General features: G+C 38.1%; 183 protein-coding genes and 1 tRNA gene. 73 read left to right on the top strand and 111 right to left on the bottom strand.

Annotated elements, in window-relative coordinates; all coding sequences use genetic code 11:
* Window positions 1-263: 263 nt before the first annotated feature.
* The 5 genes from N0B48_RS00005 to N0B48_RS00025 form a co-directional block, all read right to left on the bottom strand.
* Window positions 264-1,058 (bottom strand): T9SS type A sorting domain-containing protein, encoded by a 795-nt coding sequence (locus tag N0B48_RS00005; protein ID WP_259835407.1) that lies wholly within the window; start codon window positions 1,056-1,058, stop codon window positions 264-266.
* Window positions 1,059-1,268: 210 nt separating this feature from the next.
* Window positions 1,269-1,769 (bottom strand): endonuclease V, encoded by a 501-nt coding sequence (locus N0B48_RS00010; protein WP_259835408.1) that lies wholly within the window; start codon window positions 1,767-1,769, stop codon window positions 1,269-1,271.
* Window positions 1,770-1,784: 15 nt separating this feature from the next.
* Complete coding sequence (locus N0B48_RS00015; protein WP_259835410.1) at window positions 1,785-2,147, bottom strand: VOC family protein; 363 nt, start codon at window positions 2,145-2,147, stop codon at window positions 1,785-1,787.
* The gene (locus N0B48_RS00020; RefSeq protein ID WP_259835412.1) at window positions 2,144-2,590 is read right to left on the bottom strand and encodes a GNAT family N-acetyltransferase; all 447 of its coding nucleotides are present in this window, start codon (window positions 2,588-2,590) and stop codon (window positions 2,144-2,146) included. Before N0B48_RS00020 ends, N0B48_RS00015 begins: the two co-directional genes overlap by 4 nt.
* 334 nt (window positions 2,591-2,924) lie before the next feature.
* The gene (locus N0B48_RS00025) at window positions 2,925-3,968 is read right to left on the bottom strand and encodes a M28 family metallopeptidase (protein ID WP_259835414.1); all 1,044 of its coding nucleotides are present in this window, start codon (window positions 3,966-3,968) and stop codon (window positions 2,925-2,927) included.
* A gap of 326 nt (window positions 3,969-4,294) precedes the next feature.
* Here N0B48_RS00025 and N0B48_RS00030 point away from each other — a divergent pair, with 326 nt between their 5' ends.
* The gene (locus N0B48_RS00030) at window positions 4,295-5,434 is read left to right on the top strand and encodes an aminotransferase class I/II-fold pyridoxal phosphate-dependent enzyme (protein WP_259835416.1); all 1,140 of its coding nucleotides are present in this window, start codon (window positions 4,295-4,297) and stop codon (window positions 5,432-5,434) included.
* 184 nt (window positions 5,435-5,618) lie between these two features.
* On the opposite strand, the gene N0B48_RS00035 is transcribed toward N0B48_RS00030, so the two are convergent.
* From N0B48_RS00035 to pdhA, 11 genes are all read right to left on the bottom strand, one after another.
* Complete coding sequence (locus N0B48_RS00035; protein WP_259835418.1) at window positions 5,619-8,354, bottom strand: sodium-translocating pyrophosphatase; 2,736 nt, start codon at window positions 8,352-8,354, stop codon at window positions 5,619-5,621.
* 321 nt (window positions 8,355-8,675) lie between these two features.
* Window positions 8,676-9,287, bottom strand: coding sequence for an inorganic pyrophosphatase (locus tag N0B48_RS00040; RefSeq protein ID WP_034727727.1), 612 nt, complete (start codon window positions 9,285-9,287; stop codon window positions 8,676-8,678).
* 17 nt (window positions 9,288-9,304) lie between these two features.
* Window positions 9,305-9,817, bottom strand: a complete 513-nt coding sequence (locus N0B48_RS00045) for a DUF7935 family protein (RefSeq protein WP_259835420.1) — start codon at window positions 9,815-9,817, stop codon at window positions 9,305-9,307.
* 24 nt (window positions 9,818-9,841) lie between these two features.
* Window positions 9,842-11,008, bottom strand: coding sequence for a hypothetical protein (locus N0B48_RS00050; protein ID WP_259835422.1), 1,167 nt, complete (start codon window positions 11,006-11,008; stop codon window positions 9,842-9,844).
* Between the two features lie 114 nt (window positions 11,009-11,122).
* A complete protein-coding gene (locus N0B48_RS00055) occupies window positions 11,123-12,055 on the bottom strand; it encodes a phytanoyl-CoA dioxygenase family protein (RefSeq protein WP_259835424.1) in 933 nt (310 codons plus the stop codon).
* An 87-nt stretch (window positions 12,056-12,142) separates the two neighbouring features.
* Window positions 12,143-13,057, bottom strand: a complete 915-nt coding sequence (locus N0B48_RS00060; RefSeq protein WP_259835426.1) for a hypothetical protein — start codon at window positions 13,055-13,057, stop codon at window positions 12,143-12,145.
* A complete protein-coding gene (gene radC, locus N0B48_RS00065) occupies window positions 13,054-13,731 on the bottom strand; it encodes a RadC family protein (RefSeq protein WP_259835428.1) in 678 nt (225 codons plus the stop codon). Before radC ends, N0B48_RS00060 begins: the two co-directional genes overlap by 4 nt.
* Before the next feature lie 72 nt (window positions 13,732-13,803).
* The gene (locus N0B48_RS00070; protein ID WP_259835431.1) at window positions 13,804-14,382 is read right to left on the bottom strand and encodes a murein L,D-transpeptidase catalytic domain-containing protein; all 579 of its coding nucleotides are present in this window, start codon (window positions 14,380-14,382) and stop codon (window positions 13,804-13,806) included.
* A gap of 14 nt (window positions 14,383-14,396) precedes the next feature.
* Window positions 14,397-15,065 (bottom strand): ABC transporter ATP-binding protein, encoded by a 669-nt coding sequence (locus N0B48_RS00075; protein ID WP_259835433.1) that lies wholly within the window; start codon window positions 15,063-15,065, stop codon window positions 14,397-14,399.
* 297 nt (window positions 15,066-15,362) lie between these two features.
* Window positions 15,363-16,976: a dihydrolipoyl dehydrogenase family protein gene (locus N0B48_RS00080; RefSeq protein WP_259835435.1), complete on the bottom strand. Its 1,614-nt coding sequence runs from the start codon at window positions 16,974-16,976 to the stop codon at window positions 15,363-15,365.
* Window positions 16,977-17,071: 95 nt separating this feature from the next.
* Window positions 17,072-18,073, bottom strand: coding sequence for a pyruvate dehydrogenase (acetyl-transferring) E1 component subunit alpha (gene pdhA, locus N0B48_RS00085; RefSeq protein WP_259835437.1), 1,002 nt, complete (start codon window positions 18,071-18,073; stop codon window positions 17,072-17,074).
* 124 nt (window positions 18,074-18,197) lie between these two features.
* Between pdhA and N0B48_RS00090 the strand changes: the two genes are divergently transcribed.
* From N0B48_RS00090 to N0B48_RS00100, 3 genes are read left to right on the top strand one after another with little or no spacing between them, the layout of a single operon-like run.
* Entirely contained in the window at window positions 18,198-18,800 is a 603-nt protein-coding gene (locus tag N0B48_RS00090; RefSeq protein ID WP_259835439.1) for a phosphatase PAP2 family protein, read from the top strand.
* A gap of 9 nt (window positions 18,801-18,809) precedes the next feature.
* Window positions 18,810-19,313, top strand: coding sequence for a BlaI/MecI/CopY family transcriptional regulator (locus tag N0B48_RS00095; protein WP_259835441.1), 504 nt, complete (start codon window positions 18,810-18,812; stop codon window positions 19,311-19,313).
* A gap of 18 nt (window positions 19,314-19,331) precedes the next feature.
* Entirely contained in the window at window positions 19,332-21,122 is a 1,791-nt protein-coding gene (locus N0B48_RS00100; protein WP_259835444.1) for a DUF4153 domain-containing protein, read from the top strand.
* 482 nt (window positions 21,123-21,604) lie between these two features.
* Here the strand turns inward: N0B48_RS00100 and rbp are convergent, their stop codons facing one another.
* Window positions 21,605-21,973 (bottom strand): RNA-binding regulator, encoded by a 369-nt coding sequence (rbp, locus tag N0B48_RS00105; protein ID WP_076510160.1) that lies wholly within the window; start codon window positions 21,971-21,973, stop codon window positions 21,605-21,607.
* A gap of 309 nt (window positions 21,974-22,282) precedes the next feature.
* On the opposite strand from rbp, the gene N0B48_RS00110 reads away from it, so the two are divergent.
* The 6 genes from N0B48_RS00110 to N0B48_RS00135 all read left to right on the top strand — a co-directional run bounded on the left by N0B48_RS00110 (window position 22,283) and on the right by N0B48_RS00135 (window position 27,923).
* Complete coding sequence (locus N0B48_RS00110) at window positions 22,283-22,486, top strand: helix-turn-helix domain-containing protein (protein ID WP_259835447.1); 204 nt, start codon at window positions 22,283-22,285, stop codon at window positions 22,484-22,486.
* 55 nt (window positions 22,487-22,541) lie between these two features.
* Window positions 22,542-22,952, top strand: a complete 411-nt coding sequence (locus N0B48_RS00115) for a DUF6157 family protein (protein WP_259835449.1) — start codon at window positions 22,542-22,544, stop codon at window positions 22,950-22,952.
* Between the two features lie 95 nt (window positions 22,953-23,047).
* Window positions 23,048-23,440 carry an acyl-CoA thioesterase gene (locus tag N0B48_RS00120; RefSeq protein WP_034727696.1) on the top strand — a complete coding sequence of 131 codons (393 nt, stop codon included), beginning with the start codon at window positions 23,048-23,050 and terminating at the stop codon, window positions 23,438-23,440.
* The gene (locus tag N0B48_RS00125; protein WP_259835452.1) at window positions 23,437-23,997 is read left to right on the top strand and encodes a helix-turn-helix domain-containing protein; all 561 of its coding nucleotides are present in this window, start codon (window positions 23,437-23,439) and stop codon (window positions 23,995-23,997) included. Before N0B48_RS00120 ends, N0B48_RS00125 begins: the two co-directional genes overlap by 4 nt.
* A gap of 324 nt (window positions 23,998-24,321) precedes the next feature.
* Window positions 24,322-27,186 carry a heavy metal translocating P-type ATPase gene (locus N0B48_RS00130; RefSeq protein ID WP_259835454.1) on the top strand — a complete coding sequence of 955 codons (2,865 nt, stop codon included), beginning with the start codon at window positions 24,322-24,324 and terminating at the stop codon, window positions 27,184-27,186.
* A gap of 5 nt (window positions 27,187-27,191) precedes the next feature.
* Window positions 27,192-27,923, top strand: a complete 732-nt coding sequence (locus N0B48_RS00135; RefSeq protein ID WP_259835455.1) for a DUF72 domain-containing protein — start codon at window positions 27,192-27,194, stop codon at window positions 27,921-27,923.
* A 1-nt stretch (window position 27,924) separates the two neighbouring features.
* Here N0B48_RS00135 and N0B48_RS00140 read toward each other — a convergent pair whose 3' ends face one another.
* On the bottom strand, window positions 27,925-28,749 hold the full coding sequence (locus N0B48_RS00140) for a carboxypeptidase-like regulatory domain-containing protein (protein WP_259835456.1): 825 nt from the start codon (window positions 28,747-28,749) through the stop codon (window positions 27,925-27,927).
* 266 nt (window positions 28,750-29,015) lie between these two features.
* Between N0B48_RS00140 and N0B48_RS00145 the strand changes: the two genes are divergently transcribed.
* The 6 genes from N0B48_RS00145 to N0B48_RS00170 all read left to right on the top strand — a co-directional run bounded on the left by N0B48_RS00145 (window position 29,016) and on the right by N0B48_RS00170 (window position 35,017).
* Window positions 29,016-29,882, top strand: a complete 867-nt coding sequence (locus N0B48_RS00145; protein ID WP_259835458.1) for a polysaccharide deacetylase family protein — start codon at window positions 29,016-29,018, stop codon at window positions 29,880-29,882.
* Between the two features lie 188 nt (window positions 29,883-30,070).
* Window positions 30,071-30,730, top strand: coding sequence for a YggS family pyridoxal phosphate-dependent enzyme (locus tag N0B48_RS00150; protein WP_259835460.1), 660 nt, complete (start codon window positions 30,071-30,073; stop codon window positions 30,728-30,730).
* A gap of 56 nt (window positions 30,731-30,786) precedes the next feature.
* Window positions 30,787-31,971: a sigma-54-dependent transcriptional regulator gene (locus N0B48_RS00155; RefSeq protein ID WP_259835463.1), complete on the top strand. Its 1,185-nt coding sequence runs from the start codon at window positions 30,787-30,789 to the stop codon at window positions 31,969-31,971.
* 104 nt (window positions 31,972-32,075) lie between these two features.
* The gene (locus N0B48_RS00160; RefSeq protein WP_259835466.1) at window positions 32,076-33,434 is read left to right on the top strand and encodes an MATE family efflux transporter; all 1,359 of its coding nucleotides are present in this window, start codon (window positions 32,076-32,078) and stop codon (window positions 33,432-33,434) included.
* A gap of 255 nt (window positions 33,435-33,689) precedes the next feature.
* Window positions 33,690-34,517, top strand: a complete 828-nt coding sequence (locus N0B48_RS00165) for a GLPGLI family protein (RefSeq protein ID WP_259835469.1) — start codon at window positions 33,690-33,692, stop codon at window positions 34,515-34,517.
* An 11-nt stretch (window positions 34,518-34,528) separates the two neighbouring features.
* The gene (locus tag N0B48_RS00170; RefSeq protein WP_259835472.1) at window positions 34,529-35,017 is read left to right on the top strand and encodes a hypothetical protein; all 489 of its coding nucleotides are present in this window, start codon (window positions 34,529-34,531) and stop codon (window positions 35,015-35,017) included.
* Between the two features lie 64 nt (window positions 35,018-35,081).
* Here the strand turns inward: N0B48_RS00170 and N0B48_RS00175 are convergent, their stop codons facing one another.
* Together N0B48_RS00175 and N0B48_RS00180 are read right to left on the bottom strand one after the other, a co-directional pair.
* Window positions 35,082-35,582: a GNAT family N-acetyltransferase gene (locus N0B48_RS00175; protein ID WP_259835473.1), complete on the bottom strand. Its 501-nt coding sequence runs from the start codon at window positions 35,580-35,582 to the stop codon at window positions 35,082-35,084.
* Between the two features lie 232 nt (window positions 35,583-35,814).
* A complete protein-coding gene (locus tag N0B48_RS00180; RefSeq protein ID WP_259835476.1) occupies window positions 35,815-36,381 on the bottom strand; it encodes a Crp/Fnr family transcriptional regulator in 567 nt (188 codons plus the stop codon).
* Between the two features lie 77 nt (window positions 36,382-36,458).
* On the opposite strand from N0B48_RS00180, the gene N0B48_RS00185 reads away from it, so the two are divergent.
* Window positions 36,459-37,148: an HAD family hydrolase gene (locus tag N0B48_RS00185; RefSeq protein WP_259835479.1), complete on the top strand. Its 690-nt coding sequence runs from the start codon at window positions 36,459-36,461 to the stop codon at window positions 37,146-37,148.
* An 85-nt stretch (window positions 37,149-37,233) separates the two neighbouring features.
* Here N0B48_RS00185 and N0B48_RS00190 read toward each other — a convergent pair whose 3' ends face one another.
* Window positions 37,234-39,636 (bottom strand): alpha/beta hydrolase family protein, encoded by a 2,403-nt coding sequence (locus N0B48_RS00190; RefSeq protein WP_259835480.1) that lies wholly within the window; start codon window positions 39,634-39,636, stop codon window positions 37,234-37,236.
* A gap of 128 nt (window positions 39,637-39,764) precedes the next feature.
* On the opposite strand from N0B48_RS00190, the gene N0B48_RS00195 reads away from it, so the two are divergent.
* Window positions 39,765-39,920 carry a bacteriocin-like protein gene (locus N0B48_RS00195; RefSeq protein ID WP_259835482.1) on the top strand — a complete coding sequence of 52 codons (156 nt, stop codon included), beginning with the start codon at window positions 39,765-39,767 and terminating at the stop codon, window positions 39,918-39,920.
* Window positions 39,921-39,985: 65 nt separating this feature from the next.
* Here the strand turns inward: N0B48_RS00195 and N0B48_RS00200 are convergent, their stop codons facing one another.
* Window positions 39,986-40,414 (bottom strand): DoxX family protein, encoded by a 429-nt coding sequence (locus N0B48_RS00200; RefSeq protein ID WP_034727664.1) that lies wholly within the window; start codon window positions 40,412-40,414, stop codon window positions 39,986-39,988.
* A 67-nt stretch (window positions 40,415-40,481) separates the two neighbouring features.
* On the bottom strand, window positions 40,482-41,357 hold the full coding sequence (era, locus tag N0B48_RS00205; RefSeq protein ID WP_259835484.1) for a GTPase Era: 876 nt from the start codon (window positions 41,355-41,357) through the stop codon (window positions 40,482-40,484).
* A 221-nt stretch (window positions 41,358-41,578) separates the two neighbouring features.
* Here era and N0B48_RS00210 point away from each other — a divergent pair, with 221 nt between their 5' ends.
* On the top strand, window positions 41,579-42,142 hold the full coding sequence (locus tag N0B48_RS00210; protein ID WP_047453446.1) for a Crp/Fnr family transcriptional regulator: 564 nt from the start codon (window positions 41,579-41,581) through the stop codon (window positions 42,140-42,142).
* Window positions 42,143-42,263: 121 nt separating this feature from the next.
* Window positions 42,264-42,590: a DMT family transporter gene (locus N0B48_RS00215; protein ID WP_259835487.1), complete on the top strand. Its 327-nt coding sequence runs from the start codon at window positions 42,264-42,266 to the stop codon at window positions 42,588-42,590.
* A 67-nt stretch (window positions 42,591-42,657) separates the two neighbouring features.
* Here N0B48_RS00215 and N0B48_RS00220 read toward each other — a convergent pair whose 3' ends face one another.
* From N0B48_RS00220 to gpmI, 5 genes are all read right to left on the bottom strand, one after another.
* Window positions 42,658-43,425, bottom strand: a complete 768-nt coding sequence (locus tag N0B48_RS00220; RefSeq protein WP_259835490.1) for a class I SAM-dependent methyltransferase — start codon at window positions 43,423-43,425, stop codon at window positions 42,658-42,660.
* Window positions 43,425-44,234 (bottom strand): type I methionyl aminopeptidase, encoded by an 810-nt coding sequence (gene map, locus N0B48_RS00225; RefSeq protein WP_259835493.1) that lies wholly within the window; start codon window positions 44,232-44,234, stop codon window positions 43,425-43,427. The genes N0B48_RS00220 and map overlap by 1 nt, the downstream gene beginning before the upstream one ends.
* A 193-nt stretch (window positions 44,235-44,427) precedes the next feature.
* Complete coding sequence (locus N0B48_RS00230) at window positions 44,428-44,859, bottom strand: BT0820 family HAD-type phosphatase (protein ID WP_259835497.1); 432 nt, start codon at window positions 44,857-44,859, stop codon at window positions 44,428-44,430.
* Between the two features lie 94 nt (window positions 44,860-44,953).
* Complete coding sequence (locus N0B48_RS00235) at window positions 44,954-45,934, bottom strand: acyl-ACP desaturase (protein WP_259835500.1); 981 nt, start codon at window positions 45,932-45,934, stop codon at window positions 44,954-44,956.
* Between the two features lie 152 nt (window positions 45,935-46,086).
* A complete protein-coding gene (gene gpmI, locus N0B48_RS00240) occupies window positions 46,087-47,628 on the bottom strand; it encodes a 2,3-bisphosphoglycerate-independent phosphoglycerate mutase (protein WP_259835502.1) in 1,542 nt (513 codons plus the stop codon).
* Window positions 47,629-48,008: 380 nt separating this feature from the next.
* Between gpmI and N0B48_RS00245 the strand changes: the two genes are divergently transcribed.
* The gene (locus tag N0B48_RS00245) at window positions 48,009-48,332 is read left to right on the top strand and encodes a translation initiation factor (protein ID WP_259835504.1); all 324 of its coding nucleotides are present in this window, start codon (window positions 48,009-48,011) and stop codon (window positions 48,330-48,332) included.
* A gap of 2 nt (window positions 48,333-48,334) precedes the next feature.
* On the opposite strand, the gene N0B48_RS00250 is transcribed toward N0B48_RS00245, so the two are convergent.
* The 3 genes from N0B48_RS00250 to N0B48_RS00260 all read right to left on the bottom strand — a co-directional run bounded on the left by N0B48_RS00250 (window position 48,335) and on the right by N0B48_RS00260 (window position 53,585).
* Window positions 48,335-49,234: a leucine-rich repeat domain-containing protein gene (locus N0B48_RS00250; protein WP_259835506.1), complete on the bottom strand. Its 900-nt coding sequence runs from the start codon at window positions 49,232-49,234 to the stop codon at window positions 48,335-48,337.
* Between the two features lie 54 nt (window positions 49,235-49,288).
* Window positions 49,289-51,442, bottom strand: coding sequence for an alkaline phosphatase PhoX (locus N0B48_RS00255; RefSeq protein ID WP_259835508.1), 2,154 nt, complete (start codon window positions 51,440-51,442; stop codon window positions 49,289-49,291).
* Window positions 51,443-51,755: 313 nt separating this feature from the next.
* Window positions 51,756-53,585 carry a cytochrome-c peroxidase gene (locus tag N0B48_RS00260; RefSeq protein ID WP_259835510.1) on the bottom strand — a complete coding sequence of 610 codons (1,830 nt, stop codon included), beginning with the start codon at window positions 53,583-53,585 and terminating at the stop codon, window positions 51,756-51,758.
* Between the two features lie 557 nt (window positions 53,586-54,142).
* Between N0B48_RS00260 and N0B48_RS00265 the strand changes: the two genes are divergently transcribed.
* Both N0B48_RS00265 and N0B48_RS00270 read left to right on the top strand, forming a co-directional pair.
* Entirely contained in the window at window positions 54,143-54,604 is a 462-nt protein-coding gene (locus tag N0B48_RS00265; protein ID WP_259835514.1) for a hypothetical protein, read from the top strand.
* Window positions 54,605-54,625: 21 nt separating this feature from the next.
* Window positions 54,626-55,480, top strand: coding sequence for a nucleoside phosphorylase (locus N0B48_RS00270; RefSeq protein ID WP_259835517.1), 855 nt, complete (start codon window positions 54,626-54,628; stop codon window positions 55,478-55,480).
* Between the two features lie 96 nt (window positions 55,481-55,576).
* Here the strand turns inward: N0B48_RS00270 and N0B48_RS00275 are convergent, their stop codons facing one another.
* The 3 genes from N0B48_RS00275 to N0B48_RS00285 form a co-directional block, all read right to left on the bottom strand.
* Window positions 55,577-56,335, bottom strand: a complete 759-nt coding sequence (locus N0B48_RS00275; protein ID WP_259835519.1) for a Rossmann-fold NAD(P)-binding domain-containing protein — start codon at window positions 56,333-56,335, stop codon at window positions 55,577-55,579.
* 180 nt (window positions 56,336-56,515) lie between these two features.
* On the bottom strand, window positions 56,516-57,883 hold the full coding sequence (locus N0B48_RS00280; RefSeq protein ID WP_259835520.1) for a phage tail-like protein: 1,368 nt from the start codon (window positions 57,881-57,883) through the stop codon (window positions 56,516-56,518).
* 267 nt (window positions 57,884-58,150) lie between these two features.
* On the bottom strand, window positions 58,151-58,708 hold the full coding sequence (locus tag N0B48_RS00285) for a DNA-3-methyladenine glycosylase I (protein ID WP_259835521.1): 558 nt from the start codon (window positions 58,706-58,708) through the stop codon (window positions 58,151-58,153).
* Window positions 58,709-58,846: 138 nt separating this feature from the next.
* On the opposite strand from N0B48_RS00285, the gene N0B48_RS00290 reads away from it, so the two are divergent.
* The gene (locus tag N0B48_RS00290; RefSeq protein ID WP_259835524.1) at window positions 58,847-59,146 is read left to right on the top strand and encodes a hypothetical protein; all 300 of its coding nucleotides are present in this window, start codon (window positions 58,847-58,849) and stop codon (window positions 59,144-59,146) included.
* 120 nt (window positions 59,147-59,266) lie between these two features.
* Window positions 59,267-60,073 carry an enoyl-ACP reductase FabI gene (locus N0B48_RS00295; protein ID WP_259835527.1) on the top strand — a complete coding sequence of 269 codons (807 nt, stop codon included), beginning with the start codon at window positions 59,267-59,269 and terminating at the stop codon, window positions 60,071-60,073.
* 782 nt (window positions 60,074-60,855) lie between these two features.
* On the opposite strand, the gene N0B48_RS00300 is transcribed toward N0B48_RS00295, so the two are convergent.
* The 6 genes from N0B48_RS00300 to N0B48_RS00325 form a co-directional block, all read right to left on the bottom strand.
* Window positions 60,856-62,295, bottom strand: a complete 1,440-nt coding sequence (locus N0B48_RS00300) for a glycoside hydrolase family 30 protein (RefSeq protein ID WP_259835530.1) — start codon at window positions 62,293-62,295, stop codon at window positions 60,856-60,858.
* Between the two features lie 43 nt (window positions 62,296-62,338).
* A complete protein-coding gene (locus tag N0B48_RS00305; RefSeq protein WP_259835533.1) occupies window positions 62,339-63,148 on the bottom strand; it encodes a glycoside hydrolase family 16 protein in 810 nt (269 codons plus the stop codon).
* 305 nt (window positions 63,149-63,453) lie between these two features.
* Entirely contained in the window at window positions 63,454-65,676 is a 2,223-nt protein-coding gene (locus tag N0B48_RS00310; RefSeq protein ID WP_259835536.1) for a glycoside hydrolase family 3 N-terminal domain-containing protein, read from the bottom strand.
* Window positions 65,677-65,685: 9 nt separating this feature from the next.
* Entirely contained in the window at window positions 65,686-67,113 is a 1,428-nt protein-coding gene (locus N0B48_RS00315; RefSeq protein WP_259835538.1) for a glycoside hydrolase family 30 protein, read from the bottom strand.
* A gap of 3 nt (window positions 67,114-67,116) precedes the next feature.
* Complete coding sequence (locus N0B48_RS00320) at window positions 67,117-68,655, bottom strand: RagB/SusD family nutrient uptake outer membrane protein (protein ID WP_259835540.1); 1,539 nt, start codon at window positions 68,653-68,655, stop codon at window positions 67,117-67,119.
* 11 nt (window positions 68,656-68,666) lie between these two features.
* A complete protein-coding gene (locus N0B48_RS00325; protein WP_259835542.1) occupies window positions 68,667-71,579 on the bottom strand; it encodes a SusC/RagA family TonB-linked outer membrane protein in 2,913 nt (970 codons plus the stop codon).
* Between the two features lie 177 nt (window positions 71,580-71,756).
* Here N0B48_RS00325 and N0B48_RS00330 point away from each other — a divergent pair, with 177 nt between their 5' ends.
* The 4 genes from N0B48_RS00330 to N0B48_RS00345 all read left to right on the top strand — a co-directional run bounded on the left by N0B48_RS00330 (window position 71,757) and on the right by N0B48_RS00345 (window position 77,176).
* A complete protein-coding gene (locus N0B48_RS00330) occupies window positions 71,757-72,944 on the top strand; it encodes an MFS transporter (protein WP_259835544.1) in 1,188 nt (395 codons plus the stop codon).
* Between the two features lie 23 nt (window positions 72,945-72,967).
* The gene (locus N0B48_RS00335) at window positions 72,968-73,756 is read left to right on the top strand and encodes an NUDIX hydrolase (protein WP_259835545.1); all 789 of its coding nucleotides are present in this window, start codon (window positions 72,968-72,970) and stop codon (window positions 73,754-73,756) included.
* Between the two features lie 129 nt (window positions 73,757-73,885).
* Window positions 73,886-75,064: an acyl-CoA dehydrogenase family protein gene (locus N0B48_RS00340; RefSeq protein WP_259835548.1), complete on the top strand. Its 1,179-nt coding sequence runs from the start codon at window positions 73,886-73,888 to the stop codon at window positions 75,062-75,064.
* 162 nt (window positions 75,065-75,226) lie between these two features.
* Window positions 75,227-77,176 carry a T9SS type A sorting domain-containing protein gene (locus tag N0B48_RS00345; RefSeq protein WP_259835551.1) on the top strand — a complete coding sequence of 650 codons (1,950 nt, stop codon included), beginning with the start codon at window positions 75,227-75,229 and terminating at the stop codon, window positions 77,174-77,176.
* 63 nt (window positions 77,177-77,239) lie between these two features.
* Here the strand turns inward: N0B48_RS00345 and N0B48_RS00350 are convergent, their stop codons facing one another.
* From N0B48_RS00350 to N0B48_RS00375, 6 genes are all read right to left on the bottom strand, one after another.
* Window positions 77,240-79,933 carry a PD-(D/E)XK nuclease family protein gene (locus tag N0B48_RS00350; RefSeq protein WP_259835554.1) on the bottom strand — a complete coding sequence of 898 codons (2,694 nt, stop codon included), beginning with the start codon at window positions 79,931-79,933 and terminating at the stop codon, window positions 77,240-77,242.
* Window positions 79,930-80,466 carry a DUF922 domain-containing protein gene (locus N0B48_RS00355; protein WP_259835556.1) on the bottom strand — a complete coding sequence of 179 codons (537 nt, stop codon included), beginning with the start codon at window positions 80,464-80,466 and terminating at the stop codon, window positions 79,930-79,932. Before N0B48_RS00355 ends, N0B48_RS00350 begins: the two co-directional genes overlap by 4 nt.
* 2 nt (window positions 80,467-80,468) lie before the next feature.
* Window positions 80,469-80,873, bottom strand: a complete 405-nt coding sequence (locus tag N0B48_RS00360; RefSeq protein WP_259835558.1) for a hypothetical protein — start codon at window positions 80,871-80,873, stop codon at window positions 80,469-80,471.
* 62 nt (window positions 80,874-80,935) lie between these two features.
* The gene (gene rsmG, locus N0B48_RS00365; RefSeq protein ID WP_259835561.1) at window positions 80,936-81,571 is read right to left on the bottom strand and encodes a 16S rRNA (guanine(527)-N(7))-methyltransferase RsmG; all 636 of its coding nucleotides are present in this window, start codon (window positions 81,569-81,571) and stop codon (window positions 80,936-80,938) included.
* 89 nt (window positions 81,572-81,660) lie between these two features.
* Window positions 81,661-82,998: a M28 family metallopeptidase gene (locus N0B48_RS00370; protein ID WP_259837519.1), complete on the bottom strand. Its 1,338-nt coding sequence runs from the start codon at window positions 82,996-82,998 to the stop codon at window positions 81,661-81,663.
* Between the two features lie 503 nt (window positions 82,999-83,501).
* A complete protein-coding gene (locus tag N0B48_RS00375) occupies window positions 83,502-84,317 on the bottom strand; it encodes a GLPGLI family protein (protein WP_259835565.1) in 816 nt (271 codons plus the stop codon).
* 176 nt (window positions 84,318-84,493) lie between these two features.
* Between N0B48_RS00375 and N0B48_RS00380 the strand changes: the two genes are divergently transcribed.
* The 4 genes from N0B48_RS00380 to N0B48_RS00395 all read left to right on the top strand — a co-directional run bounded on the left by N0B48_RS00380 (window position 84,494) and on the right by N0B48_RS00395 (window position 87,222).
* Window positions 84,494-85,690, top strand: a complete 1,197-nt coding sequence (locus N0B48_RS00380; protein WP_259835567.1) for a pyridoxal phosphate-dependent aminotransferase — start codon at window positions 84,494-84,496, stop codon at window positions 85,688-85,690.
* A gap of 178 nt (window positions 85,691-85,868) precedes the next feature.
* Window positions 85,869-86,501, top strand: a complete 633-nt coding sequence (locus tag N0B48_RS00385; RefSeq protein WP_259835570.1) for a peroxiredoxin — start codon at window positions 85,869-85,871, stop codon at window positions 86,499-86,501.
* 164 nt (window positions 86,502-86,665) lie between these two features.
* On the top strand, window positions 86,666-86,974 hold the full coding sequence (locus N0B48_RS00390) for a thioredoxin family protein (RefSeq protein ID WP_034727578.1): 309 nt from the start codon (window positions 86,666-86,668) through the stop codon (window positions 86,972-86,974).
* Window positions 86,974-87,222, top strand: a complete 249-nt coding sequence (locus N0B48_RS00395; protein ID WP_034727575.1) for a DUF6952 family protein — start codon at window positions 86,974-86,976, stop codon at window positions 87,220-87,222. Before N0B48_RS00390 ends, N0B48_RS00395 begins: the two co-directional genes overlap by 1 nt.
* A 476-nt stretch (window positions 87,223-87,698) precedes the next feature.
* Here the strand turns inward: N0B48_RS00395 and N0B48_RS00400 are convergent, their stop codons facing one another.
* Genes N0B48_RS00400 through N0B48_RS00410 form a run of 3 tightly spaced genes read right to left on the bottom strand, consistent with a single transcriptional unit; the run spans window position 87,699 to window position 89,942 of the window.
* Complete coding sequence (locus N0B48_RS00400; protein WP_259835572.1) at window positions 87,699-88,388, bottom strand: Bax inhibitor-1/YccA family protein; 690 nt, start codon at window positions 88,386-88,388, stop codon at window positions 87,699-87,701.
* Between the two features lie 29 nt (window positions 88,389-88,417).
* Entirely contained in the window at window positions 88,418-88,861 is a 444-nt protein-coding gene (locus tag N0B48_RS00405; RefSeq protein ID WP_259835573.1) for a peptidylprolyl isomerase, read from the bottom strand.
* A gap of 46 nt (window positions 88,862-88,907) precedes the next feature.
* A complete protein-coding gene (locus N0B48_RS00410) occupies window positions 88,908-89,942 on the bottom strand; it encodes an aldehyde dehydrogenase family protein (protein WP_259835575.1) in 1,035 nt (344 codons plus the stop codon).
* Between the two features lie 59 nt (window positions 89,943-90,001).
* Here N0B48_RS00410 and N0B48_RS00415 point away from each other — a divergent pair, with 59 nt between their 5' ends.
* The 7 genes from N0B48_RS00415 to N0B48_RS00445 all read left to right on the top strand — a co-directional run bounded on the left by N0B48_RS00415 (window position 90,002) and on the right by N0B48_RS00445 (window position 98,057).
* A complete protein-coding gene (locus N0B48_RS00415; protein WP_259835577.1) occupies window positions 90,002-90,352 on the top strand; it encodes a 4Fe-4S binding protein in 351 nt (116 codons plus the stop codon).
* Between the two features lie 121 nt (window positions 90,353-90,473).
* Complete coding sequence (gene serC, locus N0B48_RS00420) at window positions 90,474-91,538, top strand: 3-phosphoserine/phosphohydroxythreonine transaminase (RefSeq protein ID WP_259835579.1); 1,065 nt, start codon at window positions 90,474-90,476, stop codon at window positions 91,536-91,538.
* A gap of 124 nt (window positions 91,539-91,662) precedes the next feature.
* Window positions 91,663-92,628, top strand: a complete 966-nt coding sequence (locus N0B48_RS00425) for a D-2-hydroxyacid dehydrogenase (protein WP_259835581.1) — start codon at window positions 91,663-91,665, stop codon at window positions 92,626-92,628.
* Window positions 92,629-92,631: 3 nt separating this feature from the next.
* Entirely contained in the window at window positions 92,632-93,876 is a 1,245-nt protein-coding gene (locus tag N0B48_RS00430) for a DUF1015 domain-containing protein (RefSeq protein ID WP_259835583.1), read from the top strand.
* Window positions 93,877-93,931: 55 nt separating this feature from the next.
* Window positions 93,932-95,335, top strand: coding sequence for a M20/M25/M40 family metallo-hydrolase (locus N0B48_RS00435; RefSeq protein WP_259835586.1), 1,404 nt, complete (start codon window positions 93,932-93,934; stop codon window positions 95,333-95,335).
* A gap of 1 nt (window position 95,336) precedes the next feature.
* Entirely contained in the window at window positions 95,337-96,695 is a 1,359-nt protein-coding gene (locus N0B48_RS00440) for a M28 family peptidase (RefSeq protein ID WP_259835588.1), read from the top strand.
* A gap of 3 nt (window positions 96,696-96,698) precedes the next feature.
* Window positions 96,699-98,057, top strand: a complete 1,359-nt coding sequence (locus N0B48_RS00445) for a M20/M25/M40 family metallo-hydrolase (protein WP_259835591.1) — start codon at window positions 96,699-96,701, stop codon at window positions 98,055-98,057.
* Between the two features lie 302 nt (window positions 98,058-98,359).
* On the opposite strand, the gene N0B48_RS00450 is transcribed toward N0B48_RS00445, so the two are convergent.
* Window positions 98,360-98,872: a hypothetical protein gene (locus N0B48_RS00450; RefSeq protein WP_259835594.1), complete on the bottom strand. Its 513-nt coding sequence runs from the start codon at window positions 98,870-98,872 to the stop codon at window positions 98,360-98,362.
* A 493-nt stretch (window positions 98,873-99,365) separates the two neighbouring features.
* Between N0B48_RS00450 and N0B48_RS00455 the strand changes: the two genes are divergently transcribed.
* A complete protein-coding gene (locus tag N0B48_RS00455) occupies window positions 99,366-99,629 on the top strand; it encodes a hypothetical protein (RefSeq protein ID WP_259835597.1) in 264 nt (87 codons plus the stop codon).
* Window positions 99,630-100,196: 567 nt separating this feature from the next.
* On the opposite strand, the gene N0B48_RS00460 is transcribed toward N0B48_RS00455, so the two are convergent.
* The 7 genes from N0B48_RS00460 to N0B48_RS00490 all read right to left on the bottom strand — a co-directional run bounded on the left by N0B48_RS00460 (window position 100,197) and on the right by N0B48_RS00490 (window position 108,327).
* The gene (locus N0B48_RS00460; RefSeq protein WP_259835600.1) at window positions 100,197-101,363 is read right to left on the bottom strand and encodes a retropepsin-like aspartic protease; all 1,167 of its coding nucleotides are present in this window, start codon (window positions 101,361-101,363) and stop codon (window positions 100,197-100,199) included.
* A gap of 75 nt (window positions 101,364-101,438) precedes the next feature.
* On the bottom strand, window positions 101,439-103,226 hold the full coding sequence (locus N0B48_RS00465; protein WP_259835602.1) for a DUF6119 family protein: 1,788 nt from the start codon (window positions 103,224-103,226) through the stop codon (window positions 101,439-101,441).
* Window positions 103,227-103,231: 5 nt separating this feature from the next.
* Window positions 103,232-103,573 carry a hypothetical protein gene (locus tag N0B48_RS00470; RefSeq protein WP_259835605.1) on the bottom strand — a complete coding sequence of 114 codons (342 nt, stop codon included), beginning with the start codon at window positions 103,571-103,573 and terminating at the stop codon, window positions 103,232-103,234.
* A 153-nt stretch (window positions 103,574-103,726) separates the two neighbouring features.
* Entirely contained in the window at window positions 103,727-104,794 is a 1,068-nt protein-coding gene (locus tag N0B48_RS00475; RefSeq protein ID WP_371830617.1) for a peptidylprolyl isomerase, read from the bottom strand.
* Between the two features lie 54 nt (window positions 104,795-104,848).
* The gene (locus N0B48_RS00480) at window positions 104,849-105,361 is read right to left on the bottom strand and encodes an FKBP-type peptidyl-prolyl cis-trans isomerase (protein WP_259835607.1); all 513 of its coding nucleotides are present in this window, start codon (window positions 105,359-105,361) and stop codon (window positions 104,849-104,851) included.
* A gap of 506 nt (window positions 105,362-105,867) precedes the next feature.
* Window positions 105,868-107,148: a spondin domain-containing protein gene (locus tag N0B48_RS00485; RefSeq protein WP_259835609.1), complete on the bottom strand. Its 1,281-nt coding sequence runs from the start codon at window positions 107,146-107,148 to the stop codon at window positions 105,868-105,870.
* A gap of 105 nt (window positions 107,149-107,253) precedes the next feature.
* Window positions 107,254-108,327, bottom strand: a complete 1,074-nt coding sequence (locus N0B48_RS00490; protein ID WP_259835611.1) for a branched-chain amino acid aminotransferase — start codon at window positions 108,325-108,327, stop codon at window positions 107,254-107,256.
* An 85-nt stretch (window positions 108,328-108,412) separates the two neighbouring features.
* Here N0B48_RS00490 and mnmC2 point away from each other — a divergent pair, with 85 nt between their 5' ends.
* Both mnmC2 and N0B48_RS00500 read left to right on the top strand, forming a co-directional pair.
* The gene (gene mnmC2 / locus N0B48_RS00495; protein ID WP_259835613.1) at window positions 108,413-109,111 is read left to right on the top strand and encodes a tRNA (5-methylaminomethyl-2-thiouridine)(34)-methyltransferase MnmC2; all 699 of its coding nucleotides are present in this window, start codon (window positions 108,413-108,415) and stop codon (window positions 109,109-109,111) included.
* 90 nt (window positions 109,112-109,201) lie between these two features.
* Complete coding sequence (locus N0B48_RS00500) at window positions 109,202-109,618, top strand: NUDIX hydrolase (RefSeq protein ID WP_259835615.1); 417 nt, start codon at window positions 109,202-109,204, stop codon at window positions 109,616-109,618.
* A 30-nt stretch (window positions 109,619-109,648) separates the two neighbouring features.
* Here N0B48_RS00500 and N0B48_RS00505 read toward each other — a convergent pair whose 3' ends face one another.
* Window positions 109,649-110,353: a DUF4294 domain-containing protein gene (locus N0B48_RS00505; RefSeq protein WP_259835617.1), complete on the bottom strand. Its 705-nt coding sequence runs from the start codon at window positions 110,351-110,353 to the stop codon at window positions 109,649-109,651.
* A gap of 51 nt (window positions 110,354-110,404) precedes the next feature.
* Here N0B48_RS00505 and chrP point away from each other — a divergent pair, with 51 nt between their 5' ends.
* Both chrP and rpe read left to right on the top strand, forming a co-directional pair.
* A complete protein-coding gene (gene chrP / locus N0B48_RS00510; protein WP_259835618.1) occupies window positions 110,405-111,478 on the top strand; it encodes a chryseobasin maturation metalloprotease ChrP in 1,074 nt (357 codons plus the stop codon).
* A 115-nt stretch (window positions 111,479-111,593) separates the two neighbouring features.
* The gene (rpe, locus tag N0B48_RS00515) at window positions 111,594-112,244 is read left to right on the top strand and encodes a ribulose-phosphate 3-epimerase (protein WP_072923387.1); all 651 of its coding nucleotides are present in this window, start codon (window positions 111,594-111,596) and stop codon (window positions 112,242-112,244) included.
* Between the two features lie 74 nt (window positions 112,245-112,318).
* Here rpe and N0B48_RS00520 read toward each other — a convergent pair whose 3' ends face one another.
* The 4 genes from N0B48_RS00520 to chrA form a co-directional block, all read right to left on the bottom strand.
* Window positions 112,319-112,948, bottom strand: coding sequence for a DUF4082 domain-containing protein (locus tag N0B48_RS00520; RefSeq protein WP_259835622.1), 630 nt, complete (start codon window positions 112,946-112,948; stop codon window positions 112,319-112,321).
* Window positions 112,949-113,620: 672 nt separating this feature from the next.
* The gene (gene chrI / locus N0B48_RS00525; RefSeq protein WP_259835624.1) at window positions 113,621-114,112 is read right to left on the bottom strand and encodes a chryseobasin maturation helper ChrI; all 492 of its coding nucleotides are present in this window, start codon (window positions 114,110-114,112) and stop codon (window positions 113,621-113,623) included.
* Between the two features lie 41 nt (window positions 114,113-114,153).
* A complete protein-coding gene (gene chrH, locus N0B48_RS00530; RefSeq protein ID WP_259835626.1) occupies window positions 114,154-115,245 on the bottom strand; it encodes an MNIO family chryseobactin maturase in 1,092 nt (363 codons plus the stop codon).
* Between the two features lie 3 nt (window positions 115,246-115,248).
* Entirely contained in the window at window positions 115,249-115,458 is a 210-nt protein-coding gene (gene chrA / locus N0B48_RS00535; RefSeq protein WP_259835628.1) for an MNIO class RiPP chryseobasin precursor ChrA, read from the bottom strand.
* A 191-nt stretch (window positions 115,459-115,649) separates the two neighbouring features.
* On the opposite strand from chrA, the gene N0B48_RS00540 reads away from it, so the two are divergent.
* Entirely contained in the window at window positions 115,650-117,494 is a 1,845-nt protein-coding gene (locus tag N0B48_RS00540) for an alpha-L-fucosidase (RefSeq protein WP_259835630.1), read from the top strand.
* A gap of 76 nt (window positions 117,495-117,570) precedes the next feature.
* Here N0B48_RS00540 and N0B48_RS00545 read toward each other — a convergent pair whose 3' ends face one another.
* The 9 genes from N0B48_RS00545 to N0B48_RS00585 all read right to left on the bottom strand — a co-directional run bounded on the left by N0B48_RS00545 (window position 117,571) and on the right by N0B48_RS00585 (window position 126,566).
* Window positions 117,571-117,987 (bottom strand): nucleoside-diphosphate kinase, encoded by a 417-nt coding sequence (locus tag N0B48_RS00545; protein WP_259835633.1) that lies wholly within the window; start codon window positions 117,985-117,987, stop codon window positions 117,571-117,573.
* A gap of 671 nt (window positions 117,988-118,658) precedes the next feature.
* Entirely contained in the window at window positions 118,659-119,585 is a 927-nt protein-coding gene (gene rsgA, locus N0B48_RS00550; protein ID WP_259835637.1) for a ribosome small subunit-dependent GTPase A, read from the bottom strand.
* Between the two features lie 173 nt (window positions 119,586-119,758).
* The gene (locus N0B48_RS00555) at window positions 119,759-120,838 is read right to left on the bottom strand and encodes a chorismate mutase (RefSeq protein WP_259835640.1); all 1,080 of its coding nucleotides are present in this window, start codon (window positions 120,836-120,838) and stop codon (window positions 119,759-119,761) included.
* 427 nt (window positions 120,839-121,265) lie between these two features.
* A complete protein-coding gene (locus N0B48_RS00560) occupies window positions 121,266-121,844 on the bottom strand; it encodes a DUF8439 domain-containing protein (RefSeq protein WP_259835642.1) in 579 nt (192 codons plus the stop codon).
* Window positions 121,845-121,876: 32 nt separating this feature from the next.
* Window positions 121,877-122,962, bottom strand: a complete 1,086-nt coding sequence (gene dnaX / locus N0B48_RS00565) for a DNA polymerase III subunit gamma/tau (RefSeq protein WP_259835643.1) — start codon at window positions 122,960-122,962, stop codon at window positions 121,877-121,879.
* 90 nt (window positions 122,963-123,052) lie between these two features.
* Entirely contained in the window at window positions 123,053-123,691 is a 639-nt protein-coding gene (locus N0B48_RS00570; protein ID WP_259835645.1) for a TetR/AcrR family transcriptional regulator, read from the bottom strand.
* A gap of 6 nt (window positions 123,692-123,697) precedes the next feature.
* Complete coding sequence (locus N0B48_RS00575) at window positions 123,698-124,954, bottom strand: aminotransferase class I/II-fold pyridoxal phosphate-dependent enzyme (RefSeq protein WP_259835647.1); 1,257 nt, start codon at window positions 124,952-124,954, stop codon at window positions 123,698-123,700.
* A 396-nt stretch (window positions 124,955-125,350) separates the two neighbouring features.
* A complete protein-coding gene (locus N0B48_RS00580) occupies window positions 125,351-125,710 on the bottom strand; it encodes a helix-turn-helix domain-containing protein (protein ID WP_259835649.1) in 360 nt (119 codons plus the stop codon).
* Between the two features lie 112 nt (window positions 125,711-125,822).
* Entirely contained in the window at window positions 125,823-126,566 is a 744-nt protein-coding gene (locus N0B48_RS00585) for a response regulator transcription factor (protein ID WP_259835652.1), read from the bottom strand.
* Window positions 126,567-126,648: 82 nt separating this feature from the next.
* Between N0B48_RS00585 and N0B48_RS00590 the strand changes: the two genes are divergently transcribed.
* From N0B48_RS00590 to N0B48_RS00605, 4 genes are all read left to right on the top strand, one after another.
* Complete coding sequence (locus N0B48_RS00590; RefSeq protein ID WP_259835654.1) at window positions 126,649-127,296, top strand: DUF1349 domain-containing protein; 648 nt, start codon at window positions 126,649-126,651, stop codon at window positions 127,294-127,296.
* Between the two features lie 1,109 nt (window positions 127,297-128,405).
* Entirely contained in the window at window positions 128,406-129,017 is a 612-nt protein-coding gene (locus N0B48_RS00595; RefSeq protein WP_259835656.1) for a response regulator transcription factor, read from the top strand.
* 250 nt (window positions 129,018-129,267) lie between these two features.
* Window positions 129,268-130,470, top strand: a complete 1,203-nt coding sequence (locus tag N0B48_RS00600) for an MFS transporter (RefSeq protein ID WP_259835657.1) — start codon at window positions 129,268-129,270, stop codon at window positions 130,468-130,470.
* Window positions 130,471-130,674: 204 nt separating this feature from the next.
* Window positions 130,675-131,091 (top strand): hypothetical protein, encoded by a 417-nt coding sequence (locus N0B48_RS00605; RefSeq protein ID WP_259835659.1) that lies wholly within the window; start codon window positions 130,675-130,677, stop codon window positions 131,089-131,091.
* A gap of 289 nt (window positions 131,092-131,380) precedes the next feature.
* On the opposite strand, the gene N0B48_RS00610 is transcribed toward N0B48_RS00605, so the two are convergent.
* Both N0B48_RS00610 and N0B48_RS00615 read right to left on the bottom strand, forming a co-directional pair.
* Window positions 131,381-131,884, bottom strand: a complete 504-nt coding sequence (locus N0B48_RS00610; RefSeq protein ID WP_259835661.1) for a thermonuclease family protein — start codon at window positions 131,882-131,884, stop codon at window positions 131,381-131,383.
* 245 nt (window positions 131,885-132,129) lie between these two features.
* A complete protein-coding gene (locus N0B48_RS00615; protein WP_259835663.1) occupies window positions 132,130-132,996 on the bottom strand; it encodes an AraC family transcriptional regulator in 867 nt (288 codons plus the stop codon).
* A 113-nt stretch (window positions 132,997-133,109) separates the two neighbouring features.
* Here N0B48_RS00615 and budA point away from each other — a divergent pair, with 113 nt between their 5' ends.
* From budA to N0B48_RS00630, 3 genes are all read left to right on the top strand, one after another.
* Window positions 133,110-133,880 (top strand): acetolactate decarboxylase, encoded by a 771-nt coding sequence (budA, locus tag N0B48_RS00620; protein WP_259835665.1) that lies wholly within the window; start codon window positions 133,110-133,112, stop codon window positions 133,878-133,880.
* 25 nt (window positions 133,881-133,905) lie between these two features.
* Window positions 133,906-135,306 (top strand): L-dopachrome tautomerase-related protein, encoded by a 1,401-nt coding sequence (locus N0B48_RS00625; RefSeq protein WP_259835668.1) that lies wholly within the window; start codon window positions 133,906-133,908, stop codon window positions 135,304-135,306.
* Window positions 135,307-135,446: 140 nt separating this feature from the next.
* Entirely contained in the window at window positions 135,447-135,755 is a 309-nt protein-coding gene (locus tag N0B48_RS00630; protein WP_259835673.1) for a putative quinol monooxygenase, read from the top strand.
* A gap of 391 nt (window positions 135,756-136,146) precedes the next feature.
* Here the strand turns inward: N0B48_RS00630 and N0B48_RS00635 are convergent, their stop codons facing one another.
* The 4 genes from N0B48_RS00635 to N0B48_RS00650 all read right to left on the bottom strand — a co-directional run bounded on the left by N0B48_RS00635 (window position 136,147) and on the right by N0B48_RS00650 (window position 142,041).
* Window positions 136,147-137,442, bottom strand: coding sequence for a TolC family protein (locus N0B48_RS00635; RefSeq protein WP_259835676.1), 1,296 nt, complete (start codon window positions 137,440-137,442; stop codon window positions 136,147-136,149).
* A gap of 53 nt (window positions 137,443-137,495) precedes the next feature.
* Window positions 137,496-139,910 (bottom strand): ABC transporter permease, encoded by a 2,415-nt coding sequence (locus N0B48_RS00640; protein ID WP_259835677.1) that lies wholly within the window; start codon window positions 139,908-139,910, stop codon window positions 137,496-137,498.
* 131 nt (window positions 139,911-140,041) lie between these two features.
* Window positions 140,042-140,764, bottom strand: coding sequence for an ABC transporter ATP-binding protein (locus N0B48_RS00645; RefSeq protein WP_090024801.1), 723 nt, complete (start codon window positions 140,762-140,764; stop codon window positions 140,042-140,044).
* Between the two features lie 35 nt (window positions 140,765-140,799).
* Window positions 140,800-142,041, bottom strand: a complete 1,242-nt coding sequence (locus tag N0B48_RS00650) for an efflux RND transporter periplasmic adaptor subunit (protein ID WP_259835680.1) — start codon at window positions 142,039-142,041, stop codon at window positions 140,800-140,802.
* 205 nt (window positions 142,042-142,246) lie between these two features.
* On the opposite strand from N0B48_RS00650, the gene N0B48_RS00655 reads away from it, so the two are divergent.
* Window positions 142,247-143,590, top strand: coding sequence for a sigma-54-dependent transcriptional regulator (locus N0B48_RS00655; protein ID WP_259835681.1), 1,344 nt, complete (start codon window positions 142,247-142,249; stop codon window positions 143,588-143,590).
* Window positions 143,591-143,612: 22 nt separating this feature from the next.
* Window positions 143,613-144,929 (top strand): sensor histidine kinase, encoded by a 1,317-nt coding sequence (locus tag N0B48_RS00660; protein WP_259835683.1) that lies wholly within the window; start codon window positions 143,613-143,615, stop codon window positions 144,927-144,929.
* 629 nt (window positions 144,930-145,558) lie between these two features.
* Here N0B48_RS00660 and N0B48_RS00665 read toward each other — a convergent pair.
* Window positions 145,559-146,212, bottom strand: coding sequence for a response regulator transcription factor (locus tag N0B48_RS00665; protein WP_259835686.1), 654 nt, complete (start codon window positions 146,210-146,212; stop codon window positions 145,559-145,561).
* The gene (locus tag N0B48_RS00670; RefSeq protein WP_259835688.1) at window positions 146,196-147,923 is read right to left on the bottom strand and encodes a sensor histidine kinase; all 1,728 of its coding nucleotides are present in this window, start codon (window positions 147,921-147,923) and stop codon (window positions 146,196-146,198) included. The genes N0B48_RS00665 and N0B48_RS00670 overlap by 17 nt, the downstream gene beginning before the upstream one ends.
* Before the next feature lie 485 nt (window positions 147,924-148,408).
* Here N0B48_RS00670 and N0B48_RS00675 point away from each other — a divergent pair, with 485 nt between their 5' ends.
* The 3 genes from N0B48_RS00675 (at window position 148,409) to N0B48_RS00685 (ending at window position 150,731) form a co-directional block, all read left to right on the top strand.
* Window positions 148,409-148,981: a Crp/Fnr family transcriptional regulator gene (locus N0B48_RS00675; RefSeq protein ID WP_259835691.1), complete on the top strand. Its 573-nt coding sequence runs from the start codon at window positions 148,409-148,411 to the stop codon at window positions 148,979-148,981.
* Between the two features lie 206 nt (window positions 148,982-149,187).
* Window positions 149,188-149,889: a type 1 glutamine amidotransferase domain-containing protein gene (locus N0B48_RS00680; RefSeq protein ID WP_259835693.1), complete on the top strand. Its 702-nt coding sequence runs from the start codon at window positions 149,188-149,190 to the stop codon at window positions 149,887-149,889.
* A 182-nt stretch (window positions 149,890-150,071) separates the two neighbouring features.
* Window positions 150,072-150,731, top strand: a complete 660-nt coding sequence (locus tag N0B48_RS00685; protein ID WP_259835696.1) for a metal-dependent hydrolase — start codon at window positions 150,072-150,074, stop codon at window positions 150,729-150,731.
* Window positions 150,732-150,759: 28 nt separating this feature from the next.
* Here the strand turns inward: N0B48_RS00685 and N0B48_RS00690 are convergent, their stop codons facing one another.
* A complete protein-coding gene (locus N0B48_RS00690) occupies window positions 150,760-151,338 on the bottom strand; it encodes a Crp/Fnr family transcriptional regulator (RefSeq protein WP_259835699.1) in 579 nt (192 codons plus the stop codon).
* A 144-nt stretch (window positions 151,339-151,482) separates the two neighbouring features.
* Between N0B48_RS00690 and N0B48_RS00695 the strand changes: the two genes are divergently transcribed.
* On the top strand, window positions 151,483-152,256 hold the full coding sequence (locus N0B48_RS00695) for a hypothetical protein (RefSeq protein ID WP_259835702.1): 774 nt from the start codon (window positions 151,483-151,485) through the stop codon (window positions 152,254-152,256).
* A 130-nt stretch (window positions 152,257-152,386) separates the two neighbouring features.
* On the opposite strand, the gene N0B48_RS00700 is transcribed toward N0B48_RS00695, so the two are convergent.
* The 3 genes from N0B48_RS00700 to N0B48_RS00710 all read right to left on the bottom strand — a co-directional run bounded on the left by N0B48_RS00700 (window position 152,387) and on the right by N0B48_RS00710 (window position 155,710).
* The gene (locus N0B48_RS00700; RefSeq protein ID WP_259835704.1) at window positions 152,387-153,310 is read right to left on the bottom strand and encodes an AraC family transcriptional regulator; all 924 of its coding nucleotides are present in this window, start codon (window positions 153,308-153,310) and stop codon (window positions 152,387-152,389) included.
* A 200-nt stretch (window positions 153,311-153,510) separates the two neighbouring features.
* Entirely contained in the window at window positions 153,511-154,431 is a 921-nt protein-coding gene (locus N0B48_RS00705; protein ID WP_259835705.1) for an SDR family oxidoreductase, read from the bottom strand.
* 187 nt (window positions 154,432-154,618) lie between these two features.
* Window positions 154,619-155,710 (bottom strand): DUF5700 domain-containing putative Zn-dependent protease, encoded by a 1,092-nt coding sequence (locus N0B48_RS00710; protein WP_259835707.1) that lies wholly within the window; start codon window positions 155,708-155,710, stop codon window positions 154,619-154,621.
* 391 nt (window positions 155,711-156,101) lie between these two features.
* On the opposite strand from N0B48_RS00710, the gene N0B48_RS00715 reads away from it, so the two are divergent.
* On the top strand, window positions 156,102-157,247 hold the full coding sequence (locus N0B48_RS00715) for a vWA domain-containing protein (protein ID WP_259835709.1): 1,146 nt from the start codon (window positions 156,102-156,104) through the stop codon (window positions 157,245-157,247).
* 89 nt (window positions 157,248-157,336) lie between these two features.
* Complete coding sequence (locus N0B48_RS00720) at window positions 157,337-158,791, top strand: sigma 54-interacting transcriptional regulator (RefSeq protein WP_259835711.1); 1,455 nt, start codon at window positions 157,337-157,339, stop codon at window positions 158,789-158,791.
* Window positions 158,792-158,988: 197 nt separating this feature from the next.
* Here N0B48_RS00720 and N0B48_RS00725 read toward each other — a convergent pair whose 3' ends face one another.
* From N0B48_RS00725 to N0B48_RS00770, 10 genes are all read right to left on the bottom strand, one after another.
* Window positions 158,989-160,728 (bottom strand): tetratricopeptide repeat protein, encoded by a 1,740-nt coding sequence (locus tag N0B48_RS00725; protein ID WP_259835714.1) that lies wholly within the window; start codon window positions 160,726-160,728, stop codon window positions 158,989-158,991.
* Between the two features lie 80 nt (window positions 160,729-160,808).
* A complete protein-coding gene (locus tag N0B48_RS00730) occupies window positions 160,809-161,777 on the bottom strand; it encodes a glycosyltransferase family 2 protein (protein WP_259835716.1) in 969 nt (322 codons plus the stop codon).
* A gap of 232 nt (window positions 161,778-162,009) precedes the next feature.
* Window positions 162,010-162,363, bottom strand: a complete 354-nt coding sequence (locus N0B48_RS00735) for a helix-turn-helix domain-containing protein (protein WP_259835719.1) — start codon at window positions 162,361-162,363, stop codon at window positions 162,010-162,012.
* Window positions 162,341-162,565: a hypothetical protein gene (locus N0B48_RS00740; RefSeq protein WP_259835722.1), complete on the bottom strand. Its 225-nt coding sequence runs from the start codon at window positions 162,563-162,565 to the stop codon at window positions 162,341-162,343. The genes N0B48_RS00735 and N0B48_RS00740 overlap by 23 nt, the downstream gene beginning before the upstream one ends.
* A gap of 35 nt (window positions 162,566-162,600) precedes the next feature.
* Window positions 162,601-163,020 (bottom strand): transposase, encoded by a 420-nt coding sequence (locus tag N0B48_RS00745; protein WP_259835725.1) that lies wholly within the window; start codon window positions 163,018-163,020, stop codon window positions 162,601-162,603.
* A gap of 98 nt (window positions 163,021-163,118) precedes the next feature.
* Complete coding sequence (locus tag N0B48_RS00750; RefSeq protein ID WP_259835726.1) at window positions 163,119-163,310, bottom strand: hypothetical protein; 192 nt, start codon at window positions 163,308-163,310, stop codon at window positions 163,119-163,121.
* Between the two features lie 732 nt (window positions 163,311-164,042).
* Window positions 164,043-166,484 carry a beta strand repeat-containing protein gene (locus N0B48_RS00755; protein ID WP_259835729.1) on the bottom strand — a complete coding sequence of 814 codons (2,442 nt, stop codon included), beginning with the start codon at window positions 166,482-166,484 and terminating at the stop codon, window positions 164,043-164,045.
* 865 nt (window positions 166,485-167,349) lie between these two features.
* On the bottom strand, window positions 167,350-170,178 hold the full coding sequence (locus tag N0B48_RS00760; protein WP_259835731.1) for a tail fiber domain-containing protein: 2,829 nt from the start codon (window positions 170,176-170,178) through the stop codon (window positions 167,350-167,352).
* An 859-nt stretch (window positions 170,179-171,037) separates the two neighbouring features.
* Window positions 171,038-173,959: a beta strand repeat-containing protein gene (locus N0B48_RS00765; RefSeq protein WP_259835734.1), complete on the bottom strand. Its 2,922-nt coding sequence runs from the start codon at window positions 173,957-173,959 to the stop codon at window positions 171,038-171,040.
* Between the two features lie 452 nt (window positions 173,960-174,411).
* On the bottom strand, window positions 174,412-174,645 hold the full coding sequence (locus N0B48_RS00770; RefSeq protein WP_259835736.1) for a hypothetical protein: 234 nt from the start codon (window positions 174,643-174,645) through the stop codon (window positions 174,412-174,414).
* A gap of 357 nt (window positions 174,646-175,002) precedes the next feature.
* Here N0B48_RS00770 and N0B48_RS00775 point away from each other — a divergent pair, with 357 nt between their 5' ends.
* Entirely contained in the window at window positions 175,003-175,134 is a 132-nt protein-coding gene (locus N0B48_RS00775; protein WP_259835739.1) for a hypothetical protein, read from the top strand.
* A 159-nt stretch (window positions 175,135-175,293) separates the two neighbouring features.
* Here N0B48_RS00775 and N0B48_RS00780 read toward each other — a convergent pair whose 3' ends face one another.
* Together N0B48_RS00780 and N0B48_RS00785 are read right to left on the bottom strand one after the other, a co-directional pair.
* The gene (locus tag N0B48_RS00780) at window positions 175,294-175,827 is read right to left on the bottom strand and encodes a phage tail-like protein (RefSeq protein WP_259835741.1); all 534 of its coding nucleotides are present in this window, start codon (window positions 175,825-175,827) and stop codon (window positions 175,294-175,296) included.
* A 17-nt stretch (window positions 175,828-175,844) separates the two neighbouring features.
* Entirely contained in the window at window positions 175,845-178,334 is a 2,490-nt protein-coding gene (locus N0B48_RS00785; protein WP_259835744.1) for a hypothetical protein, read from the bottom strand.
* 1,190 nt (window positions 178,335-179,524) lie between these two features.
* On the opposite strand from N0B48_RS00785, the gene N0B48_RS00790 reads away from it, so the two are divergent.
* Together N0B48_RS00790 and N0B48_RS22945 are read left to right on the top strand one after the other, a co-directional pair.
* Window positions 179,525-179,668, top strand: coding sequence for a bacteriocin-like protein (locus N0B48_RS00790; RefSeq protein WP_259835747.1), 144 nt, complete (start codon window positions 179,525-179,527; stop codon window positions 179,666-179,668).
* A gap of 28 nt (window positions 179,669-179,696) precedes the next feature.
* Window positions 179,697-179,843, top strand: coding sequence for a bacteriocin-like protein (locus N0B48_RS22945; protein ID WP_442867478.1), 147 nt, complete (start codon window positions 179,697-179,699; stop codon window positions 179,841-179,843).
* 1,357 nt (window positions 179,844-181,200) lie between these two features.
* On the opposite strand, the gene N0B48_RS00795 is transcribed toward N0B48_RS22945, so the two are convergent.
* Window positions 181,201-181,812: a DUF6134 family protein gene (locus tag N0B48_RS00795; RefSeq protein WP_259835750.1), complete on the bottom strand. Its 612-nt coding sequence runs from the start codon at window positions 181,810-181,812 to the stop codon at window positions 181,201-181,203.
* 552 nt (window positions 181,813-182,364) lie between these two features.
* Between N0B48_RS00795 and N0B48_RS00800 the strand changes: the two genes are divergently transcribed.
* Window positions 182,365-182,832, top strand: a complete 468-nt coding sequence (locus N0B48_RS00800) for a cupin domain-containing protein (protein ID WP_259835753.1) — start codon at window positions 182,365-182,367, stop codon at window positions 182,830-182,832.
* Window positions 182,833-182,933: 101 nt separating this feature from the next.
* Here N0B48_RS00800 and N0B48_RS00805 read toward each other — a convergent pair.
* The 4 genes from N0B48_RS00805 to N0B48_RS00820 all read right to left on the bottom strand — a co-directional run bounded on the left by N0B48_RS00805 (window position 182,934) and on the right by N0B48_RS00820 (window position 184,670).
* Window positions 182,934-183,018: transfer RNA gene (locus N0B48_RS00805), tRNA-Ser, on the bottom strand.
* Between the two features lie 188 nt (window positions 183,019-183,206).
* Entirely contained in the window at window positions 183,207-183,638 is a 432-nt protein-coding gene (locus N0B48_RS00810) for a hypothetical protein (protein ID WP_259835756.1), read from the bottom strand.
* A gap of 4 nt (window positions 183,639-183,642) precedes the next feature.
* Window positions 183,643-183,990, bottom strand: coding sequence for a hypothetical protein (locus N0B48_RS00815; protein WP_259835759.1), 348 nt, complete (start codon window positions 183,988-183,990; stop codon window positions 183,643-183,645).
* A gap of 107 nt (window positions 183,991-184,097) precedes the next feature.
* Entirely contained in the window at window positions 184,098-184,670 is a 573-nt protein-coding gene (locus N0B48_RS00820; protein ID WP_259835762.1) for a DUF6624 domain-containing protein, read from the bottom strand.
* 426 nt (window positions 184,671-185,096) lie between these two features.
* On the opposite strand from N0B48_RS00820, the gene N0B48_RS00825 reads away from it, so the two are divergent.
* From N0B48_RS00825 to lpxD, 5 genes are all read left to right on the top strand, one after another.
* The gene (locus tag N0B48_RS00825; protein ID WP_259835764.1) at window positions 185,097-187,016 is read left to right on the top strand and encodes a S8 family serine peptidase; all 1,920 of its coding nucleotides are present in this window, start codon (window positions 185,097-185,099) and stop codon (window positions 187,014-187,016) included.
* 394 nt (window positions 187,017-187,410) lie between these two features.
* On the top strand, window positions 187,411-190,221 hold the full coding sequence (locus tag N0B48_RS00830) for a TonB-dependent receptor (protein WP_259835766.1): 2,811 nt from the start codon (window positions 187,411-187,413) through the stop codon (window positions 190,219-190,221).
* Between the two features lie 4 nt (window positions 190,222-190,225).
* Complete coding sequence (locus N0B48_RS00835) at window positions 190,226-191,269, top strand: phytase (protein WP_259835768.1); 1,044 nt, start codon at window positions 190,226-190,228, stop codon at window positions 191,267-191,269.
* Window positions 191,270-191,553: 284 nt separating this feature from the next.
* Window positions 191,554-191,748 (top strand): bacteriocin-like protein, encoded by a 195-nt coding sequence (locus N0B48_RS00840; protein WP_259835769.1) that lies wholly within the window; start codon window positions 191,554-191,556, stop codon window positions 191,746-191,748.
* Window positions 191,749-192,196: 448 nt separating this feature from the next.
* Window positions 192,197-193,189, top strand: coding sequence for a UDP-3-O-(3-hydroxymyristoyl)glucosamine N-acyltransferase (gene lpxD, locus N0B48_RS00845; protein WP_259835771.1), 993 nt, complete (start codon window positions 192,197-192,199; stop codon window positions 193,187-193,189).
* Between the two features lie 308 nt (window positions 193,190-193,497).
* Here lpxD and N0B48_RS00850 read toward each other — a convergent pair whose 3' ends face one another.
* From N0B48_RS00850 to N0B48_RS00885, 8 genes are all read right to left on the bottom strand, one after another.
* On the bottom strand, window positions 193,498-193,770 hold the full coding sequence (locus tag N0B48_RS00850) for a hypothetical protein (protein ID WP_223609435.1): 273 nt from the start codon (window positions 193,768-193,770) through the stop codon (window positions 193,498-193,500).
* 37 nt (window positions 193,771-193,807) lie between these two features.
* On the bottom strand, window positions 193,808-195,157 hold the full coding sequence (locus N0B48_RS00855) for a S41 family peptidase (RefSeq protein WP_259835775.1): 1,350 nt from the start codon (window positions 195,155-195,157) through the stop codon (window positions 193,808-193,810).
* A 14-nt stretch (window positions 195,158-195,171) separates the two neighbouring features.
* Window positions 195,172-195,912, bottom strand: coding sequence for a hypothetical protein (locus N0B48_RS00860; protein ID WP_259835776.1), 741 nt, complete (start codon window positions 195,910-195,912; stop codon window positions 195,172-195,174).
* A 212-nt stretch (window positions 195,913-196,124) separates the two neighbouring features.
* Window positions 196,125-197,048 (bottom strand): T9SS-dependent choice-of-anchor J family protein, encoded by a 924-nt coding sequence (locus tag N0B48_RS00865; RefSeq protein ID WP_259835779.1) that lies wholly within the window; start codon window positions 197,046-197,048, stop codon window positions 196,125-196,127.
* A 70-nt stretch (window positions 197,049-197,118) separates the two neighbouring features.
* Complete coding sequence (locus N0B48_RS00870; protein WP_259835781.1) at window positions 197,119-198,432, bottom strand: beta-helix domain-containing protein; 1,314 nt, start codon at window positions 198,430-198,432, stop codon at window positions 197,119-197,121.
* Window positions 198,433-198,766: 334 nt separating this feature from the next.
* Window positions 198,767-200,074 carry a beta-helix domain-containing protein gene (locus N0B48_RS00875; protein ID WP_259835783.1) on the bottom strand — a complete coding sequence of 436 codons (1,308 nt, stop codon included), beginning with the start codon at window positions 200,072-200,074 and terminating at the stop codon, window positions 198,767-198,769.
* 51 nt (window positions 200,075-200,125) lie between these two features.
* Window positions 200,126-203,434: a TonB-dependent receptor gene (locus N0B48_RS00880; protein ID WP_259835786.1), complete on the bottom strand. Its 3,309-nt coding sequence runs from the start codon at window positions 203,432-203,434 to the stop codon at window positions 200,126-200,128.
* Window positions 203,435-203,491: 57 nt separating this feature from the next.
* On the bottom strand, window positions 203,492-204,439 hold the full coding sequence (locus N0B48_RS00885) for a FecR family protein (protein WP_259835788.1): 948 nt from the start codon (window positions 204,437-204,439) through the stop codon (window positions 203,492-203,494).
* A gap of 242 nt (window positions 204,440-204,681) precedes the next feature.
* On the opposite strand from N0B48_RS00885, the gene N0B48_RS00890 reads away from it, so the two are divergent.
* Window positions 204,682-205,308 (top strand): RNA polymerase sigma factor, encoded by a 627-nt coding sequence (locus tag N0B48_RS00890; RefSeq protein ID WP_259835790.1) that lies wholly within the window; start codon window positions 204,682-204,684, stop codon window positions 205,306-205,308.
* Between the two features lie 9 nt (window positions 205,309-205,317).
* Here the strand turns inward: N0B48_RS00890 and N0B48_RS00895 are convergent, their stop codons facing one another.
* From N0B48_RS00895 to N0B48_RS00905, 3 genes are all read right to left on the bottom strand, one after another.
* Window positions 205,318-206,082, bottom strand: coding sequence for a hypothetical protein (locus tag N0B48_RS00895; protein WP_259835793.1), 765 nt, complete (start codon window positions 206,080-206,082; stop codon window positions 205,318-205,320).
* Window positions 206,079-206,573 (bottom strand): MarR family winged helix-turn-helix transcriptional regulator, encoded by a 495-nt coding sequence (locus N0B48_RS00900; protein WP_259835796.1) that lies wholly within the window; start codon window positions 206,571-206,573, stop codon window positions 206,079-206,081. Before N0B48_RS00900 ends, N0B48_RS00895 begins: the two co-directional genes overlap by 4 nt.
* Window positions 206,574-206,784: 211 nt before the next feature.
* Window positions 206,785-207,651 (bottom strand): AraC family transcriptional regulator, encoded by an 867-nt coding sequence (locus tag N0B48_RS00905; protein ID WP_259835799.1) that lies wholly within the window; start codon window positions 207,649-207,651, stop codon window positions 206,785-206,787.
* Between the two features lie 73 nt (window positions 207,652-207,724).
* Between N0B48_RS00905 and N0B48_RS00910 the strand changes: the two genes are divergently transcribed.
* Together N0B48_RS00910 and N0B48_RS00915 are read left to right on the top strand one after the other, a co-directional pair.
* Complete coding sequence (locus N0B48_RS00910) at window positions 207,725-209,104, top strand: MFS transporter (protein ID WP_259835802.1); 1,380 nt, start codon at window positions 207,725-207,727, stop codon at window positions 209,102-209,104.
* A 154-nt stretch (window positions 209,105-209,258) separates the two neighbouring features.
* Window positions 209,259-209,645 carry a hypothetical protein gene (locus tag N0B48_RS00915; RefSeq protein ID WP_259835804.1) on the top strand — a complete coding sequence of 129 codons (387 nt, stop codon included), beginning with the start codon at window positions 209,259-209,261 and terminating at the stop codon, window positions 209,643-209,645.
* Window positions 209,646-209,980: the final 335 nt, after the last annotated feature.

Raw genomic sequence — 209,980 nt, forward strand, 5'->3', positions numbered from 1 at the left:
TTTTTTGTGTTTTTTTTTTTTTTTTTTTTTTTTTTTTTTTTTGTTTTTTTTTTTTTTTTTTTTTGTTTTTGTGGGGGGGGGGGGGGCCCCCCCCCCCCCCCCCCGAAACTCTCCCCACTTATTTATTGAAATTCTTAATCACTTTAACTCTCACATTAACTTCCCATACATGTTAATGGTTTCTTACAAAAAAGAAAACCGGCAGATAGGTCTGCCGGTCTAAAAAAACAAAAATTGATATGGATATGATTAGATAAGTGTTTCTATTGTTTAATGATCTTTTCAGTGATGCTTTTTTTATCTCTGGTGTAGATCTTGATCAGGTAAGTTCCGGATGTAAGGCTGTCCATATTGACAACGCCGGATGTACCTTCTGTAAGTTTCTGTCCTGCTAAATTATAGACTTCGTATTTCTCAAGTCCTTCTCCAGTCTTCACATGTACAGAGCCTGATGTAGGGTTAGGATATATTCTTGCTGAAGATTTCTTGGTTACCTCAGAGGTTGCCAGATTGGAAGCCAATATATTGACACTATAATCCTCTGTCTGTCCAGCTCTTAAGCCATTATCACAGGCTGTATTAATTGAATTCGCTGCATTTGGATTCGAATAGGCTGCTGTATTTGTGTTTTTAAGAACTCTCATTCTTGTAGCTCCAGGTGTTGCATTGGCAGGAACTGCAATCGCTCCTGTAATGGTCATTGCATTGAATGGATTAGCTGCGCCCAATCTTCCGATAGTAAAGCTTTCTCCTACATCACCAAAACTACCATTCTTATTAAAATCAATAAAAACCACAACATCACTTGGAAATGTACTGGAAGGGCCTTTCACAGAGATCTGATAAGTGTTTCCAGCTTTAACATCCGTAGACAGTGAAATGAAATTTTCATAAGCCTGTGTAGTTCCGGTTTGTGAAGGTGATGTATTATTGATCGTTCCAAAGCTGACGTTGGTGATCATATTACTGTCGGACCCATATTGAAATGTGGGAGTACAATACTGCGCATTCATCATCAAATAGAACATTACAGCAGAAAGAGTAGATAATTTCTTCATTTATTCCTTTATTTTGTTGAGACAAATTTATATTTATTTAGAATCAATAAAAATAAGAAACGAATGACATTTGTCACCTTTTCCGGAATATTTTAAAAACGGAAAAGAGAAAATAGATTAATCTATTGAAAATCCAACAAATACAGCAGTCAACAAAGAAATAAAATTCCTTTGAATAGTTGAAATTGATAAGTACATTTGTGAAAATGATTACGTTCTGGACAGCTGATCCAGCTTTTTCAGCAGGGTTGGCATTCGGTAAGAGCCATGCATTTGTTCTACCTTAGGAAGTATTTTATCTACATCTGCTCCCATTGCCGTAAGAAATAGCGGAGTTTTACTTTCTCCTCTTAAAACATTTCTTCTTTGAGAATCCGGTGCGGCAAATTCATTCTTTGCAATTCCGATGATCGGGTATTTTTGATCCAAAGCTTCATACAAATAGCCTCCCAGACCAATTTTCCCATCATTATCAAGAGTAACATAACCATCGACAATAATAAGATCGTCTTCTTTCAATTCAATCGTTTTCAGTAAACTCAGGATGCAGGGTAGTTCCCTTTTGTAAAATGCACCACTCTCATAAGCAGAGATAATGTCTGTTTTTTCAGTAAAAAAATTGGATTCATTCTCAGAAGTCCAGTTTTCAAAGGCGATACATACGGTATTCGCATAATCGTCATAATAATAAGTATCAAAAGCGTAAATCATAATTCCTTTTCGTCATTAAAAAAATTCACCGAAATGCCACAAAATCCCGGACGGATCATGTACAAAGCATTCCTTTCCCCACTCCATGGTTCGTACAGGTGTAAGCCTTACACCTTCATATTTTTTGGTAAGGTTTAAATAAACAAGTTCCTTCCAGAACTCATCCGTATTCTCCACTTCCATAAAGATCATCGTATTGTCTATCCAGTCTTTAGCATAATAATCCTGAAGATAGAAACCAGTTTCCTGTCTTTTAAATAAGGACAATTTAGGCTCGAGAATCACTTCTTCAAATCCAAGATCTCTGTAAAAGCTTCTGCTTACCTCGAAGTTTTCAGCTCCAATAAACGGTCTGATGGATTTTACCCCTTGTGTCATGATCTTTTGTTTTTCCAGTTATTAAAAGTCATTTCAAACTTGATTTCTTTTCCGTGAGTTCCTGCTTCCTGCCATCCGGACTTTCTGTAGAATGTTTCGGCTCTCGTCCCCGGATCTGTTCCCAACCAGACATCGTCCTGAGTTTGTTCAAAGTACCAGTCGAGCATAATGTCATGAAGTTGTCGTCCAATGCCTAGGTTTTCAAAATCAGGATGCAGAAAAAGTGCCCCGATATTATTTTCTTTCAGGTCTACAATGGAGAAACCGACAATCTGAGACTCAATTTCACACACCCAGCCTTTTCCTCTTTCGAATAGAAATTCTTTACAATCCGAATCTGTAACCAGTGCAGGATCAGAAAGCATATTCTCTTTCACGGAGTTTCTTACGAGCTGGATCTGTGGAATGTCTTCTGGTCTGGCTTCGCGGATGGCTGTTTTCATTGAATTAAAATGTATTATGATTTTATCACAATTTTGGCTAAAGCCCAATGGTTATTGGCTATTTTTATAAAACGAGCTAAAGCCCGTTCCTATTGAATATAAACCGTTTTAATTGAATATAGGTTTGAATATTATACGGATAGTGTTGGTCAGCGCAAAGGCGCAATGGTTTAATATCCTTACCGTTTATAAGGCGCAATGATTTTATCTCTGATAAAATTTATGCTGCTGAAAAATATTTTTAAATGATTTAAATAAATGATTTAAAGATATTTATATACTTTTATTTAAAGCAATTTATTTTCGCGCCTTTTCGCTGATCCAACAAAGTATTTTATTTCTTATCCACTACAATTCTCTCTGCTCTGTTGGCAATTTCCCAAGCTGTAGCAAAAACAAGTTGTGCTCTTTTCTCAAGTAAAGGATAATCAATTTTCTCGGGATCATCCGTCGGTTTGTGATAATCTTCATGGATACCGTCAAAGAAAAAGGCTACCGGCACATTGTTTTTAGCAAAATTATAGTGGTCTGAACGGTAGTATAGCTGCTCCGGATCTGCCGGATCGTCATATTTATAGTTTAATTCTAAATTATTCGTCTTCTTATTTGCTGCCTCATTGATCACTTTTAGCTGAGAACTCAACATTTCCGAACCAATGACATAGACGTATTGTTTTCCTCTGTTTTCGGCATCATCACGGCCTATCATGTCAATATTCAGATCGACCACCGTGTTGGCAAGGGGGAATACTGGATTGCTGGTATAGAATTCAGATCCGAACAGACCATGCTCCTCTCCTGTTACATGAAGGAATAGAATTGATCTTTTTGGCCCTTTTCCTGCCTTTTTAGCTTCCTGAAAAGCTTTTGCAATCTGCATTACCGCTACCGTTCCGCTTCCATCATCATCCGCTCCGTTGTATACCACTCCATTTTTGGTTCCCACGTGGTCGTAATGTGCTGAAATCACCACTATTTCCTCAGGTTTCTCACTTCCTTCGATAAAAGCCAGGATATTTTCAGAATCAGGAAGATTTCCGCCTCCTCTTTTTTTCATGAAATCGGCAGGAACCTTCTGATAATAGGATCCCAATGCCTTTGGAGGATTAATTCCCAGGCTTTTATAGTAATTAATCATATACTCACCCGCCTTCTTTTGCCCAGGACTTCCTGTATCTCTTCCTTCCATTTCGTCAGAAGCGATCACATATAAGTTTTTCTTTAATTCATCAGCCTTAATAGTCTTATAGGCAGACAGAAATGCTTTGTCGCCTTTAGCTACAGAAGTAGACTGTGCCGAGGCTCCTTCAGAAGTTTTCGCTGTTCCGCAGCTGACTACTAAAGCCAGACCCAACAACGGGATAAGTATTTTTTTCATATGATAATAATTTTCTTAAAAATAACAAATTTTTATTGAATTCAGATGTGATGCACTGACAGTAATGTTTTTTTTAAATATTGTCAAAGGTTTCATATTCATAGACAATCCCAAGAATACTTTCTGTAGCATGATGTGGTTAAAGGATTTTTAATAACCGGAAATGAAGTTATTATAGAATTTAATAATCGTAAAGACAAAAAAATCAATATTTCATGAATCAAAAACGAAATATAAATAAAGATTCATTAAAGAAAACAATATATTTTTATGATTCAATTTAACGGATGTCTATTTTTCTTATATTTGACATAAATGCAAAATAGATGGAAAGAATTTACGGATTCACACATTATTCGTTTTTCACGGAAATGTCTGAGCTCGCGTCCAAAAATAACAGCTTCGACCTTTCTTTGGGGCTTCCCGATTTTGATATCGACAGCCGGTTAAAAACATTTCTGATGGAAGCTGCAGATCATCAATGCCATCAATATGAGCCGCTTGCAGGAAATCCTTTACTCATCAAAAATATTATTGCATTCAATACAGCACGAGTAAACAGTATCCAGCTTAAGGAAAATGAGATCACTATTATTCCCTGTGCAACTTTTGCTTTACATACCGCCCTTAAATCTATTTTAAATCAGGGAGATGAAGTGATTATTATTCAACCTTCCTACTACACATACGGACCTTCGGTGGTCTTAAACGGAGGTGTTCCTGTTTATTATGATCTTGAGCATGATTTCACCATCAACTGGGAAAAGTTTCAACTCTGTATTTCTGAAAAAACAAAAGCTATTATCGTTAATTCACCTCAAAATCCTACAGGAACAATCTGGAAGCAAAGCGACTGGAACCAGCTGTACGAATTAATAAAACATCAGGAAATCTACCTCATTTCAGAAGAAATCTACGACACGTATTGTTATGATGGGGTTGAACATTACAGTTCTTTTCTTCATCCGGAACTGAAAAAAAGAACTTTCTGTATTTTTTCTTTCGGGAAAATGTTTCATACTTCCGGCTGGAAGGTAAGTTATTTGCTCGCTTCCGAAGATCTGACGGCAAAATTCAGATGTCATCAGCAGTATATATCCTACAGCGCCAATGCGCCTGCTCAGTATGCTCTTGCAAAATATCTTGAAGTATTTGATTCTTCTGAAAACCGCCGGATTATGCAGGGTAAAAGAGATATTTTTAATGAAATGATTGCCTTTACGCCTTTAGAAGCTACAAAAAAAGCTGAAGGAAGTGTTTTTCAGGTCGTTAATTTCAGGAATGTTTCCAAAACAATGACGGATGTAGAATTTTCGAAATGGCTGACCGTAGAAAAAAAAACAGCTTGTCTGCCACTTTCTGCTTTTTATAATTCCCAGCAGAACTCAGATTATGTCCGGTTCAGTTTTGCAAAAAAAGATGAAGTGATTATTCAGGCTTTGGAGCATTTGCAAAAATATCTTTAGACAAGTATTAATTCGAAATATATTGCGATGCAAGAAGTGGTATTGTATTTTTTTTAACCACGGATTTCACGGATTGACACGGATGATTATGGTTAAGTTTTAGCTTACACTTAATGTCGTTATCGATAAAAAAAGCACCGTCTTATTACAGGCGGTGCTTCTTATATTTGCTTAAGAATTGATTTTAAAGGGCAAGAACTCTTACGTCAATTCTTCTGTTTTTTGCTTTACATTCATCGGTATCATTGGCTTCACAAACAGGATGCTGAGAGCCGTAGCCCGCTGCCTCTACTCTGTCTGAAGGAATTCCCAATTCAAGCAGCTTTAGTTTAGCGGTCTGAGCTCTGAGATTGGATAGTTTCTGATTACTTTCTTCATTTCCTGTGCTATCTGTGTAGCCTCCTAACTTTATTTTCAAATCAGGATAAGCATTGAGAATTTCAGCAAGATTATTCAACTGTAATTCTGAACCGGCCTTCAGATCACTGGATCCGGTCTGGAAGTACAGATTTTCCACGGTATACCAGTTATTAGGATCAATGACTTTCTGATCTTTTTGTTGTACAGCAGTATACAATTGAAACAGTCTGCTTCCTTCTCCCAACGTGATTGTTTTTCCACCTTTCAGTTTAATTTCCTGAATATTTCCGGTTTCATATACAAAATCTCCGTTTTCGTTCAGATGTCCTTTGATTTCTTGTGGAGAAGCAGGAACTGTTTGAAGCTGTGCGTGGCCTGTCGTTGAACTGGCATTGGAAGCTCTTGTCAAACTCTCCAGCTTAGCTTTTCTATTGGCTTCAATTTTATCTTTATGAAGTACTGCCAATGTGGGTGCAATCACCAATGAAACAATAGACATCAGCTTGATCAGGATGTTCATGGATGGTCCTGAAGTATCTTTAAACGGATCTCCTACCGTATCTCCCGTTACGGAAGCTTTATGTGGCTCTGAACCTTTATAATAAGTCTGACCGTTGATGTCCACTCCTTTTTCAAATGATTTTTTAGCATTATCCCAGGCACCACCCGCATTGTTCTGGAACATTCCCATCAGAACACCACATACGGTAGCTCCAGCTAAGAATCCTCCCAATACCTCAGGTCCGAAGATAAACCCTACCAAAATAGGTGAAATAATAGTGATCGCCCCTGGAAGCATCATTTTTCGGATGGATGCATCTGTAGAAATAGCCACGCACTTTTCATATTCAGGCTGTGCTTTTCCTTCGAGAATTCCCGGAATTTCGCGGAACTGTCTTCTTACTTCTTCCACCATAGCCATTGCAGCCTGTCCTACTGCTGTAATCGCAAGTGAAGAGAATATGAATGGGATCATTCCTCCGACAAATAATCCTGCCAGAACGTCTGCTCTGTAAATATCAATTCCGTCAATGCCTGCAATTCCTACAAAGGCTGCAAATAAAGCTAATGCCGTCAATGCTGCAGAAGCAATGGCAAATCCTTTTCCACTGGCTGCTGTAGTGTTTCCAACAGCGTCCAGGATATCTGTTTTTTCACGGACTTCTTTGGGAAGCTCACTCATTTCAGCAATTCCCCCTGCGTTATCTGCTATAGGCCCGAAAGCATCAATAGCAAGCTGCATCGCAGTAGTTGCCATCATTCCGGCAGCTGCAATAGCGACTCCGTAAAGTCCGGCACATAAATAAGATCCGTAAATACCACCTGCCAGTACAAGGATTGGAAGCAATGTAGACTCCATTCCAACGGCAAGACCTCCGATAATATTGGTTGCATGACCTGTAGAAGACTGTCTCACAATACTGGAAACCGGTCTTTTACCCATGGCTGTATAATATTCTGTAATGATACTCATTAAAGTACCCACAACAAGTCCTACCATAATCGCTCCGAAAACACCCATCTTCGTAAACTCATGTTCTCTGAGTGTCATTTTTTCAGGAAGAAGATAGTTGACCAGGAAATAGGAAGAAATAGCTGTGATCACAATACTTCCCCAGTTCCCCAAATTCAGAGCATTCTGTACACTTGAAGTGGATGAACCTTCATTATCATTGATTCTTACAAACAAAGTCCCGATCATAGAGAAAATGATTCCTGTTCCAGCAATAAGCATCGGAAGGAGAATCGGTGCAAAACCTCCGAACGCATCATCGGACATTGTTTCTCTACCCAGAACCATTGTTGCCAATACAGTAGCGACATACGAACCGAATAAATCGGCTCCCATTCCTGCTACATCTCCTACGTTATCTCCCACGTTATCCGCAATAGTCGCTGGATTTCTCGGGTCATCTTCAGGAATTCCTGCTTCTACTTTTCCTACCAGGTCGGCACCTACGTCAGCAGCTTTAGTATAAATACCACCACCCACTCTGGCAAAAAGTGCAATCGATTCTGCACCCAGAGAAAATCCGGTAAGAATTTCAATCGTTTTTTCCATTTCGTGGGAATCTACCGTTGAATCCGGAGCAAAGATCTGTTTAATGATCAGAAAGAGAGCACCCAAACCAAGAACTGCCAGTCCGGCAACACCCATCCCCATCACGGAACCTCCTGTAAAGGAAACTTTTAATGCTTTCGAAAGTGAGGTTCTTGCAGCTTCTGCCGTTCTTACATTGGCTTTCGTAGCGATCTTCATCCCGATAAAGCCGGCAAGAGCGGAAAATACAGCTCCAACGGCAAAGGCAAGCCCGATACTCCAGTGAGAATTGGAATTGGTGGATCCCATTATAGCGAGAAGTATAGACACTACAATTACGAAATAGGTTAAAATCTTGTACTCAGCCTTTAGAAAGGCCATGGCACCGTCAGCGATATGTCCGCTGATTATTTTCATTTTCTCGTTTCCGGCATTCTGTTTACTCACCCAGTTACTCTGCAGGAAAGTATACAACAAGGCGACAACGCCGAAGACCGGAATTAAATAGAACAAATCCATAGTTTATTATTTTAATATTAATAAATAGTAATTAGTTTTATAAATATAACAAAAAATCCATTGTTTTATTAAGTCTTGTTCTATAATATATTTTTCCGGAAATTTAAAACATCACAAAAAGTAGATTGTTCGAAAGCATTAATTTATTTAATCATTCCAATATTTCTTATTGATATCAATTGCAAAAAATGAAAATAAGTTTGGTGAGAAATCAGCCCATTGATCTAAAGGAAGAAGGGGATCTATTGAGAAGCTACTTATTTGCACAAAAAAAGGCAGATGAAAATTCACCTGCCTTTATTATAATTTTGGAGCTTTCTATTAACCTCCGAATTTTTCTGCGTAATCTTTTTGAGAAGCTTTGATCACTTTTTTAGCATGCTCAGCTCCGTATACCTCATGAATTCTACATTTTGCAGGCTCATCCGGTAAGTTTTTATACGTTAAGAAATAGTGCATTAATCTCTTTACTTCCGCTTCAGGAAGTTCAGCAATGTCTCTGAAATGTCCGAAAGCATGGTCACCGATCATCACTGCAACGATTTTATCATCCGCTTCACCTCCATCGATCATTTTGAATCCACCGATTGGAATAGCTTCCATTAATAATCCTCCAGAATGAATATTGTGAGAGCTTAATACACAGATATCAAGCGGGTCATGATCACCTTCTGTTACATCATCAGCTCCGGCTTCTACAGCCAGCTTCATTACTTCATTGTGGCAGTATGTTCTTGGAACAAACCCATATAAAGCGGGAATGATATTAGAAAATTTCTGAGGTCTGTCTACCTTTAAAAATCCTGTTTCTTTATCTACTTCATATTTAATTGTATCTGAAGGAACGATTTCCACGAATACATTGACAACATTTGGCGCATCTTCTCCTGCAGAAACCCCGTGCCATGGATGTGCTTTAAAATTTGGAATCATTATTTATCTGTTATTTTTTAAGTTATAATTAAAATTTCTCTTCTAAGGTCTTCTATAGTGGCAGCGATATAGTCATCCCCGTCCATATAGTTCATGATGAAAATGGTTTTGAATTCTTCAAGATCTGCATTAGCATTCAGCCCTTCATAGGTTTTGTGAAGTAAATCTATCAAAGCATTTTTGGAATCTACGATATTCTTCCATGAATTTTTCGTAACATACAGCTGCTGTGAAGTATTGTATTCAAACTCATCATTGATGGTTTTTTCCGTAAGAAAGATGAATTCGTTCGGAGCCAGCTCCTTATCAAACTTCTGAATAAGGTTTGAAGGTTTCATCCTTTCCAGAAACAAAGTCATTCTTTCGTAAGAATGGGCTTTATTTTCAGCATTCGATTTTACAGAAAGAAGTTTGATCTCCTGATTCTTAAGGCTGATATACGAATGTACAAATTGTCTCAGCAAAACCAGAAAAGGAATTGCGATAATCAATGCAAAAGCATACGGTAAATATCCTGAAAAACTACCCATAATTTTAGACCGCAAAATTACTAATTATTTTCCGGCTTCTAAAGCGTTTTTAAATATATCGGTCTTAGAATTTTGAATATAAATCAGAGACATGATAATGAGGAGATAAAAACCGATCATCATTCTGTTGGCCAGGCTGGGAAAAATGAAATATCTAAGAAAAACAGATGCATAAATAGCACCGAAAAACAGACACTGCGTCCAACTTTTCCTACTGTTCGCCGAAAATTTATTGGCCAGAATGATCACAATAAATAACAGTAAGATCGGGAAATAGGAACCGTTGAAATCTAGTAATATGGCTTTTTTGATATAATTCAGATAATCCGGAAGATTAAATGGATCCGGGTTTGATATGGGATAGATCTGGACTTTCGTAAACTGGTTCATCACCAAAGTAGACCATGAGATCTGATTGAAATACTGGATCAGAAAGAAGGAAAGGAAAATATATCCGTAAGAAATGAACAATTTAGAACGGCTTATTTGAAGACTGTTTCTGTAAAAATAAATCAAAATATAAAGAAATGAATACAAAATAAAATACTCCGGTCTCGTTAAAATACAAAGCATTGCAAAAACTGTAGCCCACAGGTGATTTTTCCTCACTGCAAAAATATAAAAGCTTAGTAACAGCAATAAGCATGATAAACTGTCTGCCGAAGCATGTCTGCTGGCCTCCAGAAGTGGCTTGAATAAAGAAATTAAAATGGTGATGATAAAAGCTAAGGGATAATTTTTTAAAACCCTGATCAGATAACAGAATATTAAAACCAGAATAGCAACAAAAGAAAGGATGGAAGTTAAAGATATGGCAAGCGAAGCTTTAAATCCCAGTTTAAAGAATATCCAGTTGACAAAATTATAAAAAGGCTTCACTGAAAATAGTTGCAGTTCCTCTCCGTATGCTTTAGGATTTTCGGACAAGACTTTATAATAAGTATTCTCTCCGATCGCAATCTCTTCATCCTGAGGGGTAATTCCAAAAATCTTCGGATTCGTTCCTTTGAGTTCTGTATATACCTTTTTATGAATATCCTCTATTTTCATATCAGGATATTCTGCTTTGTAAACAAGTCCTACATAAGCCTCAATATCAACATTGTAATACTGATGGGTATACAGATAGTATGACATCAGGCAGAGATAGATTGAAAGTATAAAAACAAAAATATTTTTAGTTTTCTTCATTTACATCTTGTTTATTCAGTAGAATGCAAAAGTAAAAAAACTATTCTATTGCCCGTTACTATTAAGCTTTTTTATTCTGTATGACAGAATCTGATGGTTTGAAAACCCGATGGATTACAACTCAAAAAGTGCAGGCCTCTGTGTCACTTCATGATAACATACACTGTTTTCATCAAAAAAGTGATACACAAGGCTTTTTCTTGTTCTGTTCTTATCTGTATGAGGCTCGCCGCCGTGGAGAATATTGGCATGCCATATCAGCATATCTCCTTTTTTAGCTTTAAAGATTTCTTTTTTCAGACCTAATTCCTTGACTTTTTCCTCCAAAAATTCTTCGTAAGCTCTGTAGCTTTTCTTACCGATTCGTATGGTATCACCTTCGTTTTCATAATCTGAATTAAGGAAATAAGGAAGTTTATGGCTTTGGGGAATATAGTGAAGAGCACCGTTGGTTTCATCCACATCTTCCAAGGCGATCCATACTCCAAGAAGTCCGCCCAGCGGATAAGTCGTCATGTGAATACTGTCAGAATGCGTTTTCTGCTGACTGCCATTAATAAAATTGATACTCTGGAAAAGTTTGGCTTTACCATCTAATAGGACGGACAGAAAGTCCACGAGGTTCTTATTATTTCCAATATTTTTAATGATCTCAGAATGATGAATCGCAAACATCAGTTTTCCGCCGTAAATGAATTTGAGCGTACCGTCTTCCATCAGCTTTTCAATTTCATTGTTGATTTTGTCGGCATCATCTGTACTGATAAAATTCCTTAAAATCATATACCCGTTATCGTCATACCGCATGGCACTCTCTTTACTTTCCACAGATAATTCTTTGAAAAATTCGGTATTGACAAGTTTTTCCTGATTAATCGCTCGTTTTGAGGCAGGAAGGTGGGCAAAATCGGAACTGGAAATACTGGAAAAGTAATTTTTACTTATCCCGTATTTCCTGTACAAAGGAATATTATGCTGTAATTTTTTCTTATTGAAAAAATTATAAATGACATAGGGCAGTTTATATTGTCGGATCTGCTTTAGCATAGCTGAAATATTAGAAATAAATACTTGATAAAGGTAACGAATAATATCTAATTAAAACCGTTCTAAATAGCAATTTCCATATGATAATTATCCTAAAATCTTTCCTCTTATCACAAATGAAGCATAGTCTCTGACCAATACTTTCTTTGAATTCTCAATGACTGAATAAGGTTTCAATTCGGGTCTGAAACCACGGAAAAATTCTTCAATGCTTGGGAGATTTCCTCCTTCAAAATCAAAAACACAGTTTCCTATATTTTCTTTGATCACATGATCGATCAGTACCGATGCTCCAGCCATTTTAATGTATTTCTTGTTATTGAAATTTCCTAAAAGAGCGATCGTATGATAATCTGAATACGTAGCAATCATATTCGTGATCTCATGATGATAGTAGAAAGCTGAGAATTTGAGGTGTTTCAGTGAATAAAATGCTTCAAGAGTTTTAAGTAAAGCCAAGGCATCATGTTCCTTATCCAGCCCTACCACATGCTGTTCTATAAATTCTTTCGCTTCCAGATAGCTGATTTCTTTGATCTCCGAATTTTCAATTACTTCAGCATCCAGCCGTAGCTTTCTTTTCCTTTTAGGTGAATATCTGGTAAAAACATTGGCATAATCATCAGCGTACAAAATAAAATTCTTTTTTGAGCTTAGTTTTGTTTCAAAACTATTAGTTTCATTAAAATAATATACTCTTATCAGATAATTCTTCTGCAGAAAACTAAGGAACTTCTCATTAATCTTTTGGTCATCTTTTACAGAGAATATACCAAGCTGCTGGCACATCAAGGGATTGTGTACGATTTTTATTCCGTTTTTATAGATAAAGGGAACAGGCATCACCGCTTCGTAATCATTATACACCAGGAGATCCCATTTTTTATCAGTCGTTATATCCAGGAAAGTTTTGGATGCAGAATACTTTCTTTGTTCTGAATTTTCCAGGCAGTCTGCATATTTTTTAAAATCAATCCCGGTATATTTAACTCTTCTAATCATAATAATCCTTCATCTGAGAAACTGCAGTAGGTATCCTGTGTAATAATGATATGGTCTAAAAGCTGGATGCTTAATGTGTTTCCTGCTTCTTTTATTTTTTGGGTGATAACAATATCTTCTTTGCTTGGTTTCAGGCTTCCTGACGGATGATTGTGGGCTATAATAATGCCTGTTGAAAAATGATCAAGAGCTGTTTTAAACAAAATTCTTACATCCACGATAGACTGGCTTATTCCTCCTTGTGTAAGCTTTGAGATATGAATCACTTTATTACTTTGATTCAGAAAGACGGCCCAAAATTCCTCAGTCCTTAAATCTGACAGATGATTTTTAAGAATAAGATAGGCATCACTGCTGTTTGAAATGATCGGTCTGTAAGGAATTTCCTGAACGGATCTTCTTCTTCCGATCTCTAATGCTGCAATAATAGAAACGGCCTTCACCTCACCCACTCCTTTAAATCTCATTAAATCCTTACTGGAAAGCAGGCTCAGCTGGTGCCAGTTGTTATTAACGGATGCCAGAATCTTTCTTGCCAGTTCCAGGGCGCTTTCGTCTCTGCTTCCACTTCCCATGATGATGGCCAGAAGTTCAGAATCGGAAAGTGAATTCTTACCTTTTAGTAAAAACTTTTCTCTGGGTCTGTCGTCTTCGGCAAGAAACTTTATAGTCATGATTTAGATATTAGAAGTTACAGATATTAGTTAGAAATTACAAGTTATAAGCTTTATATGACGTGAATAGTGCTAATAAAATGCACACAGTATAACCGGCTTTTTAGATTCGTCAAGATATTTTGCAGTCTGGACTAATGCTTTCGGAGAAAGCATCGGGCATCCTAAGCTTAAGCAGGCAGGACTTTCATCTTCCTGATCCGGAACACACCCTAAAGAATGCAGTACTATGGCTCGCTGCATGGCATTGCTATTGGTAGCATCTAAACCATTCAACCGATAAGCTTTTCCAAATTTACCATTGTAGCTGCCTAAAATTTCATATTTCCCAAGCGAAGACTGATACGAGCCTTCCGTGTTACTGAATTTGAGAGTTTCTGAATTCTGAATTACAGATCCTGAACCATGAGAAACAACTGCTTTCTGTACTATTTTATCGTTTTTAAGATCGTAGACAAAGTATCTGTATTTCCCAGAATTTGTTTTAAAGTTAATAAAAACAGCCAGATCCTGATTATAGTTTTTTCCCTTTACAAAATTCTTAATTTCCAGAATCTTTGCTGCAGGAATAATTGAAGATATATTATTTTCCTGAGATTCTGCTCTTGAGCAGGAAATAATAAAAAGAAACAGGAAAATAAACTTTTTCATTAGATAATGGTTTTTTATTCTACGATCATTCCATCTTTCATAATCAGCTTTCGGTCTGTGATTTCTGCAAGATTCGGGTTATGGGTTACAATCACAAAGGTCTGATTATACTTGTCTCTCAAATCAAAAAACAGCCGGTGAAGATCATCAGCATTCTTTGAATCCAGGTTTCCTGTAGGCTCATCCGCAAAAATAATTTTTGGAGAATTGATTAAAGCTCTTGCTACAGCAACTCTTTGTGCTTCTCCTCCGGACAGCTGATTAGGCTTATGATTCAGTCTTTGTTCTATTCTAAGATCTTCAAATAAAGCATATGCCTTATCTAAGGCCTCTTTTTCATTGGCACCTCCTATTTTCGTTGGAAGCAAAACATTTTCTAAAGCGGTAAATTCCGGAAGCAGCTGGTGAAACTGAAATACAAAACCAATATTCTGATTTCTGAATTTCGAAAGCTGTTTATCATTCATATTGATAAAAGACTCCCCTGCAATGCTTATTTCCGTATTATATTTACTGGAATTGCTTGGAAGATCCAAAGTTCCTAAGATCTGAAGCAATGTAGACTTTCCCGCTCCGGATTCTCCTACAATAGAAACAACTTCACCCATTTTGATATGGATATCTACTCCTTTCAATACTTCTAAATTCCCATAAGACTTATGGATATTACTCGCTCTAATCATAATTCAAAAGTACTAATTTGATTTTAAAGTTCAGCCATAAAACTCAAATCTCCACAACTTTTTTAAAGAAAAAAATACATAAAAGTGATATTTTAAAAACAGAATATGTATATCGTTTTGAATATTATTACAACTAAGAAATAAAAAACGCATCACTATTTGAATACCCGAAAATCAATTAGCAAAATCAAATTTTGAAATAAAATTATTTCTTACAAAAAACCAATTACATTTACCCATAATAAAAACAAAAAACCTCTCAAATTGAGAGGTTTTAATATTTTACAATCCGGACTGTTACAGTAACAGTGTTAAAGGACTTTCCAGATATGTTTTTAAAGTCTGTAAGAACTGAGCTCCGGTAGCACCGTCCACCACTCTGTGGTCACATGCTAATGAAAGCTTCATGATATTTCCTACTACGATCTGACCGTCTTTAACAATCGGTTTTTCAATGATCGCACCTACAGAAAGAATCGCAGAATTCGGCTGGTTGATGATACTTGTAAATGTTTCGATTCCGAACATACCCAGATTTGAGATCGAGAATGTAGAACCTTCCATTTCATTTGCTTTAAGACCTTTGCTTTTCGCTCTTGAAGCCATATCTTTCACCGCTGCAGAGATCTGCGTGTAGTTCATCTGATCTGTATTTTTAAGTACAGGAACTACTAATCCGTCAGGGATAGCCACTGCTACACCCACATTGATATTTCCTCTGTGGATGATCTTGTCTCCCGCCCAGCTTGAATTTACCTGTGGATGTTTTCTTAAAGCTACAGCAGTTGCCTTAATGATCATATCATTGAAAGAGATTTTAGTATCCGGTAAAGAATTGATTTCTTTTCTGGCCTCAATCGCTTTATCCATGTTGATCTCTACCATCAGATAATAGTGAGGCGCAGAGAATTTACTTTCAGCAAGACGTTTTGCAATAATATTTCTTACCTGAGAGTTTGGAGTCTCTGTATCTTCACCCTGAACGAAGCTCAATGCAACCGGAGCTGCTGCCGGAGCAGAAGCAGAAGGTTGAGCCTGTGCCTGAGAAGGCTGATAGTTTTCAATATCTTTTTTAACAATTCTTCCATTTTCTCCAGAACCATTTACACTGTGGATATCAACGCCTTTGTCCTGAGCCATTTTCTTAGCCAATGGAGAAATCGCTACTCTGTCAGAAGATGAAGAACTAACTGTTGGAGCTGCCTTTTCTTCTGCTTTAGCTTCAGGTTTTTGTTCCGCAGGTTTTTCAGAAGTCTGAGCCGCCGCTTTTGGAGCACCTACTGCAGAAATATCTGTTCCTTCTGGACCGATAATCGCTAAAACTGAATCTACAGGAGCCGCACCACCTTCTTCTACACCTTGCTTCAACAATACTCCGTTGAATTCAGATTCAAAATCCTGAACTGCTTTATCTGTTTCGATCTCAGCAAGAAGATCTCCTTCTTTTACTGTATCGCCTACGTTTTTGTGCCATTTTGCTACTTTACCTTCTGTCATAGTATCAGAAAGTCTTGGCATGGTAATAATTTCTACACCGGCAGGAACTTCAGCAGTGGTCTGCTCAACGCTGGTAGCTTTATTTTCTGTTTTTGATTCTTCTTCAGATTTTTTCTCTTCAGAACCACCCGCAGCAGCAGCAGCAGCTCCACCGGTTAGTCCTGAAATATCTTCTCCTTCATTTCCTATAATCGCTAAAACAGAATCTACAGCAGCGGCAGCGCCTTCTTCTACACCTACGTATAAAAGAGTTCCGTTAATTTCAGATTCGAAATCCTGAACAGCTTTATCTGTTTCAATTTCGGCTAAAATATCTCCTTCTTTTACTGTATCTCCTACTTTTTTATGCCATTTCGCCACTTTCCCTTCCGTCATAGTGTCGGAAAGTCGGGGCATCGTAATTACTTCTGCCATAATTTATTGTGTTAATTTGTTAATATGATGATGTGATGATAAGAACAGTGAACATGGTATGTACACATCATCTATCATCGAATCAGCAAATTATTTTAGTTTTCTAATTTATCTAAGAATGGGTAATTTTCCTGAGCATAAACATATTCGTAAACCTTGTCTGCATCCGGATAAGGAGAGTTTTCCATGAACTCGATACACTCGTCCACAAAATCTCTTGATTTGTTGTCTACAGCTTCCAAGTCAGCTTCTGTAGCCCATCCGTTTTCAAGAATCCTATGTTTTACCAGCTCCATTGGATCGTCATTCTTATGAATAGCTACTTCTTCCTTGCTTCTGTAAGGTTCAGCATCAGACATAGAGTGTCCTCTGTAACGGTATGTTCTGGCTTCAATAAAAGTAGGTCCGTCTCCTCTTCTTGCTCTTTCAATGGCTTCGTAAGCTGCTTCAGCTACTTTTTCAGGATCCATTGCATCTACGGCAAGGCAAGGCATTTCGTATCCAAGACCTAATTTATAGATATCTTCGTGGTTGGCAGTTCTTTTCACAGAAGTTCCCATGGCATACTGGTTGTTTTCAACCACAAATACTACAGGAAGTTTCCAGTTCATCGCCATATTGAATGTTTCGTGAAGCGATCCCTGTCTCGCTGCTCCATCTCCGAAGAAACAGATGTTCACTGCTTTTCTGTCATAATACTTATCTGCAAAAGCAATTCCGGCTCCCAAAGGAATCTGTCCTCCTACAATACCGTGTCCACCATAGAAACGGTGCTCTTTGCTGAAAATGTGCATAGAACCACCCATACCTCCGGATGTTCCTGTAGCTTTTCCACAAAGTTCCGCCATGATTCTCTTAGGATCTACTCCCATCGCCATTGGATGGATGTGGCATCTGTAAGCAGTAATCATACTGTCCTTCGTTAAATCCATTGCATGCGTGAAGCCGGCAGGGATAGCCTCCTGACCGTTATACAAATGTAAAAAACCTCTGATCTTTTGTTTTAGATAAAGAGAACGGCATTTGTCTTCAAACCTTCTCCACATTGTCATATCTTCATACCACTTCAGGTATACCTCTTTAGAAAATTCTTTCATGTGCTAGCTCTTGCTTTTTTATGATGAATATTTGAGCAAAATTATAAAAAAAACTTTGTTTTTATCGTATACATCCTAATTGTTTTTTTGCTTATAGTGTTATATTTGAATTTTAAACTTGAACATGGACGAAAAACAGCCTTTACTGGTACATAAAATTTCAAAAGTCATCTCAGATTTTTTCAATCCGCTTGTTTCTTTATTTATTTTCTTTATCTATATGAGTCTAAGAGAATATTCATTAAAAGACTCTATTCTGTATTTTACCCCTATATTATTAATGATCATAGCACCTGTTGTTATTTGGTTGGTATGGAATGTAAAAACCGGAAGGTATACGAATATGGATGTTTCAGACCGTGTACAAAGGAAAACGCTGTACATCTTCATCGCAGCGTGCGTCGTTGCCTATCTGATTTTCCACTATTTCAGAAACGGATATATCGATCTTGTCATGCTTTTTATCCTGATTCTGATTTTCACCATGCAGATCAGCAATTTTTTTATTAAAAGCTCGATGCATACTGCTTTTAATGTATTTGTAGCCGCCTTGTTTTTCACCCTGAACTGGAAAGCCGGACTGATATGGCTGGGGATCGCTGCTTTAGTGGGACTAACAAGGATTATTTTAAAAAGACATACGGTAAAGGAAGTATTTATGGGTGCCGGAATAGCATTTGTGGTATCTTTTATTTATCTTTATTGCAATATACAATTTCAACATTAAGAACATTCTATGAAAATAAATCATCTTACCGCTGCTGAGGAGAATTTTATGAAGCTGTTTTGGAAGCTTGAATCTTTTTACCTTAAAGACATCATGGAGCAGCATCCTGAACCGAAGCCGCATCAGAACACCGTTTCCACGTACCTAAAAATACTGGTGGAAAAAGGCTATATCACGACTCAAAAAGAAGGAAGGATCTTTAAATATACGGTCGTAGTTCCGTCTGAGGAATACCGGAAATTCCTGTTAAAAGAGCTTTCCCATAATTTTTTTAATGATTCAGGAAAGGAAATTCTGGAGTTTTTATTTAACGAAAAATTAATATCCCAGAACGACCTTAAGAATTATTTTGACCCTAAAATAGAAATCGTTCCTTCAAAAATCGAAGAACCGAAATTTGAGTACGCAGAAGAAATCTTGAACCCTAAAAAAGTGAAAAAGGTAAAAGCAAAAGACAAAGACAGTAAGGATAATAAAGATAAGGACAAAAAGAAAAAGAAGAAAAAGGACTAGTCACAAAATACACATATCATGAAAACGAAATTCCAGGAAATAACCGGAAAAGCGCAGGATGTCATCTTACGTTATCCGATGGTTTTACTCATGGCTCTGCTTTCTTCAATCGGGGCTGTTCTGACCGTAAATAACAGGTACGACCGCGAATTTTTCTTTACCCATTCAAAATTCATTGCCTGCTGCTGTCTTGGAATTTCTTTAATGTTTGCTTTAAAAATCCTTTCACAAAGAATTGGAAAAAGATTGTTACTGGAAGTACTGGGAACCGCTTTTCTGATAGGCTTTTTTTTCATTCTGCCTCATAAAGAAAAAGACTTTACAGAAGTTCATGGCTTCATTATTGCCATTACGTTTCTTCTGTCTCATTTACTGGTTTCTTTTGCCGCATTTTTAGAAAAAAACAAAGAACTTAATTTCTGGCAGTACAATAAGAATCTTTTCGTGAATATCTTTCTGACAGCGGTATTCACTGGAGTACTAACAGGTGGTGTTGAGCTGGCAATTCTGGCTGTAGATAAATTATTTGATTTTAATTTCAATGACAACCTTTATATAGACACGTTTTACGTTTTAGCTATTTTCGGAAGCTGTTTTATCTTTCTGCTATTCAATGAGACGGGCTTAGGCTATCTTGAAAAGGACGGAACTTACCCCGTGATTTTAAAATTTTTCACCCAATTTGTTTTGATCCCTCTGCTTTTCATCTATCTGATCATTCTTTATATTTATTCATTTAAAATAATCATCAACTGGGAGCTTCCACGCGGCTGGGTTTCTTATCTGGTACTCGCCTATAGTATTGTTGGAATTCTTGCACTCCTACTCGTATATCCGCTTAAAGAAGAAAAGGCGAAATCATGGGTGAAAGTATTTTCAAAACTGTTTTACTACACCATTATTCCATTAATTGTCTTGTTATTTACGGCGATATTTACAAGAATCTTAGAATACGGCTATACAGAACCCAGATACTTTGTATTATTACTGGCTTTATGGCTCCTGAGTGTAGTCGTTTATTTTATATGGAATAAAAAAGCAAGTATAAAATTCATTCCGATCAGTTTATTTGCATTTGGTGTTTTTTCCTTGATTTTTCCTTATCTGAATGCATTCAGCGTTGCAAAAAGAAGCCAGAAAAATGAATTGGTTGCGCTGCTGGAAAACAATAAACTTTTAGTGAATAATAAGATCAATTTCGAGAAGAAAATTTCCGATATGCTGGTTGATGAAATTGCTGATAAATTTGGCTTTCTGGCGGAAAGAAAGCAGAAAGATTTCCTGCTTAATCTTGTGGATCCCGAGACAAAGAGCCTCTTAGCCAAGGATTTTGAAAGTCCTACTTCGTGGGGAATTAACAACAGTATCAGAAATGCATTTACGCATGTAGATAAAATTTCAGATATTTCAAAGTTCGAAAGACTTGTTTTGGAATCTGAAACGAAAGTCACTTCTATTCAAGGCTATCAATACTTAATCAATTTTAACAGCTATAATCAGGAATCAAGCAATATCAATGGAGACACATTTCTGATAGATAACCAGAAAGAGACCAATAATTCACGTACTATAAAAGTGGTTCTCAATTCTAAAGAAGCAATAGATTTCAGTTCAGCAATGAACACACTATTCGAAAAAAATAAAGGTAAAACGGAAACCGTACTACTGAAAGATATTTCTATGGAAAGTGATCTGGGTAAATACCATATCAAAATTATTTTCCCAAATATTTCAAGAGATAAAGCCCCTCACAGCAAACAATACAATATGTTCTATGAGGATGCAGTTATGCTAATCAAAGAGAAATAAATATAAAGCCGTTTCATAGTTGTGAAACGGCTTTTTTGTTTTACCTCTATTTTTTCATCCTTTTTAACACGTTCGCTTAGTCAAATCAATCTTGATTGATTCCGTCTTTGCAATCCTTAAAGTATACATGGTTAATGTAAAATCTTTGCGTGAAAAAAACATTACTGTTAATGGATCAATCTCAAAAGCCGAAGCAGATAAAGTTTATTTTTCTAACGCAAACCAAAATTATCCTATCGTTTATAAAGGGAAGCCAAGGTGGAATCAATTTCATTGATTCTGAGGAAGGGAAATGGATATATAATGATGGTAAAAGATCTGCTCTATCTGTATAATCCACGAGAGTAATTAATTTTTGTTTAGTCGATAAATTTCATACATGATCCGAAATATTCCCAACTACTGATGCAAAAAAAAATATCCCTTTCTAAAAAGGGATAAATAATGCATAAAAAAAGCGGCTAAAAAGCCGCCTTATATTTTTACCAACGATTTCCGCCGCCGTTACCACCACGGCTGTTTCCACCACCGTAGCCGCTACCGCCGCCTCTATTGTTGTTTCCTCCGTAACCACCTCCTCTGTTGTTGTCAAAGCTTCTTCTTGGCTTTTCTTCTCTTGGCTTAGCTTCAGATACGTTCAACTCTTTTCCGTTGAATTCTTTCTGGTTAAGAGCTTCGATAGCTTGCTTTCCTTCTTCATCACCCATTTCTACAAAACCGAAACCTCTTGAACGGCCAGTTTCTCTGTCTGTAACGATTTTAGCTGATGATACATCACCAAATTCTGCGAATAGATCGTGCAACTCATATTCTTTAGTTGCGTAATTGATGTTTGAAACAAAAATGTTCATTTTAAATAAAAATTAAAAATTAATAAAAATTTGATATATAAGAGAAAAACAACATAAATTAATGAACAAATATTGATTCCAAATATAAACGTATGCAAGATACAATTAATAAATTAAAATCAAAGTTTTTTTTTAAGTATTTACCATGCTCTATTGAAATTATACGTTAATTTTATTTTTTATCATCAATTAAGTATTGTTATTCAATAAATTTTTACCGAAATTCGCTTAAAGTTAAAGTTAGTTAACATAATAAAAAACAGTTCAGGAATCCTGCCGGAACAGCAAATATAACCCAATATAATCACTATGTCTATTATAATAAACCTTGATGTGATGATGGCCAAGAGGAAAATGTCACTGAATGAGCTTTCAGAAAGGATAAATCTCACCCTGTCCAATATCTCAAATCTAAAGACAGGAAAAGCCAAAGCCATCCGCTTCAGCACCCTGGATTCCATATGCAAAGCCCTGGACTGCCAGCCCGGAGATATTCTGGAGTTCCGGGAATAATCCATACTGAACATTAAATAAATTTGTATCCCTAATCTCTATACCTAATATATATATGATGCACACCACCAATTACACCAATACTTTTATTGAAATCGCCGACGATTGCCCCGTCTCAAAGGCTGAAACACCTCCCGAAAAGAAAATAAAGACGTTGGCCAGTCTTCAATATGAGCAAATTGTAAAAGAGCCTTACCGGTATTCTTCTGATGATATTGTTTTTGAATGCTATGCTGTAAAAAATGATATTTCTGACAGTGAAAAGTCACAGGCAAGAATTGATTTCTTTTCTAAAGGTCAACCTTGCCTCAGATCCTCCCCTTTGGCCAAACGTTACGGATTCGGAATCCATCATAATGAAGATAGCAAAGTCGCCATTTTTCCGGTTGAAAGTGACGAATATCAAAAGTTTTTACATGATAGCACCATCAAAAAGGTAAAAGCCATGCGCTCCAAGAAAATATGATTGAGAAAATGAATCATTTCCTTCAGATCAGTAAATACAGTTTCCTTGATAAACCCAGTTTTTAACACTAAATTTGTGAAGCAAATTATTAAAAGATGAACTACCATACCAGAAAATGGGTAAAACCCGAAGACCTGAACCCGAATCATTCTCTTTTTGGAGGAAGACTTTTACAGTGGATTGACGAAGAAGCCGCATTGTATGCCATTATTCAATTGGAAAATACAAAAGTAGTGACGAAATTTATTTCAGAGATCAATTTTGTAAGCTCTGCCAAACAGGGAGACATTATAGAAATAGGGATTGAAGCTACACACTTCGGTTCTTCTTCCGTAACCTTAAAATGTGATGTAAGAAATAAAATGACCCACCAGACCATTATCACAGTAGACAAAATTGTAATGGTGAACCTGGACAGTGAAGGAAATCCTGCACCGCACGGAAAAACACAGATCGAATTCGTAAAAGACAGATTGAGCAAACCATGAAAATTTTCATTAAAAACATGGTGTGCAACCGCTGCATTTCCGCGGTAGAAAAAATATTCAGTGAAGCAGATGTGAACCTACATTCCATCACATTGGGAGAAGTAGAGACTGAAACGGATATTCCTGCGGAAAAAATGCTGGCTCTAGAAAAAAAGCTTCTCGAAACGGGTTTTGAAAGGATTATGGATTCTGCCCATCAATTGGTTGATAAGATCAAAAACAGGATCATTCTCAAAATCAGTGAACTGGATATTGATGAAGATTTTCTTCTTTCGGATTTTTTAAGTTCAAAGATTCATAAGGACTACAGCTCCCTTTCCAAAACCTTTTCCCAAAACGAAAATATTACCCTGGAACAGTTCTTTATCCTTCATAAAATTGAAAAGGTAAAAGAACTGCTTCTTTATAATGAATTTACCCTTACCGAAATTGCCGGAAAGCTTGGCTATAAAAGTGTTCAGCACCTTTCTTCCCAATTCCGGAATATTACAGGTTTTACTCCTACAGAATTCAAAAAACTGAAGGATCATCAAAGGAAGACTCTGGACAGCTTCTGAGTTGGAGGGTTTGAGTGTCTTAGGGTTTGAGTGTCGGAGTGTGGGAGAGTTTGTGCGTAAGCGTGTTTTAAATCACACTACTCAATTACTACAATATCAGACATTCTTAAACCCTCACCCGAAACTCGTACCCTGAAACTCGCACCCCGCTTCCCGAAACTCTAAAACTCTCCAACACTCCCACACTCCGACACTCAAACCCTCCCACACTCCAACTCTAAAACGCTCAATCCCAGTCACGGCAAAATTCTATAACTATTATCCTTAAATTTATAACAGCCTTAGCCATTCATTTTGGACATTTGTACTATAAATTCAAGGATCATGAACAGACACTATACTATACTCGGAATGACGTGCTCCGGTTGTCAGAAAAAAATTTCTGAAAAACTCAACAGTGTTGAGGGAGTAACGGCCGATGTCAATCTGGAAACCCATACGGCAACCATCACTTCCGATAAGGAAATCGAAATTTCAGTTTTAAATAATGCTTTAGGAGATAAATACAGACTTGAAGACCCTAAGAAACCTGAAATTACATTTGTAAAGCCTCAGGACAGGGTTTCACCATCTTCGGTCTATTACTGCCCGATGGAATGTGAAGGTGACAAAGTATATTTCAAACAAGGCGAAAGATGTCCGGACTGTAAAATGTATCTGGTTCCCATCGAGGAAAAACATGCTAAGGACCCCAATCATAAACCAACCTATTCTTCAACTTATCTTCCGGAAAACTTCAAAGACAACGTAGGAAAACACTATTGCCCGATGTTCTGCGAAGGCGATAAAGTGTATGATGAAAAAGGCGACTGTCCGGTTTGTCATATGCATCTGGAAGACATCACAGAAGATCTGGCCAAAAATGCGGCTTCTCATAATCACCAGCACGCTCATTCCCATCATAATCATCACGACCACAGCCATCATCATGAAGCACCGAAAGTTACTGATGATATGGCTGGAAAGTATTATTGTCCTATGTATTGTGAAGGTGACAAAACCTATGATTCCAACGTAGGATGTCCTGTCTGCGGAATGGATTTGGTAAAATATCCTGAAAAGAAAACCGCAAAATATACCTGTCCCATGCACCCGGAGATCATTCGTGACGAGCCTGGTGACTGCCCGATCTGCGGAATGGATCTGGTAAGAATGCCCGACAATGAAGGTGATGAAGAGGATGAAACTTATAATATTTTAAAAAAGAAATTCTTCATTTCTCTGGCCTTTACCGTTCCTGTTTTTATTCTTTCGATGGGTGGAATGTTTATTAATTTTCCTTTTTCTCGTAAAATACAGGGATTCATAGAGCTTGCCCTTACGCTTCCTGTTCTTTTTTATTCAGGATGGTTTATTCTGAAAAGAGGTTGGGTTTCATTCAAAACCTGGAATTTAAATATGTTCAGTCTGATTGCTTTGGGCGTTGCTGCAGCATTTATCTTCAGTATCGTGGCATTAGCATTTCCGGATATTATTCCTCACGAAATCAGAGGGCACAATCATGAAATTCCACTTTATTTTGAGGCAGTCTGTGTGATTTTGACCCTTGTAATCTTGGGACAATTAATGGAAGCTGCAGCCCATAAAAAAACAGGAAATGCGATCAAGGAACTCATGAATCTTTCTCCGGACGAAGCCAATCTTATCGTGAACGGAGAAGAAAAAAGAGTATTGCTTTCTCAGGTGAAAATCGGAGATTTTTTAAAAGTAAAACCGGGTGAAAAAATCCCTGTTGATGGGAAGATCACTGAAGGAGCTTCTTTAGTAGATGAAAGCATGATCACCGGAGAACCCATGCCTGTAGAGAAAAGTATTGATGACAGGGTTTCTTCAGGAACGATCAATGGGAATAAAGTATTCATCATGAAAGCCGAAAAAGTAGGCGATGAAACTCTTCTTTCCCAGATCATCAAAATGGTAAATGAAGCCAGCCGAAGCAGAGCACCTATCCAGAAACTGACCGACAAGGTTTCCAAAGTTTTTGTTCCGGTTGTGATTCTGATTGCGGTTCTGACGTTTGTTCTATGGCAATTTTTCGGACCGGAAGGAAAGAGAAGTTTATTTGCGTTCGTGAATGCTGTTGCAGTTTTAATTGTAGCGTGTCCTTGTGCACTTGGATTAGCCACACCAATGTCTCTGATGGTAGGAATCGGGAAAGGAGCCAAAAGCGGCATCCTGATCAAAAACGCAGAAGCCTTGGAACAAATGCATAAAGTAAATGTTCTGATCACTGATAAAACGGGAACATTAACAGAAGGAAAACCGTCTGTAGAATATATCGAAACTTCAGGAAACGGAGACAAAAATGAAATTTTAAAACTAGCCTTTTCTCTTAATCAAAATTCGGAACACCCGTTGTCCAATGCGGTGATCAAAAAAGCAAAAGAAGAAAATTTAACGGCTGAAAAGGTAGATCAGTTTGAAAATATCTCAGGAAAAGGAGTTCAGGGAAATATCAATGGAAAAACGGTCTATTTAGGAAACGAAAGCCTTCTGATCTCAAGCAACCTTTCCATTCCGCAGGAATTAAAACAGAAAGCGGTAGAAGTACAGTCGAAGGCACATACCATCTCTTATATCGCTCAGGATAAAAATGTATTAGGCTTCATCAGCTTTACCGATAAAATTAAAGAGACTTCCAAAAAAGCAGTTCAGCGCCTGATGAATGAGGGAATTGATGTCATTATGATGACCGGAGACAATGAACACACAGCTAAAGCAGTTGCCGAAGAATTAGGAATTAAACATTATAAAGCAGGCTGCCTTCCGGAAGACAAATTGAATGAGGTTAAGAAACTACAGCAGCAAGGAAAAATCGTAGCGATGACCGGCGACGGAATCAATGACTCCCCTGCTCTGGCTCAATCTAATGTAGGAATTGCGATGGGAACCGGAACTGATGTTGCCATGGAAAGTGCAGAGATCACGTTATTGAAAGGAGATATTTTAGGAGTCGCAAAAGCAAAACTCTTAAGTGAAAAACTTCTTAAAAACATCAAGGAAAACCTGTTTTTTGCATTCATCTATAATGTATTGGGTATTCCGGTAGCGGCAGGATTATTGTATCCTTTCTTTGGAATACTGTTATCACCCATGATCGCAGCCGCCGCAATGAGTGTCAGTTCACTATCTGTTATTCTGAATTCACTGCGCTTAAATTCTGTAGATCTGGATGCGGATGTAAAATAGAAAACATGAAAAAAGGAAGTCTTTACATTGGATGTTCGGGATTTTATAATAACGACTGGAAAGGGGCGCTATATCCTGAAAACGCCCAAAGTAAAGACTTTCTTACTTTATATTCCGAGGTTTTCAATACGGTGGAGATCAATTCTACGTTTTACAGAAAACCTACCGCAAAAACACTTCTAAAATGGCATGATGAAACGCCCGACGATTTTAAGTTCTTCATCAAAATTCCGAAAGCCATTTCCCATGAAAAACGTCTGAAAGAAGCCAAAGAAGATATTTCGGAATTCTGCGCCCATATTCAGGCTCACTTAAAAGAAAAGCTTTCCGGGTTTCTGTATCAGTTTCCGCCGTCTTTTAAAAAATCGCAGGAAAATATGGACTTGATTGTATCCAACCTTGATTTTAAATATGCAAATGTCATTGAATTCCGCCATGAATCCTGGTGGACGGATGAAATTTTTACTCTTTTAAAAGATCATAATATCATTTTTTCCGGGGTAAGCTTTCCTGGTAATCTTCCTGAAGATTTAATCATCAATCATCCTGAAATCCTCTATTATAGGCTCCATGGAAAACCGGTCCTTTATAAATCCGAGTACAGCTCAGAATTCATTGATGCTATTGCGGAAAAAATCAAACAATCAGAAAGAAAAGCATTTATATTTTTCAATAATACCTGGGGAACTGCTGCGATTAAGAATGCGCTGTATCTTAAGAAAATTTTAGAGAAATAATTTATTTTTCTATCAAAACATCCACATTAATGGAAGGCTCTCCTGCTGAGAACTTTTTCCATTCCCCAAAATAATTTCGGTAATAGGTATTTTTAGAAAACGCGAAAATATTTCCTCCCAAAAAAAGTTTCCCTTTAAAATCTTCGGAAGCCCTTACGGAAACAAAGAAATCCTCATTCAACCAAATGCTTTTATCATTCAGATCTAAAGAAATGGTATTGTCCCGAATATCTTCTTTGGTTATCGTTAACTTCAACGTTTCATTCATCATTGATTCTCCCGGAAAATCACCTGCAGATTTTTGAATATCAAAGATCAGAGTAATAGGTTCCTCAATGGCAAAAGAAGAGAGATTAAGATTGATCTTTTTTACCTTTAGTTTTCTTTGGTTCTTAATCTTTATAGCATATTCTCTGAAAATTTTCTTTACATCCTGAGAATCATAACCGCAATACACTCTTTTTGAATTTCTGGTTCCAAAATTCTTTTGAGAATATTTTTTTGGAATAATATTGACATTTTCAATTTCAAATGCTTTTTTATTGAGTGAAATATCATATTTCTGTAAAGCTTCAAAATCTGAAATCTTGATCTTAAAAGGTTCGTATCCGTTTACCTCTACTTTCAATATTTTATTTTTATCTAAACCTGTAATATCAATAAGGTATTTTCCTTCCTGATCGGTAATACTTCCGGTATCTTCATTCTCAATTCCGATTCTGGCATCTGTAATGGGCTGATGCTTTTCTGAAAAGATGGTTCCTGAAATCTTCTGAGCAGATAAATTGGCCGTAACCAGAAGAATAAATAGATATTTAAAATTCATCAGATAAAATAATTCCCGAATATAGGAAGAATAAGGAAACCTCAATACAAATAGAAAAAATAAATGGATTTACTATTTATAAATGTTAAAATTAACAAATACAAAAACATAATCTACAAACCCGCTATTCTATCTGAAATATGCTTTAAAATAAAGTCCTTAAAATAAACTTAAAAAGTAAAAATTTAACAAATGATGGCATATAATTTGTTAACATTTCAGCACTATTTTAACGATTTTTAACTATTTAAATCTCCATTATCTTTATGAAAAAAAAATTTGGGGAAAAGTCAAGAAACATGACTTTTCTTGGGATGACTGCATTGATGAGTGCGGCCTCACTTGTATTCAACAGCTGTAATGACAAAACCGATGTGAAAGAATCTGCTCAGATTATTTCACAGGAACATCCCACCGTACAAACGGTCCCCCAAATAGATGATGAGAGCGTAGAAACCGATAAAAGAATTATCTACCTTACTTTTGATGATGGTCCCAACCAAGGAACGGAAAATCTTCTTAAAATCTTAAACAAAAGAAATGTTTGTGCGACTGCTTTTCTGGTAGGGAAACATGCCTATGGAAGCAAGAGACAGAAAGATGATTTGGAGCTGCTGAAAAGCAACCCTCTGATCGAACTGGCCAATCACAGCTTTACCCATGCCCATAACAAATACACAGATTTTTACAAAAATGCCGATGCTGTTGTCCGTGATTTTGACATCGCAAAAGACAGTCTGAAGCTTTACGATAAAATAGCAAGAACTCCGGGCAGAAATATCTGGAGACTGAACAATATTAACGTTACGGATATTAAAGGCTCAACCGATGCCGCCAATGGCCTTAGAAAAGCAGGCTACAAAGTAATCGGATGGGATCTTGAATGGAGACCTTCTCAAAAAATGACTTTGAAAGGCAGCCACGAAGCCATGATCAAAAAGGTAGACAGTATTTTCCTTAATGATCTGGAAAAAACATCAAGACACCTGGTTTTCCTTACCCATGACCAATATCTGAGAGATGCAGATTCTATCAATGAGCTGGACATGTTTATTGAAAAGCTGCAAAAAAGCAACAAATTTGTGTTCAGGAAGATCTCGCAGTATCCGAAGATTAATGATATTCTGAATTAAATGTAACAATGTAATAATCTAACAGTGTAACAATTGAATGATGCAGGAATACATTACATTGGTGGTAAACTAGCAACTAGCAACTAGCAACTAGCAACTAGCAACTAGCAACTAGCAACTAGCAAAAGTCAATAACTATTTTACAGATTCATTAGTTTTTTCCTTTTATAATTCAGAAATTTGCATTTATGGGTATTCAAGAAAATTATACAGCAATAAAAGATCAGCTTCCGGCGGGAGTTCAGTTGGTAGCAGTTTCAAAAACGCATCCGGTTGAGGCTGTGCAGGAGGTTTATGATCTGGGACAGAAAGTTTTTGGCGAAAACAAAGTTCAGGAGCTAATGGAGAAATATCCTCTCCTGCCCAAAGATATAGAATGGCACCTGATCGGGCATCTGCAGACGAATAAAGTAAAACACATCGCTCCTTTCATTGATACCATCCAAAGTGTGGACTCAGAAAAACTTCTGGCTGAGATCAGTAAAGAAGCAGGGAAGAACGACAGAACGATTAAGGTATTGCTTCAGGTGAAAATTGCGGCTGAGGAAAGTAAATTCGGACTTGAGATAGATGAGGCGAAATTTCTATTTCAAAAATATATTGACGGGGGATTTTCCAATGTCGAAATTACTGGACTTATGGGCATGGCCACATTTACGGATGATAAAGATCAGGTAAAAAGTGAATTTTTAATTTTAAAAGGGCTTTTTGATGAATTAAATCAGTTAAAAACACTTAAAACATTATCTATGGGAATGAGTGATGATTTCCCTTCTGCCATTGAATGCGGTGCCAATTCCGTGAGGGTTGGATCTGCTATTTTCGGGAGAAGAGATTACTCAAAATAGTATATTTAGGTATGGTTTTTGCTAATAATTGAATCAAAAAATCTAAATTTGCAACTATGCAAAAAATCCTTATTGTAGAAGACGAAAAAGCAATCTCGGGAGTATTACACAGTATCCTTTCTGATGAACTTACCGATTACGAATTTGTTATCGCTGAAGATGGCCTTGAGGGCTACAAACAGATAGAAAAAGAAGATTTCGCATTGGTGATCTCCGATATCAAGATGCCTAAACTTTCCGGAACGGAACTTTTAAAGCAAAGCATGATCTTGAAGCCTGAAAGTACATTTGTGATGATCTCGGGCCATGCAGACATCGATTCTGCTGTTTCCTGTTTAAAGGAAGGTGCATACGACTTTATTTCCAAACCTATCGATATCAACAGACTGATTACAAGCGTTAAAAATGCTTTAGCTAAAGAAAGTCTGAAAAAGGAAAATAAAAATCTCCAAACTGAAAATAAGACCTTAAAAAGAAAGGTCAACAAAAAATACCAGATGATCGGTGATTCTCCTGCTTTGAAAAAAATTCAGGATATGATCGAAAAAGTAGCTGTTTCCGATGCCAGAGTTCTGATTACCGGACCAAATGGAGCAGGAAAAGAGTTGGTAGCTCATGCTATTCACAACCAAAGTGAGCGTGCAAGAGGTCCTATGATTGAGGTCAACTGTGCGGCTATTCCGTCTGAACTTATTGAATCTGAACTTTTCGGGCACGTAAAAGGTTCTTTTACAGGCGCTATTAAAGACAAGCAGGGAAAATTTGAGCAGGCTAACGGAGGTACCATCTTTTTGGATGAGATCGGAGATATGAGTCTTATTGCTCAGGCTAAAGTCTTGAGAGCATTGCAGGAAAGCAAAGTTTCTCCTGTGGGAAGCGATAAGGAAATAAAAGTTGATGTAAGAGTCATTGCAGCAACCAATAAAAACATGCAGAAGGAAATTGAGGAAGGGAAATTCAGGGAAGACCTTTACCACAGGCTTTCTGTGATTGAAATCTACGTTCCACCATTGGATGACAGAAAAGATGATATCAAATTGTTAGTAGATCATTTTTCCGGTATGATTGCCGATGAACATGGTACTGCCGTGAAAAAATTTGATGATAAAGCAATTGATGCGCTTAAAGTGCTTTCATGGACCGGAAATATCAGAGAACTGAGAAATGTTGTGGAAAGATTAATTATTCTTGGCGGAAATTCTGTTTCCGAGGAGGATGTTGCAAGTTTTGTAAGGAAATAATTTAATTAAACATTAAATATATTATAAAAATTTGCAGTAGCCTTACTGCAAATTTTTTTTTGACCTTTTTTAAGTATTAAACTATATATGAATCATAAAATATTATGAGCTTTTTAAACAAAAACTACACGAAAGAATGCCTGACTCTGGCTCTACCTGTAATGCTTACGCAGGTGGGGCAGGTCTCGGTGAATTTGTTCGACAATATTATTGTCGGAAAACTTTTAGGTGCAGATGCCCTTGCTTCTGTTTCATTGGGAAATGCTGTGTTTTTCTCGGTGTTTGTATTGGCGCTGGGATTTTCATTTGCTATTCCTCCGCTGGTTTCTGAAGCACACTCCAAGCAGGACCACGGAACTATTAATTCTGTATTCAGCCACGGATTCGTGATCAATATGTCTGTGGGAATTATTTTAACGGCCGTTTTGCTTTTGGGAATGCCACTACTCTATCAATCCGGGCAGCCGGCAAAGATCATTCCTAATACGGTAGATTTCCTGGGCATTATGGCGATCAGTATGATCCCGTTTATGGCTTTTCAGACGCTTCGTGAGGTTTCCGAAGGACTTTCCTATACCATAGGCGTAACCAAGGCTACGATCATTGCGAATATCATCAACATTGTCCTGAACTATGTTTTAATCAAAGGGATCTGGATCTTTCCGGAAATGGGTGTAAAAGGTTCAGCTTTAGCAACATTGATCTCCAGAATTTTCATGGTGGTTTTCTTGTATGTTGTATTGGTGAAAGAGAAAAAAACAAGACGCTATATCAAAGATTTTTCTTTAAAAATACAGGTGTTCTCCAAAAATATGTTCGATAAAATGGTGAAACTGGGTCTGCCAACTGCTTTACAGATGTTCTTTGAAGTAACGGCTTTTGCAGGTGCTGCCTTTATCTGTGGACTGATCTCCGCTCACGATATTGCTTCTCACCAGATCGCCTTGAGTATGGCTTCATTTACCTTCAACCTTTGTGTAGGATTCAGTGTGGCTTCAACGGTCATGATCGGAAGAAAGCTGGGTGAACAAAATTTTGTTGAATTAAGAAAAGTCGGGATCAATAACCTGAAGATATCTTTTATTTTCATGTGTATCTGCGGATTGTTCTTTGTTCTGGGAAGAAATATCCTTCCGACTTTCTTTACTAAAAAAGAAGAAGTTGAAGTGATTATGCTGGCTTCAAAACTAATGATTATCGCAGCCTTATTCCAGCTTTCAGATGGGATTCAGGTAACGGCTTTAGGGATGCTGAGAGGTCTTCAGGATGTAAAAATTCCATCGATCTATACTTTTATCGCCTACTGGGTGATTACGATTCCTTTAGGGTATTTCTTGTGCGTCACTTTAAAAATGGGTGCTTTCGGAATGTGGATCGCTTTAGGATTGGGACTTACCGTTTCAGCGGTTTTCCTGGTGAAACGATTTCTCAATATGTCCGCGAAGAGAATTAAGCAGAATTAAGAGGTTGGAAGCAGGAAGAAGGAGGATGGAAGTTACTATAGGGTTTTTCATTTCTGATAGTTTGGTGAAATTTAATCAGCAAAAAAACCGATTAAAACCGCATTGTAATTATCCCTGAGGTTGAATAACTTCTCTATTCCCACTTCGGTGTTTCGAACATTATAAAAATTTTAATAAAAAAGCTGCGCGAAGTCTTCGACTTCGCGCAGCTTTTTATATTTTTGGCCTCGCTATTAAACAGAATCAATAAAAATCATGAAAAAAATTATATGCCTGCTCGCTTTGTATGCAGGTTCATTCTATCAATCACAAACCAACAGATTTATTTATGAACTTCAGTACCGGAAAGAGGGTTCGGAAGATTACAGACAAAATCTTATGAATCTTGATATCAGCCCAAAATCCGTCAAGTTTTATGATCAAAAATTTGCAGATTATGATTCCATCAACAAAAAGGCAAATACTGCTGTTTCGAGATACAGTACAAGAACAGATCAGGTTATTGAAAGAGCACCCAATTCATTTAAAAACAAATGGTACAGAGACTTTTTTGAGTATTTTGTAGTGAATACCAATGACGAAATGACCTGGAAACTGCTTCAGGAAACCCAACAATACAATGGCTATAAGCTTCAAAAAGCAACCACTGATTTCGGAGGCAGAACATGGAATGCATGGTTTTGTAATGAGGTAAACATTAAAGAAGGTCCGTATAAATTCAGAGGACTTCCCGGTCTGATCTTTATTCTGGAAGACACGGATAAAAATTTCATCTATAAACTGATCAGCAATAAAAAGCTGGACACCGAATATGACACTAAAGAATTCGTAGAAACCCATTATGGAAAACCGGCGATCCCTATTTCCAACGAGAAATTTAATAAGTACATCGAAGATTTTTACGAAAATCCGACAAGGACGTTAGCAGAAAGTATAAAAAACGGTCAGAAAACCTCTTTTAAGAACGAAAGTATAGAAACGATTGAAGAGCTCAACAGCAAAAAAGCAATGCTTCAGAACGGGATAAAAAGCCGTTATATTTACATTGAAAGGGATAAGGAACCTTCTTTTAAAACGAAATAACTTTTTTAAAAATGGATTTAAGTATAGAAGAAATACGAAGACATGCTATCTTCGATCCTACATTTGGAAGATTAGAAATCATTATTGAAGGTTTAAATAAGGCAATAGTATATTTCAGAGGAAGCGAACTGGCAATTGACTGGTGGGGCTCATTGGACGAGAAAAAGGAATATGAGTCCATGTACAAACTTGCAATTTTAGCCATTGAAGACTATTTAAGATTAACAATAAAGGATTTTTTTGACATTCATGAAGAAAAAGATTATATACCTGTTTATAAATCCGAGCCCCATATTGATCTGATTTTTCTTTTAGCTGATTATATAAAATCAAATTCAAAAGCATCCGAAGAATCATTCAGCAAGTTTGATCTAAATATAGATGACTATCCTATTTATCATGGTATTGTAATCCTGAATAAAGATCAAGATTTAAATGAAATTCTCAAAAAACTGAAGGAGTATAGAGCTAAGCTTATCGATTTAAAATATCCGGAATAGATCTGATTCTATTCCTTACGAATTTCGCGAAGTCTCCGACTTCGCGAAATTCATTTTATATCAATTACCCAACCCTTTTCCCTAAAATCGTCAAGCTCCTTTCTATCCCGTCCAGAACCGCTACGTTGGGAAACATTCCCCATTCTTCAAATCCGAAATATCTGAAGAGTTTCATACTGGCCTCATTATGAGAAAAGATAAATCCGAGAAGCGTTTTAATTCCCAAGCCGGGTGCCCGATAGATGCAGTATTCCATTACTTTTTTTCCAAAGCCTTTTCCTCTGCAGGATTCGTCCAGATAAATACTCATTTCAACCGTTCCATTGTATGCGGGTCTTCCATAAAACGAGGAAAAACTTACCCAACCAACTGTTTCATGATTATTTTCAATAATCCAAAGCGGTCTTGTTTCAGGATTGTGTTCTTCAAACCATTCTTTTCTGCTTTCTACAGACACATTTTCAGTATCTGCAGTCACCAGTCTTGAAGGAATGGTAGAATTGTAGATCTCAACTATCTTTTCTAAATCTTTCAGGTCAGCATCTCTGAATTGTAAGTCTTGCATTTTATAGGTTCGGTTTTATTTCTCTACAAAAATAAGAAGTAAAAAACTTTTAAGGGTAGAGATTCAATCAATAATTGCAACTAATGTTGGGATGGAAGTTGGAAGAGGGAGGATGGAAGTTACTGTTCGGCTTTCATTTAAACAACCTGGTGAAATTTAGTAAAGTAAAAACAGTACTAGCTGTGTTTTCGCACTCCATAACTTCCCTCTTCCATCCTCCACCTTCCCTACTTTATTTACCCAAATTCTTCAGCGTCCTGTTCAGACTTCTCACCGTAATTCCCAGGTAAGCCGCCATATCTTCTTTTGAAATCTCAATTTCCTCTTGTTTCTGGAGTTCAAGAAGTTGGGATAAAGTGTGTTCAGCCGCATACAATTGTTGGTATGAAGCTCTTTTGGAGGTGTTCACGATTCGTTCTGCAAAAACGTCCAGCAGGAGATTATTCAGGGGAAGGTCGCTTTTGATTAATGATTTGAAATACGGTATAGCGATGGCATAAACGGTTACGTCGGTTACTGCTTCAATACTGCAGAGACAGGGAATATTACGAATCTGTTCTATTTCACCGATGATCTCCCCTTTTCCCAGGAATTCAACAATATATTCTTTGTCATTTTCTTCAACTAAAAAACATTTTGTAATTCCTTCTTTGATGAGCATTATTTTAGAAGGGTTTTCATTCTGGGCCAATATCCTTTCCCCTTTGGAAAAAGATCTTATGATGATATCTTCTTTACGTTCCTGCTTTCCGTAAAGATCTTCTGCATAGTTTAAAAACAACTGATTCGTTCGTAACATATTATATCCGGGACAAATGTCCTTTGGTGATTGAATTTTTATACTGAATTTTGTTGGGAGAAAAATACAAAAGTAAAATGAATAATCATATAACGACCATCGCCTTTGATGCAGATGATACCCTTTGGATCAATGAACCTTATTTTCAGGAAGCGGAAAAGGAATTCTGTGTGCTGCTCGAAGATTATCTCCCACAGCATTCTGTATCTCAGGAATTATTTAAAACTGAAATGCAGAACCTTCATCTGTATGGTTACGGTGTAAAAGGTTTTATGCTCTGTATGATCGAAACGGTGAGCAGAGTTTCGGGTGGTATGGCATCGATGCTGTTGATCAACCGAACTGTTGAAATCGGTCAGGAACTTCTTCAGAAACCCATAGAATTGCTGGATGGTGTCACCGACACATTAGATGCATTAAAAGGAAAATACAGACTCGTTGTGGCCACAAAAGGAGATCTGCTGGATCAGGAACGGAAACTTAAAAATTCAGGATTGCAGGAATATTTCCACCATATCGAAATTATGAGTGACAAGAAAGAAAGTGATTATCAAAAGCTATTGAAACACCTAGACTGTAAACCTGAGCACTTCCTGATGCTTGGAAATTCTATCAAGTCAGATATTCTGCCCGTCCTGGAAATCGGAGGTTTTGCAGCACATATCCCTTACCATGTGACATGGAGCCATGAACAGCATAACCATCATCTGGAACATGATCATTTTATGGAACTGAAAAGTATTGATGAAGTGTTGAAATACTTATAAATAAAATTAATTAAGACTTTTTAGGAAGTCAAAAAACATAAAAAAAGCCCGTTCCAATCATGAACGGGCTTTCTCTCAAATTATTTTATTTCTTTAAACACTTCTCAAGGAACTGATCCTGTTCCCATAAAAGGTGTAGAATATTTTCTTTGGCCACATAACCATGGGCTTCTTTTGGAAGAAGAACCATTTTCACAGGAGCGCCCAGGTTTTTCAGAGCCTGGAAATATCTTTCTGTCTGTAGAGTGAAAGTTCCCGGATTATTATCCGCATCACCATGAATTAAAAGCAATGGCGTTTTCATTTTGTCTGCATTCATGAATGGAGACATCGTGTTATAGATCTCCGGAATATCCCAGTAATTTCTCTGCTCGCTCTGGAAACCAAATGGAGTCAGCGTTCTGTTGTATGCCCCACTTCTGGCAATTCCACATGCGAAAAGCTTAGAATGAGTTAATAGATTGGCGGTCATAAAAGCACCATAAGAATGTCCTCCTACAGCCACTTTCTTCTTGTCAATATAGCCTAACTGATCCACCGCATTGATCGCCGCTTCAGCATTGGCTACCAACTGTGGAATGAAAGTATCATTCGGTTCTGTTTTTCCTTCTCCGATGATCGGGAATGCAGCGTCATCCAGTACGGCATACCCTTTCGTTGTCCAGTATACGAAAGATCCGTAGTACGGGAATGTAAAGTCATTCGGGTTCTGGGTATTCTGACCTGCTGTGTTTTTATCTTTATATTCCGTTGGATAAGCCCAGATCAGCAAAGGAAGCTTTTCTGTCTTAGCTTTTCTGTCATAATTGGCAGGCAAATAAAGTGTTCCCGTTAAAGTAACACCATCGTTTCTTTTATAGGTGATCACTTCTTTGTAAACATCTTTAATGCTTTCAAAAGGGTTTGCAAATTGAGTTACTGCTTCTGCTTTATTGGATTTAATATTCTTTTTAAAATAGTTCGGATAAAGGCTTGGAGACTGTTGAGTCGTTAAAATTTCACCTTTCGACGCATTAAGGATATCAATGATCTCTTCTTTACCATTCTTAACGTTAGAAGTATAAAGCCTTTTCTTTTTAAGCGACTTCACGTCCATTTCGTCGATGAAAGGATGCTGTCCGTCTTTGGTAAATCCATCTCCGATCAGATAGGTTTTCCCTCCTTTCATATCAATGACATACCTTCCATACTGGTTTTTCGTGGTATTAAAATTCCCCGGATCGCTGTAAACATCCTGATAATTTCTGTCATCAAAAACTTTGGATTCGCCATTATTAAGATCCACCAAGTAAGATTTTGTATTTCTTGTGTCGTACCAGCCCTCAGAAACTACGGCATAATGATCATTGGTCCAACTTACGCCTTCATATCTCTGTTTTGTCTTAAAGAATGATTTTGGAGCAGCAGCAAACGGCGCTTCCCACGTAAAGATCTCATCTCTGTATTCTGCAGGTTTTGACTGGTCACCTCCATCCAATGCCTGAGCAAATAATAAGGTTGCCGGTGCATCACTTCTCCAGCCCATACTTCTTTTTCCTTCTCTGACAGATGAAAATCCTTTCGGCATGATCTCATTCAATGGAACATCGTTTACTACTTTTACAGCATTTCCTTTCATGTCGTAAACGGTAGCTGTCAACGGGAATCTGCTTAACGGAACGATATATGAAAATGGTTTCTTAATCACCGTAGTCATTAAATAATTTCCGTCAGGAGAAAAGCTTAAACCGGAATACATATCCTGGTCCTTCACTTTTTTAAGGTTTCCACTAAGATCTACGTTATAGATTTCGGAAGCCGTAAGAACCTCAAAATTCTTTTCATCCTGAGGATTTTTTAAAAGATCCTGGTACGTTCTGTTTTGAGAAACTTTACCGTCCGCCGTGGAAACGATAGGTCCCGTAGGAAGATCTTTGCTGGCATCGATCAAAGCAGGTCTGTTCTGAGGAAGTGTTCTGATCAGAATACTCTGAGAATCATTGTACCAAACATAAGGAGATCCTAAATTAGCATTCAGATTATCAGATGTGATTTTTTTAGCAGAAGCCGTTTCCATATCTATCACCCAAAGCTCTACTCCTTTTGCAGTAGTATTGGTAAATGCCAGTTTCTTTTCGTCCGGCGAAAATGAAGTGTATGTAATTTTAGCATTAGCAGGCAGATTGCTTACCTGAACTTCATTTTTATCATTGATCTTTCTGATCTTCAGATTATTCGAATAAGTCGCACTGCTTGAAATATTGGTAACCGGATTGATCCTTAAACCGGCAAGCTTCATTTCCTGCTGGTTAAGATCTTCCAGTGTTTTATAGGTTGGACGGTATGTGAAAACTACCCAGTCTTTTTTGCTATTCATCAGAACGCTTGGAGGTCTTTCGTAATCTGCTAATTTCAGAATCTCGGCAGAAGGTTTTTGATAAGTAATACTCTCCTGTGCATCATAGAAATTGAGAAATGCCAGAAGGCAAATAGTCAGTTTTATCTTCATATAAATTCATTTTCTACGAATGTAGTGATTTTTGGAATATAACTAAAACTGTTAATTTTTAATACACAATGATGTGATATAATTTAAAAACTTTATATTCGTAAGATCAAATTAATTCAATATTCATTATGAAAAATTTAAAGAAATTATCCAAGAGAGATCTTAAAACAATTATTGGAGGAAGTGCACCTTCATGTGATTTCGATTACAAAGCGTGCGTTACGGGAAGAGATGAAAACGGAGCCCCAATATGGGATTGCTTACCGCCATCATATCCTTGTTAATCCTAAAAGAAATAAAAAAGAGCATTAGTTATCTAATGCTCTTTCTTTATATTTTCAAGACCGAATTACCAGTCTGAAGCTCTTCTTCTTTTTTCTATCATATGATCCACCGATACTTTTCCGGCGCCAAACGCCATCAGGAGAAGATAAACGGACAGATAAATAAGACTCATTTCTCTTTTCTCAAAAGGATCTGCTCCATGAACCATGAAAGCGGCTATGACCATTGTAAAGATCAGAAAACCTAAAGAAATCCTTGTAAAAAGTCCTAATATCAGAAGTATTGAACAGGCAAATTCAGCAATAACCGTCAGAACCAAAGTCACCAAAGGACCTAATCCTAAAAAGTCATAAAATTCTATTTTACCGCCTTCCAGAAGCATCTGCAACTTGGGGAAACCGTGAGAAAGCATCGCAAAACCTACAAACACCCTCACAACGAATAAAATAATATCTTTAGGTACTGAGCTGGAATTTGACTTGAAATAGTTCATTTACTAAAAATTTAGACTAAAGATAATAAAAATCTTTTAATAGAACGGAATCACAAGCGTTTTTAGTTTATCTGTACCCGAAGTTTTTCAAATCCCTGTCGTTTTTACGCCAGTCTTTTTTCACCTTCACAAAAAGGTTCAAATGAATTTTCTTGGAAAAGAATTTTTCCAGATCCAGCCTGGCTTCAGTTCCTACTTTTTTGATCGCCTCTCCCTTGTGTCCGATGATAATTCCTTTTTGGGTATCTCTTTCCACATAAATAATAGAATCGATGAAAATAATTCCTTCTTTCTCTTTAAACTGTTCGGTCACCACCTCTACAGAATAAGGAATTTCTTTTTCATAGTTTAAAAGGATTTTTTCACGAATGGCCTCATTTACGAAAAATCTTTCAGGTTTATCCGTGTATTGTTCCTTGTCATAATAAGGAGGGCTCTCCGGAAGCAGAGATCTTAATTTCGGCAGAATGATATCCGTATTGAATGCATTCAGGGCAGAAATAGGAAGGATCTCAGCTTTTGGAATCCTGTTGTGCCACTCTTCTACCAGTTTTTCAAGTCCTTCCTGGTTGGTCTGGTCTACTTTATTCAGCAGAAGCAATACCGGAACCGGGATCTTGTTCAGTTTATCAATTAAAAATTCTGAAGGTTCAGCTTTGTCAGTGACGTCTACAATGAATAAAAATACATCGGCATCCTGTAAAGAATCCTTTACAAAATCCATCATTTTCTCCTGAAGACCATACTTCGCGTCTAAAACTCCGGGAGTATCTGAAAATACGATTTGCAGGTCCTCTTCATTATAAATTCCAAAAATTCTGTGGCGGGTTGTCTGAGCCTTCTGCGTTACTATCGCCAGTTTCTCTCCCATTAATTGATTTAATAAGGTAGATTTTCCGGCATTAGGCTTTCCGACTATGTTTACAAATCCAGCTTTATGCATATAAATAATATTACGAACTGCAAAGTTAGTAAAACAAAACTGGTCTTCACGGTATAAGTCGGTTTTTAAAAGAAAAAAGCTTAATCCTTTCAAAAAATCTGTAGATATTATTGATTTGGATGATTCCTTCTTATATTTATCTGATTAATTTAGAAATTGAATCCAATACAGTTGTATTGCATCTCCTAAAACCAATACTTTTGACCTTATAAATTCACTTTATGGATATAGACCAGATCCTCGACCGTATTGATGTACTTCCGGAAGCCTCCAAAGCCTCTCTGAAAAAGCATATCACGGAAGTATCCCATCCCAAATCTTTCTGCCTCATGGAAGCGGATAAGATCATTCCTCATATCTATTTTATCAGGAAAGGTATTGTGCGTGCCTACGCTTCCACTGCCGATAATGATATTACGTTCTGGTTTGGGAGTGAAGGGGAAACCATTGTTTCCATGAAAAGCTATGTGGAAGATAAACCGGGTTATGAAAGCATTGAACTTCTCGAAGACTGCGATTTGTATATCCTGGAAACGGAAAGCCTGAGAAAATTGTTCAACGAAGATATCCACATCGCCAATTGGGGGAGAAAATTTGCAGAAAAAGAATTGGTGAAAACAGAAGAACTGATCATTTCAAGACAATTTAAAACATCTCTGGAACGCTATAAAGACCTCATGACCAATAAAACGGATCTTTTGAAAAGAGTTCAGCTGGGTCATATTGCGTCCTATCTTGGAATCACGCAGGTGAGTTTGAGCAGGATCAGGGCGGAAATTAAATAAGTTTCGGGGTTACACGATTCGTGTTATAGGTTAAGAATTGAGATCTATTTCATTTTTTAACAAATGTAAAATTGTTTCTGCTTTCAAATGCGGAAATTTGCAGGAGAGAAAATCAAAAAAAATGAATTGGATTATTTTAATCATCGCCGGAATATTTGAAGTGGCCTTTGCCTCTTGTTTAGGAAAAGCCAAAGAAACCTCCGGATCTGAGATGTATTACTGGTATACCGGCTTTCTGGTTACTATGACGATCAGTATGCTCCTTCTGATCAAGGCTACCCAAACGCTTCCTATTGGAACGGCTTATGCGGTATGGACAGGAATAGGAGCAGTAGGAACAGCCCTGATGGGAATTTTCTTTTTTAAAGATCCCGTAAGCTTTTGGAGAATATTTTTCATTGTCACCTTAATTGGTTCTGTTATAGGATTAAAATCTGCTTCTCACTAAGAGTAATAAACGACTTCTATCTATATTAAATATCCCCGTCTTCGAATCTGAAGACGGGGATATTGTTTTATTTCTTTAAAACTACAGGTAAGATCTCGTTGTGTCTCAACCCGTATTTTTTGATTTCATCTTCTGAAAAATTCTGTGAATAGAAGTTCGGTTCTGTTTCGAAACCGGCTTTCCTCAAACGGTCGAAATAATCCATTCCATACCAGCGGACGTGGTCGTACTGCCCGAAATGTTTCTGACGTTCTTTGGGATCTTTGATGGAAAAATCTTCATAGGTTTTCTCCAGAGAATTCCGCATCGGAACCTGGAAAATCCCCCAGCCGCCCGGCCTCATCACTCGGTAAAGCTCACTGATCGCTTTAGCATCATCTTCTATATGTTCCAGAACATGGTTGCAAAAAACAATGTCAAAGCTTTCATCAGCAAAAGGTAAATTGAGTATATCGGCTTTCACATCTACGATGGGAGAATAGAGATCTGCAGAAATATAATCCAGATTTTTCATCATCTTAAATTTCCGCAGAAATTCCTGCTCGGGAGCAATGTGCAGAACTTTTGCATTCTTAATAAAAAAATCGGTCTCATTCTGAAGATACAGCCACATCTGGCGGTGTCTCTCCAGACTCAAAGTTCCCGGAGACAATGCATTTTCACGCTGCTTTCCATAACCGTAGGGAAGGAATTTCCGGTAAGATTTTCCATCGATAGGGTCATAAAAATTATCTCCTTTGAAAAACTGATAGATAAGAGGCCTGGCCCAGATACTCATTTTGATAAGCATTGGACGAGGTATTTTATTCAGTAAAAGTTTGGTTACTTTTTTCATTAAAAATCCAATTGGAATGGCTTCTCTTCATCACTTACGATGCCTAAAGCTTCGTAAACATATTTGAATGTGGAAAGCAATACCGGTTTACCATTGATCACTGCTACGTCATGCTCAAAATGCGCAGAAGGCAGATTATCCAAAGTAGTCACTGTCCAGCCGTCATTATGGAATTTCACTTTTTCCGTTCCAAGATTCACCATCGGTTCAATTGCTATGGCAAGACCATCTTTGATTACTTTTCCGCTTCCCTGTTTTCCGTAATTCGGAACCTGTGGATCTTCATGCATCTTTCTTCCAAGACCGTGCCCTACAAGCTCTTTTACAACACCGTAACCTTCTTTTTCACAATGTGCTTGGATCGCATGGGAGATATCTCCTATCCTTTTCCCTCTCATACACTGCGCAATTCCTTTGTAAAGGGATTCTTTGGTTACCTGCAGTAATTTTTTAACCTCAGGTTTCACTTCCCCGATCTCGAATGTATAGGCATGATCTCCAACAAAACCGTTCAGGACCACCCCACAGTCTACGGAAAGAACATCTCCTTCCTGGATAATATCATTATTGGGAAAACCGTGAACTACCTGATCATTTGGAGAAATACACAAAGAATTAGGGAAACCGCCATATCCTAAGAAAGCAGGTTCAGCTCCGTGATCTTTGATAAAATCATGAGCCAGCTTATCAAGATATAAAGTATTGATTCCCGGTTTTATTTCTTTAGCAAGCATTCCCAGTGTTTTTGAAACCAGGTGTGCACTCTCCTTCATGAGGCGTAGTTCCTCTATTGTTTTTAATTGAATCATTGTATTAATTTACCAATGTATTAATGTACCAGTGTAACAATTTCACCAACAGATTATTGTTACATTGTTATACTATTAAATTGTTATATTGTATTAATTTACTAATGTATGAATGTACCAGTGTAACAATTTCACCAACAGATTATTGTTATATTGTTACACTGTTATATTGTTACATTATTATATTATTTTTCTACCAGAAAAGTCCTTTTTTCTTTTCTTTTTTAAGTTTTGAGTAAGCCAGCACTTCTTTTCCTTCTACACGGAATTCTATTCTGTCCTGGATAATATTGTAAATTTCGCCCCAGCCTGGAAATCCGCCCAGATTTCTGTCATCAATGAACCAGTCTGCATCTAATTTTCTGGATTGATTTTCAGAATCGAAGACCTCGCCATCAAAGCTTGAATTCACGGCATAAAATTCCACCCCATTGTTTTTGCAGAATTCTACAGCTTCATCTAAAGTCTTTCCATGTCTGTAGGTCCAGAGGATTAATCTGTACCCTTCTGCCTGAAGTCTTTTTAAGGTTTCGAAAGCGAAAGTTTTTGTTTTACCAATTGCCGGGTATGCGTCATCCACGATGGTTCCGTCAAAATCAACAGCAATTTTTTTATTATTTAACATTTTGTACCTTTTTTAGCTTTGCAAAGATAAGAAATAAAAAGAGTGCCGAAAACGATGGCACTCTTAAGTTTTTATAATTTAATGATATCCGGAATTAGCTTTTCACCCATTTGAACTGGAACTGTAAATCCGGCGTTGAAATTCTATCTGTAATTTTCTGAAGTCTCGCAGGAAGTTTCATTAAATATTCCTGAGCTTTTTCAGCTTTTTCATTAAGACCTTTTACATGCTCAATCTTCCATTCATCCAATAAGTCTTTCATAATATTGATGTAATCCTGACCTGTATAGACCATACATCTTTGTGCTGCATCCGAGAAATGGCCCCAAAGCTCTCCGGCTTTCTGACCAGACTGTCTCATCATGTGAGCCGGCATTACGATCTTTTTACGCATCATATCTTCAAATGCAAGGATCATTTCTGACGGATCTATTTCTAAAATTCTAGCCACGAAATATTTGTACGCTTTTGCATGTCTTGCCTCATCTGCTGCAATCACACCACACATTTTCGCCAATTTTCCGTTTCCTGACTGTTTTGCCAAAGTTCCTACTCTTCTGTGAGAGATATTGGTTGCTGTTTCCTGAAAGCTTGTATACACGAAGTTTCTGTAAGGATCCATACTGGTTCCTAAATCGAAACCGTCGTTAATTAAATATTGAGTCGTCACTTCCAATTCTCGCATATTTACTCTTCCACACAAATAAAGATATTTGCCTAAAAGATCTCCATGTCTGTTCTCTTCACCAGTCCATGCTCTTACCCAGTTTGCCCAGCCGATTTCTTTCTGCTCCTGGTCAACTCCGTCTACACCCATCAACCATGACTCATAAGAAGGTAATGCCTCCTCAGTGATACAGTCTCCTATAAGCGTTACGAAAAGATCATAAGGCATTTCACGGGCAAAAGTCTGAATTTCTTCCAGATCATATTTAAAATCAGCACTTGACGGATCCGGAAGATAATCGGAAGGCTGCCAGATTTTTTCAATTGGCGTTAAAAATTTATCCAGAAAAGAACCAACCTCCTTTTCCAATATTCCCATTACTTCTTTTCTGACAAGCTTTTGATACATTTTACTATATGGATTTTAATTTACAAAGATATGATTTATTTATTATTTGTCGCATAATAACATATGCAACCCATACGATGACTGATATAAATCATACAAAAATGCCGCCATCTATATAATAACGGCATTTTTGGGACATTATTATTGAATTTTTAGCTGACTAAAATATCACCTGTCATTATTTCCGGAATTTCCACTCCCATTACTTTTAAAATAGTCGGAGCGACATCACCTAGTTTTCCCGGTTTCAGATTCCAGGTATGCTCTTTATCCATTACTATAAATGGTACCAGGTTCGTGGAATGCTGCGTGTTTGGGGTTCCATCCGGGTTGATCATTACATCTGAATTTCCGTGGTCTGCGAGAATAAATACGGCATATCCGTTTTCATAAGCGGCTGTTGCCACTTTTTCAATGCATTGATCTACAGTTTCTGCAGCTTTTACAGCGGCTTCAAAAACTCCGGTGTGGCCTACCATATCGGTATTGGCAAAATTCAGGCAGACAAAATCAGCGGTTCCGTTTTCAAGCTCGGGTACAATGATATTTGTGATATCATACGCAGACATTTCCGGCTTAAGATCATAGGTAGGAACATCTTTCGGACTTGGACACAGCAGTCTTCTTTCCCCGTTGAACACTTCCTCTCTACCTCCAGAGAAAAAGAATGTTACGTGAGGATATTTTTCTGTTTCAGCAATTCTGATCTGCGTTTTACCGTTTCTCTCAAGGATTTCTCCCATGGTTTCTTTCAATACTTCTTCATCGAACACAACCTGTACATTCTGATAGGTTTTGTCATAATTGGTTAAAGTAATATAATGAAGGTTCAGTTTACGCATAAAAAAGTCCGGGAAATCTTTCTGGGTAAGAACCTCTGTAATCTCTCGTCCTCTGTCTGTACGGAAATTGAAACAGATCACCACATCACCATCAATAATTTTGGCGATGGGAACTACATTTCCTGTTTCTGTTGTTTTAACCAGGATAATAGGTTGTAAGAACTCATCGGTCACATTGTTGTCATAAGAAGATTTAATGGCAGCCAAAGCATCTGTTGTCTGCAATCCTACTCCGTCTACCAAGGCATCATAAGCCAGTTTTACACGCTCCCATCTCTTATCACGGTCCATGGCATAATATCTTCCGATTACCGTGGCAAGTTTACCTACTGTGGTTGTCATATGGTCCTGAAGCTCCTCTATAAATCCTAGTCCTGAATGCGGATCACAGTCTCTTCCATCCGTAAAAGCATGGACGAAAACATTTTCATGCAGTCCGAATTCCTGAGCGGCCGTTAATAAACCTTTTAAGTGATTGATATGTGAGTGTACTCCCCCATTGGAAACCAGTCCGATGAAGTGTAGTTTTTTATTTTCTCTTTTAGCGTATTCAAAGGCGTCCTGAATGACCTGCTGTTGTCCCAGTGTTCCGTTTTCCACGGCCATATTCAGTTTTACAAGATTCTGATAAACGACTCTTCCAGCACCTAGATTCATGTGTCCTACTTCAGAATTCCCCATCTGTCCCAGCGGAAGCCCCACAGCCAAACCACTGGCTTCAAGTGTAGTATGTGGATATTTTTGATAACAGCTGTCTATAAATGGAGTGTTTGCTTTGTCTAAGGCAGACACCTCTGGATTCGTTCCCAGTCCCCATCCGTCAAGGATTGCTAATATTGCTTTTTTTGACATTTCGTATAACTTTTTGTTACACAAATTTACCTAATTTCCGATGAATGGAAGAATTTGAAAGGTTTATTTTAACAACATCAGGATAAAAACAGTACATATTATTAGTAAAGAATCTATGAATGCTTTGCTTTTTTGATCTCGCGCGAATTTCGCTGATGGGGCAGATTTTTATTTAAATTATTCTATATTTATACCTACTACTAACATTTAAACTATTCCCTATGTTGGCTGAGGCACTCGAAGCCAACATCTGTGGTGACTGCGAGTACCTCAGTCACCAGCTTTATTCACAGTGTTATTGAGTTTTCCTGTATTTTTTGCGTTAAAATATTATCGGCTGAACTGACGCGCTTTTATAAATTATTATTTAATTTTGCTTTATGGATTTACGAGATCAGTTAAAGAACCTTTTTCCTGAGCATGAGGAAAAGGATTTTGAGATGCCTAAGGAACAATTTAAGCAGCAGGAACCTTTGGTGTGCAAATTTGAGAAGAAAGGCAGAAACGGTAAGCCTGTAACGATTGTTGAGGGTTGGGAAGGCAGCGAGGAAGATTTGAAGAAAATCTCAAAAAAAATAAAAACCACCCTGGGAATAGGCGGTTCAGAGAAAGATGGAACGATCATTATTCAGGGCGATAATCGTGATAAGATAATGGATATCCTTAAAGAGATGGGATATAAAACCAAAAGAGTCGGCGGATAGATCTAGAAATAGATCTGGGTGTCCGGCATCAGGTTTTTTAATCGTTCAATCTTTGTTTTTTCTATAGGGTTTCCTGTAAGAATAAGGGTTTTAAGCTTTTTTAGCTGCCCGATCTCTGCAGGAATGTCTTTCAGATTATTATTAGCCAGATTCATACTGGTTATATTTTTCAGTCCCTTTATTTCAGGGGATATTTCTGTGATATGATTGTCACTTGCGTTCAAAAATTCAAGATTCTTAGCCTTGAACAGGTTTTCCGGCAGCTTTACAATAGCATTCTGCTGCAGCTCCAGGTATTTTAAATGTTTAGGAAAAGATAAGTTTCCCAAGTCGTTGATCTGATTTTCAGACAGGTTTAAAAATTTAAGATTTTTGATTTTGTCTAAACGGTCAGCAATACTGCTGATCTGGTTTCCCTGAAGGTTAATTTCTTCCAAAGCAGGAATTTCCATCAATGCCTCGGGAAAGACATTGAGGTTATTGGCATCAAAATGCACGGCCTTTAAGTTTTGAAGCTTTGCAATATTCGGATTAATGCTTGTCAGGCTGTTGAGATTCATAGAAAATGTGTTCAGCTTTTTCAGATTTCCTATTTCATCAGGAATGTATTTGATGCTGTTTTCATTCACATTTAAAATTTCCAGTTCGCTTAAAGCAAAGATCTCCTGATCCATTTTTTCAAGCTTATTTCCCATGATATTCAGAAAGAACAGAGCGTTCAGTTTTGAGATCTGTGGAGGAAGGTTAAATAATCCTTTTTCTCTGAAACTCATACTGTAAACGGTATTTTTACTGTTTAAAGCCTCATCGATATTGGTAAACGTGGGATATTTTACAGGATCGATCTGTGCTTTTGTAAGACAGAGAGAGCATACGGAAATCAATAGAACAAGCTTTTTCATAGAGATAAATTTCGGGCGGCGGCTTCGCCGCCGCCCGAAATGGGTATTAATAATTTACTTTTTAACTAATTTCACAGTCTTCTGGAAACCTCCTTCTGCTTCAATGTTCAGAATCAGAATGCGGGATCCTTCAAGCTGATGGGTAAAATCAAGATCCAATGATCTGTTCAGTCCACTGAATTTCTTCGTGTACACCATTTTTCCATCCATGCTGTAAGCCGTTACTGAAATGTCTTTCAATCCTTTTGGAGAATTGATCTTAACCATTCCTGAAGTAGGATTCGGAGCTACCTCAACGGTAGTTTCTGCATTGTGAGTGTCAACTGTTCCCAATGCTCCGGCTGTTCCTAAGTTTTGTTTTAAAGCGATAACGATCGTAGCTGATTTTCCTCTGTAGTCAATTGTGTTTCCGGTAGCATCGATATCTGTAGAAATCGTAGAATCAGGGTGCTGGATTGAGAAGAAGCCGAATTTATGATCAGGTGTAAATGTCAGTCCTGTCGGCTCAGATCCTGCCGGCATTGACGCGAACAATCTCACTTTAGGATTAGCCTGCGTATGATCAGGAGCAATTACCCAGATGTAATTTTTTCCACCATCCTGAAGAACCCAAAGGTTACCAAGCTCATCAAACGTCAGGTTATCATTTCCGTCACCCCAAGCTTCGCTTTTCATCCCCTGAGGGGTATTGAAAGAGTAAGATGTGGAAGCGCCTCCTGCAAAAGTTTCTACCTGAGAAGCTGTCGTTCCATTATCCTGAAGACGGTATATTTTATCTAATCCTTTTGCTGTAAAGTAGATTTTTCCATCCAACGGGCTGATGTCTACATCTTCCACTCCGTTAAATCTTGTTCCTCCTAATGACTGAGCAAGAGCTGTCGTGTTATTCTGGTCAGCTTTTATTTTATTCGGAACCTGAATCCATGTGGCTGTAGTTCCTACCGGATCTCCTGAAGCGCTTAATCCCTGATCTAATTTTAATACATAAAGATTTCCGGAAGCAAGGTTGTTCGGCGTATCCATTATATATTTATAAACCATGTGCGTACCTCCATCTTCTCCGTAATAAGCTGTAGTTCCTGCATTATTTACCACAACATTCTCGTGGTTCATAATTCCCATCTGCCACAGTTTTCCTTTGGATCCGTCCGTATTTTTAGAAGAAACCTGAGCCGTAGCCGGATCAATTTCCACTAACCATCCGTAATCTTTATAACCATCACTGTTTACATCATTGGAAGTCACAGATTCTTCTGCCGTAACAATTGTTCCCCAAGGAGTAACTCCCCCTGAACAGTTTCTGATCGTCTGAACTAAGCTTGGATCCGAGAAGCTTACCGCTCTTGATTTCGTCAGCTGCCAAAGTTTGGTAGAGGCATTATAGTTAATTTCAGCCATCGTCACTCCTCCAGGATTCGTTTCGTGGTTGACGGAAAGATATCCGTTGGTACTGCTTCCTGTTTTGGCAACATAACCCGTAAAGTCATTCTGACCTCCTACCATTCCACCTCCTTCAGTGTAATTGTCGCCTTCTTTTAAGATAAGCTGGTATTTATGTTCAGCCGGGATGATCAGTTTATTGGTTTGTGCCGTAGGAACAATAGACGTAAAACAGCTGATATGCGTTCCTGTACATGCCGGAGGAGGCGTCACAGTAGCTGTTGTTTTTAAATAAGCATCGATTCTAAGATCTGAGCTGGTTCCTGTTCTGTTGTGAAGTTCTACAGAAATCCTGTTGGTTCCGTTTATAAATTTAGATTTCGGAATAGAGAAAATATTATAAACGCTCTCTGCTGCACCATCTATTGTGGTAACGGAAGGGGTATTGAAAGCAATAGTACCTGCAGGCATATTGTCTCTTACGACTTCTACTCCATTCAGATACACAACGATTCCATCATCTCTCATCACTCCCAGTTCCATATTGTCTGAAAGCGTTGATAAATCCACTGTGAAATCTTTAGCAAAATAAGCTGCTGTAAGACCTGAGCTGATGGTGGTGGTCACGGGATCCCCATATCCTAAAGGCCCGTTTCCTGTAGTCCATGCAGAGATATCAAAAGTCTGGTCTTTCCATGGATCTGCCAGAGCTTGGTTGTTATCTTTATAGCTCCAGGAAGAGTTTTTGTTGAATAAAAAAGTCTGCGCCTGTACGCTAAAGCCAGCGACCATTGCCAACGCCGCAATTGTAAGTAATTTTTTCTTCATTTCTTATGATTTATTAGACCTTGCAAAACTATTTTTTTAGCGCGAAACCTCTGTTAATAGGACTTTAAATATAGATCAGGGAATATTAATTAATCTGGAACGTAATGTTAAGGGGATTAAATAATTGTTAAATAATTTGGGTTACGGAATGCGGGTTTCGGGATATGTGGTACTAGAATTAAATTTCGGTTTTAATAAATGATTAATGATTTATACTATGGTGTGTATCATTTCATAAATCTACCCCCGAAATCCAGACCCGAAACCCACATCACGTACCTCGAAAACCCGTACCCTGTATCCCGAAACCCAACTACTTAGCTCGGCTAATGTCCGTCAGAGAATTCAGGAATGCGATGACCTGTTTAATTTCCGTTTTTGTAAGTTCCAGTTTATCCGGTGGAAGTGTTTGGTTTTTCATCTTTAGGCCTAATCCTTCTCCTCCGCCCTCGTTGTAGAAATCCATTACTTCTTCCAGTGTGTTGAAAGCACCATTGTGGAAATAAGGTTTTGTAAGCGCGATATTTCTTACGGTAACCGTTTTGAAGGAATAATCATAGATCCATGACTTTTCTTTTTTTACGGGACTATTTCCTCTACCCAGATCGGAATCCAGTTCAATGGGAAGCTGATTGATCGGTTTTGTGGTTACGCCTAAAACTTCAGATTCGTTTTCATTAAAGAAAGGAGGCACAAGACCGGAAAAATGCGGTGCAAAGTGGCATGTAGCGCAATTGGCCTTTCCCATAAACAGGTTGTAGCCTTTTTTGACATCATCCGAAACGTCTTTTTCATTTCTCATAAAACGGTCAAAATCACTATCAAAAGAATATAGGGACGCGGCATAAGAGCTTAGTGCTTTGGAAAAATTCTCTTTATTTATTTTACCGTCTTTAAAAGCTGAACGGAAAGCTTTTTTATACTCAGGTTTTGTCTTTAATTTTTTAATGATGTCTTCATAGCTGGTATTAAATTCATCATCATTGTAGATGACGTGTTCTGCCTGCTGTTCCAGATAAAATGCACGAAGGTCGTAGAAAAACCTTTTCGCAAAAACGGCATTGTACAGAGACGGAGAATTTCTTAATACCGTTTTCCCTTCCACATTGCTCGGTGATTTTGCTTTAAGGTCTGTAAAAGCATTTTCCTGCAAATGACAGGCAGCGCAACTCATTTTACCGTTTTGACTTAAATTCTGGTCATAGAAAATAGATTTCCCTAAACTGCGCAGGTCTGCATTATCTTCAGAAGACTGCAACAATGTGTAGAAATAGGGATCCAGAAAATCACTGCTGAAAAGATTTTTGCTCTTTACATTCCATCCGGAAAATTCTTTGAGATCATCCTCTCTTCCGTCCCATTTTCCAAATTCTTCATACAAAGGCTGAATGTATTTTTTGTAAAACTCAATCCGGTCAAAAGTTTCAAAATCTTTGTTCGCAGACAAATAACTAATTCCTTCGGTAAGAACCTGATTGGCTTTCTGAACGTTATAGTTTTTGAAATAGGCATCGTCGTTGATGTATTTTTTAATTCCCGTCAGGGCATGACTGGCTTCTTCAGAGATATTCAGGGAACCGGGCGTATCAAAACCCGTCACTCCAAGGGTATAAATTCTGATCAGTTCGATCCTCAACGGTAGTGTTTTGTTGTTTCCACGGCTCAAACCGTTCTTTACCGTGCTCAGATAAAAGCTGGAATACGAGTTGTACAGGAAGTCTGTAATGGTTTTTATCTTATCTTTTTCGTCTGCAGCTTCATCGGAAAAAATCAGTTCATCCAATACCTGAAGTCCTTCCGGTGGCAATGTATAGGCCGAGGTTCCTGCAGCTTCAATATGAAAAAGCGGAGCCGCATTAAGGTGGGTTTTTGTAAATTCGGGATAATGATAAGCGATATAAAATTCTATTTCTTTAAATGAATTTCTTGTAGCACTTAAAGAATTCCGGAGCTCTTCAATGGAAATCTGGTCATCCGAGAATTTATATACATCTGATTTAAGCTGATCAAGCCTGTTTTTAAAATCTGACAGACCTTTATTGACAAAGGTATTTTCATTTTCTTCTCCCTTATCAATCGGGTTAAAAGACATGACAGCAAAACCTATCAACACAATCACAGCTAGCAGCGGATACAATCTCATGAATTTTTAGCGGCAAAAGTACCGTTCCGATGTTATGGTAAGTTTAACGTTAGATTAAAAAATGTTTACGTTTTCAAACAAGGATTGCAAAGATGAAGCGCTTTTAAACACAAATTCCACAAATAATTTCACAAATAACACGGCTATAATAGGCAAAGAAATTTGTGTAATCAGCTTAATCTGTGGGAGATTTTTAAGGAAGCAGTTTCTGATTTGAACCACAACCACATCCCGCGATGTAATGAGCGGCTAAAATTTCCGACAAAAAGTCTCAAATCTCCTATTCTGAAATCTGATGTCTGAAATCTGATGTCTAAAAAAAATCTTATCCCGAATTCAGGTTAATTTAAAATTTCACAAAGCTATTTTTAAAGCGTAAAAATCTACAAACAGCAGTTTCTTATAAAAATATTTTTATTAATTTTAAACCCCGAAATCAAATTCATTATACTTAAGTACGGATGACTTCTTCAAGCCGGGTTTAAAAAATGATGACGAAAGATATTGGGCGAGGATTTTTTTAACATCATTTCAGCAGATTAAAACAAAATATTATTATGAAAACAAAATTACTATTCGCTCTTGCGGCGAGTTTCCTTTCAATTCTTACCTTTTCACAGAAAAAGAAAAACAAAGAAATGGCCGTTTACGCAGAGAAAAAGGGGAATGATTATTATCTGATCCGTCTGGAAGAAGACAAACCTGTTCCCAATGTTTATGTGTATTCAAACGGGGTAATAAAACCTTATAAAAACTACACAGACCTTAAGGATATTGTGATGGATTTTCCAGGAATGATGAGTTCCAATAATTCTACTAAAGAAGAAATGGTCTCTGTCATGAAAAAAGGAGATAAGTTCTACGAGATCACTTCTCAGCGAAAAGATCCGAACAATTTTGAAAAAACCATTATCACGGTTTATGAAATATTCCAGGGACAGAAAAGAATCGTAGAGGAATATGACACGATCTATGACCTTGCCGGATCTCCTTACAAAGACGCTATTTTCATTAATTAAAAACAAAAAAATTATACTATTATGCTAAACAAACTTGCTGCCTCAGAGCTGGTGCTGAATGATGACGGAAGTGTATACCACTTAAATCTTTTGCCTGAAGATATTGCTGATAAGATCATCCTTGTGGGAGATCCGGACAGAGTAGCAAAAGTTTCAAAGTATTTTGACAATGTAGAGATCAAAAAAAATAAAAGAGAATTCTACACCCACACCGGAACTTTGCGTGGAGAAAGAATTACGGTAATGTCTACCGGTATCGGAACTGAAAACATCGATATCGTGATGAATGAGCTTGATGCTTTGGTGAATATTGATCTTCAGAACAAGGAATTCAAAACTGAGCACAAAGCCCTTGAACTTTTCCGTATGGGAACATGTGGAAGTGTAAACCCTGATGTGCAGGTAGATAATATGCTGGTAACCCAGAATGTTGTAGGTCTGGACGGATTGATGCATTTCTACCAGGATTACAGTTTTGAGAACGAATTTTCGAAAAATTTCATAGAGAAATTCCCTTATGAAAAAATAAAACCGATGCTTTATTTCTCAGATTGGGCAGAGGAAATGGGAGAATATTACAAAGATGCCAAATACCATGGTAATACGGCTACTTTCCCGGGATTTTATGCTCCACAGGGAAGACAGCTTCGTTTAAAGGCACTTGACGACAAGTTCTTAGAAACATTGAATGATCTTGGCGTAACCAACTTTGAAATGGAAACCTCAGCGATCTACGCTCTTTCAAAATTATTAGGCCACAAGGCGATTACTGTGAATAACGTTATTGCCAACAGAAGACGTGGGGAATTCTCTGCAGATCACCATGCCTCTGAGAAAAACCTTATTGATTGGGTATTGGAAAGAATTATTAAATAAAACATTTTAGGTCCTCAGACCTGGAGTTCAAACCTTATAGGTTTTAAAAACCTATAAGGTTTACTTTAAAAAAAATATTTTGTTATAAAATTGATCTTAATGAAACGCTTTCGGATCGGGATGTTTACATACAAAATCCAACTCTGAAATGAGTTTTGAAGACGAAATGATTTTTCCTTCATGTATTGCTTCTTCAGCAGACGGAAGATTTTTCTGAGCATTGATCACCTGAGCTTTTGACGGGTGCTGTGGTGCTGCTACATTATATAATTTTCCTTCTGATCCCTTTTCAATCATAACTTCAATCACATTACAAATATCTTCATAATGGATGTGATTCACCGGAGCTTCCAGGTTGGAAATCGTATAATTTTTCAAAAGTCGGTTATCTCCCATCAATCCAGCCAATCTCAAAATATTGACCTGCGGATAAGCGCTTTTAATCATTCTTTCTCCCTGAACCTGATCTGAAGAAAGACTTTCTTCGTTATATTCACCCGGAATATCCGGATATACACCGGTAGAGCTCATCACAAACATCTGTCCGTGAAAATCACCGATAAACGATAATAAATGTTGAATTCTGTTATACAAAGAACTTGCACAGCAGCTTTTTCCGGAAAGCGGAATCGTGATAATGACAACATCCATAGCTTTGATTTCATTCCACTGTGTGATTTTTTCCTCCAATTGAAAATCAGGGAAGCTGGCGAGAGAAGCATTAAAACCTCGGGAAGACAGCTCAGCAACTTTATCATTTGTCGTTGCAGTTGTATACATCTGGTATTTGTCCGACATTGAACCAGCAATTCTGGATCCCAGCCAGCCAAAGCCTATAATTCCTATTTTCTTCATAAATTTCAAGGGTCTGCATTAATGATCCAATCCTTTTCTTCTATATTTAAATAGAACCGGATAGATCATCAGCAAAAATAAATCAATTTATGATGCCCACAATTTTTTATTTAGAGGGATTAGGGAATATCTGACATCTGATGTCTAATATCTGATATCTGATATCTAGTTTTCAAACTCCTAAAACTCATTAATCATCACATAAAAATGCCCCGAATATAAACTTTCCGTATTTCCGGAGATATTGGTCAGATTGATGATTACACTTGAGGTAGAGGTCATTCTAGGGTTTGAAATTGAGAATGAAGTATTGCCCGCAAAATCACCCGCCGGAGAAACGACAATCGCTGCTCTTGTGGAACCGGGTTGCATATGGGAAGGAATAGGAATTTCCATGGTTACAGATCTTCCCGGAGCCAAGTTGTTCACAGAAACCGATGGCCAGGCTTCAAAGCTGATCTGATTTTTCTGTACATTTCCCTTTTCGCCCAGTTTGTACGGTCCATTTACATCTATTTTAGCAGATGTATTGGGTTTTCCTGTGCCAATACCAATATTTGCATTATTATCTCCGATAACAATGGCATTAGTCTGTGAAGTTACAGCTCCATAACCTACCGCTGTAGAAAACTGCCCCAAAGCATTGGCTCCGGATCCTATTGCTGTTGAATTCTGATTATTGGTGATTGTATTATATCCTACCGCTGTTTCGCTGTTGGAAGTTGTTTTTGCATTATATCCTACCGCCGTCGACTGAAAACCGGATGCTGTAGAGTTTTTCCCTAAAGCTGTTGCATCGTTGATCGTTGTTTTAGCATTATAACCCACCGCGATCGACTGGAAACCGGATGCGTCTGCATTATTTCCTACTGCTGTAGCTTCATTTACGGTTACTTTGGCATTAAAACCTACCGCCGTTGACTGATATCCTGAAATTTTAGAATTTGCTCCTAATGCAACAGATTCATTCGCAGTCACTGAAGTATTGGTTCCGATAGCAACTCCCTGATAAGCACTGCTGGAATTCCCAAGGGCTATACCGTTTTGTGCCGCATTGGCTGCCGTTCCGAAACTTATTGAGTTATTGATACCCAGTCTTCCCACTGTTGTAGAGTTTACTTTAAACACAAGGTCATCTGAAGTATTGGTTCCTAAAGAAAGATTGGTATGTTCTCCGCCAGAGTTTCCACTGTTGGTAGCGGAATTATTCCAAACAGCTAATGGAGTCACACCTCCACTGGTTCCGTTTCCGGTATTTGCAGAAATCATGTTCCATCTGGATTTGCTCCAATAGTAAAAACCGGTGTCTGCTAAGGTTCCCGATCCGTTATTCCAAACGATAAGGCCTTCAGCAGGATTCTTTATCGTAGTATGATCTGTAGATGATGTAAGGGCAACACTTGGAAGCAGCATCCCTTTATTCTTTGAATTGATCTGTAACATAGCTGAAGGATCCGGATTAGGAGTTCCAATCCCCACCTGTGCTTGAATTAAAATTGTAAAGAATAAAAAAAGAGAAAAGAGCTGAAGTTTAAATTTGCTTTGCATCACGGTATTAATGATGGTTTATTTTTTGAGGATGCAAATATACGAATTTATAATAAAATAGCGTATTTTTTATTAAATTCATAATAAACACACTTATTAGTGAGTAAACCATCCTTTAATCACTATTAAATGAAATATTTTCAAATATTAAGCCAACGTAAATCCCCTTCCGATAGACATTGAACAGCTTTTAAAATTTTAATTTAAAGTCATTTAATTATATTATTTATAAAAAATATCACTAAAAATTGAATAAAATAGAATTTCCTACTTTCTAATGAAACAGCTTTCCAAATGATCATTGACCATTCCGGTTGCCTGCATATGGGCATAAACTACAGTAGACCCCATAAATTTGAAACCTCTTTTCTTAAGATCTTTTGCCAGAAGATCGGAAATTTCTGTCGTAGCCGGAACATCTGATAAAGCCTGAGGTGCATTATCCAGTGGCTTTCCTCCTACAAAGTCCCAGATGTACGCTGAAAAACTTCCAAACTCCTTCTGTACCTCCTGAAACTTCTGTGCATTGGTTACTGTAGCTTTTATTTTTAGCCGGTTTCTAATAATTCCGGAGTCATTCATAAGCTCTTCTATTTTCTCATCATGATAAAGAGCTATTTTCTCAAAATTAAAATCATCAAAAGCTTTTTTGAAATTTCCCCTTTTAGAAAGAATGGTGTACCAGCTCAATCCCGCCTGAAAACTTTCAAGGACGAGAAACTCAAAGATGGTTTTGTCATCATATACTGGTCTTCCCCACTCTTCATCGTGGTATTTGCGATAGAGATCATCTTTTTCACACCACCCGCAGCGTATTTTTTTCATAGTCGTTCAATTTTAATTAAAGTTAGTATTGATTTAGAAAAGTATAACAAAAGATTAAGAAAAGTTTAACAATAGCCACAGTTTTTAGGAATGGTTCTTGTTTAATTACTGGTACACAACAATAAAATATTACATATTATGAACAATTCAGAATACAACAAAGCGGAAGATGCAGTAAACAATACGGAAAATTCTTTAAAGAATGCAGCAGACAATGCAAAGTGGAAAATTGAAGATCTGGCAGCCAAAGCAAAAGATTATATCAACGAAAAAAAAGACAGTGATCAGGAAGCCACTCAGGAGGACTGGCTAGACAAAGTGAAAAACAACTTTTCTGATACATGGGATGATATTAAAGATAAAGCCAATGATGCCTGGGAAAAAACCAAAGATGCAGCAGAAGATGTAAAAGCAGAATGGAATAAGAAAACCAATTAGAATTTCAGTCATATAAATATTTTCAAAAAAATGGAGTCTTAAATTAATAAGGCTCCATTTTTATTATGTCGCAAACACAAATTATTGCTACATTTGTATTTAAATAAACATTAAAAAATTATGTCATACGGTCTACTTAAAGGCAAAAAGGGAATTATTTTTGGAGCCCTTAATGAGCAATCTATCGCGTGGAAAGTTGCAGAAAGATGTCATGAAGAAGGTGCTGAATTTATCCTATCCAATGCTCCTATTGCTTTGAGAATGGGAGAACTTAATGGTTTAGCTGAAAAAACAGGTTCTGAAGTGATCGCTGCAGATGCTACTTCTATAGAAGATCTTGAAAAACTTTTTGATGCTGCTGTTGCCAAATATGGTAAAATAGATTTTATCCTTCATTCAATAGGCATGTCCGTAAATGTAAGAAAAGGAAAGCATTATACTGAAATGAACTACGACTGGTTAGAAAAAGGCTGGGATATTTCATCCGTTTCTTTCCATAAAGTAATGCGTGTAGCTTATGAGAAAGACTGCATGAATGAGTGGGGAAGCATTTTAGCACTTACGTATATTGCTGCTCAGAGAACTTTCCCTGATTACAATGATATGTCTGACAATAAATCATATTTAGAAAGCATCGCAAGAACATTCGGATATTATTGGGGTGAAAGAAAAGTACGTGTCAATACAATTTCCCAGTCTCCTACTCCTACTACAGCAGGAAGTGGCGTGAAAGGTTTCGGTGGTTTCTTAGGTTTTGCCGAGGAAATGTCTCCGCTAGGAAATGCTACAGCTCTTGACTGTGCCAACTATTGCGTAACCCTATTCTCTGATCTTACTCAAAAAGTAACGATGCAGAATCTTTTCCACGACGGAGGTTTCAGCAATACGGGAGTTACTCAGAAGGTAATTGACAGATATGGTGAATAACTGATCTGAAATAACTATACAATAAACCGGCGGCCTCTTTGAGGCCGCCGGTTCTGTTTAAAATAATGTTAATATGAGGAAATTTATTTATTTTTCAAATTGTTCTTTTGTCTTAAAACAAAATGAACCAAAAGTTCAAGGCTGGAATCTTCTGCTAAAAATTAAAACTTGCTCCTAAAATTCCCAAATTGACTCTCGTCGTTCGTCGAACCACTTCGTTAGGTTTTGCGCGGGTTCATCACTACTGCTTCGATTCAATATTTCGTCCGCGTTCAAACAGTGGGAATTTTTTAACGGATCAAGTTTTAATTTTCTTAACGCTACAGCTTCCTAGGCCAGTGGTGTCATTAATAACTCAATGGAAGTCTTATTAGCAAAATCTTTTCCACAAGAAGGTTAATCGACAAATATGGTGAATAAATGATCTGAAATAACTATACAATAAACCGGCGGCCTCAAAGAGGCCGCCGGTTCTGTTTAAAATAATGTTGATATGAAGAAATTTATTTATTTTTCAAATTGTTCTTTTGTCTTAAAACAAAATGAACCAAAAATTCAAGGCTGGAATCTTCTGCTAAAAATTAAAACTTGCTCCTAAAATTCCCAAACTCACGCGGGTTCATCACTACTGCTTCGATTCAATATTTCGTCCGCGTTCAAACAGTGGGAATTTTTTAACGGATCAAGTTTTAATTTTCTTAACGCTACAGCTTCCTAGGCCAGTGGTGTCATCAATAACTCAATGGAAGTCTCAAATTAACTTCTCTCTTCAAGCTTTAAACTTATAAGATAACCGTTTGGATAGAGTGTGCCGGTGCGGATAATTTAGCCGACATTCCTTCGATCCAAAGGTTGGTTTCAATATCGTTTTCGGAATCATTCATAATGACGGTGACCAGCTGACCGTTTTCATTCATGAAAGTGGTAGAAGTAAGGGCAACTCTGTTTGATGAACTTCCGATTCGCTGAGCATTGGGCTTAATATACTTTGATACATGACCTACATAGTAATATTCATAAGTATAATGTACTTCTCCCGTTTTTGTATCTGCAATGATAGGCGCAAAACAAAAGTTCCCTACGTGGTTGGGTCCTCCGGTTTCATCCAGCAATACATTCCAGTCGGTCCATAAAGCGGTTCCTTTGTTGAAATCATTAAGCATATTCTTTCCATACAATTCTCCCAGACTTACATCATAAATTCCGGACATCTTGAACTGTTCTTTACATCCTTCTGTAAAGGCCAGGAATTTATCCGGAAAAGCTCTCTGCGTTTCTGCTAAGTTATCGAAAAGCTGTGTTTTGTTGTTCCAGGTTTCATACCAGTGGTATCCAATTCCGTGGGCATATTTTGACGTTTCAGGATCACTTAAAGTCGTGGTTGCTCTCTGGTAAATCAGGTCTCTGTTGTGATCCCAGATCATTACTTTTTTGTCTTTGTAACCGTTTTTCCAAAGTGTTGGTCCTAAATTATTTTTAAGAAATTCTCCTTCTTCCTCCGCAGAATAAATACATGACTCCCAGCTTTGAGTAGCCATCGGCTCATTCTGTACCGTCAGTCCCCAGATATTGATTCCTCTTTTTTCATATTCTTTGATGAATTTAATATAATAATCCGCCCAGGTTTGGTAATACTGGTTTTCCAGCCTTCCTCCTTTGTACAGACTTTTATTGGATTTCATCCATGCCGGCGGACTCCATGGAGAGAAGTAAAACGTGAAATCTTTCCCAATCGCTTTCTGAGCTTCTTTGATCATCGGGATCTTATACTTTTCGTCATGGGCTACATTGAAGGTTTTTAAAGCCGTATCATTGTCTTCCACGTACGTATAAGAATCACTGGAGAAGTCGCATGAATTCATATTGGTACGGACTACCGTATAACCCAGTCCGTTTTTCCCAAAGTAAGCTTCCAGAATTTCTTTCTGCTTGTTCTTCGGCATTTTATAAAAGGTTTCAGCAGATGCATCCGTGATGGCCCCACCTATTCCAATCAGTTTCTGGTATTTAAAATCCGGATCCACAAAGATACAGGCATCTGTTTCTTTAGGTTGCCCGAATTTTTCAAATTTAATCATTCCTTTATCCGCCATCTTTTCGTTGGTTTTGGAATTGGTTAAAATCACTTTCGCTGTTTTCCCTGCATTCTTCTTCCAGTAGTTCTGTGCATTAGCATTTACAAATGCACCTACCGCCAAACAGCTTACAATTAGTTTCTTCATAATCTTTTTCTTTCTGTTTTTGGACTTTACCGCCCTCGCTTCATTATTTATTTTGATAAACTCTTACATAATCTATATAATATTTTTGCGGAAAAATACGATCATCAATTCCTTCTTTTCCGCCCCAGAAGCCACCGACCGCCAAATTTAAAATAATAAAATAAGGTTGATCAAAAGGCCATGCTTCATAAGTTTTCTCTTTGTTTTCATATGTGAAAAACTTCTGTCCGTCGATATAGACATCAATCTTTTCCGGTGTCCAATCCGCTTTATAGACATGAAAGTTTTCGCTTACGTCTTTCACCACCAAAGTATCCGTTTTCTGGGTTCCTTGAATATGGTTATACTTTTTGGTGTGTACCGAAGCATGAACAGATCCCTGATTGAAACCCACATGCTCCATAATATCCAGTTCGCCGTCATCCGGCCATTTCTTCATCTTTTCACTCATCATCCAGATGGCAGGCCAGGTCCCGCGACCCTTGGGAAGCTTCGCTCTCACTTCTATTGTTCCGTATTGAAAGGAGAATTTCCCTTTGGTTAAAAGCTTTGCAGATGTATATTTATTCTTTTCCCAGTTTTCTTTTCGGGCTTCAATAACAAGATTTCCGCCTTCCATTCTGGCATTTTCAAGTCTGTTCTTGGTATAAAACTGAGCTTCCTGGTTTCCGTAGCCATCTCCTCCTGCATCATAATTCCATTTTAATGAATCCGGAAGACCTTTTCCGTTAAATTCATCGCTCCATATCAGTTTCTTCCCGGAATGTGTTTTTTTGGAAACACAGTTTGCCATGGAAAACAGGATTAATCCCGTTGCGAAAAGTTGAATGATATGTTGGAGTTTGATTTTCATTGATGGATCAATATTTTAGATTTTGGCTGAAGCCGTTTTTTTTTCGTTGTGTTAAGTTAAGCGGGCTAAAGCCCGCTCCTATTGAATATATTTCGTTTTTGATTTGATGCTGTTCTTTGAATGTCTTTTGGTTTTATTGTTGACGATTTCTAAATATTGTTCCTCAAAGCGGGCTAAAGCCCGCTCCTAGTGAATATATTTCGTTTTTGATTTGATGCTGTTCTTTGAATGTCATTTGGTTTTATTGTTGACGATTTCTAAATATTGTTCCTCAAAGTAGGCTAAAGCCCGCTTCTATTGAATATTTATTGAGTCCAGGTGATTCTTTTTGTCTGTACATTTTGAGAATCGGTTCCGACCATGATATCGAATTCACCACTTTCCCAGTCAAAATTTAATTGGTCATCGAAAAATTTCAGATCTTCCGTAGTCAGTTTGAAATCTACTTTTCTGCTTTCTCCTTTTTTAATGAATACCTTTTGGAATCCTTTTAGTTCTTTCACAGGTCTGACCACTTTTCCAAAAAGATCTCTGATATAAAGCTGTACCACTTCTTCACCGTCGTATTTTCCGGTATTGGAAACCGTCACGCTTATATTTAATGTCTGATTTCCTTTAAGATTTACAGAATTTAAAACCATATCGGAATATTTAAAATCCGTATAGCTTAAACCGTAGCCAAACGGAAATTTAGGATCGTTATCAAGATCGATATATGCAGAAACATAATTTCTGTCTGTATTATTTTTAGCCGGTCTTCCAGTGTTGTAATGATTGTAATAGACCGGAATCTGTCCTTCTGTTCTCGGGAAGCTCATCGGAAGTTTTCCGCCTGGATTCACAGTTCCGAACAGAACATCTGCAATAGAATTTCCCGCTTCCGTTCCCAGCCACCAGTTATAGGTTATAGCCGGAATATGATCCGCAGCCCAGTTGAAAATCAGAGGTCTTCCGGCATTGATCATTAAAACGATTGGTTTTCCGGTCTTCGCAATTTCTTTAAGCAACTCTTCCTGAACCCCTGTAAAACCAATGCTGCTTCGGCTTTTTGCTTCACCGCTCATCGCATGTCCTTCACCTAAAGTCATAATCACAACATCTGCTTTTTTTGCAGTTTCTATTGCTTCGGCAAACATAGATCTGTCCTGATCATCGGCATTACAGCCTTTTGCAAATAATAAGGTTGAATTTTTGTCCAGTTGATTTTTAATTCCATCAAACTGTGAAACAATCCTTTGATTATCATCTTTAAATGCAATGGACCAGAATCCGTGATTGGCAACCGTTTCTTTTCCGAAAGGTCCGATCAGGGCAACTGTCTTCACTGTTTTTGAAAGCGGAAGAATATTTCCCTGGTTTTTAAGAAGGACGATACTTTTAGAACCAAATTCTCTTCCGAATTTTCTGTTTTCCTGATTATCGGTCTGTTCTTTCTGTCTCTTTTCATTGCTGAATCTATATGGATCATCGAAAAGTCCCATCTCGAATTTTTTGGCTAAAATTCTGCCTGCTGCATCGTCTACCCATTTTGCGTCTACTTTTCCTTCCTTGACCAATTTTGGTAGTTCCGTCATATACACACGGCTTTCCATATCCATATCACTGCCGCCCAGAATGGCTCTTTCGGCGGCTTCATTAGCATCTTTGGCATACCCATGAGGGATCATTTCCCCGATACTTCCCCAGTCTGAAACTACAAAACCTTTATAATTCCATTTTCCTTTTAACAATTCTCTTTGGATATATTGGTTGGCTGTGGCAGGAATTCCATTGATATCATTGAAAGAATTCATGAATGTGGCTACTCCTGCGTTGGCTGCTGCTTTGAATGGAGGCAAATAAGTTTCATGCAGCTGTCTTAAACTCATATCCACAGAATTATAATCTCGTCCGCCGACTGCTGCCCCGTAAGCCGCAAAATGCTTGGCACAGGCCATTACAGCATCAAGACTTCCCAAACCTTTTCCCTGAAATCCTGTGATCCGGGCCAAGCCAATTTGAGTTCCCAGATACGTATCCTCTCCGGAACCTTCCATTACTCTGCCCCATCTCGGATCTCTGGCAACATCTACCATGGGTGCAAAGGTCCAGTGGATACCATATGCAGAGGCTTCTGTTGCTGCAATTCTTTCTGATTTTTCTATCATTCCAAGATCCCAGCTTGCTGCCTGACCTATGTTGACAGGAAAAGTCGTTCTATAACCATGAATAACATCTTGCCCGAACAGCAAAGGAATTTTCAGTCTTGACTGTTGAGCCAGCTTCTGGAATGCTCTTGTTTCATCTGCCCCGGCTACGTTCAGCATGGAGCCTACTTTTCCTTTTTTTATTTCTTCCAAAACGGCTGCAGAATTGGATTTCTGAGGTCCGGTGGCATATTCAAATCCGCTGTACTGGACCATCTGTCCTACTTTTTCCTCCAGGGTCATTTTAGAAAGAAGCTCTGCCACTTTCTGATCCACCGTTTTCTGCCCGTAAGCATTCATTCCCAGCGCTGAGCAGGCTAGTAAGAAATATACTTTTTTCATACGATTATATTAAAAAACATAAGTCGCTGCCGAATTTCCTGAAAGAATGACGGGAGCGGTCTTTCCGTTATATTTGATATTAAAACTTTCCTCTGCACTGTTTCCATTCTGGATAATCAATACAGTTTTCCCGGCCGGGGTTTTAAATGCCGCCGTAGAAAGGGTTTCTGTTTGTGTAGAAGCAATACGCTGAGAGCCTGCAGGCACGAATTTGGAAGCGTGTGCAATGATGTAGTAGGAAACATTTCTGGTGAAATTTTCACTGTCTGAAACCGTTATTGCTCCTTTACATTCCGTACATCCGCCCTCTGTGTGAGGTTTATACTGCGGATCATTCGCTACATTCCATTCCAAAGCAATACTGCTCCAGTTTCTCATAGAACCGATGATTACATTTTTAATGTGCCAGTTCAGGTCTTCGTTAAAAGTCCCTTTCGATCCCGTCCACTGCTCGGTAAAATACAAATTTTTATCGGGAAACGCGTTGTGTACGGTGCTTAAAGCTGAAATATCTCCCTCATACAAATGGAAGGCTGAGCCGTCAATATACCGATAGGCTTCGGGATCTTTCAGAATATCAAGGGCGTATTCCGGTTTGTTGCAGTTATGATCGTAGACTACAATCTTTGTCTTGATAGTATTGGCTTTAAACACTGGTCCTAAATGACCTTTGATAAAATCTCTCTGCTGCTCAGACGGCATAAAGAGACTCGGATTGTTTCCCGGATGGAGCGGTTCGTTCTGAGGAGTGACTGCATCAATGGTAATTCCCTCTTTTTTCATTCCCAGAATATATTTTGCAAAATAGTCTGCATACACGCTGTAGAATTCGGGTTTTAAGCTTCCGCCTTTTGATTTACCGTTATCTTTCATCCAAACCGGAGGTGACCACGGGGCTGCAATGATTTTAATTTTAGGATTAATCGCTAAAATCTCTTTCAACATGGCGATCAGATCTTTGTCGTTAGCCAGACTGAATTTTGAAAGAGTTGGATCTGTCTCTCCTTCCGGAAGTTCATCGTAAGAGAAAACCCGGCCATCAAGATCGGAAGCTCCGATGCTTAATCTCAGATAGCTGATAGAAATCGAATTCTTATCTTTTCCGAAAAGTTCGTTCAATAAAGCTTTCCTCTTTGCCGTTGAAAGACGGTTGATTACTTCTACGCTGCCTCCTGTGAGGGTATATCCAAAACCGTCAACATATTGAAACTTCTGAGTGTCATCAATTTCAATATTTTGCCAGCTGTTCGTATTTCCCCCAAATTTAATCGGAGTTTGCGGCTGTAATTTTACACTTTCATTGCCTTTGGTAAGCCAGGACTGTACGTCATTTTCTTTACCGGCTCCCACCGAAGCACACGATAAAGGAAAAAGTACCACGCCGCAAAGCAGCGCGGTACCTTTAAAAAAGAAACTATATAAACTGTGAAACTTCATGTTTTAATAAAAAGGATTTTGTTTTAAAGCTGTGTTGTTCAGCTCATTGAAAGGAATTGGAAGAATTTCGTTCTTACCGGCCTTAAATCCTCTTGTTCCTAACTTAGCCGGTGCATCTCCCCATCTTACCAGGTCGAACCATCTATGTCCTTCTCCTACCAATTCTCTTCTTCTTTCATCCTTGATGGCCTGCATAGAAACAGAAACCGGAGTAAGTCCTACCCTTGCTCTTACCGCATCCAGTAATGCCTGAGCTCTTCCTCCTGCACCGCCCAATGCTTCAGCTTCCATTAAATAGGTGTCTGCTAATCTGATGGCAATATAATTCTGACGGAAATTCAATTCTGTAGGTCCGGGAAGATTGGATTTATCTGCATTTCTCGGAAGATATTTATTCAGGAAATATCCTGTATCTCTGAATCCGGGAGAATAAGTAATCTTACCATCTTCTTTGAATTTTTTACCATTGAATATTGTGGCATCCAAACGCGGATCTCCCTGCATGAAATTAAACAGATCGTCCGTCACCGGATTGAATCCCCAGCTTGCATAAATATCGGGAGCATCATTATTAGGAACAGTGGCAACACGTCCGTAAGATTTAATCCCCAGCATGACATTGATTGAATTTCCTTCGTCCTTACCTGTACCCCAAAACGGCCAGTCTGCATTACTTACGTTGGTGTGCATTACTTCAAGGACTGATTCTGTGGTGAATTTATTATCTACTTTCCATAAGTCTGCAAAATTGCCTACTAATTTGTACCCATACTGGCTTGTCTGCCCAGGTGTACCATTGACCTGCTCAAATTGAGCAGCAGCTTCCGGGTTTTTCTTATCATATAAATAGATTTTCCCCAAAATAGCTCTCGCCGTGCCCTGTGTAATTCGTCCTTTTTCACTGGCTCCGGATGCCGTCATCATAAGATCCGGTAAAGCGGAAAGAATATCAGATTCTATTTGGGCATATACTTTCGCAGGATCTTCCTGTGGGATATTGTAGTAATTATCTGTAGGCAGAACAGGCTTCAGGATAAGAGGAATATTTTTGAACATTTTTAATAATTCAAAATAATATAATGATCTCAACACTTTGGCTTCGGCAATAAATCTTCTTCTCGTCAGATCATTCATCGTAGCATTTGGAATCCTGTCCAGCAAAAGATTGGCATTTGCAATTCCCTGATAATAATTTTTCCAATAACTTTCAGGCATGATGATCGAATTGAGAGAATAGTTGGAGAATCCCTGAATTCCCGCACCGTCTGAAGAGTTTCCTCCTCCGGAATAGAAATCGTCAGAAGCTCCATTGAAGAACGTTACCATATTTTCAAATCCGCCGGAATATTTTCTCAGCATATCATACGTAGCAACCAGACCACTGAATGCCTGTTCTTCATTTTTGAAATAGTTGCTTGAATCAAAAGTACCGGTATTCTTTACATCTTCCAGATTTCCACTGTCACAAGATACCGCTCCGAAACTAAGACCTGTCAGTAATACAACAGATACACTCTTATATATAAATCTATTATTTCTCATTTTTTTAGTTATTAAAATTGAACATTAGCTCCAAAAAGAAAAGTTCTGGCCTGCGGGTAGAAAGCTCTGTCTATCCCGAAAGTATCTCCTCCTGCAATTTCAGGATCGTAGCCGGTGTATTTTGTAAAAGTCACAAGATTTTCTCCTGTCACATAGAATCTGATTTTGGAAGCTCCGATTGTTTTAGATACTTCTTTCGAAAGCGTATACCCGATCTGAACCAGTTTCAGACGTAAATAATCTCCGTTCTGAAGATAGTAATCAGACATTCTTGTGTAATTCTGATTATCATCATTTCTGGTCACTCTTGCTATGCTGTTGGATGTCCCCTCACCGGTCCACCGGTCTAAAATAGAGGTCTGGTAGTTGGCTTCCTGAATATCAAGTCTTCTCAGTCCCTGGAAAATTTTATTACCAGCCTGTCCCTGAGCAAATATCATCATATCAAAATTTTTGTAATTCATATTCAATGTGAATCCGAATGTATATTTTGGTACAGAATTACCCAGATTCACGTAATCTTTTTCATCAATTACTCCATCTCCGTTGGCATCCAGTCTTTTGAAATCTCCTGGTTTTGCATTAGCCTGAATTAAGCCTCCGGTTGAATTTCTATAGGCATCAACTTCTGCCTGGTTTTGAAAAATACCCAGATTCTGGTAACCATAGAAAGAACCATAGGATTCGCCCACCTGCAATCTGGAAACATTACCCAGGGTTTGGAATGAAGCAAAATTCACATAAGGTTTATTGTCTTCCAGTCTTGTAATTTCGTTTTTCAAATAGGCAAAATTACCGTTAGCAGAAATTCCGAAATCTCCCCAGCTCTTTTTGTATCCTAAGCTTACTTCTATCCCGTCATTGTTCATATCCCCAATGTTTCTGAAAGGATTCTGATTTAATCCTAAATAACCGGGAAGTTCAACTCTTCTCAGAATATCCGTACTTTTTTTTCTGTACACATCCACACTCAGATCAAAATTTCTTAAAATCTTAAGATCTGCCGCGATGTTAAACTGCGATGTTCTTTCCCATTTCAAATCGGGATTCTCAAGTGTACTTGGTGCATACCCTACGCGGATGATATTATCTCCGAAAGTATAATTAGTTCCTGCAACCAGGAAATTAGCAAACTGGAAATCATCAATAGCATCATTTCCTAATATACCATAACCTCCTCTCAGTTTAAAGCTGGTCACCACTTTGTTCTCCGGCCAAAAACTTTCATTAGATACATTCCAGCCTAAAGACATGGCCGGAAAGTTCCCCCAATGGTTGTTGCTTCCAAATTTTGAAGAACCATCCCTACGAATTGTTCCTGTGAAAAGGTATCTGCTATCATAATCGTACACTACTCTGGCAAAATAAGAAGCCTTGTGGGTTTGTTTTCCATCCCAGGCGTTTCCTTTTTTGTTTTCCGGAGCCACATCAAAATTGAAAGATGCATCTTCCCAGTTATTGACAGGAAGGTAAGAGAATGTTGTACTTTGTCCGGAAGAAATATTAAATTCATAATATCCCTGACCCAATAGCACATTTAAGCTGTGTAGTCCAAACTTATTTTGATAGGTAAGCGTATTTTCGGTACTCCACTCAAATTTTTTGTCGATCTGTCTGAATAAACTGTTAAAATCATTTTTATTGGCTGTGCTCAAATAATTGGTAGGTGTAAATGCCTGATTTCCCCAATAAGAAAGCTTCCCGTTCATGCTTGTTTTAAAACTGATGTTCTTATTGAATTTCAATTCCGCAAAAACATTGGCTATTAAATCATCGGACCATTTGTATCTCCCTAACTGAGTTTGTCTGAAAGCTAATGGATTGGTCATTTCCTTACTTACATATTGCGAGATCCCGTAAGGATTTCCATAAGGATCTCTTACATAATTGGGGTTATTAAGATAATCACTAAAGTTCGGCTGGTTTTCAATACCGTTAGTTACCACTACCGGTGTCAACGGATCAAGATTGATGGCAGAACTCAACGGACCACCGAATTCTCCATTATCAGTAACCCCTTGGGATCTTGTATGCGTATATGCGAATGTTTGACCTACCGTTAAAAAGTCGAGTACTTTATGCGTGGAATTTAATCTGGCATTAATTCTTTTATAATTTGAAATATCTCTTAGTACGATACCCTGCTGATCATAATATCCAAAGGATGAATAAAAAGTAGATTTATCATTTCCTCCACTGATACTGAATTCATGGGATTGACGTTGGGCACTATTAAAAATCTGTTTTTGCCAGTCTGTTCCGGCTCCATATGATGCGGGATTTCCCAGTACCGGTGTCAGTCCGTCATTAAGATAAGCCTCGTTCATGATGGTTGCGTATTGAGAACCATTCAGAAGGTCCAGTTTATTTGCAGCACTTCCAACACCAAAAAAGCCATTATATGAAAGATTTAATCTTCCTTTGGCTCCTTTTTTAGTGGTAATCAAGACGACCCCTTTGGCAGCTGAAACTCCGTAAATAGCAGCTGAAGCTCCATCTTTAAGAATCTCCATTCCTTCAATATCGGATTGGTTAAGCCATCCAATATTGTCCACTACAATTCCGTCTACCACCCATAAAGGATCATTACTTCCCGCTCCAAAACTTGTGATTCCACGTACACGAACTGTCGCTGCGGTTCCGGGCTGTCCTGAGTTTGAAATCACACTCACACCGGCTGCACGTCCCTGCATAATCTGCTCAGGTCTTCCTGCGGTAGGAGAATTTTCAATATCGGCAGCTTTTACACTTGATATTGCTCCTGTCACATTGCTTTTTTTCTGGCTGCCGTAACCAATCATCACGACCTCCTCGATTTTATTCTCTTTCGGAACAGTGTCCTTTACGCTGGTCTGGGCGTTGAAGTTCGCTGTAAAATACAGCACAGCAACCACCCCCAGGTTTCTTGATATTCTTAGATTCATATACAGTTAGTTTTTTAATTCTCAAATTGAGACAATAAAAATATATTTTTTTTTAATTAATTAACATTGTATTCACAATTATTTTAATTTTTCGTTTATTTTTGGGACTTTAAAGCCCTATATTCGCGTCATAATTCATAAAATTATCTTAAAAACTCAATTTAAAAAGTCCCCAAAATGACAGCCAACCTTCCCAGAATCTCCCTTCCCTTAAAACTGACCTTCCTTATCTTTTCAATGGTTTTAAACTGTATGGGCATTGTGATTCTTCAACTTTCGGAAGAAAAAATCACTTATGAAAAACTGGGGTTTCTGGAATCATTCAAGGATCTGCCCATCGCATTTATTTCACTTTTTGCGGTGAATTTTATCAGGAAAACCGGCACTAAAAGAGCGCTTATTTCTGCACTGGTTATTGTGGGGATTTGTTCATGTCTCCTGCCCTTTGTTCAGGATTTTTGGTTTTATAAAGTTTGGTTTGCGATTATCGGGACCTGTTTTGCGGTTGGTAAGATTTGTGTTTTCGGGATTATCAGGAATAATATTTCGGATGAGAAGTCTCTTGCCAAGATGATGAACAGCGTAGAAGCCTCATTTATGGTAGGAATTTTTGTAGTCAATACCGGATTCGGCTGGCTCATTTCAAGTCAGTATTCCGAGTTCTGGAAATTCGGATTTCTATCTATATCTGTGCTTTGTGCTGTAACTATTTATTTATTTTCAAAATTAAATATCTCAGAAGCCAAAAAAACGGAGCGTAAAAGTCTTATTTCAGAACTTTCGGTATTTGCAACCCCTGCAACTCTGGTGTTTCTTGGCGTTGTTTTCTTTATCGTTTTTGTAGAACAGGGATTTAATTCGTGGCTTCCTTCATTTTATAAAAACCACCTGAATGTCAACTCATTCTTTGCCCTGCAGGCCACCTCTTTTCTTGCTCTTTTTTCGTATGCGGGAAGAACCATAACCGCTAACGTCATTCACAGATTTTCGTTATCGAAATATTATGTTTTATGTATTTCATTAATTATTGCTGTGCTCCTCATGATTTTAGGAATTCAGTATTTTGATTCTGTGAATTCCAGTATTATTCTATTTTTATTTCCTGTGATCGGGCTTTTTCTTTCACCGCTTTATCCTGTGATCAATTCAAAAATGATTGCTAAGATTGAGAAAGAAAAAATCAACCTGTTTACATCCCTAATTGTGATTTTCTCATCTCTGGGTAGCTCTGTCAGCTCTATTATTATGGCTGTTCTGTTCGAAAAACAGCTGCTAAACTACTATCCGCTGTATATATTACTTGCTGTTTCTGTGCTTTTTACGGTGAGTTTAATATATTTTAGGCTTGCAGGAAAGAAATTATAGAAAATAATTTTATTTTTACTCCCATGAAAATCAAGGACACCAAAAACAAAGAAACCCTTCAGGAACTTATTGATACAAAAGATTTTGTAGCACACGTATCTGTTGACTGCACGATATTTGGTTTTCACAATAATATTTTGAAGGTTTTGCTTTTAAAGTACCACGATCTGGATCTGTGGTCGCTCCCGGGCGGTTTTGTTTTTAATGATGAAGACCTCCGTGAAGCTGCCGCCAGAGTATTGTATGAAAGAACCCAACTTCAGAATCTTTTCCTAAAACAATTCCATACTTTCGGAAGGATAGACCGTACGGAAAATAATGTACATCAGATTCTTCTTAATAATAAAGGAATTGAGGTTCCCAAAGATCACTGGATCTTCCAGAGATTTATTACAGTTGGATATTGCAGCCTTATCGATTTTTCCATTGCGAACACTTTTCCGGATGCTTTTAACGAAAGCTGTGAATGGTTCGAAGTCAATAAATTGCCCAAGATGGCTTTTGATCATGACAGAGTCATAGAAACCGGCCTTGAATATTTAAGGATGAATATCAATACCGAGGTGGCTGCCAGCAATCTTCTTCCGGAGAAATTTACCATGAAAGATCTTCAGTCGCTGTATGAAACTATTTTAAACCAGAAATTCAGAAGAAATAATTTCCAGCGCAAGATATTAAGCTTAAATATTCTGGACAGATTGGAGAAACTTTACGACGGTTCAGCTAACAAAGCTCCGTATCTCTATAAGTTCAAAACTAAGGTACACAATGCTGCCAATCAGTATCCTATCTCCAATGATGAGGAATCTTAGGAGACCCAATTTTAAGTAAAATTCTGCCAGCCTTTATTTATCTCTCTGAGAATCAAAGGCAATAAAGATTTTCAAAAAAATTTTTCAAACCACACGAAAAGTATTACTTTTAGACAAATCAAAAAAATCATGTCATATTATCCTCTTACAAGCATTCCAGACTACTACGGAATTGATGCTTTACTTACTGAAGAACACAAACTGATCCGTCAATCGGTAAGAGATTGGGTGGAGAGTTTTGTAATGCCGCAGATTGATCAGGCCGCGCAAAATCATACAGATATTCCGGGCTTAATGAAAGAATTGGGAAAAATCGGAGCTTTAGGTCCATATATTCCGGTTGAGTACGGCGGTTCAGGGTTAGATCAGATTTCTTATGGTTTGATCATGCAGGAATTGGAAAGAGGAGATTCTGCGGTACGTTCTGCTGCTTCGGTACAGAGCTCGCTGGTGATGTTCCCTATTAATGAATTCGGTTCTGAAGAACAGAAGAAAAAATACCTTCCTCACCTTGCTGCGGGAGAAATGATCGGGTCTTTCGGATTGACGGAGCCTAACCATGGTTCTGACCCAAGTTCTATGGAAACCTATTTCAAAGATATGGGCGACCATTATCTTCTGAACGGTGCTAAAATGTGGATCACGAATTCTCCTGTCTGCGATATTGCTGTAATCTGGGCAAAAAATGAAGAAGGAAAAATCCAGGGATTAATTGTTGAAAGAGGAATGGAAGGTTTCACCACTCCGGAAACTCATAATAAATGGAGCTTAAGAGCATCGAAAACCGGAGAACTGGTATTCAATGATGTGAAAGTTCCTAAAGAAAACTTACTTCCGGGTGTAACCGGACTAAAAGGACCACTATCTTGTTTAAATTCAGCAAGATACGGAATATCTTGGGGCGTAATCGGTGCAGCGATTGACTGCTACTGTACAGCCGTTCAGTATTCCAAAGAAAGAAGACAGTTTGGAAAGCCGATCGGTTCTTTCCAGCTTCAGCAGAAGAAATTGGCTGAATTCTTAACGGAAATCACAAAAGCACAATTGCTTTGTCTTCAGTTAGGACATCTTAAAAACGACCATAAAGCAAGTCCAGCACAGATCTCAATGGCTAAACGTAACAACGTGAAAATGGCGATTGATATTGCACGAGAATCAAGACAGATCCTTGGCGGAATGGGAATCATGGGTGAATTCCCAATGATGAGACACGCAGCCAACCTGGAATCTGTGATCACTTACGAAGGTACACACGATGTACATTTACTGATCACCGGTTTAGATATTACTGGAATCAACGCTTTTTAATTAAAAGCTAAAATATACGGAAAAGGAGTCCGGCCGAATGGCCGGACTCCTTCTTTTACTCACTTTGCGGGGAACTTGTATTCAATGAATAATTATTGATGTATTAATATTCTAACGGTTTTGTTAAAAATATCTAATTTAATCTCAATAAAAAATATTGATATGAAAAAACTATCCACGCTTTTATTAGGTTTAACAGCTCCGTTCTTTTTTGCCCAACAGGCAGGAGACCTTGTGAACGTTGAACAAAAACTGGATCTGACTCCGCAGGGTGTCGTTAATTTTATCGCCAACAGCCTTGGCGAACAGAATGCTCCGGATTTCGTCAGTTACCTGAATGGCTTCAACGTAGGTCTTAAAGGTTACAAGATCACCTATTACACTAAAAATGAAAATAACGTTCTCGTAAAAGCTACGGGACTGCTGATGTATCCTAACCTCAATTTTAAGCTCTCTACCGTAGTTTCTGACCACGGAACCACAGACAGCAGGGATAATGTTCCTTCCAACTTTAAAGGGGCTTTAACCGCCGGATTTGTGGTAGAACTTTCTTACGTCCTTAACGGATATATTTTAATGGCTCCTGACTACGTTGGTATGGGAACCGGAGACGGTGTTCATCCTTACGTAGATTACGCTACAGAGGCCGGTGCTACTATCGATTTCGTAACTGCAGCCAATAAAGTTCTGGCTCAGCAGGGAATCAAACGTTATGATGAATATTTCCTTGCTGGTTATTCTCAGGGCGCTCATGCTGCCATGTCAACCTTAAAAAAACTCAATATTTCCAATCCTACCAATCTGAAGTTCAAGTATGCCTATATGGGAGACGGACCTTATGATTTTTCAGGAGTAACTTTAAACAAAGGAGTTCTGGAGAAAGATTTTTATCCGTTTACCTCGTTCCTGGCTAATGTTGTCCATTCCTGTAACAATATGGGCTATAAAAGCTATACCAACGACATTTCCGAGGTTATCTCTCCGGAATATCTGGATAAATACAACTATCATGTCGTTCAGGATAACGGAGGCCTTCTTTGGGGACCGGTGATATGGAGAAAGCTTTTCACTCAGAATTTCATCAACGAAACAACCAACAATCTTAACAGTAAGTTCAGACAATGCTTAAAACCTAAAGATGTGTATGACTGGTACAACAAAACACCGATGACGTTAGGGCATTCTTCTGTTGACCTGGCCATTCCACCTGAAAACACTACTAAAACCATTGATGTTCAGCGTGGCTACTACGCCTGGTGGGATCTGAACAAATACAAACTGGATTCATTCTTTTGGGGACCTTTAGGACATGTTGGAGGAATTGTTCCGTTCACATTGGCATCCAATGCAAAATTCAATACACTCAGAAGCGGAGGCCTTTTGAATCAATGGGCGATCCTGACTTCAAAACAGCAGGGAAACACTAACCCGGAAACCACAACTTCGCTCTACTCTTCTCAATTAAAACCGGATCTTGGAAACATGCAGCTGGTTGGAATTACAGATTTCAATCAGGAAAAAGCGGCAAGCAAGTCAGCGGCAGGCAACAATTTATCTTCATTGAAAGACGGGGTTTACCTTCTTAAGGTACAGGAAAACAATGATCAGAAATTACTTCCGTACGTTAAAAATACCCCTATAGAAGTTCCTGAAAATGAGATCATACAGTCTGAAAACAACGGTCTTTTAAAACTGAAACTTCCTCAGGAAGAATTGATTGCAGTTAATGTTTTTGATGAAAATAAAAACCTGTTAAAAACAGTATCTCAGGAACAGTATACTTCAGACGGAGGAATTAACACAAAAGATATTGACAATCAAAATAATACCTTTGAAATCGTTACCCAATATTATAATCTGCAGTTCAAAAAAACACTGACAGACCGTTCACTAGCTAATAAAGCTGAAATATTTACGAGAAACCGTCAGATCGTTGCAAGAGCAGATAATGGTATTAAAAACATCAGCATCTACAGCATTTCCGGTGCACTGATTTTGCAGCAGGAAGTTAATAAATCAGAATTTGAATCAAAAAGCCTGGAATCAGGAATTTATGTTGTTCAAATGAGTGATAACGATGGAAAAATAACCAACAAAAAAGTAAAACTATAAGACAAAGACGCTTGTATATTCTTCATTTCAAATTGAGTGCACTTCAGCAATGAGGTGCATTTTTTAATTCGAATAAGTCCTGATGTTTTCAATAAAGCTAAGATCCGGATTCAGAATTTCGAGGATCAGGTTTTTCACGGACATCATGGCATCATCAATACTTCCTTTTTCAAACTGCAAAGAAACCACTCCTTTTTTAGCTTCTGCAAAACTCCAGATTCCCGTTTCGATAGGAAGTCCCCAGAACTCCGGAAGATTCTGTACCACATAATGATAAATGCACAGCTGCAAAGCCTGTTTTCTTTCGCTGTTGTGGAAATAGTCAGTAACGTTGTTTTCGTCTATTTTTACCGTAAGATTTTTGATTTTCGCGGTTTTATAATCGATAATCCTTAATGTTCCGTTCAGGCGATCTATCCGGTCAATAAATCCTAAGAATGAAATTTTATCATGGCCATCAAGATAAAAATCTACATTTTCAAACCTTTTTTCAATGTCTAAAATCTCCAGCGTATTACCACTTCTTACCAGTTCAAGATCATGGTTGAGAACATTTTCAATCACTTTTTTGGCGATCGCTCTGTGGATGTAGTTCATCCCTTTTTCATAGAACTCCGGCTGGTGTTTCAGCTTTTCAATCGCCACATTAATGTATTGATCTATATCTTTAATTGAATTCTGTAAATCCTTTTCTTTTAAAACCTTACATTTTAGTAATTCATATACTTCTTGAAGTGAATAGTGAACTAAATTTCCGTAGTTTTTAACCGACAATTCTTCTTCAATTTCATCCGTTTCCGAAGTCTTCAATATCTTCGAAAGATAAAAATCAATCGGATTATAAAGGTAGCTGGTCAGGTGAGATGCAGATACTTTTTCCTTCCACTTCTCAAGTCTTTCCATTACAATTTCCGTCTTCGGAATTTCTATAGGCATGGAAGCAATCGGCTCGGAAGAATTCTCAATAATAAGATGCTCTATCGGATGGGAACTCTCCATTTCGATCTGCGTAATGAAACGGCTCTTCTCTCCGGTATTCACTCCGGAACTGAGTGCATTGTATAGCAAATGGACATTTTGAGAATCCTGAATCAGTCTGTAAAAATGATAGGCATAAATACTGTCGTTTTCCAGGAATGTATGAAGATCAAAATACCTTCTGATATCAAACGGAATATACGTGTTCTGCGAATTCCCCAAAGGAAGTTTTCCTTCATTCACCGAAAGCATGATCACATTTTCAAAGTTTAAAAGACGGGTTTCCAGAAGTCCCATGATCTGAAGTCCGCGAAGTGGCTCTCCCTGAAAATCTATACTCTCAGAATTCACATGCTGGTTGATCAGAATTTCAAGCGTTTCCATTTTGATCTCAAAATCATATGGACTCACCTGGTTTTTAATGATTCTGAAGGCATTTTCAAAATGGGAAACGTTTTCATACTGGATGTCATCTATTTCCAGCCACTTGATGTCGCGGCAGAAACTGATCAGCATATCCAGATAAACGCCGGTATGATCCGCTTTTTTAAGAAGGCCATAATATGAAAGCCCGCTCAGAAGTTCTTCTAAAAGCTTTCTTGATATGTAAACAATATTCCTCTCCTCTATTTTCGTTCTGAAATTACTGATAATCGTTTCATCTTCAGCAGATTTCGGAAGTTCTTCAAGGATCGGAAAAATATCTCTGTAGTAATAGGAAGACTTGTTTTTCTCCAGTTGCTTCTGAAGATAAAAAAGCTGTTTTACCGCATTGGAAAAGGAAAGATTCTTCAGCGGAAAACCCATGGTAATATTCAGGTTATCAACTTCATACATGACATCCAGACTTGCAGGAAGTAAATTCTCATCCAGCAATACCACTGCTGTATTGGAATAGGTCTTGTTTTCAATTTCCTTAAAAATTTCAGGCAGCACTTTCGTCTGCGTTACATTTCCGGAAACTTCGTAGACTTTTATATTTTTAGGCTGGTTAAAATCATCCTCAATCCACTGAAAAGCTCTGTCATCATCAAATTCTTTCCACATTTTATGGTTTCGGAGAAATTTCCCCGCTTCCTGTCTTTCATCATCAAAATAATAACGGTCAGCCTGAAAGAAACACTGTGCTTTATTCCACTGCAGCAGGCTTCTTACCAGCTTCTCTTCCACTGGCGTGAATGCATTGAAACCACAGAAAACGAAATGTTCGGAAGTGTTTTTAGCAAAATCTACAATCTTCGATTTAGCTGTTTCGTGAATCATACCGGAAGTTGCCCAATTCTTTTCCTTCAGCTTTTTCTTTAAGACAGGAAGAAAAATGTTCATATTCTGCCAGAAATTTAGGAATTTCTTACGCGGAACGTCATCATCTTCCCCCAGATCCTGAGCCCATTCTTTGATTCGCTCTTCATCAAACATATACTGTAAAACAGCTTCATCACTATCAGAGAACTTCAGGATATCGTCCCAGTCCTTCTGAAGGGTCGGAAACCACTTTAAAAAGTCCGCAAAATCATCTTTTGGGATAAGACCAAGGTTCCGATACACATCAAAGGCAAAAAGCCACAGAGAGATTCCCTGAACCGGCTGTTTGTCTGCAATCCTGTCGATCAGTTCTTCTACTGTAAAAAAATTGGGCAGGAATCCTGAATAATTGTTTTCTTCCAGGATCTGCCTGATGAATACGATGGGACGCTTTCCGGGCAGAACGATGTTAAACTCAGACAGGTCCGGATTTTGGGCCAGCAGTTCGTGGATGATCTTATTGAGGAATTTCAAGAGACTTTATAGCTTTTTAAGTGGTCTATTTCTTCAGCGATGAGGGCATTGTATTCTGCCTGTTTTTCTTTATTGATCCCATGCTCAGTGATCTTGTCATAGGAGATCTGAAAATTCTTGTAATCGTTTGATATTTTTTGATACAGTGTTTTAAAATTTTTATCGTAATCACCAGAGGTTTTGATCTTTTCCTCCACTTCTTTCCTTAATCTTCTGGCAAATAATTCCGCGATATCGAAATGTTTCTGCTCATGAAGGAGAATATAGTCATTCATCCTTTTAGTATCTTTCCAGGATCTGTCTACATTGAAAATAGCCGTAATCTCAATTTTTACAGAAGATTTTGGATTGGTAGATTTTACTACAGAATATTCCCAGCCACAATGGGTATAAGCGGCTACATCAGGATTATTTTTCCTGTTCACCGGACTTTTAAAATCCTCCCAAACGAGTTTCCTGTCTTCGTTCCAGATGATTTTCTGTCCGAAAAGGGTATTCAAAGCAAGCAGGCAGAAAAGTGAAATCAGTTTCATTATTATTCAACTACAATTGTTTTGGTGATCCAGCTGCTGTCCCCGTTCCAGAATTTAAAAATATATGTTCCGGTTTGTCGCGGGCTAAAATTGATCTGGCTTGCTCCTACATGAGCGGATTGTGCGCAAGGTCCTTCAGCAGTGTATTTGTAAGCGGTAACAGATCTTCCGAGGCTGCTGTCATGAATATAATCATATCCGTAAAACCCTTCACATTGGGACGGATAGGTAGAATACGTCTTAATGCTCTGTATTGTATACACATCCATGGTATCTTTCATGACCTTCACACTGTCGATCCTGATTCTTGCTATGGATTGTATGGTCTGGTAATCATCATCTTCACAGGAGACAAAAACCAGCCCTGAAAACAATACGGAAAATCCAAATTTCAAAAGATTTTTCATACCCTCTAATTTACCGATTATTAATAAAAATTCAGTAAAAATTGTCCCTTAATTTTATAAAATTAAGAACTAAAATTACCTTTTGATACATAAATCACTTTTTTAGTATCAAAAAATTCTTCATCAAAATAGTTTTTAAGGTTGAATATTTCACATTTAATTCCGGCCAGTTCTTCAGCAAGATCGCCGCCTTTTAAATATAAAACTCCATTATGTTTGGGATTTATCTGTTCTTTTTCAAATTTTCCTTTCAGCCATCTCAGGAATTCCGGCATTTGGGTCACTGCACGGCTCACTACAAAATGGAATTTTTCTTTCACCTTTTCTGCTCTTCCGTGAATAGCCGTAAGGTTTGTCAGTCCGATTCCTTCTGCCACAGCTTTCACCACTGTGATCTTTTTTCCGATAGAATCTACCAACGTAAATTGGGTCTCCGGAAACAAAATCGCTAAAGGAATTCCCGGGAAACCTCCGCCGGTTCCGATGTCCAGAACTTTTGTACCAGGAGCAAATTCCATTATTTTAGCAATTCCCAAAGAATGCAGAACGTGCTTTTCATAGAGCGATTCCATATCTTTTCTGGAGATCACATTGATTTTTTCATTCCATTCATTGTACAATTCTTCCAATTGGTTAAACTGTTCGATCTGCTTCTCTGTAAGATCCGGAAAGTATTTTAATAGTAACGACGCTGCCATATGAATTATTATAATCCGCAAAAATAAGTTTTATTTCCATTGTATTCAAATCGAGTTGTCTTGATTTGGCCTTAATTTATCCTTTCCAATCATCTCGCAATACCCGGAATAACGGGAACGCTTAGATTTCCATACTGATCAACCGCCTGTACAGCAAAAATATAATTATCCTTGGAAAGTGGAATTTTAATGGTCAGCTCCTTGGTCCATATCTTTTTCTGCCACACAGAGCTATCAGTCTCTCTCATAAGAATATAATATCCTGCCGGCACTCCGGATTTTGGCTTTTCCCATTGCAACGTGGTAGAATTGGTGAGTTCCTTCACTTTTATTTCTACCTTTTCAGGTTTTGAAGTGGCTTTGGCGAGACTGGCCAGAACAGCAATATTCGCGGCCACATTTCTTTTCAGATAACTGTAATCGATAAACTCAGGAAGATCACCATATTGTTTGTTATTTTCCACTCTTACATCCTGATGCTGGTGGTCATAATTTTCATAATACTCGGTAAGTCTCACCGAAGGATAGCCTCCATTGACAAAGCTGGAATGATCGCCTCCGCGCAGAAACCTGTCGTTTCTGTAAATCAATTTTACTTCAAGTCCTTTCACATATTTTTCTGCAACTTCTTTGATGTAACGGGCTAATTGCCGGGATTCACCGTCGTTTTCAAGCCCGATATTTCTTATGTTCAATGCTTTTTTATCCAAGTCTGCATAAGGCAGCCCTTCACTGAAAACTCTAAGGGTCCGGTTGTTGATTTCTCCGGTTTCTCCGGCTTTTGGATTTCCGATCATGTCATTATTCAGGACGGCTTCTATCTGCAGGTTTTCTTTTTTAGCTTTCTCTGCCAAAAGTTTGGATCCAAGCAGCGATTGCTCTTCTCCGGAAAAAGTAACGAAAATAAAAGAAGCCGGAAATGAAGATCTGCTCAGAATTCTTGCGGCTTCGATGACTGCGCTTACTCCACTGCCATCATCATTGGCGCCGGGAGCAAATGAGGTCCTGTTCATTACATCCGTCACCCTTGAATCCAGATGTGCTGAAATCAGGAAAATTCTTTTATCATTAGGATCTGTACCTTTCAGAAAAGCGATTGGATTTCCCAGATTGGTCACCTTGTCTACCCGTTTCCCATCGGGCTGAATATCTTCATGCTGCAAGTACACGTCCATCCTCCCGCCGGAGTTTTTGGCATATTCTTTAAATTTTCCGAGCACCCAGTTCCTTGCCGCTCCTATTCCCTGATTCTTATCGTCTACTGAACTCAAAGTATGTCTGGTATGAAAGCCTACAAGTTTGCTGATGTAAGATTGTAGAGAATCCGAACTTACTTCAGAAACGTATTTCTTTATTTTATCGTCTTTTGAATGGGTCTGTGAAAAACCTACAAAAGGAATCAGCAACAGAAGAAGAGAATATTTCATAGGATGGGTATAAGAAGGATTAAATATACAAAACATAGACTAAGTTCAGGATAAGATATTCTGTTTTTACAGGGTCTGTGGAAGAGTTGTTGTTGGAGTACGCTAAGGCGCAAGGTTTTTAAACTTCATGAGTATTTAAGACGCAAGAAAATAAAAGATTTTCAGCAAGAGTGAAGATGAGATTGCTTCGTCGCTACGCTCCTCGCAATGACATTGGTATACAGTTTTATCAGAGATAAAATCCTTGCGCCTTACAGCATAATCCTTTCCTATTTCTTTGCGACTTTGCGAAAACCAACACTGCATTAAATTTTAATTTAAATAATATCTTGTTGGAAAAATGCTAAGAACGCAAAGACTTCAAACACAAACAAAGGTTAAAACACTGAAAACCAAATGCTTTTTCACTATGCAAAATATAAAACCGTGAATTATGACGCGATCAATTGTGTTTCAGATAAAATTCAAAAAAAAGACCGTCTTTCGGCAGTCTCTGTTTATTTTTAATCTTTTTCAATCGGATTATTGGTCATTCTGAGCTTCTTCGCAATCAGAGCATCCATCTGTTTTCCGCTTTTCTTCAGTTCATTGTAATCCAGTTTGGTTACATAACCGTCTTTCAGTTCAAGCCCAATGACGCCTGCTTTGGAATCTACACTCATGCCGGCAATATCATCTACAGCAGTAAAGGTGTAATTTTTAATCAATTTCCTGTATTCAGTATTGGTCATCTGCTTATTGTTTTTAGGAATAAAAGAAGTCACTGTACTGATTTTTTTAATCTGAATCAAATCAAAAACATGATTATTTTCATTGTCTTTCACAGAAACAACAAGTCCCGGAAGTCCAGTGAATTTATAAGGACCATCACTCACCGGAAAGTCTTTGCTGAACCACGCTTCCCATTTTCTGCCTTTATAATCTGCTACTGCTTTCTGGCAGTTCATATTATTGATTTTTTTGAAATCATTCTCAATTTTCCACTTCGGAGCTTCATTATCTGAAGTTATAATGCTTACGGTTTTGTATTTGTCGTAAAAATTGATCGTCTTTTGAGCATAGTCTTTTTCTACAATATAGTTCAGATTACGGTCATATTGCCTGCTTTTTAAAAGGGCCGGATAGCTTTTATCAGCATTATAGGTGGAATCCCGTTCATATTTTACGCCATTCTGGAAATACGATTTTTTCCCATCCGTATCCAGATTCATATAATCTGTTATTACTGAATCTTTCTTCGCCGCATCGGGTTTCATTTTATATTCGTAAACAAAACGGTAGCTCTGGGCCGAAAAGAAAGAAGCCCATAATAAAAACAAAAGTCTGTACATTTTAGATGATATATTGTTAAAATACTCTTGAACACAGGCTGAATCAGCCATTTCCAAATCTAGCGAATAAATTGAAACCTGACAAAAATCTTTTTTTCAGTCTTACTTTTATTTCCCGGCAAAACGTTTTTATTATATATTTGTTAAAATTCAAAAAGACCCACATGGATAAACTTTCAGATAGAGTAAAGAGATTAGGTTACTCACAGACTTTCGTCATGTCAAACAAAGCAAGAGAAATGAAGGCCGCCGGCATTGATGTGATTAGTCTTACGCTCGGCGAACCGGATTTTGATGTGCCGGATAATATCAAACAGGCCGCTTTTGATGCCATTAACCAAAATTACAGCCACTACTCACCTGTTCCGGGGTTTATTGAACTTCGTGAAGCGGTAGCCCATAAATTAAAAAGAGACAACAATCTTGAATATAAGCCTTCGCAGATCTGTGTTTCCAACGGAGCTAAGCAGGCGATTCTAAATGTACTTGCCTCCGTTATCAATGACGGGGATGAAGTATTGCTTCCTGCTCCTTATTGGGTAAGCTACGATGAAATGGTGAAAATGATGGGTGGGACTTCCGTCATGCTTCCGACTTCTTATGTTACAGATTTCAAAATAACGGCTGAGCAGCTTGAAGAATCCATTACGGATAAAACAAAAGCGATTCTTTTCAGTTCTCCGTGTAATCCATCCGGTGGGTATTATACGTATGACGAATTAAAATCGATGGCGAAAGTCATTGCTAAATATCCTCATGTGACCGTGATTTCAGATGAAATCTATGAGTACATCAATTACGAAACAAAAACGACTTCTATCGCTCAGTTTCCGGAAATATACGAACAGACCGCTGTGATCAACGGAATGTCTAAGGCATTTGCGATGACTGGATGGAGAATCGGGTATTCTGCCTGTCCGGAATGGCTGGCGAAAGCTTGTGAAAAGATCCAGGGACAGATGACCAGCGGAGCGAATACGATGGCACAGAGAGCTTCCATTACCGCTTTGAAAACAGATCCTTCTGAATATAAATACATGATCGATGCTTTCCAGAAAAGAAGAGATCTTGTGTATGATCTGATGAAAGAAATTCCAGGATTTAAAGTTGTGCTTCCAAAGGCTGCCTTTTATTTCTTCCCGGATGTTTCCCATTATATCGGAAAAACACTGAACGGCACGGAGATTAAAGATTCCGATGATTTCGCGATGCTCTTACTGGAGCATGCTCACGTGGGTTGTGTAGGTGGTGTTTCTTTCGGAAGTCCTGAATGCATCCGTTTCTCTTACGCAGCTTCTGAAGAAGACCTTAGAGGAGCGATGAAAAGGATCAAGGAATTGTTAGCGCCTTTCAATTCATAAATTTAATTTAGACTTGTTAAAAACTTGATATAAACTAAACAAAAAGCTCTGATTTCAGGGCTTTTTTCTTTAAATCTATTAAAAACAATTATAGATTTTATTTATCGATATTCATTTGTTCGATAGATGAAATATTTATATATTTGCACTAGAAATTTAAATATAAAAACAGAAAATTATGTCTTTAGTAGGAAAAAAATTCCCAAATGTAACAATCGATGCTATGTCTGAAATGGGTGACGATCTTAGAGTCAACATCCTTGAAGAAGCTACTTCTAACCAACAAAAAGTAATCTTATTCTGGTATCCAAAAGATTTCACTTTCGTATGCCCTACAGAGCTTCACGCTTTTCAGGATGCTTTAGGTGAATTTGCTAAAAGAAACACTAAAGTAATCGGTGCTTCTTGTGATACCAACGAAGTGCACTTTGCATGGTTGAACACAGCAAAAGATAATGGAGGTATCGAAGGGGTAACTTACCCGCTTTTAGCTGATACTCACAGACAGCTAGCTAACATCTTAGGAATCGTAGACCAGGATTTCGAATACAATGAAGATGGAGAGGAAACTTTCACAGGTTCTAATGTAACGTACAGAGCGACTTATCTTATCGACGAAACTGGAAAAATATTCCATGAGTCTGTAAACGATATGCCTTTAGGAAGAAACGTGAAAGAATATTTAAGATTAATTGATGCTTACACACACGTTCAGAAACACGGTGAAGTATGTCCTGCCAACTGGGAAGAAGGAAAAGATGCAATGAAAGCAGACAGAACTTCTACAGCAGAATACTTAGCTAAGAACTAATCAAAACACTATAACAATGTAGCAATTGCACACTAATATAGCAATATAAGAGTGTAACAATATAGCAGTGTAACAATGTAACAATATTTAAAATCCAATATTTTAATTGTTACACTGGTACATTATCCAATTGCTACATTGTTAAATTTCATAAAATTTAACTTATGTACACAGAATTAACAGAAGATACCTTACAAAATATCGTTAACGACAATGAAAAAGTAGTGGTTCAGTACGGCGCAACATGGTGCGGAAACTGCAGAATCATGAAGCCTAAATTTAAAAAACTGGCATCAGAAAACGAAGAAATTCCATTTTTATATGTAGATGCTGAAAAGCTTCCTGAAAGCAGAAAATTAGCTACTGTAGATAACCTTCCTACTTTCGCAGTTTTCAAAAACGGTGAATTGGTGAATCAGGTACAGAGCAACCAGGCGGAAAGTTTAATTAACCTTTTTAACGAATTACAATAATGAAATTACCCGTAATCAGACAGTTTTATCAGAACCAGACTCCTGAGAATCTTGAAAAAACATTAGAGGTTTTAGAAAGCTTCTGCGAATTCAGAGGAACCAGTGAAGAAGATCTAAACGTAGCCGGAGAACTGATCACCAATATCTGTGGTGCTTTGGAAGTACACGCCAGCGTTCAGAACGGAATGAGCGAAAAAGACGCTTTAAATTCTTTTGCACAGAAGGTCTTAGGATCTATTGATAAATAGTTTTTTTCTTTATTGAATCATTTAAAGATTTAATAATTAAAAGATTAAAAACACAGTACTACTGAGGATTTCCTCGATACTATATTTTCTCCATTCTTTAATTTCAATTGATAACACGTGCTTCAAAGCTTCTGTAATATGCCATTGCTGATGCGGTTGCCGTTGTTTATATAGCTTAAAGAATCCTATTAAAAATCCCGGTGAATGTCATCAGGATTTTTTGGGTTTCTTTATTTTATTAAAACACTAATTGCACAAATATTTTACACTAATGACACGAATGCTTTAGTCCGTAAATTGTGATATTTGTGAAATCATTTGTGGTATTTGTGGTTAAAAATTTAAACAATGAAGCATTCAAAGATTTAAAGATTACAAACAAAAAAAACCTGATGAATGAATCACCAGGATTGTATATTGAAGTTAGAATTATGTTTTAAAACTCATCATTCATAACTTAAAACTCATACCTAAATTTAGCTTCTTCTGCTCATAAAGATTCTAAGAATATACCAGAACAACAGCATAATAGAGGCGAAAAGCTGTAAAGATGCTCCCACATATTGTCCCGTCGTATAGACATTTTTAAGCTTGCTGGTTTCATACAAAATACTCGCAGAAGCCAACACCATCATTCCTACCGAGAACCAAAGCCCCAGGTTGAATCCGAAAATAGCTCCTGCTACAATCAATCCAATCGAAAGAAAACCTCCGATAATGATGATATTTCTTAAAAATGAAAAATCTCTTTTAGAAGTAAACGCGATCAGTGAAAGTCCTGCAAACATTGCAATCGTCAACATCGCCGCCTGGAAAATAATATTTCCTCCACCCTGCATTCCCGCTGCTATGTAAAGCATTGGCATAAAGATCAGCGCTTCCAGAATGATATAAAATCCTAATCCGAAATACTGCGTCGTTCTGCTCTGTGAAAGCGACCATTTGGAAGCCAGCATAGAAGCCAGCCAGAAAACACCGATGATCAGCAACCATGTATATTTCTGCCCGAACATCATCGCAATGATTTCTGGTGGTACTGTTTTCACTAAAATAGTTTCAACCCCGATAAACGCAAGGATTGATAAAGCAACATGTAAGTACGTTTTTCTGTAAAAAGATGCCTTTTCCACTTCTGAGGAATGAGCAACTAAAACATCTGTCATCATAGTTAGTATTTTTTTATTTGAATATTAAATTATTTATCTTTCTTCGCCGGCATCACTCCAAGGATCTTTCCATCCTCTTCAAATACAGCCATGATCACTTCTTTTGAAGAAGAATCTCCAGCGTATTTATAATTGATACTTGGCAAACTGGAGCCATCCATTAATTTATGATAGCCCGTTTTTAAAATTTCCAGCTTTTTATTCACATCAAAGCCTTCCTTCACCTTTTTCAGAACGTCATCCGTAACGATTTCTTTCACTTTTTCTGAAAGAAGCGCGTCAACAGCCGGACGATTCGAAGATTTAAGTGCTTCAACAAACTTGAGAAAATTGTCATTATACAGATTGATCTTCTCTTTGCTCAGCTGTGCAGGCACCTCTTTCTGAGTCTTCTCAACCTTTACTCCGGTCACTTTCTGAGCAAACATCAGTTGTGCTGCAAGCAATGTAAGTCCTAAAAATATTTTCTTCATAATCTATTTTGATATTTGGTGAAATAAGTGAGTTAAGATACGAAAATCAGACCACTTCCAAAAATTTCATCGTATCTACATTATCTGCATACGTATTGAGAGCCGGATGCTGTGCCTCTCCAAATGGAATAGAATCCAATCCAAGCTCGTTTTTAGCCACGATACACTGAATATCCTGCTCATTTTCAGCGATGAAAGTTTTCACTTCATCAATCGATGAATATCGGCTGAAATTAATTACAGAAAGCGGACTGAAAAGCTTATCATCCTCTTTCAACATCACAAAATTATTATCCCAGAACAAATCACGGTTCAGAAGGTAAACCGCCCTGTTATAATCGTAATTGTTGGCGTATTTATGATGATTGATGATATCCTGGAATCCAGTAAAACTTTCAAACAGTCTGTCGATTACAAAATCCTCAGGAATAAAAATTCTTGTCACATTTCTGCATCCAAGCCCGAAATATCTGAAAATATCTTCGGCCAGAAGCTGAAGTTCTTCAGGAGTTTCATCTCCTTTCAAAACCGCCGCAGAAGTTCTGTTTTTTCTGATGATGCTCAAATGATCTTTAAAATAATATTCAAGATATCTCGCGGTGTTGTTGCTTCCTGTCGCAATCACCGCATCGAAATTTTCCAGTTTTTCAACAAATTCAAATTGAACAGCACCACCGGAAAACTCATTCCATTTTTCCAACAGGAACGGAACCATTCGTTTATCCTTCGAAGATAATTTGATTAATGGAATGTGACCGCTTAGAACCACGGATATTACATCGTGAAGTCCAACCAGAGGAATGTTCCCTGCCAGGATCAGTCCTACTCTTTTTGAAGCTTTTGAAACGGAATAATTTCCGATCCAGTTATTTATATTTTCCTGACTTAGCAGCTGGGTCCATTCATTCAGAGCAAACTTCTGGTTTTCCATGGTGAACCACGGGTTTTCTATTTCGGATCTTTTCAGCAATGATTCAAACTCGTTATCATGATCATTATAATCCGCTGAATCCTTTGATAAAAACTCTTTTATATACTCGCTTAACTTAATAAGTCCTAAAACTTGATTTTCGATATTCATAATTACTTTTAAATTGGGGAATATTTTGTAATTTTGTGCAAATTTAAAAAAAATTAGCGATGGCTATTAAAATAACTGATGAATGCATTAATTGTGGTGCCTGTGAGCCGGAATGCCCAAATAATGCGATATATGAAGGGGCCGTAGACTGGAAAGCTTCTGAAGGTACTGCTCTTGCAGGTACTATTACCTTGCCGTCAGGACTTACTGTAGACGCAGATTCGCCACAGGAACCTGTGAGTGATGATGTATATTTCATTGTAACTGACAAATGTACGGAATGTAAAGGATTCCATGAAGAACCTCAGTGTGCAGCGGTCTGCCCGGTAGATTGTTGTGTTCCTGATGAAGATCACGTAGAATCTGATGAAGCGCTGCTTAATAAAAAAGCGTTCTTACACGGTGAATAATAAAGGCTCCGTCTCAGCGTTGAGGCGGTTTTTTTAACTATAAATTTCAAAGAATCTAGTAAAATATCAATAACAAAACCGCAAGTCCGTAAAATTCTTGCACAACCAAAAAAGTAAAAATATGAGCAAAAAGCACAACTTCAGCGCAGGGCCATGCATCTTACCTCAGGAGGTATTCGAAAAATCAGCAGAAGCTATTTTAGATTTCAACGGTATTGGATTGTCTCTTCTTGAAATTTCGCACAGAAGCAAGGATTTTGTTGCTGTAATGGACGAAGCGCGTGCCATTGTGAAAAGACTGATGAACCTTGGTGATGATTATGAAGTACTTTATTTAGGAGGCGGTGCAAGCCTGCAGTTTGCGATGGTTCCTTACAACCTATTGAAAGTAGGCGGAAAAGCAGCTTACACCGATACGGGAACATGGGCGGCAGGAGCTGTGAAAGAAGCTAAAAAATTAGGAACAGTGAATGTGGTAGGTTCTTCCAAAGAAGAAAACTATTCTTTCATTCCTAAAAATTATACCGTGGGTTCAGAATATGATTATTTCCACTGCACATCGAACAATACCATCTATGGAACTCAGATGAAATCTTTCCCGGAAGTTGATACGCTGATGGTTTGCGATATGAGTTCTGATATTTTCTCAAGACAATTGGATTTTTCTAAATTTGATCTGATTTACGCCGGAGCTCAGAAAAATATGGGACCTGCAGGGGTAACTTTAGTGGTTATCAAAAAAGAAATTCTTGGAAAAACCGGAAGAGAAAATATGCTGTCTATACTGGATTATTCTCAGCATATTTCAAAAGAATCCATGTATAATACCCCACCTGTTTTCCCTGTTTACGCCTCTCTTCTTACGTTACAGTATTTAGAAAAGAATGGCGGTATTGCAGCAGCGGAAGCAAGAAATGAAGCGAAAGCAAAATTGTTATATGATGAGATTGACAACAATCCTCTTTTTGAAACGTTCTGTGTAAAAGAAGACCGTTCTCTGATGAATGTTTCTTTCAAACTATTAGACGAGAGCAAAAAAGAAGAATTTGACAATGCATGGAAAGCTGCGGGAATCAGTGGATTGAACGGACACAGAAGTCTTGGCGGATACAGAGCAAGTTTATACAACGCTTTACCTATTGAAAGTGTGCAGGTTCTGGTTGATGTGATGAGATCAATTAAATAATTTAAGCATAAAAAAATTCAAAGATTGAAAGATGCAGAGCAGTTAATAAAAATTTATTAATTTGCGCCCCGATTTAATAATGATTAAACATCTGAATTTTTCAATCTTTAAATCTAAATAACACATGAAAGTTTTAGCAAACGACGGAATCTCAAAAACAGGAGAACTGGCCCTTACAGAAGCAGGATTTGAAGTCTTGCCCAACAGAGTGGCACAGGATCACGTGATCAATTTCATTAATGAAAACAACGTGGATATTCTTTTGGTAAGAAGCGCGACGAAAGTAAGACAGGACATGATCGATGCATGCCCCAGCCTAAAGATCATAGGACGCGGAGGTATCGGAATGGATAATATTGACGTAGATTATGCTAAAAGCAAAGGCATCAAAGTGATCAACACGCCTACAGCATCTTCAAAATCAGTAGCTGAACTTGTTTTCGGACACTTTTTCGCACTGGCAAGATTCCTTCACGAATCGAACCGGCTGATGCCATTGGAAGGGGAAACTCATTTCAATGCCATGAAAAAGTCGTTCAGCAAAGCATATGAACTTTCAGGAAAAACACTTGGAGTGATCGGCTTTGGAAGTATAGGTCAGGAAGTGGTAAAAATAGGAATTGCATTAGGGATGAAAATCAAAGTATTGACAAAAAATCCAAAGACAAAAGTTCTTAGCCTGGACTTTTTCGACGGACAGAGTCTGAATTTTGAGATCACTTCCACCAATGATATGGATGCTTTCCTTAAAGATACCGACTTCATCAGCATCAATACTCCAAAAACGAATGAATATATCATAGACACGCCTCAGTTTGAAAAAATGAAAGACGGCGTCTACATCGTGAATACTGCAAGAGGCGGTGTCATCAATGAAGTAACCCTTCTGGATTTCATCGAATCTGAAAAAGTGGCGGGAGCGGCACTGGACGTTTTTGAAAACGAACCAAGTCCGGAACTTCCTCTGCTGATGAATCCTGCGCTATCCCTTTCTCCTCACGTAGGAGGAAACACAGTGGATGCCCAGGAAAAAATCGGCGCAGAACTTGCAGAACAAATTATTAAGCTACAAAAAGAAACCATAAGATAAAATATGCCTGTTTTTAAACCTTTCCGTGGAATCAGACCTCATAAAGACTTTGAGAGCACTTTCCCTACGCATCCGCTGGACAATTTCACCCAAGAGGAGATTGCAGAGAAAGCTCAAGTTGAAAATACTTACATCAACATGATTAAACCCTATGTTGTAAGTAAATCTAAAGATATTGACCGGAATTTGAGGAAGATCCGTTCAACGTTTGAAGAACTTCTGGATGAAAAGAAACTGATCCAGGACAGTTCTGCGTACTATCTTTATGAGCAGATCTACCCCAACAAACAAATTTTCAGAGGCTTGCTTGGATTAGCGAGTATTGAAGATTTCTGGAACGGAAAGATCAAAAGACATGAAAGTACCATTCCACAGAAAAAGGAAAAACTGGCTCATTATCTGGAAAAAGTAAGCCTTCAGGCTGAACCGGTACTTCTTACCTATCCTTCGAATTCCAAGATTGAACTTCTGATGAATCATGAAGAGAAGAATGTTCCTATTTTCAACCATATCGATTCTATCGGGATCAGACATAAAATATGGAGAATAGACAACCGTCTGAAACTTCAGCAGTTCAAGGAAGTAATTGATCAGATCGACTCTTTCTACATTGCAGATGGTCACCACAGGATCGGATCTACCGCTCTGAATGCCAAGCATCACAAAGAAAAAAATAAGAGACACAACGGTACGGAAGCCTATAATTTTGTATACAGTTTCATCGTATCCAACCAATCGATCAAGATCCACGATTACAACAGGATCTTAAGCGACCTTAACGGACTTTCCAGTGAAGAGTTCTTAAAAGAACTGGACCAGTATTTCCTGATCCACGAAAAAGGTGAAACATCCTATTTCCCTTCTCAGAAATTCCATATATCGATGTATCTGGAAGGTAAGTTCTACTCGCTTCATGTGAAGCATGATCTCCGTTCAAGAGAAATGTCGCTGGACAATCTTGACCATCATCTTTTAGACAAATACATTTTCAAAAATATCCTTAAAATAGAAAATTCAGACAGCTCTGAGAAAATCTCCTATGCAAAAGGAACTTCCAATCTTCAGGGTATTAACTATTTAAAGGAGAAAATAGACAGTGGAGAAGGAAAAGTCGGTTTTGGAATCTATCCGGTAAGTTTCAACGATATGATTAAAATTTCAGATCTGAAGCTGAGCATGCCTCCAAAATGTACATTCATCGAACCAAAATTGATTACAGCACTGTTAATGTACGATATGAAACCTTAATAAATTACTAATTTTTCCCTACTTTTATAAGCGGAAAAAGAAAGGTAAATAAAAAATGAAAAAAATCTTCATTATACTTCCACTCTTTTTGAGTGGATTTTTATTTTCTCAAAAAAAGCCACAGAAAAAACCTGTAAAAAAGGTTACTATGGCGAAATTCAACTACCACGATGAATTTAAAAAGATCTCGGATGAGATCATGACCAACGGCGCAGCCTACGAAAATCTAGGAGAACTTACCAAAGGAATCGGTCCACGATTCAGTGGAACTTCCGGCTATATAAAAGCGGTGGAATGGGCAGAAAAAAAGCTCAAATCTATCGGCATTGAAATGATCTGGAGAATGGAAGCTAAAGCTCCGGTCTGGATAAGAGGAAGAGAATCCTTAGAGATAAAAACCGCTAATGGAGAATGGAAAAACATCAGAATGCTGTCTTTCGGAAATTCTGAAGGAACAGGCGGAAAAGATCTTACGGGGGATATTGTTTTAATCAATTCAACTTCTGAACTTAATGCTATGTCCGTGGGGCAATTGAAAGGTAAAATAGTTTTCGCTAATCTTCCAATGGATCCAAAGATCATTAATACAAATGATTCTTATCTGGCGACTGCAAAATCCAAATTAATTTCTGCTTCCGTGATTGCAAAAACAGGAGCAAAAGCTTTAATTATAAGATCGTTAACAACAGCAATGGATGATACACCTCATGCCAAAATGGTGTATTACGAACCTGATGACAAAGTAAGAATTCCTGCCCTATCCATTGGAGTAAGATCTGCTGACGAATTAGAAAAATTACTGAAAAATCAAAAGATTACCGCCAAAATAAATATGACTGCACAGTCAAAAGGCGACACTACTAATCCCAATATTATTGCTGAAATCCAAGGTAAAAAGGATGCTAAAGTGATCGTTTTAGGAGCTCAGTTAGACTCGTGGGATTTTGGGGAAGGCGCTATTGATGACGGAACCGGTATTGCACAGTGCATTGAAGTTTTAAGAACATTCAAAGCGCTTGGTATTGAAAATAATCATACGATAAGAGTTGTCTTTTATGCCAACAGCGAAAACGGAGGACAAGGACGCGAAATGTATGCAGCATATGTGAAAAAAAGGGATGAAAAACATGTTTTTGCTTTAGGAACAGATGCGGGAGGATATTCACCAAGAGGATTTTCCTTAGATATGCCGCCACAAAGACGAAAGCAGATTTTCGAATGGAAAAATTATTTCCTTCCTTACGGGATTTATGATTTTGACCAGACTGAAGCTATTCAAGATATATCCCCACTGAAAAAGCTGGATATTCCTTTGGCTGAACTGGTCGTAGATACTCAAAGGTACTTCGACTACCATCACTCTGAACAAGATACTTTCGATAAAGTGAACAAAAGAGAACTTCTTTTGGGAGCTGTAGCCATGACACAGCTGATTTTTATGATCGATAAAAACTGGTAATATGAAAAAGATCGTCATCCTTTCCTTTTTATTAGCAGGAATGACTGTTTTCGGACAGTCTAAAGAAGATTCCATCCAGTTCAGTACCATCTCTACGGAAATTCTGAACAACGGAAAAGGCTATACCGAATTAAAAGACCTTACCAAAAACATTGGAAACCGTCTGAGCGGAACCGAAGCTTATGAAAAATCGGTGAAATGGGCAGAACAAAAACTACGTGATGCCGGAGCTGATAAAGTATGGCTTCAGGAAGTGATGATTCCGGTTTGGGTCAGAGGAAAAGAATCTCTGCAAATCAAAACGGCAGATGGAACATGGAAGAAACTGAAAATGCTTTCACTGGGAAATTCTGAAGGGACAGACGGAAAAGATGTATCGGGCGAAATTATTATGGTGAGATCTTTAGAGGAATATGACAAGCTTCCTGCATCTCAAGTAAAGGATAAGATCGTATTCTTTAACTACCCTTTTAATCAGTCACATGTACAGACTTTTATTTCTTATAGAGAAGCCTCAGCTTACCGACGTTCTGCAGCGAATTTAACGGCTCAGAAAGGTGGAAAGTTTGCTATCATCAGGTCTTTATCTTCAGCATTTGACGATGTTCCCCATACGGGTAATATGCGGTATGATGATAATATTTCCAAGGTACCGGCCGTGACTATCGGAAACACAACAGCAGATGAGCTGGAACTATTATTAAAAAATAAAAAAATTACGGCAAAACTCAACTCCAACTGTGGGATGAAGGGTGAGAAGCTCTCCCACTCTGTTATTGGCGAAATAACCGGTAAAAAAGACCAGAGCGTTATCGTGGTCGGAGGACACCTGGATTCCTGGGATGTAGGTGAAGGAGCGCATGACGACGGTGCGGGCATTGTGCAGAGCATTGAGGTTTTAAGAACATTTAAGAAATTAGGAATACAAAATAACCATACCATCAGAGCGGTCTGTTTTGCAAACGAAGAAAACGGAACGAAAGGTGGAAAGCAATATGGAAAAACAGCGAAGGAAAGTAATGAGAAGCATCTTTTTGCAATAGAATCCGATGCAGGAGGTTTTTCTCCAAGAGGAATTTCCCTGGAAATGGATGACAACAACAGAAAACAGATCCAAAGCTGGGTCAATCTGTTCCTGCCTTACGGAGTCTACAACTTTGAAGGAAAATATTCAGGTTCAGATATTGCTCCGCTGCATGAAATGGGAGTTCCAACGGCAGAACTCGTTCCTGATCCTCAGCGTTATTTTGACATTCACCATACAGAAGAAGACACCTTTGAAAAAGTCAACCGCAGAGAACTCCTTCTGGGCGCAGCGGTAATGACTCAACTTATTTATATGATCGATAAAAACTGGTAAACTATGAAAAAGATAATTGGCACTTCATTATTATTTTTAGGAATGGCTGCTTTTGGCCAGTCTAAAGAAGATTCGATACAATTCAGTAAAATTTCTACGGAAATTCTGAACAACGGAAAAGGTTATACTGAATTAAAAGATCTTACCAAAAGCATAGGTCACCGTCTAAGTGGTTCTGCAGCGTATGATAAAGCCGTAAAATGGGCAGAACAGAAGCTTCGCGATGCCGGAGCCGACAAGGTATGGCTTCAGGAAGTGATGGTTCCGGTATGGACCAGAGGAAAGGAATCCCTGCAAATTAAAACAGCAGACGGAAAATGGAAAAACCTGAAGATGCTTTCATTGGGAAATTCTGAAGGTACAGGCGGAAAAGATGTTTCCGGTGAGATCATCATCGTGAAATCTATGGAGGAATATGACAAGCTTTCAGCAGATCAAGTAAAGGATAAGATTGTGTTCTTTAACTATGCTTTCAATCAATCTTTTGTGGAAACATTCAGAGGTTATGGCGATGCTGCAAAATATAGGGTAACTGCTGCTTCATTAACCGCTAAAAAAGGTGGAAAGTTTGCCATCGTAAGATCTTTGTCTTCAGCCTTTGACGATGTTCCGCATACCGGAGCGATGCGCTATGAGGATAAAGTTTTAAAGATTCCGGCTATAGCCATCGGAAGTACTACGGCAGACGAACTTGAAACGCTTTTAAAAACGCAGAAAATTACCGCAAAATTAAACTCAAACTGTGGAATGAAGGGTGAGAAGCTCTCCCACTCTGTTATTGGCGAAATAACGGGTAAAAAAGACCAAAGCGTCATTGTAGTCGGAGGACATCTGGATTCCTGGGATGTAGGCGAAGGAGCACACGATGACGGTGCCGGAATTGTTCAGAGCATTGAAGTTTTGAGAACGTTTAAAAAATTAGGCCTTCAAAATAATCATACCATCAGAGTCGTTTGTTTCGCTAATGAAGAAAATGGCGTAAAAGGCGGTATCCAATACGGAAAAACAGTAAAAGAAAAGAACGAGAAACATATTTTTGCCCTGGAATCTGATGCCGGAGGTTTTGCTCCGAGAGGTATTGCTTTGGAAATGGATGATCAAAAAAGAAATCAGATCAAAAGCTGGACTGGCTTGTTCCTGCCTTATGGTGTTTACAATTTTGAAGGCAAATATTCGGGAACGGATATTTACCCGCTTCACGATATGGGAGTTCCTACCGCTGAATTAGTTCCGGATTCCCAGAGGTATTTCGATATCCATCATACGGAAGAGGATACTTTTGAAAAAGTGAACAGAAGAGAGCTTCTTTTGGGCGCTACGGCTATGACGCAGATGGTTTATATGATTGATAAGAACTGGTAGGATTTTACCTTTAAAATACTTTAGCCTTTACAAGTGAAAGATGTTGTCAACAGGTTGATTTTGATGAAGCTAACGTCTTGTCATGATTAACTTGTTGATTTTTTATTTAATCTGTATGTGAAAAATCTCCCGCAGATTCCTCAGATCGCGCAGATTTTATTATCGTGAATATAAAAATCTTTGATTTTTAAAAGACTTATGTGAACTTTCTATTTTCAAAGCATTCACTTTAAAATAACTAAAGTGTCAAAAAACTTTTGTGACTTTTGTGGTTAAATAATTTCACAGATTCTACACAGTTGTTACTTTTTCAGCTTTTTCATTATTCTTTTGTATTTGAATTCATAAAGAAAGCTTTTCCAGTAATGCCTTAATCCACCACCAGATTCCCAGTTAATATCAAATTTGTCTCCATCCAAAGAATAACCAGGCTGTGTAATCTTAGCATGAAGCATCGGCGGATTATCTTTTATTTTTTCATAATAATCAAGCTCCATATTTGATTTTCTGAAATATTGAATTTCGATAATCGTTTCTTTCTGTAATGCTTTAAAAATGTAAAGATTAATATCATACAGATCCTGATATTCTTTCTTTACTACTTCAATAACAGCATCTAATGGTAACGGCGTTTTATATCGATTGATCTTACTTTTCAATTTTCTCCGTTCCCGAAAATCCGCTCCAAATTCACTAAAATCTGAAACGATGAAAGTAAGTTGATGGGATATTTTATTCCAGCATTGTTCTTCTGCCAGCTCTATAAGTCTAGCAGCAATACTCTTTATATTTTCTTCTAAACTTTCCGGAGTCACTTATTACAGATTTATGCAAACTTAAAGTTACTTAATCATAAAAACAAGTTGAAATATTCACTTTGGCATGAAATTCGCAAGCTAAATCATTGAAAAAAAATTATTTAAGCACAAACGATGAGAAAAGGTTTCCGCAGAATATTCAGTTTCCGCTGAGCCGGAATAAGGCTATCATTATTTTTGATATCACCCTTTTTCCTTAGATACCGTATACAACGGAAGAGATAATCCCTTTATCAATTCCATTTTTACGATGCAAACTGTGTACGGTGTCAAAGCTCATGAATCCTTTGTCGGGATTCAATACTGCTTTTAAATTAAAATTTTCTGGGTAACTTAAAGTATACCCTGATGTAAGACAATCAAACGGCCATATGATCATGACCTTAGCCAAGTACAACCATGATCCGTGCGCTATTAATGTATAACGGAATAATTCCGGACCGTTCTATGAAAGGACGGAAAACAGATGTATAACCCTTAAAAAGAGATTATGATGAGAGATTTTTTTGAAATGATTTTTAAGAGAAATGAAGATGCCGCAAAAATGAATATCTGGAGCCTTATGCTTCTGCTAAGCTTTGCTGTTTTTTCCGTATTGGTATATTTTATATATGCTACAAAACCAGGTTTTAACAGTTTAATAGTATATGTAACTGCATTTGCAGCTTATCTGGGCTTTGGACTTGTATTTATCAGCTCCCTTACCGGAAAAATGAATTCTTCCCAAATGAGGAAGAAATCCAGACACGCATAACTTTAATTTCAATTTTACTAGAAAGCCGTTCAATGAATTTGAACGGCTTTTTTTATTGATCTGCAGTTTTATGATGACTTCTAAGAATATTTAATCTCGCGCAGATTTTCCAGACTGCATTATTTTAAACCATTAAGATCAATGAAGATGATAAGGAAAATTAAGAAAAAAATCAGCTGATTTTTTTAAGTGATGCCACTTAAAGCAAAGCTTAGCTTAAATGCTCTTAAAAGCTTAAAAAGCTAAATGTTTCAAGTTGAAAAAGATTGGCGATTTATATTTTTTTAAGCACAAAAGGCACAAAAGTTTTTACTCTTAAACACTTTAGTTTTAAAAATTTTACCGTCCTGGAAACAATAAGATCACATAAGTAGAAAATCAAAGAGTTTCATAAGAACTTATGTGTACTTTCTATGCGCAATCTATTTAACTTCAAAAATGACTAAAGTGTTTAATAAGTTTTTGTGACTTTTGTGGTTGAAAATTTTTGTTTAGTCTCCAAAAGTCATACACGCATACATGCACCAACCCTAAAACTCTAAGACTCTCAAACCCTCAAACACGAAATCACACTTTCAAAAACTCCTTCTTCTCCAATTTCACCTCTATCACCTTTCCATCTCTTCTGATCTTCACATGGATGGCATTTTGCCCACTTTCAACTCTGTTGAGGAAATAGTGGCAGGCGCCATCTTTATCCAGGTTTTCCAGGTTGGTATTGTTGATGCTGATGATCGCGTCCCCTACTTTTAATGGGAAATTTTCTTCCTGAAATACGAAAGCAACGGTGGGTTTTGCATCTATAAAGCGATATCCGAATCCGAAAGACTCCAGTTTGGCCGGTTCATTTTTAATGCGTTTCATGTAGATTTTATTTCCGGTCCAGTCGAGGATGAAAATAAAGTTTTTAAAGAAATCATTTCCGATCAGGCTTGTGCTTCCGGTAGCGATAATTTCATTTAAAAAACTTTCATTACCCAAAGACAAACCTGCCGTCCTGAAAATATAGCCCGGAGCGGGTTTTGCAGCCCCATATGCACCCACTGAGTTCGTTCCATAGACTTCTACACTTTTTAAAGCTTTTTCGGCGTTATACGCGTTGTCTGCGATTTTTAATCTTCCGGAAAATCCGGTATCAAAGGTTAGATCTATTTTTTTGCCTTGTAAATCGGTTTCTACAACAGGAGTTTTCTGTGCTCTCGGACTAAAGGGAATAACAATATCGAAATCTGCGGGGTTAAACTGAGCAAGATCTTTTGACGCTTCCATTGAGTTTTCCGAGTAATTGATTTTCCAGAACAGCTTCGCCATTTGGTTTGCTCCCAGAATACCGTCTATTTTAAAACAACTCAATTCTGAAATACTGAAATCCATCACCACAGCTCCTACATCCTTGAAAACGGCTTTATCAACGGTCATTTCCGGCAGAATGGTAAAAATCTGTTCGTGTTTATTTTTCTGTGAATCCTTTACGGTACTTCTGTGTTTTTTCTCCAGTCCCAGCTCAGTATAAACCGCCGTAGAAATCACGGTTGGCGCGCCAGTATCAAATAGAAAATTGTAAGACTTCCCGTTAATGCTTACCTGTACAAAAGGCAGATCATTGGCAAATCTAAGGTTAATCTTTTCTACCGGATTCTGAAGCTGTACTTCCCCGCTTTTGAAGAATTTCTTCCCTTGGGCGGAAATGGTGGTTGTGGAGAGAATGAGAAGCGTGTAGAGGATTTTTTTCATGTGGATAATTTACCACGAAAATAAAGCTTTTTATGGATTTTGGAAATGAAAAAAATAAGTTCACGGATGGAAATTTTATTTTTCCAATTGTAAGACTTGAAAATCTACACCTATCGCACGCATCTGTCTCGATAAATCTATTAGAGTAAATTTAGCAATATTTGAATCAAACTTTTCAATATTACTATACAAGCTTCTTTTTTTCTTAGCTGCATCTAAAACAGACAAAACAAAAACAATTTTTTTATTTTTAAATAAATTTATAAATTCCTCTTGATCAATTGTATTAAATTGCTTTTTGACTTTTTTATAATAATCATCTTTCCCTGTGTAATTAAATGACTTTTCATATAATTTTCTTAAGTAAGCGTAATCTAATCTTGAATCTTCTTCTATCTTTTTTGCAGAAATCAAAACTTGATTGCAAAGATCTCTCATAGAGTTGTCAAAGCCCTTTTTTACATGGTAAAAATAAACTATATTATTAATTTCATCAATTTTCATTAAGTCACATGCTTCAATATTCAATGGCGTAATTTTATCAAAAACATAAGTGTTTTTATATCCTAAATGGCTTGCATTGAATTCATTCTCGTTTCCAGAAGACCACTTGTTTAATGGTGAACTCTTATATTTATTTTCACTTAAAAAAATTTTAACCTGATTATTTACATTTTCAACAAAGGACTTTTTAACAATGTACCAATCTTTTTCGATGAAAAAATAAGAGCTTCCCTCATAAGTAATTTCAGTACAAAAATGATCTATAAGCTTGTCGAGTGTTAGTGTATTTCCATTTTCATCAAAAGTCTCAATATATGAGTTTAACATTACTTTTTTGAATTCATTATATTCTAATGGTTCTTCCAATTTTTCATCTAAAATTTCAAATACTGACTGGACTTCTCGAATAATTCCGTCTGTTTCTTTTTCTAAGTTAGCTTTTCCCAATTTAAAATATAACAGACTATACGAAGCATAAAAATATCTTTCAAATTCTTTATTACTGATTTCCACACTAAAAAAATTATTTCTATCACTATAATTATTATAGATCTTTTTTAATATCTCATCAAATAAAGTATCAAGTAAAACCTTATCAGTTCGCGTTATTTTCTCGATACTATTTATCTCAATAATATTAGAATCATCTTCAAACAACTTCTCACATTTTTCAATTATTTTCAAAAGTTCTTTAAATGATATGGATTTCTTCAATAAAAAAGAATTTTTTACAACACAAATACTGTTAGTTTTAATATCAGTATGTTTAAAACCAAATTTTTCAACAAGAGTTTTTTTATCTATTAGAGCATCGAGTTCATTATAGATTTTAGAATAATCTTCATTTTCGTATAAATTGTAATCTTTTCTGAAAATTTTAATTTCACCTTGAACTCCTCCTGTCAAATTACGTTCTTTTGTTGCTCGTAGTGCCTTGTCATCCAATTTAATGATTCTTGACAAAATTTGGATTCCAAAATCTGTTGTCGCAATTTCTTGAATTGTCAAATGTGCATAACCACCTGTTGATGAATAAATTTTTCCAGTTTTGTTACTTTTAAAAAAAAGTATATAGCTTTCGGAAATAGATTCTTCAAGTTCTAATATCTTTTCTTCTGCTAACGATATTGATCTTATAAAATCTTTCCATTTAATTCTGTTTTCAGCTCTTTTGTAAAACAATTTAATCTCATAAGCATCATTTAGATTTTGTTTTATCTTTTGCTCATCATATCCTTTATTTCTTAAAAACAATTTTAAATATTTAAAGTCAATTGACTTTATTTGAACCCCTGTTTTGGTTTTTACCATAATTTTATCTCTTAGAAGATAAATATTATTTTGAATTTTTTCACTCATATTAACTATTCTTTAGTCTGCTTAATTTTGAAATCAATAAGTTTATTTATTAACATTATTCTATAGTCTTGAATTTCCATAGAATCATGCTTGTTCATATTTTTCAAAAGATTTTGATACTTATCCATAAGAGGATTTATTTTCTCATTAACTTTCGAAGGTGAAAGTTTTTTACTAACACCTTTTTCCATCCAACCTTGAACTTCGTTAAGAATTATTACAGCTTCTTTCTTATTAAGATCACTTGAATCTATTATAGTTACATTTTCTATTCTATCTGTATTTATCTTTTTGTTACAGGCAGTCACTAAAGTAATGAACGTTAAAAATGTGATGACTTTTTTCATTAGATATTTGGTTATTAACTTTTTCAAATCTAAATAATACCATATAATAGTACCTTACGGGAATCCGTATTCTATCCTTATTTTCAAACATTTACATATAAAAACAAAAAAAAGCCGTCCTCACGGACGGCTTTCAATATTTTAGATTCTCAATTACTGTACTTTCACAAGCTCAACATCGAAAACTAACCAAGCGTTTGGTGGAATAACACCTCCTGCTCCTCTTTCTCCATAAGCCATAGCCGGTGGGATCAATAAGGTAGCCGTTTCGCCCTCTTTAAGCAATAGGATTCCTTCATCCCATCCTTTGATTACTCTTCCCATTCCGATTGGAATTTCGATAGGCTCGTTTCTTTTGAATGAAGAATCGAATTCTGTACCATCGATTAATTTACCTGCATAGTGTACAGATACATTGTCACCAGATTTAGGAGCTTTTGCACCTGCCACTGTTTTTGTGATTTTGTAGTATAATCCTGATTCAGTTTTCTGCATTCCAGTTTTAAGGTTTTCTACCATTTTGTCCTGGTTAGCTTTGAATTCTTCTTCTTTTTTCTTTTTGTCAGCCTCTTCTTTAGCGATATAGGCTTTATTGTTTTCTGCGATTTTAGCTTTTCCTTCCGTGAAAGTTTTTGCTGCATCGTAGTTTTTGTAAGCATCACCTTTTCCGAAAATAGAAACTTTCTCTAAAACGATATCAGTTTTAGGCTTGTCCTGAGCTCCTTTTTCTACGTTAGCAATCGCATCGATCACATCATTACCTTTTACCACTTTTCCGAAGATCGTGTGTCTTCCGTCTAACCAAGGGGTAGCCACTTCAGTGATGAAGAACTGAGAACCGTTCGTGTTAGGTCCGGAATTCGCCATAGAAAGGATTCCTTTACTTGTATGTTTAAGGTCGTTTTTCTCGTCCTCGAATTTATATCCCGGATCTCCCATTCCTGTTCCCTGAGGATCACCTCCCTGGATCATGAAATCTTTGATCACTCTGTGGAAAATAGTTCCGTCATAAAAAGGAACTCCTTTTCCCTTAGCTTTGTTATCTATTTTCCCTTCTGCAAGACCGATAAAATTGGCTACAGTTACTGGTGCTTTTTTGTCTTCGAACTGCACGATCAGGTTTCCTTTAGAAGTCTGAAGATTTGCATAAAGTCCGTCATTAAGACCTTCGTAAGTTTCTTTGTCTACGTTCATTTTTTTATAGATTGGGGTACAACTCATCAGCGAGATACTTGCCGCTGCCAGAATTATATTCTTGTTAAACAATTTCATTATTTATAGAGCTTTTAATTTTATGATTAATGGTATATCGTTGTCTATATTCTTTTCGTCTCCAAAAGTCCCGTAGGCCAGTGAAGAAGGTACCAAAAGCGTTACTTCCTCTCCATCATGCATAAAACGCAAAGCATTCTCTACCGCTTTCAGTTCATCAAAATGCCCGAATCTGGCATCTCTTCTTTCAAAAGGTTTATCGTAGATCTTGGTTTCATCAAAATCATACAGATCATAAGAATAAGAGATCGGCGTATCATCCGCTCTTCTTGTTCTCTGATCAAAACCTTCAACCGTTACCCAGTAATTAAGCTGTGTAGGATAATACTTCACAGACTGACCCTTGATCCAATCCTGGATCTGGCCCCGTTCTATCGTATTCAGATTCCTCATCCTTTCCCTGGAAACATCCAGATCTTGCTGGCTCAATACTCCGCCAATGGGAGGACGGGCCTCGGGTGCTTTCCGGTTACAGCTTAGCAGGCATACTGCTGATATGAAGAGTAATTTTTTCATAAACTTTTGCGAAAATACGCATTTCGGGGAAATATTGTTCAATAGGTTTTAAAAAATTTTGGAGAAAATGGTGAAGAATTTCCGGGAAATTGGATTGTGGGAGATTTAAAGGTTAAAAAAATTCAAGAATTTAAAAAATTCACACACAAAAGTTTCTTTCGAGCACTTCATTTTATTTAAAATTTACAGATTTTACTCCAAAAAAGTACACTTAAGTTTTATAACAAAATCTGCTCAATTGGTTTGATCTGCGAGAAACTTTTTAAACCATTAAGCCTTTTTAAGTTTTTAAGAATATTTAAGCTAAACTTCGCTTTAAGTGATGTTGTGCAGCTTAAAAAATCCATTGGGTTTTCTCTTAACTTTTCTTATGATCTTCATTGATCTTAATGGTTCAAAATAATCTCCCGCAGATTTCACAGATGACACAAATTCTAGCTTTTGAGCTTTTTAAAAAAAAAAAATCACCCCATAAAGAGGTGATCCTATATTTTGTTATTGGAATATTATTGAATGGTCACTTTAATCATCTGTGGTAGTGAAGGAAGTGTATTAAATTGATTTGGATTCGCTAACTGCTGTACCGGCTGGCTTTCCGTTTGCGCCGGCTGGGATCCGATATGTGCCCCAGGATAAGAACTCATCAGGGTTCCGTTGTCAAAAAGTCCCATAATTGAAGAAATATCTCCTCTTGTTGAACCGTCTACTCCATTATTAGTGGCTGCAATGAACCAGTCATTGGATTGTGCGTACATCATAGCCAATGCAATACGGTCTCCTTTACGGGCAGAAATGGTCTGTGAGGCTTTACCACCATTGCTCCCGTTGATTCTGGGCTGTAAAATATTGGTCGTTGGATCTTTAAGAACAAATACTTCTTTTACACCGGGTTTTGTTTTAAGGAAATTCGCCAGAACATCTGCGTTCCCTTGTTGGGAAAGTTCCTTCAGGCCTTGTCCGCGGTCATTCTCTCCTGTTTTAAAGATAGGATTCTCATTACCACTGTATACTACGACCACAACTGGCGAGAAAGCAGAAGCAGGACCCGTAATACCAGTAAGATACTGAGTTAAAGGGGTTACTTTTCCAGTTTCGGCAAGATCGGTCAATCCGTTGGCTGACAGCTTACCCGGCGAAAAAATAGGATCTTCTTTTACAATGGTCGTTCCTGAGCTATGAGATACCGCCCAGACTCCCGCACTGATAGGGGTTTCATTGGCTGTGCCGCCAGAGGTATTGGTTAATTTTAAAGTGAATTTCGTGCCTCCGTCATGGGTAAGCTCAGCTTTCAATAATTGTGAAGCAGGAACGCCTAATGCAATTTCCGAAACATTTAATTGAGGAGATTCTGCTGTACCCGGAGGAGTAAACGGAGCTGCAGCAGCTTGATTGACACGTGTCCCGTTATCCCAAAGCCTGATCTGTGAAGATACATTACCGGTTACCGGATCACCATTATCCTGATATAGTTTTATACCCGGGTTGGCAGGAGCAAAAAAAAGATCATAACTCTTTCCGTACATGGCAGCAAAGCTTATTGCCTGGCCTTTTCCTGCATAAAAGCTAAAAGAAGTAGATTCGCCCGGATTAAGAACTGGTGATGAACCCGCATTCTGAAAAGTTCCGAACTGTGACAGAGATTTACTTTCAATTACATTTTCTACGGTGATTACGGCTGAATCATTAACCGCCATTTCTCCATCATCATCACTGCTGCATGAGGAAAAAGCTAAAACGCTCATTAAAGAAAGCAGACCAAAAGGGAGTTTGAACTTTACAAATTGCATAGTATTCTAAATTTTCTGAAAAATTACCAATATTTAACGAGAAAATAAAAAAACCGGCAGAATAAATTTCCGCCGGTCCTATTATTGAGTCAAATAATGTTTAAATTAAACAGTCTCCAAAACATCTTTTTCAACCACAACTCTCCATCCGAAAGAATCTTCGCTAAGGTTGTTCTGAAGGTCTGTAAGATCTTTTTTAAGAATTGCTGCATAGCTCTCCTCATCAGATAATCTTGGAAGTTCAAGCTTTACTCCCTGATATCCTAAAGCCTGGAATATAGTAGTTACCACTGCTGTTCCAACTCCCCAAACTTCTTTCAATGTTCCGTTTTTCTGAGCTTCTACTACAGTTTTTACTGCTACAGGCTCTATTTTCACTTCAATTCCTCTTTTCTTAGCCAATTGGATGAAGCTGTCTCTTGTTACTCCGTCAAGGATTTTTTCAGAAGTAGGCGGCGTATAGATCGTATCGTTAATTCTTACAAATACGTTCATCGTTCCGCTTTCCTCGAAATACTCATGAGTAGCGTCATCTGTCCAGATGATCTGCTCATATCCTTCTTCAATAGCAAGCTGTGTAGGATAGAAAGAAGCGGCATAGTTCCCTGCTGCTTTAGCTGAACCTACTCCTCCGCTGGCTGCTCTTGAATAATGATCTGAAATTTTTACAGAAACAGGTTCTGAATAGTAGCTTTTCGCCGGTGTTGCAACGATGGCAAACATATATTTATTGGCAACTCTTGCTTTTAGAGCTTCCTCTGTAGCAAAAATCAAAGGTCTGATATATAAGGACATTCCTTCTCCCTGTGGAATCCAGTTTCTGTCGATATCTACCAATGCCTTTAATCCGTCTAAAAACATTTCCTCAGTTACTTCAGGCATTGCCAGACGGCTTGCTGATTTATTGATGCGTTCAAAATTCTTTTCTGGTCTGAAAAGGAAAACCTGCCCGTCTTTGTCTTTATAAGCTTTCATACCTTCAAAACAAGCTTGTCCGTAGTTTACACCCATCATGGCCGGAGTAAATGGTATAGGACCGTAAGGAACCAATTTTACATCACCCCATTTTCCATTTTCATACTCACATATCACCATATGGTCAATAAAAGTACTTCCAAATGAAAAATTGTTCGGATCAAAGTCCGAAAGTCTGGAGTTTTCAGTTTTTTGAATTATCATTTTTAAAAATTTTTACGATGTTCTACAAATTTAACATAATTTTCTAAATATAAAAATTTTGGAGTAAATTTGACAAAAAAATAGCTTGAAAAGAGAGATTAAGACCACAAATGATGGTAGTAAAACATTGTTTATCAATGATTTAAATGAAAACTACCATTCTCATCATGGAGCGCTTCAGGAAGCAGAACATGTGTTTATCAAAAATGGATTAAATCAATTAAATGATTGCGAAATTAATATTCTAGAACTCGGTTTTGGAACAGGTTTGAATGTTTTGGTAACAATTAATGAATATTTAAAAACTGACAAAAATCATGTCATCAACTATTTTTCGCTCGAAAAATACCCCATAAATGAATCTGAAATTAATGATTTAGCCTACTTTGAGCATTTTGATAACCCGGAATTCAAAAATATTTATCAAAAAATTCATCAGGCTGAATGGGGAAAATCCACTGAAATCATTTCCGGTTTTAATCTGAAAAAGATAGAATGCGACTTCTTTGACCTGAAAACCATAGACTTACCTAAAATCAACATTGTCTATTTCGACTGTTTCGGAGCGAGAGTACAGCCGGACCTTTGGGAAAAACCGCTGTTTGAAATGGTTTCCGACAAAATGTCCGTTAACGGTTTGTTAACAACCTACTCTTCTAAAGGAAGTGTCAGAAGAATTCTAAAGGAGCTTAATTTTAAAGTAGAGAAGAAACAGGGACCTCCGGGAAAACGCGAGATGATTAATGCTATAAAAATGGAAGATCAGGAAAATCCTGAAAGCTAGACAACCTATGAAACCCATAGATAAATTTGCAGATTCCTATATTGGCCCTTTCCACTTATTTCCTTATTTTAGCTATACAAAATAGTATATATGATTGATAAGATCAACATTAGAGTGTATGCATGTGCAGTAAAAGATAAAAAAGTACTGACCCTGTTTGAAGAATATGCCGGTGAACCTTTAATGAAATTTCCGGGAGGAGGTTTGGAATTCGGAGAAAGCCTAATAGAATGTCTTCACCGTGAATTTGATGAAGAACTGAATGTAAAGATAGAAGTTGTAGAACATTTTTATACGCAGGAAGACTTTCTGGCTTCCCGTTTCAGAGAAAATGAACAACTGCTTACCATATATTATATAGTCAACATTACCACCGAAGAAGACTTCCTCATCCTTGATCCATGTATTGAAAGAACAGAATGGATCGACATCGACACTCCGGATAATCCTTTTCCACTTCCGATCGACAGAATCGTATTCGATAAATTAAAAGAAAAATTCCTGTAAGCGACTTACAGGAATTTTATATGTATTCTTTTATTTTTTGACTTTAAAATCTCCGGATCCGGGATAAGGCTGCAGATATCCGGAATTCCAGTTGGACTGAAGTAACGACTCTATAAACTCGTCTGTTCTGTTCTTATGTGGGTTGTATTGGTCTTTCAGATCAATATCCGCCATCTTCCCTTTTACATTCCACCAGAAAGCACTCCATCCGCCTCTCATTTCTTTAATGATCTCATAAACGTTTTTTCCGGTTGCCCTGTTCATCAGCTTGGCAAAAACCTGGCCTTCCGTAGTGGTAAGATCCCTAAGCTGCTTTTCATACTGGTCGGCAAGCATATTCTGTCGCTCTTTTACAAATTTCCTTTTGGCTTTGCTGTCCATATCAGTCATATCAGCCTGAATGTCTCTGTACTGCTGAAGTGCAGTGACAAACAGCGGATAAACCCTGTTCAGCTTTTTATTAAGGAAATAATAGTAATTTTTATCCAGCTGATTATTAAACCGCGGTTTATTGACAAGAACCAACTCATCAAGCACTACTACAGGTTCACCATTAATTTCATAAACCTTGATCTTTTGACGTTCATCATAATAGTACTTATTACCGAACTCATCAGTTTTTAAAGATTCAGCAGGATATTGGTTAAGAGGTTTTGCTACAATAGAATCCTTCTGACCAAAAACACTGACTCCCAAAAAGAAGATAAAAAGACAGACAATCTTAGTAAAATTCATTATTTTTACACTTATAATAACAAAAATTACACGCAAAAATCATTCCCTTTTATGAAATTTGAAAAGAAATCTTTAAAATTTTTAGAAAATTACCTAAACACCTCTTCACCAACAGGTTACGAACATAAAGGACAAAAAATATGGATGGACTACATCCGACCTTATGTAGATAAAATTGAAGTAGATCATTACGGAACTTGCTATGGGATAGTCAATCCGGAGGCCGAATTTAAAGTAGTGATTGAAGCTCATGCTGATGAGATCTCATGGTACGTCAATTACATTACAGACGACGGATTAATCTATGTAATCCGAAATGGAGGCTCAGATCAGACCATTGCCCCTTCAAAAGTCGTTCATATCCACGGTGAAAACGGAATTGTAAAAGGAGTCTTCGGATGGCCTGCCATTCATACGAGAACCAATCAAAATGAACCGGTTCCGAAAATTGAAAATATCTTCATCGACTGTGGTGCAGTTTCCAAAAAGGAAGTAGAGGAAATGGGGATTTATGTGGGATGCATGATCACTTATCCGGACGAATTCTTTGAAATGAATGACAGATATTTCGTCTGCAGAGCATTAGACAACAGAATCGGAGGTTTTATGATCGCGGAAGTGGCCAGACTTTTAAAAGAAAATAAGAAAACAATTCCTTTCGGGCTGTATATCACCAATTCCGTACAGGAAGAAGTCGGTTTATATGGTGCTGATATGATCGCTGATACCATTAAGCCTAATATCGCCATCGTTACAGACGTTACCCACGATACCACTACCCCAATGATCGAGAAGAAGAAAGAAGGTGATCAGAAGTGTGGCGATGGACCTGTGGTTTTCTTTGCGCCAAGCGTTCACCATACGATCCGAGAATTGATTATTGACACTGCAAAAGCTAAGAAAATTCCTTTCCAGAGAGCAGCTGCCAGCAGATCTACAGGAACGGATACCGATGCCTTTGCCCACTCTAATGGCGGCGTACCAAGTGCATTAATTTCCCTACCTTTGCGCTATATGCATACAACGGTAGAAATGGTCTCTAAAGAAGATGTAGGCAACGTGATCAAGCTAATCTACGAAACACTTCTGAAGATTAAGCCGGAGATGAAACTGAAGTATCACTAATAAAGACACCAGATTTCAGACATCAGATAACAGACTTTAATGATTGTGTTTACTTATCCACTTTAAGAGTCTGACATCTGATATCTTGCATCTGACATCTAAAATCTAAGTAAAAATGAAAACGAAGCTTATTGCTCCTTCCCTTTTATCCGCAGACTTTGGGAATCTGCAAAGAGACATTGAAATGCTGAATAATTCCCAGGCAGACTGGTTCCACATCGATGTGATGGACGGAAGATTTGTACCCAACATTTCATTTGGTTTTCCCGTGATGAAAACTGTTCAGCAGCATGCTAAAAAATTCGTGGACGTTCATTTGATGATCGTGGAACCGGATAAGTATGTAGATGAATTTATCAATCACGGTGCAGATCTTATCTCTGTGCATTATGAAGCATGCACACATCTTCATAGAACGATTCACCATATTCAGAGCAGAGGCGCAAAAGCAGGCGTTGTTTTGAATCCATCCACTCCGGTTCTGATGCTTGAAGACATCATCGCTGATGTAGATCTTGTTCTCTTGATGAGTGTAAATCCAGGATTCGGAGGACAAAAATTCATTGAAAACACGTACAAAAAAATTGCGGAAACTAAGGATCTTATCCTGAGCAATAATTCTACAGCTTTAATTGAAATTGATGGCGGAGTCAATCTTGAAAACGCATCAAAATTATTCGAAGCAGGTGCAGACGTACTTGTTGCCGGAAATGCAGTTTTCTCTGCAGAAAGCCCGGAAAGAACAATTGAATTGCTGAAAATTTAAACGTTTTTAAAATATAGTCATACGAAAAGGCAGCTGAATCAGCTGCCTTTTCTTCTAAAAAAATATATGGGTTATTAGTCTACCTGTTGAAAATTAAAGCTCAGATCTCCTCCGTTATAATCCTGCGAGATATTGGTTGGAAAAACCTGGGATGAAGTTGACAGCCATCTGTATTCCAGAAATTTTATATTTCCTGCAGTAACCGGATAGACTGCATTGGTGTTATCGGGTTTATTATTCTTGTACCAGTCATTGGAATTCATCGTAATCATGTACTTTTTATCTTTTTCCAAAGCAAGCGCTTCAATCGCTTTCGTCAATAGAGTATTCGATGTCGCTACATTGACTACCTCTGTTCTTAAGATTGTTTTAGAAGTGTAATCCCAGATGGTAATTTTCAAGGCTGGATTCACATCCGGCAGTTTCACGGTAATAGCATTGATCTTTCCTTTTACATTAGGAGAAAATACGAGACCGAATTCATAATTTCCGGCATTGATAAAATTGGTGACTGTGGTAAATCCTGTAGTTTCATGGTACTTATTTAATGGATTCTCCTCAGCATACACGATGGGTTGTGGAACAGCCTCATCTTCATCTTTACTGCAGCTTGCAGTCATCAATACTGAGCTGAGAGCTATTGCTTTACATAAATTTTTAAGAGATAATGATCTCAAAGCGAAAAATACTTCTAAATGTTTCATGGGTTTTAATTTTAATAATTGATAGAGCAAAGATTAAAATAACCCGGAAGTAAAACATCAGGAAAAACACCTATTGAGAGGAGCTATTGCACCGTTTTTTGTTTCAGTCTAAAACTTGGGGAGTAAGTATAAATACAAACCTCATAGGTTTCTTTATTTAAAATATGCCTTTTGATTTTCAGAATATTTTATTTAAAGCCACAAAAGACCGTTTATAATGATGTACTTTCGCAGATTTAGCTGATGGAACAGATTCTAATTTCACGCTTTTTTAAACATTAAGATCTATGAAGGATGTAAGATTAGTTAAGAAAAAATCAAATGATTTTTTAAGCTATACTTCTTAAAGCGAAGCTAAAACTTAATATTCTTAAAAACTTAACAGAATCTTAATGGTTTGAATTTTTTCTCCCCAAGTTTTGAGACTGAACCGTTTTGCACATGATTCTTTTTTTTGCAATCGTAATTAAAAAAATAAAAAGGCAGCTCTTGCGGGCTACCTTTCTTCTTGCGGAATTTGAGCTTATGTGGTTATTAGTTTTTTTGTCGTAAGACTTAGTGCTTTAGATTCCCAGTGCTATTACTTATGTAAAAGTCCTAATAAAACCCTATATGATGCATCCGTATAAATACTGAATTATACCATTAAGTATTTATACGTAATCTCTTAAGTTATTGCTGCAAATGCTTGCTCCAGATGCATGCAGAAGCCACTAAAGCAATACTTATCACCGAAAATACGGTTCTCACATTGTTTAAAAGATTCCACCTGTTTTCAAAACTGTCGCGCATCTGCTTCACTACATCTGCTGTAGATCCGGTGATATCAAACTTATCCAGCATGTCATTCAAAGGAACATTTCCGGCAATGGTTACTCCAAAAACGCCTATCAGATAAGCTGCAGACGCCAACAAAAGAAAGATAAAAGCCGGCTGATCTCCCCGGAACAGAAAAGTAGTTACCGGAAGTAGAATTGCAGTTCCCATAAAACTCAGAAAAAATACCGGATTAAGGATTTCCCGGTTAATGCTCTGCATAGACTTCAGATATTCCGAATCCGAAAGTTTGCCCAGTCCGAGCACTACAGAACATGAATAGGCATAAAAAAGCCCAGCGATCAAAGCCGTAAGCACGGCAGTAATTAGTAAAAATACCGTTGTCATTTTCATATATTTTGATTTGTGATAAAAACGCAAAAGAAATCCTAGTAAGGATTCCATTTTTTGATAATTTGCTGTGCGGTAATGATCATTTCTTCGTCCCAGTTTTCCGGTTTGAAATAATGAAAATTCCGGTTTTTAATAGCTTCGGTACTGTTTCCGTCAAACAACAGCCTGGTCAGCTCTGTCTGCTCATCGTGAAACAACAGATCTTCAATCGGTTGTGCATAGGTACTATTTTTTCTGTTCCAAATTTTCTCATGATCAACCGGATGATCTGAAAATTCAATAATTTCTTTAACCCGGTTAAAATCATCGAAAAAAAACTCTTTTTCAGCCTCTGTATTTAATGTATGCCCAAGCCTTTCAATAATAACATATTCTGGATGACATTGAATTAGCACTTCAGGCAACATCTGTAGTATTTCTTCCGGAATGCGGTCATCATGCGTATCTCTCCTTACCGGTTTCTTTCCGTAAGCACTTTCCTGCCAGCTTCCTCCTGAAAGATGAATTTCTTTCACTTTTTCTAAAGGATAAAGTTTGATTATCTCCTTCATATCAACTTCAAAATTGCAGGACTGACAGTAGATATTGTGAAGATCCAGAATAAGAAAGCCATCAATATCCTCTACCAGCTTATCGAGAAATTCGCCCTGTTCTTTTACATCATCCAGAGAAAATGAAAAAGCTAGGTTTTCAACTCCCACGGGAATTTCTACAGCATCCTGAAGCCTTATCAATCTGTCTTTTCCTATCTCAAGCGTTTTTGGGAGCAATGGAACCGGTAGCGGAACGCCTTGATGAAAGTTCTCGGTGTTCATAAAACCGAAATGTTCTGTAATATGATTGTATTTTCTTCGACTTACCTCTTCTTTTAATTTCTTAAGCCAGGTTTCCTGCCTGTCCGTCCATCTCGCATCAAAAAGAGAATAGTAAACACCATGGCCTAAAAGCCTGTTATTTCCTGCGTAAAAATCCAGAAGACCGGAAAGCCATTCCGGTTCTTCCACATCATAAAAGGTGTCAAAAGACCACTCCAATACCTCCACAGAATGAGTTTGCAGGATAGGAAGTATCGCGGAAACAAAATCTGCTTCCGGCATCATAGACAGTCCCAACAACGGCTTTTTCATAGACTATCCCATTCCGCAGGCCGGACATCCGCCACCATATTTCAGGATAGTATCTCTTTTCACAACCTTTGTAGGTTCGGCTTTTACAGTCTTGGGGGAATCCATTTTTTTCACTTTTTTCACGGACTTAGCTCCCTTTTTCACAGGTTTTGTCGTTTGTCCGGATACACTTACAGCCAATAAGCTGGCCATTACTAATGCTGGAATTTTCATATTCTATTTTTAATGAAACTTACAATAAGTATTCCATTTATGATTATGTTAAAAATACAATAATTCAACGTATAAAATTTTGAATTTTAAAGTTTAGACTTAATATTTTATTATTGAAGTTAAGATTCAGCTTCATTATCCAAAAATCAGATCTTCTTTGTTTATATTTAGGCTTTAAATTAAAAAGGAAAATGAAAAACAGGAGGATCCAGGCCTTTTTCTTAGGACTATTATCTATATCATGTACTCTTCAAGCTCAAACAAAGCCGGCAACCGACACAAAAATGGAATGGTTTAAAAATGCCAAATTGGGTATATTTATCCACTGGGGCATTTATTCTGTGGATGGAATTTCTGAATCATGGTCGTTTTTCAATAATTATATCAATCATGAGAATTACATGAAACAATTGAACGGGTTTTCAGCTTCTCAATACAGACCAAATGAATGGACCAATCTGATCAAAGAATCCGGTGCTCAATATGCTGTAATCACCACCAAACATCATGACGGCGTTGCTCTGTGGAATTCAAAAGCTGAAAAATCCATCACGATCCCTGCTCATTCCCTGGCAAAAAAGGATGTCATGACTCCTTTCGTTAATAGCCTTAAAAAATCAGGATTGAAAACCGGACTTTATTTCTCCCTTCCCGACTGGAGTCACCCTTATTATGACAACAACACCCGTACAAAAAAGCGTTATGACCTCAAAAATGATCCTGATCGATGGCAGCAATTCGTCACTTATTACCAGACACAACTTGGCGAGCTCTCTTCTCAGTACAATCCCGACCTGTTATGGTTCGATGGCGATTGGGAACACACTCCTGAGGAATGGAAAGCGACGCAGACCTTGGATTTATTGAAAAAATACAATCCGGATATCATTGTTAATTCACGACTTAACAAACATGGCGACTACGACACTCCCGAACAGGGAATTCCCGTTGTAAGTCCTCAACAAAAGTATTGGGAGCTCTGCTATACCATGAACGATTCCTGGGGATACCAGCCTGATGATGAAAATTACAAAACACCGAATATGATCGTCCGAACGTTGGCAGATGTTATCAGTATGGGAGGAAATCTGCTTCTTGATATCGGACCAAAATCTGATGGTACTATTCCGGAAAAACAGGCTGAAATCCTTAGAAATCTCGGAAGATGGACCTCAAAAAACAAAGAAGCCATCTATGGAACAAGCCAAGGTCTTCCATTTGAAAACTTTAAGGGAAAATCTTCGTTTTCAGGAACAGGAAAATCGGTTTTCCTATATCTTGAAGAAGCCAAAGATTTTGTGAAAGTATATGGTTTAAACAATAAACCGGACGCTGTAAGAATTGTCGGAGACGATCATGCTCAAGTCAATTTCAGTTTTACGCATGATAAAACAATGACTATTGATCTTTCGAACGTGAAGTTTGATCAGGATGTTACCACTGTAGAACTTGTTTTTAAAGAAAAGCCGCTTTTCCTGAAGAACTTCCCGACAGACTCTTATTCTCTTACTGACATTCTTGAGCAAAAAAACACCAAAATGGCAGCTTATGACCTTGCCAGCCTTTTGTATAGCGGAAATAATCTCCTGAACGGTTCAGGACTTACCAGCGACGGACAGGATATGAAAATTTCAAAAACGTCCAAAACCAACCTAGAAACTTTGCAATGGGTCAGCAAACATGCCGAAGCATTATATGAAACAGGAAAAGGGTTACCAGAAGGACATTATTCCGGAATGAGCACCCTTTCGAAAGACAGGCAGACCGTTTATCTCTTTGTTGAAGGAACCCCCACAGGTACTGTAGCTTTGAAAGGGGTAAAAAATGGCATCGCAAGGATCAGAATTGTGGGCGAAGGATCGATCATCAGTCATAAGATCTATAATAAACTTTATTGGAGCAATACTCCGGGAATTATTTACATAGACCTTCCAAAAAACAGAATTGATAAAAACATGACCGTTATTGCCATACTATTGGATAAACCTTTAGATCTGTACAATGAGAAGGTCGGCGCCATTGAAAATAATTTATAATCTATTATTCAAGACATTATGTCATAAAAAAAATCCAGAGACCATGCTCTGGATTTATATTTTGAGGTAGTTTTTCTTAGAAAATCTCTCTTCCTGAAAAATGGAATTGAGCCTCGATAAGAGCGTTCTCGTCAGAATCTGAACCGTGAACAGCGTTTTCACCGATGCTTCTTGCAAACATTTTTCTGATCGTACCTTCCGCTGCATCTGCAGGGTTTGTAGCACCGATCAATGTTCTGAAGTCTTCTACTGCATTATTTTTTTCTAAAACAGCAGCTACGATAGGACCTGAACTCATGAATTCTACCAATTCTCCGTAAAACGGTCTTTCAGCGTGAACTTCATAGAATTTTTTAGCATCAGCTACAGTAAGCTGAGTTAATTTTAATGCTTTGATCTTAAAACCTCCTTCTGCGATCTTACCTAATATAGCACCGATATGTCCGTCTGCAACTGCATCAGGCTTAATCATAGTGAATGTAATGTTAGACATAAATGTATATTTTTTTAATGCCGCAAAATTACAAAAAATATCTTTGATTTTTATTTTAATTTTTTTTTAACATAAAAATAACTTTTATTAAGAAATACAGAAAAAACTTTGGCACAGTAATTGTTAATTCTATTACGATTCTCATGTTTAATTTGAGTTTTCATGGTTATTAGTTTTTACCCAGCTTCGGCTGGGTTTTTTATTTGTAAAAATTTAACCATTATATTGCGAATGTGATAATTTTTAAAACCCATTAAAATCATATTAATACCTTATTGCTTCTATTTCAATCAATGGCATAAAATTAATTTTTTAATATTTTTTTGGTCTCTTTTCCGTAACACTCTATTAATTTCAAAAACCAGCCCTATCTGACCAAATAATTAGGACAAAAGGTGGAGTTATTCTTAAAATCGGCCCGCTTTTTCCTACAGAAGAAATTCTGACTACAAAAAAAATAGCTTTTTTCAGAGCCGGTTCAAAAATACCAGAAGTAATTTATCCTTGTCAAGGTTTTGAAATCCTGACAAGGATAATATCCAGATAGCAGTTTACATTCTCTTGGTTCAGAATCTGATCATTTTTTGAAGATTTCAAGTCATGAAAATTCGCTTAGATTAATCTGTCAATCTAAGGTTCTTACAAAATATCGTTGTTAATTGGGAATATGTTTATTTTTGAGCAGCTTCTTCCGCCTCTTCCATCAGTTTTATGTAGTTGGCATAACGGGAATACTGGATTTCTCCGGTTTCAAGGGAATCGAGAACAGCACATTTGGGCTCATTAATGTGAAGACAGTTGTGAAACTTACATTCTTTTCTTTTCTTGAAGATCTCAGGGAAATAATGCTGCACCTCTTCTTTTTCAATGTCGATCATGGCAAATTCACGTACACCCGGCGTATCGATCACATTACCGCCAAAGTCCCAGAAATGCATCTGAGCAAAAGTGGTGGTATGTTTTCCTTTTAGGTGGGAATCTGAAATTTCAGAAGTTTTTAAGTTCAATCCCGGTTGCAATGCATTAACCAGAGTAGATTTTCCACACCCTGAATGTCCGAAGAATACAGAGGTCCTGTCTTTAAGAAGATCCTGAAGCTGATCAAAATTCAATCTGGAATAAGAAGAGATTTCTAAAGTATCATACCCGATTTCCTGATAAAGGAATTCAATATCCTTCACCAGTTCTATTTCTTCTTCGTTCAGAACGTCGATTTTATTGAACAGGATTAAAGGGGTAATATTATATGCTTCGCAGCACGCCAGGAATCTGTCAAGGAATCCCAAAGAAGTTTCAGGATGTTTTAAAGTAAAGATGAAACAGGCAAGATCTATATTGGAAGCAATGATATGGGCTTCTTTTGAAAGGTTTACGGATTTTCTGATCAGGTAATTGGTACGTGGTTCTATTTTGGTAATCCACGCAACATCATCCTGCTCCAACTGAAATTCCACAAAATCTCCTACGGCAAGCGGATTGGTCAGTCTTGTCTTGATGAGTTTGAATTTACCCCGGATTCTGGCTTCGAAAATTTTGTCTGTTCCGAATTCCATCACCTGGTACCAGCTGCCTGTAGATTTAATGATTTTTCCTTTCATATGATAATTGACTGCAAAGATAAGCAATTAGGGCTTAGGGTTCAGGATATAGTTGAAAACAAATCATATAATTTTCCTTTAATCCAGATGCCCTAAGCCCTAATATTATTGGTTTAAAAGACTCAAGACAGTTTCCCAATCTCTAATCCCAAATCCCACAATTCTTATCCTATTTATCTTTCGATCATAATACTGTTCTGTACCTCAATAGATTCTTCGTGAATCGCTTTGAAAACTTTCTCAATAAATTCCTGAGACATTCCGGTTTCCTTCGCTTTCTGATTGGCGTATTCTGTGATCACTTTCCATCTTTCCGGCTGGAAGATCGCAATGTCATTCTCTTTTTTAAGCTTACCAATCTTTTCAGAGATCTTCATTCTTTGGGAAAGAAGTTCAATCAACTGGAAGTCAAGATCAGAAATAAGCGTTCTGTGTCTTCCCATTTCGTTGTCGAAACCTGCAAGACCTGAATTTCTTACTTTTAAGTTGCCGATCAGTTGTGCCAATACTTCCGGAGTAATCTGCTGTGAAGCATCGCTCCAAGCCTCATCAGGATTGCTATGTGTTTCAATGATCGCTCCCTGGTATCCTACGTTAAGTGCTTCCTGTGTAATATCTGCAAGACCTGTTCTGTTTCCGCAGATGTGTGAAGGGTCGATCAACATTGGAATATTGGGAAACTGGCTCTTGAAATCAAGGGCAATCTGCCAGTTCGGGTTGTTTCTGTATTTTGTTTTCTGGTATGTCGAGAATCCTCTGTGAATTACCCCAAGATTTTTAATGTCTTGTCCTAAAAGTCTTTCCAAAGCACCGATCCATAAAGCAAGATCCGGGTTTACCGGGTTTTTCACGAATACCGGCTTGTCTGTTCCTCTTAATGCCATCGCGATTTCCTGAACTGTGAAAGGGTTTACCGTAGAACGTGCACCGATCCACAGAACATCAACATCAGCTTCCAGGGCTGCAAATACGTGGTGGGCGTTCGCTACTTCTGTAGCCGTCTTGAATCCGTATTCTTCCTTTACTTTTTTAAGCCAGTTCAGACCGATTACTCCTACTCCTTCAAAACCGTTCGGCTTGGTACGAGGCTTCCAGATTCCAGCACGGAAAATAGATACCTGCGCATTGGTTTCTCTTATTCTTCTGGCGGTTTCAAGCATCTGAGCTTCACTTTCCGCGCTGCATGGTCCCGCGATCATTAAAGGCTGTGAAAGCTCATTGATCCACTCGTTTTTTACATCTATTAAATTCATATTTTTAAATTTATTGTTTTTATTTTTTTAGATTAACAGCAATAGTCCTTTCATTATAAAATTTACTTTATAATTCTTTTCAAAAAATGCCGTTCAAAATGGTTTAAAGGAATCAGGAAAATAAAAGGACTTTAATTCTCCTGTATTTTTTGGAAAGAAATTCAGTTAGCAGTACCAATAAAATCGATAATACGTTCTGAAATTTCTATAATAGACAGCAGAAAAACTAAAATAACCGCTAAAGAAATTAGCGGGTGAAGGAGACAGATATGGGTTTGATAATCTTTCCACCTGGATTCTGAAACTTTTGTTCGTTTAGTTTTAAATCTGATTTGTTTTTGTCAAAAACTTATTTTTCACAAAATATTTGACAAAGATATAAAAAAACTGATTCTCACAAAAAAAAATTGAGATAAATACAAAAAAATTAGGTCAGATCAAACTTCATTAAATCGTCAAGATCCTTTAAAAGCGGGTTTTTTTCGATAAATTTTTCGAAAATTTTTCTTTTGGTCACCACTTCGATCTTGAGATTATCGAAATCTCTCTGGTAATCTATATCAATAGAATGATTGTGAACCTTTGTCTTGAAATGATTGAAGAATTCTCCTGCGATCTTGTCAAATTCCACCTTGGCAGAATCTGAAGGATATAAAACTTTAATAGTATGCTCGCCAGATTTGACCAGCTTAAATGCTTTTACGGCATTAAAGATAAAGCTGTTTCTTTTCTGAAGCTGTTTGAGCATAAGATTCCATTCCATCTGCAGATCTGTTTCCGTGAAATGGTTCTGGGGAAGATTTTCAGTTCTTACCACTACGGTTTCTTCTTTTACTTCTTTGTCCTCTTTATTCAGAAAAGAATTAATGCTGAAGCCTGAAGAGACTCCCTGTCTTGATAAGGGTTTTGTGGTTTTAACAGTATTTTCCTGAACGGGTTCAGGCTGCTGAGCAGGTTTCTCTGCTACGGGTTCTTTTTTCTCGGGGGCTTTTTCCGGGATCTTCACTTCCTGTTTCTCACTGAGAAACGGGGCCAGTATTAAGAACTTTTTTTTTTAGTATCGCCTAAATTAGCTGTCAGGGAAGACAGCTGCATCAATGCAATTTCTACTGTAAGTCTTGGATTCTTTGAATTCTTATAATTGATATCCGCATGATTGCAGATCTCGACGGCGTCGATGAGCTGCTGGGCATTCCATTTCTGGCTTTGCTCTACGAATTTCACCTTTGTCCTCTCCCCGACTTCAATAAGTTCTATGGTCCGTGCATTCTGGGCCATCATCAGATCTCTGAAATGATTTCCTAAGCCTGCAATGAAAATATGGGGATCGAAGCCTTTTTTCACAATATCATTAAAGGCGAAAAGCACATCGGGTATTTTGTTTTCTTTGGCCAGATCCACTATATTGAGATACTGGTCATAATCCAGGATGTTCAGAACTTCTGCCGCTTTAGCCAGGGTAATATTTTTCTGGGAAAAGGTGGAAAGCCTGTCAAAAATGGAAAGTGCATCTCTTAAAGCACCGTCAGCTTTCTGAGCAATCAGATAAAGCGCATCATCTTCGTACTGGATATTTTCTTTTTGGGCTATATTTTTTAAATGTCCCTGGATATCTTCAATGGTAATCCTCTTGAAGTCATAAATCTGGCAGCGCGATAAAATGGTAGGAATTATTTTGTGCTTCTCTGTAGTCGCCAAAATAAAAATAGCGTGCGCCGGCGGTTCTTCAAGTGTTTTAAGGAAAGCATTGAACGCCGCAGAAGACAGCATGTGCACCTCATCGATAATATAAACTTTATATTTACCTACCTGAGGCGCAAAGCGGACCTGATCTATCAGTTCTCTGATATCATCCACGGAATTGTTGGACGCCGCATCCAATTCATAGATGTTGTAGGCGAAGCCGTCTTCTGAAACAGAACCGTCCTTTTCATTGATCTTTCGGGCCAGGATTCTGGCACATGTAGTTTTACCTACACCCCTTGGACCGCAGAAAAGTAGGGCCTGAGCCAGCTGATTTTCCTCAATAGCGTGTTCCAGCGTATCTGTAATATGAGATTGCCCTACTACAGTGTCAAACTGCTGGGGACGGTATTTTCTTGCAGATACGATAAAATTTTCCATTGGTCAAAAATAAGAAATATAGTTTTAATTTGAAAATTAAAAGTTTTCAAATATCAACAAAAACTGATTTTCGATAAAATTGGAAAACTTTTAATCATTACTTTTTTTCTGATAAAAATAATCTATGATCTCAACAATCACTTTTTCAACTTCAGATCTACCTTCATCAGTTCTCATATCAATACCACAGAATTCTGTTCCATTGTAGGCAGGGAATAGGTTCAAATAATAAACTCCGGCAACCACCAAAGCTAACATGGCTCTTAACCTTGTCGCATCTTCTCCGAAGTAAGGATCTGTAACATTCTCAAATAAATTAGCTCCTACTTCTTCTCTTTGCTTTAGGATATTTTTGAGTATAGGCTTGCTTTCGGAAAGTTCCCAAAGAATAATCTTTTGCAGTTCTTTATTTTTTTTCAAGCTCTCGAATTGCGCCAAAATCCCCTGAGTCAGAACCTCTTTACCTTTTCCGATATTGACTTCTTCTTCAATATTCGGGCTGAATTTGGTCCAGTAATCCTGGGATTTTATATACTCGTCAATCAGCTTATCAGTACTTCCAAAGTACTCATAGATCAGCTTTTTGTCGAAACCGGCTACTGCTGCAATCTTACTTACTTTCAGACCTGAGTATCCTTTTACTCTTAAAATTTTACCAACTGCTGCGAGCAGTTTCTGCTTTGTTTTTTCTTTGTCCCTAATGGGGCCTTGCACTACTTTTCTGGGCATAATTTATTATTTTTTTGCAATATGCAATTTTTTATTAATATCATCAAAAACATTCAGTGTTTTGTCTAAATGTTCTTTTTCGTGTCGAGCTGTTACCGTCATCCTGATACGCGCATCTTTTCGAGGTACGGCAGGATACATTATAGGATTTGTATAGACTCCTTCTTCAAGCAATATTCTCCCAATATCCCACATTTTACTTTGATCTCCAATTTTCACAGGAATGATAGCTGAGCAGGTGATACCGGTATCTAAACCAAGATCATTAAGCCCTGTTTTAAAATAATTGATATTATCCCACAGTTTATCTTTCCAGAATGGTTCTTCATCAATCAAATCAATTGCTTTCAAAATTCCGAAGGAAGAAGGGGGTGCTGTTACTGAGAAAATATGCTGTCTGGACTGGAACTTAAGGAATGATGCTATTTTTTTATTAGCAATCACATATCCTCCCAAGTTACCAAAAGTTTTACTACATGTTCCTGTTATAAAATCTACCTTATCCAATAAACCATCGTCCTCAAGGGCTCCTCTTCCGGTTTTTCCCATTACTCCTACACCATGTGCATCATCTACCATGAGATAAGCATTGTATTTTTTTACAAGATCATAGATTTCTTTAGCTCGTGAAGTGTCCCCTTCCTGAGAGTAAACTCCATCTAAGATAACTAGCTTCGTACGGTACGTATTCTCAGATACCTTCAAAACATGTTCCAAAGCTTCCAAATTATTGTGAGGAAATGTTTTTTTATTTGTAAAAGCACATCCTTCGTGTACACTGGCATGTACTCCCATGTCTAAAATAGCGATATCTTCCTTCTGCATTAATATCTGCAAAGTAGCGCTATTAGCTGCATATCCGGTGGTAAATAATATCACCTCTTCCTCATCTCTTCCAAAAAAATCAGCAATCTTTTTTTCTATCGCATTATGATAATCAAAATATCCACCGATCAGGGGTGATGCACCTGTTCCTGTTCCATATTTTTCAATTCCTTCAATGGCGGCCTCTTTTACTTTCGGATGTTGTGTAAATCCTAAATAATCACTGGAGACAAAACTTACATAGTTTTTATTTTGGTTGGCAATATCTATATTTAATGTTGCATTGCTGCCTGACGTATTTTTCAGTCTGTAATTCATATGTCCTCTGGACTTCATATGGTCCAGGAATTCATAAAAATAATTCGCTCTTTGGGCAATATCATAATCTGATATATTCTCAAAATCTTTAAAAGTTGCTGTTTCAAAATCGATACTCATCCTTAATGGTGTTAGTGTTAGTGTTAGTTGTTTGTATATATTAGTTGTTTGAAGAAACAAATATATGATTATTTAAAGCTTGTAAAATCTATCCATTATATTAAATATTACACATTATAAAAGACGTTTACCTTATGATCTGATAATCAAATCACTTTGCTTATCCATATATCTATTGAGTGTTTCAAGGGTTAGTTATTTTTTTAATGAATCTAAATTTAACAAAAAAAAAACAACAATAAATCACTATTTTCAAATAAATCACAAAAAAAAGACAAATGTTTTCACAATTGTCTCATTACTAAAATATTATTTTTAAAATTTAATTTCCGGATGTTAAAATTTCTTAAAATCAAGGAGCTTCAAAAAGACTTTTTACCTCTTTTTTCTGAATTTTTACCCGCTCGATTGGCTATTCTTTCGGAATGCTCCGGGCGTAGTGCCCGTCATCTTTTTAAAAAACTTGGAAAAGTTGGACGGATCATAAGTAAATACCCTTGCAATTTCAGCAATAGACTGGTCTGAATCTGTAATCATCATTTTGGCTTCATGGATGATTTTCTCATCATAAAAGTAACACGGATGTTGGCCTTTTTCTTTTTTCACGGTATCCGTAAGGTGGGTATGGGAAACGGCAAGCTGCGCGGCAATTTCATTGAGCTCCATAAATTCAGGAACAGATCCGGAAAGAACGTCCTGAATATGTTTATCCAGAAAAGCAAAATACTGCATGGTAATCTCTTCGCTTCTTTTCATCTCGTTATCATCATTGGTTTATAGTAAAATTTTAATCTATAAAGTTAAAGATAAGAATAAAAAAAGCATGGTGAACTTTTCGGATGTTTAGAGAAAAATCACGGCGTAGTCTTTAATAAAAGCTGTCTTTAAAGGCTTGCACGGAATTTTTCACATTCAGTTTTTCAAGGATGTTCTGGCGGTGCCTGCTTACCGTGTTGACGCTTATCGACAGATATTCTGCAATTTCCTTACTGGCAAAACCCTCCCCTACATATTTTAAGATTTCAAGTTCTCTTTTGGAAAGAATGCTCTGATAATCCAGCTTGTCTTTTACCATCACTTCTCCCTTAATGGTATTAATAATCATAAAATCGGAAATCAGAGGTTGTGTCTGAACCAGAGCAGTGTGATAAAGACAGAGCGCAAACCTTAGTTTCCCGTTATTTGGTGAATAGACGTAGTACATGCGATGTTTTACCAGCCTGTATTCATCATTTTTATCTTTCATCCTGATCTTTGAAAGAACGCAGTAGTCTGCCCGGAGTTCGGCATCCAGGGAATCCATCAGTTCATAAAACCTCAGTTCGTGGATGTATTTTTTAAGCCGGTCTTCCGGATGGATTTTCTTAATGATTTCTTCTTCCCAGATTGAATTGATTTCTGCGGGATTTTCTTCCATACTTAAACCCAGTTCCAGCGCAGCCTTCGATTTGTATACATAACTTTTGTCCGCCTGCATATCGCTTAAAACCGACACCGCCCCTTCCATCTGCGCGTAGATCAAGGCTCTCTGTTTATATACTTCAATATCAAGCTGACATTTTCTAGTTGTTTTATCAAGAAGCCGGCTGTTCAGTTTATCTATGATCTCCATAAATGGTTATTTATCAGTATTGGCAGAATATAGGTTTAATTCTACTTTTGCTAAAGTAATAATTTACGCCCAGCTAAAGAGAATGAAGAGAATTGTTTTAAGTTTTTGTACTGTTTTATTGGTCCAGACGGCCTTTGCACAAACATTGGAAAAGATGAACTGGTTCAATGAACCTGAAAAATGGGAGATCAAAAACAACAGTTTATCGATGTCCGTTACTCCGCAGAGTGATTACTGGAGAATTTCCCACTACGGATTCACAGTAGATGATGCCCCTTTTTATTATACGACTTACGGAGGTGAATTTGAAGCCAAAGTAAAGATCAGCGGGAATTACAAAGCGCGGTTTGACCAGATGGGACTGATGCTGAGAACAGATGAAAAAAACTATATAAAAGCCGGAATCGAATTCGTAGACGGAAAATACAATCTCAGCACCGTCGTTACCCATGGAACCAGCGACTGGAGCGTCATTACATTAGACAAAATCCCATCCGCGGTATGGATCAAAGCTGTACGGAGACTTGATGCGGTGGAAGTATTCTATTCTTTTGATGACAAAAATTATACGATGATGCGCAACGCCTATCTTCAGGACAATGCTCCTGTGATGGTAGGTTTAATGGCGGCATGTCCGGACGGAAACGGCTTCACCGCAGTTTTTGAAGGTTTCAAAGTAAAACACCTTCCCGACCAACGCAGGCTGAAATGGCTTGAAAACAATCAATAGCGATTGAATCTTTGTTCAATATACAGTCAATTTTTATTCACCTCCCCTCTTGGGAGGTTTTTTGTTTTTTCAACCTAATGCTATGACAAAAAAAATCCGGATACTGAAAAGCATTCCGGACTGATTAGAATATAAAAAAGGTATGCATAAAGCTCACACTAAAAAAGCACATGCAGTTTTGAACAGCCGGTCTTCCTTTGATATAAAAGGCTGAAATCGTATGAGGGAACAAGTCATTCAGCCATTGCATCTGTGCTTTTAGAATTCACCTGTCTGATCATTTAAATTCCGCAGAAATCTCAGTTCGGGAACTTTTAAAACTGCCACCCAAAGATAAAGTGCCTCAACCTATTACTGAAATAAAATCTGTAGAATAATATTTCACTGTTTGTAGAAAAATACCTACAGACTTATAGTAATACTACCCTCATTTTATCAGATAAAATCCACATCAAATATCTTTTATTATGATAATTTATGCGTATAAAATCACTAATTTTACATCCTGATCCAAATCTGTTTAATTACAAAACACAAAACGTAGAAATATTTAATGAAAAAAAATTATATTCAGCTATTCCCAACTCTTAAAAAAACTTCGACTTGTACAATGACTATTACTAATATTTTTTCGCATTAATCACGCGGAAAAGCATAGATCATTTATGCAATTATGAAGGATTGGACATCGTTTTCTGTACTATTGTTTCCAAACATATACAGGCAGCGTCATATTTCCACGGAATATATTAATGACAACGGACTTTTGCCAAGGGTAAAAACCATTGTCAGGAAGTGTTATGGTTTTATCCCAGGTTCCACCGAAACGGAAACCGGACGCTATGACCTACCCCACTTTTTTACTACCAAAAACCATCAAAAACTAATTATAATAACCGCCGATACAAAAACGGGAAGGGCTGATGGACAAATCAGTGGCCATAAAAGCCTGTTGAACAATCCGGAAACTAAGTCTTCTGATTGGAAAAACAAAGGCTCTGGCTGCGTTTTGTCTTTCATGTCATCAAAAAAATTAATCCCTGAATTAATTTCAGACCTACCATCCCACCGGAACTATCGTTGAATTACTCTTATTAAAGCCCATTTTTATGAACGAACGAATACTAATCGCTGATGATCACTATGTTGTAAGAGCAGGAACTGCTTTAGTGTTGGAGTCCGCCTATCCAAAGCTCAAAATAGATTTTGCAGAAAACTATGAACAGGTGCAGAAACATCTCTCTGACCGTCATTATGATCTGCTGCTTCTGGATATTGATATGCCCGGAACTCAGTATAAAAAAATGATTTCTGAACTTAAAAGTATTCAGGAAAGCCTGAAAATCCTTATATTTTCAGGGTATGACAAAGATGTTGCCATACAATATATCCGCGAAGGTGCTGAAGGTTACCTCAGCAAGCAGAGCAGTGAGGAAGAGATCAGAGAAGCTGTAAAATCTGTTATCGAGAAGGGTTATTATTATCCCGGTGAGCTGATAGGGCTCATTATCCAGAATAAAAAAAGCAATCCCGCTGAAAAGCTGTCGTCCCGTGAATATGAGATCTTTACATTGCTGGCGAGCGGCAATGGAAATCTTGAGATCGGAAATAAACTGGATATCCAGATGTCTACCGTAAGTACTTATAAAAAAAGGATATTTCAAAAACTGAATATCAGCAATATTGCAGAGCTGATCAAAGTGCATGAAATGATGCATTAATGATTTAGGAAATCGGATCATTGTTTTTTAAAATTGGGACCGAATCTCTCATGAGAAATCAGGTCCCGGTACAAAAACAAATTAGAATCGGACTTGCAGACGATCATCCATATATCAGCAAAATGCAGCACTGATCGGTTTTACCAATAAACCTGATTGAATAAAGCGTTTTCAGGATTGAAAAAATATCATGAACTTTACACAACATTAATTTCTATAAAAACCACAGCGTTTTTAATTGTAAAAAATCATGGATCTATCTGAAAAAGCGGAAAAAGGAAGCCAGCGTTTCCGGTATATCAAACTTTGTATTTTCTTTTCGGGACTTTCCGTATTTGCACAGCTTTATCTTTTTCAGCCGATGCTTCCTACGGTCTCAGAATATTTCAAAACAACAGCCGGTGACAGTTCCCTTCTGGTATCTTCTTCCACAATAGGAATGGCCATAGGCTTACTGTTCTTCGCTTTTAAGGCCGATAGTTATTCAAGGAAAAAACTGATGACGTTTTCTCTGGTTTCATCTGCATTGCTTACCATAATCTCAGCATGGATGCCAAGTCTCAGTTTGCTGATTGCGACAGGTGTTTTAAAAGGCTTTGTGGTTTCCGGAGTTTCAGCGGTGGCCCTCGCCTACCTGACTGAGGAAGTTCATATTTCTGTCGTTGGTCTTGCCATCAGCATGTATCTCAGTGGAAATACCATTGGTGGCATGAGCGGAAGAATATTGGCAACGATTTTAGCGGGAGAATTCGGTTGGCGGAATGCTGTTCTGATTATAGGGATAGAAAGCCTGATATTGGGCCTGGTCTTCTGGAGGCTGTTTCCCGAATCTAAATTCTTTAATCCTCAGAAAACGGATTATTCTCTCAAAGTCAAACAGATGAGAAAGTTCCTTACCGATTCTTATATGCTGCGCTTGTACTGCATCGCTGCTTTGCTGATGGGTACTTTTGTAAGTGTTTATAATTATCTGACATTCAGACTGGAAGATCAACCTTTTTCGTTGAGCCATTTTGTCATTGCATTCATATTTTTGATGTATATTTTCGGAGTCTTCGGTACCATGATTACAAGCAGACTTTCAAAAAGATTCAGCCGTAATCTCATTCTGAAAGGTTCGGTTCTGTTTATGTTCTCAGGAACTTTACTTTTGTTATCGGAAAATATTTATGTTGTAATTTTTGGTCTTGGGCTATTTACACTGGCTTTTTTCGCAGCTCACACTATGGCCAGCCAGATGACTGCACTTCATGCAAAACACGGAAAATCTTCAGCGACCTCTATTTACTGGCTGTTTTACTACTTCGGATCCAGTATTCTGGGAAGTGGTACCGGATACATTCTTCATGCCTTTTCGTGGCCTGTTTTTATCATGGTTCTTTTATTTTCGGTAGGAATTTCATTTGTATTGGCGTTCAGAAACAGAGATTTGGGAGCAGTTAAGGTTATTTAACAGAGAATACATACCACACAACTACCATATTTTATTTTCGAATATCCTTTAATTTTAAGAAACAACGGTATTATTTTAACATATAATTAATTATTTATAGAAAAAATTAACAAAACATTCAAAAACACAAACGTTTTACTCTAATGCAGGGCATAATATTTGCAAGTACTTAAGGACCACACACCTTTCTAAACTCACAATATTATGAACGCAGCAGATCTTAAAATTAAAAACTTAGTTGAATACAAAAACCAGACGTATACGATCACTGAAATCTTTCATGGCAGAAACCATGATTATTTTGTAAAAATCGAGAATGACATTCAAAGTATTTCAGTTCCCGCAGATGCGATTACGCCCATTCAGATAACAGAAGAATGGCTTGAAAAATTTGGTTTTTTACGAACGTACAGCTCAGAGCAGAGAATCCGTTATGAAAGACCGGAAGCGTTTATCAAATATGACATTGATTTAAGTTCAAAAAAGATCCTGGAAGGCCTGAAAATATATGGGAATTCCATCAAATGCAGGTATATCCATGAGTTTCAGAATATTTTTTCATGTCTATTCGGAAAGGAGCCTGCGACATCCAGTTTCGGACTGTTGAAGGCTGAGTCTTAGTTTATCATGTTTATTATAAAGAAACCGTTGCATTTTGTGCAGCGGTTTTGTTTTTATGCTTTTTGAACTAAGTTAAAAATAGTTCGAATTCTAAAATTAAAGAGAAATTTTTTTTTTCACGCAAAGCTTGATTTTTAATACCGCATATTTTGAGGAGTGCAAAGAGGAAATCAATTGCATTGATTTGATTAAGCGAACGTTTTACTGAAAATTTGACTAGGCGCTCTCCAGTACTTTTGAGGCCGTATATCCCATCCACACATCAACAAATCATCGCATCAGCACATCATCAAATCAACCCCTGCTTCTGAAGCCTCTTCAGCTTAGCCTTTTCCCTCTGCTCTTTACGGAAATCCCAGGGCGAAACAGCTTTTTTATCCTGCCATAATCCCAGCTTTTTTGTCTTTGCTTTAGTCTGCATCGCTCCCAGATCCGTATCTTTGGAATAAGCATAATACCACCACCCATATCCGGCCTTTATAATCTCCGCTGAAAGATATTTCCCGTTGTCGTAGTAAACTTTTGCCACTGAACGTCCATAACGGTCCTTATTGGTTTCTGTAAACATGATTTTTTTAGCAAAAATCTGATCGGAGGTAAATTTTTTGGCATTTTTTCCGAAGGGCTGCCGGTTTTCAGGGCAGTCTACTTCTGCCAGCCGAAGTTTCTTTTGTACATTCCCGTCTAATAAAACGGTGACCGTATCTCCATCTGAAATCCCAACTACTTTTCCCGTCGTCTGTGAGAAAAATGAAAGAGGAAAACATACCCACGCATATAGAAAAATTTTCATGGTGCGAAATTATGTATTTATTTCGGAAACCCTCTGATGCAGGGAGTTTTTTTATCTATTTCACTTTTAAAACATCCAGATAGTTCAGATTTCAGACATCAGACTTTTAAGTTAAGGTGAAGTAATGTTAAAGGTGAATTTTGCTTCGCAAGTGAATGGTGGCTTCGAGAACCTCAGCCGCCAGAGATATTTGTCCTTTATTTAAACAAGTCACAACAATACAGCAGCTAGCAACTCATCAACTCTCAAACCGCACCCCCGTAACTCTCAGTATGCTGTACAAATTCCAGTCTGAAAGCTTTGGGACTTTTTCCACGCTGGGCTTTAAAGAATTTATTAAGATGGCTTTCATCCGTAAAACCGAGTTCATCCGCAATTTCAGTAATTCTTCTGTCACTGTGTTTCAGGCGATGCTCTATTAAAGTTGTTTTATAGTTATTGACGTACGACTGCAGGGTTTCGCCGCTGTGTTTTTTGAAATATTTCCCGAGATAGTTCTCCGAAAATCCAAACGCTTTGCTGATGCTTTCCGTACGGATCATTTCAGGCTCGTAAATATTACTTTGAATATAGTTTAAGATATTGATAATGCGTGATTCGGAGGTTTCATCTATTTTCTGAGGCAGATATTTGGCAATATTTCGGGCTACCACTACGATAAGGGTGTTGACCAATTGAGCCGTGATATCACCATGGTAAACATCTCTGTTCACAGCCTCCCGGATAAGCGCTTCTACAATTGGGCGAATGAGTGTCTTGTCACTTTGATTTTTCAAAATACAGCCCGGTTTATGATTGGCGTTTTCCATTATAAATTCCAACCGCTGGATATTTTCTTTCGAAATGCTGCTGTCTTTTAAATAGATATTACTGAACTGCAAAAAGAAAAACCTCGTTGTCGTGTCGATCCAGAACTGGCTGCAGTCCTGAGGGGTCAGCAAAAACATATGGTTGCTGGAATACGAAAAGCTGTGTTTATTAATACAGTGGCTTCCCGTCCCCGATAATATAAAAACAAGCTCGAAAAAATTCTTCCGGCTTTCTTTCTCCGGAAATACATCCAGGGTTTCAAAATGAATGCTGTAAGGCTGATATAATACATCGCGGTTCATACAAATCGTATTTTAATGACAAGGGCAAAAATATACAAAAACATGGAAACAATATACCATTAATCTGCTCAAAATCAGTATAATTTTGCTTTATCTAATACAAATTACGATTTATGAGAAAATCATTACCGGGTATCATACTGTTCACTATACTGTCAGTTTCATTACATGCACAGCAGACTGAAGATAAAATTTACCACTACTCTTCCATGGACGCCATGAGAAACGGAGTATATACCGGAGACATTACTGTAAAGGAATTAAAACAAAAAGGGGACTTCGGACTGGGCACCTATAATTTTCTGGATGGTGAACTGATCGCGCTGGATGGCAACATATACCGAATTGCAACCAATGGATCCGTGGAATTGGCCAATGAAAAAAGAAAGGTTCCGTTTGGCTCATTTACTTTTTTCAGAAAAGATAAATCTCTGACACTTGAGCAAATTAAAACCGTTGAAGATCTTCTGCAGAAATTACCTGAGATTTTACCTTCCAGAAACCGGTTTTATGCCATAAAAATTGAAGCGACATTCAGCAGTTTAACATTGGGCGGAGCAGTAAAGGTGGATGAAGAAGATACCACAGGTATTGCCGCTTTTATGAAGACAAGACCATTGTACAAAAAGCAGAATATCAAGGGAACTCTTGTAGGTTTTTACAATCCCGGCTATGCAGGTGGTCTGGATTTATCACCGTTTCATTTTCATTTTCTGTCAGAGGACAAAACAGCAGGCGGACATTTGTTAGATGGAACTTTTTCTGAGACAAAAATTACTGTACAGCTCGACGAGAAAAATGTTTACGAAATTATATTACCCAACACTAATGATGCCGGTTACCAGCGAACCTGGACCTCTTCGGAAGCAAAAGCTCAGTATTAAATTTAAAAAATAAATATTCAATCTCATGAAGACAAAACAATCAATTCTTTTACCACTGGTTCTGTTCTCTTTCAGCTTACTCTCTGCCCAGCAAAAGGTTCTGCAAACCGATTTCAATAAAGGAACCTGGGAACAGGTGGGTAAAGGCTTACAGCGGAAATGGGTTTCGGGCTCGGAAAGCACTTTTGCATTCTGGAAAATGGATAAAGGAGCTCATGTTCCGCCACACCAGCATCCCAATGAACAGGTAACCTATATTACAAAAGGAAGCGTTAAGGTTCTGATGAATAATAAGGAATATATCGTAAAATCAGGCGGTGTCCTGATTATTCCGGCCAATATCACCCACGAGTTTTTCTGTCTGGAAGACGGTACCGAAGATCTGGACTTTTTCACACCTGTCCGTAAAGACTGGACGGATGGAACCGCATCCTATTTTAAGCAACTGGGAAACCCGCTTGAAGTCGTGGCACAGTTTGATGAGATGAGGCCCGGAAATGTAGCGGTAAGTAATAATGGACGTGTGTTTGCCACCATTCACCCTTTAGCATCTCCAAAACTGCAGCTGGTAGAAATCGTCAATGGAAAACCAGTGCCATTCCCTTCGAAAGAATTGCAGAAAAACGGCGGGCCAGCAGACAATAATAAATTTGATACTCCTCTGGGCGTAACGGTAGATAAAGAAAACCGCCTCTGGATGATTGATATGGGACTTGAACTTGGGAAAACCCGTCTTTGGTGTTTTGATCTAAAGAAAAATAAAGTGGTGGAAAAAATTGAACTGCCTGCTGATATTGCGCCCAAAGGAAGTTTTGTACAGGATGTCGCTATAGACGAAAAAAACGGCTGGGCTTATCTTGCTGACATTTCCAATCCCGGCATCATTGCTTTAAACCTGAAAACAAAAAAAGCCAGAAGATTCAGCGGGCATGAGGCTTTACAGTCTGAAGATGTCGATATGATCATCGATGGAAAGGTAATCGATTTTGATGGAAAACCATCCCGCGTTGGGATCAATCCTATAACGCTTTCCTATGACAAAGAAACCATCTTTTTTGGAGCTATGAATGGTACTACGTGGTATCAGGTTCCAGCCAAGCTTTTCCGGGAAAATTCTGATGATCAAACGATCGGTAATGCCATTCAAAAATTTGGAGATAAACCTGTAAGCGACGGTGTGGCTACAGACCAACATGGCAATCATTACATTACCAATCTGGGCGAACACAGTATCAGCAAACTGGCTGCAAACGGACAGCTGAGTGAAGTGATTAAAGACGGAAAATTAAAGTGGCCGGACAATGTAGCGGTTTCTGAAGACGGATACCTATATATTTCGGTGAATCAGCTGGACAGCACCACTGCGTTTTCGGGTGATCAGGATAAGGGGAAGTCGCCTTATTTTATTTACAGGATCAAGCTTTGAACAGATTGATGACGACCCCGTCAAAAATTCTTTAAATTTTCGCCACCCCACCGACAGAGGGGAATTTTTCCACATCCAATTGAGATTATCACTACCATTGAGATTTTTCGAAAAGTAATTAATAATAAATTTTAAACAATATGACTGACGAACAATTTTTATCAACAGCCGTTTTAAAAGCTAAAGAAGGAAAAAGAACAGCCTTAAAAGGGGCTTTGTCACAACTTATAAACCCCACACGCAGCGAACCTGGATGCCTTTACTATATTCTTTTTGAGGATAAAAATAATGCCGGTACTTTTTATATGCGTGAGGCATTTAAAGATACAGCAGCATTTGAGTTTCATACTCAAACTGTTCATTTTAAAAACTTTGCAGCACAGATGGATGAGCTGATGAGAGAACCTATCCAACTGATTGAACTGAAACAGGTTTCGGACATTGATTAATGTAACCAGAGTTTAGGTTTGAGCAAGTAATGAGTTATAAGTTTTAGTGGTAAGAGATAAGATATTTGGGATCACTTGCAAATCTTTGAAGAGATCATGTTTTTACACGCAAAGCTTCATCATGTTAACGTTTAGTTTTGAGGAAGGGAAAGAGTTCGACTGCGTCGATGATGAAGCTCATGGATAAAATGCTTGCTTCGTCGAATCAATCTTTGATTGATTCCATTCTTTGCATCTCTCAAAACTATGCAGTAATAGAATATAACTTTGCGTATAAAAACTTATCTGCTCCCAGGTTTTGAAATTAATCAAGTATATGGATGTAAAAGGCAGTTCCTCGTTTGAGCACGAAACCCTTATCCCGAAACAAATGTCTTATCCCGAACTCAGGTTATAACCCCGTCTTCAGTACTTTTAACAATTCCGTTTGCTGGATAACATCGTTTTTACTGTTGATCAGGTTATAATTGGCCTGAAGCCAGTTGTTTCTCACAACAAAGAAGGTATAGGCATCCATGAGACCTTCTTTGTATTTTTCTTCTGATTTCTGAAAAGACAGTTTCTGATTTTCAAAATTAGCTTCTAAAAGACTGTATTTTTCCTGAGCATTTAAATATTGAGCTTTTATGGAATTGATGCTTTGGGTAAGATTGTTGACAATCAATTCTTTATCATAAGTAGAATTAATCACATTCAATTTGGCAACTTCCACATTGTTTTTGACCTGAAACTTATTAAAAATCGGAATATTAAGTCCAAAAGACACGGATTGGTTTTTGTTTTGGCTAAACTGATCTGAAAAACTGGCAGTTGAAGCATTATTATTTAGAGATTTATTATAAAAAGTAGACCAGCTATAGCTTCCGTTGAGGGTTGGTAAATAAGCTGATCCTGCAAGATCTACCGTTTTTTCCTGAGCTTTGATTTCCGCAAGAACAGTCTGGTATGCCGGATTATTTTCCAGTAGTCTTTTGGTAAAATCAGCCTGATTGAAATCATCTTCCGCTAAAGCCTCCTCATTATTCGTCACAAAATCCATAGAGTCCTGAGGAATGGCTAAAGCGTTAAGAAGATTTATTTTGGCCAGATCGCGTTGATTTTTTGCGCTTACCCATTGTTCCTGCAATGTGCCTAAGTTGGCTTTTATGTCATAAATATCACTTTTTGAGCGGCTTCCTATTTCCACTTCTTTTTCTGTCCGCTTAATTTGCTCTTCAATCCCTAAAATCTGAGTTTCCAGGACATCAAGCCAGCTTTTGCTGTTTTGATAGATAAAAAACGTTTGAATGACATTCAGTTTCACTTCATTCTGAGCTCTTCTAAGCCTGTAGGAGCTGGTTTCTTTGTTGAGCTTTGAAAGAGAAATATTCACATAATTCCGCCAGTTGAAAAGCTCAATATTGGCCTGAGCCTTCAGCTGGTCGTATTGTGTATTCAGCACTTCTCTCTGATTACTGGACTGATTAATGGATGATCCGAAACTATAGCTATGATCAACGCCAGCTTCTATGGAAGGCAATAACATTCCCTTTGAGGCTGCAATCTGATGATCATTTTTCTTTATATTGACCGTTGCCTGTTTTACCAGCGGATGATTGGCCGCAGCATAATCCAGACACTGCTGAAGATTCCACGATTGCTGTGCAGGAAATAGCCCCACAAAAAATATGAAGATTAGATTTTTCATGTACAAGATGAATTTAAATGTATTTTGAAGAAAATAAGTACCTAGAATGAAAATCATTCATATTTAAGATACTTCACAAGGCTTACTTTTGTTGCTTTATAGGCTTTAATACTCACGACAGCGAATGTTAAAATAAGCAGTGTAAGAAGACTTACAATGAATGGCCAAACCGGCATATCTATTCTGTAAGCAAAGTCTTTCAGCCATTCGTTCATCAGATAATAACTGATCGGAACGCTTATAATAACCGCTGTTAATGTAATCCAAAGGAATTGTTTGGTCAGTCCCATGATTAAAATTCCGTCTGAAGCACCCAAAGTCTTTTTAATCGCTACATCTTTCAGCTTCTGTTCGATCATCAGTGAAGACAGGGCAAATAATCCTAACAAAGCCACCATCAAAACCATGGCATTCAGAATTGTGAAAAGGGTTTCCTGTTTCTGGTATCTTTCAAAGGTTTTGGCAAATCTCTGATCGATAAAAAAGTAATCAAAAGGATATCCCGGTTCTACCGAGCCTGACCAGTATTTTTTAATTCTGTTTACCGTACCTTCAATATCATCCGGTTTTATTTTCAGCTGAATATTATAAACAAACATTTTTTTCCAGTCTGTTTCCCTGTAATGAAAAAATACAGTAGGTTCTATTTCCGATCTTAAACTTCTGAAATTAAAATCTTTTACGATGCCTACAATATGGTATTTTATACTGTCAAATCCCGGACGGATTTCATTCTTTAAAGCCTCGTCGTCATTCCAGCCAAATCTTCTGACAAAAGCTTCGTTGACCAAAGCGGTATTAATGGTATCAGAGGTAAGATTCGGGTCCAGCCAACGTCCTTTTTTCAATTTTACATTCATAAACTGAAGGTAATTGTAATCCATAGATCCGTGCTGAGCCTGGATACTTTGATTCATAAAATCAACATTCGAACTGCTGGACCTGTTGGTTCCGGGAACAATTTCTCCATAAGAAACTGCATCCACTCCCTGTATCTTGCTCATTTCAGTTCTTAATCTTTCGTATTTCAGCCAAGGTTTTGGGCTAAACTCCCTGAAGTTGACAATCAATATTTGTTTTCCGCTGTAGCCCAAATCTTTGTTCATCATATGTTTCACCTGTTGATTCACGATCAATCCGCCAATAATAAAGAATGATGAAATAATAAGCTGTAAAGTAAGAATTCCGTTTCTAAGCCAAATTCCGTGTTTACTTCTTGCGAAATTTCCTTTCAGAGTTTCTATCGCTTTGAAGTTGGACAGATACATGGCCGGAATCAATCCGGAGATCAATGTTACCATGATGACCATGACAAAGGAATAAAAGTAGACATGCCAGTCATTCATCTTCATTTCCTTATCAAAAAACTTGTTGAAGCTTGGTAAAAGAAGCTCTGTTAAGGCCAGCGAAAGCAGATAAGAAGCGATACAAAGAACAAAAGTTTCCAGTAAAAACTGAACAATAAGATTGGATTTTGTACTGCCAATGGCTTTCCTTACCCCGATTTCTTTAGCCCTCTGAGAAGCCTGTGCCGTTTTCAGGTTGATGAAATTAATAGCTGATAAAACAACAATTAAAACAGAAAGCGTAAACAATATCATTAAGGTTTTGAAATCAGGTACTCCAAACCATGATGCTTTTGCGTGGAGTTTTACTTGATCAAGAGGCGTGAGCAGACTGTCCGTAGGACCATACAGATCCAGATACTGCTGAGGGGTCAGTCCATCGGAATCCTTATCCAGTTTTGCCCTGTATTCAAAAATATCGGTTATAAATTTTTGTCGTAAAGTAGAAGGATCTGTCCCTTTTTTAAGCATAAAAAAACACCCAAAATTGAAATTTCCCCAATTATTTTCATCATCTTTAATCTGTTGTACGGGATTGAGAACAAATTCAGGTTTGATCTGGCTGTTTTCTTTTGGTAGCTCGTAAACAGCTGTTACGACATAATTTTTGTTGTCAAATTTGACACTTTCTCCTGCAACATTGGTTGTCCCGAAAAGGTTTTTGGCAGCAGTTGTCGAAAGTGCGATGACACCATCTCCTTTTAATGCATTTTTATAGCTTCCGGAAACCAGTTTAAAAGGGAAAAAATTAAAAAAATGTTCACTCGCAGTCAATCCATCCTGCTGATAGGCCGTTTTATTTTTCGTGGTCATTTTAAATCCTATTCCTGAGCTATTGAACAAAACATAGTCCTCTACTCCCGGAATTACATCTTTGGCACGTCTTGCCATTGGAACCGAAAGATTATTCCCGTAAGAATTCTCTTTCTTATGATACGTCTGGAAATAGTAGATCTCGTTCTTTTTAGGATTCCATTTTTCGAATGACTCTTCATCATTCCAATGCAGCAGAATCAGCATAAATCCGGTAAGTCCAACCGTAAGTCCAAATAAATTGATTGCGGTAGACAGCCAGTTCTTTTTATAATTGATGAAAGCAATTTTAAGCCAGTTATTAAGCATGATCGTATAATTTTGTAAGTAATGAAGGTACATGTTCAACTGGATTCAGGTCGAAAATACACCTGCCATCCAGGAAACTGAGTTCCACGGTTATTAGTTTTTTACAATATAATGAGTTAAGAATGTTCCAATTACTGGAGCTCCTGTGCATCCGCCTTTTCGAAAACATCTCTTCTTTGGGAAGCATGTTCTTCGTTAAATATTTCCCCATCCTTCATATTCACAATTCTGGAAGCAAAACCTGCATCGTAAGAAGAGTGCGTTACCATGACAATGGTAGAGCCTTCTCTGTGAAGTTCTGCCAGGAGATTCATCACCTCATTTCCGTTGGAACTGTCAAGATTTCCGGTAGGTTCATCGGCAAGAATCAATTGAGGTTTTGTCACCAAAGCTCTTGCAACGGCCGCCCTTTGCTGCTGACCTCCCGAAAGCTGCTGGGGATAATGCTTGGCACGGTGACCGATATTAATTTGCTCCATAATTTCCTCTACCCTTCTTTTTCTTTCAGAAGAGGAAACGCCGTTATAAATTAATGGTAGTTCTATATTTTCGTACACACTAAGCTCATCTATCAGATTAAAATTCTGGAAAATGAAGCCTATATTTTTCTTTCGGATAGCCGATTTCTTTTTCTCTCCTGCTTTTACAGTTTCCACTTCTCCAAATTTGTAAGACCCCGTGGAAGCATCATCCAGCAGGCCGAGAATATTAAGAAATGTAGATTTTCCACAGCCTGAAGGCCCCATTATGGCTACAAACTCCCCTTCTTTGATATGAAGACTGATGTTATTCAAAGCATTGGTCTGTACATCTTCAGTTTTATAGATTTTAGAAAGATTCTGAACGTTGATCATTTTAATTCTTATTTAAATGTGAAGGTTAATTATTTTTATTTTTTAATCTCAAGGATTTCGTATTTTTTAATATCTGAATAGTCAGATGTAATCACTGTTTCACCGCTTTTCAGTCCTGAAACTACTTCGTAAAATAAAGGATTTTCGCGCCCTAAAACAACGTTTCTTTTTTCTGCTTTATTTCCTTTGACCACGAAGATCCATTTTCCGTTGGTATCTTTATAAAAATTACCTTTTGGAACCATGACACTCTGGGTATCAGCAGAAAGTTTGAGCTTTACACCAAAGGTCATCCCTATTTTCAGGTTTTGAGGTTTTACATCTGTAAAGTTAAGTTCTACAGAAAACTGTCCGTCTTTTACTTCCGGTAAAATTTTAGTGATGATCACCTGGTATGATTTACCATCATTCTCCAGGCTTCCTTTGATTCCGTTTTGAAGTTTATTGATGTAATATTCATCTACTTTGGCCACTAATTTATAGCCATCCATCAAATCAATTTTACCAATACTCTGGCCCGTTGTCAGGTTTTCCCCTATCGAAACATTAAATGATGACAATCTACCTGAAGCCGGAGCCATGATGAGGAAATTGTTTTTATTGGAATGCAGGATCTGACGGCTTTTCTCCATTTGACCGATAGAAGAATTAATAGCAGACATTTGAGAGCTTCTGGATTTTTTTTCAGTAAAAGCACCCTTTTCTACGATTGATTTTCTTTGTTTCTGGTAATTCAGATTCTGCAGACTGATATCATAATCGGTCTTTTTTCCGATCTCAGCGTCATACAGACGTTTTTGCAGATTAAACGACTGTAAGGCCGTGTTATAATCATTCTGGGACTGCAACAATTCTTTGTCCTGAACGAATTCCTGATTTTTAAGTTCAAGAAGTGTACTTCTCATCTGGCTGATCTGCTGCATGATTCCCGTTTCCTGATTCAGATAATTAAACTCTGTATTCGGGTTGTAGACTCTTGCAATAGGTTGTCCTTTCGTGAGGATCTGCCCATCTTCCGCAAATTTTTCCTTTATGGCGCCACCTTCCAGAACATTCACCAGGGATGAGTTTAAAGATTGTGTCTGTGCGGTGAGCATCAGCATGTCTTCAAATTTTCCACGGCTGACTTCTTCTATCTGAATGTCTTCCGCTGAAATATTATACGTCTTTTTCTGTTTCATGAAATACAGACTGAACAGTGATCCTGCCACTATAATCGTCAATCCGATTAAAACAATTTTCAATGTCGATTTCTTTTTTACTATTTTCGTATCCATAATTAAGATAACTCGTTTGCTTACAATTAATTACACAATCCAGATGCCAGTAAATTATAAATCTGTAAGTGATTGACAATCTGAAATAAAGCTTTAAACCCGTTGGTTAAAACTGTTCATTATCGGACACTTTTTGTGCGGAAATGAACACTTAAGCTTTACATTTGTGTAAGGAGTTCTCTGTTTAATTAATTTTTTAAATAATATGCGTAAAAAAGAAGCCCATATATTGATTGTAGATGATGATGAAGATATTTTATTTTCTGCAAGAGTCTGGCTCAAGAAATTTTTCTCGGAAGTAAGCTGCCTCAGCCAGCCCACAAAAGTTCTGAAATTTATCGTTGAACATCAAATCGATGCGGTTGTTTTAGACATGAATTTCCGGAAGGGATTTGAAAGTGGTCAGGATGGTCTGTACTGGATGAATGAGATTAAAACCCTTGAACCCCAGCTGCCTGTCATTCTGATGACGGCTTACGGAGAAGTGGAATTAGCGATCGAAGGTTTAAAAAAGGGAGCTTCCGATTTTATCCTCAAACCATGGAATAATGAAAAACTGTATGCTTCTGTGAATCTTGCCGTAGATCTTTCACGGAAAAATAAAAAGCTGAGCCAATGGGAAAATATCAATCAAAAAAGCAATCAGTATCAGCTGGACAGTCATTCGCCGAAAATGCAGGAGATTCTTGAACAGATCAAAAAGGTTTCTCCAACTGACGCCAATATTCTTCTTCTGGGTGAAAATGGAACGGGAAAATATGTTTTGGCGGAATCTATTCATGAGCAATCAGACAGAAAGAATGAGCCTTTTGTCCACATCGATTTAGGAAGTATTTCTGAAAATCTTTTCGAAGCTGAATTATTCGGATATAAGAAGGGAGCCTTTACAGATGCGCATCAGGATTATGCCGGAAAAATAGAAAACACCCAGAACGGAACTGTTTTTCTGGACGAAATTGGTAACCTTCCTCTTCAGCTCCAAACTAAACTCCTTAGTTTGATCCAGAACAGAAAACTTTCCAGAATTGGTGAGACGAAGGAAAGGATGCTGGATGTACGTTTTATTTTTGCAACCAATGAAAATCTGAAAAAAGCAGTGGCGGAAAACCGTTTCCGTCAGGATTTATACTACAGGATCAATACGGTGGAGATTAATATTCCCGCCTTGAGAGAAAGGCAGGAGGATATCAATCTTCTGGCCACCTATTTCTTAGACCGATATAAGCAGAAATACCATAAGCCGAATTTAGAATTATCTGAAAACTTATTATCCCAGCTAAAAAATTATCCATGGCCCGGAAATATCCGTGAACTGGACCATTGTATAGAAAGAAGCGTAATTTTATCCAATGATAAAAGTCTTCAGCTGCTGATGCCCCAACTGGAAGAACAGGAAAATACAATCACCAACCTGAATATTGAAGACATGGAAGAAATACTCATCAAAAAAGCGCTGAAAAAGCATCAGGGCAACATATCTTTGGCTGCCGAAGACCTTGGACTCTCCAGAGCGGCTTTGTACAGAAGGATGGAAAAATTCGGACTATAGTTGAATCTACATATACATTTCAATGAGTAAAAATAATTACATCTGGCTAATTTATATTTCATTGGCCATCGCATGCGGAATATTGGGTTATCATTTTTTCATGTTGGAAAAATGGATAAATGTGCTTCTTTTTTCTGCTCTGGTGCTGATTTTAGTTATTTTAGCCAATTCCTCATTTTTATCTCAGATTACAAAAGCAGAGAAAATTATTCAATCCATTATTAAAAAAGATTTTTCATTATTTCCAAAGGAAGAAGGTTCTGAGCTTATGAGCAGCAGTATACAACTGTATTATCAGAGCAAAAACGAACACCTTTCTCTATCTTCCTATAAACTGCTGTATGAGAGTATTTTAGACCAAATAGACACGGGTCTGATGATTTTATCTGAAACCGATAACGAGTGGAAAGTATTTTATGTGAATCCTACCTTTCTGAATATTCTTGAAATTCCAAAATACAATTCATGGAAGCTGTATGCCGCTAAAATTCCCGAATTTTATAAAATTATTGAGGAGACGAATTATGAAAGCTGGCAGGAATTTCTTGACATTTCTATCCGCCAGAATGCGAAACAGTCTTTTTCCATGAGAACGAAACAGGTGAAAAATGTTCAGCACAGCTTCTTCATCATTACTTTGGAATCTGTTCAGAAAATTATTGAACAGAAAGAAAAACTGGCCTGGAACAATCTTATGAAAGTCATTTCTCATGAACTTTTAAATACATTAACTCCGGTCAACAGTCTTATCCAAAACCTGGAATACATTAGTAATCAAGAAACGGTAAACAAGGAAGATCAGGAAGAAATGAAAGAAAGTCTGATGATTATTACTTCAAAATCAAAACAGCTCCTCAATTTCGTTGACAATTACCGTCAGGTGGCGGAACTCCCAAAACCTATCCTTAAAAATGTATCGCTGAAAACAATTACAGAATCTGCGGTTGATTTCTTAAAACATGAATTTGAAAAGAATCATATTCAAGTGGTTTTAGACCTGGAAGAACACTTTGTTTCCGCAGATGTGAAAATGATTGAACGAAGCATTATCAACCTTTATCTTAACGCTATATTTGCGGTCTCAGAAAAGGAAGAAAAGATTATTAAAACATCCATAAAATCTCAAAACAACAGGGTTATTTTAACCTTAACGGACAATGGTTCCGGCATTACCGATGAGATTAAAAATAAAATATTTCTTCCGTTTTTTACCACAAGAAACGGAGGCTCCGGAATTGGTTTAACCCTTTCCAAAAGTATTATGGAAGCCCATCGGGGCTATCTTATCTATCATGCACAGGAGGAAGGAAGCTCCTTTGAGATGTGGTTTTTACAATAGAAAAAATTCAGGATTTTTAAGATTACGAAAATGTTTTAAAATTTCGCGCAGATTAATCAGATAACGCAGATTTTACTTTATTAATCTGCTTTATTCGTATCATCAGCGTGAGCAAAGAGAAATTATTTCCGGATTTTAATGAAATGTTTTTTATTAACCACGGATTACACGGATTTTCACAGATGTTTACGTTTATTAGACTGTTGAATTTGAAAGCATAAAAAAAGGAGCTCATCCTTATGGACAGCTCCTCTTTTTCTGTGTTAAACGACCTTCAAATACCAAAACTTCTCTATAGTAATTTGTGTTTTTTTAATAGTGGCTTTCGAGAAATTCAGCCAAAGGTCATGCATACACCTTATATTAATTCATCACTTAGCGTTTTAAGCAATTATAGTTTTATAACTTTACACCTACAATTACCCTTATTCATTCGCATAGAACTAAAATTCTTTTCAGATTCTAATTTTATGCGTTTTTTTCATTTGTTGTTTTTGTTGGTACAAAGTAACGACATTGCCCGCTACAATGACGGACAAATGGCATCGATATATATCGATAAAGGCATAGATGTTTATCGATTTAATGGTCTGAATAGTGGGAAAAATTTAGAGCGGACTATAGAAATCCTAGATTTTATGGTGTGTTTTGACCAGATCGATCAGTTCAACAAGGTTTTCTATTTTTAATTTCTCAAATATATTTTTTTTGATCGTACTTACCGTATTCTGCTTGATATTCAAGTGATTGGCAATTTCCAGGTTTCCATTCCCTTCTGCGTACATTTCTGCAATCTGCAATTCTCGGTTCGTTAAACGGCTCAGCGGATTGATCAGATCCGGGTTGTGAACAAACTGAACCATCAAATTCCGGGATAACGGAGAAAAATATTCTCCTTTTTGTACCATTTCTGTGATGGCCTGCCTTATCTCCTCTTCTTCACTTAATTTACTTACATACCCGTTAGCGCCGGCTTTAATAAATTTAAGGACGTGCAGATCTTCTTCAAGGCCTGTAAACATCAGGATTTTAATATGGGGATTCGCCGTTTTCATCTGCGACAGGATATGCAGACTGTTCCCATCCGGAAAATGGGCATCGATTACGGCTATTTCCACTCCTTTTGATACTATCAGTTCCACGATCTGCAATAAAGACGAGGTTTGATAGATCCTGGCATTCGGAACGATTTCGTCTATAAGAATCGCCATTCCCTGGCGTACAATGCTGTGATCATCCGCTAAAAGGAATACCATCTCTTTATCTTCAATTGGCTCCTCCATTATTATTGATATTTAAATTGATACTGAATGTTACTTTTGTTCCTTTATGCAATTTACTTGAAACCGCTATCTCTCCGTCGAAAAGCTCGATGATTTCTTTGCATAAACTCAGTCCAAGACCGGCTCCAAAATTATTAATTTCGTCTGATATCATTCCCTGATAATACGGTTCAAAAATTTTATCCAGGTCAGATTCTGATATTCCTACCCCTGTATCTGCTACGGTTGTAGTCAGAGTGATTGTATTGGCACCTTTCATTTCGGTGGCCATGGAAAGATCGATCTGACCGTTTTCTGTGAATTTATTGGCATTTCCCAGAATGTTCATAAAGATCTGGTTCATTTTAATATTGTCTGAGCTTACCACAATGTTTTCAGGGATTCTGTCTGTGACCAAAAATTTATTGTTCCTTGTTTCAATGTAAGGCGTGATGGCTGTTGTAATAGAATTAATTTCATCTTTAAGATTAAAGACCGTTTTATTAAGTTGTTTTTGAGCCTCCTGATTTTTTGTGTACTCTAATATCTGGTTCGATTGAATCAACAATGTACTATTGGTGAATTTTATCGACTTCAGATAGTCTTTCGTGGTCTCATCTTTCGTGGTTCTGTTGATCTTATCAATAAAAATGTTAATAATTTTCAACGGAGACATCAGTTCATGGCTCAGCATTCCCAGAATTCTGTTCTTAAAGGTAAGGCTCTTTTTAATTTCCTTATTCGCGGCATTAAGTCTTAATTCGTAGATGAACGCCATTCTGGTGAAATACATGATCAGGATCGATACGATAAACATCAGGACCATTAATCCCAGGACCAGATACTTTCTGATTCTGTTATTATCCGAACTCTGCTGATTGTATTCTTTTTCCAGCTCTGATTTAAAGTCTTTGATGGCTTTTTCATACACATTAATCAAGCCGTTGCTATACACCAAGAGTTTACTGAAATTATTGTAAAAATGGGCATTGTCCCGCTGACTTTTAACCGCAGACTGCTGAACCTTCCGCACCTCATCCGAATAATGCTTATCCATAGATTTGATGGCATTGTCCATTTCCGATTTTACATTGGAAATATCTACCGTTTTATTATTGGTCATCGTGATCACCGTGCTTTCTTTCTGCACTTCCACTTTCCCTGATATCGCATCTTTCAGACGTCCCATAAAACCTTTCTTTTTAATGGTGTCAGAATAGGTATGGGTTTGTATTTTCAGATCTTCAAAGTTATTTTTATACTTCTTCAGTTCGTATGGCTTCTCCTCCACTTTTGCAGGCGGGTTCAGAGAAGACTGGTAGGCCGAATCGATCAGTACTTTCAGTTTTTTAACTTCCAGGGTATCTTTTTTCTGCAAAGCCAGATTGTTTTTCAATCTTGGACGGAGACTTTCGTACTCTCCTATTTTGTCAAAATTAGTTTTAAGTTTCTTAATGGACTGGAAATACAGTTGAAGGTCTTTGTCATCCTGACTGACCATATATTTCTGTAGATAATTTTGGGCATCCATGAAATCTTTTCTCGAATCATCAGTCAGTCCACCCAGAGCGCGGCTCTCCTCCAGCTGATCTTTAATGAACTTCAGTTTCTTTTCATTGACAAATTCGTTGTAAAAAAATATGGCTATAATGACCTGTATCAATAAAATACATAGGATCAGTGAGTAATGAACAATCTTCCTCAATTTAAAATTTAAGAATTTATTTTTCATATCTATTTATCAGCTAAATTAATTTTCTGATTACTTAAGTCTGTGGGCATTAGTTTTAACGATATAATTTACAACAAAAAATCCAGTAATGCGTTCATAACATTCAATAGGCAAAGTTAAAGTAATTTTTGGCTTATTTCCTCAGTAATTGGCTGATATAAACCCGAAATTTAATTATGTCACGCATCAAAACATGCTCCGTTTCAGGGGTCCAATTTGTGTAAGTCATCAAAAAAACACCAGGTTATCCTGAAAATAAAATTTATAATTACATTATGAAACAAATAATTCACACAAAGCCTTCAAAGCACTATAGATAAACGATTTCTAAGAATACATGAAAAATATACGCGTGAATATCTACAAGAAAAAAACAATGCCGGATGAACCGATAATTATAAAAAATTGATCCTTATTTTGACCAGTCGTGATAAACATTGTACTTCATGCCAACATAAAGTATATTTGTATCATACTATTGCGATATGAATGCACAGGAAATTCTGAGAACCCACATTAACAAGGTTGTTGATCTTACTGATGAACAGTTTGATTATTTTTTCTCCCTGTTTAAGCCTGTATCTTTTAAGAAAGGTCAGATCCTCATCAGTGAAGGTCAGGACGTGGATCATGAATATTTTGTTCTGGATGGCTGTTTAAAGACATTTTACACCAATGACAGCCTGAAAATGCACATTCTCCAGTTCGCAACCAGTCAATGGTGGGCCTCCGACTACAATGCGCTGTACAATGATGAGAAAGCTTCTTTCGGCGTGGATTGTGTTGCAGATGCCCAAACCCTCTGCCTTTACAGCGAAGACCGGGAAAAAGTATGCCGGGAAATCCATGAAGTTGAGCATTTTCTGCGCTGGCGTTCCAACAGAGGTTATGTAGGATTGCAGAAAAGAATACTGTCGCTCCTGAATAATAATGCACGCAGCCGGTATGAAGAATTAATGGCCCAACATCCCGAGCTGTACAATCTCGTACCCAAACATTTAATAGCCGCCTATCTGGGCGTTTCAAGAGAAACCCTGAGCCGCCTGTATCATTCCTAAATAAGTGATCCAGATCACAAAAAGAACATACTTTACCGTAAAGTGACATAGGTCACACCATAATCTTCCTTTTTTGCTCCAAATTCGTATTGTTATTTAAAGACAAAACAATGGAACAACCTATTCCTGTGAGTATGAATGTTCCGGACAATTTTTTGTCTTTTCAAACCCTACACAATAATTTGTAATTTTTAAAATTCAATACAATGAAAACAACAGACTTCAAAGTACTTTTCGTACTTACATCACACGATCAACTGGGCAATACCGGACATAAAACAGGTTTTTGGTCGGAAGAACTTGCCGCTCCCTATTATTCATTAACGGACGCTGGCGTTCAGGTTACCCTTGCTTCCCCGCTGGGTGGCAGACCTCCTCTGGACCCGAAAAGTGAACTTCCTGATTTCCAAACCGATGAAACCAGACGTTTTGATGCAGATGAAGCCTTACAGGAAAAATTATCTCACACCGTAAAACTTAGTGAGGTAAAAGAGGAAGATTATGATGCTGTCTTTTATCCGGGCGGCCATGGACCGCTTTGGGATCTTACCAATGATGAAAACTCGATTGCTCTGATTGAAGCATTTTACAGAAAAGGTAAGCCTGTGGCAGCGGTTTGTCACGCTCCGGGCGTATTAAGATTCGTGAAAAATGAAGACGGTTCTCCATTGGTACAGGGAAAACAGGTGACCGGATTTGCCAACAGCGAAGAGGAAGCTGTGCAACTGACTGATATCGTTCCTTACCTGGTAGAAGATGAACTGAAAAAACTGGGTGGAATTTACAGCAAAACGGAGGACTGGCAAAGCTATGTGGTCAAAGACGGACATTTAATTACAGGACAAAATCCGGGATCATCCACTGCAGTGGCGCAGAAATTACTTGACTTACTGAACAGTCAAAATTAATAAGGGTTTTATCATTATGAAGTTTAGATATCCGCGGCCTGCATGTTCCATGCAGGCCGCGGATTTTATATTCCACACGTGCGGAATTCCCTTAAATAAGTTTTATAAATTCTTGATTTTTATCAAGAGGAGCTCTCCTATATTCCTCTACTTTTATCAAAAAATTAATTAATACTATTGTTATGTTTATAGGACACTTCGGACTTTCATTCGCTGCTAAAAAATTGGCCCCAAAGGTTTCATTAGGAACTCTTTTTATCGCGACCCAGTTTGTAGATCTTCTTTGGCCATTCCTGCTTATTTTCAATATTGAAAAAGTGGCTATTGTGCCGGGTTATACGGAAACCAATGCTTTTGAATTTCTCTTTTACCCTTATACACACAGTTTATTGATGAATATGGTTTGGGGAATAGTGATAGGATTTATCTATTGGTTGATCAAGCGGGACAAACGAGGATCTGTTATTGTTGGGCTTTGCGTATTCAGCCACTGGTTTCTGGATGTGATTGTGCATGTAGCGGACTTACCTTTAACTCCCTTCAGCGATTATAAAGTGGGACTTGGTCTCTGGAATCACTTAGCCGCTACTCTGGTCATTGAAACAGCCCTGTTCATGATAGGTACAGCTATTTATATCACTTGTACAAAAGCCAAAAATAAAATAGGAAAATGGGGACTCTGGACGTTGGTTGTTTTACTTTTAGCCATTCATTTCGGAAATGCATTTGGACCTGCTCCATCCAATTCAATAATGACGTTATTCGTGTCTTCTGTAATTGCATCTGCACTCATTATTTCGCTCTCGTACTGGGTAGATAAAAACAGAGAAATGAAAGGATGATCATCGTTTTTTTAATCCGAAACTTCTATCAGGAATTTTCAATCTGGCGTTTTCTTATCCTGCTGAATGTTTCAGCGGTCATCCCCAGAACAGAGGCTATATATTGCAAAGGAACCTGATTAAACAATGCTTTGTTATATTGAAAATAGGCGTAATATCTTTCTTCTGCACTCATTGATAAGTGGGAGAAAACCCGTTCTTCCATCATGGTAAAGCATTTGACGATAAATCTTTTTTCAATCTCAATCCATTTAGGGAATTCTTTGCAAAGTTTGCGGTAGTTTTCTTTGGTGATGGTTAATAGTTGAGTGTCAGTCAGAGCCTGTATCGTCCAGCGGTTGGGCTGATCAAAAAAGAAACCCATCACTTCCGTTATCAGGTAATTTTCTGTAGAAATCCATTGTGTGATCTCCTTTCCATCCGACAAAGTATAAACCCTCAGAATGCCGGATTGGACGATGCTTAACTTGTTACAGACTTTATCTGATTCTGTGAAAATATCGTTTTTCTGAAGCTTTTCTTCAGTAAAATAGGAATACAGCATTTCCAGTTCCTGATCCGTCAGCTGTCCAAAATGTTCCTGAATTAATTTGTTAAAATTTTGCACGAAAGATATTTGTAATTGGTAAGAAGGTTCAAATATACAGAATAGTTTTTCAGTATAATTTTCTGATGACACCTATTTTGCTACCTCATCCGTTCAATTTTAAATGACCATTCAAAGCATTTCATTCTTTATATTTGGATGAATATGATAAAAAAAATATTTTCCACGGTAGTCCTGCTGAATCTTTTTTATTCCTGTCAGTCTCAGGATTCTAAAGTTGTTTTGATTGATAAGCTGGACAAAAGCTTCAAGGTTGCTCAATTTTATGAACCAAAGCTGAAAAAAACAGATGAACTTTTATCTTCTGATGTAAAAAAGATGGATAAAAAAGCGGCAAAAAAAGCTTTGGAGGCTGCGATGTTCGCCAAAGATACGCTGGCTTTTTATAAATCAAACGGAAGATTACCCTCTGAATTTTATGTAGAATCTACCAACGACTGGATGTCGAGGAAAGAGAAACCTGTCAAATACTTTGGGTATGCATACAGCACGGTTGCTTACGATGAAGAAAAAGACACGCTCGCTATCTTAAATAAAGTCGCATTTCCTTCTTTGGGCATGACAGAAAATAATAAAGGGGAATTCGTTTATTTACTGGCTACCAAAACCTCAAAAAATAAAAATGATATGGCCAATATCCTGGGTTTCCTGAAAAAGAATTGTACCCGCGTGAATATTGAAGATCAGTCATCAGAAAAAGTAAGCTGCTGGGAAGATAAAAACTTCTATTATGTGCTGTCCGCAACAGATGGAAAGAAAGAGGAAATTCTCTCCTACGATCCTTCAGGAAATAAGAATTCAAAAACCGTGGATATTACAGACATCCGTTTAAAAATATATTCTAAAGACTATGTTCAGACGATGAGGAATGAGAAAGCCTATCTGCCGGATTATTTACCGAATCATAAAGAGAAATAGAGATGGAAGCCGGAAGAGGGAGGCTGGAAGTTAATATGGGTTGTGTAATCTTTGGAAGCCATTAATTTAAATCCAAACTCGATTTATTTCTTCAACATCAATAACTTCCCTCTTCCAGCTTCAGACTTCCCTACTTATTAAAAGAACTCCTGAATTCCACAGGGGAAAGATTTGTCTTGCTTTTAAATAGTTTCGTGAAGGACTGCGGATGTTCAAAACCCAGTTCATAGGCAATTTCACTGATTGATAAATCTGTTACAGACAGTTTTTCTTTAGCCTTTTCAATTAATTTGTCATGAATAATTTGCTGGGTACTTTGTCCTGTAAGTGTTTTAAGGAGCCTGCTCAGGTAGTTGGAAGATACATGAAGTTCATCCGCAACCCATTGCACGGTGGGTAATCCTGTTGAAACCAGATCATTATTTTTAAAATATCTACTCAGTAGATCTTCTAAACGGTCAAGGGTTTTATGATTGATGATTTTCCTTGTGATAAACTGCCGTTCATAAAATCTTTCCGAATAATTGAGCAAAGTTTCAATGTGGGAAATAATGATATTCTGACTGAATTTATCAATAGCAGCATGATATTCCTGTTGAATATTTTCTATAATTCCGTTGATCATTTTTTCTTCTTTATGGGAAAGAAACAAAGCTTCATTCACCGAATAGCCGAAAAAATCATATTGTTTTATGGTTTTTGCAAGAGAGGTATTCCATAAAAAGTCCGGATGAATCAATAACATCCACCCGGATTTTTCTGTCTGAGAATCTGTATCAGCCTCAATTCTGAAGACCTGATGGGGAGCAATGAAAAACATCGTTCCTTCATCGAAATCATAAGCCTGCTGCCCGTATTTCAATTGCCCATTAATTCCAATTTTCAGAGAAATCATATAAAAATCCAGCATCCAGTTGACCTCCCCAATATCAGCGGGTCTCTTCACCGAATTATAGTCAACAACGCTGATCATTGGATGTTCAGGTGGTTCCAATCCCCTTGAACGGTGAAATTCTGTGATGGTTTTTATCCTTTGTGTTGTGCGTTGTTCCATAGGAATAAAGTTACGATTAGATTTTAGATTTTTAGATTTCAGACACGAGATTTCAGATACGAGACTTTTAGGTTAAGGTTGAGATTGATGTTAGAAATGTCAATGGCGGCTTCGAGAGCCTCAGCCGCCAGAGATATTTGTCATTACTTTAACTGAGAGTAACAATGAAACAGCAACAGACAACCCGTAACGCGCTCACTCTAAAACTCTCCGACACTCACACCCCGATAGGCAACAGCAAATTCTTTTGCAAAATCAGCCAGCTTTACTTTTCCTAAAACAGGTTGATGAATATTGTAATCTTCATACAATACACCACTTCCCTGGCTTGCCTGAGTTTCTACAAACCCTTTTGCTACCTGCTCATTGAACCCGATTTTCAGCCAGTTTTGCAATAATTCTTCGTCCCGTATGACGTTCCATTTTAAATCCGGTTGACCAATCGCTTCACCCAAAGCTTTTGCAATTTCATTCGGTGAAACTTCATCACTTGCCACGTAACGGATAGTCCTTCCTTCAAATGGTTTTTCCATCTCTTCAGCAATCACATCCGCAATATCCAGCGGTGAAACCCATGGTTCTTTTCGGTCACCACCCCAGTTGGAAATAATAGCCCCCTTATTTTTAATGGTATTGATGAACGAAAACATATTGAAGTAAATACCCACCGGACGGATACATTTAATGGCAACATCCTCCGGCAACTGTTTCAAAATCTGTTCTACATGATGATGAAAAACAATAATTCCGGTCCCCTGATCCGTGTGCGCGCCGATACTGCTGAGATGAACAATCTTTTTCACCCCCGACTGTTCTACCGCTGTTCTGTAAGCATCACCAATTTTGATGATGGAGCCCATAAAATCAACACTTTTATCAAACAGATCTCCGGCGGCTTCCATGGTTTCCATTAAATAAACGATGTCCGCTCCTTTAAATGTTTCAGTCAGGAAATCTGCATCAAACATGCTTCCTGTAGCGGCTTTTGCACCGAGATTTTCAATAGCTGCGGTTCTTTCTGCATGGCTGCTGATCACCGTCACAGCATGTCCTCTTTGTACAAGTTGTTCCGTAAGTGGCTTCCCGATGTTCCCAATGGAACCTGTTAAAACAATATTCATTTTTTATCTTTTTTGTTGGTGTAAAATTCTGAATATCTCCTAAAACAGGCTTATCCTAATCTATCTTCTTCTTAGCCAAAAACGAACTCTGTATATTATATTTCAATCAGAATGATAATAAAGACAATCTTTAAACACAAAAAAGGACAAATCAATGATTTGTCCTTTTATATTTATCAGCTCAATCCTACTGGTGCTGCTCAATTTTAGCCTTTGGTCTGTACTTTTTATCTAACTCCCGAACCAAATCCATCGTTGTGGATGAAAGAACATAGGCGTTCTTATCTTTTTTCGATGCCTTATCGTATAAATAAACAAACCTGAAAGGGTCATCAACATGTTTGATCAATTCTTTTTTATACCCTGCTTTTTCTATGATGGCAGACATATAACATCCCGGAACATGACCATTAGTGTTCCCTGTATTAATCAGCTTATTAATCTTTAATGTAGACCGGTCCAATGGTTTTACAGACAATAGCGAATCTATATTTTTAATGGCTTTCGCTCCGTCTGCAATAAATTCTTCGCGCGTCCCTCTCTGATATTCCAATAACTTCACTGCATCTTTACCTTCATATATTTTATCAGTAAGATCGGCACTTCCTTCATTCAGAATTCTTTGAAGCAGACCAACAATTACGGCATCCTGATCTTCCACGTCAAATACAAGCTGTGGCCTCAGTACATGATGAAACTCGTGGCCTCCCATAGCTCCCATTCTATTCATATCATGAAAATAAGCCGACAGCAGGGTATATACCATCCAGCTATTCTTTACATGGGCATCATTGTGGATAGGGATAATAGTCACTTTCAGTTCAGGCGCCGTTTTCTGATACTGTTTGGGAAGCATCTGATACGTATACTGATAGCACGTATCAAAATAATGTTTAGGATCTTTTTTAATATCGACGAGGTATTTTTTCATTTGATCTTCATTGACCTTATACTCATTGACAATATAATACCACCAATTGTTCATCGGTTTTTTCAGTCTTTTCTGTAACTCGGCACTGTTTTTTGGCATATAGACCGTTTCCATGGCCTTTCTGTAATTCTCTATATAAGCACTGTCAACACCCTGATCATTCAGATAGACCTGTATGGCTTCATTTTTTAAAAATTGATTCCAGGTTTTCTTGTCAAGAGGTTTATCATTTTTCAAGTCCTGAGTAATTTTAAAATATTCCCAGCATGTGCTGTCATCGAAGGTTTGGGAATAGACTATCTGAGAAGACAGAAAAGCAAACAAAGTCAATATAATTTGTTTAATCATTGATTTATTTTTTTAATGAATGTTATGTGGCTAAAATACAATAAAACCCAGCAGATATAACGATCTCAGGTAAAACAATTAAAAATAATACAGTATTGCTTTTATTGTATGAAATTTATTACAGCAAAGACTTATTCAGCGAAGGTTGAATAGCTGTCTGTCGTTATAAAAAAATCTCCTATCGCCCCCATTAGTATTTTCTATATTCATAAGGAGATCTTCCTATGATATTTCCCTAACTTGTATCCTTTAAAACAATTAAAGAAATACAAAATACATGCAGATCATTTTCAGTTGAATTTATAATGTTTTTACTGTTACAGAAACTAAATTCTAATGATTATCGTACGTATTTAAAAGCAAACAACAGCAAAAATAGCTTCATCATTTTATGACGAATAAAGATTTTAATGCCCGGAAAGGGTTTACATTCAGCAGACATGTTCCGGAAGAGATCTCGCACTTCGACCGGATCTTTGATGTTTTCAAAGATTTGCTGACCCATACTTCAGGGGATATTGAGGAAGCCTTTGAATGGCTCGATGTGCTGGATAAAGAATATGATATTTTTACCGATGAATATTCCCTTCAGGACTTTGAAGAGGATTTGAAAAAGCGCGGCTATATCAAAGAGGAAGAGGATGATTCCAAAGATGGCAATTCCGGAACGGGAAAAGGAAAAAACATCCTGACCGCCAAACTGGAGGCTGCTTTACGGGAGTATGCCCTGGATCAGATTTTCGGAAAACTCAAAAAAAGCGGCGCAGGAAATCACCGGACCACCAAAACCGGAGTGGGCGATGAACGTGACGGCGAAAACCGTTCCTTTCAATACGGAGACGATCTGTCCACGGTGAACATGACCGAAAGCTTAAAAAACGCACAGATCAATAATGGAATTTCTGACCTCCGCCTTACGGAAGACGATCTTATCGTAGAGGAAACCAAACACAAGGCCCAAATGAGCACTGTGCTGATGATCGATATCAGTCACTCTATGGTTTTATACGGTGAAGACCGAATTACACCAGCCAAAAAAGTGGCGATGGCTTTAGTGGAATTAATCAACCGGAAATATCCTAAAGATTCCATAGACATTATTGTCTTCGGAAACGAGGCCTGGCCGATCAAAATTAAGGATCTCCCCTATTTAAAAGTAGGTCCTTATCACACCAATACGGTGGCTGGTCTGGAACTGGCAATGGATATTCTTCGCAGAAAAAGAAATACCAACAAGCAGATTTTTATGATCACCGACGGAAAGCCAAGCTGTATTCAGCTGCCTACCGGAGAATTTTATATGAACAGCAACGGCCTGGATGAACTGATTGTTTCCCAGTGCCTCAACAGAGCGGCCCAAGCCCGAAAACTAAAAATTCCGATCACCACTTTTATGATCGCCCAGGATCCTTATCTGCGTAAATTTGTGGAAGCTTTCACCGCACAAAATAAAGGAAAAGCTTTTTTAACAGGGCTTTCGGGGCTGGGACAAATGATTTTTGAAGATTACGAAAAAAACAGGATAAAGAGGATATAGATTTTTAGATACAAGACATGAGACTAAGAGACACGAGACTTGAGATTTCTAATTATTCTATTCAATAATTACTATTACTTAAAAAGAAAATGAAAAACGATATTACATTTAAAGAATTAAAAAAGTCCGGGTATACGGATAAAACGATCAATCAGGAAATTCAGGCCAATTTAATTGCAAAAATTAAAGCGAAAGAGCCGGTATTCGAAGGACTTTGGGGTTATGAAGACTCTGTGGTTCCCCAACTGAAAAAGGCTATTCTTGCCGGTCACCACATCAATCTTTTAGGGTTACGTGGACAGGCTAAAACCAGAATTGCGAGAAGTATGGTGAACCTTCTTGATGAATACATGCCTGTCGTAAAAGGCTCTGAAATCAATGACAGTCCGTTTCAGCCTATTTCAAAATATGCAAGAGATCTCATTGCGGAACATGGCGATGAAACCCCGATTTCATGGGTACACCGTTCCAACCGTTTCTTTGAAAAGCTGGCTACCCCTGACGTGAATGTTGCCGATTTAATTGGGGACATCGATCCTATCAAAGCTGCGACCTTAAAACTCCCTTATTCCGATGAGCGTGTTTTACATTACGGGATGATTCCGCGTGCCAACCGTTCTATATTTGTCCTGAATGAACTTCCGGATTTACAAGCCAGAATTCAGGTTTCTTTATTCAATATTCTGCAGGAAGGAGATATCCAGATCCGTGGATTTCAATTGAGAATGCCCCTTGATATTCAGTTTGTCTTTACGGCCAACCCTGAAGATTATACCAACAGAGGAAGCATTGTGACCCCGTTGAAAGACAGAATCGGGTCCCAGATTTTCACCCATTACCCTAAAACCATTGCGCTTGCCAGACAGATCACGGAACAGGAAGCCTTAATTTCGGCTGAAGACCGTTCGCAGATACAGATCCCGGGATTGGCCAAAGATCTTTTGGAAGAAGTCGCTTTTGTAGCCCGCGACAGTGAATATGTAGATGCAAAAAGTGGGGTCAGTGCACGTCTTACCATCAGTGCGATGGAAAACTTAGTGGCTGCAGCCAAATTGCGTCTGATTGAATCCGACACAGAAAAAACAACCGTTCGTCTTCTTGATTTTATGTCTATCATTCCATCCATTACCGGGAAAATTGAACTCGTGTATGAAGGTGAGCAGGAAGGCGCAGATTATGTCGCGAAAGTATTAATTGACCAAGCCGTGATGATCCAGTTTGAAACCCTGTTCCCGCGCATATCCAAGCTGGAAAAAGAGGGAATAAAAACGCCATACACCGATCTGATCAAATGGTTTAACAAGAATCATCTTGAGCTCAATTATACGGATACCGATGAGGAATTCTATGCTAAACTCAACAGCATAACCCCTTTGGTAGAAGTCGTGGAAGAAAATACTTCAGAATTGAGCAAAGAAGATCAGGATTTCTGCAAAGAACTGGTTTTATGGGCATTGACCATCAGCAAAAAATTAGACAAATCTGAAAACCAGTCTGCTTTCACTTTTGATTCTGCTGGAATCGGACAATATTTACGTAACTAGTAGAATAAGAACACCTTCATCAATTATTTGGTGAATGCATTTCAAATAAAAACAAAACCCTTCAGCTTTCAACCTGAAGGGCTTTTTGTGGCTTACAGACTACAACGTAATCTGAAAACCACTAACAACAACAAATGAACACATACTTGTTAAATCTTCTGATCAGTAAATCAGCGGCACTTCATTCATACGGTTTCCTATATATTCTTCAAAAACCTATTGAGATCCGATTCTTTACCGATATTCATCTTGGATTTTATTCTGGTCTTGTACACCCTTGAGCTTCCTTCGGTAATATTTTCCAAAATAGCAATCTCTTTGGAAGACAGACCCAATTTATAGTAAATACAGAATTTAATTTCATTATTGGTGAGATCCGGGAATGTCTTTGAAAGTTTGGTGATCAGTTGCTTATTTTCAGCAGAGCTTTCGTTAATCAGATCATTATTATTCCGGTCGATCTGAATCAGATTATTGATTCTTACAAAGAGATCGTTCATCGTTTGTTCAGCATCCGCATTTTTGGCTTTCTTGATATTCTTGATGTATTCTAAGAACGTTTTTTCGGTTTCTATTTTAAGATTGAGATTAAGGTGCATATTGCTGATCTTTTCTTCCTGTTGTTTGACATCCTGCTCCAGAATTTTTTTATTTTTGATCAGAATTATTTTTTCTTTCTCTGCCAGTTCTTTTTCTTTTTTACTGGCACTTCGGATGATGTATATAATTCCTCCGAAAATAATGATGAAAACAGATGCTACAGCCAGAATGAGTCTGTTATTGAATTTCTGATCGTCTATACTTCGCTTTTGTTTCTGTATAAGATCTTTGATCAGAAAATTGTTTAAAATATCTGAGACATACGTGAGGTTTCTTTGCTGCTGCTGGTCATTCTGATCATGAAGTCCTCTCAATTTTTTACATAAACCCCGCAGCTGATCAGGATAATTAATCTTAAGATAATACGACTGCAGCATTTCGAAAATCATTATTTTATGGGAAATATTTTTCACTTTGGGTTCAATAGACATCCCGTAGTTCACGACTTCCTGCATTTTGGAAGTTTGCCCCGTGTCATGATACAGATTAAACAGTTCCAGAATGTTTTCAACCGCTCCATTATAAAAGTACTTTCTGTTTTTATTAAACTGATACTCCTGCAGCAGCAAAGATTCTGCTATGGCATATTCTTTTCTTTTATAATAATACAGCCCTTTGTTGGATTGCAGATAGATCAGGAAAGCCTGTTCATCCGAATTCAGTTTTTTCTGGCTTTCGAGAATCTGTATGGCTCTGTTGGTCTCTTTTAAAGCAAGATCCTGTTTTCCCATTTTGTCATAGCACAATCCGAAATTATTATACATGGAAGAAACAAAAATTAAATCTTTCCGGCTTGAGGTTAAATTTTTAAGGCTTTTTGTGAAATAGACCATCGCTTCGGAATAATTTTTCTTATTGTAAAAAAGCCGGCCTTTCAAATGATAGAGATGCGGCAGATAATATTTTTTACCGTTCTTTTCATCCAGCTCGATGGCTTTATTCAGAAACTCCATAGCAAGCTTCGGAGACCGTGTTTCGAACTGAAAGGCAAGATTGAAATTACAGGCCATGCTGATGTAGTCGTATTCGTTATTGTTCAGGATCAGAAGATCATAGACAATGGGAATCTGCTTAATCGGATCCTCATCTTCATCGCTGAAACAAAAAAATAGCTCAACGTACTTACTGCTGATCAGATATTTCCGGTCCCCGGTCTGTTTGTATTTTTCCAGTTCTCTGTTTTTCATAGCCACTACTTTGGGTAAATGGCTGCTTATTTGGGTAACCTCATCATTGATCGCTTTAAAATAAGCATCTGCTTTGTCATTTTTCGGGGATTGGCAGGACAGGCCACAAATAAGCAGTAAAAACAGTAATAAATAGTGTTTTTTTTTCATCGTGTTGTGTTTTTATTAAAGTCAGTTGACATCAGAAATGCCTGACCTCTGCTGACCGTTATAGAGCTGGACCCATCTTATTACGGATAACCATCGTATTTCCTGTAATCAAATAAGGTATTTCTAAAATTGATATTGTACAGACCGGACCTGATGCTTGTAAAATCGGTGATCAGATAGGTAACAATCATGCGCCACTTTTTGACAGGCGGAGCTTTTGCAATTTCAAAACTCCGGTGCATCCTTTTGATATGGATCCTTACTTTTTCAGGAATGCTTTTCTCCTTCCGGGACCATCTGTAGATCTCCTCCCAAAGCAGGCTTCTTGAAATGGCGGGATCTACCATCCGGGTATCCACTCTCGTGATCCTGTTGTTTTCATGGACTCCCCTTACGGCAACAGCCTCATCAATACTTCCGGCATACAGTTTAAGATAATAGGAAAGGCGGATCAGAAATTCCGTGTCTTCATGAAGATGCAGGTGATGTTTGAAAAGCACATCTGTTTTTTTCATCAGAGCCTCTCTGCGCACCGTAAGCGTATCAATGCTGAACAGTCCGAAGCTTCCCAGCAGATAAAGCTGGCCCAAAAAAACATTTTCGGGAGAATGTTTTTTATACACTGTTGTCAGTTTATCTTCAAATACACCGTAATACTTCTCTTTCACCCTTTCCGAATAGTATTCCACACCAAGGGCTCCATATACGCCATCTACCATTGGATTTTTAAAAAGTTCTTTTTCGGCATCAAACCGGTTCGGAAGAAAATAATCATCTGCATCCAGAAACGCTATACCATCTCCCGATGCCATCCGTATGCCCAGGTTTCTGCTCGCTCCCGCTCCGTGATTCTTCTTGTCGTCATGCTGATACAGCTTCACCCTTTCATATTTTTCGGCAAGCACCCGGCAGACTTTCAGAGAATGATCGGGGGAATCATCTTCAATAAGGAGGATTTCGGATACTTCTCTGAACTGCAGAGCAGATTCTACCGCCTGCGAGACATATTTTCCCGCATTATAAACAGGAATGATCACTGAAATTTTCATTGTACACTTTCAAAAACTAATGATAACCGTGGTTATTTGCCTGAGTAAATCCTGTTTTTTTATGGCTTTCCATCTGATGAGATCAGAAGAAAGACGAATCCCTAACTGACTGAAAATAAGACTAAAAGTATAGCCGGAAACCAGAGCCGCCGGCTATACAACAAATCACTCACTAAGAAATAAAAAAAACCAGACAGGACCCCAAAAAAACAATTTAAACATGAAAAATAACCTATGAATTTCCTGTCTGGTAGGGTAAACTGATAAACATTTTTTTCCACCTGGCGATCGTATTTCTGCTGATCTTGAAATAGTTGGCCAGTTGTGTATTATTAAGATTCTTCGTTTTCTGATAATCCAGGATCTCCAGGATGTCCGATCGGTCATAGGACCGGTGCTGCTGGTTCAGTTTAAACGTGCTTTTTTCCTGTGCGGGAAAAATTAAGGTATTGATCTGCAGAACGTCCTGTACGGATAAGGTCGCTTTAGACAGGATCTTTTGGCAGAAGCTTTTCTTTTCCGGAAACTTCAGATTCAGAAGGTCCGTATATATTTTTTTGTAGTCAGGTTTTTGCGATTTTTCCATAGGTGGTTTTGGTTTTAATGCTGATGACCATATCATTTTCAAAGCTGATAACGAGAAAGCTTTTCCGGAAAAAAAAGTTTCTGTGCAGAAAATACACCCACACATTGTCCGGATAAAAATTAAACTCATCACCAAACTTTTTGATCATCTCTTTTTTTGTTAGCCCTAAAAGTTCAATATGCTGATTATTTGTGTTTTTCATGAGATAGGGAGGATTAACAGTTAACAGGGATTATATTATTTTTTATGCTTGGCGACCCATTTGTACAATGTTGTTTTGGGAATATTGTATTCATTCTGGATCTCAAGCTTCGTTTTCTTTCCGGTTTCCAGGAGTTCCATCATAAAATCTATGATCTCTATGGTGTATACGTTTTTCCTGAATTGGGGAAGAGACGTTTCCTTAGGCTTTGCGCTACTGCCGGGCGGAGAATATAGGATCAGATGGTGAGAATAGATTCTGAAAAAATCATATTCCAGAAGCTTACTCCATCTCAGAAGCAGGTCGCAGTCCAGGCTGTCAGATTCATACATCTGCAGGACTCTTTCTTCGGGAGCATCCAGAAAATTGCAGATTCTGGTCATCTCGATCTTGTCCTCTACCACTTTTTGCTTGAGTAAAGCGCCTATTTTTATTTCTTTAAAATTCTGTATCATATGTATGGATTATGGGAGGATCATCTGTTTCTTAACGCCTTTAATCAGGCAGACGCCCAATAAACAAACCAGTGAAAAAGTCACTGAGGTAATGGACATTAAGAATCAGGCTGACTGTAATGGGATGAATGATCTGCCCGGTTCATGGGTACCGTACTGCCGGATTGCTGTTTTTTTGCTGAAACATTCAAAGCAGAACCGGATCCGGGGGTATTGATGCCCACCTGAGCAATCCTATAAGACACCGCTACGAGTGCGGCAATTCCGATGGGTAAACTATTTTTTTTCATTGTGTGTATTTTTTTTTGCATCCTTAATGCTGAGACAAAACTACCGATGAAATGCATACGTTGATTATTTTTGGTGTTAACTCATTGTTATCAACAATCCCTATTTTGCTACTTTTTCGTTAACTTTAAATTTTATAAAATACTGATTTTCAATAATTTAAATTTTAAAACGTGTTAACTTTATAAATCTGCTAAAACCGGCTCTATTTCGTAGGATTTTTGAATAAACATCCGAAAAAAATCCATTTCGAAAGCAGGCTGCCGTTTTAATTAACCTGAATTCGGGATAAACCATTTCTGTTTTTAATAAGATAAAGAAGTCTGAAGCCCAAAGAGAAAAGATATTGAAACTCCAAAGCCAGAACTCTGGCGTACTTGTATGACATTTTTAAGACTGCTTCATCAAATGGTATGGTAGCTGTTAAAAATGAATATCCCATACTAACTTCCAGCGCTCTACTTCTGATTTTCTTAATCCCTTTAGCCAAAGCAGACCACATTTAAAAATATACACGGGGAAAGGTTGCTTAGCTAAAGGTTATTAAGAATCAGTCTGATCATACATGGATCAATGATGTATTCAGATTATTTGTGTGTTTAGAATCGTATCTGCTTCGGGTAAATTCTTTTAATAGGTCTTTTGATCATGACCAACCATTGAAAGAAAACCGCATCATATCATTTCTTTTTTTTCATACGAATGAATTCTTCACTCATTTTAATGATCAGCTTTTAATTATTATACACCATTACCTGCATTTTGGTAAGCATTGCTTCTGTATCACCGTTATAGCCATTATAAACACTAGGAACGAAATTAACCGTAGCACCACCAGCCCATGCGCTGTACTGAATTTTAAACGTATATGTTCCAGCGGGCAGGCTCACCGATTTAAGAAAAGTGACAGGAACCGGCATGTTGGCCAAACTTAAGCCTACGGCATTATTTGTTGCAAATACTCCGGCTTTAGAGGCATAAGCTGAAGATATTTTCACCCCATTCTGTAAAAGAGAAAAAACGCCTTGGCTTGTGTTACCATCTGATACTACTGCATATCCCAAAATTGTAAATAAAAAAGTTTGGGTATGTCCAGTGGGAACTGTTAAAGTAATCGTTACTCCTGGAACATCAGCTGTAGTACCGTTCGCAACGCTTAGTGCTGTGGTTCCCTGTACATAATTGGCAGAAGCAATCGTTCCGCTTGCGGTATTCAGAGTTTGCCACGAAGGCGCAGCTCCTGCTCCGTTGGAGGTAAGAATCTGTCCTGTAGTTCCGGCACTTCCTGCGGTGGTGGCAGTTCCTCCTACATTCAGTTCATTGGTGACCTGAAGACCTCCCGCTACATGCAGTTTTCTCTGAGGTGTAGTCGTTCCTGCTCCTATATTTCCGGTAGTTTGCATCAGAATATTTCCGGCACCTTTGGCATTAAGGTTTAAATTGATATTGGCATCGGTTCCTCTGGACTGGATTCCTGTCCAGCCTATCCCGACTCCCTGAGTAAGATTGGAGTGGGTAAATGTAGCAATGCTATAGTCGTTGCTGCTGGATCCGTCTACCACGCTTAGCGCCTCCCCTGGAGTCGTGGTACCAATTCCTACCCTGCCGGTTCCTGTGATACGCATCAGCTCATTGGAAGTTGTCGTAGACGTGCCGGCATAAAAAGCATGGCTGGCGGAGGTACCATCCAACTGGTAACGTAATACGGAGCTGTTAATTCCGAGTCCATAATATTGATGGTCATTATTTGCCGTTTCATAAAGAACCATCTTACGATTACCCTCTGTATTGGCAAATTGTAACGGAGCATGGGGCGTCGTGGTACCAATACCTACATTGCCTGTGGTTCCATTGGTCTGCATGATTATATTTCCCGTACCTTTTGCATTGAGGTTCAGATCCACATTGGTACTGGATCCTCTGGATTGTACTCCTTCCCAGCCTATCCCTACTCCCTTAGTAAGATTAGAGTGGGTAAATGTGGCAATACTATAATTATTATTGCTGGATCCGTCTACGATGCTTAGCGCCTCTCCAGGAGCTGCAGTACCGATACCTATCCTGTTATTGGTAGCGTCTACAGATAAGGTAGTTCCGTCTACTGAAAATGCATTGGTGGCTGTCCCCGTAAAAGCAAGGGTATTGGAGCCTTGCGTCACTGTTCTGTTTCCGGCAAGCGTTCCGTCGTTGGTGTAGATATTGGTATTCGTGTCTGCACCCAGCTTGGTCCATGCGGTTCCGTTATAATAGTAATACCCGATGGCATCGATATTCGCGGCGGTACCCGTAGCGGTTCCTGTGGCAATACTGTTCACATACACCAAAGTGGAAGTAGCAACCCCCGTCATACTCTGGGCTCTCTGCCGATCAACTCTCGGGATTAAAAGTCCTTCCGCAGTAGTGGTAGTACCTGTGCCATTTTTGGCGCTAACGTCTAGCGTTGAAGAAGGAGTAGTGGTATTAATCCCCACATTACCCGTAGTTCCGCTGTTTTGCATAATGAGATGTCCGCCTCCTTTTGCATTAAGATGCAAAGCGACATCTGTTCTGGTTCCGATTGATTGTATCCCTTCCCAGCCAATCCCTATCCCCGCAGTAAGATTGTTTGCTCTAAACGAAGCAATGCCATTATACTGGTTAGTATCTACGCCGTCAACGATACTTAGTGCCTGTCCTGGGGCTGCCGTACCTACCCCCACTCTATTATTCTCGGCATCTACAGACAAGGTAGTCCCGTCTACGGAAAATGCATTGGTGGCTGTACCGGTAAAAGCAAGAGTATTGGCGCCCTGGGTAACAATTCTGTTTGCAGCAAGCGTTCCGTCGTTGGTATAGATATTGGTATTCGTATCCGCACCCAGCTTGGTCCATGCGGTCCCGTTATAATAGTAATACCCGATCGCATCGATATTCGCGGCCGTACCGGTTGCGGTTCCTGTAGCAATGCTGTTGACGTACACCAAAGTGGAAGTAGGGACACCCGTCATGCTTTGGGCCCGCTGACGATCCACTCTCGGAATCAAAAGACCTTCAGCAGTAGTCGTAGTGCCCGTTGCGTTTTTAGCGGTAACATCTAATGTAGAGGTGGGCGTAGGCGTGTTGATACCCACCTGAGCATTTACTTGTTGCACAGAACCCAGTGCAATCATGACAATTGGTAGAATAAATTTTTTCATATGCTTAATTTTTTTTCTGCCTCCTTAAGGCGGGAACAAAATTAATTATGCAGTATGTGTTTTCAAGATTTTTAGCGTTAACACTTTGTTAGCAAAAAGCTGTTTTTTAGTACTTTTTTGTTAACTTTTTAATTTACAAAACACTGATTTTCAGTATTTTAATTTTTAAAATGCGTTAACATCATCAATAGGCCAAAAACCGGTTGTATTCCGATCAATTCTGATTGAAAATTCGAAAAAATTACTTTTCAAAGGCAGGCTGTTGTTTAATTAACCTGAATTTGGGATAAAACATTTCTGTTTTTAATAAGATAACGAAGTCTGAAGTTCGAAGAGAGAAGGTATTGAAACTCCAAAGGCAAAACTCTGGCGTAGTTGTATTTAATTTTTAAGACTTCTTCCTCAAATGGTAGGGCAGCTGTTAAAAATGAGTGTCCAATACATGGAGAGGAGTATCTTTTCTTAACCCCTTTAACTAAGCAGACAAAACAGATGAATAAAATGGGAGAAAAAAGAAAAAGTCGCTTAGCTAAAGGAAATTAAGAATGGATCTGAGGTCAATGGGATGAATGATGTACTCAGATTATTTGTGTGTTTAGAATCGTATCTGTTTTCAGAGCGCATTGTATTCGCTTTTGAGAAGGAAGGAAGGAAGGAAGGAAGGAAGAGATGGAAGACGGAAGCTGGAAGAGGGAAGTTATTGAAGTGGTAAAAGATAAATCTCCCCTGGTTTTTATTATTTTTTTAAGACTACTCCATCAAATAGTATGGCAACTGTTAAAAATGAATGTCCAATACTAGCTTCCCGCCTCCACCTTCCCTCTTCCATCTATTTCAATCTTAATTCTCTTAACCCGAACTCAGGCTATTTATGTTTTAAATGGGATTTCAGCGCCTCAATTTCCTGCTGTTGTTTCTGAACGATTTCCCGCAGTTCCTGAACAGCTTTGGTAAGCACCACCGTCATTTCCGGGTAGTTGACACTTAGTGTTTTCATCTCGTCGCTGGCTGTGGTTACCAGTTCAGGCATGGATGCCTTGATCTCCTGCGCCACAAAACCGATTTTCTTGTCTTTGCTCACTTGTTCATCTTTATATCTGTAGTTGATCGTACGTACGCCCAGCACCTCTTTCAGGCCATAGACATTATTGGTAATCTCTTTTTTCAGCCTGATATCGGATGGGGTATTGTACGCATTGGCCAAAACATTTCCATTCACATGCAACCTTTGAGTAGGAGCTGCCGTTCCAATCCCTACATTACCGGTTCCGCTGGTCTGCATGACAATATGCTCGGTTCCTCTCGCATTAAGGTGTAAAGGCACATTTACCCTGGTTCCGACTGACTGTATCCCTTCCCATCCAATGCTTATCCCAGCCGTGAGGTTGTTGGCTACAAACGACGCAATACCATTTAGTTGGTTGCCATTTCCGGCATCTACCACACTCAATGCCTGCAACGGAGTCGCAGTGCCAATACCCACCCTGCCCGTAGTTCCGTTGGTCTGCATGATAATATCTCCCGTTCCTCTTGCATTGAGTCCCAGGTTGACATTCGCATTAGTCCCGATAGACTGTATGCCGCCAAAGCCAATGCCCACGCCCTGGGTAAGGTTGTTGTTGGAAAACGAAGCAATACCATTAAACTGATTGGCGTTTCCGGCGTCTACCACACTTACCCTCTGCCCCGGAGTTGTAGTGCCGACACCTACATTACCCGTGGTTCCGCTGTTCTGCATGATAAGGTTTCCGGCTCCCTTTGCATTAAGATGTAAAGGGATATCCGTCCGGCTTCCCACGGTCTGTATACCTTCCCATCCAATGCTTACTCCCGCTGTGAGATTATTCGCGAAAAAAGAAGCAATGCCATTAAATTGGTTGGTGTTTCCGGCGTCTACCACCCCAAGTGCCTGTCCCGGAGCTGCGGTACCTACACCGACCCTGTTATTGGTAGCATCTACAGATAAGGTAGTCCCATCCACAGAAAATGCATTGATCGCTGTGCCGTTGAAAGCAAGGGTATTGGTACCCTGGGTAACGATTCTGTTTCCGGCAAGAGTACCGTCATTCGTGTAGATATTGGTATTCGTATCTGAACCCAGCTTTGCCCAGGCTGTCCCGTTATAAAAGTAATACCCGATCGCATCGATATTCGACGCGGTACCCGTTGCGGTTCCTGTGACAATACTGTTCACGTATACCAAAGTGGAAGTAGGGACACCGGTCATGCTTTGAGCTCTTTCCCTGTCCACTCTCGGAATCAAAAGGCCTTCCGCCTTAGTCGTAGTACCCGTGGCATTTTTGGCCGTAACGTCTAACGTTGAAGAAGGGGTTGTCGTATTGATCCCCACATTTCCTGTGGTTCCGCTATTCTGCATGATGAGATGTCCGGCTCCCTTTGCATTAAGATGTAAAGGGATATCCGTCCGGCTTCCCACGGTCTGTATACCTTCCCATCCGATGCCTACTCCTGCTGTGAGATTATTGGCGGAAAACGAAGCAATGCCGTTAAATTGATTGGTGTTTCCGGCGTCTACCACACCAAGCGCCTGTCCCGGAGCTGCGGTACCTACACCCACTCTATTATTCTCGGCATCTACAGAAAGTGTAGTCCCATCCACAGAAAATGCATTGGTCGCTGAGCCGGTAAAAGCAAGGGTATTGGCTCCCTGGGTAACGATTCTGTTTCCAGCTAGAGTACCGTTGTTCGTGTAGATATTGGTATTGGAGTCTGAGCCCAGCTTGGCCCAGGCGGTCCCGTTATAAAAGTAATACCCGATCGCATCGATATTAGCGGCAATACCACTTGCCGTTCCTGTAGCGATACTGTTCACATATACCAAAGTGGAAGTAGGGACACCGGTCATGCTTTGGGCTCTCTCCCTGTCCACTCTCGGAATCAAAAGGCCTTCCGCTTTAGTCGTAGTACCCGTTGCATTTTTGGCCGTAACGTCGAACGTCGAAGAAGGGGTTGTCGTATTGATCCCCACATTTCCTGTGGTTCCGCTGTTCTGCATGATGAGATGTCCGGCCCCTTTTGCGTTAAGATGTAAAGGGATATCCGTCCTGCTTCCCACAGTCTGTATACCTTCCCATCCGATGCCTACTCCTGCCGTGAGATTATTCGCGGAAAACGAAGCAATACCGTTAAATTGGTTGGTGTTTCCGGCGTCTACCACCCCAAGTGCCTGTCCCGGAGCTGCGGTACCTACACCCACTCTATTATTCTCGGCATCTACAGAAAGTGTAGTCCCATCTACAGAAAAAGCGTTGATCGCCGTGCCGGTAAAAGCAAGGGTATTAGCGGCCTGGGTAACGATTCTGTTTCCGGCAAGGGTACCGTCGTTCGTGTAGATATTGGTATTCGTGTCTGAACCCAGCTTTGCCCATGCGGTCCCGTTATAAAAGTAATATCCGATCGCATCGATATTCGCCGCCGTGCCCGTTGCGGTTCCTGTAGCGATACTGTTGACATACACCAAAGTGGAAGTAGGGACACCGGTCATGCTTTGGGCCCTCTGACGGTCTATTCTGGGAATCAAAAGGCCCTCCGGGGTGGTGGTTGTGCCCGTTGCGTTTTTGGCAATAACGTCCAGCGTTGAGGCAGGTGCCGTGGTGTTGATACCCACCTGAGCTTTTGCCTGATGGATACATCCTGATGCAACAATGATAATTGGTAGGATAATTTTTTTCATACAGTTAGATTTTTGTTCTTAGCATTTTAAGTGCCGGAACAAAACTAAGAGACCGTTGGTATTTTAGAGAATTTCAGTGTTAATACTTTGTTAACAGAAAATGGTTTTTCCCTGTTATTTCGTTAATTTTTTATTTTACAAAACTTTAAGAATCAAAACTTTACATTATAAAACATGTTAAATATTCAGCTTTGCTTTCTACTGGCTCCGTTCTATTCTCATGTTCAACAGAAACCTGAAGGAATCACTTTCAGAAGCAGGTCGCAGGCTAAACTGCCCGATTCATGCACCTACCTGCCAGAATTTTTCTTCGGGAGCCTCCGGATAATTGAATTTTTTTGTCATTTTGATCTTGCTCTATGAAACTTATGGACACAGGAGGCGTCAGTTTCTTAGCCCCTTTACCTAAAAACAAGAAAAAAAGGCAAATAGCTAAAGGCAATTAAAAAATCAGTCTGACCATACATGGGATTAATTATTATGGGTGCGAGGTTCGGGTTGCGGAATTCGTGTTCGAGGCTTGGAGCTTGAGAGTAAATGAATGTTTTTTTTCATCATCCTTCATTTTCACTTACAAAACATGGATCATCATTATCTTAATTTTTAAAATAGGTTAACCCGGTAATCGGGTCTAAAAAAACCTTCAACCAAGCTGATCTATTTATCAAGGGAATGATAACAGGCTTAGTTGAAGGAGAAAATAAACAGGGTCTTCTACCTTATGAGGCATTAAAAAAAAATAGCTTTGTGAACTTTCTGTACGCTGTACTGTACAATTGCGTTTGCTTAAGTTGCACAGCATATCATCATTGTGTGTATTAGAATCTAAATTGTTGTGTTGTGTTTTTAATCATTGGTTTTAATTTCCCAAATAAACAATGGCAAATGTAGCTCCGGCACCCACATCATGCGAATTGGCATTTTGCTCGTAACCAATGGTAATCACTGATCCTGCATCGATATAAGTAGTCATGGTGCCTCCTCTGCGGATATAGTTTCCTCCACTTGTATCGGCCTGTTCGTAAAAAGGAAAACGCTCGCCACCGACTTTAAAAAGCCAGACAATCCTGTACGCAGCATTGCTTGCTTTAATAGCGGCAAACATAGAGACCTGATAGTAGCCTGAAGTGGGAACAGTATAGCTGTTATTCCCTGTATCCCATCCGCCGCCGGGATTTCTGATAGAACCAAAACCAAGACTTTTAAATCCATTTCCCGAGTTGGTTTGAACGCCTGAAGTTCTGCCTGATGCCACTACTCTTGAAATAAATCCGCCAGCATCCGGACTTTCCCATTGTGGGGCAGTATTAGCGCCTCTTGAAGTCAGTACCTGTCCGGTTGTTCCTGCACTTCCTGCGGTGGTAGCACTTCCTCCTACATTCAGCTCATTAGTGACTTGAAGACCTCCGGCTACATGCAGCTTTCTCTGAGGACTGGTAGTTCCCGCTCCTATGTTTCCACTGGTCTGCATCAGAATGTTCCCGGAACCTTTGGCATTGAGGTTTAAATTGATATTGGCATCGGTTCCTCTGGACTGGATTCCTGTCCAGCCTATCCCTACTCCCTGGGTAAGATTGGAGTGGGTAAATGTAGCAATGCTATAATCGTTGCTGCTGGATCCGTCTACTACGGTTAATGCATTCCCAGGAGCCGTGGTACCAATACCTATCCTGTTATTGGTAGCATCTACAGAAAAGGTAGTCCCATCTACGGAAAATGCATTAGTGGCTGTACCCGTAAAAGCAAGGGTATTGGCACCCTGGGTAACAATTCTGTTTCCGGCAAGCGTTCCGTCGTTGCTATAAATATTGGTACTGGTGGCTGCGGAGCCCCATGAAGGCGCTGCTCCTGCTCCGTTAGAGGTAAGAACCTGTCCGGTGGTTCCGGCACTTCCTGCGGCGGTAGCACTTCCTCCTACATTCAGTTCATTGGTGACCTGAAGACCTCCCGCTACATGCAGCTTTCTCTGAGGCGTAGTCGTTCCAGCTCCTATATTTCCCGTGGTCTGCATCAGAATATTTCCGGCACCTTTGGCGTTGAGGTTTAAATTGATATTGGCATCGGTTCCTCTGGACTGGATTCCTGTCCAGCCTATCCCTACTCCCTGAGTAAGATTGGAGTGGGTAAATGTAGCAATGCTATAGTCGTTGCTGCTGGATCCGTCTACTACACTTAGCGCCTCTCCCGGAGCCGTGGTACCAATCCCCACTCTGCCTGTTCCTGTGATACGCATCAGCTCATTGGAAGTTGTCGTAGACGTGCCGGCATAAAAAGCATGGCTGGCGGAGGTACCATCCAACTGGTAACGTAATACGGAGCTGTTAATTCCGAGTCCATAATATTGATGGTCATTATTTGCCGTTTCATAAAGAACCATCTTACGATTACCCTCTGTATTGGCAAATTGTAACGGAGCATGGGGCGTCGTGGTACCAATACCTACATTGCCTGTGGTTCCATTGGTCTGCATGATTATATTTCCCGTACCTTTTGCATTGAGGTTCAGATCCACATTGGTACTGGATCCTCTGGATTGTACTCCTTCCCAGCCTATCCCTACTCCCTTAGTAAGATTAGAGTGGGTAAATGTGGCAATACTATAATTATTATTGCTGGATCCGTCTACGATGCTTAGCGCCTCTCCTGGAGCGGCAGTGCCGATACCTATTCTGTTATTGGTAGCGTCTACAGATAAGGTAGTTCCGTCTACAGAAAAAGCATTGGTAGCTGTACCCGTAAAAGCAAGGGTATTAGCACCCTGGGTAACAATTCTATTTCCGGCAAGTGTTCCGTCGTTGGTGTAGATATTGGTATTCGTGTCTGAACCCAGCTTGGTCCATGCGGTACCATTATAATAGTAATACCCGATCGCATCAATATTTGCAGCCGTCCCCGTTGCGGTTCCTGTAGCAATGCTGTTCACATACACCAAAGTGGAAGTAGGGACACCGGTCATGCTTTGAGCCCGCTGACGATCTACTCTCGGAATCAAAAGACCTTCCGCTTTGGTCGTAGTACCTGTTGCATTTTTGGCGCTAATGTCTAACGTTGACGAAGGTGCCGTGGTATTGATCCCCACGTTTCCTGTCGTCCCGCTGTTCTGCATCACAATGTGTCCTGCACCTTTCGCATTGAGGCTTAAACTGGCATCAGCTTTTGTCCCCACACTCTGTATTCCTTCCCAGCCTATCCCGACTCCCTGGGTAAGATTGGAGTGGGTAAATGTGGCAATACCAAAATTGTTGTTGCTGGATCCGTCTACGATGCTTAGCGCCTGTCCCGGAGCAGCAGTACCTATACCTACTCTATTATTCTCGGCATCTACAGACAAGGTAGTTCCGTCTACAGAAAAGGCATTGGTGGCTGTACCCGTAAAAGCAAGGGTATTCGCACCTTGGGTAACAATTCTGTTTCCAGCAAGCGTTCCGTCTGCGGTGTAGATGTTTGTGCTTCCTCCGGTTGTCAGCTTGGTCCATGCGGTTCCGTTATAATAGTAATACCCGATCGCATCGATATTTGCAGCCGTACCGGTTGCGGTTCCTGTAGCAATACTGTTCACGTACACCAAAGTGGAAGTAGGGACATCTGTCATGCTTTGGGCTCTCTGACGATCCACTCTGGGAATCAGAAGCCCTTCTGCAGTCTTGGCAGTGCCTGTCGCTTCTTTAGCGGTAATATCAAACGTAGAGGTAGGTGTAGGGGTGTTTATACCCACCTGAGCATTCACCTGTTGCACACATCCTAGTGCAACAAGTACAATTGGTAAAATAATTTTTTTCATGTGTATATTTTTTTGCATCCTTAATGCTGAGACCCAACTCCTGTTAAAGTCCCTCGTCAATTATTAGCATTAACAATTGACATTTCTTTATGTTTTTTAAATTTTTTAAACTTTCAAAATACTGATCCTCCCTATTTTATTTTTAAAATCCGTTCACTTGAACATACAGTTTAAATACCATGAACTAAGCTGGCCTATTCGATCAGAGAAATGGTTACGGGCTTAGTTGAAGGAGAAATAAACAGGTTTGCTAAGATCTTAAGAGCCAAATCCTCAACAGGATGGGCAAACAGATTTTGGAAGTATCATCTTGCGTGTATCAGCATCTGCTCAAGTCTATATCAAGTCTATACATTCTGCATTCTTACGATTGCCGGTTAAATTTTTGATGTTCACTATACTGATACATAGGACCCGACCGTATCCATATTAGGTGTGGTCCCAATCAGGATTCATGTCGTGAAACTGTTTACGCAGAACCGGGAAGAAACAGGGACATTGATTATGTCCTGCGCCTTCTGCCTGTCAACTCCGGGAATGAGAAACCCTTCCGTTGTAGTGGCAGCACCTGTAGCATTTTTTGCGGTACTGTCTGAGGATGTGGTGGTATTTATACTCACCTGAGCATTTACCTGTTGCACCCATACCAGTGCAACAATTACGATTAGTAAAATAATTTTTTTCATTGTGTATATTTTTTTTGCATCCTTAATGCTGGGACAAAACTAAAGGTGAAATTGATACTTTGAGAATTTTTAATGTTAACTCATTGTTATCAAAAAGTAATTTTTTATCGTTTTTTTGTTAACAATTTATTTTTTAAAACCTTAATTATCAATATTTTAAATTCAAAACGCGTTAACTTTATGACTATACTGAAAACCTCTTGTATCCTCTGTTAATTATGAATAAAAAACTGAAAAACGACTCCTATTACTGCTTTGAAATGTATTTTTTTCATATTTTAAGACTGCCTGAAATGGCAGAAAAGCGAATAATTTAAAAAGAATCATTTTTTTTGACCTTTTATACCTAAAAATCAGATGGAATACAAAATCACTCCGGACGAAAACATGAAAAGATTATTCTTCAATCATATGGCCTTTATGAAATACGGTTTGCAGAATATAGGGACTGGACGGGTTTTCGATCTTATGATACTGCAGAATCCTTGATATCAAGTCATCTCCCAAGGACATGCATTGCTATAAAAGCTACCATAGCAGAACATTTCATCTGCTAAAAAAATCCCGAATATGAAATCCGGGATCTTTTTGGTACAGGTTGTCTTAAAAATTTACTTTATGGGTAGATTAAGGCCCTGATTGAAGATGTCATTGTTTCCAGAAGCTCCACACTTTACCATTAAACACAGCCAGCATTTTTGATGCTGTATCATACACCAGCATTCCCGGTGCCGGATTGATGATGTTAAGATGCGGATTGGCTACTTTCGGCAGTACCATCGCTTTATGGGTATCTTCAAGTACAAGTATGCCGGATATTGTGTTTAAAGTGCCTATGGTTGTTTTGGCATTGGTATTTTCTGTTTCGGTTATCTGAAGGGTATTTCCTTCCATACCTGTTTCAGGATCTATGGTAGTTCCAGCACTATTTCCTGAAAGATCTTTCCATCCTGCCATATATTTTACTTTTACTTTATAATCGGTAAGGTCATAAATGATGGAGCCGTTGGCAGGCAAGACCACACCTGCTGCGGCAGTTACCCATGGAAGAATGATTCCCCGGTTCTCCGTTCCAAAATCAAGAGATACGGAATGAGACGCCACGGACTGCCTACCGATGGCCACCTGCCCTGAAACAAAGACAGAAAGTGGAAAGAGACTTATAACTAATATTTTTTTCATTGTTCGATACATTAAATTTATGGACAGGCTTGAGTATTAAGGCAGGTCCACCCCACTGCTGTCCCACTGGTGTTAATCTGGAGACAATCGAGGGTGGTATTGTACAGCAGCATCCCTTCCACAAGCTCTGCTGCAGGAATTGCTGAAATCTGGACAGTCGTAAGCCGGTTGGGAACAAAACCTTTGGTATTGGCTTCCATGGCAATCCAGCCCCCTTTTCTCAGCATTGGCCAGTTATCGTTGTCTTTTCCCGCCCGTGGCAGAGCGGTAATCCCATAATTGGTCTGTAGTACAGCACCGTCTGTTAGAGCCGGTTTAAAACAATAGCAGTTCCGGACCGTGCTATCAGCAGCCTCTCCGATTCCCTGTCCCATATCTCCACCTATATCAGCTGCCCCACCTGAGTCAACAAGAACAGGGACTCCTCTGGTATCTACATTTCCAGGTATTACACCGTTCAGATCCATCTGTAGCGGAGTGACATTCTCATCTCCTTCAACAGCGTCAAAGCAGCCGTCTCCATCCGAATCAAGATCCAGATAATCGGGGGTTCCGTCATGGTCCAGATCATTTCCTGCGCATGCAGACTGGGTAGCCACAAAAGCCCAGATATTGGCAAAAAGTCTATCGTTGTTGGACGTTATTGAATTTCCTGCCGTAACCCCTCCTACAGTGGTAAAAATATCAACATCAGCGACCATCAGGTCATTGTATTTGGCATCCAGATATATTACGGCTCTGCTATTGGCATCAAAAGCAATAGCGTTGGCAAAACACGAAGTGGTACCCGAAGTAAAATAAGCCTGAAAAGAACCCGCCTGATTAAATGATGCCACATTTCCAAAAGGGCCGGTGAAAATTCTGGTGGAGCCTGCGAAACTTGCCGGACTGTCAGGGTTTACATTACCTGAAAAAATATCTGCCCCCCATGCTTTTGTCTGCAATTGGGTGGCTATTACAAAATTCTTTAATGAATCATCCGACCAGTCTCTGATCTCGCTGAATTCAGCATTGGACAGGTACGAGGTGGTATTGTTATCTATTCCGCCCAGAAAAACAGCATTCAGATTTAAGCTGTTTAAGCTGGCCTTAGTGATAGGATTGGCAGCAATGGGAACCAATACGATACTGGCTTTCACCGTTCCCGCAGGACCGAAATTGGCAGGATTGGTGAGTTTAAGAGCTCCTGATCCGCTCATATAGGCCCCGTCAAATGTATACCCGTTAAAACCGGGCTGGGTATCTAAATCTCTGGCATTGGGTATGTATCCTATGCGGATGGTTTGTGATGATAAGGTACAGCTATTTTCGATGATATCTAATATGCCGTCATTGTCGCTATCCAGATCACATTCGTCTTTTACAGAGTCTTCATCATGGTCCTGACAGGCCGATACACTGCTATCGGCTGAAGAACCTATTCCCTGCCCCTCATCTCCTCCTATATCAGCTTTCCCCCCTGAATTAACCAGGAAAGGAATTCCGTGACGATCGACTGTTCCGAGTATTTTACCGGTAGCATCGATTTGGGCAGCAAAAACGGTTTCATCTCCTTCAATCGCATCAAAGCACCCATCGCCATCAGAATCGAGGTCCAGATAATTGGGTATTCCGTCCCCATCCGGATCATTCCCTGCACAGGCGGACTGGCTGGCTACAAAAGCCCAGAGATTGGCAAACAGCCGGTCGTTATTGGAAGATATGGCATTTCCTGATGTCACCCCTCCTACTGTGGTAAAAATATCTACATCAGCAATAATAAGATCGTTATACTGAGTATCCAGGTACATCACATTTCTATGCTTTCCGTCCACAGCGGAATAAGCTGTAAAACAGGGGTTAATTGCTGATTTGAAATAGGCCTGAACATTACCTGCCTGATTAAATGTTTTTATATTTCCAAAGGGGCCGTTGAAAATTTTATTTCCTCCGGCAAGGCTGACAGGAGTATTGGGATTGATATTGCCGGTTCTGATATCGGCGCCCCACGAAAGGGTTTGGAATTGGGTTGTCACTACAAAATTCTTAGGGGAATCATCCGACCAGTCTTTGATGGAGAAAAACTCACTATCTGACAGGTAGGACGTTAAATTATTATCTATCCCACCTAAAAATACAGCATTCAAATTTAAACCGGTTAAACTGGCTTTAGTAATAGGATTGGCATTTATCGGGACCAGTACAATCGTTGCTTTGACGATACCGGAAGGACCGAAATTGGCTGGATTAGTGAGTTTTAATGCTCCAGACCCGTTCATATAGGCCCCGTCAAATGTATACCCGTTGGAACCGGATTGGGTATCCAAATCTCTGGAATTGGGTATGTATCCTATGCGGATGGTCTGCCCGGATAAAGTACAGGTATTTTCAGCAATATCCGGAATACCATCATTGTCATCATCAAAATCACAGTCATTCTGTATTGTATCTCCATCACTATCCTGCCCGTAAACGACAGTAAACCCGATGAGCCAAACTAAAAAAAAGGTCATTAATTTTTTTCTCATAAATACTATATTACATCTGTCCAATTTTTTGATATCATTTTAACAAAAAATTCGATTGGGAAATTACTGCCATGAAAAGGATATCCGGTTTTGTAAAACCATTATAAGTTGTTAACAGAAAAAACAATTCACTAAAAAAAATGTTAGCTTTTAAAAATTCGAAAACCTAAATATCAACAACTTAATAACAAAATTGTGTTAATAATGGTCTGTGGTTATTTTATAAAAAACTTAAAGAAGGCAGGTGTAAGTTATCCTTTGAATGGACAGTTTTAGCTGAATATATTCTTTAAAATTACCTTGTGAAATAGCCTGCCCAATATTTGCTATACCCAATCCTTTCACTTTTTAGTCATTTTGTTATGATCAAAATATGTTTCGCAAGATTATTATTTAACCTGTTCAATAACGGATAAGTGTAATAGGAATAAATGTATAAAAGTCGTGGGATTCCCGATGTACAGAGCAATGAAATAGTCTGCCGGTAAAAACTAAAAAAATTCTTAAAAGTAGTTTTAGAAATTGGTGCTTTTCAGCAGAGAAAAACAGTTTCGAATCATGCGGAGTTTTTCATTGAAAAGTATAAACCTTAGCCTCAGATTCAAAAAGCGAACCTTCTGTAAAATACAGAAGGTTCTATTAAATGCTTTAAGGATGAAAAAAAATTAATTAACTTGTTAAATATAACATATTTTACTATACAAAACCAGCAATAATGCGGCTTTAAAGCAATTAGTCCGGAACCATTATTATTTTAAATAATTATTCACTTTTTTTTGAATTAAAAACAATTTTCGGTCTTGTTTATTAAATTTTGTAAAGCCCAGTTTTTCAAAAAATCGTCAAATCAGTATTTAAAATGACAGAATTCAGGCAGGAAAAGGTCATTTTTCTATTCCTTCTTTTAAATTGGGTATAAAAAGCTGTTGTTCCTATCAGTATTCTCTTTGAAATATACTTTATAAATATGACCACTTTTTTTCCGGATATTGAATACAATGCCATTTCAAGGAAGCTGTCAATTTCACACGGTCCCTCACTCCTGTTTAAGCAGATTCTTCTCACGTTAGCCTCGTGATTTTAATGAAAAATACAACACAAATAACCTATTTTTAAGATAAATATTTAATAATATTTGATTTTGATTGAATAAAATTGATTAATTTCGGATCGTACTAAATCTAAATCATATGAAAAATTTGAAAAAAATCGCAAGACAGGAAATGAAAACCATCAAAGGAGGTATTAACTGCCCGGGTGGACAAATATGCTTAATCAACGGAAAATGGCAATGTACGGCATACGACGGATGTGGCGGCGGAAACCAACCTTAAATTTTAAGTTTAACCCAATTACTTTATTATGAAAAATTCTAAGAAAATCTCAAGAGATCAGCTGAAGAATATCAATGGCGGAGCAGTAAGTTGCTCCGGAACTTGCTGTCCACCTCCGGGAATAAAAAGATGTCCCTGGGTGATTTGTATAGCACCATGTGAAATATTGAGCTAAACTTTAAAAAGACAGCCATTCTCTGATCTATATGATCATTCACAAATTAAAGCCTTAGAATCAATGATTCTAAGGCTTTTTTGTGGAGAGACAAAGTCCATCTACTATTTTAATGAAGGACTGAAAAATTTCAATCCATATACTTTATAACATCAGCTTTTCATAAGCAGAAGCGATTTTTTTCGACAAAATAAATGCCGGAAAAGATCTCCCCGTCATTTTTTCTTTTGCCTTACGGAAACTTTCAATAGTTGGAGGCCTAAAACTCGGATCGGGAAAGAAATTCAGTGATTATGCATCTCTTTTTGATACCATTTAAAGGTTATCAATGTGGGGACTATTCAATTATCACCCAAATTTAAATGTACATCTGGCCCTAAACGCGGACTTTCTTCTTTGTCATATTCTTTGTTAATCCTTGGCAGGTATGAGCCCGTAGCGTTTGACAATGGCCAAAAATACTATACCAAAAATTACACCAGCTACACCATACAGGCATCTATAATATCTGGGGTATTGAGTACGGGTATCCAAATTTCATATATAAAATTGCCGATTATACCTATAATGCATAATATATATATTCTATTTAGCGGTAAACCGGATAATAAAGCAAAATAACCACTGGAAACAAGCAAGTAGGTAAGCGAAAAATTTGAAATGTGTGAGAAAAAATCCGGAACATATTTCAATAACATTGCAGGCTGGAGTTTGGGATCATTTCTAATTGAAATTAATATGCATGCCCCAATAAGTAATAAAAGATATGAAATTGTGGTGAAAGTCTTTGGTTTAACAACCCATGAGTGATTTAACATTTGTATTTATTTTTAAAATCATTTGCGAAAACAACACACTTTTAATCATTTAACTATTTAATATTCAACATATTGAACTCAATAAATTGCACAGAAATCCTGTCACAAAATTACAGTGCTTGTCCAACTTATTGCCCGTGAGAGCAGCCAGGTTAAGATTTGATTAAAATGAGATCTTAAATATAATAAGTTTTACATAATCCTTGTTCATAAAATTCATGGATAATATAAGTTCTCAAAAAAATAAAGAAGATAATGTTAAAAACCAACCTCTTTCCTGCCAATAAGATACTTCTGAAAAAAAATATTTCTTTAATTCAATTTTATGGAAATTTTATTTCCTACCCAGATTTAAAATAGCACTTTTTGAGCTTTTAATAAATTAGATCACTAAGTTTGAAAACCGTCTCTTTCTGATGAGAGGCGTTTAAACCGTTCTCATCAATGCCCTATTTATCTTATTTTTATTTGAAAAATATCATAATTTAGTCCAAACTAAAATGAGTTTTATAATCGTTGTAGTAAGCACTTTAATCGGTTTATTTGGGGTTTGTATTAAGAACAAACTTTAGGTTTGCAAAATCCGTATTGGCTTCAACTAAAGTACAAATTCCGTTGCTGTATGTGTAAGTAGTAGTGTTTCCGTTCGGCAGATCGATCCTGTATTTTTTGGAATTAATCTTCTGAATAGGAATCATTTTTTGGAATTTTTCCGAAAAAACAGATTTTATATTTCCCGGCTCATTAAAATACAGACTTGCAGTAGAGCTGAAGATAGACTGTTTTAGAGAGCCATTGGCGCCATCTTTGTCCGAAAGATTATAAAAACTTCCATTCCAGGTAGCGGTATTGTTTACTTTTAGTTTCCCGTTCATTGTTCGGTACAGTTTGGCCTGCTGCAGTATATTTTGTTTAAAAGTGACCCCCATTTTGTCGTAAATTTCAATACTGTAAAGGATTTTCACTTTAGCCCGGGATTCAAAAATATATTCAGTGATATCGTCTTTTAAAGAACGTTCCACACGGATATTGCCAATGGTTTTATCGTCTTTTATAATAGAATAATTCAGATATTCTTTGGTAACAGGTGTTGCAATATCGGGTTGAAAATAATTGAACATCATCATCGAAAAAATCAGGAGTGTTTTCATTGTTTTTTATTTTTTTAAATAATGGCCTTCTTTATAGGGGTATATTGATGGTCTGAAATGGATTTTTGCTGAGTGAAAAATGATCAGTCTAAAATACCTTCATAAGTATCGAACTGATATGATGCAAAATTAAGCTCAGGAAAAGCTTAGAATGTTCCGCAGGATAAATGCGAACCCATTACTCTTATCCAATTTAACTATTTGAAAACAAACCACTTAAACACATACTGCGTTCCAATTTATAATCATGAACCTTGTTTTTTTAAATTCTGAAGGTGTAAGATGGCATTTTTTAAAAGTAGAAGCTGATATGAATGGGAATTTTTCTTAAGAAGCCGGCAAGTATTAAAAAAAAATAAACTGGACCGGAAAACATCCATTTATTCTTCATTATTTTGCTCTCGCTTAATTACAGTATCAGGAAACAAAGCACCATTGGTTTTTCCTTATATAATTCTCAATAAAAACATCCTTTAATGAAAAAGGTTGTACTTACGTTGTTATATAATTTACTGTACATTTATCATTATTATAAATTAATATTTAACTCATATGGCTGATACCGTTATTTTAACTGAAGGAGCAGAATTTGATCACGTTATACAAGAGGTTTCGAAATATATCCACCTTTATGTAATGGCATTTGGAAAGGAAGAACGAACCATAATTCGCATAGATAAACGTGAAAGAATGTATGGTGGAAAGGGAATTGTATATATGATACAAATGTTTGATCAGAACGAATTAACCAATAATCGTCTGGGTGCATATATGGTATTATTGAGTCAGGGAGATGAATCCGGGTTTCACACCCACAATGAAAAAAATGAAGAAGAATTGTATGTCGTAATACATGGAACCGGAGAGTATCGTGAAAGAACCGGAACACAAGGACCGGAACGAAAAAAAAAGCTTCAAAAAGGAGATATTACAGCGATCAGTTCCACAGGCTATCATTCTATTGAAAATACAGAAGATGAGCCTTTGATCATGTTTGTTATTACCACTAACAATCCATAGTAAACTGTAATACTGGCAAAAAGAAAAAACCTGCAATTTTAAATAATTGCAGGTTTTAATAGCTTTTGAAGCATTTTTTGAGTTTTACTCTTGCTTTTCAGCGGAGAGAGAGGGATTCGAACCCCCGGACCTGTTACAGTCAATAGTTTTCAAGACTATCGCAATCGACCACTCTGCCATCTCTCCTGAATAACGGCTGTACCGTCGTTTTCAGTGGTGCAAATATATAAAGTTTTTTGAAACTGACAAAATATTTTCAGCACTTTCTGAAAAAATATTATCCGGCCGCGTAAATCATCACTTTCCTATCAGAATTCCCTTTCACAGAGAGCATTTGCAATGACCTGATACAGAATAAAATTCAAGGATTTGATTTATTTTGCCTGGCCAATATCAAGTTTGTCGAATTTCCCTTCATTATTTTTATGAAATTTAAAGTACGTACGAAATGTACCCCACTTCCCTGCCTGAAAACTTCCGTAATTATCTTTACCCTCGTTTTCCACTTTGTCGATACTCAAAAATTTTTCCGTTCCCAGAACATTTGAAAAGAAAGATTTAAAATCTACCGGATTGCCGTCATCTGTCATCAGTGGATTTTCAATGAAGAATCCGTACCACCTTTCATTGCCGTCCTGCAGGGCCTGTATGGCCTGCTTTACTGCATCATCCGTTATTTTTGATAAATCCATATTCTTTTGGTTTTGTGTTGTTATTATTTTCCGGGACACTTTTTCCTGTATTTTTTGTCCGTACGCTGCACATGACAGGCAAAAAACAGCCGTAACAAGGAAGTCTCTTTTCATATTTTTACTGTTTTAAAGGATGCTGAAAATAAATAATGAGCAGATTGAGAAGCAAAAAAGGAATTTCAATCATGGCTCCCTTAAAATCTCTGTCCTGCAGCTGAAAACAGATGATCAGCAATATTCCTGCAGCCATCAGGAAATTTCCCCATAAAAAAGTTTTAGGAAATAAAATCAGTACCGCAGCGATAATGGTTATCGCACCATTGATCATCAATGCGGTTTTGCTAAAGCTCCATTTTCCAAACATAGTGATTATTTCCGGCTTGCCCATCCACATAGCCGTTCCCTGCTTTATTCCCATAAAAACAGCAGTCAGGATAAATAAAGAGTTGATTATTTTTAAAATCATTCGGTTGCTTTTTATACAAATATGCATCAAATGAATGATGTATGAATGGTGAATTTTTCGGAAATTGTCAATCTAAGGTATTTTATTTATTTTTATCCTGTAATATCTTAATGGCCCGAAATCCATCCTGTTTTAATTCTCCACGCATTATAATCTGTATCTTTCCCGTCTATTTCAAGAATATTTTCCACACCGGGAATTCTATCTATTTCTTCTTGAGAAAATAGAGGTAGGTTTACTTTCAGACGCTCTTCATTCAGACTGCTTTTATCTTCCACCGGATAAGGCGTTCCTTCCGAAGTCAGTTGCGTACCATATCGCTGGGGTTGGCTTTGAAAAACCTGGATTCTGTCATACAGGTAAGCTATATTTGACGGCTTAATATCATTCCTGTTTTCAACCATCAGGTGGTAACATGATTTCATCAGTTCCGGCTCACCGATAGCATGCTGAATGATTAACCATGCAGCATCGCTTGCCTCCGCCCCAACTTTTGAAATGGTCGGAAATCCGATTTCCCGGATCACTTCCCGGAGCTTTTCTCCATTTTGTCTGTGGATGACTTCCATTTCAGGATGATACCCTCCGTTAAGTTTCCCTTCAGAAGCAAGCCTTTCTCTTACGGAAAGGTCTTTTTCAGCGAGTGCAATTAATTCTTTTGAAAATAAGTCATTCATCATTATGGAGGAAATTTATTCAGTTCATCTTCCTTAAATATAAATGATCATTCATCAATCATCAATTATTTAAATAAGCTGTCACGTTCTATTCATTAAGTTTGTCTTCAAAAGAAATGCCATGCAGGAAAATTACAGCAGACTGCTTACCTATGCTTATGAATGAAGATTTTATACCATCTCGTTTTCATTTCTATTTTAAGTGATATGAAGATCAAGTGACAACTTAAAAGAGTATTTAAACTTACAAAAAAATCGCTACTGATTTATTTTTCTTGTTAACTAAAAATAATTCAAAATACTAAAAATCAACAATTTAATAAATATTTATTATTAACTCAGTCATCAAGACATAAAAATCATGTCCACTAAACAGTACATTTGGATCAGAGTAAGTTATCATTCTTGAACACAACTAAAAAGAAGCTTATGAAAAAAAAATCTATTTTGTTGAGTGCTTTACTGGCAGCTGGTATCGCTATTACACACGCTCAGACTCAGGAAGAAAGGGCTCGAATTGTCAGGGAAACGAATGTATCTGTTCTTGGAAGAATATCTAAGGAAAGTGCAGAACAATTTGCCCGTGAAAAAAAAGAAGCACTGGAATTTGCCAGAAAAAAAAATATTCCTGTTATCATCCGTAATAATGACGGCTCTACGAAGGAACTCATGAAAATAGAGGATGGAAGTCCTATTTATTATGCTACTAATAATGTTGATGCTGCGAGCTCCACAAGAACCAATCACTTACATTCCGGTGGTTCTTTAGGATTGAATCTGGCAGGTGAAAATATCCTTGTCGGAGTGTGGGATTCCGGCAAAGTACGAACAACTCATCAGGAATTTGGAAGTCGCGTTACAGTAGGTGACGGTGTCACTAATTTAAGTGACCACTCTACTCATGTTACCGGAATTATCGCTGCTGTAGGAACAGAAGCAAAAGCAAAAGGAATGGCCCCCAAAGTATTGATTAAGTCATACGATTTTGGTTCAGATATTTCAGAAATGTCAACCGCTGCCGCTGCCGGACTTTTAATATCCAACCATTCTTATGGGTATGACGGAGATAATTTAGCAGACTGGTATTTCGGAGCTTATATCAAAAAGTCTGCAGACATGGACAATGTTTTATTCAATGCACCCTATTATGTCATTTGCAATTCCGCGGGCAATGATGGTAATAAAGGTTATAATGAGACTCCGTTTGGAGGCACCACAGCTGTTTTTGATAATCTTACAGATACTTCTAATGCCAAAAATACCATTGTTGTGGCTAATGCAAAGGATGCAGTAATTGATGCCAACGGTAACCTTGTATCCGTATCTATAAACGCTTCCAGCAGCCAGGGACCTACTGACGATCTGCGTATTAAACCGGATATTACGGGTAATGGAACCTCACTCTATTCCTGTTTATCAAATTCTGATAATACCTACGCCAATAAAACCGGAACATCAATGGCTACCCCCAATGTATCGGGAACACTGGTATTGGTGAATGAACATTTCAAAAACCAAACAGGAAGCTATATGCTGGGAGCGGCATTGAAAGGTCTTGCCCTTCACACCGCAGATGATGCCGGAGATAGCGGACCTGATGCCAATTTCGGATGGGGCTTGTTGAACGCAAAAAGAATGGCGGAAACCATCAGTAACCGAAGTACCACAGCACTTATTACTGATAAAAAGTTAACCGGCAGTACCACAGAAACTGTGACAATTAATTCCGATGGGATCAATCCTGTGACGGCTTCAATCTCATGGTATGACCTTCCAGGGACAATACAAACCAGCAGTGATCTGAACAGCACAACCAAAAGACTTGTCAACGATCTTGATCTTCGTATTGTAAGCGAAAACGGGCAAACAATCTATTATCCATGGGCCCTTACAACCAGATCGACCAATGCCAAACAAGACAATAACAGTGACAATTTTGAACGTGTAGATGCTGGTGTCATTCCTGCCGGCAAATATTCTGTAGTGATCAATCATAAAGGGACTTTAACAGGCGGATCACAAAACTATACGCTTATCGTAACCGGAAGGACAATAGCTCCTGTTATTTTAAAAACAACAAAATCGGAGGTTTTTACAGAAACAAGCAACCGGTCAGATGTCTTGAAGATCTATCCTAATCCTGCCCAAAATGAAATTAATGTCCGCTTGAATTTAAAAGATAAAAAAGCTTCAATCAGGATTTTTGACGAATCAGGAAAACTGGTATTAAATCAGGTTGCTGTCAATGGGGAAAACAAAATTGACATTTCCAAGATTGCAACAGGCACCTATATTATTTCAGTCAATGACGGGGCTAACACTCAAAGTGAGAAGTTTATAAAACAATAGTTTTGACTAGTTTCATTATAGCAAATTTTAATATATTTTTTTTAGCCGGCCAGAAGAGTGATTGGGTTACTTCATGGCCGGTTTTTTTCCCGAAGATTACAATTGATGTTACCATGAAGACAGAAACCTTTATTTCAAAACCGGAAACGTTCTCAAAAATTCATTAAAACAATATTATATCAAAAGTTAGATTTAAGCAATTTTCTAAAGTATTTTTTTTAACCGGCCGGGATGAATAATTTAATTTACACCTGGCCGGTTTTTTATGCTCTAAGTTAATGCACTCCTATTTCAGCAAACTGTTCACAAATCCTTAAAACAATCGTAATCTATATTTCAGGTCACTTTCCAAACAGACGTTTAATTTTGTTCAGATTTAATATACTGTAATAAAGTGAAGAAAATTTTTACCTCTGTTTTATTTTGTGCGTCCTTATTTTTCTATGCACAAACCGGGACTGTCTCCGGAAATATAAATGATGATTCAAAACTATCGCTGCCAGGTGCAAAAATCTCTCTGATCCCGGGAAATATCTATACTACCTCTGATGATCATGGGAACTTTGTTTTTCTGAATGTTCCTCCAGGAAATTATACCATGAAAGTAGATTATCTGGGTTATGGAACCAGTGAATATAATGTAAATGTAGAATCTGAAAAGAATACAAGGCAGAACATTATTTTTACCAAAAAAGAAACAACTATTGCGGAAGTGGTAGTCACGGGATCTACTCTTAAAAATCAGGCAAGAGCACTGAACAAACAAAAAAACAATGCCAACATCACCAATGTGATTTCGTCTGACCAGATCGGACGTTTTCCTGACGCCAATATCGGGGATGCCTTAAAGCGCGTTCCCGGAATCACGATACAGAACGATCAGGGTGAAGCAAGGAATCTGATTATCCGTGGTCTGGCTCCTAATCTGAACTCCGTAACTTTAAACGGCGACAGAATTCCATCCGCAGAAGGTGACAACCGTAATGTTCAGATGGACCTTATTCCATCAGATATGATCTCTACCATTGAGGTTAATAAAACCCTGACTCCCGATATGGATGCCGACGCTATCGGTGGTTCTGTAAATCTCATCACCAGAGCTTCTCCTAACGGACAAAGAATATCAGCAACATTAGCCGGAGGATATAATCCGATCCGTGAAAAAGGAAATTATACGGCCGGATTCGTTTATGGGAACCGTTTTTTAAATAAGAAACTGGGCGCTGTTTTGAGTTTCTCCTATAACAACAATAATTTCGGCTCAGACAATATTGAACCAACATGGAGCCTTGCGAATGATGCTGCACAGACTGCTTATATCAGCAAAATGGGTGTCCGTTATTATAATGAGCACCGCATCAGACACAGTTTTGATCTGAATATGGATTATGAATTTAATTCCAAGAACAAGATCTACGCTTCAGCGATGTACAATTTCCGAACGGATAAGGAAAACCGTTTTGCATTAGGCTATAAAATAAAACCTGTTTATAATAGTGATGAAACCGAAGTTACAGGCTGGAAAGGAAGTATTACCCGACAGAATAAAGGCGGAGATGCAGACAATGACAACACGCGTCTGGAAAGACAAAAAGTACAGAATTATGCTTTAAGAGGAGAACATCTTCTGGGTTCAAAAATCGATCTTGACTGGTCTATGAACTATGCCACAGCAAGCGAAAAGAAGCCTCATGAACGATATATAGAGTTTGAAAATGCAAAAATGAATTTCTCTTCTGACCTGGGCGATCCGGGAAGACCGATGATCACTCCCCTTTCTGCAGATAATCTGGGCGTTTATCAATTAAGCGATCTTTCGGATTCGAATAGTTTTACACAGGAAAAAGAGTTTGGAGCCAAGGTGAATGTCCGTTTTCCATTTTCCGTTATTGAAAATCAAAAAGGAAGGCTTCGTGCAGGTTTGCGTTTGCGTTTAAAAGAAAAAGAACGAAACAATGATTATTATGCTTTTGAACCTTTAAATAATATGGGAAGCCTGCTGTCTGTTCCCACGCTTCATTTTGACGGTCAAAATTTCCAACCTGGGAATTATGTTCCGGGAACTTTCGTGAATCCTTCGTACATCGGTGGTTTAGATCTGTTTAATCCTAATTTATTTAAAGGAGAATCAAAACCTGAAGAATTCCTTTCCAGTAATTATACCGCGAAGGAGAATATTTATGCAGGATACGTAAGGTGGGATCAGGATTTCAATGACAAATTCTCAATGATCGTTGGCGCGCGCTTTGAAACAACAAAAATTGATTATACCGGAAATTATGTGTTGGATGAGGACGATCTGGCAGGAAAAATCAACCGAACCAACACCTATACCAATGTGCTTCCTAATTTGTCTTTCAAATATGTTCCGGTTCAGGATCTGGTGCTTCGTGCGGCATTTACAACAGCTTTGGCCCGTCCGAATTACTATTCACTGGTTCCTTATCTTAATGTTATTTCTGCAGATGAAACCATTGCAGCAGGAAATCCCGATTTAAAGGCAACGTATGCTTATAATTTTGATTTTATGGCGGAGAAATACTTTAAGTCGGTGGGGATTCTTTCAGGAGGTCTTTTTTACAAGAACCTTAAAGACTTTATTTACACGTCTTCGAGAAGAAATTATACCGCCGGGGATTTCGCGAATGATTTTGCGGGCCAGTCCAACCCTATTCCTGCGGGAGAAAATAACTGGAGATTTACCCAGCAGCGCAATGGTGACAATGTAGACATTTACGGTTTTGAAGTTGCGCTTCAGAGACAGCTGGACTTTATTCCGGGAGCTTTCTGGAAAGGCCTTGGAGTCTATGTTAACTATACTTATACAAAATCCAAAGCTAAAGGAATTACTAATGAAGATGGTGTAGAAAGAACGGATGTAGGTCTTCCGGGCGCTGCACCGCATATGTTCAACGGATCGCTTTCCTGGGAAAATAAACGTTTTTCGGTGAGGGTTTCTATGAATTATGCTTCTCATTATATTGATGAACTGGGTGGTAAATCATTTGAAGACCGTTATTATGATAAGCAGGTTTTCCTTGACGCCAATGCTTCATACAAGATTACAAACCAGCTGAGAGTTTTTGCAGAGGCAAATAATCTGACAAATCAGCCGTTACGTTATTATCAGGGAATTCAGAGCAGAACGGCACAGGTGGAATATTACAGACCGAGGTTCACTTTAGGAGTAAAATTTGATTTTTAAACGCATGAAAAAGATCCCATACATATTCGCTGTTTCAGTTTTACCTTTTGTGGTAAGCTGCAACACTCAACATTTAGGAAAAAACATAAAACCTTCCGTTATCACAGAAACCGTTATGCATGATACTGATGATCCGGCGATCTGGATCAATCCTGAAGATGCCTCAAAAAGTCTCGTGATCGGAACCGATAAAGATACAGATGGTGGACTTTATGCCTTCGATCTGAACGGAAAAATCATCAATAAAGTTCCGGGATTAAAACGTCCAAACAATGTAGATCTGGAATATGGCTTTATGCTGAACGGAAAGAAAACGGACATTGCAGCCGTTACCGAAAGGGAAACCAATACCGTAAAACTCTACCGTCTTCCTGATCTTAAAGAAGTAGGCCAATTTACCGTATTTGATGGTGAAGCGGAGCATGATCCGATGGGAATTTCAATGTATAAAAACCCGTCAACAGGAGAAATCTATGCTGTGGTAGGAAGAAAATCCGGTCCGGCTGACGGTTATCTTTGGCAGTATCAACTTTCTGAAAAAGATGGAAAAATCACAGGTGAAGTTGTCCGTAAATTTGGAAAATACAGCGGACTGAAAGAGATCGAAAGCATTGCTGTAGATGATGAAATGGGGTATATTTATTATTCTGATGAGCAATTTGGTGTGCATCAGTATTACGCAGATCCAGCGAAAGGAAATGAAGAACTTCTGGTTTTCGGAAAGGGTGATTTTAAATCTGATGTGGAAGGTATCTCCATCTACCCTACTTCTGCCCAAACAGGTTATATTCTGGTTTCCAACCAACAGAAAGATACTTTTAATGTATATCTGAGAGAAGATCCGGCAAAGGGAAAAATTGCAGAAATCCCGGTTTCTACCAGTGAAAGCGACGGTTCAGAGGTGACGAATGTGAATTTAGGACCTAAATTTCCTAAGGGGGTATTTGTAGCGATGAGTAATGGAAAAGTCTTCCATTTTTATGACTGGAGGATTATTGAGGAGAGAATTAAAGCTGCCGAACAAACCACTATTTCTGAATCAAAGTAGAATAATTACATTTTCACAGGCATAATTTGCTCTTTAGAGCGATAATTAGCCACTGCAATTGCGGTGGCTTTTTGATCAGCATCAGTGACCATTTATAGTATAATGATTGATTATAACAAACAAAAAGTTACCAATATCCTAAAAACCAAAACAGTAAATTAATTTATTACAATCATTTTTATATTTATTTTGATCGCGTATATAAAAAATCACTAATTTGGGACAAAATAAAAGCGGAATCTGAAAAGCTTATAAAAGAGTAGGAAAAACTAAAAAAATAATTCATGAAAAATCTTACAAAAATTTCGAGAGAGGGTTTAAAATCAGTTAAGGGAGGAACTAAAGAAGGATGTCCGGGACCTGGATCTCCGTTCTACCGTCCTTACGATTCACAGGAACAATGTGAAAGTGCCACAGGAAAAACCTGTTATTTTTTAGAGCAAGGCTATTGTTTCAATGAGGGATGGTTTGCTAATTAATTTTAAAAAAATCAACTTTTCTTTTAATACAAAATGCAGAATTAAAGTTCTGTGATCCAATAAAAAGCCAGCTTTAGGAGCTGGTTTTTCAATTTATGAAAGTTTGGATGTCTAAAATCGGACAGATAAATTACAAAACATGTCGTTTTATATTGTAGTTAGAAGTTTAATCAATATTTGAAAGCACTACATTAATAAAATCATAATCAATTGATAATCAAAATAATAAATCACTTCCATTCTTTATAATGAACTTTTATTTGCTGCTCTGCAAAACAATTTAGCAATTAAAATCATTAGTATTAAAATAATTGTATCTTTTCACCGTTGTACTAACACATTTTCCCACGTAAACCAACCATGAAAGCTGATCACTTTTTTGTTTAGTTTATGATAATTTCCTGGAGAAGCACCTGATTACGACACGGATCAAAAAAAACAACTTCTTATGAAATTATTTTCAGTATTAGAAATCAATACGCTACTAAAAGGTTATATAGTGGGCAGTACTTCACATTCAGTTTCTTCTCCGGAGCAAATAGAACTTGCCGGTAATCATCAAATTACTTTTATAGGTCATAAAAAATATGAGAAACTCTGGGAAGGGAGTAAGGCATCGGTAGCTGTTGTCAATAATGACATCTCTATTCAACCCGGTACCAACAGGGCATTTATAAAAGTTAATGATGCCGATCTTGCCATGTGTCAGCTTCTGGAATTGTTTGCGCCTCTTCATCCTCAGTTTGATACAGATATTCACCCTACTGCATCGGTGCATCCCACCGCTATTGTTGGCAAAGGTACCCATATCGGTGCAGGCACATACATTGGTCCTCATGTAGAACTAGGCGACAATGTGACTATTTACCCTAACGCTACTATTTTAGATCATAGCACAGTAGGTAAAAACAGTACGGTATGGAGCGGTGTTGTCATCCGGGAAAACTGCCATATTGGTAGAAACACGATATTACATCCTAATTCAACGATCGGTGCCGATGGTTTTGGGTTCAGGCCTTGTCCGGAAAGAGGATTGGCAAAGATTCCACAAATTGGTAATGTTGTCATTGGCGACTGGGTGGAAATTGGTGCCGGTGCATGTGTAGACCGGGGTAAATTCAGTTCTACTATTGTTGGTGATGGCTGCAAAATTGACAACCTTGTTCAAATAGGTCACAATAGTGTACTGGGCAAATTTTGTATTATGGCGGGCAACAGTGGCCTTGCAGGTAGTGTAACCCTAGGTGATCGTGTTATTATTGGCGGAAGCGCTTCTATTAAAGATCACACTACTATTGGTAGTGGTGCAATTATAGGCGCCGGATCCGGTGTTGTAGGTGATGTGCCGGCAGGTAAAACCTATCTTGGCTACCCTGCCGCTGAAGCGCGTACTACCCTAAAACAATGGGCTACAATTAAAAGGCTTGCTGGAAATAGTTAATTATATAACAGTTTCAACTAAAAAATAACCACTGCAAAAAACAGTGGCTTTATTTTTATGGAATGGTATGAACGGGATTTTTCTATCAAAACTTATTTTTGTTTTTAGTATTTCAGAATTACTGAACTTGTTTTACATTACCATTAATTAAAGTATAAAAAAAGAGTTTCCCCCCAATCCTTTTAATGATATAGTAATCATTATATGAATAACAGATAAATTTTTCCACTAATTTCTCTCCAGTTAAATTAGTTTTGATATAAAGAAATTTATTTTTAAATTTTACTTCTTTTGTGGTTAAATAAAAATCATTTCTGCCTTGTCTTCCGTCTTAATTCCCGCACCCGCAGAGTCAGCTGTTTACGCAGATCATTATGATATTGTCTGTAATTTTTGATGCTTCTTTCCAATTGTCTTTTATTGGCCAGATAATCTTCATACAGTTCACTCAATTCCGAGATCTTCGAGATCATATCAGAAGGCTGGATATCCGAAGTACCAGCTGTTTTCTTCAGGAGACCGCGGTAATACTCCATCCGGTCTGTAAGGCTGCTGTGAAATTTTGGTTCTATTCCCTGCATAGGCTGTTGATTTATGTATTAAAGCTTAAAAGGACGGTTACTTTCCGATGGCGGCAGAAGGTGTATCACTCTGAAATAAAATTTTAACGCCTTTGTCCAAAGCATCTTTGCCTGCTGATTTTGAATAAATACTGTTCAGGGCTGATGAAATTAATGCTTCTTCTGAATCTCCCAATGGAAGCAGCGGCAATGTGGCATATTCGCTGGCCGCAATCTGTGGAGCAATTCCGTTGCTGTAAGCTCCTTCCCCATTGGCATTAAAAACTTTATAAATCACCGGATGAAGCTGCCAGGAAATCTTTTTAGGCTTTCGTTTATCTTCCACCATAAATCCGGCCATATCTTTACCCAGCGTTACATCTCCTACCTGAACCACCTGCAAATAAGGTTTAAGATTATTGATCACAATTTCTGATGCAGAAGCCGTACTACTCGAACTCAGAACATAGACTTTATTCAGTCCCAGGGCGTTCGCTCGAAGGGTATTGAAATCGAGGGCAGTGGGATCATAAGCAATCTGCTGGGTAAATGTTCTTTTCACCTCACCTCCGTTTTTGTTTCCTTTGTACATAATGAATGGTGACGATGCTGTAATATTTGAAGGAATCAGGGAGCAGAGTGCCGCAGCTGAAGATACAGAACCACCGTAATTGTAACGGAGATCCACAATTAGCTCCTGCACTCCGGAAGCTTTGAATAAAGCGAATTTCTGGTTCAGCGCCGATGTCATTCCATCCGGAAAATCGTAGATGTAGAGATAGCCTGTCTTTTTACCGTTTTTTTCAAATATTTTTGACTCCAAAGGCTGTTCAAAAGAGTATCCATAATAAACTTTGATGTTCTTTTCATCCGCAACCGTTCCGTTTTTCCAGTTTCCTACCGTAAGATCTATCACGGTTTGGTCTTTAATTGATGAGGTTAATTGTTCTGCATTGGATGCCGTAATAGCCTGGCCGCTGATCTTTGTGATCATCATTCCTCTCTGCAGCCCCGAATTGAATGCCGGAGAGTTTTTCATAACCAGTTTAACTGTGGTCACCACATTTCCATTCGGTAGCTGTATTACTGCGTAATCAAAACCATACATATTCCGGACAGACCTCGGATAGGAAGAAGGATCCTGGGTATCTACCGCAAATGAAAAACGGTCCTGAGGTGACAGCAGACTTTTAAAGAAATCTTTCACAGGAAGATGGTAATCCGGTTTGCCCGGCATCTGATCTGCCCAGTAATAGTAACGCCTCATGCTGTCCTGCACCCAAAGGTTAACAGATTCTGTACTTCCGTCCGGGAAACCGGGACTCCCTTCATCATCATTATTGCATGATAAGACCAATAGGGAAACTGCAACAAGCAGCAACAGGTGATAATAAATATACTTCTTCATAGAAACGACTGGTATTACAGATAATCTGCTACATCGATATCTCCTTTGACCGTAAGGACACCATTTTCCATTTTTTCCTGAATCACGATCAGATTGGCTCCCATGTCCTGTTTTATTTTTACTTTAATGATTTCAGATCCGATATAGGGAGTGGAAGTTCCGGGTTTATAGAGCTCAAGATAAACCGGTGCTGTATTACTGAAATAGCTATATATTTTCACCTCTGTAAAACTCTTCTTCCCAATGTTGTCAAATTCTGCCAGCACTACTCCATTTTCTCTTTTCAGAATTCCTTTTACATTGGCTAATGTGGTACCGGAATACTCACCTAAGTTTGGAAAAATGAATTCAAATCCTACTTTTCCCAGATTAACCTGTGGTTTTACGGCTGAGGCCTGAAGAAAGATTCCAGGAAGATTGAAGAAGTTCAGGGTTTTGTAATCGTCGATATTATTGTAGGTCATATTATAATGGGCTACCTCAGCACCCGTTTCAGTGTTGTAGATTCCAAGTCTGTCTGTTTCGCCTTCATCTAAGACAAAATCAATTCTTGTTTCTATTTTATTGGTGTAAGAAGTGCTTCCGTTGATGGATACCGGTATTCCGTTCAATCTCAGCTGAAGAACGTCCGGCTTTGAATATCCTTTGATATTAACCTGAGCAGGTTTCTGAGATTTATCAAACGGCTGCATTACGCTGCTGTCTGCACAGGAAACGAATAGAGTGAAAAGTAAAAGTGCAATGAACTTATTCATTTATATAAATTTAAATTATAAAACCGGACTTAGAAATATTGCCCCGCCCGTTGATAAGCGGGACAATAGGATAATTATAAAAAAACTAAGTCAGATATGTTTATGGTCAAAAAAGTCTCTGCGGGGAAGCTTCAAATCATTTTTGACCGATTAAAGTTTTCATGTCAATTCCTGCAGAATGCTCTGTAGGTGGGTGGATAATGACTGTTTGGTTATTTTTTGATAAACTTCAGCCTTTCCGTTGTTTTTCCGTCAGAAACTTCAGCGATGTACATTCCTGCCTGCAATGAAGCTACATTCACAGATCTGTTATAAGGTACTGAAAGCACTTTCTGTCCGGCTACACTGTAGATATTCACCTCAGTTTTATTTTCATTAAAGCCTGGATTCAGTTGAAGCTGAAGGAATTCCTTTACCGGATTTTCCTTTATTTTAGTTAAATTTTCGTTCTTCTTTACATCCTTTGTTCCCAAAAATGTTGAAGCATAAATCGCCATTTCATCGATGTTAATATTCTGCAGATTGTTTCCTGTCGTTTTTCTGTTAGACCACATCGCGATGTAGATCTTTTTACCGGCAAAAGCAGAAATATCTATAAGGTTTTCTTTAAACTGAGTAAGATCAGCTGGAAAAGGGTTGCTGAGCGTTCCGGCTATAATTCTGTACGGACTTGGAATGTCATTTCCACTTCCATCTACGGTCATTGCCTGAAAGTCGGCCAATGTAGGAACGGGCTTCTGAGGAGTGCTTACATAAATAAACAAATCACGTCCGAAATTAAGATGTGTGGTTCTCTGTCTTCCGATATACGCTGCCAGATTGATGGTTCCGGATGCTCCTTCCAGATTGATCTGTGGAGAAATGATCCAGTCGTTTTCAGTAGCAAGGCTTGGAACTGTACCTGAAGGAACCAGACTTGTGGAATAGCGAAGCGTCCCGGAAGTACCATACGTGAGAGCGGTACCGCTTAAATAAATATTTTGTCCCTGTACCCATCCGTTTCCGTTATTGTTAAGGTCATGGGTAGTCCATCCCTGAAGATCAGCGGGTGTATCAAAAGAATTGCTCCATACCTGAAGCTGCGCTGCTGCTGCCTGAGATACCAATACAATAGATAATAAAAATAGTTTTTTCATAATACAGATTATTAGAGATTTTAAAAAAAAGCAGGGAAAGACATGGGAAGCTTCCCCTGCATTTAATGTTTTATTCTACAATAGAGAAGTCATATTTAGTCCATGTTCCCTGGAAGTTTCCACCATTTCTAGGAGATACGTTCCATGGTCCTTCGTTGAAGAACGGCTGGCTCATACCCCAAGATGAAGCGGTAGTTCCTGTCAATAGGTTGGCAGCAGGAATTCCTGATGTACCTGTACCTGTAACAGCAGTTGTAAATGCGTGTACCTGGATTGAGCTTAGGTTAGAAGCTGAAGTAAGTTCAGAACCTGTACCTTCTACTTTGATTCCAACAGGATATCCTGTCACTACAGCGTTATTCAACGTTAATTTTCCGTTTCTTCTGATGTGAATACCGTTTTCATAAAAAGATCCTGAAGGTGTTGGTGTAGTATATAACACACTAGTACGTGATCCTACGATAGTAAGATTGTTGATTACCGGATTGGTGATCAACGGTGTAGCAGTACCTGTTGCGTTATTATCCAATTCAATACCGTTCGTATCAGAAACACCACCACTTAAACTGTGTGTAGAGTTAGTATCTGCTAAAGCAAGTGCATTGGTAATGGTTCCTGTGTACCCGTTGTCGAAGTCAAAGTTATCATCATCCGCAGCAAAAGAAACCAGGTTAGAAGCATTCACTGTACCTCCGAAGAATTCGAAAGAGTCATCTTTACCGTAAGAAACCTGGATATGATCTAAAGTAGTACCATTTCCAACACCTCCTAAAGTAAGACCGTTGATCTCATTTCCTGAGTTAGGCGCTAAAAGATCGAATCCAGCAAATTCAATACGAACATATTTCAATGTACCTCCGTTGTGAGATGCATTGGAACCTCCGTAATAAAAATCTGAACCAGTTAATCCTTCAATTGTCTTAGTATCAGGTGTATTGGCAGGTGCATCACCTAAGATAATCACCCCACCGAAATCTCCAGGAGCAGCCGTTGTGTTTTCGTCTCCATCTAACAGTTTATAACTTGTAAAAATAATCGGCTGAGATTCTGTACCGGTAGCGTTGATCTGACCTGTTTTAGAGATTACTAAAACTCCTGTAGCGGTATTGGCTGCCTTTGGTTTTGCTTTAATGAAAGTTCCCGGCTGAATAGTTAATACTGCACCGTTCTTCACCGTTACAATACCATCAAGTTCTACAACACCACTCCATGTAGTGCTTGAAGTAATATCACCGCTTACCGTAGTTACAGGAAGAGAAGAAGCTGTAAGGTACTCAGCAGAAGCAGGCTTCATTTCAAAAGGAGAAGAAGAATCTGCAAGGTTATCATTTTGACAAGCAGTAAGAGATAATGCTGCAACAGCAATTAAAGTTAGTTTTTTCATTGTTATAATTTTTAGTAGACCCGGTTATATTATTTTTATGACCGAATTTTTAATATTTAGGAACATCCGCCTCTATATTCCTGCGATTTGGTTGTATAATCACCCTGCATTTCAGGAGGAGCTGTCCTGCCGGGGTTCCCTACTTATCCGCTGCTGTCCGGGAAAAAATAACAGCGGCCGGTTTTTATTGATCCTGTACTGCTGTGCGCATCATCAGTATTGATCCGGATCGTTCTCAGGTTTCCGAAACCTGTACATTGCATCAATGAGCTCTTTTTATTTTATTCTTTTCAAAACAGAAAATCAGTAATGAATTTTCTTTCTTTAAAGTTTTTTACTCTAAAATTGAAAAGTCATATTTTGTCCAAATTCCCTGGAAGTTCCCACAGTTTCTAGGTGATACATTCCATGGTCCATCGTTGAAGAACGGCTGGCTCATCCCCCAAAGTGAAACTGAAGTTCCTGCTAATAGGTTAGCAGTAGGAATTGATGTTGTTCCATAGCCTGTAACAGAAGTTGTAAATCCATGTACCTTAATCGTGCTGAAAGTAGATGCTGCAGAAAGTTCTGAACCTGTCCCTTCTACTTTGATTCCTACGGGATACCCCGTTATTATCGTATTATTTAATGTTAATTTCCCACTTCTTCTGATATGAATTCCGTTTTCATAGGCTCCACCTTGTGACGATCCTCCGCTTCTGACTCCAATAATTAGCATATTGCTGATTACAGGATTTGTAATTGGTTCTGTAGCTCTACCTGTAGAGTTATTATCAAGTTCAATCCCATTAGAATCAGAAACCCCACCGCTCATATTCGAAGAATGTAAAGAGTTGTAATCTGCCAGAGAAAGTGCGCAGTTAATATTTCCTGTGTATCCGTTATCAAAATCGAAATTATCATCCTGTGCAGCAAAAGAAATTAAATTTGAAGCATTGACCGTACCTCCATAAAATTCGAAAGAATCGTCCTTACTGTATGATACCTGAATATGGTCTAATGTAGTTCCGTTTCCTACCCCTGCTAGTGATAGAGCATTAATTTCATTACCGGAGTTTGGCCCTAAAAAATCATACCCTGCAAATTCTATACGTATGTATTTCATTATTCCTGCATTATGGCCTGGATTAGTCCCTCCGAAATAATAATCGCTGTAACCAATATTCAAACCTTCAACAGACGTTGTAGAAGGAACATTGGTAGGAGCATCACCCAACAGGATAATCCCGCCAAAATCTCCTGGAGCCGCAGTGGTATTTTCATCTCCATCCAACAGCTTATAACTTGTAAAAATAATAGGCTGCGATTCTGTACCTTGTGCATTGATCCTCCCTGTTTTTGATATTACAAGTACTCCTGTAGGACTATTCCCGTTATTTGGTTTTGCTTTTATATAGGTTCCAGGAAGAATTGTTAATGTAGCACCATCTTTAACCGTTACAATTCCATCGATTTCAATAATCCCACTCCATGTTGTATTGTAAGTAATATTACCACTCACGCCGGTTACAGGAAGTTCAGAAACTGTAATATATTCTGCAGAGGAAGCTTTTATCCCGAACGGAGCTGAAGAATCTGCTAAATTTTCATTCTGACAGGCTATAGAAAGTGCCGCTGCTGCTATTAAGATTAGTTTTTTCATTGTTGTAAGTTTTTAATCAATCCTTTATATGGTTATCCGTTTCAACAGATTTTAAAAAGTATAATTCACACTTAGACCTAATGTTCTTCCGCTGTAGGCACGAAACATGATTTTATCTATATTTTTGTCATATTTATTGGTGGCACCGGGTAACAATTCCCAGGCCTCCCTTTCTGTTGATATAGTACTTCCTGCTGATCCTTTCGGCACAGAATAAGAGTTGAAATTATTATAGAATTCTTTCACCCTGTTAAAAAGATTTTTCACATTGAATTTCAGTTCCAGGTTTCTATTTCTTAATAATTTATAGGACAGCTGGGCATCTGCGACGGCATAAGGACGCTGGATCTCTTCACCGTTGTATGCATAGCCTACCGTGATGTACTGATCTCCTTTGGCATTGTATAAAAAACTGGCTCCCAAACGGTTTCCGTCGTAGGTCATTCCTAAATTGTAGGCATAAGGAGTCTGTCCGTAAAGGGGTCTTTCCACTTCATAGGTTCTATCATTATCGCCTGTTTTGTATTGATCTTTAAAAGCGGTTACTTTCGTTATGTTGTATGTAAAATTTCCACTGATATACATCTTTTCTAAAAGAGACCCTTCAGCGATAAAACCAAGATTTTTTCGTACTTCTGCTTCTACCCCTTTCAGTTTTGCATTTTTGGAATTTCCATTATAAAGGTATAGGTTCCCCTCATCCGAAAGACGCCCTTCACGTTCAATAGGTTTGTTGATATCCTTGTAATATAATCCTGCAGAGAATATTTCTCCCAAACCGGGAAACCATTCAAATTTAAAATCATAATTATTGACTACTGACGAGGTCATTTCCGTATTGTAAATTAATCCGTTGGCTACCGGATCAAAATACGGAAGCCCTGTTCTTTCATTAAACTGAGGACGAATCACTGTTTTGTTGTAGGCCAGTCTTACATTAATCTTATTCGTCGGACTGTAAGTAAAATTTAAGGATGGCATCCACTGCCATGCTTTATCATCAATAGGAGCTTTTGTAATAATCTTATCATCCGTCAAATCTAGCTGCTGAGAAACAAGGTCATATTTAAAATATTCCGCACGAACTCCCCAAACCAACCTGAATATATTCTTCCACCTGTTGTCAAACATGACATAAAATGCATTTTGGGTTACTTTTCCTTCATACTTGTCATTTTTATACATAGGTTTTGTTTGCCAGCCTATTCCTCCCGGAACATATTTAGAACCATCAAACCATTGATTCAAAGAACCATACATCGATATAAAGCCTTTTTCACTATTGGGAACATCTCTGTTTTCATCCACCCGAAGAAAGAATTTCTGCTGTTGATTGGTATTATTTTTTATAACACCGGCATAGCCTGCTTTAATGTCAGTTTTAAAATTTCCCGTATCCAAATTCCATTTCAGGGAAGTTCCGTAGTTATAATCTGTTTCTTTATTGGCGATATATCCCCTGTAAAAATTAGAGGCTGAATTGTATACCATATGATAGGTAAGAATCTCGCTTCCCACGAAATCATATTGGCTCAGATACTGCGTGTAGTCTTTAGTATCAGATTTCACGCCTGTCCTTGCTGCAAACCAGTTGATATCTACATTTCCGATTTTGTGATTTCCCTCCAGTTTGTTCTGCAAAAGCGTCTGATAAATAGGATAATTGGTATTATCGGTATACGGTTTGTCCAGAGATTTGATCTGTGCAGGATCATTATTGGGAATAATTCCGTTGTAGAAATAATTATAGGATGCTTCCGCATTGGCGGCCATTCCGCTTCCTCCTGTATATTCATTCCAGCCTGTAACACGGGTCAGTGTATTGTCATAGATGTGCGTGTATGAATTACGGAAGGAAATTCTGTTTTTCCCCAGCTGTAATCCGAAATTCAACATTCCCGCCAGCGTAGAATTATAATTATAGGAAGCTCCTTTGTTTTTAAAATTGTAAAATACGATGGGATCAGTTCCATTTGCCTGCCAGTTAGGATCGTATGGAGCTGTGGTGTCCAGCCAGTTTCCTCTTCCCGTATGGTCAATATCCAGTTTATTCTGCTCGTTTCTTACCGTAAATGCTCCTGCAAATCCCCATTTGTTGTTATTTTTAAGGGCAAAGGTTCTTCCCAGTGCCAACTGCAGATTGGATCCCATATCAGCTTTTGTTTTGAAAGTGCTGAAGTTGTCATTGGTAAATCTTTTTGACTGTTCAAAAAATAAGGGATTGTTCCAGTCGGTCGGTTCAAGGCCTTTAGGAAAATCTCTTGTTCCGTCATCATATCCGAAATAATCATATTTCCCTTGCTTACGGGTCAGAAATTCTTTAAACGCCGACTGGTCATTATAAGAAGTTCCTACGCTTACCGTGGTAAAATTTTCATTGGGAATATCTTTGGTTCTTACTTCTACATAACCACCAGCAAAACTGGCATTCATATCCGGTGTTGCTGTTTTGCTCACCACGATGCTTTCCACCATTGCTGTGGGAATAATATCAAATGAAAAGTTCTGGTTATAAGCCTCAGTACTTGGAAGATTGATCCCGTCCATGGCAGCTGTATTCCACCGCTCTCCCATGGAACGTACCACTACATATTTATTGTCGATGGTCGTGATTCCCGTTACTCTTTTCAATGTTCCCCCAACGTCGTTATCAGGCGTTTTTGCGATCTGTTCAGCTGAGATTCCGTCACTCATCTGAGCCGCTTTTTTCTGTTGGGCCAGAAGTCCTGCCTGAGTATCTGCTTTTCGGGTTGCCGTAAGAACGACTTCTTTAATATCTGTTATCTTATCCGATGCCTGCTTCATTGCAAATGATACCGTACTGGTTTCATTGTTATTGACTGATAGTTTTTCTACCCTCAATGGGCTATATTTTGAAGCTTTTACAGTAAGGGTATAGATTCCTGAAGGAACATCCACTACAAAATCACCATTGTTATCCGTTAAGATGGTCTTCTTTGCTACCGTTACTTCAGCTCCGGCAACGGGATTTCCTACTTCATCCACTATTTTTCCTGAGATTTTTCCATCTCCTGTTACCGAGATGCCGTTTCCTTCATATTTTATTGAAATCAGGTCTCCACGGAGGCGGAATGCTACCGGAAGTCCGCTTGTAATATCTTTAAGACAGTTGTTGACAGAAGTATTTTCACATTTTACACCTTTTACTTTCAGTTCCTTAATATCCATTTTAGAATAGGCCAGCCTCATTCCCGTTTTTCCGGCAAAATCCTCCAGTACCTCAATGAGAGGTCTGCTTGCCGGGACAGCAAATGATACTTTCTGGACCAGTTCCTGTGCTTCGGCCGCTACCGTAAAAAATACTGCCGCAACGGTAAGACCGCATTTCAATCTTTTCATATGTTCAAGTTCTCTTATTAAAAGTTTTATTTTGTAGGGTTAATTCTGTAGGGTAATTTATTTTTTCAAGGTGTATATATGATCTTCTTTATGGACTTCCAGTCCCAATATAAATGCCAGCGCTTCCATATTTTCGTCAGCTGTACCTCCTGAAAAATCTGCTGTGATTCTTTTCTCTGCGGTTTCTTTAGGGTACACAATTTTAATTTTGTAGTTAGTCTGCATGACATCTGCTACTTCTTTGAATGAAACATCGTTGAAACTCAATGACAGTAATTCAGCTTTCTGCATTCCGGATTTTTTTTCTGTGGTCAATGATAGTACGGCTGCGGTATGGGCAATCCCGAAATTTGTCCACTTCTGATTAGGCTTCAGGTAAGAAACTTCTGTTCCTACTGATGATACGGCCACTTTTCCTTCATAAAGTTGTACAGACTTATCTTTTCCGGACTGGGAGATCTTAAAAACAGTTCCCAATACTTTCGTACTGAAACCGTCTGCACGCACAATGAATGGATGGATTTTTGATTTTGCCACGGAAAAAATGGCATCTCCTTTTAAATCCACAATTCTCGTGGAAGCAGGGAATGATTGGTCTACCGTAAGCTCTGCACCTTTCAGTAAGGTTACTACGGAACCGTCTGCCAGATAGACTTTCCGGTTTCCGGTTTCTGCTGTGTAAGTATCCGGCTTAAAGAAAGTAGTATAGGTAAGGATTCCTCCAACTGATAGTAGAAGTATCACTGCAGCTGCAGCGGTATAAGCGTATTTTCTAAATGGATAGATCGGGGTAGTTTTTACCGGTTTAATGAAATACAATTCCAGCGCAGACAAGATTCTTTCTTTAGATTCTTTCATATGAATCTTATCGAGATCTTTTTCTGACTGATTTTTCCACTGACTTAATAATTCATCTTCCTTTGCTGAGATTTTTTCTTCGGAAACTTCCCTCTGCCAGAGCTTAAAAACGAAGGCGGCAGTATTTTTATATTTTTGGCTTTTCATAAAATATTTCATGGTATTCACAGATACTTCTATCTATAAGACTATGAAAATGAAAAACTTCCCCAAGTGATTCTTAATATTGTATTCATATTAAAACCAGCTTGTTAACAATTTTAAGCCATTTATCTGTTTTCTCAACATTTGATTCACATTCCGGAGATATCTTTCAGAAATAATTAATCTTAGGATCCCCAAAGTTCATAAAAAGTTAATTTTCCTTTAGGTAATTTTGCGGTAACGATATGAAGACAACAGACTATACGATATTAAAGAAAATAAAATCAGGCGACCGTCCTGCATTCATGCTGCTTTACGAGCGGTATTGGGATAGTCTTTACCGTTTTGTTTTCATGAGAACGAGAGATAAGGAGATGTCTGAGGAACTGCTGCAGAACCTTTGGATCAAGATACTGGAGGATACTGCTTCCATACAGACCGACGAATCAGAAAGCGCAAAAGGCTATCTGCTCCGATACCTTCATTACAGGATTATCGATCATTACAACAGTTCTAAAAAGACACCGTCTACCATCAGTATCGATGAATATGATCCTACCGGCGAGATTGATATATCGGACACGGAATATTTTGAAATTATTGAAGAAAATGAGATCTCTGCTTTATTGCTGATGATCGATGAGGTCGTTTCCCAGCTTCCTTCTACGGAGCAGAGTGTGTATGACATGAGAATCAGAAGAAATATGTCTGTTGATGAAACGGCAGAAGCCCTTGGAATAAGCAATAAAACCGTCAGTAATAAATTAAGCAAAGCATTAGGGGAAATACGGGACCAGCTGAACCCGGAATACCAGTCTTCTAAAAAACTGGTATCTATTCTTGTATTGATGGAACTTCTGACGAAGTATTAAGCAGAGCAATTATTCGTACACCACATAATTTACCTTATCTACTCCTGTGTTACCAGATTTCTCATGGTAAGCATATACAATAAGTTCATAGTTTCCGGGAGTATTTAGCAGTTCACTTCCTTCAAACAGATTGGTAGAGACCAGTGATAGGGTAACATCTTTGAGATATTGGCCGTCTTTTTTAAGAATTCCCTTAACTTCAATTTCGTCGGAATTCCAGACTCCGTTTTTATCAACAACACATCCGCACATCATGACAATATTGGCCTGAAACGGAAACGGTTTTCCTTTAATGCTATTCAGTGAAATATACTGATGGGTTCTCGGTTTCAGGATATCAATGATAAATCCGGGAATTTCTAAAATGATTCCGTCGCCCAGAATATGTTTTCCCGGAATCAGCCATAGCTCGGTAGTTACGGTAGCTTGCGCCTGTTTATTGTTAAATGGCGAAACTATTTCAATACTTATAAATGTAGGTTCATTTATATCTATTGATGCTAGAAAACCTGCAGTCTGAGGATCGGTGATGGAAGTTCCCCTTGTTTTGGCTCCTTTCATGATCAGATCTGTATTTCCGGTGCTTCCGGTAGTATTTCCTTCCGCTAAAATCTGCTGATTTACTTTATTCCGGACAATAATATGGGCGCCTCCCAACGAGCTTCCGATAAATTTTGCATCCCTTGCTTTGGCCCTGATCATTATTTTGGTCTCTGCTGCAGAAAGTGTCAAGCCTGAGACAAGAAAAGCTACAATAAAAATAAGTGTTCTCATACAATATTTGTTTTTAAGTATTCTTTTTTAAATCTGTCATGAAAAGAGTCGTCTTTCAACCGGGAATCTATGCTGTCCAGATAAGCCAGAATTCCCAGATCATCGGAAAGAACCTGTAAAATTGCTTTCTCACAACTGTCCCAGATCTGCTCCAGCTGGGGAAGCATTTTGACGGCCTTTTCTGTAAGTGAGACCATCTGTTTCCGCTTGTCTGTACGATCTTTTTTAATAGCCAGATAATCTTTCTCCGCCATTTTTTTTACAATCGCGACTACCGAAGGATGGGAATATCCCAAAGGCTCGGCAATATCTACAATAGACATTTCTCTATTTTTTTGAAGCAGCATAAAAACGAGATACCAGTTAGGTTCTACATCAATATTCATTTCTTTGTAAAACTTCCTCACGTCATGGGACATCCGGTCGCTTATTCTTTTCAACCTGCTATCCAATGCTTTATAGCCTAATTCTTTGATAAAATCCTGATTCATTTCCTACTGATTTAAATACAAATATATAAATATAAAGCCAACTATATAGTTGACTTTATATTTATTTTGAAAATTTATTGATTTTGTTTAAAAAAGAAAAGGTAAGAATTGAAAGTTAAGATGCCAGATATGAGATTTCAGATATCAGAGATGAAATCAACAGTACAAAAACCCATTCACTCTAAACTCTCCACCTCTCAAACGCTTAACTTTAGTTCACTTGGTCATGGTTTAAGCTATTCTTCCTGTATTCTTTAGGCGTCATGTTTCTGTATTTCTTGAATAGTTTAGACAGATGGCTTTCATCACTGAACTGAAGTTCGTAGGCTATTTCGCTCAACCGGGCACTGCTGTATTTCAGATAAGTTTCCACCAGTTTCAAGCGGTAATCCAACAAATAATCCTGATAAGAAACCCCGGTATGCTGCTTAAAATATTCCCCGAAATAATTCCTTGAAATTCCAAAATGGTCTGCAATCACCTGAATTCTGGTCTTCTCCTTATCTTTCACATGCTCCTGAATATACGTGATGATTTTCATGATGGAAAAAGCTTTTCTGTTCTCTTTCAGATCAGAGGTTTCGCTTTCAATGATATTTCTGGCGATGAGATTCAGCAAAATGGAAATACAGTTCCGGATGATCAGATAATCATCCGTTTTATTCTTGTACTCTCTTGCAATCTGAAGAATAAGGGCTTCTGCAAAACGTTCATCATTCTTATTACGGAATACACATCCTGCCCTTGCATGATAATTATTGCTGATATACTGAAGTTTGTAGAGATTTTCGCAGCTTTCTATACGGTCGGCTTCCAGTCTTATTTTATCAATGAATTCAATAGGACACTGTATAACCACAAGTTCAGCATTTTCACTTTTAAATTGATACAGCTGATTTTGGGGAATAATAAAAAGCTTAGATTCCTTAAAAGTAATGATCCGCTCATCATATGTAAGTGTTCCATGCCCGTTCAGGACATAAACCAGGGAAAGAAAGGTTTTCGTCTTAAGTGAAATTTCCTCCTGACAAAGCTTGATTTCCTTCACATCAATACGTTCAACGGGTAATATCTTCATGCGTCAGTACTTATTTTTCCTCCAAAAGTACAATTTTACAGGTACAATAAGCGGGTAATTTTGCGAAAAAAATATGAATACTTATCCCAAACGCTGGCAGGCTCTCAGCTATCTGACCGCAGGCGCTTTTCTCTCGCCTCTGGATTATTTTATCGTCAATATGGCACTTCCTTCTATCAAAAAAGCCTTCAATGCCAGTGATCACCAGCTGCAGTTGGTCGTTGCTATTTACGGACTTACCTATGCGGCTCTTGTGGTTTGCGGAGGCCGATTGGGAGATGTATATGGCCGGAAGAAAATATTTATTCTGGGCTTATACCTCTTTTTGCTTTCTTCTCTTGCCTGCGCTTTTTCTCCTGATATTACATTTCTCATTATCGCGCGTCTGTTTCAAGGCGTTGGAGCTTCTTTTCTGGCGCCTCAGGTTCTTGCTTCCATCAGGGTTCTGTTCAGCAGTAATGAGCAGCCTAAGGCAGTCAGTATATTCAGTTCTGTATTCGGGCTGGCTTCCGTTGCGGGACAATTACTGGGAGGTTTTCTGCTTAATCTTCACTGGACCATGTTTTCATGGGAGATGGTATTTTTGGTTAACGTTCCCGTCACCATACTTTGCATCATCGGTATTCACTTTACTATGGATAATAATCGTGAAGAAACGAGACAAAACATTGATTTTACCGGAGCTTTCCTACTGATCACATCGTTGCTGATGCTCATCTGTCCCATTATTTTCGGCCGGAAATATGATTGGGCGTGGTGGATTTTTGTGATTCTATTATCAGGACTTTTACTGTTGATGGTGTTTTACAACTATGAAGTTAAATCATTACGTAAGAATAAGCCTGTATTGATAGATCCCAGTCTTTTGCAACACCGTCCATTCGTTCTCTGTCTTTTCATTATTTTCTTTTACAATTTCACATCAGGACTATTTATCTGTTATCCGTATTATCTGCAACAGTTTCTGCATCAGAATCCGGTAGATACAGGTTTGGCCATTATTCCTTATGGAATAGCTTTCTTTCTCGGGCCGCTCATTCTTTCAAAGATAAAGCGATCATCATATACCATGACATATGTGGGTTTAGGTCTGTTAATGACAGGATTCTCCCTGACTTCATTATTTATTTATATTCATGAAAAGCCTTCTTTTGAAACCGATATCAGTCTGTTTTTAGCGGGACTTGGCCATGGAATTATCATGCCCGTGATGATGCGTAAAGCGATTGCTTTGATCAGTAAAGAAAAAGCCGGCCAGGCTTCGGGTTTGGTCAGCATCAGTATACAGATAGGCAGTGTAACCGGTGGTACGATTATCGGAACGGTCTTTTTCAGTGCCATAGAATATTGGGGATTTCCTAAAGCTTTTGCCCTGGCTGTTTTGATGATTGGCGCAGTTCAGATCGTCGGAGTTTCCATCAATAAAACCCTGTTGAAACACAGTAAAGATTAATTTCGGGTTACGGGATTCGGGGTGAGAGAGTTTGAGAATAAATGAGTTGCTGGTTTGTAGTCAATAATATTCTTAGTCTCCCTCTAAACCTTTCTCAACCTTAGCCTGATATTTTAGTTCTTACCATTAATACAAAACATATATATTTAAACTTATGAATAACGAAGAAAAAATCATTAAAGAAATTAAAGAATCCCATACCGATATTGAAGCTTGGTTTCGTGGAACAGAAGATCAGAAAGGTCTTTACACCAAGCTTTTGGCTGGTTTTGATTCAGATTTTAAAATGATTAATGGCAATAATGATACAATCATTTTAGCTGCATTTTCAGAATGGCTTCCGGGAGCCTATGCGAAATTTCCGGATCGAAAGATTGTTCTCGAAAATATTGAAGTGCATGCTACAGAAAATCATGGATTGGCTTCCTATATTGAAATTCAGACGACAGGAAGTATGGTAACCCGTCGAAAATCGTCAGCTGCTTTTGTGATCCGTGAAAACAGGGCTTTCTGGCTTCATCTTATTGAAAAATGGATTTGATAATATTGTGGGATTGCAATTTAGGTTTTGGCTAAAGCCTTTGCCATAGGTATAAATTGAAAGCGGGCTAAAGCCCGCTCCTATTGAATATTTTTAGCCTTTGCAGAAAATCTTATCATTGATTTTAAAGAACATATCTGTAAACCAAAAAATTGACCTTGCGATTTTTAATAATTAAAATTGGACTAAGGCCTTTATCAGATCTATAAACTAAAAGCGGGCTAAAGCCCACTCCTATTGAATATTTTTAGCCTTTGCAGAAAATCTTGTCATTGATTGTAAATAACATATCTGTAAACCAAAAAATTGACCTTGCGATTTTTCATAATTAAGAT

The sequence above is a fragment of the Chryseobacterium herbae genome (genome assembly GCF_025154075.1).
Lineage (GTDB): Bacteria > Bacteroidota > Bacteroidia > Flavobacteriales > Weeksellaceae > Chryseobacterium > Chryseobacterium herbae.

Bases quoted from the DNA above. Each gene is read 5' to 3' on its own strand.
- N0B48_RS00625 (WP_259835668.1), top strand. From the start codon at position 133,906: ATGAAGACAAAACAATCAATTCTTTTACCACTGGTTCTGTTCTCTTTC.
- N0B48_RS00175 (WP_259835473.1), bottom strand. From the start codon at position 35,582: ATGCAAGACTTACAATTCAGAGATGCTGACCTGAAAGATTTAGAAAAG.
- pdhA (WP_259835437.1), bottom strand. From the start codon at position 18,073: ATGAAAGAATTTTCTAAAGAGGTATACCTGAAGTGGTATGAAGATATG.
- N0B48_RS00540 (WP_259835630.1), top strand. From the start codon at position 115,650: ATGAAAAACAGGAGGATCCAGGCCTTTTTCTTAGGACTATTATCTATA.
- N0B48_RS00430 (WP_259835583.1), top strand. From the start codon at position 92,632: ATGCCTGTTTTTAAACCTTTCCGTGGAATCAGACCTCATAAAGACTTT.
- N0B48_RS00475 (WP_371830617.1), bottom strand. From the start codon at position 104,794: ATGAGTTGTACCCCAATCTATAAAAAAATGAACGTAGACAAAGAAACT.
- N0B48_RS00060 (WP_259835426.1), bottom strand. From the start codon at position 13,057: ATGATTAGAAGAGTTAAATATACCGGGATTGATTTTAAAAAATATGCA.
- N0B48_RS00670 (WP_259835688.1), bottom strand. From the start codon at position 147,923: ATGAAAAATAAATTCTTAAATTTTAAATTGAGGAAGATTGTTCATTAC.
- N0B48_RS00335 (WP_259835545.1), top strand. From the start codon at position 72,968: ATGAAAATCAAGGACACCAAAAACAAAGAAACCCTTCAGGAACTTATT.
- N0B48_RS00765 (WP_259835734.1), bottom strand. From the start codon at position 173,959: ATGAAAAAAATTATTTTACCAATTGTACTTGTTGCACTAGGATGTGTG.
- N0B48_RS00400 (WP_259835572.1), bottom strand. From the start codon at position 88,388: ATGATGACAGATGTTTTAGTTGCTCATTCCTCAGAAGTGGAAAAGGCA.
- N0B48_RS00390 (WP_034727578.1), top strand. From the start codon at position 86,666: ATGTACACAGAATTAACAGAAGATACCTTACAAAATATCGTTAACGAC.
- N0B48_RS00465 (WP_259835602.1), bottom strand. From the start codon at position 103,226: ATGAGTGAAAAAATTCAAAATAATATTTATCTTCTAAGAGATAAAATT.
- N0B48_RS00785 (WP_259835744.1), bottom strand. From the start codon at position 178,334: ATGAGAAAAAAATTAATGACCTTTTTTTTAGTTTGGCTCATCGGGTTT.
- N0B48_RS00645 (WP_090024801.1), bottom strand. From the start codon at position 140,764: ATGATCAACGTTCAGAATCTTTCTAAAATCTATAAAACTGAAGATGTA.
- radC (WP_259835428.1), bottom strand. From the start codon at position 13,731: ATGACTATAAAGTTTCTTGCCGAAGACGACAGACCCAGAGAAAAGTTT.
- N0B48_RS00185 (WP_259835479.1), top strand. From the start codon at position 36,459: ATGAATAATCATATAACGACCATCGCCTTTGATGCAGATGATACCCTT.
- N0B48_RS00910 (WP_259835802.1), top strand. From the start codon at position 207,725: ATGAATACTTATCCCAAACGCTGGCAGGCTCTCAGCTATCTGACCGCA.
- N0B48_RS00585 (WP_259835652.1), bottom strand. From the start codon at position 126,566: ATGGAGATCATAGATAAACTGAACAGCCGGCTTCTTGATAAAACAACT.
- N0B48_RS00800 (WP_259835753.1), top strand. From the start codon at position 182,365: ATGGCTGATACCGTTATTTTAACTGAAGGAGCAGAATTTGATCACGTT.
- N0B48_RS00700 (WP_259835704.1), bottom strand. From the start codon at position 153,310: ATGGAACAACGCACAACACAAAGGATAAAAACCATCACAGAATTTCAC.
- N0B48_RS00035 (WP_259835418.1), bottom strand. From the start codon at position 8,354: ATGGATTTGTTCTATTTAATTCCGGTCTTCGGCGTTGTCGCCTTGTTG.
- N0B48_RS00795 (WP_259835750.1), bottom strand. From the start codon at position 181,812: ATGAAAACACTCCTGATTTTTTCGATGATGATGTTCAATTATTTTCAA.
- N0B48_RS00520 (WP_259835622.1), bottom strand. From the start codon at position 112,948: ATGAAACATTTAGAAGTATTTTTCGCTTTGAGATCATTATCTCTTAAA.
- N0B48_RS00090 (WP_259835439.1), top strand. From the start codon at position 18,198: ATGGACGAAAAACAGCCTTTACTGGTACATAAAATTTCAAAAGTCATC.
- N0B48_RS00290 (WP_259835524.1), top strand. From the start codon at position 58,847: ATGAACAATTCAGAATACAACAAAGCGGAAGATGCAGTAAACAATACG.
- N0B48_RS00370 (WP_259837519.1), bottom strand. From the start codon at position 82,998: ATGAAATATTCTCTTCTTCTGTTGCTGATTCCTTTTGTAGGTTTTTCA.
- N0B48_RS00405 (WP_259835573.1), bottom strand. From the start codon at position 88,861: ATGAAGAAAATATTTTTAGGACTTACATTGCTTGCAGCACAACTGATG.
- N0B48_RS00210 (WP_047453446.1), top strand. From the start codon at position 41,579: ATGGATATAGACCAGATCCTCGACCGTATTGATGTACTTCCGGAAGCC.
- N0B48_RS00730 (WP_259835716.1), bottom strand. From the start codon at position 161,777: ATGAAAATTTCAGTGATCATTCCTGTTTATAATGCGGGAAAATATGTC.
- N0B48_RS00780 (WP_259835741.1), bottom strand. From the start codon at position 175,827: ATGAAAAAAATATTAGTTATAAGTCTCTTTCCACTTTCTGTCTTTGTT.
- chrA (WP_259835628.1), bottom strand. From the start codon at position 115,458: ATGAAAATTCCAGCATTAGTAATGGCCAGCTTATTGGCTGTAAGTGTA.
- N0B48_RS00810 (WP_259835756.1), bottom strand. From the start codon at position 183,638: ATGAAAAGAGACTTCCTTGTTACGGCTGTTTTTTGCCTGTCATGTGCA.
- N0B48_RS00310 (WP_259835536.1), bottom strand. From the start codon at position 65,676: ATGAAAAAAGTATATTTCTTACTAGCCTGCTCAGCGCTGGGAATGAAT.
- N0B48_RS00150 (WP_259835460.1), top strand. From the start codon at position 30,071: ATGGGTATTCAAGAAAATTATACAGCAATAAAAGATCAGCTTCCGGCG.
- N0B48_RS00635 (WP_259835676.1), bottom strand. From the start codon at position 137,442: ATGAAAAATCTAATCTTCATATTTTTTGTGGGGCTATTTCCTGCACAG.
- N0B48_RS00880 (WP_259835786.1), bottom strand. From the start codon at position 203,434: ATGAAAAGATTGAAATGCGGTCTTACCGTTGCGGCAGTATTTTTTACG.
- N0B48_RS00915 (WP_259835804.1), top strand. From the start codon at position 209,259: ATGAATAACGAAGAAAAAATCATTAAAGAAATTAAAGAATCCCATACC.
- N0B48_RS00695 (WP_259835702.1), top strand. From the start codon at position 151,483: ATGATAAAAAAAATATTTTCCACGGTAGTCCTGCTGAATCTTTTTTAT.
- serC (WP_259835579.1), top strand. From the start codon at position 90,474: ATGAGCAAAAAGCACAACTTCAGCGCAGGGCCATGCATCTTACCTCAG.
- N0B48_RS00025 (WP_259835414.1), bottom strand. From the start codon at position 3,968: ATGAAAAAAATACTTATCCCGTTGTTGGGTCTGGCTTTAGTAGTCAGC.
- N0B48_RS00590 (WP_259835654.1), top strand. From the start codon at position 126,649: ATGAAGAGAATTGTTTTAAGTTTTTGTACTGTTTTATTGGTCCAGACG.
- N0B48_RS00315 (WP_259835538.1), bottom strand. From the start codon at position 67,113: ATGAAGTTTCACAGTTTATATAGTTTCTTTTTTAAAGGTACCGCGCTG.
- N0B48_RS00075 (WP_259835433.1), bottom strand. From the start codon at position 15,065: ATGATTAGAGCGAGTAATATCCATAAGTCTTATGGGAATTTAGAAGTA.
- N0B48_RS00485 (WP_259835609.1), bottom strand. From the start codon at position 107,148: ATGCAATTTGTAAAGTTCAAACTCCCTTTTGGTCTGCTTTCTTTAATG.
- N0B48_RS00835 (WP_259835768.1), top strand. From the start codon at position 190,226: ATGAAAAAGATCCCATACATATTCGCTGTTTCAGTTTTACCTTTTGTG.
- N0B48_RS00850 (WP_223609435.1), bottom strand. From the start codon at position 193,770: ATGCAGGGAATAGAACCAAAATTTCACAGCAGCCTTACAGACCGGATG.
- N0B48_RS00155 (WP_259835463.1), top strand. From the start codon at position 30,787: ATGCAAAAAATCCTTATTGTAGAAGACGAAAAAGCAATCTCGGGAGTA.
- N0B48_RS00725 (WP_259835714.1), bottom strand. From the start codon at position 160,728: ATGAAAAAAAAACACTATTTATTACTGTTTTTACTGCTTATTTGTGGC.
- N0B48_RS00455 (WP_259835597.1), top strand. From the start codon at position 99,366: ATGATGAGAGATTTTTTTGAAATGATTTTTAAGAGAAATGAAGATGCC.
- N0B48_RS00435 (WP_259835586.1), top strand. From the start codon at position 93,932: ATGAAAAAAATCTTCATTATACTTCCACTCTTTTTGAGTGGATTTTTA.
- N0B48_RS00250 (WP_259835506.1), bottom strand. From the start codon at position 49,234: ATGAAAAAGCTTGTTCTATTGATTTCCGTATGCTCTCTCTGTCTTACA.
- N0B48_RS00445 (WP_259835591.1), top strand. From the start codon at position 96,699: ATGAAAAAGATAATTGGCACTTCATTATTATTTTTAGGAATGGCTGCT.
- N0B48_RS00500 (WP_259835615.1), top strand. From the start codon at position 109,202: ATGATTGATAAGATCAACATTAGAGTGTATGCATGTGCAGTAAAAGAT.
- N0B48_RS00490 (WP_259835611.1), bottom strand. From the start codon at position 108,327: ATGATAATTCAAAAAACTGAAAACTCCAGACTTTCGGACTTTGATCCG.
- N0B48_RS00005 (WP_259835407.1), bottom strand. From the start codon at position 1,058: ATGAAGAAATTATCTACTCTTTCTGCTGTAATGTTCTATTTGATGATG.
- N0B48_RS00010 (WP_259835408.1), bottom strand. From the start codon at position 1,769: ATGATTTACGCTTTTGATACTTATTATTATGACGATTATGCGAATACC.
- N0B48_RS00755 (WP_259835729.1), bottom strand. From the start codon at position 166,484: ATGAAAAAATTTATTCTACCAATTGTCATGATTGCACTGGGTTCTGTG.
- N0B48_RS00140 (WP_259835456.1), bottom strand. From the start codon at position 28,749: ATGAATTTTAAATATCTATTTATTCTTCTGGTTACGGCCAATTTATCT.
- N0B48_RS00865 (WP_259835779.1), bottom strand. From the start codon at position 197,048: ATGAAAAAACTATTTTTATTATCTATTGTATTGGTATCTCAGGCAGCA.
- N0B48_RS00355 (WP_259835556.1), bottom strand. From the start codon at position 80,466: ATGAAACTGATTTCACTTTTCTGCCTGCTTGCTTTGAATACCCTTTTC.
- chrH (WP_259835626.1), bottom strand. From the start codon at position 115,245: ATGAAAAAGCCGTTGTTGGGACTGTCTATGATGCCGGAAGCAGATTTT.
- N0B48_RS00595 (WP_259835656.1), top strand. From the start codon at position 128,406: ATGAACGAACGAATACTAATCGCTGATGATCACTATGTTGTAAGAGCA.
- N0B48_RS00470 (WP_259835605.1), bottom strand. From the start codon at position 103,573: ATGAAAAAAGTCATCACATTTTTAACGTTCATTACTTTAGTGACTGCC.
- N0B48_RS00870 (WP_259835781.1), bottom strand. From the start codon at position 198,432: ATGAAAAAACTAACTTTAATTGCTGTTGCAGCATTATCTCTTACTGCT.
- N0B48_RS00600 (WP_259835657.1), top strand. From the start codon at position 129,268: ATGGATCTATCTGAAAAAGCGGAAAAAGGAAGCCAGCGTTTCCGGTAT.
- N0B48_RS00255 (WP_259835508.1), bottom strand. From the start codon at position 51,442: ATGAAGAAAAAATTACTTACAATTGCGGCGTTGGCAATGGTCGCTGGC.
- N0B48_RS00120 (WP_034727696.1), top strand. From the start codon at position 23,048: ATGAACTACCATACCAGAAAATGGGTAAAACCCGAAGACCTGAACCCG.
- N0B48_RS00630 (WP_259835673.1), top strand. From the start codon at position 135,447: ATGACTGACGAACAATTTTTATCAACAGCCGTTTTAAAAGCTAAAGAA.
- N0B48_RS00325 (WP_259835542.1), bottom strand. From the start codon at position 71,579: ATGAATCTAAGAATATCAAGAAACCTGGGGGTGGTTGCTGTGCTGTAT.
- N0B48_RS00615 (WP_259835663.1), bottom strand. From the start codon at position 132,996: ATGAACCGCGATGTATTATATCAGCCTTACAGCATTCATTTTGAAACC.
- rbp (WP_076510160.1), bottom strand. From the start codon at position 21,973: ATGAACATTTTTGTTTCAAACATCAATTACGCAACTAAAGAATATGAG.
- N0B48_RS00345 (WP_259835551.1), top strand. From the start codon at position 75,227: ATGAAAAAACTATCCACGCTTTTATTAGGTTTAACAGCTCCGTTCTTT.
- N0B48_RS00425 (WP_259835581.1), top strand. From the start codon at position 91,663: ATGAAAGTTTTAGCAAACGACGGAATCTCAAAAACAGGAGAACTGGCC.
- N0B48_RS00840 (WP_259835769.1), top strand. From the start codon at position 191,554: ATGAAAAATCTTACAAAAATTTCGAGAGAGGGTTTAAAATCAGTTAAG.
- N0B48_RS00570 (WP_259835645.1), bottom strand. From the start codon at position 123,691: ATGCCCAGAAAAGTAGTGCAAGGCCCCATTAGGGACAAAGAAAAAACA.
- N0B48_RS00340 (WP_259835548.1), top strand. From the start codon at position 73,886: ATGTCATATTATCCTCTTACAAGCATTCCAGACTACTACGGAATTGAT.
- N0B48_RS00710 (WP_259835707.1), bottom strand. From the start codon at position 155,710: ATGATTAAACAAATTATATTGACTTTGTTTGCTTTTCTGTCTTCTCAG.
- gpmI (WP_259835502.1), bottom strand. From the start codon at position 47,628: ATGTCAAAAAAAGCAATATTAGCAATCCTTGACGGATGGGGACTGGGA.
- N0B48_RS00040 (WP_034727727.1), bottom strand. From the start codon at position 9,287: ATGATTCCAAATTTTAAAGCACATCCATGGCACGGGGTTTCTGCAGGA.
- N0B48_RS00165 (WP_259835469.1), top strand. From the start codon at position 33,690: ATGAAAAAAATTATATGCCTGCTCGCTTTGTATGCAGGTTCATTCTAT.
- N0B48_RS00820 (WP_259835762.1), bottom strand. From the start codon at position 184,670: ATGATGAATGACTTATTTTCAAAAGAATTAATTGCACTCGCTGAAAAA.
- budA (WP_259835665.1), top strand. From the start codon at position 133,110: ATGAGAAAATCATTACCGGGTATCATACTGTTCACTATACTGTCAGTT.
- N0B48_RS00145 (WP_259835458.1), top strand. From the start codon at position 29,016: ATGAAAAAAAAATTTGGGGAAAAGTCAAGAAACATGACTTTTCTTGGG.
- N0B48_RS00270 (WP_259835517.1), top strand. From the start codon at position 54,626: ATGCTAAACAAACTTGCTGCCTCAGAGCTGGTGCTGAATGATGACGGA.
- N0B48_RS00760 (WP_259835731.1), bottom strand. From the start codon at position 170,178: ATGAAAAAAATTATCCTACCAATTATCATTGTTGCATCAGGATGTATC.
- N0B48_RS00640 (WP_259835677.1), bottom strand. From the start codon at position 139,910: ATGCTTAATAACTGGCTTAAAATTGCTTTCATCAATTATAAAAAGAAC.
- N0B48_RS00285 (WP_259835521.1), bottom strand. From the start codon at position 58,708: ATGAAAAAAATACGCTGCGGGTGGTGTGAAAAAGATGATCTCTATCGC.
- N0B48_RS00130 (WP_259835454.1), top strand. From the start codon at position 24,322: ATGAACAGACACTATACTATACTCGGAATGACGTGCTCCGGTTGTCAG.
- N0B48_RS00115 (WP_259835449.1), top strand. From the start codon at position 22,542: ATGATGCACACCACCAATTACACCAATACTTTTATTGAAATCGCCGAC.
- N0B48_RS00070 (WP_259835431.1), bottom strand. From the start codon at position 14,382: ATGAAAAAGTTTATTTTCCTGTTTCTTTTTATTATTTCCTGCTCAAGA.
- chrI (WP_259835624.1), bottom strand. From the start codon at position 114,112: ATGACAACGGTATTTTTACTAATTACTGCCGTGCTTACGGCTTTGATC.
- N0B48_RS00260 (WP_259835510.1), bottom strand. From the start codon at position 53,585: ATGAGATTGTATCCGCTGCTAGCTGTGATTGTGTTGATAGGTTTTGCT.
- N0B48_RS00415 (WP_259835577.1), top strand. From the start codon at position 90,002: ATGGCTATTAAAATAACTGATGAATGCATTAATTGTGGTGCCTGTGAG.
- N0B48_RS00770 (WP_259835736.1), bottom strand. From the start codon at position 174,645: ATGAAAAAAATTATTTTACTAATCGTAATTGTTGCACTGGTATGGGTG.
- N0B48_RS00160 (WP_259835466.1), top strand. From the start codon at position 32,076: ATGAGCTTTTTAAACAAAAACTACACGAAAGAATGCCTGACTCTGGCT.
- N0B48_RS00265 (WP_259835514.1), top strand. From the start codon at position 54,143: ATGAAAACAAAATTACTATTCGCTCTTGCGGCGAGTTTCCTTTCAATT.
- N0B48_RS00280 (WP_259835520.1), bottom strand. From the start codon at position 57,883: ATGCAAAGCAAATTTAAACTTCAGCTCTTTTCTCTTTTTTTATTCTTT.
- N0B48_RS00125 (WP_259835452.1), top strand. From the start codon at position 23,437: ATGAAAATTTTCATTAAAAACATGGTGTGCAACCGCTGCATTTCCGCG.
- N0B48_RS00720 (WP_259835711.1), top strand. From the start codon at position 157,337: ATGAAAAACGATATTACATTTAAAGAATTAAAAAAGTCCGGGTATACG.
- N0B48_RS00200 (WP_034727664.1), bottom strand. From the start codon at position 40,414: ATGAACTATTTCAAGTCAAATTCCAGCTCAGTACCTAAAGATATTATT.
- N0B48_RS00180 (WP_259835476.1), bottom strand. From the start codon at position 36,381: ATGTTACGAACGAATCAGTTGTTTTTAAACTATGCAGAAGATCTTTAC.
- N0B48_RS22945 (WP_442867478.1), top strand. From the start codon at position 179,697: ATGAAAAATTCTAAGAAAATCTCAAGAGATCAGCTGAAGAATATCAAT.
- N0B48_RS00095 (WP_259835441.1), top strand. From the start codon at position 18,810: ATGAAAATAAATCATCTTACCGCTGCTGAGGAGAATTTTATGAAGCTG.
- rsmG (WP_259835561.1), bottom strand. From the start codon at position 81,571: ATGGCAGCGTCGTTACTATTAAAATACTTTCCGGATCTTACAGAGAAG.
- N0B48_RS00215 (WP_259835487.1), top strand. From the start codon at position 42,264: ATGAATTGGATTATTTTAATCATCGCCGGAATATTTGAAGTGGCCTTT.
- N0B48_RS00575 (WP_259835647.1), bottom strand. From the start codon at position 124,954: ATGAGTATCGATTTTGAAACAGCAACTTTTAAAGATTTTGAGAATATA.
- N0B48_RS00705 (WP_259835705.1), bottom strand. From the start codon at position 154,431: ATGAATATTGTTTTAACAGGTTCCATTGGGAACATCGGGAAGCCACTT.
- N0B48_RS00610 (WP_259835661.1), bottom strand. From the start codon at position 131,884: ATGAAAATTTTTCTATATGCGTGGGTATGTTTTCCTCTTTCATTTTTC.
- N0B48_RS00440 (WP_259835588.1), top strand. From the start codon at position 95,337: ATGAAAAAGATCGTCATCCTTTCCTTTTTATTAGCAGGAATGACTGTT.
- N0B48_RS00050 (WP_259835422.1), bottom strand. From the start codon at position 11,008: ATGAAGAAAACTAAAAATATTTTTGTTTTTATACTTTCAATCTATCTC.
- N0B48_RS00295 (WP_259835527.1), top strand. From the start codon at position 59,267: ATGTCATACGGTCTACTTAAAGGCAAAAAGGGAATTATTTTTGGAGCC.
- N0B48_RS00890 (WP_259835790.1), top strand. From the start codon at position 204,682: ATGAAGACAACAGACTATACGATATTAAAGAAAATAAAATCAGGCGAC.
- N0B48_RS00330 (WP_259835544.1), top strand. From the start codon at position 71,757: ATGACAGCCAACCTTCCCAGAATCTCCCTTCCCTTAAAACTGACCTTC.
- N0B48_RS00815 (WP_259835759.1), bottom strand. From the start codon at position 183,990: ATGATTTTAAAAATAATCAACTCTTTATTTATCCTGACTGCTGTTTTT.
- N0B48_RS00410 (WP_259835575.1), bottom strand. From the start codon at position 89,942: ATGAATATCGAAAATCAAGTTTTAGGACTTATTAAGTTAAGCGAGTAT.
- N0B48_RS00735 (WP_259835719.1), bottom strand. From the start codon at position 162,363: ATGGAAAAATCGCAAAAACCTGACTACAAAAAAATATATACGGACCTT.
- dnaX (WP_259835643.1), bottom strand. From the start codon at position 122,962: ATGGAAAATTTTATCGTATCTGCAAGAAAATACCGTCCCCAGCAGTTT.
- N0B48_RS00320 (WP_259835540.1), bottom strand. From the start codon at position 68,655: ATGAGAAATAATAGATTTATATATAAGAGTGTATCTGTTGTATTACTG.
- N0B48_RS00020 (WP_259835412.1), bottom strand. From the start codon at position 2,590: ATGAAAACAGCCATCCGCGAAGCCAGACCAGAAGACATTCCACAGATC.
- N0B48_RS00195 (WP_259835482.1), top strand. From the start codon at position 39,765: ATGAAAAATTTAAAGAAATTATCCAAGAGAGATCTTAAAACAATTATT.
- N0B48_RS00905 (WP_259835799.1), bottom strand. From the start codon at position 207,651: ATGAAGATATTACCCGTTGAACGTATTGATGTGAAGGAAATCAAGCTT.
- N0B48_RS00580 (WP_259835649.1), bottom strand. From the start codon at position 125,710: ATGAAAAGAAGCGAAGAGATTACCATGCAGTATTTTGCTTTTCTGGAT.
- N0B48_RS00305 (WP_259835533.1), bottom strand. From the start codon at position 63,148: ATGAAAATCAAACTCCAACATATCATTCAACTTTTCGCAACGGGATTA.
- N0B48_RS00545 (WP_259835633.1), bottom strand. From the start codon at position 117,987: ATGTCTAACATTACATTCACTATGATTAAGCCTGATGCAGTTGCAGAC.
- N0B48_RS00775 (WP_259835739.1), top strand. From the start codon at position 175,003: ATGGAATACAAAATCACTCCGGACGAAAACATGAAAAGATTATTCTTC.
- N0B48_RS00745 (WP_259835725.1), bottom strand. From the start codon at position 163,020: ATGATACAGAATTTTAAAGAAATAAAAATAGGCGCTTTACTCAAGCAA.
- N0B48_RS00680 (WP_259835693.1), top strand. From the start codon at position 149,188: ATGAAAACAACAGACTTCAAAGTACTTTTCGTACTTACATCACACGAT.
- map (WP_259835493.1), bottom strand. From the start codon at position 44,234: ATGATTCAATTAAAAACAATAGAGGAACTACGCCTCATGAAGGAGAGT.
- N0B48_RS00660 (WP_259835683.1), top strand. From the start codon at position 143,613: ATGAGTAAAAATAATTACATCTGGCTAATTTATATTTCATTGGCCATC.
- N0B48_RS00875 (WP_259835783.1), bottom strand. From the start codon at position 200,074: ATGAAAAAACTAATCTTAATAGCAGCAGCGGCACTTTCTATAGCCTGT.
- N0B48_RS00045 (WP_259835420.1), bottom strand. From the start codon at position 9,817: ATGGGTAGTTTTTCAGGATATTTACCGTATGCTTTTGCATTGATTATC.
- N0B48_RS00505 (WP_259835617.1), bottom strand. From the start codon at position 110,353: ATGAATTTTACTAAGATTGTCTGTCTTTTTATCTTCTTTTTGGGAGTC.
- N0B48_RS00860 (WP_259835776.1), bottom strand. From the start codon at position 195,912: ATGAATAAGTTCATTGCACTTTTACTTTTCACTCTATTCGTTTCCTGT.
- rpe (WP_072923387.1), top strand. From the start codon at position 111,594: ATGAAAACGAAGCTTATTGCTCCTTCCCTTTTATCCGCAGACTTTGGG.
- lpxD (WP_259835771.1), top strand. From the start codon at position 192,197: ATGAAATTATTTTCAGTATTAGAAATCAATACGCTACTAAAAGGTTAT.
- N0B48_RS00235 (WP_259835500.1), bottom strand. From the start codon at position 45,934: ATGTATCAAAAGCTTGTCAGAAAAGAAGTAATGGGAATATTGGAAAAG.
- N0B48_RS00790 (WP_259835747.1), top strand. From the start codon at position 179,525: ATGAAAAATTTGAAAAAAATCGCAAGACAGGAAATGAAAACCATCAAA.
- N0B48_RS00135 (WP_259835455.1), top strand. From the start codon at position 27,192: ATGAAAAAAGGAAGTCTTTACATTGGATGTTCGGGATTTTATAATAAC.
- N0B48_RS00650 (WP_259835680.1), bottom strand. From the start codon at position 142,041: ATGGATACGAAAATAGTAAAAAAGAAATCGACATTGAAAATTGTTTTA.
- N0B48_RS00605 (WP_259835659.1), top strand. From the start codon at position 130,675: ATGAACGCAGCAGATCTTAAAATTAAAAACTTAGTTGAATACAAAAAC.
- N0B48_RS00895 (WP_259835793.1), bottom strand. From the start codon at position 206,082: ATGAGAACACTTATTTTTATTGTAGCTTTTCTTGTCTCAGGCTTGACA.
- N0B48_RS00480 (WP_259835607.1), bottom strand. From the start codon at position 105,361: ATGAAAAAATTACTCTTCATATCAGCAGTATGCCTGCTAAGCTGTAAC.
- N0B48_RS00740 (WP_259835722.1), bottom strand. From the start codon at position 162,565: ATGAAAAACACAAATAATCAGCATATTGAACTTTTAGGGCTAACAAAA.
- N0B48_RS00055 (WP_259835424.1), bottom strand. From the start codon at position 12,055: ATGCTAAAGCAGATCCGACAATATAAACTGCCCTATGTCATTTATAAT.
- N0B48_RS00555 (WP_259835640.1), bottom strand. From the start codon at position 120,838: ATGAATTTAATAGATGTAAAAAACGAGTGGATCAATGAGCTTTCACAG.
- N0B48_RS00245 (WP_259835504.1), top strand. From the start codon at position 48,009: ATGGATTTACGAGATCAGTTAAAGAACCTTTTTCCTGAGCATGAGGAA.
- N0B48_RS00685 (WP_259835696.1), top strand. From the start codon at position 150,072: ATGTTTATAGGACACTTCGGACTTTCATTCGCTGCTAAAAAATTGGCC.
- rsgA (WP_259835637.1), bottom strand. From the start codon at position 119,585: ATGAAAGGAAAAATCATTAAATCTACAGGCAGCTGGTACCAGGTGATG.
- N0B48_RS00715 (WP_259835709.1), top strand. From the start codon at position 156,102: ATGACGAATAAAGATTTTAATGCCCGGAAAGGGTTTACATTCAGCAGA.
- N0B48_RS00885 (WP_259835788.1), bottom strand. From the start codon at position 204,439: ATGAAAAGCCAAAAATATAAAAATACTGCCGCCTTCGTTTTTAAGCTC.
- era (WP_259835484.1), bottom strand. From the start codon at position 41,357: ATGCATAAAGCTGGATTTGTAAACATAGTCGGAAAGCCTAATGCCGGA.
- N0B48_RS00665 (WP_259835686.1), bottom strand. From the start codon at position 146,212: ATGGAGGAGCCAATTGAAGATAAAGAGATGGTATTCCTTTTAGCGGAT.
- N0B48_RS00100 (WP_259835444.1), top strand. From the start codon at position 19,332: ATGAAAACGAAATTCCAGGAAATAACCGGAAAAGCGCAGGATGTCATC.
- N0B48_RS00170 (WP_259835472.1), top strand. From the start codon at position 34,529: ATGGATTTAAGTATAGAAGAAATACGAAGACATGCTATCTTCGATCCT.
- N0B48_RS00380 (WP_259835567.1), top strand. From the start codon at position 84,494: ATGGATAAACTTTCAGATAGAGTAAAGAGATTAGGTTACTCACAGACT.
- N0B48_RS00825 (WP_259835764.1), top strand. From the start codon at position 185,097: ATGAAAAAAAAATCTATTTTGTTGAGTGCTTTACTGGCAGCTGGTATC.
- chrP (WP_259835618.1), top strand. From the start codon at position 110,405: ATGAAATTTGAAAAGAAATCTTTAAAATTTTTAGAAAATTACCTAAAC.
- N0B48_RS00230 (WP_259835497.1), bottom strand. From the start codon at position 44,859: ATGTTAAATAATAAAAAAATTGCTGTTGATTTTGACGGAACCATCGTG.
- N0B48_RS00220 (WP_259835490.1), bottom strand. From the start codon at position 43,425: ATGAAAAAAGTAACCAAACTTTTACTGAATAAAATACCTCGTCCAATG.
- N0B48_RS00110 (WP_259835447.1), top strand. From the start codon at position 22,283: ATGTCTATTATAATAAACCTTGATGTGATGATGGCCAAGAGGAAAATG.
- N0B48_RS00395 (WP_034727575.1), top strand. From the start codon at position 86,974: ATGAAATTACCCGTAATCAGACAGTTTTATCAGAACCAGACTCCTGAG.
- N0B48_RS00190 (WP_259835480.1), bottom strand. From the start codon at position 39,636: ATGAAGATAAAACTGACTATTTGCCTTCTGGCATTTCTCAATTTCTAT.
- N0B48_RS00015 (WP_259835410.1), bottom strand. From the start codon at position 2,147: ATGACACAAGGGGTAAAATCCATCAGACCGTTTATTGGAGCTGAAAAC.
- N0B48_RS00900 (WP_259835796.1), bottom strand. From the start codon at position 206,573: ATGAATCAGGATTTTATCAAAGAATTAGGCTATAAAGCATTGGATAGC.
- N0B48_RS00750 (WP_259835726.1), bottom strand. From the start codon at position 163,310: ATGAAAAAAAATAGTTTACCCATCGGAATTGCCGCACTCGTAGCGGTG.
- N0B48_RS00385 (WP_259835570.1), top strand. From the start codon at position 85,869: ATGTCTTTAGTAGGAAAAAAATTCCCAAATGTAACAATCGATGCTATG.
- N0B48_RS00030 (WP_259835416.1), top strand. From the start codon at position 4,295: ATGGAAAGAATTTACGGATTCACACATTATTCGTTTTTCACGGAAATG.
- N0B48_RS00275 (WP_259835519.1), bottom strand. From the start codon at position 56,335: ATGAAGAAAATAGGAATTATAGGCTTTGGCTGGCTGGGATCCAGAATT.
- N0B48_RS00655 (WP_259835681.1), top strand. From the start codon at position 142,247: ATGCGTAAAAAAGAAGCCCATATATTGATTGTAGATGATGATGAAGAT.
- N0B48_RS00855 (WP_259835775.1), bottom strand. From the start codon at position 195,157: ATGAAGAAGTATATTTATTATCACCTGTTGCTGCTTGTTGCAGTTTCC.
- N0B48_RS00080 (WP_259835435.1), bottom strand. From the start codon at position 16,976: ATGGCAGAAGTAATTACGATGCCCCGACTTTCCGACACTATGACGGAA.
- N0B48_RS00300 (WP_259835530.1), bottom strand. From the start codon at position 62,295: ATGAAGAAACTAATTGTAAGCTGTTTGGCGGTAGGTGCATTTGTAAAT.
- N0B48_RS00460 (WP_259835600.1), bottom strand. From the start codon at position 101,363: ATGAAAAAAATCCTCTACACGCTTCTCATTCTCTCCACAACCACCATT.
- N0B48_RS00675 (WP_259835691.1), top strand. From the start codon at position 148,409: ATGAATGCACAGGAAATTCTGAGAACCCACATTAACAAGGTTGTTGAT.
- N0B48_RS00360 (WP_259835558.1), bottom strand. From the start codon at position 80,873: ATGAAAAATCTTTTGAAATTTGGATTTTCCGTATTGTTTTCAGGGCTG.